The sequence below is a fragment of the Desulfofarcimen acetoxidans DSM 771 genome (genome assembly GCF_000024205.1).
Lineage (GTDB): Bacteria > Bacillota > Desulfotomaculia > Desulfotomaculales > Desulfofarciminaceae > Desulfofarcimen > Desulfofarcimen acetoxidans.
Genome location: NC_013216.1, coordinates 3,113,712 through 3,344,397, shown reverse-complemented (window position 1 = coordinate 3,344,397; position 230,686 = coordinate 3,113,712). Strand labels below are relative to the sequence as shown.

Annotated in this window: 201 protein-coding genes, 4 tRNA genes, 8 pseudogenes, 2 CRISPR repeat arrays, 1 riboswitch and 1 other annotated feature (2 of these 217 only partly in view); of the genes and pseudogenes, 164 read left to right on the top strand and 49 right to left on the bottom strand. The window is 41.9% G+C overall.

Features of this window, described 5'->3' with window-relative positions; genetic code table 11:
• The 3 genes and pseudogenes from DTOX_RS15240 to DTOX_RS15230 form a co-directional block, all read left to right on the top strand.
• Positions 1-804, top strand: partial view of an undecaprenyldiphospho-muramoylpentapeptide beta-N-acetylglucosaminyltransferase gene (locus DTOX_RS15240; protein ID WP_015758580.1) — the 3' portion only. 270 nt of this gene lie to the left of the window's left edge; the window shows 804 of its 1,074 coding nt (coding positions 271-1,074); its start codon lies beyond the left edge, outside the window; the stop codon is at positions 802-804.
• Positions 805-1,024: 220 nt separating this feature from the next.
• Positions 1,025-1,662, top strand: a pseudogene (locus DTOX_RS24480) (RNA-guided endonuclease InsQ/TnpB family protein); the annotation flags it as partial.
• A 381-nt stretch (positions 1,663-2,043) separates the two neighbouring features.
• The gene (locus DTOX_RS15230) at positions 2,044-3,273 is read left to right on the top strand and encodes an MFS transporter (RefSeq protein ID WP_015758579.1); all 1,230 of its coding nucleotides are present in this window, start codon (positions 2,044-2,046) and stop codon (positions 3,271-3,273) included.
• A gap of 217 nt (positions 3,274-3,490) precedes the next feature.
• Here DTOX_RS15230 and DTOX_RS15225 read toward each other — a convergent pair whose 3' ends face one another.
• On the bottom strand, positions 3,491-4,120 hold the full coding sequence (locus DTOX_RS15225) for a lactate utilization protein (RefSeq protein ID WP_015758578.1): 630 nt from the start codon (positions 4,118-4,120) through the stop codon (positions 3,491-3,493).
• A gap of 383 nt (positions 4,121-4,503) precedes the next feature.
• On the opposite strand from DTOX_RS15225, the pseudogene DTOX_RS22390 reads away from it, so the two are divergent.
• The 8 genes and pseudogenes from DTOX_RS22390 to DTOX_RS15190 all read left to right on the top strand — a co-directional run.
• Positions 4,504-4,668, top strand: a pseudogene (locus DTOX_RS22390) (LbetaH domain-containing protein); the annotation flags it as partial.
• A gap of 50 nt (positions 4,669-4,718) precedes the next feature.
• Positions 4,719-5,216: an HD domain-containing protein gene (locus DTOX_RS15220; protein ID WP_015758577.1), complete on the top strand. Its 498-nt coding sequence runs from the start codon at positions 4,719-4,721 to the stop codon at positions 5,214-5,216.
• 121 nt (positions 5,217-5,337) lie between these two features.
• The gene (locus DTOX_RS15215) at positions 5,338-5,886 is read left to right on the top strand and encodes a sugar O-acetyltransferase (protein ID WP_015758576.1); all 549 of its coding nucleotides are present in this window, start codon (positions 5,338-5,340) and stop codon (positions 5,884-5,886) included.
• 19 nt (positions 5,887-5,905) lie between these two features.
• Entirely contained in the window at positions 5,906-6,130 is a 225-nt protein-coding gene (locus DTOX_RS15210) for a hypothetical protein (protein ID WP_083773461.1), read from the top strand.
• Between the two features lie 86 nt (positions 6,131-6,216).
• A complete protein-coding gene (locus tag DTOX_RS15205) occupies positions 6,217-6,627 on the top strand; it encodes a molybdenum cofactor biosynthesis protein MoaE (RefSeq protein WP_015758575.1) in 411 nt (136 codons plus the stop codon).
• A gap of 294 nt (positions 6,628-6,921) precedes the next feature.
• Positions 6,922-7,371: a DUF2975 domain-containing protein gene (locus tag DTOX_RS15200; RefSeq protein WP_015758574.1), complete on the top strand. Its 450-nt coding sequence runs from the start codon at positions 6,922-6,924 to the stop codon at positions 7,369-7,371.
• A 10-nt stretch (positions 7,372-7,381) separates the two neighbouring features.
• Complete coding sequence (locus tag DTOX_RS15195; protein ID WP_015758573.1) at positions 7,382-7,585, top strand: helix-turn-helix domain-containing protein; 204 nt, start codon at positions 7,382-7,384, stop codon at positions 7,583-7,585.
• A gap of 196 nt (positions 7,586-7,781) precedes the next feature.
• Entirely contained in the window at positions 7,782-9,128 is a 1,347-nt protein-coding gene (locus DTOX_RS15190) for a B12-binding domain-containing radical SAM protein (protein WP_015758572.1), read from the top strand.
• Positions 9,129-9,343: 215 nt separating this feature from the next.
• Here the strand turns inward: DTOX_RS15190 and rnk are convergent, their stop codons facing one another.
• The 9 genes from rnk to DTOX_RS15135 all read right to left on the bottom strand — a co-directional run bounded on the left by rnk (position 9,344) and on the right by DTOX_RS15135 (position 27,793).
• The gene (gene rnk / locus DTOX_RS15185; protein WP_015758571.1) at positions 9,344-9,751 is read right to left on the bottom strand and encodes a nucleoside diphosphate kinase regulator; all 408 of its coding nucleotides are present in this window, start codon (positions 9,749-9,751) and stop codon (positions 9,344-9,346) included.
• A 420-nt stretch (positions 9,752-10,171) separates the two neighbouring features.
• Positions 10,172-11,269, bottom strand: coding sequence for a tetratricopeptide repeat-containing glycosyltransferase (locus tag DTOX_RS15180; RefSeq protein ID WP_015758570.1), 1,098 nt, complete (start codon positions 11,267-11,269; stop codon positions 10,172-10,174).
• Positions 11,270-11,310: 41 nt separating this feature from the next.
• The gene (locus DTOX_RS15175; protein WP_174260365.1) at positions 11,311-11,652 is read right to left on the bottom strand and encodes a hypothetical protein; all 342 of its coding nucleotides are present in this window, start codon (positions 11,650-11,652) and stop codon (positions 11,311-11,313) included.
• Positions 11,653-11,879: 227 nt separating this feature from the next.
• Entirely contained in the window at positions 11,880-12,332 is a 453-nt protein-coding gene (locus tag DTOX_RS22385) for an exosporium glycoprotein BclB-related protein (protein WP_083773460.1), read from the bottom strand.
• Between the two features lie 95 nt (positions 12,333-12,427).
• The gene (locus DTOX_RS25410; RefSeq protein WP_042315941.1) at positions 12,428-17,161 is read right to left on the bottom strand and encodes a DNRLRE domain-containing protein; all 4,734 of its coding nucleotides are present in this window, start codon (positions 17,159-17,161) and stop codon (positions 12,428-12,430) included.
• A 370-nt stretch (positions 17,162-17,531) separates the two neighbouring features.
• The gene (locus tag DTOX_RS15160) at positions 17,532-18,620 is read right to left on the bottom strand and encodes a tetratricopeptide repeat-containing glycosyltransferase (RefSeq protein WP_015758566.1); all 1,089 of its coding nucleotides are present in this window, start codon (positions 18,618-18,620) and stop codon (positions 17,532-17,534) included.
• A complete protein-coding gene (locus DTOX_RS15155) occupies positions 18,617-20,167 on the bottom strand; it encodes a glycosyltransferase (protein ID WP_015758565.1) in 1,551 nt (516 codons plus the stop codon). Before DTOX_RS15155 ends, DTOX_RS15160 begins: the two co-directional genes overlap by 4 nt.
• Before the next feature lie 141 nt (positions 20,168-20,308).
• Entirely contained in the window at positions 20,309-25,954 is a 5,646-nt protein-coding gene (locus tag DTOX_RS24905; protein ID WP_083773540.1) for a DNRLRE domain-containing protein, read from the bottom strand.
• Between the two features lie 555 nt (positions 25,955-26,509).
• Entirely contained in the window at positions 26,510-27,793 is a 1,284-nt protein-coding gene (locus tag DTOX_RS15135) for an ArsB/NhaD family transporter (protein ID WP_015758563.1), read from the bottom strand.
• 348 nt (positions 27,794-28,141) lie between these two features.
• On the opposite strand from DTOX_RS15135, the gene DTOX_RS15130 reads away from it, so the two are divergent.
• From DTOX_RS15130 to DTOX_RS14960, 36 genes and pseudogenes are all read left to right on the top strand, one after another.
• Positions 28,142-29,437, top strand: coding sequence for an ArsB/NhaD family transporter (locus tag DTOX_RS15130; protein WP_015758562.1), 1,296 nt, complete (start codon positions 28,142-28,144; stop codon positions 29,435-29,437).
• A 145-nt stretch (positions 29,438-29,582) separates the two neighbouring features.
• Positions 29,583-29,723, top strand: coding sequence for a hypothetical protein (locus tag DTOX_RS23125; protein WP_015758561.1), 141 nt, complete (start codon positions 29,583-29,585; stop codon positions 29,721-29,723).
• Between the two features lie 25 nt (positions 29,724-29,748).
• Positions 29,749-30,330: pseudogene (locus DTOX_RS15125) on the top strand (ClpP family protease); the annotation flags it as partial.
• Positions 30,327-30,539: a YlzJ-like family protein gene (locus tag DTOX_RS15120; protein ID WP_015758560.1), complete on the top strand. Its 213-nt coding sequence runs from the start codon at positions 30,327-30,329 to the stop codon at positions 30,537-30,539. The pseudogene DTOX_RS15125 and the gene DTOX_RS15120, both read left to right, overlap by 4 nt.
• A 46-nt stretch (positions 30,540-30,585) precedes the next feature.
• Positions 30,586-31,371 carry an undecaprenyl-diphosphatase UppP gene (gene uppP / locus DTOX_RS15115; protein ID WP_042317317.1) on the top strand — a complete coding sequence of 262 codons (786 nt, stop codon included), beginning with the start codon at positions 30,586-30,588 and terminating at the stop codon, positions 31,369-31,371.
• Between the two features lie 128 nt (positions 31,372-31,499).
• On the top strand, positions 31,500-33,785 hold the full coding sequence (locus tag DTOX_RS15110) for an FtsK/SpoIIIE family DNA translocase (protein WP_015758558.1): 2,286 nt from the start codon (positions 31,500-31,502) through the stop codon (positions 33,783-33,785).
• Between the two features lie 84 nt (positions 33,786-33,869).
• Positions 33,870-34,934 (top strand): tRNA 2-selenouridine(34) synthase MnmH, encoded by a 1,065-nt coding sequence (gene mnmH, locus DTOX_RS15105; protein ID WP_015758557.1) that lies wholly within the window; start codon positions 33,870-33,872, stop codon positions 34,932-34,934.
• Positions 34,935-35,780, top strand: coding sequence for a helix-turn-helix domain-containing protein (locus tag DTOX_RS15100; protein ID WP_015758556.1), 846 nt, complete (start codon positions 34,935-34,937; stop codon positions 35,778-35,780).
• A 203-nt stretch (positions 35,781-35,983) separates the two neighbouring features.
• On the top strand, positions 35,984-36,481 hold the full coding sequence (locus DTOX_RS15095) for a YajQ family cyclic di-GMP-binding protein (protein WP_015758555.1): 498 nt from the start codon (positions 35,984-35,986) through the stop codon (positions 36,479-36,481).
• Positions 36,482-36,506: 25 nt separating this feature from the next.
• Entirely contained in the window at positions 36,507-37,847 is a 1,341-nt protein-coding gene (gene rimO / locus DTOX_RS15090; RefSeq protein WP_015758554.1) for a 30S ribosomal protein S12 methylthiotransferase RimO, read from the top strand.
• Positions 37,844-38,389 (top strand): CDP-diacylglycerol--glycerol-3-phosphate 3-phosphatidyltransferase, encoded by a 546-nt coding sequence (gene pgsA, locus DTOX_RS15085; protein WP_015758553.1) that lies wholly within the window; start codon positions 37,844-37,846, stop codon positions 38,387-38,389. Before rimO ends, pgsA begins: the two co-directional genes overlap by 4 nt.
• A gap of 153 nt (positions 38,390-38,542) precedes the next feature.
• Positions 38,543-39,103: a hypothetical protein gene (locus DTOX_RS15080; protein WP_015758551.1), complete on the top strand. Its 561-nt coding sequence runs from the start codon at positions 38,543-38,545 to the stop codon at positions 39,101-39,103.
• A complete protein-coding gene (locus DTOX_RS15075) occupies positions 39,087-40,568 on the top strand; it encodes an AAA family ATPase (protein WP_015758550.1) in 1,482 nt (493 codons plus the stop codon). The genes DTOX_RS15080 and DTOX_RS15075 overlap by 17 nt, the downstream gene beginning before the upstream one ends.
• 132 nt (positions 40,569-40,700) lie before the next feature.
• Positions 40,701-41,963: a competence/damage-inducible protein A gene (locus DTOX_RS15070; RefSeq protein ID WP_015758549.1), complete on the top strand. Its 1,263-nt coding sequence runs from the start codon at positions 40,701-40,703 to the stop codon at positions 41,961-41,963.
• A 4-nt stretch (positions 41,964-41,967) separates the two neighbouring features.
• Complete coding sequence (locus DTOX_RS15065; protein WP_015758548.1) at positions 41,968-43,587, top strand: DEAD/DEAH box helicase; 1,620 nt, start codon at positions 41,968-41,970, stop codon at positions 43,585-43,587.
• Between the two features lie 131 nt (positions 43,588-43,718).
• Positions 43,719-44,750: a recombinase RecA gene (recA, locus tag DTOX_RS15060; RefSeq protein ID WP_015758547.1), complete on the top strand. Its 1,032-nt coding sequence runs from the start codon at positions 43,719-43,721 to the stop codon at positions 44,748-44,750.
• Positions 44,751-44,778: 28 nt separating this feature from the next.
• Complete coding sequence (locus tag DTOX_RS15055) at positions 44,779-45,237, top strand: regulatory protein RecX (RefSeq protein ID WP_015758546.1); 459 nt, start codon at positions 44,779-44,781, stop codon at positions 45,235-45,237.
• Positions 45,238-45,848: 611 nt separating this feature from the next.
• Positions 45,849-47,384, top strand: a complete 1,536-nt coding sequence (gene rny, locus DTOX_RS15050; protein ID WP_015758545.1) for a ribonuclease Y — start codon at positions 45,849-45,851, stop codon at positions 47,382-47,384.
• Between the two features lie 246 nt (positions 47,385-47,630).
• Positions 47,631-48,161 carry a hypothetical protein gene (locus DTOX_RS15045; protein WP_015758544.1) on the top strand — a complete coding sequence of 177 codons (531 nt, stop codon included), beginning with the start codon at positions 47,631-47,633 and terminating at the stop codon, positions 48,159-48,161.
• A 12-nt stretch (positions 48,162-48,173) separates the two neighbouring features.
• Positions 48,174-48,947, top strand: a complete 774-nt coding sequence (locus DTOX_RS15040; RefSeq protein ID WP_015758543.1) for a TIGR00282 family metallophosphoesterase — start codon at positions 48,174-48,176, stop codon at positions 48,945-48,947.
• A gap of 153 nt (positions 48,948-49,100) precedes the next feature.
• Positions 49,101-49,361 (top strand): stage V sporulation protein SpoVS, encoded by a 261-nt coding sequence (gene spoVS / locus DTOX_RS15035; protein WP_015758542.1) that lies wholly within the window; start codon positions 49,101-49,103, stop codon positions 49,359-49,361.
• Positions 49,362-49,450: 89 nt separating this feature from the next.
• Complete coding sequence (locus tag DTOX_RS15030; RefSeq protein WP_015758541.1) at positions 49,451-50,452, top strand: dipeptidase; 1,002 nt, start codon at positions 49,451-49,453, stop codon at positions 50,450-50,452.
• 34 nt (positions 50,453-50,486) lie between these two features.
• Positions 50,487-51,314, top strand: coding sequence for a PHP domain-containing protein (locus tag DTOX_RS15025; RefSeq protein ID WP_015758540.1), 828 nt, complete (start codon positions 50,487-50,489; stop codon positions 51,312-51,314).
• 72 nt (positions 51,315-51,386) lie between these two features.
• Complete coding sequence (locus tag DTOX_RS15020) at positions 51,387-51,659, top strand: hypothetical protein (protein ID WP_015758539.1); 273 nt, start codon at positions 51,387-51,389, stop codon at positions 51,657-51,659.
• 193 nt (positions 51,660-51,852) lie between these two features.
• Positions 51,853-52,419, top strand: coding sequence for a bifunctional adenosylcobinamide kinase/adenosylcobinamide-phosphate guanylyltransferase (gene cobU, locus DTOX_RS15015; protein WP_015758538.1), 567 nt, complete (start codon positions 51,853-51,855; stop codon positions 52,417-52,419).
• Positions 52,420-52,438: 19 nt separating this feature from the next.
• Positions 52,439-53,986: a cobyric acid synthase gene (locus DTOX_RS15010; protein ID WP_015758537.1), complete on the top strand. Its 1,548-nt coding sequence runs from the start codon at positions 52,439-52,441 to the stop codon at positions 53,984-53,986.
• Positions 53,987-53,996: 10 nt separating this feature from the next.
• Positions 53,997-55,007, top strand: coding sequence for an adenosylcobinamide-phosphate synthase CbiB (gene cbiB, locus DTOX_RS15005; RefSeq protein ID WP_015758536.1), 1,011 nt, complete (start codon positions 53,997-53,999; stop codon positions 55,005-55,007).
• Between the two features lie 498 nt (positions 55,008-55,505).
• A complete protein-coding gene (locus tag DTOX_RS15000; RefSeq protein ID WP_015758535.1) occupies positions 55,506-56,900 on the top strand; it encodes a cobyrinic acid a,c-diamide synthase CobB in 1,395 nt (464 codons plus the stop codon).
• Between the two features lie 2 nt (positions 56,901-56,902).
• The gene (cobS, locus tag DTOX_RS14995; protein WP_015758534.1) at positions 56,903-57,664 is read left to right on the top strand and encodes an adenosylcobinamide-GDP ribazoletransferase; all 762 of its coding nucleotides are present in this window, start codon (positions 56,903-56,905) and stop codon (positions 57,662-57,664) included.
• A gap of 16 nt (positions 57,665-57,680) precedes the next feature.
• A complete protein-coding gene (gene cobD, locus DTOX_RS14990) occupies positions 57,681-58,781 on the top strand; it encodes a threonine-phosphate decarboxylase CobD (RefSeq protein ID WP_015758533.1) in 1,101 nt (366 codons plus the stop codon).
• Positions 58,778-59,419, top strand: a complete 642-nt coding sequence (gene cobC, locus DTOX_RS14985) for an alpha-ribazole phosphatase (RefSeq protein WP_015758532.1) — start codon at positions 58,778-58,780, stop codon at positions 59,417-59,419. Before cobD ends, cobC begins: the two co-directional genes overlap by 4 nt.
• A 292-nt stretch (positions 59,420-59,711) precedes the next feature.
• A complete protein-coding gene (gene guaB / locus DTOX_RS14980; protein ID WP_015758531.1) occupies positions 59,712-61,169 on the top strand; it encodes an IMP dehydrogenase in 1,458 nt (485 codons plus the stop codon).
• A gap of 154 nt (positions 61,170-61,323) precedes the next feature.
• Positions 61,324-62,733: a phage-shock protein gene (locus DTOX_RS14975; RefSeq protein WP_015758530.1), complete on the top strand. Its 1,410-nt coding sequence runs from the start codon at positions 61,324-61,326 to the stop codon at positions 62,731-62,733.
• A 208-nt stretch (positions 62,734-62,941) separates the two neighbouring features.
• On the top strand, positions 62,942-63,640 hold the full coding sequence (locus tag DTOX_RS14970) for a response regulator transcription factor (protein ID WP_015758529.1): 699 nt from the start codon (positions 62,942-62,944) through the stop codon (positions 63,638-63,640).
• Positions 63,637-65,127 carry a sensor histidine kinase gene (locus tag DTOX_RS14965; RefSeq protein WP_015758528.1) on the top strand — a complete coding sequence of 497 codons (1,491 nt, stop codon included), beginning with the start codon at positions 63,637-63,639 and terminating at the stop codon, positions 65,125-65,127. Before DTOX_RS14970 ends, DTOX_RS14965 begins: the two co-directional genes overlap by 4 nt.
• Before the next feature lie 139 nt (positions 65,128-65,266).
• Positions 65,267-66,856 (top strand): ASKHA domain-containing protein, encoded by a 1,590-nt coding sequence (locus DTOX_RS14960; protein WP_015758527.1) that lies wholly within the window; start codon positions 65,267-65,269, stop codon positions 66,854-66,856.
• Between the two features lie 77 nt (positions 66,857-66,933).
• On the opposite strand, the gene DTOX_RS14955 is transcribed toward DTOX_RS14960, so the two are convergent.
• The 8 genes from DTOX_RS14955 to DTOX_RS14925 form a co-directional block, all read right to left on the bottom strand.
• Positions 66,934-68,586, bottom strand: a complete 1,653-nt coding sequence (locus DTOX_RS14955) for a bifunctional diguanylate cyclase/phosphohydrolase (protein ID WP_015758526.1) — start codon at positions 68,584-68,586, stop codon at positions 66,934-66,936.
• Positions 68,587-68,792: 206 nt separating this feature from the next.
• Positions 68,793-70,442, bottom strand: a complete 1,650-nt coding sequence (locus DTOX_RS14950) for an ATP-binding protein (protein ID WP_422698383.1) — start codon at positions 70,440-70,442, stop codon at positions 68,793-68,795.
• A 125-nt stretch (positions 70,443-70,567) separates the two neighbouring features.
• Entirely contained in the window at positions 70,568-70,702 is a 135-nt protein-coding gene (locus DTOX_RS22380; protein WP_015758524.1) for a cyclic lactone autoinducer peptide, read from the bottom strand.
• A 4-nt stretch (positions 70,703-70,706) separates the two neighbouring features.
• A complete protein-coding gene (locus tag DTOX_RS14945; RefSeq protein ID WP_015758523.1) occupies positions 70,707-71,309 on the bottom strand; it encodes an accessory gene regulator ArgB-like protein in 603 nt (200 codons plus the stop codon).
• A complete protein-coding gene (locus DTOX_RS14940) occupies positions 71,272-71,766 on the bottom strand; it encodes a hypothetical protein (protein WP_015758522.1) in 495 nt (164 codons plus the stop codon). Before DTOX_RS14940 ends, DTOX_RS14945 begins: the two co-directional genes overlap by 38 nt.
• Before the next feature lie 195 nt (positions 71,767-71,961).
• Complete coding sequence (gene yedF, locus DTOX_RS14935; RefSeq protein WP_015758521.1) at positions 71,962-72,561, bottom strand: sulfurtransferase-like selenium metabolism protein YedF; 600 nt, start codon at positions 72,559-72,561, stop codon at positions 71,962-71,964.
• Positions 72,562-72,631: 70 nt separating this feature from the next.
• Positions 72,632-73,645 carry a selenide, water dikinase SelD gene (gene selD / locus DTOX_RS14930; protein ID WP_422698412.1) on the bottom strand — a complete coding sequence of 338 codons (1,014 nt, stop codon included), beginning with the start codon at positions 73,643-73,645 and terminating at the stop codon, positions 72,632-72,634.
• A 61-nt stretch (positions 73,646-73,706) separates the two neighbouring features.
• On the bottom strand, positions 73,707-74,852 hold the full coding sequence (locus DTOX_RS14925; protein ID WP_015758519.1) for an aminotransferase class V-fold PLP-dependent enzyme: 1,146 nt from the start codon (positions 74,850-74,852) through the stop codon (positions 73,707-73,709).
• A gap of 221 nt (positions 74,853-75,073) precedes the next feature.
• On the opposite strand from DTOX_RS14925, the gene DTOX_RS14920 reads away from it, so the two are divergent.
• From DTOX_RS14920 to DTOX_RS14875, 10 genes are all read left to right on the top strand, one after another.
• Complete coding sequence (locus tag DTOX_RS14920) at positions 75,074-75,364, top strand: hypothetical protein (RefSeq protein WP_015758518.1); 291 nt, start codon at positions 75,074-75,076, stop codon at positions 75,362-75,364.
• Complete coding sequence (locus DTOX_RS14915) at positions 75,327-75,737, top strand: chemotaxis protein CheW (protein WP_015758517.1); 411 nt, start codon at positions 75,327-75,329, stop codon at positions 75,735-75,737. The genes DTOX_RS14920 and DTOX_RS14915 overlap by 38 nt, the downstream gene beginning before the upstream one ends.
• A 116-nt stretch (positions 75,738-75,853) precedes the next feature.
• The gene (gene yqfC / locus DTOX_RS14910; RefSeq protein ID WP_015758516.1) at positions 75,854-76,141 is read left to right on the top strand and encodes a sporulation protein YqfC; all 288 of its coding nucleotides are present in this window, start codon (positions 75,854-75,856) and stop codon (positions 76,139-76,141) included.
• Between the two features lie 62 nt (positions 76,142-76,203).
• Positions 76,204-77,466 carry a sporulation protein YqfD gene (gene yqfD / locus DTOX_RS14905; protein ID WP_015758515.1) on the top strand — a complete coding sequence of 421 codons (1,263 nt, stop codon included), beginning with the start codon at positions 76,204-76,206 and terminating at the stop codon, positions 77,464-77,466.
• Between the two features lie 18 nt (positions 77,467-77,484).
• The gene (locus tag DTOX_RS14900) at positions 77,485-78,459 is read left to right on the top strand and encodes a PhoH family protein (RefSeq protein WP_015758514.1); all 975 of its coding nucleotides are present in this window, start codon (positions 77,485-77,487) and stop codon (positions 78,457-78,459) included.
• A gap of 5 nt (positions 78,460-78,464) precedes the next feature.
• A complete protein-coding gene (locus tag DTOX_RS14895; RefSeq protein WP_015758513.1) occupies positions 78,465-80,642 on the top strand; it encodes an HD family phosphohydrolase in 2,178 nt (725 codons plus the stop codon).
• Positions 80,605-81,069, top strand: a complete 465-nt coding sequence (ybeY, locus tag DTOX_RS14890) for an rRNA maturation RNase YbeY (RefSeq protein ID WP_015758512.1) — start codon at positions 80,605-80,607, stop codon at positions 81,067-81,069. Before DTOX_RS14895 ends, ybeY begins: the two co-directional genes overlap by 38 nt.
• 276 nt (positions 81,070-81,345) lie before the next feature.
• On the top strand, positions 81,346-81,738 hold the full coding sequence (cdd, locus tag DTOX_RS14885; protein WP_015758511.1) for a cytidine deaminase: 393 nt from the start codon (positions 81,346-81,348) through the stop codon (positions 81,736-81,738).
• Between the two features lie 61 nt (positions 81,739-81,799).
• The gene (gene era / locus DTOX_RS14880; RefSeq protein ID WP_015758510.1) at positions 81,800-82,702 is read left to right on the top strand and encodes a GTPase Era; all 903 of its coding nucleotides are present in this window, start codon (positions 81,800-81,802) and stop codon (positions 82,700-82,702) included.
• A gap of 36 nt (positions 82,703-82,738) precedes the next feature.
• On the top strand, positions 82,739-83,176 hold the full coding sequence (locus tag DTOX_RS14875) for a PPC domain-containing DNA-binding protein (protein WP_015758509.1): 438 nt from the start codon (positions 82,739-82,741) through the stop codon (positions 83,174-83,176).
• Between the two features lie 69 nt (positions 83,177-83,245).
• Here the strand turns inward: DTOX_RS14875 and DTOX_RS14870 are convergent, their stop codons facing one another.
• Together DTOX_RS14870 and DTOX_RS14865 are read right to left on the bottom strand one after the other, a co-directional pair.
• A complete protein-coding gene (locus tag DTOX_RS14870) occupies positions 83,246-83,554 on the bottom strand; it encodes a zinc-ribbon domain containing protein (RefSeq protein WP_015758508.1) in 309 nt (102 codons plus the stop codon).
• Positions 83,555-83,739: 185 nt separating this feature from the next.
• On the bottom strand, positions 83,740-84,306 hold the full coding sequence (locus tag DTOX_RS14865) for a UbiX family flavin prenyltransferase (protein WP_015758507.1): 567 nt from the start codon (positions 84,304-84,306) through the stop codon (positions 83,740-83,742).
• Positions 84,307-84,571: 265 nt separating this feature from the next.
• Here DTOX_RS14865 and recO point away from each other — a divergent pair, with 265 nt between their 5' ends.
• Positions 84,572-85,306 (top strand): DNA repair protein RecO, encoded by a 735-nt coding sequence (gene recO / locus DTOX_RS14860; RefSeq protein ID WP_015758506.1) that lies wholly within the window; start codon positions 84,572-84,574, stop codon positions 85,304-85,306.
• A gap of 67 nt (positions 85,307-85,373) precedes the next feature.
• Here recO and DTOX_RS14855 read toward each other — a convergent pair whose 3' ends face one another.
• Positions 85,374-85,925 carry a Uma2 family endonuclease gene (locus DTOX_RS14855; protein ID WP_015758505.1) on the bottom strand — a complete coding sequence of 184 codons (552 nt, stop codon included), beginning with the start codon at positions 85,923-85,925 and terminating at the stop codon, positions 85,374-85,376.
• A gap of 88 nt (positions 85,926-86,013) precedes the next feature.
• Positions 86,014-86,895: a LysR family transcriptional regulator gene (locus DTOX_RS14850; protein ID WP_015758504.1), complete on the bottom strand. Its 882-nt coding sequence runs from the start codon at positions 86,893-86,895 to the stop codon at positions 86,014-86,016.
• A gap of 160 nt (positions 86,896-87,055) precedes the next feature.
• On the opposite strand from DTOX_RS14850, the gene DTOX_RS14845 reads away from it, so the two are divergent.
• The 8 genes and pseudogenes from DTOX_RS14845 to DTOX_RS14815 all read left to right on the top strand — a co-directional run bounded on the left by DTOX_RS14845 (position 87,056) and on the right by DTOX_RS14815 (position 93,942).
• Positions 87,056-87,406 (top strand): DUF3795 domain-containing protein, encoded by a 351-nt coding sequence (locus DTOX_RS14845; protein WP_015758503.1) that lies wholly within the window; start codon positions 87,056-87,058, stop codon positions 87,404-87,406.
• Between the two features lie 164 nt (positions 87,407-87,570).
• Positions 87,571-87,774, top strand: a pseudogene (locus DTOX_RS25150) (TetR/AcrR family transcriptional regulator); the annotation flags it as partial.
• Positions 87,775-87,861: 87 nt separating this feature from the next.
• A complete protein-coding gene (locus tag DTOX_RS24455) occupies positions 87,862-88,185 on the top strand; it encodes a hypothetical protein (RefSeq protein ID WP_242652444.1) in 324 nt (107 codons plus the stop codon).
• A 44-nt stretch (positions 88,186-88,229) separates the two neighbouring features.
• The gene (locus DTOX_RS14835) at positions 88,230-90,665 is read left to right on the top strand and encodes a PEP/pyruvate-binding domain-containing protein (protein WP_015758501.1); all 2,436 of its coding nucleotides are present in this window, start codon (positions 88,230-88,232) and stop codon (positions 90,663-90,665) included.
• A gap of 138 nt (positions 90,666-90,803) precedes the next feature.
• Positions 90,804-91,265, top strand: coding sequence for a DUF4342 domain-containing protein (locus DTOX_RS14830; RefSeq protein ID WP_015758500.1), 462 nt, complete (start codon positions 90,804-90,806; stop codon positions 91,263-91,265).
• 242 nt (positions 91,266-91,507) lie between these two features.
• Positions 91,508-92,191: a response regulator transcription factor gene (locus tag DTOX_RS14825; RefSeq protein ID WP_015758499.1), complete on the top strand. Its 684-nt coding sequence runs from the start codon at positions 91,508-91,510 to the stop codon at positions 92,189-92,191.
• On the top strand, positions 92,184-93,377 hold the full coding sequence (locus DTOX_RS14820; RefSeq protein WP_015758498.1) for a sensor histidine kinase: 1,194 nt from the start codon (positions 92,184-92,186) through the stop codon (positions 93,375-93,377). The genes DTOX_RS14825 and DTOX_RS14820 overlap by 8 nt, the downstream gene beginning before the upstream one ends.
• A gap of 301 nt (positions 93,378-93,678) precedes the next feature.
• Positions 93,679-93,942, top strand: a complete 264-nt coding sequence (locus DTOX_RS14815; protein WP_015758497.1) for a hypothetical protein — start codon at positions 93,679-93,681, stop codon at positions 93,940-93,942.
• Between the two features lie 164 nt (positions 93,943-94,106).
• Here DTOX_RS14815 and DTOX_RS14810 read toward each other — a convergent pair whose 3' ends face one another.
• Together DTOX_RS14810 and DTOX_RS14805 are read right to left on the bottom strand one after the other, a co-directional pair.
• The gene (locus tag DTOX_RS14810; protein WP_015758496.1) at positions 94,107-94,907 is read right to left on the bottom strand and encodes a DUF3786 domain-containing protein; all 801 of its coding nucleotides are present in this window, start codon (positions 94,905-94,907) and stop codon (positions 94,107-94,109) included.
• A 29-nt stretch (positions 94,908-94,936) separates the two neighbouring features.
• Entirely contained in the window at positions 94,937-95,350 is a 414-nt protein-coding gene (locus DTOX_RS14805; RefSeq protein ID WP_015758495.1) for a MarR family winged helix-turn-helix transcriptional regulator, read from the bottom strand.
• Between the two features lie 349 nt (positions 95,351-95,699).
• Between DTOX_RS14805 and DTOX_RS14800 the strand changes: the two genes are divergently transcribed.
• From DTOX_RS14800 to ppdK, 7 genes are all read left to right on the top strand, one after another.
• On the top strand, positions 95,700-96,548 hold the full coding sequence (locus DTOX_RS14800) for a polysaccharide deacetylase family protein (RefSeq protein WP_015758494.1): 849 nt from the start codon (positions 95,700-95,702) through the stop codon (positions 96,546-96,548).
• A 64-nt stretch (positions 96,549-96,612) separates the two neighbouring features.
• A complete protein-coding gene (locus DTOX_RS14795; protein WP_015758493.1) occupies positions 96,613-97,038 on the top strand; it encodes a DUF4342 domain-containing protein in 426 nt (141 codons plus the stop codon).
• Between the two features lie 89 nt (positions 97,039-97,127).
• Positions 97,128-97,344, top strand: a binding site (T-box leader).
• Positions 97,345-97,410: 66 nt separating this feature from the next.
• Positions 97,411-98,301 carry a glycine--tRNA ligase subunit alpha gene (gene glyQ, locus DTOX_RS14785; RefSeq protein WP_015758492.1) on the top strand — a complete coding sequence of 297 codons (891 nt, stop codon included), beginning with the start codon at positions 97,411-97,413 and terminating at the stop codon, positions 98,299-98,301.
• Positions 98,294-100,390: a glycine--tRNA ligase subunit beta gene (gene glyS, locus DTOX_RS14780; protein ID WP_015758491.1), complete on the top strand. Its 2,097-nt coding sequence runs from the start codon at positions 98,294-98,296 to the stop codon at positions 100,388-100,390. Before glyQ ends, glyS begins: the two co-directional genes overlap by 8 nt.
• A 455-nt stretch (positions 100,391-100,845) precedes the next feature.
• Complete coding sequence (ccpN, locus tag DTOX_RS14775) at positions 100,846-101,484, top strand: transcriptional regulator CcpN (RefSeq protein ID WP_015758490.1); 639 nt, start codon at positions 100,846-100,848, stop codon at positions 101,482-101,484.
• 15 nt (positions 101,485-101,499) lie between these two features.
• The gene (locus DTOX_RS14770; protein ID WP_015758489.1) at positions 101,500-102,333 is read left to right on the top strand and encodes a pyruvate, water dikinase regulatory protein; all 834 of its coding nucleotides are present in this window, start codon (positions 101,500-101,502) and stop codon (positions 102,331-102,333) included.
• A gap of 210 nt (positions 102,334-102,543) precedes the next feature.
• Positions 102,544-105,207, top strand: a complete 2,664-nt coding sequence (gene ppdK / locus DTOX_RS14765; protein WP_015758488.1) for a pyruvate, phosphate dikinase — start codon at positions 102,544-102,546, stop codon at positions 105,205-105,207.
• Between the two features lie 73 nt (positions 105,208-105,280).
• On the opposite strand, the gene DTOX_RS23120 is transcribed toward ppdK, so the two are convergent.
• Together DTOX_RS23120 and DTOX_RS14760 are read right to left on the bottom strand one after the other, a co-directional pair.
• Positions 105,281-105,439, bottom strand: coding sequence for an ATP synthase subunit B family protein (locus DTOX_RS23120; RefSeq protein WP_015758487.1), 159 nt, complete (start codon positions 105,437-105,439; stop codon positions 105,281-105,283).
• A 200-nt stretch (positions 105,440-105,639) separates the two neighbouring features.
• The gene (locus DTOX_RS14760) at positions 105,640-106,344 is read right to left on the bottom strand and encodes a DedA family protein (RefSeq protein WP_083773458.1); all 705 of its coding nucleotides are present in this window, start codon (positions 106,342-106,344) and stop codon (positions 105,640-105,642) included.
• Between the two features lie 365 nt (positions 106,345-106,709).
• Here DTOX_RS14760 and DTOX_RS14755 point away from each other — a divergent pair, with 365 nt between their 5' ends.
• The 13 genes from DTOX_RS14755 to DTOX_RS14695 all read left to right on the top strand — a co-directional run bounded on the left by DTOX_RS14755 (position 106,710) and on the right by DTOX_RS14695 (position 116,127).
• Positions 106,710-106,988, top strand: a complete 279-nt coding sequence (locus DTOX_RS14755; protein WP_015758485.1) for a hypothetical protein — start codon at positions 106,710-106,712, stop codon at positions 106,986-106,988.
• Between the two features lie 4 nt (positions 106,989-106,992).
• Positions 106,993-107,562, top strand: a complete 570-nt coding sequence (thpR, locus tag DTOX_RS14750; protein WP_015758484.1) for an RNA 2',3'-cyclic phosphodiesterase — start codon at positions 106,993-106,995, stop codon at positions 107,560-107,562.
• 318 nt (positions 107,563-107,880) lie between these two features.
• On the top strand, positions 107,881-108,489 hold the full coding sequence (locus DTOX_RS14745; RefSeq protein WP_015758483.1) for a flavodoxin family protein: 609 nt from the start codon (positions 107,881-107,883) through the stop codon (positions 108,487-108,489).
• Between the two features lie 89 nt (positions 108,490-108,578).
• Positions 108,579-109,586 carry a deoxyguanosinetriphosphate triphosphohydrolase gene (locus tag DTOX_RS14740; protein ID WP_015758482.1) on the top strand — a complete coding sequence of 336 codons (1,008 nt, stop codon included), beginning with the start codon at positions 108,579-108,581 and terminating at the stop codon, positions 109,584-109,586.
• Between the two features lie 371 nt (positions 109,587-109,957).
• On the top strand, positions 109,958-111,757 hold the full coding sequence (dnaG, locus tag DTOX_RS14735; protein WP_015758481.1) for a DNA primase: 1,800 nt from the start codon (positions 109,958-109,960) through the stop codon (positions 111,755-111,757).
• A gap of 30 nt (positions 111,758-111,787) precedes the next feature.
• Complete coding sequence (rpoD, locus tag DTOX_RS14730) at positions 111,788-112,867, top strand: RNA polymerase sigma factor RpoD (protein WP_015758480.1); 1,080 nt, start codon at positions 111,788-111,790, stop codon at positions 112,865-112,867.
• A gap of 67 nt (positions 112,868-112,934) precedes the next feature.
• Positions 112,935-113,009 (top strand) — tRNA-Asn (locus DTOX_RS14725).
• Between the two features lie 4 nt (positions 113,010-113,013).
• A tRNA-Ile gene (locus DTOX_RS14720) sits at positions 113,014-113,088 on the top strand.
• Positions 113,089-113,097: 9 nt separating this feature from the next.
• Positions 113,098-113,173, top strand: a tRNA-Glu gene (locus DTOX_RS14715).
• Positions 113,174-113,184: 11 nt separating this feature from the next.
• Positions 113,185-113,260 (top strand) — tRNA-Val (locus DTOX_RS14710).
• A gap of 241 nt (positions 113,261-113,501) precedes the next feature.
• Entirely contained in the window at positions 113,502-114,233 is a 732-nt protein-coding gene (locus DTOX_RS14705) for a tRNA (adenine(22)-N(1))-methyltransferase (RefSeq protein ID WP_015758479.1), read from the top strand.
• On the top strand, positions 114,224-115,345 hold the full coding sequence (locus DTOX_RS14700; protein WP_015758478.1) for a Nif3-like dinuclear metal center hexameric protein: 1,122 nt from the start codon (positions 114,224-114,226) through the stop codon (positions 115,343-115,345). Before DTOX_RS14705 ends, DTOX_RS14700 begins: the two co-directional genes overlap by 10 nt.
• A 59-nt stretch (positions 115,346-115,404) precedes the next feature.
• Positions 115,405-116,127 (top strand): zinc ribbon domain-containing protein, encoded by a 723-nt coding sequence (locus tag DTOX_RS14695; protein WP_015758477.1) that lies wholly within the window; start codon positions 115,405-115,407, stop codon positions 116,125-116,127.
• Here DTOX_RS14695 and DTOX_RS14690 read toward each other — a convergent pair.
• Positions 116,124-116,837, bottom strand: a complete 714-nt coding sequence (locus DTOX_RS14690; protein ID WP_015758476.1) for a YkgJ family cysteine cluster protein — start codon at positions 116,835-116,837, stop codon at positions 116,124-116,126. The two genes, DTOX_RS14695 and DTOX_RS14690, sit on opposite strands and share 4 nt — an antisense overlap.
• A gap of 207 nt (positions 116,838-117,044) precedes the next feature.
• On the opposite strand from DTOX_RS14690, the gene gvpN reads away from it, so the two are divergent.
• Genes gvpN through DTOX_RS14625 form a run of 13 tightly spaced genes read left to right on the top strand, consistent with a single transcriptional unit; the run spans position 117,045 to position 126,052 of the window.
• On the top strand, positions 117,045-117,968 hold the full coding sequence (gene gvpN / locus DTOX_RS14685) for a gas vesicle protein GvpN (protein ID WP_015758475.1): 924 nt from the start codon (positions 117,045-117,047) through the stop codon (positions 117,966-117,968).
• Between the two features lie 14 nt (positions 117,969-117,982).
• Positions 117,983-118,246 (top strand): hypothetical protein, encoded by a 264-nt coding sequence (locus tag DTOX_RS14680; RefSeq protein ID WP_015758474.1) that lies wholly within the window; start codon positions 117,983-117,985, stop codon positions 118,244-118,246.
• A 27-nt stretch (positions 118,247-118,273) separates the two neighbouring features.
• The gene (locus DTOX_RS14675; protein ID WP_015758473.1) at positions 118,274-119,347 is read left to right on the top strand and encodes a GvpL/GvpF family gas vesicle protein; all 1,074 of its coding nucleotides are present in this window, start codon (positions 118,274-118,276) and stop codon (positions 119,345-119,347) included.
• Positions 119,348-119,403: 56 nt separating this feature from the next.
• Positions 119,404-120,156 carry a GvpL/GvpF family gas vesicle protein gene (locus DTOX_RS14670; RefSeq protein WP_015758472.1) on the top strand — a complete coding sequence of 251 codons (753 nt, stop codon included), beginning with the start codon at positions 119,404-119,406 and terminating at the stop codon, positions 120,154-120,156.
• 17 nt (positions 120,157-120,173) lie between these two features.
• Positions 120,174-120,425 (top strand): gas vesicle protein GvpG, encoded by a 252-nt coding sequence (locus DTOX_RS14665; protein ID WP_015758471.1) that lies wholly within the window; start codon positions 120,174-120,176, stop codon positions 120,423-120,425.
• Between the two features lie 6 nt (positions 120,426-120,431).
• Positions 120,432-120,740: a hypothetical protein gene (locus tag DTOX_RS14660; RefSeq protein ID WP_015758470.1), complete on the top strand. Its 309-nt coding sequence runs from the start codon at positions 120,432-120,434 to the stop codon at positions 120,738-120,740.
• A 2-nt stretch (positions 120,741-120,742) separates the two neighbouring features.
• Positions 120,743-121,114, top strand: coding sequence for a gas vesicle protein (locus tag DTOX_RS25550; RefSeq protein WP_015758469.1), 372 nt, complete (start codon positions 120,743-120,745; stop codon positions 121,112-121,114).
• Positions 121,115-121,126: 12 nt separating this feature from the next.
• Positions 121,127-121,441, top strand: coding sequence for a gas vesicle protein GvpK (gene gvpK / locus DTOX_RS14650; RefSeq protein ID WP_015758468.1), 315 nt, complete (start codon positions 121,127-121,129; stop codon positions 121,439-121,441).
• Positions 121,428-122,207, top strand: coding sequence for a GvpL/GvpF family gas vesicle protein (locus tag DTOX_RS14645; protein ID WP_015758467.1), 780 nt, complete (start codon positions 121,428-121,430; stop codon positions 122,205-122,207). The genes gvpK and DTOX_RS14645 overlap by 14 nt, the downstream gene beginning before the upstream one ends.
• Positions 122,208-122,227: 20 nt before the next feature.
• Entirely contained in the window at positions 122,228-122,464 is a 237-nt protein-coding gene (locus DTOX_RS14640) for a gas vesicle protein (protein WP_015758466.1), read from the top strand.
• Positions 122,465-122,487: 23 nt separating this feature from the next.
• A complete protein-coding gene (locus tag DTOX_RS14635; protein WP_015758465.1) occupies positions 122,488-123,018 on the top strand; it encodes an Hsp20/alpha crystallin family protein in 531 nt (176 codons plus the stop codon).
• A gap of 38 nt (positions 123,019-123,056) precedes the next feature.
• Entirely contained in the window at positions 123,057-125,186 is a 2,130-nt protein-coding gene (locus tag DTOX_RS14630; RefSeq protein WP_015758464.1) for a CDC48 family AAA ATPase, read from the top strand.
• Positions 125,187-125,209: 23 nt separating this feature from the next.
• Complete coding sequence (locus DTOX_RS14625; protein ID WP_042315920.1) at positions 125,210-126,052, top strand: helix-turn-helix domain-containing protein; 843 nt, start codon at positions 125,210-125,212, stop codon at positions 126,050-126,052.
• A 10-nt stretch (positions 126,053-126,062) separates the two neighbouring features.
• Here DTOX_RS14625 and hfq read toward each other — a convergent pair whose 3' ends face one another.
• From hfq to DTOX_RS14605, 4 genes are all read right to left on the bottom strand, one after another.
• Positions 126,063-126,284 (bottom strand): RNA chaperone Hfq, encoded by a 222-nt coding sequence (gene hfq / locus DTOX_RS14620; protein WP_042315918.1) that lies wholly within the window; start codon positions 126,282-126,284, stop codon positions 126,063-126,065.
• 139 nt (positions 126,285-126,423) lie between these two features.
• A complete protein-coding gene (locus tag DTOX_RS14615) occupies positions 126,424-127,158 on the bottom strand; it encodes a hypothetical protein (RefSeq protein ID WP_015758461.1) in 735 nt (244 codons plus the stop codon).
• Positions 127,159-127,232: 74 nt separating this feature from the next.
• A complete protein-coding gene (gvpA, locus tag DTOX_RS14610) occupies positions 127,233-127,448 on the bottom strand; it encodes a gas vesicle structural protein GvpA (protein WP_015758460.1) in 216 nt (71 codons plus the stop codon).
• Between the two features lie 218 nt (positions 127,449-127,666).
• The gene (locus DTOX_RS14605) at positions 127,667-127,999 is read right to left on the bottom strand and encodes a hypothetical protein (protein ID WP_015758459.1); all 333 of its coding nucleotides are present in this window, start codon (positions 127,997-127,999) and stop codon (positions 127,667-127,669) included.
• A gap of 218 nt (positions 128,000-128,217) precedes the next feature.
• Between DTOX_RS14605 and DTOX_RS14600 the strand changes: the two genes are divergently transcribed.
• Positions 128,218-128,709: a phosphatidylglycerophosphatase A family protein gene (locus DTOX_RS14600; RefSeq protein WP_015758458.1), complete on the top strand. Its 492-nt coding sequence runs from the start codon at positions 128,218-128,220 to the stop codon at positions 128,707-128,709.
• A 69-nt stretch (positions 128,710-128,778) separates the two neighbouring features.
• Here DTOX_RS14600 and DTOX_RS14595 read toward each other — a convergent pair whose 3' ends face one another.
• Complete coding sequence (locus DTOX_RS14595) at positions 128,779-129,234, bottom strand: type II toxin-antitoxin system death-on-curing family toxin (protein WP_015758457.1); 456 nt, start codon at positions 129,232-129,234, stop codon at positions 128,779-128,781.
• A 169-nt stretch (positions 129,235-129,403) separates the two neighbouring features.
• Here DTOX_RS14595 and DTOX_RS14590 point away from each other — a divergent pair, with 169 nt between their 5' ends.
• The 57 genes and pseudogenes from DTOX_RS14590 (at position 129,404) to DTOX_RS14320 (ending at position 205,216) form a co-directional block, all read left to right on the top strand.
• A complete protein-coding gene (locus DTOX_RS14590; RefSeq protein ID WP_015758456.1) occupies positions 129,404-129,805 on the top strand; it encodes a spore coat associated protein CotJA in 402 nt (133 codons plus the stop codon).
• A gap of 20 nt (positions 129,806-129,825) precedes the next feature.
• A complete protein-coding gene (locus tag DTOX_RS14585) occupies positions 129,826-130,098 on the top strand; it encodes a spore coat protein CotJB (protein WP_242652443.1) in 273 nt (90 codons plus the stop codon).
• A gap of 24 nt (positions 130,099-130,122) precedes the next feature.
• Positions 130,123-130,221, top strand: a pseudogene (locus DTOX_RS23115) (manganese catalase family protein); the annotation flags it as partial.
• Positions 130,222-130,444: 223 nt separating this feature from the next.
• Positions 130,445-133,207, top strand: coding sequence for a response regulator (locus DTOX_RS14580; RefSeq protein WP_015758454.1), 2,763 nt, complete (start codon positions 130,445-130,447; stop codon positions 133,205-133,207).
• Between the two features lie 11 nt (positions 133,208-133,218).
• Positions 133,219-134,073, top strand: a complete 855-nt coding sequence (locus tag DTOX_RS14575; protein WP_015758453.1) for a CheR family methyltransferase — start codon at positions 133,219-133,221, stop codon at positions 134,071-134,073.
• Positions 134,074-134,124: 51 nt separating this feature from the next.
• Positions 134,125-135,648 (top strand): ATP-binding response regulator, encoded by a 1,524-nt coding sequence (locus tag DTOX_RS14570; protein ID WP_015758452.1) that lies wholly within the window; start codon positions 134,125-134,127, stop codon positions 135,646-135,648.
• A gap of 547 nt (positions 135,649-136,195) precedes the next feature.
• Entirely contained in the window at positions 136,196-136,894 is a 699-nt protein-coding gene (locus tag DTOX_RS14565) for a CRISPR-associated endoribonuclease Cas6 (protein WP_015758451.1), read from the top strand.
• Positions 136,895-136,898: 4 nt separating this feature from the next.
• Positions 136,899-138,698 (top strand): hypothetical protein, encoded by a 1,800-nt coding sequence (locus DTOX_RS14560; protein ID WP_015758450.1) that lies wholly within the window; start codon positions 136,899-136,901, stop codon positions 138,696-138,698.
• Positions 138,685-139,617 (top strand): type I CRISPR-associated protein Cas7, encoded by a 933-nt coding sequence (locus tag DTOX_RS14555; protein WP_015758449.1) that lies wholly within the window; start codon positions 138,685-138,687, stop codon positions 139,615-139,617. The genes DTOX_RS14560 and DTOX_RS14555 overlap by 14 nt, the downstream gene beginning before the upstream one ends.
• 12 nt (positions 139,618-139,629) lie before the next feature.
• Positions 139,630-140,370, top strand: coding sequence for a type I-B CRISPR-associated protein Cas5b (gene cas5b, locus DTOX_RS14550; protein ID WP_015758448.1), 741 nt, complete (start codon positions 139,630-139,632; stop codon positions 140,368-140,370).
• A 22-nt stretch (positions 140,371-140,392) separates the two neighbouring features.
• Positions 140,393-142,777 (top strand): CRISPR-associated helicase/endonuclease Cas3, encoded by a 2,385-nt coding sequence (locus tag DTOX_RS14545; RefSeq protein ID WP_015758447.1) that lies wholly within the window; start codon positions 140,393-140,395, stop codon positions 142,775-142,777.
• Positions 142,777-143,262, top strand: coding sequence for a CRISPR-associated protein Cas4 (locus tag DTOX_RS14540; RefSeq protein ID WP_083773539.1), 486 nt, complete (start codon positions 142,777-142,779; stop codon positions 143,260-143,262). The genes DTOX_RS14545 and DTOX_RS14540 overlap by 1 nt, the downstream gene beginning before the upstream one ends.
• 14 nt (positions 143,263-143,276) lie before the next feature.
• Entirely contained in the window at positions 143,277-144,284 is a 1,008-nt protein-coding gene (gene cas1b, locus DTOX_RS14535; RefSeq protein WP_015758445.1) for a type I-B CRISPR-associated endonuclease Cas1b, read from the top strand.
• Complete coding sequence (gene cas2 / locus DTOX_RS14530) at positions 144,281-144,565, top strand: CRISPR-associated endonuclease Cas2 (RefSeq protein WP_015758444.1); 285 nt, start codon at positions 144,281-144,283, stop codon at positions 144,563-144,565. Before cas1b ends, cas2 (DTOX_RS14530) begins: the two co-directional genes overlap by 4 nt.
• 174 nt (positions 144,566-144,739) lie before the next feature.
• A CRISPR array of direct repeats spans positions 144,740-154,466; the repeat unit is 30 nt; unit sequence GGGAAACCGTCACATTTGATGTATTGAAAT.
• A gap of 402 nt (positions 154,467-154,868) precedes the next feature.
• A pseudogene (locus tag DTOX_RS25400) lies at positions 154,869-154,960 on the top strand (IS200/IS605 family transposase); the annotation flags it as partial.
• 139 nt (positions 154,961-155,099) lie between these two features.
• On the top strand, positions 155,100-155,654 hold the full coding sequence (locus tag DTOX_RS14520; RefSeq protein WP_015758443.1) for a flavodoxin family protein: 555 nt from the start codon (positions 155,100-155,102) through the stop codon (positions 155,652-155,654).
• A 459-nt stretch (positions 155,655-156,113) separates the two neighbouring features.
• On the top strand, positions 156,114-156,779 hold the full coding sequence (locus tag DTOX_RS14515; RefSeq protein ID WP_015758442.1) for a TerD family protein: 666 nt from the start codon (positions 156,114-156,116) through the stop codon (positions 156,777-156,779).
• 9 nt (positions 156,780-156,788) lie between these two features.
• Complete coding sequence (locus DTOX_RS14510; protein WP_015758441.1) at positions 156,789-158,087, top strand: M48 family metallopeptidase; 1,299 nt, start codon at positions 156,789-156,791, stop codon at positions 158,085-158,087.
• The gene (locus DTOX_RS14505) at positions 158,080-159,180 is read left to right on the top strand and encodes a radical SAM/SPASM domain-containing protein (RefSeq protein ID WP_015758440.1); all 1,101 of its coding nucleotides are present in this window, start codon (positions 158,080-158,082) and stop codon (positions 159,178-159,180) included. The genes DTOX_RS14510 and DTOX_RS14505 overlap by 8 nt, the downstream gene beginning before the upstream one ends.
• Positions 159,138-159,272 (top strand): hypothetical protein, encoded by a 135-nt coding sequence (locus DTOX_RS24895; RefSeq protein WP_278184557.1) that lies wholly within the window; start codon positions 159,138-159,140, stop codon positions 159,270-159,272. Before DTOX_RS14505 ends, DTOX_RS24895 begins: the two co-directional genes overlap by 43 nt.
• 135 nt (positions 159,273-159,407) lie before the next feature.
• Complete coding sequence (locus DTOX_RS14500; RefSeq protein ID WP_015758439.1) at positions 159,408-159,983, top strand: TerD family protein; 576 nt, start codon at positions 159,408-159,410, stop codon at positions 159,981-159,983.
• Positions 159,984-160,251: 268 nt separating this feature from the next.
• The gene (locus DTOX_RS14495; protein WP_015758438.1) at positions 160,252-161,550 is read left to right on the top strand and encodes a TerD family protein; all 1,299 of its coding nucleotides are present in this window, start codon (positions 160,252-160,254) and stop codon (positions 161,548-161,550) included.
• Positions 161,551-161,696: 146 nt separating this feature from the next.
• Positions 161,697-162,356: a vWA domain-containing protein gene (locus DTOX_RS14490; protein ID WP_015758437.1), complete on the top strand. Its 660-nt coding sequence runs from the start codon at positions 161,697-161,699 to the stop codon at positions 162,354-162,356.
• 62 nt (positions 162,357-162,418) lie between these two features.
• Positions 162,419-163,756, top strand: a complete 1,338-nt coding sequence (locus DTOX_RS14485) for a PP2C family serine/threonine-protein phosphatase (protein WP_015758436.1) — start codon at positions 162,419-162,421, stop codon at positions 163,754-163,756.
• A gap of 6 nt (positions 163,757-163,762) precedes the next feature.
• Complete coding sequence (locus DTOX_RS14480) at positions 163,763-165,181, top strand: serine/threonine protein kinase (RefSeq protein WP_015758435.1); 1,419 nt, start codon at positions 163,763-163,765, stop codon at positions 165,179-165,181.
• Positions 165,182-165,238: 57 nt separating this feature from the next.
• The gene (locus DTOX_RS14475) at positions 165,239-166,540 is read left to right on the top strand and encodes a TerD family protein (protein ID WP_015758434.1); all 1,302 of its coding nucleotides are present in this window, start codon (positions 165,239-165,241) and stop codon (positions 166,538-166,540) included.
• 214 nt (positions 166,541-166,754) lie between these two features.
• Positions 166,755-167,303, top strand: a complete 549-nt coding sequence (locus tag DTOX_RS14470; RefSeq protein WP_015758433.1) for a Uma2 family endonuclease — start codon at positions 166,755-166,757, stop codon at positions 167,301-167,303.
• Between the two features lie 396 nt (positions 167,304-167,699).
• Positions 167,700-169,001, top strand: a complete 1,302-nt coding sequence (locus tag DTOX_RS14465) for a WYL domain-containing protein (RefSeq protein ID WP_015758432.1) — start codon at positions 167,700-167,702, stop codon at positions 168,999-169,001.
• Positions 168,994-170,022 (top strand): helix-turn-helix transcriptional regulator, encoded by a 1,029-nt coding sequence (locus DTOX_RS14460; protein WP_015758431.1) that lies wholly within the window; start codon positions 168,994-168,996, stop codon positions 170,020-170,022. The genes DTOX_RS14465 and DTOX_RS14460 overlap by 8 nt, the downstream gene beginning before the upstream one ends.
• Positions 170,023-170,290: 268 nt before the next feature.
• A complete protein-coding gene (locus tag DTOX_RS14455) occupies positions 170,291-170,797 on the top strand; it encodes a YcjF family protein (protein WP_015758430.1) in 507 nt (168 codons plus the stop codon).
• A 19-nt stretch (positions 170,798-170,816) separates the two neighbouring features.
• Positions 170,817-171,680, top strand: a complete 864-nt coding sequence (locus DTOX_RS21600) for a hypothetical protein (RefSeq protein WP_015758429.1) — start codon at positions 170,817-170,819, stop codon at positions 171,678-171,680.
• A gap of 395 nt (positions 171,681-172,075) precedes the next feature.
• Positions 172,076-172,273 carry a hypothetical protein gene (locus DTOX_RS23775; protein WP_015758428.1) on the top strand — a complete coding sequence of 66 codons (198 nt, stop codon included), beginning with the start codon at positions 172,076-172,078 and terminating at the stop codon, positions 172,271-172,273.
• Between the two features lie 1,415 nt (positions 172,274-173,688).
• Complete coding sequence (gene csx2, locus DTOX_RS14440; protein ID WP_015758427.1) at positions 173,689-175,344, top strand: TIGR02221 family CRISPR-associated protein; 1,656 nt, start codon at positions 173,689-173,691, stop codon at positions 175,342-175,344.
• A 155-nt stretch (positions 175,345-175,499) separates the two neighbouring features.
• On the top strand, positions 175,500-176,639 hold the full coding sequence (cmr1, locus tag DTOX_RS14435; RefSeq protein WP_015758426.1) for a type III-B CRISPR module RAMP protein Cmr1: 1,140 nt from the start codon (positions 175,500-175,502) through the stop codon (positions 176,637-176,639).
• A complete protein-coding gene (gene cas10 / locus DTOX_RS14430; RefSeq protein WP_015758425.1) occupies positions 176,636-178,507 on the top strand; it encodes a type III-B CRISPR-associated protein Cas10/Cmr2 in 1,872 nt (623 codons plus the stop codon). The genes cmr1 and cas10 overlap by 4 nt, the downstream gene beginning before the upstream one ends.
• The gene (locus DTOX_RS14425; protein WP_015758424.1) at positions 178,504-179,634 is read left to right on the top strand and encodes a type III-B CRISPR module-associated Cmr3 family protein; all 1,131 of its coding nucleotides are present in this window, start codon (positions 178,504-178,506) and stop codon (positions 179,632-179,634) included. Before cas10 ends, DTOX_RS14425 begins: the two co-directional genes overlap by 4 nt.
• Positions 179,631-180,452 (top strand): type III-B CRISPR module RAMP protein Cmr4, encoded by an 822-nt coding sequence (gene cmr4, locus DTOX_RS14420; RefSeq protein ID WP_015758423.1) that lies wholly within the window; start codon positions 179,631-179,633, stop codon positions 180,450-180,452. The genes DTOX_RS14425 and cmr4 overlap by 4 nt, the downstream gene beginning before the upstream one ends.
• A complete protein-coding gene (gene cmr5 / locus DTOX_RS14415; RefSeq protein ID WP_015758422.1) occupies positions 180,449-180,850 on the top strand; it encodes a type III-B CRISPR module-associated protein Cmr5 in 402 nt (133 codons plus the stop codon). Before cmr4 ends, cmr5 begins: the two co-directional genes overlap by 4 nt.
• Positions 180,850-182,025: a type III-B CRISPR module RAMP protein Cmr6 gene (gene cmr6 / locus DTOX_RS14410; protein ID WP_015758421.1), complete on the top strand. Its 1,176-nt coding sequence runs from the start codon at positions 180,850-180,852 to the stop codon at positions 182,023-182,025. The genes cmr5 and cmr6 overlap by 1 nt, the downstream gene beginning before the upstream one ends.
• Before the next feature lie 298 nt (positions 182,026-182,323).
• A CRISPR array of direct repeats spans positions 182,324-182,810; the repeat unit is 38 nt; unit sequence GTCTGAAAACAAAATAATTCCCATAGGGAATTGAAACT.
• A gap of 166 nt (positions 182,811-182,976) precedes the next feature.
• Entirely contained in the window at positions 182,977-184,614 is a 1,638-nt protein-coding gene (locus DTOX_RS14405; RefSeq protein ID WP_015758420.1) for a CRISPR-associated endonuclease Cas4/Cas1, read from the top strand.
• 6 nt (positions 184,615-184,620) lie between these two features.
• A complete protein-coding gene (cas2, locus tag DTOX_RS14400) occupies positions 184,621-184,899 on the top strand; it encodes a CRISPR-associated endonuclease Cas2 (protein ID WP_015758419.1) in 279 nt (92 codons plus the stop codon).
• A 608-nt stretch (positions 184,900-185,507) separates the two neighbouring features.
• On the top strand, positions 185,508-186,329 hold the full coding sequence (gene cas6, locus DTOX_RS14395; RefSeq protein ID WP_015758418.1) for a CRISPR-associated endoribonuclease Cas6: 822 nt from the start codon (positions 185,508-185,510) through the stop codon (positions 186,327-186,329).
• Positions 186,330-187,040: 711 nt separating this feature from the next.
• Positions 187,041-188,312, top strand: a complete 1,272-nt coding sequence (locus DTOX_RS14390) for a TIGR02710 family CRISPR-associated CARF protein (protein ID WP_015758417.1) — start codon at positions 187,041-187,043, stop codon at positions 188,310-188,312.
• Positions 188,313-188,361: 49 nt separating this feature from the next.
• A complete protein-coding gene (locus DTOX_RS14385) occupies positions 188,362-190,536 on the top strand; it encodes a hypothetical protein (RefSeq protein WP_015758416.1) in 2,175 nt (724 codons plus the stop codon).
• Positions 190,537-191,080: 544 nt separating this feature from the next.
• On the top strand, positions 191,081-192,262 hold the full coding sequence (locus DTOX_RS14380; RefSeq protein ID WP_015758414.1) for an AAA family ATPase: 1,182 nt from the start codon (positions 191,081-191,083) through the stop codon (positions 192,260-192,262).
• Positions 192,259-192,837 (top strand): DUF4276 family protein, encoded by a 579-nt coding sequence (locus tag DTOX_RS14375; protein WP_015758413.1) that lies wholly within the window; start codon positions 192,259-192,261, stop codon positions 192,835-192,837. Before DTOX_RS14380 ends, DTOX_RS14375 begins: the two co-directional genes overlap by 4 nt.
• A 320-nt stretch (positions 192,838-193,157) precedes the next feature.
• Positions 193,158-194,732, top strand: a complete 1,575-nt coding sequence (locus DTOX_RS14370) for a recombinase family protein (protein WP_015758412.1) — start codon at positions 193,158-193,160, stop codon at positions 194,730-194,732.
• A gap of 19 nt (positions 194,733-194,751) precedes the next feature.
• A pseudogene (locus tag DTOX_RS14365) lies at positions 194,752-195,237 on the top strand (manganese catalase family protein); the annotation flags it as partial.
• 385 nt (positions 195,238-195,622) lie between these two features.
• Positions 195,623-195,755, top strand: a riboswitch (cyclic di-AMP (ydaO/yuaA leader).
• Complete coding sequence (locus DTOX_RS14360; protein ID WP_015758411.1) at positions 195,756-196,382, top strand: C40 family peptidase; 627 nt, start codon at positions 195,756-195,758, stop codon at positions 196,380-196,382.
• Positions 196,383-196,679: 297 nt separating this feature from the next.
• Positions 196,680-196,877, top strand: a complete 198-nt coding sequence (locus tag DTOX_RS14355; RefSeq protein ID WP_015758410.1) for a cold shock domain-containing protein — start codon at positions 196,680-196,682, stop codon at positions 196,875-196,877.
• A 312-nt stretch (positions 196,878-197,189) separates the two neighbouring features.
• Positions 197,190-198,353 carry an iron-containing alcohol dehydrogenase gene (locus tag DTOX_RS14350; protein ID WP_015758409.1) on the top strand — a complete coding sequence of 388 codons (1,164 nt, stop codon included), beginning with the start codon at positions 197,190-197,192 and terminating at the stop codon, positions 198,351-198,353.
• A gap of 188 nt (positions 198,354-198,541) precedes the next feature.
• Positions 198,542-199,708: an iron-containing alcohol dehydrogenase gene (locus DTOX_RS14345; protein ID WP_015758408.1), complete on the top strand. Its 1,167-nt coding sequence runs from the start codon at positions 198,542-198,544 to the stop codon at positions 199,706-199,708.
• Positions 199,709-199,721: 13 nt separating this feature from the next.
• Entirely contained in the window at positions 199,722-201,395 is a 1,674-nt protein-coding gene (locus tag DTOX_RS14340; RefSeq protein WP_015758407.1) for an ATP-binding protein, read from the top strand.
• A 12-nt stretch (positions 201,396-201,407) separates the two neighbouring features.
• Positions 201,408-202,949 carry a sigma-54-dependent transcriptional regulator gene (locus tag DTOX_RS14335; RefSeq protein WP_015758406.1) on the top strand — a complete coding sequence of 514 codons (1,542 nt, stop codon included), beginning with the start codon at positions 201,408-201,410 and terminating at the stop codon, positions 202,947-202,949.
• Between the two features lie 24 nt (positions 202,950-202,973).
• Positions 202,974-203,951, top strand: a complete 978-nt coding sequence (gene moaA, locus DTOX_RS14330) for a GTP 3',8-cyclase MoaA (protein ID WP_015758405.1) — start codon at positions 202,974-202,976, stop codon at positions 203,949-203,951.
• A gap of 95 nt (positions 203,952-204,046) precedes the next feature.
• A complete protein-coding gene (gene moaC, locus DTOX_RS14325; protein ID WP_015758404.1) occupies positions 204,047-204,547 on the top strand; it encodes a cyclic pyranopterin monophosphate synthase MoaC in 501 nt (166 codons plus the stop codon).
• A 177-nt stretch (positions 204,548-204,724) separates the two neighbouring features.
• Positions 204,725-205,216 carry a MogA/MoaB family molybdenum cofactor biosynthesis protein gene (locus tag DTOX_RS14320; RefSeq protein ID WP_015758403.1) on the top strand — a complete coding sequence of 164 codons (492 nt, stop codon included), beginning with the start codon at positions 204,725-204,727 and terminating at the stop codon, positions 205,214-205,216.
• A gap of 275 nt (positions 205,217-205,491) precedes the next feature.
• Here the strand turns inward: DTOX_RS14320 and DTOX_RS23105 are convergent, their stop codons facing one another.
• Genes DTOX_RS23105 through DTOX_RS14305 form a run of 4 tightly spaced genes read right to left on the bottom strand, consistent with a single transcriptional unit; the run spans position 205,492 to position 209,913 of the window.
• Positions 205,492-205,662, bottom strand: a complete 171-nt coding sequence (locus DTOX_RS23105; RefSeq protein ID WP_157862973.1) for a hypothetical protein — start codon at positions 205,660-205,662, stop codon at positions 205,492-205,494.
• A gap of 25 nt (positions 205,663-205,687) precedes the next feature.
• Entirely contained in the window at positions 205,688-206,977 is a 1,290-nt protein-coding gene (locus DTOX_RS14315; protein ID WP_015758402.1) for a Ger(x)C family spore germination protein, read from the bottom strand.
• Positions 206,967-208,061 carry a GerAB/ArcD/ProY family transporter gene (locus DTOX_RS14310; protein ID WP_015758401.1) on the bottom strand — a complete coding sequence of 365 codons (1,095 nt, stop codon included), beginning with the start codon at positions 208,059-208,061 and terminating at the stop codon, positions 206,967-206,969. Before DTOX_RS14310 ends, DTOX_RS14315 begins: the two co-directional genes overlap by 11 nt.
• Positions 208,045-209,913 carry a spore germination protein gene (locus tag DTOX_RS14305; protein WP_015758400.1) on the bottom strand — a complete coding sequence of 623 codons (1,869 nt, stop codon included), beginning with the start codon at positions 209,911-209,913 and terminating at the stop codon, positions 208,045-208,047. The genes DTOX_RS14310 and DTOX_RS14305 overlap by 17 nt, the downstream gene beginning before the upstream one ends.
• A 130-nt stretch (positions 209,914-210,043) precedes the next feature.
• Between DTOX_RS14305 and DTOX_RS14300 the strand changes: the two genes are divergently transcribed.
• Positions 210,044-210,499, top strand: a complete 456-nt coding sequence (locus DTOX_RS14300; RefSeq protein ID WP_015758399.1) for a hypothetical protein — start codon at positions 210,044-210,046, stop codon at positions 210,497-210,499.
• Between the two features lie 133 nt (positions 210,500-210,632).
• On the opposite strand, the gene DTOX_RS14295 is transcribed toward DTOX_RS14300, so the two are convergent.
• Together DTOX_RS14295 and DTOX_RS14290 are read right to left on the bottom strand one after the other, a co-directional pair.
• Positions 210,633-210,902 carry a hypothetical protein gene (locus DTOX_RS14295; RefSeq protein WP_015758398.1) on the bottom strand — a complete coding sequence of 90 codons (270 nt, stop codon included), beginning with the start codon at positions 210,900-210,902 and terminating at the stop codon, positions 210,633-210,635.
• 18 nt (positions 210,903-210,920) lie between these two features.
• Positions 210,921-211,136: a hypothetical protein gene (locus tag DTOX_RS14290; RefSeq protein WP_015758397.1), complete on the bottom strand. Its 216-nt coding sequence runs from the start codon at positions 211,134-211,136 to the stop codon at positions 210,921-210,923.
• A gap of 90 nt (positions 211,137-211,226) precedes the next feature.
• On the opposite strand from DTOX_RS14290, the gene DTOX_RS14285 reads away from it, so the two are divergent.
• Positions 211,227-212,297, top strand: a complete 1,071-nt coding sequence (locus DTOX_RS14285) for an NAD(P)/FAD-dependent oxidoreductase (RefSeq protein ID WP_015758396.1) — start codon at positions 211,227-211,229, stop codon at positions 212,295-212,297.
• 723 nt (positions 212,298-213,020) lie between these two features.
• On the opposite strand, the gene pssA is transcribed toward DTOX_RS14285, so the two are convergent.
• Together pssA and DTOX_RS14270 are read right to left on the bottom strand one after the other, a co-directional pair.
• Complete coding sequence (gene pssA, locus DTOX_RS14275; RefSeq protein WP_015758394.1) at positions 213,021-213,554, bottom strand: CDP-diacylglycerol--serine O-phosphatidyltransferase; 534 nt, start codon at positions 213,552-213,554, stop codon at positions 213,021-213,023.
• Positions 213,547-214,173, bottom strand: a complete 627-nt coding sequence (locus tag DTOX_RS14270; protein ID WP_015758393.1) for a phosphatidylserine decarboxylase family protein — start codon at positions 214,171-214,173, stop codon at positions 213,547-213,549. Before DTOX_RS14270 ends, pssA begins: the two co-directional genes overlap by 8 nt.
• A gap of 84 nt (positions 214,174-214,257) precedes the next feature.
• Between DTOX_RS14270 and DTOX_RS14265 the strand changes: the two genes are divergently transcribed.
• A complete protein-coding gene (locus tag DTOX_RS14265) occupies positions 214,258-214,857 on the top strand; it encodes a VTT domain-containing protein (protein WP_015758392.1) in 600 nt (199 codons plus the stop codon).
• A gap of 45 nt (positions 214,858-214,902) precedes the next feature.
• Entirely contained in the window at positions 214,903-215,904 is a 1,002-nt protein-coding gene (locus DTOX_RS14260) for a hypothetical protein (protein ID WP_015758391.1), read from the top strand.
• Between the two features lie 57 nt (positions 215,905-215,961).
• Here the strand turns inward: DTOX_RS14260 and DTOX_RS14255 are convergent, their stop codons facing one another.
• On the bottom strand, positions 215,962-217,725 hold the full coding sequence (locus tag DTOX_RS14255) for an IS1634 family transposase (protein WP_015758390.1): 1,764 nt from the start codon (positions 217,723-217,725) through the stop codon (positions 215,962-215,964).
• 197 nt (positions 217,726-217,922) lie between these two features.
• Between DTOX_RS14255 and DTOX_RS25395 the strand changes: the two are divergent.
• Both DTOX_RS25395 and DTOX_RS14250 read left to right on the top strand, forming a co-directional pair.
• Positions 217,923-218,225 (top strand): annotated as a pseudogene (locus DTOX_RS25395) (IS1096 element passenger TnpR family protein); the annotation flags it as partial.
• Between the two features lie 82 nt (positions 218,226-218,307).
• Positions 218,308-220,713 carry a homocysteine S-methyltransferase family protein gene (locus DTOX_RS14250; protein ID WP_015758389.1) on the top strand — a complete coding sequence of 802 codons (2,406 nt, stop codon included), beginning with the start codon at positions 218,308-218,310 and terminating at the stop codon, positions 220,711-220,713.
• 104 nt (positions 220,714-220,817) lie between these two features.
• Here the strand turns inward: DTOX_RS14250 and DTOX_RS14245 are convergent, their stop codons facing one another.
• The 3 genes from DTOX_RS14245 to DTOX_RS14235 all read right to left on the bottom strand — a co-directional run bounded on the left by DTOX_RS14245 (position 220,818) and on the right by DTOX_RS14235 (position 224,660).
• Positions 220,818-221,885 (bottom strand): uroporphyrinogen decarboxylase/cobalamine-independent methonine synthase family protein, encoded by a 1,068-nt coding sequence (locus DTOX_RS14245; RefSeq protein ID WP_015758388.1) that lies wholly within the window; start codon positions 221,883-221,885, stop codon positions 220,818-220,820.
• 138 nt (positions 221,886-222,023) lie between these two features.
• Positions 222,024-223,952 carry a glycoside hydrolase family 15 protein gene (locus tag DTOX_RS14240; protein ID WP_015758387.1) on the bottom strand — a complete coding sequence of 643 codons (1,929 nt, stop codon included), beginning with the start codon at positions 223,950-223,952 and terminating at the stop codon, positions 222,024-222,026.
• A 363-nt stretch (positions 223,953-224,315) separates the two neighbouring features.
• Positions 224,316-224,660, bottom strand: a complete 345-nt coding sequence (locus tag DTOX_RS14235) for a hypothetical protein (RefSeq protein ID WP_015758386.1) — start codon at positions 224,658-224,660, stop codon at positions 224,316-224,318.
• 255 nt (positions 224,661-224,915) lie between these two features.
• Between DTOX_RS14235 and DTOX_RS14230 the strand changes: the two genes are divergently transcribed.
• Complete coding sequence (locus tag DTOX_RS14230; RefSeq protein WP_015758385.1) at positions 224,916-226,373, top strand: ATP-binding protein; 1,458 nt, start codon at positions 224,916-224,918, stop codon at positions 226,371-226,373.
• Positions 226,374-226,418: 45 nt separating this feature from the next.
• Here DTOX_RS14230 and DTOX_RS14225 read toward each other — a convergent pair whose 3' ends face one another.
• The 5 genes from DTOX_RS14225 to DTOX_RS14205 form a co-directional block, all read right to left on the bottom strand.
• Positions 226,419-226,673 (bottom strand): AbrB/MazE/SpoVT family DNA-binding domain-containing protein, encoded by a 255-nt coding sequence (locus tag DTOX_RS14225; protein WP_015758384.1) that lies wholly within the window; start codon positions 226,671-226,673, stop codon positions 226,419-226,421.
• Positions 226,674-226,831: 158 nt separating this feature from the next.
• On the bottom strand, positions 226,832-228,100 hold the full coding sequence (locus DTOX_RS14220) for an NAD(P)/FAD-dependent oxidoreductase (protein ID WP_042315900.1): 1,269 nt from the start codon (positions 228,098-228,100) through the stop codon (positions 226,832-226,834).
• Positions 228,101-228,108: 8 nt separating this feature from the next.
• Positions 228,109-228,564 (bottom strand): 4Fe-4S dicluster domain-containing protein, encoded by a 456-nt coding sequence (locus DTOX_RS14215; protein WP_042315897.1) that lies wholly within the window; start codon positions 228,562-228,564, stop codon positions 228,109-228,111.
• 5 nt (positions 228,565-228,569) lie between these two features.
• A complete protein-coding gene (gene cooS / locus DTOX_RS14210) occupies positions 228,570-230,441 on the bottom strand; it encodes an anaerobic carbon-monoxide dehydrogenase catalytic subunit (protein ID WP_015758381.1) in 1,872 nt (623 codons plus the stop codon).
• A gap of 97 nt (positions 230,442-230,538) precedes the next feature.
• A protein-coding gene (locus DTOX_RS14205) for an RrF2 family transcriptional regulator (protein ID WP_015758380.1) crosses the window boundary here: on the bottom strand, positions 230,539-230,686 show its final stretch. Its footprint extends 284 nt past the window's final position; the window shows 148 of its 432 coding nt (coding positions 285-432); its start codon lies off the right edge, out of view — the gene reads right to left on this strand; the stop codon is at positions 230,539-230,541.

Here is a 230,686-nt window from a genome sequence, read left to right as displayed (position 1 = left end):
AAGAGTAAACCTAACGTTATATTTTCTAAGGGTGGGTTTGTGTCATTTCCGGTAGTTTTGGGTGGGTGGTTAAATAGAGTTCCTGTTGTATTACATGAATCGGATGTAACTCCTGGACTAGCAAATAAATTAGCTTTACCCTTTGTTACTATTATATGTACTACATTTCCGGAAACAGAAAAGTATATTCATTCTGGAAAAAGTCAATATATTGGCTCGATAATTCGTCAGAATTTAAAAAATGGAAATGCAATACAGGGGCTTAAATACTGTGGCTTTGTTTCAGGGAAGCCCGTTTTACTTGTAATGGGAGGCAGTCTAGGTTCCCAAAGTATTAACCTATCTATTAGAAATAACTTAGGTAAGCTTTTAAAGAAATTTCAGATTGTACATATTTGTGGAAAAGGTCAAAAGGATACATCTATAAGAGTTAAGGGATATAAACAATTTGAATATATAGAAAAGGAACTACCTGATGTAATGGCAATAAGTAATATAGTTGTTTCAAGGGCTGGTGCAAATTCTATATTTGAATTTTTATTTCTGCAAAAGCCTATGATTTTGGTACCCCTTCCCCAAAAATCAAGTCGAGGTGATCAAATACTTAATGCAGAGTCGTTTAAAAAAAGAGGTTTTTGTTATGTAATTCAAGATAAGGATTTATGTAAAAGTGATTTTATTAATACGATTTATGATGTATATGAAAATAGGGCCAAGTATACTGAAAATATGAAAAAAGCTTGTGTTACTGATGCACTAAATGAACTTATCAAATTAATTAAGGCTAAGTCAAAATCAAAATAGAAATATTCACTAAAATATATTACCACTTACGTAGTATTTAATAAGCTAATGAATCACAGGTGGATGAACTTGTTTAATGAAACTGTTGTTTTCGCAATTTTGTCTCATCCTGGTGATGCCCAAAATCAAGTTGCATTGGGATCTTCCTGGTAGCATAAAAAAGGGTAAATTATTATTATTAATTGTTTGTACTGGTGAAGAACGAGGATATCCTTTGATGATAGAGATGGGCAAGGTATGTTCTGAAGGTATTGGGGTAGACCTTGGAGTTAGGGTTTTTGCAGCAGTTAGCAGCGGAATAAAATTTAAAAATATAAATAAGACTTCAAAGGTTAAAAAGTTGGAAAGACGATTAAAAAGGGAGCAAAGGAAATTAAGTGGAAAATATCACATGCGAAAGCAGAGAGGAGTACTGCTACAGCACTGAGATGTGCGAATATAGACAAACAACGGTTAAAAGTACAAAAGCTTCATCAGCGACTAACCAATATTCGGACTGACTATGTTAATAAAACAGTGAATGAACTGGTGAAAACCAAGCCGGAATATATTACTGTTGAAAACTTGAATGTTAGTGGAATGATGAAGAATAGGCATTTATCCAAAGCGATTGCACAGCAAAAGTTTTATGAATTTAATATTAAGTTAAAGTCAAAAACACAATGGCATAATATTGAACTTAGAGTTGTGGATAGATTTTATCCTTCTTCTAAAATATGTTCTTGTTGTGGCCATATTAAGTGGGACTTAAAACTTAGTGATAGAATTTATATTTGTGACAATTGTGGATTTGTTGAAGATAGAGATGTTAATGCTTCAATAAATTTAAGAGATGCTAAACAATACAAGATTTCTTAATTAACAAAGTTCTTGTATATGTACCGATGGCTAGTCGGGAATTTAAGATTGTGGAGTGTTACATCAAATGCGAGTAGCTTTGTGGCAAAAGCAGACATTATGAAGCAGTAAAACTCTCTTGATATAGATTTTTGTCTATATTTAAAGTAGCAGAGGGACTTATTTTCAAAACAAAAAAATTGGGAGTATACCAAGCATATTCTGGACCAATTACTCTAAGTGAAAGGTGGTAATCCACAATGAATGACAAATTGATGATATATTTAGACGGGGTATTTGCACCCTATGAGGACTTGCGGTTTTGAAAGGCTACAATGCTGATTTAACTAATGTAACAGTGATTTGGGTACTCAAAATAATTTACTAAAGGAAAAGGAACTAATGTTATTGCCGAAAACTTCTAAAGATAGTGGTCTATTTAGAAACCGCTTTATTCAAGTCATTATCCTTTCAAACGTTTTGTTGCAAATAGGAATCTGGGTTCGGAACTTCGGAATACTATTGTATGTTATGGACAAAACCGGAAACAACCCTTACTATGTATCGTTAATTTCAGTAGCTGAGTTTGGACCTTTATTCTTGTTTTCTTTTATCGGAGGAACTTTTGCCGATCGTTGGCGACCAAAGCTCACGATGGTTTTAAGCGACTTTTTAAGCGCCGTCTCGGTTTTTATTGTTTTACTGACAATTATATTTGGCTCATGGCATGCAGTTTTTTTTGTAACCCTTGTATCATCTATACTTTCACAATTTTCTCAGCCGTCGGCCATGAAGCTTTTTAAGGTTCACCTAACGCCTGAACAATTGCAATCGGGTATGGCCATTTTCCAGACTGTTATGTCCATTTTCGTAATAATTGGGCCGCTTCTAGGTACATTTATTTATCAAAGGTTTGGCATTAACCTTTCTATTGGAATAATGGGACTTGCATTTCTTATGTCGGCAGGTGTATTAACTTTTCTCCCGTCACAAAATGGTGAAACACATGAAAAATCGACAGCTAAATTCTGGCATGATTTGGCTGAGGGGTTCCGCTATGTATGGAGGAGAAAGGTTCTGTTAGTACTCGGAGGGATATTTGTTTGTGCTGGTCTAGGAGTAGGTATTATCCAACCGCTAGGTATATTTATAATCACTGAAAGGCTTGGGCTGCCGAAAGATAATTTACAATGGTTGATGGTGGCATCTGGTTCTGCCATGTTAATTGGAGGGGGAATCATCTTAGGTATCTCCAAGAAAATTGCCCCGCAAAAATTACTTGCTTTTGGATTATTAGTGAATGCAATATCGATTGTTGTTGTTGGGTTATCTACTAATTTAATAATCACTCTTTGCTTTCAATTTCTTAGTGGATTAGTGATGCCTTGTATTCAAATTGGGGTCAGCACATTAATGCTTAATATGTCGGAAGAAGCATATGTAGGACGAGTAAATGGTGTTCTTAACCCGCTTTTCATTGGGGCCATGGTTTTAACTATAAGTATTGCGGGTTTGTTAAAGGCGAAATTCTCTTTAGTAACAAGTTATCAGATTTCTGGATTTCTCTTTTTCCTTGGCATGCTGTTAACAATTCCGTTATTTAAAAAGATTGGCTCTATAAAAGAAACCTAAACCAGGTAAAAGGATTTTTGGGAGAAATTATATATGTGTTGGTCAGATGAGAAAACTATTGATACGAAAAAATTCAACTTGCTCTCCAAGAAACTATCTCATTTATACGCCTGAATGGGAATTAAAAATGTTATCTAATGCGGATCGTTATCTTGCCACTGGTTTATTAAGAGACTTAGTTTTGGGATGCGGAGATTGAACTTGGTATTTGAGCAGCTTAAAAACCTAAGCTTTCTCCAACAAGTATAACTGTAATCCGTTTAGTTGCGGATTTACTGGTAATTACAAGATGACTGCTTCCACCTTCAGAGGCTTTGGAAACTTCATCAAAAGAAGGGTAGTCATGCTTAAATATCATCATGGTAAGGGGTGCAGCAACGGTTTTTGCACGAAGGATAGCTGCCTCTAAATTAGGTTCTACTTTGTTAAGCCCTGCTATAACTAAGACATTTTTGGGCCCAAAGATAAGAGCAGCAACCCTGTTGCCATATCCATCTATATTTACTAACTCGCCTGTGGCAGATATAGCATTAGAACTCATCAAAAAGTAGTCAGCCTTTAATGCCTCATGTGCAACTTTGTCCATTGCTTTAGCGCCTTGAGCGTCTTTCGGATCTAAGAAATTATACCCTTCCTTTTTTAATGCTACCCGCAAACCAATTTCATCCAGAGTTGCAGAACCTCCGCAAGAAACCATACTGTTTTTGGGGATCATCTCAAGTACTTTTTTTAGGGCATCTTCTTTTGTCTCACAATAAAATCCTTCCATATTTCGTTTTTTTAATTTCTCGATTATCTTCTGCGCTAATAAGGCATTATAGCATTCTTTTGCTTTTATAATATTCATGTTATTCCTCCCATAAGCGTGGTTATTATATTTTAACAGTAGGGTATAGAAATTATAAGTCTATAATTCCCATTTCATATTTGGTATAATTAAATTAGGGAGAGAGGTGAGCCTCTGCGGAACTATGCGTTAGTACGAGGTACCAATGGGTAGCCTTGAAAGACGGGGCCCTTGCATGTGGTAAAATTGTATGTTCGACGGCAATAATATATACATGTTTCCCGGAGTCGCCCCGTCGGTATATTAACATAACCGGTGTGGGGTGAATGTCAAAGCCACCGGGTTATTATTGGAGAAGTACAAGCTTAGTTTTAATGTTTTTGGGATTTTTGTGAAAGTAAGCAAATAAAGGAGAATGACTCCAAAATTGAGGACTAAAACCGGTTTGGATAGGACAGAATGTTATGATTAAGCCAGCCGTTAAGATTGGTGATGGTGCTATTATCGCCTCAAATGTGACCGTAACAAAAAATGTTGAGTCTTATGTCATTGTTGGTTGTAATCCTGCGAAGCTTATTAGAAAGCGGTTTAATAATGAAATAAAAGAGTTGCTTGAGTGAGGGCTAAAAGTGAAAGTAATTGAAAGATGAGGTAAGTCATGCGCAAAGAAAACATAATACAACAAATGAAAGAAATATTTAAAGATATTCCTTTTGGAATAGACCATACACTTAAAGTCCTTAAAAACGCTGAAGAGATAATGTATGGCGAAAATATAAGTGGCAAAGAAAGAGAATTAATATCAATAGTTGCGATACTTCACGATATTGGTGCAGTAGAGGCACAGCGAAAATATGATTCAATAGAAGGAGTTTATCAAGAGAAGGAAGGCCCGTCAGTAGCAAGAGAAATATTAGTCAGTGAAAATCTAGACCCGAATGACATAGAAAGAATATGTTATATAATTGGTAATCACCATACGCCTTCTAAAATTGACGGTATTGACTTTCAAATACAATGGGAAGCGGATTTGTTGGAAAATTTAACGGTCATGGATAAACAAAAGGAACAAGAAAAAATAAAAAATTGCATAGACAGTAACTTCAAAACAATAACTGGAAAAAAGATTGCTTACAGTCGTTTTATAGAAGATTAGAATGCATCTAGCTACCGTAAAATCCTTCCTTGACAAATATCACTTCTTGAGTGATGAAAACTCATCGAAAATCATACACTTCTTAAATGCATTTAAAACGAGAAGGAGGCAAAATATGTAAATGAAAACCGAAAAAGAAAAAATGTTAAACGGAGAACTGTATTATGCCTCAGACTCACAATTAATCAAAGAACGTGAGAAATCCAGAAGACTGACTCGATTATTTAATCATACATTAGAGACAGAATATGAGAGACGTGTAGAACTTCTAAAAGAGCTTTTGGGTTCAACGGGTGCTAACCTCTATATAGAACCTAATTTTCGTTGTGATTATGGTTACAATATTCATGTCGGCAACAATTTTTATGCCAATTTTGACTGTATTATTTTAGACGTATGTGAAGTTCGTATCGGTGATAATTGTTTTATAGCGCCAGGTGTACATATCTATACAGCTACTCACCCATTAAATCCTGTTGAGAGAGCATCTGGGGCAGAGTATGGAAAACCTGTGACAATTGGTAATAATGTTTGGATTGGAGGAAAGGCAATAATAAACCCTGGTGTTACAATCGGTGATAACGTGGTAATAGCCTCCGGAGCAGTGGTGACTAAAAATGTTCCTAGTAATGTAGTAGTTGGAGGAAATCCTGCTCAAGTTATAGTTTAGGAAGCGATGAAGATGGTTATTGACAGGGATACTTGGAGAAAACTCTATCATTTCTGAAACAATGATGATTCCAAAGCCCATATGTGAGTATTGTGGGAAGGGATTTAAATCAAAGGGAAATAATGAAAGAAAGTACTGTGAGCATAACTGTTATACCAGGGATCAATTTTGGTGGAAAGAAGATGTTGCAGAGGTTTCCAAGAAGATAATAGAATTTAAAAAGGTGAATCGTTTAGCCAAATAGCTTAAGGATTTACTCCTGCAGACACTGAGGAATGAACTTCTTTGCTTAAACACAATTATTTTAATAATTCAGGAGTGTATTTATTTATGATTAATGAAAAAATGAAAAAAATAGCACCATCTATTGATGAATGGCTCAAAGAAGCAAAATCGGATCCAATGGCTTTGCAGGAAGGGATGTTTTTAGTCCATAATGGCGTCGTGCGTCAGACGCCCAAAGCCAAGGTTCGCCAAGGGCTGGACGATGGTTCTTTTGTGAAAGGGATGGAATTTGCTTATGATGCAGTGAAAGTGGATGCGGCGATTGCGGAGACTTATAAAATGGAGGGCATATTTTATGTTAAAGTTTGGCTTAATGAAGGCCTGCTTGAGGTCGGTGATGACATAATGTATGTGCTTATAGGCGGCGATATTAGACCGCATGTTGTAGGTGCCCTGCAATTCCTGGTTGAAAAAATCAAAACCGAATGTGTTACGGAAATAGAGCAAAAATTATAATTGACATTAGCTTCTCCAGAACCCTTTACTGGTTTTATTGCACCAACCATTTGCCGTGTACATCAAACTGGGGCAAGGTTAATTGTTATCCTTTCTAGAGTGTATAGAGACTGAATGTGAAATTGAATAGATTACTGATATGCCGGTTGGGGTGGAGAATCACCTTGACCGGTATTTTTGTTTTGCACAAGAGTATAATATAGATAAAAATATAATTATAATCAATAATATTTTATTGTAAAACGATAAAATATGTGTTAATATCAAATTAACGATAAAAGTGAGGTGCTTTTTATGAAACCAGAAACACTCTTTTTAAAGGTGGTTGTTTATCTTATTGGAATTGCGATTCTTGGTTTGTGTGTATTTGGGTTGCCTTCACTTGCAAATTATTTGCATTATCCTGTTTTAATCGGCATGTATGCAGCGGCGATCCCATTTTTCTTTGCTCTGTATCAGACTTTAAAACTTTTAAGCTATATTGACAAGAACAAAGCCTTTTCGGAATTATCTGTAAAGGCTTTAAAGAATATAAAATACTGTGCAATCATAATCAGTATTTTATATGCAGGACTCATACCACTCTTATTTCCCATAGCACAGGCAGACGACGCCCCAGGTATCACAGCACTAGGATTGACCATTACTTTTGCTGCAATTGTGATTGCAGTCTTTGCTGCTGTTCTTCAAAAGCTATTAAAAAATGCCATAGATATAAAATCAGAAAATGATTTAACGGTCTGAGGTGAATTAGATGGCAATTATAATCAATATTGATGTGATGTTGGCTAAAAGAAAAATGAGCGTAACAGAACTTTCAGAGAGGGTTGGAATAACAATGGCTAACCTTTCTATATTGAAAAATGGAAAGGCAAAAGCGATTCGATTATCAACTCTAGAGGCGATTTGTAAGGCTTTAGAATGCCAGCCCGGAGATATTTTGGAATATAAAGGATAATCCAAATAACACCATGTTCTTATTAATACCTATATTTTTGCTGTAATTGAATTAAATCCTCACGATTTATATGCAAAACAATTAGTTAGGAATATATCGGTTGAAATTTTCAAAAAGGACTGAGAAGAATTAACCTGATAAAATTAGCGGTTATTTTTCTTAACCCCAGCATTCATTAATGTGATAAGAGGTATATATGAAAATAAAATTGATCTCCCCCAAAATGACATTAAGGCCGATGGACTCTGAGTTTAAAAGGGTTATGTCACCTTCCATTGCCTTATTAATCTTAGCTGCGTTAACTCCTAATGAACATGAATTGTATATAGAAGATGAAAACGTCGGAAAGTTGAATTTAGAGGACAAGCCTGATTTGGTTGGAATTAGCGTAAACGTGGACACATCACAACGAGCCTACGAAATCTCAAAACATTACCGCAAGCAGGGAATTAAGGTTATTTTAGGCGGGATTCACGCTAGTGCCAATTCGGATGAGGCCCTAGCTTACGCTGACTCAGTTTGCATTGGAGAAGCGGAGGAGTTATGGGAACAAGTTATAGCAGATGTCCAAACAGGCAATTTAAAAAAGAAATATTATAATGATAAGCCCACTAATCTAGCCAATACTCCTATTCCCAAATGGAGTTTAATCGACAAATCTAAGTATTTGTACACTAACGTTGTGGTAACTAGCAGGGGATGTCCCTTTCGATGTGAGTTTTGTTATAACAGTTGTGAATACGTGCATAACAAGTTTAGAAATCGCCCCATTGAACACGTTATTGAAGAAGTCAAAGCTTTAGGTACTAAGCAGGTCATGTTTATTGACGACAATTTTATTGGAAATATTATCTGGACAAAGGAATTCCTAAGGCAAATTAAGCCACTTTATCTGAAATGGCATGCAGCAGTTTCAGCTAACTTAGTTCAGCACCTCGATCTTTTAGATGAAATGAAGGAGTCAGGATGTGAAAGTCTATTTATTGGCTTTGAGACGATTAATAAAGCTTCCATTGAAAGTGTAAGTAAATACCAAAACAATATTGAGAGTTATGAAAAGCTAATCCAGGAGATACATTCTAGAGGCATAATGGTCAATGCCAGCTTGGTATTTGGTTTTGATGATGATGAAGATACCGTATTTGAGGAGACGTTGAATTGGCTTGTTAAAAATAAAATAGAGACAATGACAGCCCATATTTTAACTCCGTACCCGGGAACAAAGATCTATCAAAGATTGAAATCCCAAAGCCGCATTATTGATCATGAACCAACCCATTATAACACTTCTTATGTAGTTTTCTCACCCAATAAAATGACCCAGCAACAACTTTATGAAGGTTATCTGAAAATATATGAGGACTTCTATTCAATTAAAAATATCATAAAAAGACTTCCCAATGATCGGAACCAAAGGATTCCTTATTTATTATTTAATTTTGTCTATCGTAAATTCGGAAAGATAACATCAAAAATTGCGAGCTTTGGCTTGATGAATAATTTAGGCAAATCAGCGCGAAAATTGTCCTATGGTATTGATTAATTTGATTTTAGAAATCAGCCCCAGCACCACATTTAACAGTGATAAGAAAGCATTAAAATTCCCGGACCTTGAAACAATTGTCAATGGCTTTCTGCATTGTGAGAAACGCAAAATAGATACTTAAGCACATGCGTATCCACTATATACGTGGAATAATGACGACGCAAATCCGGATTGCAGGAGATACATCCTGCAATCCCATTATTAACCACAGATCAAAGATGATAATCACCTGCCGCTTCCGGCTGATACAAAATCTTTTTTATGTGTATTTTTGAAGTTCCGGACGGGACTTCCCATTCAATGGTGTTTCCTTCCTTATATCCGAGAATAGCAGTGCCTATAGGAGAGAAAATTGATAACTTCATCGCACCCAAGTCTGCATCTTCTGGATATACCAATGAAACCTCTATGTCTTCATCATTAAGTTGCAGCAGCGCCTTTGAGTTCATGGTAATAACGTCTCGGGGAACCTGCTGTGAATCAACTATTATTGCTCTATAAAGCTCGTTCTCGAGTTTTTTAACAGATTTATCAGATGCTTGATTACCCTCAGGCATTTTATCCAGTATTTTTTTTATTCTTTCTCTATCAATATTTGTAATATAAATATCGGTAGACATGGCATGTACTCCTTTCAACAGATTCAAATAATGCTCTATACTTCTTCATCTTTTAACCATTTGATAAGGGTTATTGTATTTTCTCTTGATATTTCGGAATATAAAAAATAAAAGGCTCTTTCATTTTTTACTACGTCCTGTCGTAAGAAATAAAAGCCCTTCATAGAGTAAAACATTATGACGGTTCTTTTAATTATATTATATTACTATTTTTAAGTGTATCTTATTGGCCAATATAAGTCAAGCTATAAAAAACATTCCGTAAACCCACGTGCTCATTCCGTGGATGAAAGGAGCGGCCGCCCGGTAGGGCGACAAGTATATATACAAACACTTCCCCTACTGTATAATTGAATCATGGAAAGAAAAACAAACCATTTACTGTTCAGTAATTAATTCTTTTAATTTAATTTTTTCGTATCACTCCCGCTTTTTCTGGTTTTTTAAATTCTTTATTATTTCATAATTACTTTTAAGTCTTTCATCATTCGGACTCATTTCCAGCGCAATTTGTGCATATTCCAACGATGCACCAGTCAAACCCAAATAATAGCAAGCCAGGGCTCCCAGGTCATATATAGTATAGTCCCAGCACCAAGCATCATTTATATAGGTTGATCGCTCCTTAATTTTCAAGGCCTCCATTACCATATGGTAAATTCCGGCCCAATCCTTATCTTCATACATAAGCTTAGCCATTTCAACATAAGGCTCTCTTAAATAAGGAGTTTCAGCTATTGCTTTATAAAGCCAGCTTTTTGCTTCTATGTAATTGACTTGTGCTTTGAATGCGCGTGCAATAAATCTCATAGAAGCACTTCTTTCCTCTTTCCAACATGAATTCGGAAGTGAAAGGTGTTTTTTTAGGTTTTCAATACATTCATTCCACATGCCGGCAAACATATACTCCCTACCCAGATAATGATAATTTCTGGGATCTTCCGGCCTCTCTGCCACAGCCAACTCAAGCAAGGTAAGATAGGAGCTTCTGTCCTTGCTGCTATCGGGATAATGGAGAAGCCGTACATAAGGGCACCAGACAAATTTTTCAACCCCATCGCCAATAAAGCTAAGGCATTCGTGGACTGGATTAACCCATTTATATCCTTGCCTGGAATGTATCCTGTCGTAATGAAATGTTACACCGGGTGTACCATCAGGGCAGAAGCTCCATGCATAGTAATAATTCGCCCTTGTGGCTCCTTCAATCCATGATTTTTCAAGGTTTTCGCGCCAGCCAGCCTCAAAGACTTCATCAAGATCCGTACTGACACATATATCCACATCTCCGGGGATTTGCTCAAGGCATGAATTTCTTGCTTTATCAAATCTCCATGGTTTAATAACATTAATGTAAACAGTAACGCCTCTTTGCCTGAGCTTTTCCACAGTGTTATCTGTAGAGCCGGTATCGGTTACAATGATTATGTCGGCTTCACACATTGAATCTACCCATCTATCTACAAACTTCTCCTCATTTTTACATATTGCATACACACATACTTTTAACTTATTCACTGGTCATCCCACTTCCAAATTGAATAATTAATAAACAATCCTTATTTCGTTATTCTTTCTTTAATAATTTTAAGATTATGCTCAAGCCTTTCGTCATGGGGATTCATACCTGAAGCAATTCTTGCAAGTTCATAGGCTTTTTCAAACATCCCGATCCAATAGCATGCAATTGAGCCCAGATCGTATATAGTATTATCCCAACTCGATTCTTCAACAAGGTAGGAAAAGGGTTCATCCTTTATTTTTAGTGTCTCTTCAAGCATAAGATATACAAGCAGCCAATCCTTCAATTCATAGCCCAAACGTGCCATATCAACATAGGGTTCCCTAACTGTCGGACACTCTGCAATGGCTTTGTAAAGCCATTTTTTTGTTTCAGCCAAATCTCTTTTTGTGTTATATGACCTTGTTATATATCTCATTGAAGCGCAGCGTTCCCGATAGAATTATCCCTCTATACCTTATTCATATTATGCTTATCTTCTTGTTTATGATTAGCTGTAAAATTTAGGATCCGGATCCGGCAGCAATGCCGGATCCGGATTTTTGGTGTTTTGTTTTCACATAAAGTTCTTTACTTAGATCAGGTAATTGCTGCACCTGCACTTGCCTATTCTGTCACAGTATTAATAAGATCCAGACCGGTAGCTGTTGCTGAAAATACCAATAATAAACGGGTTTCCTGTGTTATCGGTATTGACAATTCGGTTGTAATACTATGGCTGGTGCTACCTAGTGAAATTGTACCCGTAAGGGCCGGAGCCAATGTTACAACAGCACCCGGAACTGGGCTGAAAGTATTATTAGGTGTTGTAGAACTATACAATTGTGCCGTGATGGTTATAGTTGTTCCAGTAAGACTCAGCAATATAGTATTACTAAAGTATGCTGTAATTGATGTTATGGTTCCAGACCGAGGAGCCGAAAAGGCAAAATTAATTAACGGACCTGTAACTCCACCCGTAAGATCTATTGTTTCACCAGAAATAGTGATGCCGGTAGCAGAACTTACAAATCCCACGATACTTGCAGTACCAACCAGCCCAAGTGCAATGGTAGTCATTACAATGGGACCTCCGGATGCAAATGGAATTATAGCACCAGTACCTGCTGTACCTGTGGGGGTGTTTATAATAGGAAATTGCAAAATAGGCTCATTTAATTACTTAATTGAACAATAGTTAAAGAGCGATTCATATAACCCAAAGCAGGAAAATCTGTAATAATACTTACTCCTACTTCATCTCCTGCTGTTAAGGATGATTGAACGGCAAACGTTGAACTACTTCTATTAGATATCTTGAAAAAAGTGGTAGTATCGCCAAAAATAGGTGCACCATTGACAGTGATAATAGCATTTAAATATGGTTGATCTGGATCTGGATTAACAGTGGCTTCAGCATTAATAGATATCGTTATTTGATAAATTCCGTTTTCTCCTACTACTAATTCATTACCCGATAGACTAACCGTGATGGTATCTGATAAAGGTCCAACAATATTAAATGGTACGGGTGTGAATGTTGCACCAGGTGTCTCTACACTGTTTCCTCTTAAAGATCCAAAAGCCAAAACGACTTCCCCAGTTGCGCCAGTCGGACCTGTGGGACCGGTTGCACCGTCTGCACCTGCAGTACCAGTCGGACCTGTGGGGCCAGTTGCGCCGTCTGCACCCGCAGTGCCAGTCGGACCTGTGGGACCGGTTGCACCATCTGCACCTGCAGTGCCAGTCGGACCTGTGGGGCCGGTTGCACCGTCTACACCTGTTGTACCAGTTGGGCCAGTGGGACCGGTTGTACCATCTGCACCAGCAGTGCCAGTTGGACCTGTGGGGCCGGTTGCGCCGTCTGCTCCTGCAGTACCGGTCGGGCCTGTGGGGCCGGTTGCGCCATCTGCACCAGCAGTGCCGGTCGGGCCAGTGGGGCCGGTTGCGCCGTCTGCACCAGCAGTGCCGGTCGGACCCGTGGGGCCGGTTGCGCCGTCTACACCAGCAGTACCAGTCGGACCTGTGGGGCCGGTTGCACCGTCTGCACCAGCAGTGCCAGTCGGGCCAGTGGGGCCGGTTGCGCCATCTGCACCAGCAGTGCCGGTCGGACCTGTGGGGCCGGTTGTACCGTCTGCACCTGCAGTACCTGTCGGGCCTGTGGGGCCGGTTGCACCGTCTACACCTGCTGTACCAGTTGGGCCAGTGGGACCGGTTGCGCCGTCTGCACCTGCAGTGCCAGTCGGACCTGTGGGGCCGGTTGCGCCGTCTGCACCAGCAGTACCAGTAGGACCTGTGGGGCCGGTTGCGCCGTCTGCACCAGCAGTGCCGGTCGGACCAGTGGGGCCGGTTGCGCCGTCTACACCTGCAGTGCCGGTCGGACCTGTGGGGCCGGTTGCGCCATCTGCACCAGCAGTGCCAGTAGGACCTGTGGGGCCGGTTGCGCCATCTGCACCAGCAGTGCCAGTAGGACCTGTGGGGCCGGTTGCACCGTCTGCACCAGCAGTACCAGTAGGACCTGTGGGGCCGGTTGCACCATCTGCACCTGCAGTACCAGTTGGGCCAGTGGGACCGGTTGCACCGGTTGCACCGTCTGCACCAGCAGTACCAGTAGGACCTGTGGGACCGGTTGCACCGTCTGCACCAGCAGTACCAGTAGGACCTGTGGGGCCGGTTGCGCCGTCTGCACCAGCAGTGCCAGTCGGGCCTGTGGGGCCGGTTGCACCGTCTGCACCAGCAGTACCAGTAGGACCTGTGGGACCGGTTGCACCGTCTGCACCAGCAGTGCCAGTTGGACCTGTGGGACCGGTTGCACCGTCTGCTCCTGCAGTACCAGTCGGACCTGTGGGGCCGGTTGCACCGTCTGTTCCTGCTGTACCAGTTGGACCTGTGGGGCCGGTTGCGCCGTCTGCACCAGCAGTACCAGTAGGACCTGTGGGGCCGGTTGCACCGTTTGTTCCAGCAGTACCAGTAGGACCTGTGGGGCCGGTTGCGCCGTCTGCACCAGAAGTGCCAGTCGGACCCGTGGGGCCGGTTGCACCGTCTACTCCTGCAGTACCTGTAGGACCTGTGGGACCAGTTGCGCCATTTGTACCAGCAGTGCCGGTGGGACCTGTGGGACCGGTTGTGCCGTCTGCACCAGCAGTACCAGTAGGACCTGTGGGACCAGTTGCGCCATTTGTACCAGCAGTGCCGGTGGGACCTGTGGGACCGGTTGCGCCATCTGTACCAGCAGTGCCAGTGGGACCTGTGGGACCGGTTGCACCATCTGCACCAGCAGTGCCAGTCGGACCCGTGGGGCCTGTTGCACCGTCTACTCCTGCAGTACCGGTAGGACCTGTGGGACCGGTTGCGCCATCTGTACCAGCAGTGCCAGTCGGACCTGTGGGACCGGTTGCGCCGTCTGCACCAGCAGTGCCAGTCGGGCCTGTGGGGCCGGTTGCACCGTCTGTTCCTGCGGTACCTGTAGGACCTGTGGGGCCGGTTGCACCGTCTACTCCCGCAGTGCCCGTGGGACCTGTAGGGCCGGTTGCGCCATCTGCACCCGCAGTACCAGTAGGACCTGTGGGGCCGGTTGCACCGTCTGCTCCTGCAGTGCCGGTCGGACCAGTTGGGCCGGTTGCACCATCTGCACCCGCAGTACCGGTCGGACCAGTTGGGCCGGTTGCGCCGTCTGCACCCGCAGTACCTGTCGGGCCTGTGGGGCCTGTTGCACCGTCTACTCCTGCAGTACCGGTGGGACCTGTGGGACCGGTTGCGCCATCTGCACCCGCAGTACCAGTAGGACCTGTGGGGCCGGTTGCACCGTCTGCTCCTGCAGTGCCGGTCGGACCAGTTGGGCCGGTTGCGCCGTCTGCACCCGCAGTACCTGTCGGGCCTGTGGGACCAGTTGCGCCGTCTGCAGCAGCAGTGCCAGTCGGGCCTGTGGGGCCGGTTGCACCGTCTGTTCCTGTGGTACCAGTAGGACCTGTGGGACCGGTTGCACCGTCTACTCCCGCAGTGCCCGTGGGACCTGTAGGGCCGGTTGCACCATCTGAACCAGAAGTGCCGGTAGGACCCGTGGGGCCTGTTGCACCGTCTACTCCTGCAGTACCGGTAGGACCTGTGGGACCGGTTGCACCATCTGCACCCGCAGTACCGGTCGGACCAGTTGGGCCGGTTGCGCCGTCTGCACCCGCAGTACCTGTCGGGCCTGTGGGGCCGGTTGCGCCATCTGCACCTGCAGTGCCAGTGGGACCTGTGGGGCCGGTTGCGCCATCTGCACCTGCAGTACCAGTCGGGCCTGTGGGGCCGGTTGCACCGTCTGCTCCTGCAGTGCCAGTCGGACCCGTGGGACCGGTTGCGCCGTCTGCTCCTGCAGTACCGGTCGGGCCCGTGGGACCGGTTGCGCCGTCTGCTCCTGCAGTACCGGTCGGGCCAGTGGGACCGGTTGCACCGTCTGCTCCTGCAGTACCGGTAGGACCAGTGGGGCCGGTTGCTCCGTCTGCACCCGCAGTACCTGTCGGGCCTGTGGGGCCGGTTGCACCATCTGAACCAGAAGTGCCGGTAGGACCCGTGGGGCCGGTTGCACCGTCTACTCCTGCAGTACCGGTAGGACCTGTGGGACCAGTTGTGCCATCTGCACCAGAAGTGCCGGTGGGACCTGTGGGACCGGTTGCACCATCTGCACCAGAAGTGCCAGTAGGACCTGTGGGGCCTGTTGCACCGTCTACTCCTGCAGTACCGGTGGGACCTGTGGGACCGGTTGCGCCATCTGTACCAGTGGGACCGGTTGCGCCATTTGCACCCGCAGTACCTGTCGGGCCTGTGGGGCCGGTTGCACCGTCTGTTCCTGCAGTACCGGTGGGACCTGTGGGGCCGGTTGCACCGTCTGTTCCTGCGGTACCTGTAGGACCTGTGGGACCGGTTGCACCAGTGCCCGTGGGACCTGTAGGGCCGATTGCGCCATCTGCACCCGCAGTACCCGTAGGACCTGTGGGGCCGGTTGCGCCATTTGCACCCGCAGTACCTGTCGGGCCTGTGGGGCCGGTTGCGCCATTTGCACCCGCAATGCCAGTCGGGCCTGTGGGGCCGGTTGTACCGTCTGCACCCGCAGTACCGGTCGGACCAGTGGGGCCGGTTGCGCCGCTTGTACCTGCTATACCAGTTGGACCTGTGGGACCGGTTGCACCTGTTGTGCCTGCAGTGCCTGTAGGACCCGTGGGGCCAGTTGCTCCTGTTGCACTGCCAGTTGGACCTGTGGGGCCGGTTGCGCCAGTGCCTGTAGGACCAGTTGCGCCTGTGGGACCGGTTGCTCCTGTTTTACCTGTTTTGCCAGTCGGGCCTGTGGGACCGGTTTTACCGGTTTTACCTGTTTTACCATGCGGACCAGTCGGACCTGTGGGGCCAACAATATTAAATCGGTATATTATAATTAGTTGTGGTCTACTCATTGCCTCGTCATTAGAACTTGAAAAGGCTACAAGACCTTTATTACCCTCTTTTCCTGTTAGTGCAATACCATAATTGGGAAATTGCAGATCTATCCAGCCTCGTACCAATTCACTTATGTTTACTTCGACTAATCGGCCTATTTGATGGCAGTCAACATTAAATACAATTGATGTTGGTATATATGAGGGAGAAGTGTCCCATGTAACTGTATCCGTATCAAAACTAGATAATATCCTGTTTACCTTTATTTCAACATTATCTGCTAGATCAGTATCATCAACATTAAGCCTTAAATAAGCACGAATAAACTCACTCCCTGCAGGAATCTGGGGAATGTCAAATTTTATCAAACTAGTATATATTTTTTTGCAGCCCCCGAAACCTGCAATAAGACATTTTTTTTTGGAAAAGTTACTATTTGGAGATGATTTTTTAATATAAGTGTCTCCAGTTGGCATTATCAATATAGAGGACATAGAAATCAAACCTTTCCTCGGTAATAGTCTATAATATTAAGATGTCTTATATTTTGTTACCAAAAAACACCATTTAAGGGAAGTATTCTTGTCCAGAAGCAGAAAGGAACAGCAATACGAGATAAAACAAAAAATGCTCTTTGTAACTATCACAGTTACAAAGAGCAGGTGTTTAACTCAAGTTTGACATCCTAGTGCGACAAGGCTTAAGTATACAACCAATCGGTTACAATGATTATGTCGGCTTCACGCATTAAATCTATCCATCTATCTATAAACTTCTACTCATTTTTACATGTTGCATACACGCATACCTTTAACTTATTCACTGGTCATCCCACTTCCAAATTGAATAATTAATAAACAATTTTTATTTCGTTATTCTTTCTTTAATAATTTTAAGATTATGCTCAAGCCTTTCGTCATGGGGATTCATACCTGAAGCAATTCTTGCAAGCTCATAGGCTTTTTCAAACATCCCGATCCAATAGCATGCAATTGAGCCCAGATCGTATATAGTATTATCCCAACTAGATTCTTCAATAAGGTATGAAAAGGGTTTATCTTTTATTTTTAGTGTCTCTTCAAGCATAAGATATACAAGCGGCCAATCCTTCAATTCATAGCCCAAACGTGCCATATCAACATAGGGTTCCCTAACTGTCGGACACTCTGCAATGGCTTTGTAAAGCCATTTTTTTGCTTCAGCCAAATCTCCTTTTGTGTTATATGACCTTGCTATATATCTCATTGAAGCGCAGCGTTCCTGATCCCATACGGCACTGGATAATGAAAGGTGTTCCTTCAATGTTTTTATACACTTGTCATATTGCCCATAGAACATATATTCTCTGCCAAGCCAGAATACTGTGCTGCTATCATTGGGATTTTCGTTTCTGGAAAGTTCAAGCAAAGACAGATACTGGCTCCTGGATTTAGCCGGATCAGGGAAATGATTTAGATGAATTGCGGGAGCATATGCATATATTTCCGGCTTTTCATCATAATATTGCAATATCTCATGAATTGGGTGCACCCACCGATATCCTCGTCTGCCATGTATTTTTTCATACCAGTAAGTAGCGCCGCGCGAGCCGTCTTCGTTAAACTTCCAAGTGTACATGTATCTAAGCCTTGTAGTTTCCGGTGTCCACACATTTTCCAGCCTTTCTCTCCATCCGGCTTCCAAAACTTCATCCAGATCCGTACAGACACAGATATCCATATCGAAAGGTACAAAGGCCAGTGATATATTTCTTGCGACATCAAATCTCCATGGATCAAGATTTATACTATTAACTACTGCACCCCGGGATTTCAGCTTTTTTACCGTACCGTCGGATGAACCGGTGTCGCAAACAGCGATCATATCTGCTTCATTCATGGAGTCAATCCACCTGTCAACAAACTGTTCTTCGTTTTTACAAATTGAATAGACGCATACCTTATATTTATTCATATAGCCAATCCGTCCTTTTGGGCGAGCTCAAATATCCTGGATAAGAATCCATCAAAATTTTTGCCCCAGCAATTCGGAATATAATGGTAATCTGTTATTTCATTAGATTGTTTTTGTGCCTCTTTCAAAGTGAAATAAGACTCTACGTTTCTTCCTAACTGATGTAGGTAATTCGCTTTTTCAAAATAGGGTTCCCGTCTGCCCGGCATGCATAAAATATAATTGTTTAGGTTTAATATAGCCAGTTCCTGTTTGTTTTGATTTTTATACAGGTTATATTTCATTTTATATAAATAGCCTTTGTCGGAATTCTTTAACTTAAATGCTTTATCAATAGCCTCCATGGCATCCTCAAATCTGCCTGCCATCATATACTCATTCGCCAAAAAACTCCATGTCTTCCAAACATCAGGTCTTTCCCTGACCGATTGTTCAAGCAATGGGAAATAAAATGCTCTTGATTTTTTATTTTCGGGTTGATGATATACCCAGAAATCATCCATCCAGCAAATTTTTTCTTCAGACTTATACTCTAGTATTTCATGCACCGGCAGCTTCCAACAATAACCACATCTTACATGTATTCTATCATGCCAATGCGCAGAGAAACTATTATTAGCCCAAATTGTTTTAAATTTATGATAACATCGAGTATATTTAAAATCCCATCTTAAATCTAAAACCTCTCTCCAGTTTTCCATTAAGTATTCGTCAATATCAAGGGATATACAAATATCCATATTTTTACTTACCAGAGACAACGCAGTATTGCGTGCATCATCAAATCTCCATGGTGAAACAAATATTTTAAAGGTTTTAAGATTAATATCAGGATTTTTTTCTTTGAGAGAATTAATTATAGTATTAGTATTATCGTCTGAACCTGTGTCACAAAGGACAATTTCATCAGCATCTTTTACTGAATTTAAAAACCTTTCTATAAAGTTTTCTTCATTTTTGTAAATTCCATAAACTGCATATGCGGTTTTATTTGCATTCAGTATATCCCATTTTGTGTGTAGTTTTGGATTATAGCCTATATATACTCCAATCTCATTTTCAATATAAAAAAGTGCTATACAGTCAAAGGAGGAAAGGACTTCATCGTGGCTCCAGTCATCTTTTACATGTTTTTCGTAAGGATTTCCCATGTATTCATCCTGAGGATAATAATTAATCGGTATGCTTATAAGTACATACTCACTAAACTCCAATAACTTATAGTAAACTTTTATTGCTTCTTCTTTAGTCATATGTTCGAGAATATCACCCATAAGGGTTATTCCATATGTCTTTTGAGGAATAAAATCTCTAATATCCTCTTTAATAATATTATGATATTTGCTGGAAAGAGAGTATTTTTCAATGTAAGGTTCCCATATCTCAAGTCCGATGAATTCAGTAGTTGGTAATTGGGGCCGTAACATGGTACAGTAAATACCTGCGCCCGCACCAACATCTAATATGGAGTTATTGCTGCATCTCGCAATCAGACGCTTAATTATTCTTTCTGACCACACTTTTCCTGAAGAAGAGCTATACGGCATAGAATTATCCCTCTATATCTTATTCATATTATATTTACCTTCTTGTTTATGGTTAGCTATGAAATTTCGGATCCGAACCCGGCAGCAATGCCGGATTCGGATCCTTGGTGTTTTATTTTCACATAAAGTTTTTTACTTAGATCAGGTAATTGCTGCACCTGCACTTGCATATCCTGTCACAGTATTAATAAGATCCAGACCGGTAGCTGTTGCTGAAAATACCAATAATAAACGGGTTTCCTGTGTTACCGGTATTGACAATCCGGTTGTAACACCATGGCTGATGTCACCGAGTGAAATTGTACCTGTAAGGGACGGAGCCAGTGTTACAACGGCACCCGGAACTGGGCTGAAAGTATTATCAGGTGTTGTAGAACTATACAATTGTGCCGTGATGGTTATAGTTGTTCCAAGAAGACTCAGCGATATAGTAGTACTAAAGTATGCTGCAATTGATGTTATGGTTCCAGACCGAGGAGCCGAAAACGCGAAATTAATTAGCGGACCTGCAACTCCACCTGTAAGATCTATTGTTCCACCAGAAATAGTGATACCGGTAGCAGAACTTCCAAATCCTACGATACTTGTAGTGCCAACCAGACCAAGTGCAATGGTAGTCATTTCAATGGGACCTCCAGATGCAAATGGAATTATAGCACCAGTACCTGCAATACCAGTCGGACCCGTGGGGCCGGTTGCACCGTCTGCACCCGCAGTGCCTGTAGGACCTGTGGGGCCGGTTGCGCCATCTGCTCCTGCAGTACCAGTTGGGCCTGTGGGGCCGGTTGCGCCATCTGCTCCTGCAGTACCAGTTGGGCCTGTGGGGCCGGTTGCGCCATCTGCTCCTGCAGTACCTGTCGGGCCTGTGGGACCGGTTGCACCATCTGCACCAGCAGTGCCGGTCGGGCCTGTGGGGCCGGTTGCGCCGTCTGCACCAGCAGTGCCGGTCGGGCCTGTGGGACCGGTTGCGCCATCTGCACCAGCAGCGCCAGTGGGACCTGTGGGGCCGGTTGCACCGTCTGCTCCTGCAGTACCAGTGGGACCTGTGGGACCGGTTGCACCGTCTGCACCAGCAGTGCCAGTCGGACCTGTGGGGCCGGTTGCGCCGTCTGTTCCTGCAGTACCAGTCGGACCCGTGGGACCGGTTGCGCCGTCTGCACCGGCAGTACCGGTAGGACCCGTGGGGCCAGTTGCACCGTCTACTCCCGCAGTGCCAGTAGGACCTGTGGGGCCGGTTGCGCCGTCTGCACCAGCAGCGCCGGTCGGGCCTGTGGGACCGGTTGCACCGTCTGCACCAGCAGTGCCGGTTGGGCCTGTGGGGCCGGTTGCGCCGTCTGTACCAGCAGTGCCAGTGGGACCCGTGGGGCCGGTTGCACCGTCTGTTCCTGCTGTACCAGTGGGACCTGTGGGACCGGTTGCACCGTCTGCACCCGCAGTGCCAGTGGGACCCGTGGGACCGGTTGCGCCATCTGCACCAGCAGCGCCAGTGGGACCTGTGGGGCCGGTTGCGCCATCTGCACCAGCAGCGCCAGTGGGACCTGTGGGGCCGGTTGCACCATCTGCACCAGCAGTGCCAGTGGGACCCGTGGGGCCGGTTGCACCGTCTGTACCTGCAGTACCAGTCGGACCTGTGGGACCGGTTGCACCGTCTGTACCTGCAGTACCGGTAGGACCCGTGGGGCCAGTTGCACCGTCTACTCCCGCAGTGCCGGTTGGGCCTGTGGGGCCGGTTGCGCCGTCTGTACCAGCAGTGCCAGTGGGACCCGTGGGGCCGGTTGCACCGTCTGTTCCTGCTGTACCAGTCGGACCTGTGGGACCGGTTGCGCCATCTGCACCAGCAGCGCCAGTGGGACCTGTGGGGCCGGTTGCGCCATCTGCACCAGCAGCGCCAGTGGGACCTGTGGGGCCGGTTGCACCATCTGCACCAGCAGTGCCAGTGGGACCCGTGGGGCCGGTTGCACCGTCTGTACCTGCAGTACCAGTCGGACCTGTGGGACCGGTTGCACCGTCTGTACCTGCAGTACCGGTAGGACCCGTGGGGCCAGTTGCACCGTCTACTCCCGCAGTGCCGGTTGGGCCTGTGGGGCCGGTTGCGCCGTCTGTACCAGCAGTGCCAGTGGGACCCGTGGGGCCGGTTGCACCGTCTGTTCCTGCTGTACCAGTCGGACCTGTGGGACCGGTTGCACCGTCTGCACCAGCAGTGCCAGTGGGACCCGTGGGACCGGTTGCGCCATCTGCTCCAGCAGTACCGGTAGGACCTGTGGGGCCGGTTGCACCATCTGCACCAGCAGTGCCAGTGGGACCCGTGGGGCCGGTTGCACCGTCTGTACCTGCAGTACCAGTCGGACCTGTGGGACCGGTTGCACCGTCTGTACCTGCAGTACCAGTCGGACCTGTGGGACCGGTTGCGCCGTCTGCACCAGCAGTGCCAGTGGGACCTGTGGGGCCGGTTGCACCATCTGCACCAGCAGTGCCAGTGGGACCCGTGGGGCCGGTTGCACCGTCTGTACCTGCAGTACCAGTCGGACCTGTGGGACCGGTTGCACCGTCTGCACCAGCAGTGCCAGTGGGACCCGTGGGACCGGTTGCACCGTCTACTCCCGCAGTGCCAGTAGGACCTGTGGGGCCGGTTGCACCGTCTACTCCCGCAGTGCCAGTAGGACCTGTGGGGCCGGTTGCGCCATCTGCACCAGCAGTGCCAGTCGGGCCTGTGGGACCGGTTGCACCGTCTGCACCCGCAGTGCCGGTAGGACCTGTGGGGCCGGTTGCACCGTCTGTTCCTGCAGTACCAGTCGGACCTGTGGGGCCGGTTGCACCGTCTGCACCAGCAGTGCCAGTGGGACCCGTGGGACCGGTTGCACCGTCTACTCCCGCAGTGCCAGTAGGACCTGTGGGGCCGGTTGCACCGTCTACTCCCGCAGTGCCAGTAGGACCTGTGGGGCCGGTTGCGCCATCTGTACCAGCAGTGCCAGTCGGGCCTGTGGGACCGGTTGCACCGTCTGCACCCGCAGTGCCGGTAGGACCTGTGGGGCCGGTTGCACCGTCTGTTCCTGTAGTACCAGTTGGACCTGTGGGGCCGGTTGCACCGTCTGCACCAGCAGTGCCAGTGGGACCCGTGGGACCGGTTGCGCCATCTGCACCTGCAGTACCGGTCGGGCCTGTGGGACCGGTTGCGCCATCTGCACCAGCAGCGCCAGTGGGACCTGTGGGGCCGGTTGCACCGTCTGCTCCTGCAGTACCAGTGGGACCTGTGGGACCGGTTGCACCGTCTGCACCAGCAGTACCAGTGGGACCTGTGGGGCCGGTTGCACCATCTGCACCAGCAATGCCGGTCGGGCCTGTGGGGCCGGTTGCGCCGTCTACTCCTGCAGTACCGGTAGGACCTGTGGGACCGGTTGCGCCATCTGTGCCAGCAGTGCCCGTGGGACCTGTTGGGCCGGTTGCACCATCTGCACCAGAAGTGCCGGTAGGACCCGTGGGGCCGGTTGCACCGTCTACTCCTGCAGTACCGGTAGGACCTGTGGGACCGGTTGCGCCGTCTGCACCAGCAGTGCCAGTCGGGCCTGTGGGACCAGTTGCACCGTCTGCACCAGCAGTACCAGTGGGACCTGTGGGGCCGGTTGCACCGTCTGTTCCTGCAGTACCAGTCGGACCTGTGGGGCCGGTTGAACCGTCTGCACCAGCAGTACCAGTAGGACCTGTGGGACCAGTTGCTCCTGTTGCACTGCCAGTAGGACCTGTGGGACCGGTTGCGCCGTCTGCACCAGCAGTGCCAGTGGGACCTGTGGGGCCGGTTGCGCCGTCTGTACCAGCAGTGCCCGTGGGACCTGTGGGGCCGGTTGCACCATCTGCACCTGCAGTGCCAGTGGGACCCGTGGGGCCTGTTGCACCGTCTACTCCTGCAGTACCGGTAGGACCTGTGGGACCGGTTGCGCCATCTGTACCAGCAGTGCCGGTGGGACCTGTGGGACCGGTTGCACCATCTGCACCAGCAGTGCCAGTAGGACCTGTGGGGCCTGTTGTACCGTCTGCACCAGCAGTGCCAGTCGGGCCTGTGGGACCGGTTGCACCGTCTGCTCCTGCAGTACCGGTAGGACCTGTGGGACCAGTTGCGCCATCTGTACCAGCAGTGCCAGTGGGACCTGTGGGACCAGTTGCGCCATCTGTACCAGCAGTGCCAGTGGGACCTGTGGGGCCGGTTGCGCCGTTTGCACCAGCAGTGCCAGTCGGGCCTGTGGGACCAGTTGCACCGTCTACTCCAGCAGTGCCCGTGGGGCCTGTGGGGCCGGTTGCACCGTCTGCTCCTGCAGTACCGGTAGGACCTGTGGGACCGGTTGCGCCATCTGCACCAGCAGTGCCAGTGGGACCTGTGGGGCCGGTTGCACCGTCTACTCCAGCAGTGCCCGTGGGGCCTGTGGGGCCGGTTGCGCCGTCTGCACCAGCAGTGCCGGTGGGACCTGTGGGACCTGTGGGACCGGTTGCACCATCTGCACCAGAAGTGCCAGTAGGACCTGTGGGGCCTGTTGTACCGTCTGCACCAGCAGTGCCAGTCGGGCCTGTGGGACCGGTTGCACCGTCTGCACCAGCAGTACCAGTGGGACCTGTGGGGCCGGTTGTACCGTCTGCACCAGCAATGCCAGTCGGACCTGTGGGACCAGTTGCTCCTGTTGCACTGCCAGTAGGACCTGTGGGACCGGTTGCGCCGTCTGTACCAGCAGTGCCAGTGGGACCTGTGGGGCCGGTTGCGCCGTCTGCTCCAGCAGTGCCAGTCGGGCCTGTGGGGCCGGTTGCACCGTCTACTCCAGCAGTACCAGTCGGACCTGTGGGGCCGGTTGCGCCGTCTGCACCAGCAGTGCCAGTCGGGCCTGTGGGACCAGTTGCACCGTCTACTCCAGCAGTACCAGTCGGACCTGTGGGGCCGGTTGCGCCGTCTGCACCAGCAGTGCCAGTCGGGCCTGTGGGACCAGTTGCACCGTCTGCACCAGCAGTACCAGTGGGACCTGTGGGGCCGGTTGCGCCGTCTGCACCAGCAGTGCCAGTCGGGCCTGTGGGGCCTGTTGCGCCGTCTGCACCAGCAGTGCCAGTCGGGCCTGTGGGACCGGTTGTGCCATCTGCACCAGCAGTGCCAGTGGGACCTGTGGGGCCGGTTGCACCGTCTGTTCCTGCTGTACCAGTGGGACCTGTGGGGCCGGTTGCGCCATCTGCACCAGCAGTGCCGGTCGGACCCGTGGGGCCGGTTGCGCCTGTTGTACCCGCAGTGCCAGTAGGACCTGTGGGACCGGTTGCTCCTGTTTTACCTGTTTTACCAGTCGGGCCTGTGGGACCGGTTGCTCCTGTTTTACCTGTTTTGCCAGTCGGGCCTGTGGGGCCAGTTGCTCCTTTTTTACCATGCGGACCAGTCGGACCTGTGGGGCCAACAATATGAAATCGGTATATTATAATTAGTTGTGGTCTACTCACTGCTTCGTCATTAGAACTTGAAAAGGCTACAAGACCTTTATTATCTTCTTTTCCTGTTAGTGCAATACCATAATTAGGAAATTGCAGATCTATCCAGCCTCGTACCAATTCACTTATGTCTACTTCGACTAATCGGCCTACTTGATGGCAGTCAACATTAAATACAATTGATGTTGGTATATATGAGGGAGAAGTGTCCCATGTAACTGTATCCGTATCAAAACTAGATAGTATCCTGTTTACCCTTATTTCAACATCATCTGCTAGATCAGTATCATCAACATTAAGCCTTAAATAAGCACGAATAAACTCACTCCCTGCAGGCATCCGAGGGATATCAAATTTTAGCAAACTAGTATATATTTTTTTACAGCCCCCAAAACCTGCAATAAGACATTTTTTTTGGAAAAGTTACTATTTGGAGATGATTTTTTGATATAAGTGTCTCCAGTTGGCATTATCAATATAGAGGACATAGAAATCAAACCTTTCCTCGGTAATAGTCTATAATATTAAGATATCTTGTATTTTGTTACCAAAAAACACCATTTAAAGGAAATATTCTTGTCCAGAAGCAGAAAGGAACAGCAATACTAGATAAAACAAAAAATGCTCTTTGCAACTATCACAGTTACAAAGAGCAGGTATTTAACTCAAGTTTGACACCCTAGTAGAAAGATTCCTTAATATCAATAAGGTTTGTCCATTCCTATATGACCTGTAAATAAAGAGTTTTTATCTTGATTTATTGTAATGATATTTATGAATCACTGTGCTAGCGCGATAAGGCTTAAGTATACAACCAATCATTTAGGCTTTAAGCAACTTTCCCTCGTATGTCCAACGAAAGGGTTTTTCTAAAATATCACTTGGGCTCTACACCTAAAAATATCGTAAATAAATATATATGTTTGCAATAATAATGGAAATTACCATTAACGGAAATCCGATTAATAAAAATCGCATAAAAGAGATTTTGCATCCCTGTTGTGCAGCCAGCCCTGCTACAATTAGATTAGCACTTGAACCAATTAAACTACCATTACCGCCTAGGCAAGCTCCTAATGATAAACTCCACCAAAGTGTTTCCATATTGCTAACGCCTCTGCTCCCTATATCCTGAATTAAAGGAATCATTGTTGCAACAAAGGGGATATTATCTATAAAAGCAGAAGCAACTGCGCTTAGCCATATAATGAGTGTAGATGTAATTAAGGTATCTCCTCCTGTAAATTTAATCGCTAACCGTGCTAAGTATCCAATAATACCGGTATCAATAAGGCCACCCACAAGAACGAATAGACCGATAAAGAAAAACAATGTGGACCATTCCACTTTATAAAAAGCATGTTCTAAATCATAATCAGTCTTGCTCGTAAATAATAAAAGTATAAAGGCTCCACTTAGAGCTATAGTTGCAGACTCTAAATCAAAAATTTGATGACTAAAGAAGCCTAAAATCGTCAATCCTAATACAATAAAACAAGTTTTTAGTAATTTCCTATCCTTGATCTCTTCAATTTCATCTAATATCATTAGTGAGGCTTTTAATTCATCGGTTGTTCTAATTTTCTTGCGATAAAATACAATAAGTATTGCTATTGTGACAAGTAAAATAAGAGTTGATATTAGGGCTAAGTTGTTGATGAAATCCATAAATGATAGCTCTTGTACCACACTTCCAATCATAATATTAGGAGGATCTCCGATAAGTGTGGATGTTCCACCTATGTTTGAGGCTAAAATTTGCGTTATTAAATATGGCTCCGGATTAATTTTTAATTTGCGAGTTATTGTGAATGTTATGGGGACCATCAATAACACAGTTGTTACATTATCTAAAAAAGCAGAAAAAACCGCAGTAATTAAGCCTAAATAAATTAAAATCTTGATTGGATCTCCTTTTGCTTTTTTTGCCGCGGCAATAGCTATATAGGAAAATATGCCTGTTTTACCGGTTATTGCAACAATAATCATCATACCTGCTAACAAACCTAATGTATTAAAGTCAATATGATGCAATGCAGATTCCTGGGTAACGATTCCTAAAGCAATCATCATAAGGCCACCAATCATGGCAATAATCGTACGATTTATTTTTTCTGCTATGATTAACGCGTATGCAATCAAGAATATCCCACCTGCTAAAGCTGCTTGCTGTTCCATTTTTATTCCCCCTCAATGTCTGGTCTTGTAATATAAATTTATCCCCAAAAACAAAAAGAAGCCTTGTTGTGCCAGGCTCCACCTCAAATAAACAATTTATAAAAACTAATTGAATCTTAACATAATTATTAATAACAAGCAATAATGAGTGATTTATTTTCAAAATGCCTAGTCCAAAACCCTCGTCTTTAGGTGAACAGCTTTAACTGGCAGCCATTTAGTATAATCACTAAAATCACAGTTCGAAAACTTGACTATTGGAGAAAAAGTATTATATACTGTGTTTTGGTAAATTACATAGATAATATTGCAGGGGGGAGTCTGTAAAAAGGATTCCTCTTGCCTGTTATGGGGGAGGTTATTGTTCTGAATGATTTAGCATTTTGGGGCTCTATTGTAGTTTTTATTATTACCTACGCTATAATAATTTCTGAAAAGATTCATCGTATGGTCATTGCTATGGCTGGTGGATTAGTCATGGTTTTATTAGGATTTATAAGTCAAGAAACAGCTGTTAAAGAAGACATTGATTTTAATACTCTTGGCCTTTTAATAGGCATGATGATATTAGTTGCAATAACTCGGCGAACAGGTGTTTTTGAAGCCATTGCAGTGTGGGCCGCATTGCTCACAAAAGGTAAACCGCTGCGACTTCTCGCATTACTCTCAATAATAACCGCATTTGCTTCTGCTTTTCTAGATAACGTTACAACCGTTTTGTTAATTGTTCCTGTGACAATTACATTAACCGATAAATTGCAAATTAATCCTACCCCTTATTTGATTTCAGAAATTATTGCATCGAATATAGGTGGTACAGCAACCTTAATTGGTGACCCGCCGAATATTATGATTGGTAGCATTGCGGGACTTAGTTTTAACGACTTTATAATTCATTTAGCCCCTGTTGCATTTCTTATTTTATTGATTACTATAGGTTTATTGCTTTTCATCTATCGAAAGGATCTACAAGTCGATGAGAAAAGCCGTAAAGCTCTTTTAAAATTAAATTATAAAGACGAAATAAAAGACTGGCAATTGCTGAAAAAATCACTTTGGGTTCTCGGTCTAACGATTATAGGATTTTCATTGCATGGGGTTTTTCACCTTGAATCAGCCGTAATTGCCCTATCTGGAGCCATCTTATTGATAATTCTCAGTAGTGAAGAACCGGAAGATATTTTGCTGCATGTTGAATGGCCAACCATTTTCTTCTTCACTGGATTATTTGTTCTTGTAGGCGGCTTAAAGGCAACAGGAGTAATTGGAGAGCTGGCAAGTTGGAGTCTAGCCATAACAGATGGAAATATTATGAAAACATCTCTGCTTATATTATGGGTGTCAGCAATCGCATCTGCTTTTATTGACAATATTCCATTCGTTGCCACTATGATACCTATGCTGCAGGAAATGGGGCGACTGTCTGGCTTAAATCTAGAACCAGTGTGGTGGTCTCTTGCTCTTGGCGCTTGTCTTGGAGGAAATGGAACTCTAATCGGAGCTTCAGCGAATGTTATTGTCGCGGGAATTGCTGAAAAAAACGGAATTAGTCTATCCTTCAGACAATTCATGAAGATATCATTTCCGCTAATGATAATTTCTATAATTATATCCAATATTTACATTTATTTTCGCTACTTCTAAATCTTATGTGGAGTATTTTAAAAAAAGGATTTATAGATTAATAAAACTATTAGTTAATAGGGAGGTGATGAGACTCCCTTTTTTGTTATTAAAATTAGGTATCTAAGGACAATATAGTTAATGACAAAAGGGGGTGACAAGCATATTGGAAGAGAATAAACTGCAATATTATGTTATTTCTAAGGAGTTTTCCGACTATACCGATCCGGCTGCTATTAATTTATATAAACGGCTCATGGTTAAATGTTTAGCAGCTGAATTGAAAAATAGAGGAAAACTACGATAATGCTTTTTTTCTGTTAATAACCAGTGAAGGCCATCTAGTGTTGCCCCCTCAGAATAAAACTACCAAGTATGAGCATATCATTCCACAATTAGTGGCGCTGGAACAGAGCACGGATATTGAGGGAGTGCTGGTGATTTTAAATACTGTTGGGGGAGATGTTGAGGCAGGTTTGGCCATAGCTGAAATGGTTTCCGGTTTATCCAAGCCTACTGTATCTGTGGTCCTGGGTGGGGGACATTCAATAGGAGTGCCTATCGCTACCAGCAGTTCCTATTCATTTATCGCCGAAACCGCCAGTATGACCATCCACCCGATCAGATTAAACGGTCTGGTTATCGGCGTTCCTCAAACCTATGAATACCTGGATAAGATGCAGGATCGGGTAGTTAGGTTTGTTACACAGCATTCTCACTGCACTGAAGAAAAATTTAGAGAATTAATGTTTCGCACTGGTGAGTTGGCCCGTGATATAGGCACTGTTTTGATCGGTAAAGAAGCTGTGGATGTTGGTCTAATCAATGAAGTAGGCGGTGTAGGCAAAGCGGTGTATAAACTCAATCGTTTGATAGAAGAACGCAGGCAGCGGGAAGAGGTGCCCTTGCAATGATTTTATATACTCCAATGCAGTTGGAACTGGTTTTTGAAGGTTTGGAACCACGGCAGGAATCTGATTATAAAGAAGTGGTTTACAAGGGGATTCCTTTACAGGTCAATGCCGGTGGAGAGGTGGTGCGTATTTTAAGCACCAATCCTTACGATTTCCTGCGCTTGGATATTTCCCCCGGGGCAAGGATAAATCTTAATAAACAGTTCTAAATACTATTTCCCTGTGCTATAATACTTGGGGGTGTTGTTGTTGACAATAACTGTTTGGCAGGCACTTATCATGGGTATAGTGCAGGGACTGGGTGAGTTTTTACCCATATCCAGTTCAGCACACTTGTATTTATTACCATGGCTTTTTAACTGGAAGGATCCGGGACTTACATTTGATATTGCTTTGCACATGGGAACGCTGATTGCTGTGGTGGCTTTTTTCTGGCAGGATTGGCTTGTGCTGGCCTGGAACGGTTTAACTTTGCAGAAAAATTATGAGGGTAGGTTGTTTTGGTATCTGTTACTGGCTACCATACCCGGAGCAGCTTTTGGCTTCTTTTTTGAAGAACAGGCGGAGACAGTGTTTCGCGACCCTTTGCTGGTAGGAATCATGCTAATTGTCATGGGGATAATTCTCTATGTTGTTGACGCCTATAGTGCAAGATGGAAGGAAATCGACCAGCTTAATTTACCTGACGCTTTACTGATTGGTATCTCCCAGGCTTTTGCTATAATCCCCGGGGTTTCCCGTTCGGGAATAACTATGACGGCAGCGCGTTTTCGGGGTATGACCGGAGAGGCGGCAGCTCGTTTTTCCTTTTTGCTTTCCACTCCGATTATTTTGGGTGCGGGTTTAGTTAAATTAAAGGATATGTCTTCGAGTGATGTTAACCTGGCTTTTGTGGTGGGAATTATATCCTCGGCCGTAATAGGTATCCTATCCATTAAGTTTTTGCTGCAATACCTGGCCAGTCGCAGCTTTGCCGTTTTTGCCTGGTACCGGTTTATTGTAGGGGCCTGTGTAATTGCACTTGTTTTAATCAGAGGTTAAAGAAAACAATAATTTGAGAAGGACTCTGACTTTTTTGTCAGGGTTCTTTTTTTTGAAGGAGAATGGTAATATTTGTAGTATATGTTAATGGAGAGGAGGTGAAGGCCGGTCGCCGGGCCGGTTAACAGTTGATAAAATTAAGAACTCGTATTAGATGCGAAATAGCGGGATTAGCCTCAATTTGTCTTGGTATTATTGCTGCATTATGTTTGCTGAATCCCACAGCGGGGGTAATAGCTTATTTGGTGGAAGCATTTCTTAAGGGCAGCCTGGGGGAAGCTCGATTTATGGTTCCTCTACTCTTTATTCTGTCGGGTTTAAAACTTTTGATTAAACCATTAAAGGGAAAAACACCCGCAAAAATATACGGGGCTGTTTTACTGCTGGTTGTTGTTTTAGCTTTCTGGCATTTGCCTCTGGCCGGCAAGAGTTATTTCCGGGCCGCTTTAAGCGGTGACGGGGGTGGTTTAATCGGAGCTGTTATGATTTTTTTAATAACCGAATCATTTGGTATGACAGGTTCTTATATAATTTTGGTTACCCTGTTTATTGTTGCGGTGTTGTTATTGACAAATGTTTCATTAGTCAGCATGCTGAAAGCGCTGCTTGAGAAAATTAAGTATTTTTTTAATAAAATTAAACTGGCTCTGAGAGATTTTTTGTATGAAGAGGTTGAGGAGGAAGCGTTAATAAAGATAGAACAGGTTAAAAGAGCGGTGCAAATAAATAACGGGCGGGATGCAATTATAGGTGATACCGGAAAAGAAACTAATCAAGGACAGGCAACTTACAGTATTTCGGCTAAAGAAGCCGGAGAAAGGGATTCGCTGAATGACAGTCATATGGAAGTAAGCCCGGCCCTGCATTTGGATTTTATTAATGTTGTAAGTGTGGAGGAGCAATCAAACGAAAAAAATTGTCAAACAGCAGAAGATTTGGCAGCAGGCGATGAGCCGGCCGTTGACCTTCATAGCGAACCGAGCGGTTATCAAATCCCACCGCTGCAGCTTTTACAACAGCCGCTTAAAGTAAAAAACAGTAAAACCAACAAAGATATCTCGCACAATATACAGGTCTTAGAAAAAACCCTGGCGAGTTTCGGAGTGAAGGCCCGTGTAACCATGGTTTCACGGGGACCGGCTTTGACCCGCTACGAGATTCAGCCCCCGGTTGGTATAAAGGTAAGCCGCATTATGAATTTAGCTGATGATATAGCTTTAAGCATGGCAGTGCCGGATGTGCGGATAGAAGCGCCGGTTCCCGGCAAGGCGGCTGTGGGCATAGAGGTACCCAACAAAGAGGTCTCGCGGGTATATTTGAGGGATCTGCTGGAAACCAGGGATTTTCAGCTTTCCAGCTCCTGTTTAACTGTCGTTTTAGGCAAAGATATTGCCGGCAGTCCTATTATTGCCGACCTGAGCAAGATGCCTCACCTGTTGATAGCGGGAGCTACCGGATCCGGTAAGAGTGTTTGCATGAATACGTTGATTGCCAGCATTCTTTTTAAGGCCTCCCCGGAGGAAGTTAAATTCTTGATTATTGATCCTAAAATGGTTGAATTGACTACCTATAACGGTATACCCCATCTTGTTTCTCCCGTGGTTACAGCTCCTAAAAAGGCGGCTACTGCCTTACGCTGGGCGGTTAGGGAGATGGAGCACCGTTACCGGCTTTTCGCAGCTGCCGGGGTAAAGGATATAGTTCGCTATAATAAGCTGCAAAACAATAAAAAGAGTCAAGGTGAGAACAAAACTTTGCACCTTGTGGTGATCTTAATTGATGAGCTGGCTGATTTGATGATGGTTGCCCCGGCTGATGTGGAGGATGCAGTTTGCCGGTTAGCCCAGATGGCCCGCGCGGCAGGCATGCATCTGGTAGTAGCAACTCAGAGGCCTTCCGTGGATGTGATAACCGGTTTGATTAAAGCTAATATTCCCTCCCGCATCTCTTTTGCTGTATCCTCACAGGTTGATTCCAGGACTATTCTGGATACGGGGGGAGCGGAGAAACTGCTGGGCAGGGGAGATATGCTTTTTTCACCTATTGGGGCGGCCAAGCCTTTGCGTGTGCAAGGTGCATATCTGTCCGATAAAGAGGTGGAAAACCTGGTTAATTATTTGAAACAGCAGGTTTTCCCTGTACAGGAGCAGGATGTGACTGGAGAACTTGAACCGGTTGAGACTGAGCAGGCACTGGATGATGAACTGCTGCCCAGAGCTGTGGAGATATTTATTGAGAGCGGCCAAGCGTCTATTTCTATGCTGCAGAGACGGCTTCGCATCGGTTATGCCAGAGCGGCCAGATTAATAGATATGATGGAGCAAAAGGGTATCGTTGGACAATTTGAAGGAAGTAAGCCCAGAGCAGTGCTGATTAATGAAGAAGAGTATCGGCAGATGTTTAATTGCCAATAAACCATTTTGACAGGTATTGTAGAATTATGATAAAATAATAAATTGAAATTAATAGTGTATAAATGAAATGGAAGTGTGTTGCCGGTGTATAAAAATATTACTATGGAGAAGGCACTGGAGGATACTGATAGTTTGCTGGTAGACGTGCGGTCTGAAGATGAATATAATGAAGATACTGTTCCCTTTGCGGTTAATATACCTCTTTTGAATAATGAAGAGCGGAATATGGTTGGTATTGTATATAAAAAGGAGGGACAGGATGAGGCCAGGCGCCTTGGTTTGCAGTTGGTAGCTCCTAAACTGCCGCAAATGGTCGACAGTTATGCCAGGCAGGCGGCAAATAAAAAGATAACTGTTTTTTGCTGGCGAGGGGGAGCCAGGAGTGAAGCCATAGCCTCACTGCTGGACGGACTGGGATTTAAAGTAAATAGAGTTTTGGGAGGCTATAAAGCTTACCGCCGCATGGTATTTAACTTTTTCGACCGGCCTTTGTTGCCCTTTAAAGCCGTTATTTTACACGGTCTGACCGGGGTAGGCAAAACAGATGTTATAACCGGTCTTAAAGCTCAGGGCATACCTGCTCTTGATCTGGAGGGATTGGCCGAGCACCGGGGATCTGTTTATGGGAAAATCGGTTTGCCGTCTTCCCCCAGCCAGAAAAAGTTTGAAAGCAGGATTTATGAGTTTTTTCGATGCAGCAGATCAGGTGTTTTTGTAGTTGAATGTGAGAGCCGTCGATTGGGTAAATTACTTTTACCGGAGTCGCTTATGTCAACCATGCAGCAGGGTTATAATCTTTTGCTTTATGCCAGCCTCCGGGAACGGGTGGAACGTATTGAAAAGGTTTATGCAAAGGACATGGAGCTAAACCTGGAAAATTTATATGAAGCGACAAATCATTTGACCAAACATCTGGGGAAGGGAAAAATCACGGAGTTGAATGAATTGCTGCAAGATAAGAAAATTAAAGAGTTTATCGGGTATTTATTAACAGAGTACTATGATCCCTTGTATAAATACCCTCAGGGCCCTTCAGACAAATATTTACTCTCGATTAATTCTGATAATATTAATGATGCTGTTATTGCAGTTAGGAGCTTTATGGCTAATTTGCCTGAAAATCAAAGCCTTGATCAAGAGGTGGGATAAATGGAAATTGGTGCTGTATTGAAGCGAGTCCGCGAAGAGAAGGGCTTAACACTGGAACAAGCTGAAGAAAGAACCAAGATTCGCCGGAAATATATTGAGGCTCTGGAAAATGAAAAATTTGAGGTGCTTCCGGGGCCTGTTTACGTAAAGGCGTTTATTAAAACCTATGCCAGGTATCTGGATTTAAACGGTGATTTGCTAGTAGAAGGACTGAATAAGGAGATGCCTGATCTGGCAAGTGATCCGGAGGTTGAACAGAACAAACCTGCCGTCCGGCAATTAAATCAGCGGGAAAAGCCTGTTCAGAGGAAAACTGACAGAAGGAAATTTAAATTTAACGCTAATAACATATTTGGCGGACCGGGTAATTATTTTAAACTGGCAGTGGGTGGACTGATAATTATCGGGTTGCTATGGGGAGTAACTTCCATAGTAAGCAGTCTCTCTCTGGTGGAAAAGCCTGAAACCGGCAAGCAGGTTCAGCAGGTGGAAGATAAGGACAAGGAGACAGACCAGAACGCAGATAAGAATGCGGATAATAACTCGGACCAGCAGAGTAAGCTGGAAGAATTGGCTTTAAAACTTAATGTTACCTCCGATAAAAGTTGGATCAGGGTAAAAGTCGACGGAGTTGTTGCTTTTGAAGGCACTCTTGAGGAAGGCCAGTCAAAGGACTTTACCGCACAGGATAATATGACGGTAAGGCTGGGCAACTCCGGTGCTGTGCAGATTTATGTTAATGGAAAGAATATGGGTTACGTGGGTGAAAAAGGAGAGCCAAAAGATTTTACTGTTGATAAGCAGTATTCAGGCATAGGAAAAACTGCACAGAATAATCCCACCTGAGATACCAGGTGGTTTTTTTTTGCAGGCTAGTACAAGTGCCTGTGGCTGTCTCGAAAGTCATTTAAGGCAACTTTCTTGTACTCTGGGAGATGCTTAAGATTCAAAATGATAAACTTACTGAAACTTTACTCTTATCGCCTTTGATATGATATCATATTATGATATAATAAAGACTTGATAATGTGAGAGGTTGGTGAAGCATTTTGGCTAAGGACAATTCCTTTGATGTTGTATCAGTGGTTAACCTGCAGGAAGTGGATAATGCGATTAACCAAGCTGTCAAAGAAATAAATAACCGCTTTGATTTTAAAGGCAGCAAGACGAAAATTAGCTTTGAAAACGATCAGATTACCATTGTTTCCGATGATGATTTTAAGTTGAAAAATGCCAAGGATGTTCTGGAAACCAAACTGGTTAAGCGGGGTATAGATTTAAAGGCATTAAAGTATGGCAAACTTGAGGAGGCAGCCGGCAATACTGTGCGGCAGAGGGCCGATCTAATACAGGGGATTGACAAGGATAAGGCCAAAATTATTACAAAGGCTTTAAAGAACAGTAAAATCAAGGTACAGTCTGCCTTTCAGGATGATCAGGTTAGAATCAGCGGTAAAAACCGTGATGATTTGCAGGCAGCCATGCAGTTGATTAAAGAGCAAGATTTAGGCATGCCCATTCAATTTGTTAATTTCAGAACTTTTTAGGACAGGGAAGGAAGACATTTTTTATATGACTTTAAAAGTTGGCATAGTCAGTCTTGGCTGTGCAAAAAACCTGGTAGACACTGAAATTATGCTGGGTTTCTTGAAGCGGGCCGGTTATTCTATTACCAATCGTGAAAAGGATGCGGAGGTTCTGGTTGTTAATACCTGTGGTTTTATTACAGAGGCTAAAGAGGAAGCAATTAATACTATTTTAGAAATGGCCCAGTTTAAGTTGGGCGGCAAATGCCGGGCTCTTTTGGTGGCAGGTTGCCTGGCCCAGAGATATGCTCCCGAACTGCTGAAAGAAATGCCAGAAATAGACGGAATTCTGGGTATTGGCAGCATCGGGCAAATTGTTTCGGTAATCGAGCGTGTTTTGGCCGGGGAAAGAGTGCGGGAAGTTGGGGCGCCGGAATATGTTTTTGCAGAAACAGCGAGAATATTGGCTACACCACCCTATACTGCTTATTTGAAAATTGCCGAGGGCTGTGACAACAAGTGCTCCTATTGTGCCATACCCGGTATTCGCGGAAGTTTTCTCAGTCGAAAGATTGATTCAATTAAAAAAGAAGCTGCCGCTTTGGCCGCTCAGGGTGTCAGGGAAGCTGTTCTCATAGCTCAGGATACGACAAAATACGGTTTTGATTTGTATGGGAAGTTTTCTTTATCTAATTTAATCAAGGAATTAACTCTGATTAACGATATAGAATGGATTAGGCTGCTCTATTGTTATCCCAGTAAATTTACACCGGAATTGATAGATGTTCTGGCTTCTGAGAAGAAGGTTTGCCGTTATCTGGATATCCCTCTGCAGCATGCCAGTGATTCTATACTGTTGAGTATGAACAGGAGCGGGACAGCGGAGCAAAACAGGCGGCTTATTGAGAAGTTGCGCCAGGCTGTTTCCGGTATAGCGCTGCGTACTTCTTTTATTGTCGGTTTTCCGGGAGAGACTGAAGCTGATTTTCAAACACTGCTTGATTATATGCAGGAAATAAGATTTGACAGGGTAGGTATTTTTGTTTATTCTCCTGAGGAGGATACTCCTGCTGCTGCACTGGATAACCAGATTGCTGAGGATATCAAACAGGATCGCTATGAACGGGCTATGCTGCTGCAGCAAAAAATCTCTCTGGAGAATAACAGGCGAAAAGTAGGAAGTGTTGTCTCTGTTTTAATAGAGGGTATTGCTCGAAATAAGGAAGAGGGAAATTTTACATATACCGGCCGGAGCGAGTTTGACGCGCCCGGTATTGACGGAAAGGTGCTTGTAGAGACTCAAGAGAAGCTTTCAGCAGGTGAAATTGTTCCGGTACTTATTAAAAAAGCTTACGAGTATGACCTGATAGGGGAGTTAACCAGATGAATTTACCTAACCGGCTGACCGTAACCAGAATATTTCTTGTACCGGTTTTTTTAGCTATTTTGTCATTGAAGGTACCGTATGGAGATTATATTGCCGCCGGTGTTTTTATTTTAGCTGCCAGTACTGACGGGTTGGATGGGTATATTGCCAGGAAGAGAAAAATGGTTACCCGTTTGGGTAAATTTATGGATCCTCTGGCTGATAAACTAATGATCTCAGCCGCGCTGATAGCCCTGGTTGAACTGGGTACTATACCGGCCTGGATAGCGGTTTTGATTATTGGCAGGGAACTGGTGGTAACCGGTTTGCGGGCTGTGGCAGCAGCGGATGGCACTGTGATTTCAGCCAGCAAGCTGGGAAAAATCAAAACTGTTACTCAGATTATTGCTATAGTAGCTATGTTTTTACACGATTTTCCTTTCAATATGATTGAAGTTCCGATAGGAAATATAGCTATGGGATTAGCGGTGCTTTTTACAATTTGGTCGGGTGTCGATTATATTGTGCGCTCCTGGCATCTTCTCAAGAAGGAAGGGATATGACTGCCGCCATTAAGCTTTTATCTGAGCAATTGATTAATAATAAAATATATGGATTTCGGTTTTGTGGTAACCGTTTCATAAGGAGTTTTATGCAAATACGTGGTATAATCAAGTGATACTAATAATTTCAGACGGAAAGGGAGATATGGTAGTATGAAATTGCATGGTCTCCGAATTCCAGTAGTAGTTTTGAGTCTTTTGCTGGGACTTTCCCTGTTTTTCGGTTGCCAGTGGTTATACCAAAAATATAATTATAAACAGCCTTTAGTTGCCTCTTTGAGTGAAAACAAAGCTGTACTATCCTACGAAGTTGACGATAAGCATGATCAACTGCTGATAGAAGTACGAATGTCCACACCTAACCTGATGGAGGATTATAAAAAGCTCTATACTAAATTGGATGCTATCATGGGTAAAAAGCCTTTTATCCTGAAGTTGACTGACGATAGGGACAGTGAACTGATCAAAGCCTATTACAACAGCCAGTATGCCATTTATCAGGCTATCAGCAGGGGAACCTATCAGGAAATGGCTGCCGTAATAAATAAAGAAAGTATTGCTCTAGGCGTTGAATCGAAAGTTTTTATTGATCGAGACAATATTTATCTTCAGATGAAACACAACAACCACGAATTAAATGAAATTGTACCAAGAAATCCTTCTTCATCAGCAGCAATGGCCGGAGGTGAGCTTTTTAATGCTGAAGGAAATTAGTTTGGGTTTTCTTTTAGCTTTTCTGGTTTTTTTAGCTATAGCCGGTTATGATATTATTCCTTTAATGGTTATTTTAGCCGCTTTGGCGGCCATGTTTTATTTTGTGCGCAGTAAAGGACTGCTGAGCGGCAATTTTGAGACAACAGTTGCCTCTTTATCCCGCCCGGAAGTGGCTTTTTCCGATATAGGCGGTCAGAATGCAGCTATCAATGAACTGAGGGAAGCTTTGGACTTTATTAAGAGTTTTGATAAAATCAAGGAAATGGGCATCAGGCCGCTTAAAGGTATTTTGTTAACCGGTCCGCCCGGGACAGGAAAAACCTTGCTGGCCAAAGCTGCGGCCAATTACACTGATTCCGCCTTTTTAGCTGCCAGTGGCTCGGAGTTTATTGAGATGTATGCCGGTGTGGGTGCCCAAAGAGTAAGGAAACTCTTTCAGTCTGCCAGAGAAGCGGCATTAAAAATGAAAAAAAATAACGCGGTTATCTTTATTGATGAGATTGAAGTGCTGGGAGGCAAGCGAGGTTCAACCAGCAGTCATATGGAGTATGACCAAACAATTAACCAGTTGTTGTGTGAGATGGACGGTATGAAAGTGGATGACCGTGTGCGCTTGCTTGTATTAGCGGCAACCAATCGTGCTGATATGCTGGATACGGCTCTCACCAGACCGGGCCGGTTTGACAGGCAGGTTAAGGTGCATTTGCCTGATAAAGACGGTCGTTTAGAGATATTGAAGCTGCATACCGGTAATAAACCTCTGGCGGAAGATGTATGTCTGGATAGCGTGGCCAAGGAATGTTTCGGTTTTTCCGGCGCTCACTTGGAAAGCATGGCCAATGAAGCGGCGATTTTGGCCATGCGTGAAGGTTCCAAGGCAATTTCTTATTGTCATTTTCTGGAGGCTGTTGATAAAGTAATGATGGGTGCTAAACTGGATCGGAAACCTTCAGCCAGTGAATTAAAACGTGTAGCTTTTCACGAGACAGGCCATGCTGTTATTGGTGAAATGGTTCGTCCTGGCTCGGTTTCTACTGTTACAATTACACCAAGGGGTGACGCTCTGGGATATATACGTCAGACTGACGAGAATGACAGTTATATGTATACCAAGGATTACCTGGAAGATAGGATAGCTGTCACTCTGGCCGGTGCCGTAGCGGAGGAATTGATGCTGGGCCACCGCAGTACCGGTGCAGCCAATGATTTTGAGCATGCGGTACAGGCAGCTAATACGATTATTCGTTCAGGCATGTCGGAATTAGGTGTGGTATCTCTGGAGGATATACCGAAGGATTTAAAGCATAAGGTGCTTACTTCTATTATCAGAGAGCAGGAGAACAGGGTCAGGGAATACCTGGAGCAATCGAAGGATTTACTGCTGCAGATCGTTGATGTTTTGCTGGATAAGGAAAAAATTACCGGTGATTATTTGAGGCGGGTAGTCCGGGCAAAAGCTGCTTGAATAAAGTAAAAGATGACCTGAATAAAAATGATCGTATGTGTGATAATATTGTAAGGCCGTCGAAAATTTGTTTTTTGACGGCCAATTTTCAATTTGTTATATGTTGGGTTACTTTTTGTGTGGGGGCAGTATATGAGAGCTGAAATTATTTTTACAGGTACGGAACTGCTTAACGGCCAGGTATTGAATACTCACGGACGTTATTTAGGAGAAAAATTGTCCAAAATGGGAGTAGAGACCCTTTTACATATTGCGGTGGGCGACAGTCGTGAACGGATGACGGAAGTTTTTTGTTCTGCTTTGCTCCGTTCTGATTTGATTATTATAACAGGTGGCCTGGGACCTACTACCGATGATTTGACCAAAGAGGTGGTAGCGGAAGTGCTGGGTTTGTCCATGGTTTTGGACGAGGCTGTTCTGGAAAAGGTGCGGTCATATTTCATTACCCGAGGTAGGAGTATTCCGGAATGTATTCGTAAAGAAGCGTTTTTTCCGGAAGGTGCCAGGCTTTTTGACAATCCGGTCGGTTCTGCGCCGGGAATTTTGATTGAGAGGAACACGAAAAAAATTATATGCCTGCCCGGGCCGCCTAAAGAATTAATCCCTACTTTTGAAGGATTCGTTCCTGCTTATCTGGTAAAATCCTTGGGGCAAGGTGAGGTGACCCTAACTGCTTTGTTTAGGCTGACAGGTCTTACCGAACCGGATGTACAGGATATTTTGAGCGATTTATGCCTGGCTGAAAATCCCGGTATTGCTTTTTTAGCTATGCCGGGTGAAGTGCAGGTGCGCATCAGTGCCAGAGCCGCTGAACCGGAGGCTAAGAGACTGGTAGCTGAATTGGCCGAAAAGGTTGAAGCCAGATTAGGCGGTTATATTTTCGCCAGGGATGAGGATGTTCCGGAAGAGCTTGTAGGCAGCCTGCTGCTGGGAAGAGGTTTAACTATTGGCCTGGCAGAATCTTGTACGGGTGGCTTAATAGCCGGTAGGCTAACCGCTGTTCCCGGCAGTTCACACTACCTGCTGGGTGGTGTAGTTGCCTACAGTAATATGGTTAAGGAAAAAGTTTTAGGTGTACCGGCTCAAATTTTGGAGCGCTACGGGGCGGTCAGTAAACAAACTGCCCTGCTTATGGCCAAAGGCGCGCGTGATCTTATTGGCTCTGATTTGGGCCTTTCTGTTACCGGTATTGCCGGTCCGGACGGGGGGAGTGATGAAAAGCCCGTAGGATTGGTCTATATTGCACTGGCAGACAGGACAGACGCCTGGTGCGGAAAGTTTAATTTTGCCGGCAGGAGAGAGTCAATCCGGCGCGGGGTGTCTAATATGGCCTTAAATATGGTTAAACTTTATTTATCAGATAAAGAAAATATGAGTACATTAAAGAGGAGTTAAGTATATGGCATTACGAAATACACCAAATAAGGCAGCGGCAAAATTCGGCGAGCTGACCTTAAACAGCCGCATTGTTCAGGCTTTAGTAAACATGGGATTTGAAGAACCCACTCCCATTCAGCAAAAGACAATTCCTATTTCACTGGAAGGAAAGGATATAATCGGCCAGGCTCAGACCGGAACGGGTAAAACCGCTGCTTTTGCTATTCCTGTCTTAGAAAAGATTGATAGCCGGCGAAACGGGGTACAGGCCCTGATTATAACTCCAACCAGGGAGTTGGCTATTCAGGTAGCCGAGGAAATCTCCAATATCGGCAAATACTGCCGCATACGTGCCTTGCCTATTTACGGCGGACAGTCTATAGACAGGCAGATTAAGGCTCTAAAGCAGCAAAGGGTGCAGATTGTTATAGGCACCCCGGGACGGCTTTTGGATCACCTGCGCCGTGGTACTCTTAGATTGGAACAAGTTGCCACGGTTGTTTTGGATGAAGCGGATGAAATGCTGGACATGGGCTTCATTGAAGATATCGAAGCTATATTAAACCAGACTCCGACGACCAGGCAAACATTTTTGTTTTCTGCGACTATCCCGGAAGAAATATTGAGACTGTCCAGAAAATACTTGAATAGTCCCGAGTTTATTACTGTGAGCAGAAATAATTTGACAGTGCCTTTGATTGAGCAGGTATATTATGAAACCAGAGAGAGTACTAAGCTGGACGCTCTGGCCCGCCTGTTGGATGCACTGGATATTTCTCTGGCCATTATATTTTGCCGGACTAAGCGGGGCGTGGATGAGCTGGTGGCTTCGCTGCAGGTGCGGGGCTACCAGGCAGCCGGATTGCACGGTGATTTGAGCCAGTACCAGCGCAATCACGTTATGCGCCAGTTTAAGGCGGGTCAGGTGGAGTTTTTGGTGGCTACCGATGTAGCGGCCCGCGGTTTGGATATAGAGAATGTATCCCATGTAATTAACTTTGATGTGCCCCAGGATCCTGAATTCTATGTGCATAGAATCGGGCGCACCGGCCGGGCAGGGAAAACCGGCATGGCTATTTCTCTGGTCAGTCCCAGGGATTTTCGCCAGCTGCGTTTAATAGAAAAAATCACCAAGTCACGCGTCAAGCGGGAGCATTTGCCTGGCCTGGCTGATTTAACGGAACGCCGCAAGGAAATGATCAAGAGCCAATTAATCAGAGTTATTGAAGATTCTAACCTGGCTTATTACCGTTCAGTGGTTGATCCGCTGGTAGATGAATATGATCCCATTGATATAGCGGCGGCAGCCCTGAAGCTGGGTTATGACCTGGAAACAGGTGATGATATTGAGAAAACTGAGTCATCCCCTGCCTATTATGATACCGGGGCGGGTCCGGGCATGGTCAGATTATTCATGACTCTTGGCCGCAAAGATAATATTTCGCCCGGTGAGCTTGTCAGGGTTTTGAGTGAAGAGACAGGTATTCCTGAACACATGGTAGGGGATGTCAGAATATATGAGAAGTTTACCTTTACCGAGGTTCCTGAGGAATGGGCTAATTGTGTTATTGGCAGCCTGAACAAGCAGAGCATCAAAGGTCGCCGTATCTGTGTTGAGCCGGCACGAGGGAGAAATAATTGAGCTACTCCGGCATATGTGCTGCATGATTAGCCCATTGCAGCAGTTAATTATTGCTTGACAGATATCATTGGTAAAAAATATAATTAACGCGAACAAATGTTTTGCATTAAGAAAGGGGGTTTTCATTTTTGATGCAGCAAGACAAGCAAAAAGCTTTGGAACGCGCTCTGGCCGATATTGAGAAGCAGTTCGGCAAAGGGGCTGTTATGAAACTTGGCGAGTCTCCGGCAAAGAATGTGGAGGTTATTTCCACAGGTGTTTTATCTCTTGATATTGCTCTTGGTATTGGTGGTGTTCCCAGGGGCAGAGTTGTTGAGATATACGGGCCTGAGTCTTCCGGTAAAACAACTGTGGCGCTGCATGTAGTTGCCGAAGCCCAGAAAGATGGGGGGATGGCAGCGTTTGTGGATGCGGAGCATGCCCTGGATCCGACTTATGCCCAAAAACTGGGCGTAGATATTGAAAATTTGCTGGTTTCCCAGCCTGATACGGGTGAGCAGGCGCTGGAAATTGCCGAAGCTCTGGTGCGCAGCGGGGCGGTTGATGTTATTGTGGTGGATTCAGTAGCCGCTCTGGTGCCCAGGGCGGAGATTGAAGGTGATATGGGTGATTCACATGTAGGTTTGCAGGCCCGTTTGATGTCGCAGGCCCTGCGCAAACTTACCGGTGTGGTCAGCAAATCCAACTGCACAATCATATTCATTAATCAACTGAGAGAAAAAGTAGGAGTAATGTTTGGCAATCCTGAGACAACTCCGGGGGGAAGGGCGCTAAAGTTCTACTCGTCAATCAGGCTGGATGTGCGTAAAGGTGAGCCTATAAAACAGGGTGCTGATTTTACCGGTAATCGCACAAAAGTTAAAGTCGTGAAAAATAAGATGGCTCCGCCTTTTAAACAGGCAGAGTTTGACATTATGTTTGGAACCGGTATTTCCCGTGAAGGCACACTGCTGGATGTGGCTGTTGATCTCAATATTATTAATAAGAGCGGTGCCTGGTATTCTTATAATAATGAGCGCCTGGGCCAGGGCAGGGAAAATGTTAAGGATTTATTGAAAGAAAAGCAGGAGATGGCGCGGGAAATTGAACAAAAGGTGCGGGCTCTGGTAAATGTGGCTCCGCAACAACCGGCCGGTCCGGAGCAAAGTGATTTGTCTGTGTAGGATTACAGTTTAGCGGGGATGAAGAGAAATGCCGGGGCAACTTGAAAAGGCCAAACACTATGCTTTAAACCTGCTGAGTTATCGCAGGAGATCAGAAGAAGAAGTGAGAAACAGGCTGCGCAAAGCGGAATTCGAAGCAGTTGTAATTGAAGAGACAATGGGTTTTCTAAAGGAGTATAATTATATTAATGATCGCGACTTTGCCGGGAGTTGGGTAAATGACCGCCTTGCTTTGAAACCTGTTGGACGCAGACGTTTAAGATGGGAACTGCAGCAGAAGGGTGTTGCCAGGGATATTATTGAACAGGCCGTCAATATAATTGACGAAAATGATGAATATAATATGGCTTTGCAACTGGTAAGAAAAAAGTTTTCTACTGATATAAATTGCACTTCGACTAAAATCGCCTCTTTTTTGCAGCGTCGCGGTTTTTCTGCCGGTGTAATTATAACTATATGCAATAATATACACGGTAAAGGCCTCTAAGCCTTGACATGGACTAAAAAAATCTGTACAATATCACTGGGAGAAAATAGAATTGATACTGCTGTAATGGGCTTAATATAGATGAGAAAATATAATATTGTATTATTTTGGAGAGATTATGGCTTAAATAGGGGAATTATTAATACCATGAAACGGTATTTTAGTGTGTATTATTATGTCAAATTATAGCATGTCGAATTTTGCAGACAAGCTAATTAAATGAGAATAATAAGAAACCACCCATAAAACCATAATTAGTGTCCCGGTTACTGGAGACACACCGGAGAAGTACGAGAATTAGTTTTCAATTCTTAAACAGAAAGGATCCCGTCTTACCGGGGTATTTTCGTGCCCGCTTTAAATTCAGGAGTATCGCTAATTTTCTACCGAGTTTACTCGGTGTTTTTTTTGTACTCTAGGAAATTATGCTTATGATGGATTTGCGGACAGGTCATTTTTAAATGAAGTACAAGTTTATGTTTTATAAGCAAGGTTAGTGTTGCATAATTCCCGGCGAGTATGAGTGCCTGCAGCCGCTCGAAAGTCGTTTAAAGCGACTTTCTTATTAAAAAATGATAATAACAGATAATAAACGTGGGAGGTGAAAATTATTGTTTGAGAATCTTTTAATCGCATTACCGGCAGCTGTTGTTGCCTTTATTATTGGTTATTTTATCAGAAGGTATGTGGTTGAAGCAAAAATAGCCACTGCGGAAGAAGAAGTAAAAAGAATTATTGATAACGCGGAAAAAACTGCAGAGTCCTTAAAAAGGGAAGCTATTTTGGAAGCCAAGGAAGAAGTTTTAAAGCAGCGCAATGAGGTAGAGCGGGAAAATAAGGAACGCCGGTCCGAATTGCAGCGGCTGGAGCGCAGGCTGGTTCAAAAAGAAGAAACCCTGGATCGAAAAACCGAAGCCATTGAGAAAAAGGAAGATTCCTTAATCAAGAAAGAAAACGAAATTGATATTGTCAAGACAGAAATAGGTGAAATTTATAATCGTCAACTAAGTGAATTAGAAAGAATTTCTGGTATGACTTCTGAGGAAGCCCGTCAGATCTTGCTGTCCGATATTGAAAAGGAAATGAAACATGAAGCCGCCATATTGATTAAAGATATTGAAACTAAGGCTAAAGAAGAAGGTGAGAAAAGGGCGCGGGCTATTATCTCACTGGCTATTCAAAGATGTGCGGCAGATCATGTGGCCGAAACTACTGTAGCGGTAATTCCTTTACCCAATGATGAAATGAAAGGCCGTATTATCGGTCGTGAAGGTCGCAATATCCGGGCCTTTGAGACACTTACAGGCATAGACTTGATCATAGACGATACACCTGAAGCGGTAATATTATCAGGTTTTGACCCGATTAGAAGAGAAACTGCCAGGATTGCTTTGGAGAAACTAATAGTTGATGGCAGGATACACCCGGCCAGGATTGAGGAGATGGTTGAAAAGGCTCGCAAGGAAGTGGACTTCCAAATACGTGACGCCGGTGAGCAATCTACCTTTGATACCGGAGTGCATGGTATTCATCCTGAACTTATTAACCTGCTGGGCAGGCTTAAATTTAGAACCAGTTATGGACAAAATGTTTTAAAACACTCTATTGAAGTTGCCCACCTGGCAGGCATGATGGCTTCTGAACTGGGTGTGGACGTAAAATTGGCTAAGAGAGCCGGTTTGCTGCATGATATAGGAAAAGCTATGGATCATGAAGTGGAGGGTCCCCATGTAACCATTGGTGTTGATTTGGCCAAGAAATACCGTGAAAGCCAGGAAGTTATACATGCTATTGCTTCCCACCACGGTGATGAGGAACCTAAAACCATTATTGCCGTACTGGTACAGGCGGCAGATGCTATTTCCGCAGCCAGACCGGGAGCCAGGCGTGAAACTCTGGAGTCCTATATTAAGCGCTTGCACAAGTTAGAGGAAATAGCCAATTCATTTGAAGGCGTTGAAAAATCTTTTGCTATTCAAGCCGGCCGTGAAATTCGTATTATGGTTCATCCGGACAAGGTTGATGATCTGGGTGCTGTGCGCCTGGTGCGTGATATTACAAAACAAATCGAAAATGATCTGGATTACCCGGGACAGATTAAAGTGGTTATAATCAGGGAGACTCGTGTAATTGATTATGCCAAGTAATTTTAGACCGATAATTTATATTTTTTTAGAAAATGACTCTTCGGAGTCATTTCTTTGTAGTCCGGGAAATTATGCTTTTAATGATTTTGGCTGCAAGAAAGCCGCTTAAAGCGACTTTCTTGCTTCTCCTTATTTGGAAGATATTAAATTATGCAATGTGTCATAATAAAGCAGGAAATAAATAAATAAAACAGAATTTATAAAAGGATCGGTATGTAGTATGCTTCTAGCGCTGTGGGAAAGCGGGTGAAAGGTTTGAGCAAAGAATATAAGATCAAGGATAACATGTCCGACAGTGTCGGCCTGATAACTTCCATACTCGTTCGCTATCCGGAAGTGGCAACAATTATTTTTGATCCGGAGCAGCAGGTGTTAAAAATGACCTTTATTCTAAAGAAAAATTTGGATAATATAACGAAAGAAATAATGACAAGCAAGGTTACCGACAGTCTGGAGGTATATAATTTTTTAGAAGACAGGGAACCGGAATTAATCTCAATTGGACAACAGGAATTTGATCAGTTCACACTGATAGAAATTCAAAGGGATATAGAGACTTTGATGCGGGAAGAAATAGGCTTAACTGTTCAGTTGTTTTACGATCTTTTTTGCGATTATCTTGTTACAGATTATAATAATAATTATTATTTTGAGGAAGATTTAATAATGCAGGAAGAAATTATAGAGCAGATGCTGCAAAATCTAAAGATTAAATCGGATAATAAACACTGGTATGCCTTTCGGGAAGAAGGCAGGGTACTGGTATTCAATAAATAGGGGGACTTGAATTTGCGTTTTTTGTTAATTGGGGATATCGTGGGCCGTTCCGGTCGCAATGTTATAAAGGAGGATTTGTCCCATATAAAAAGGGAATTGGGTATAAATTTTACTATTGCCAACGGTGAGAATGCTGCGGGGGGCAACGGTATTACCAGGGATATAGCCAGGGAGCTTTTTGCTGCGGGAATTGATGTTATCACCATGGGAAACCATGTTTGGAATAAAAAAGAAGTGTACAATTTTATTGAACAGGAAACCAGGCTTATTCGTCCTGCCAATTACCCGCCCGGTGCTCCCGGAGCCGGCATGAATGTTTTTGTCAGGGAGGGCGCGGCTGTTTGCGTAATAAATATGTCAGGAAGGGTATATATGTCCCCTCTGGATTGCCCTTTTCGCAAGGCTGATGAATTATTGAGGCAATTATCTCCTGATGTCAAGATTGTAATTGTTGATTTTCATGCCGAAGCTTCTTCTGAAAAAATAGCTATGGGCTGGTATCTTGACGGAAGAGTTAGCGCCGTATGCGGTACTCATACTCATGTACAGACAGCAGATGAAAGGATTTTACCTGAAGGTACTGCTTATATTACGGATATCGGTATGACCGGGCCGAGGGATTCTGTAATTGGGGTAGATAAGGATGTAGTTCTGGAAAAGTTTTTAACCCAGCAGCCCAGGCGCATGGAAGTCGCCAGTGGGCCTGCTCAGCTTAATGCCGTTTACATAGATGTGGATACTGACACAGGGAGGGCTAAGAAAATAGAGAGGATCTTTAACCTATAATAAACTGATAATATTTTGAATTTTTAAAAAAAAATTTATAAAAACATTTATATTAAAAAGGAATTTTATTTTACTTAGCGAATATAATTTCTTACAGAAGTTCTGGAACTGTACAGATTCAGGTTCTTCACCTAAGAAGAGGAGGTTCGATGCATGGACGTGTTAAAAGTTTCAGCAAAATCCAACCCGAATTCGGTTGCCGGGGCCCTGGCAGGAGTACTCAGGGAAAGGGGCAATGCCGAGATTCAGGCAATCGGTGCGGGGGCATTAAACCAAGCAGTTAAAGCAGTAGCTATTGCCAGAGGATTTGTAGCACCCAGTGGAGTTGACCTAATTTGTATACCTGCTTTTACTGATATTATGATTGACGGTGAGGAAAGGACAGCAATTAAGTTGATTGTAGAACCCAGATAGTTATGAATATACCAGTTACTTAGTTAGCCTGTTTATTCTAATTTTTCAGAATAAACAGGCTATTAATTTTAATCTGAGAAATTACGCTTATGATGGCTAAGGGGGGAGTTTATTTGCAAATTCGGGATTCAGCTCAAGCGCTGCACCGGGAAAGTATTGTTGTGGATGCGCATTGTGATACCATAACCGCACTTATGAAAGAGAGTCGTTCTCTGGGTGAATTGAGCAGCTGCGGGCATATTGACCTGCCGAGACTCAAATTAGGCGGAATAAAAGTACAGTTTTTTGCTGCTTTCATAGCTCCTGAATACAAATATACTGCGCTTACCAGGACTCTGGAAATAATAGATCTCTTTTATCGTGAAGCTAAGCTAAATGAAGCCATTATGCTGCCTGTTAAGGATAATGCTTCTCTGGACCGGTCTCTGGCTGAAGGAAAGATTGCGGCTTTCTTAACTGTTGAGGGCGGTGAGGCTTTGATGGGAGAATTATATGTGTTGAGAATGCTCTACCGTTTAGGAGTAAGAAGTTTGACTTTAACCTGGAACGGGCGTAATGATCTGGCCTGCGGTGTGGGTGAGGGCAGCGCGGCGGGCGGTTTATCAATTTTCGGCAGGGCAGTGGTGCGTGAAATGAACAGTCTGGGTATGCTGATAGATGTTTCTCATCTGGCGGAAAAAGGTTTCTGGGAAGTTATGGAGTTATCTGCCGCTCCGGTGATTGCTTCCCACTCCAATTGTCAAAAACTTTGCCGGCACAAAAGAAACCTAACTGATGAGCAGATATTGTCTTTAAAGAAGGCTGGAGGTGTTATAGGTCTCAGTTTTGTGCCGCAGTTTATCAGTGCTGCCGGGGCTGATCTGGACAGCTTTCTTGATCATGTTGATCATATTGCCGCACTGGCCGGAGTTGATTGCATTGGCCTGGGTTCTGATTTTGACGGTATAGACGCGGCAGTTCCCGGTTTGGAGGACTGCAGCAGACTGCCCTGTATTACAGAGGGCTTGCTGCAAAGGGGTTATAGTGAGGAAGACATAAAAAAATTTTTGGGAGGCAATTTTTTACGGGTGATCAGAAAGATTTTAAGGTAAAATAGAGTAGATAAAATTATGAAGGTGATAATATATGGCGGTTGATCTGCACGTGCATACTACTGCTTCGGACGGTACGGATTCACCGGAGGAAGTGGTTAAGCGTGCCTGGCGATTAGGTCTGGAGGCAATTGCTATTACAGACCATGATGTTTTGGAAGGCATTCTGCCGGCCCAAAAAGAGGCACGGGACAAAAATATTGATATCGTGCCCGGTGTCGAACTGAGCACAGTGCATGAGCTGGGTGAGGTACATATTCTGGGCTATTACATGGACATAGAGGATACAAAGCTGCTGGAGTATTTAAACATGTTTCGCAGGGCCAGAGTAGAACGTATAGTAAAAATGGTAAATAAACTTATTGATATGGGTATAGGTATTTCCCGTGAAAGGGTTTTTGCTATCGCGGGAAGCGGAGCTGTGGGCCGCCCTCATTTAGCTGAGGCTTTACTGGAGGCAGGGTTTGTCTCCTCCATGGGTGAGGCTTTTGAAAAATTTATCGGGTCGGGTAGGCCCGCTTATGTTCCGCGCTTTAAATTCAGCCCGGTAGAAGCGGTAAAGTTAATTGTATCCGCTAAAGGTGTGCCCGTATTGGCTCACCCCGGTATGGACTGCGCAGCTGTGGTGATGGGTGATTTGGTTGCAGCCGGATTGCAGGGTATTGAAGTTTATCATCCCAGTCATGATCTGGCTCAAACCGGTATTTTTTTAGAGATGGCCAGAGTGCATAGTCTCATTATCACCGGTGGGTCTGATTACCACGGGGTGCAAAATTTTGACAGAAGCCCTTTGGGTTCGGTTACGGTTTCTTATTCGGCGGTAGAGCAGTTAAAAGAACGGGCCAGGTTGAACTGCTCTTGATATTTGCAGCAATTCTAAGAACAGCACCATTGTCATATATTTATTGTGATAAAGCTTCAAGGTGGTGTTTGAATGACTGGTGATATCAATTATTTGCAAAGAAGGGTACATGAATTAGAAGAGAAAGTTGAGCAATTAAGGCTCAGTCGCAGAGTATTAATGAATCTGGTGGAAAAATTAGAGAGGGAGAAATCAGGTTCTGTTACCAGACTGGAGAAAGAGAACCGCAAGCTGCAGCTTAGCAACTATAGATACGCCAAATTCTTATTGAAAAAAAATAGACAGATAATGGATTTGAGGGTGCGGTTAGAAGAATTTGTCTCAGGAAATATGGATTTTAAGTAATACATCAATGATCTAATGCAATTATGTCGATATAATGTATGATATAATATTAAATGTTGAAAATTATTGAAGCAATCTTGCAGCGTAGAATAAAGGTGTTTATTTTAATTACTTTTTCCTGCGCTAATAGCAGGAATTTTAATTTTTTATATATTTGGACGAGCATTGCACAAGGACAGGTGAATAAAGCAAAATGCAGGGAAAACTGATACTGGTAACGGGTGGTTCCAGAAGCGGCAAGAGCAGTGTTGCCGAACATCTGGCTAAAAAAATAGGGGGAAGTGTAGTTTACATTGCCTCGGCAGCTGCTCTGGATGAAGAAATGCTGCGCCGGGTGGCAAAGCACCGCTCAGCGCGTCCGGCTCACTGGCAGACAATTGAGGAAACTCATGATATACCCCGTGTGCTCAGGCATGCCGGGCAGTCAGCCGAAGTTATTTTATTGGATTGTCTAACTCTCTGGATATCTAATCTATTGCTGGATGATTCACTGATGGGCGGAAAATCAGATGAGGAAAAAGAAGCCTGTATTATTAACAGGGTTGATGAACTGGTGCAGGCAGCCCTTTCAGTTCCTGCCCATGTGCTGGTAGTTTCGAGTGAGGTGGGACAGGGCATAGTGCCGGAATATCCGATTAGCAGGCTTTACCGTGATATTGTAGGACTGGCCAATCAAAAGCTGGCCTTCCATGCTGATGAGGTTTATTTAACCGTTGCCGGTATACCGGTGGAATTGAAGTCTTTAGCAGCAGAGTATTGATTTTTAGGAGGCGTTTTTCATGTCAGCAAAAACTATTATGGTGCAGGGAACGGCGTCCCACGTGGGCAAGAGCATACTGGTTGCCGCCCTGTGCCGTATTTTTTACCGGGACGGTTATAAGGTTGCCCCGTTTAAGTCGCAGAATATGGCTCTAAATTCTTTTGTCACGGCAGACGGTGGGGAAATGGGCAGGGCTCAGGTGGTGCAGGCCGAGGCCAGTGGTTTGCCGCCGGATGTTGATATGAACCCCATTTTACTCAAACCTACAGGCCAGGCCTCTTCACAGGTAATTGTGCTGGGCAGGCCTTTGGGCAACATGTCCGCTGCCAAGTATCACTCGGGTTACACTTTAAGCGCCTTGGATATTATAGAGGGAGCATTGGACAGGCTGCGCAGCAAATATGACATTATTGTTATTGAAGGTGCGGGAAGCCCGGCTGAGGTTAACCTGCAGGATACTGAGATAGTCAATATGAGGATTGCCTCTATGGCCGGAGCACCGGTTTTGCTGGCGGCCGATATTGATAAAGGCGGAGCCCTGGCTTCCGTGGTGGGTACTCTTGAACTGATCAAACCGGAGGATCGCGACAGGGTGGCAGGTATCATTATAAACAAATTCCGGGGGGATGTAGCTCTTTTTCAACCGGCAGTGGACTTTTTGGAGCAGAAGATAGACAAGCCGGTTCTGGGCGTGGTTCCTTATTTTCATGATTTGCGTATTCAGGAAGAAGACTCGGTTTCCATGGAACGAAGCGCCGGTCGCTGGGAAAAGGAGGCCGAAATAGATATAGCAGTAGTACATTTGCCTCATATATCTAATTTTACTGATTTTGACCCGCTGGAAAACGAGCCGGATGTCAACCTGCGCTATGTCAGGCAGCCGGAAAAGTTGGGCCACCCGGATATGATCATTATACCGGGCAGTAAAAATACTATTGAAGACTTGTTATGGCTGCAAAACAGCGGTTTGGCGGGCAGGATCATTTCCAGAGCCGGGGCAGGCACTCCGGTGGTGGGTATCTGCGGCGGTTTTCAAATGCTGGGCAAAGAGCTCCATGATCCTCTGCATACAGAATCAAACATTTCCTCTATGCCCGGTTTGGGTTTACTGAATACGGCAACCACTTTTGAACCTGAGAAAACTACCACCCAGGTAGAGGCAGCAGCCTGCGGCACCGGTATTTTTTTAGCCGAAGCCGGCAGTTGGAGAGTTGAAGGTTATGAGATTCATATGGGACAGACAGAACTGCTGGAAGGAGCCATGCCGGCTTTTAATATTCGCATGAGGTCGGGGGAAAAGGTTGATTTTGCAGACGGGGCTGTAAACAGCAGCGGGCTGGTGCTGGGTACTTATATTCACGGTGTTTTTGATCAGGAGGACTTCCGGCGTCATTGTGTTAATAAACTGCGGTTAAGAAAAGGACTCCCGCCCTATGCAGGTCCCAAAGGCTTGAGTGTGTGGGAACAGAGGCAGCAGGATTATGACAGGCTGGCGGAAGTAGTCAGGACAAGCCTGGATATGAAAAAAATCTATGCTATGCTCGGTTTGGACGGCCCGCTTAAATAAGGAGGGTGTGATGACCGGAATAACTGGCACAGATTTCAATACAACAGTATTAAATATAACCATAATCAATGTAGTTGCGGCATATTTCCTGGATTTGCTGATAGGAGACCCGCGCTGGCTGACTCATCCGGTGGTCATAATCGGCAAATTGATCAGCTGGTTGGAAGCAGTTTTTTTTAGGTTATGCAAAAGTCCCGCAGCATTGCGCCTGGCGGGATTATTGCTGGCTGTCACAGTGGTTGCTGCTGCTTACTCGGTTACCCGTCTGATTGTGGAAGCTTGCACCGGCATAAATCCTCTTTTGGGCCAGGCAGTGGAAATCTGGCTGCTTTCAACGACCCTGGCGGCTAAAAGTTTGGCCGGAGCCGGAAGAGAGATTTACCGTCTTTTACTGGACGGAAATCTGCAGGAGGCCCGTGTCAAAGTAGGCTGGATTGTTGGACGCGATACGGCAAAACTGGATCAGTCCGGTGTGACCAGAGCCACAGTAGAAACTGTGGCGGAAAATATTGTTGACGGAGTGCTTTCTCCTCTATTCTATGCTTTCCTGGGAGGAGCCCCGCTGGCTATGGCCTATAAAGCAGTCAATACCCTGGATTCCATGGTAGGCTACAAGAATGAAAAATACCTGCACCTGGGCTGGGCCTCGGCCCGTCTGGATGATTTGGCCAATTTTCTGCCCGCCCGCTGGGCCGGTGCCCTGCTGTTGTCTGCCAGCGCCCTGTTGGGCTACAACAGCGGGCAGGCTTATCACACGATAAAAACTTACGCCGCCGGTCATCCCAGTCCCAACAGCGGCATTCCCGAGTCAGCAGTAGCAGGTGCCCTGGGTGTCCGCTTGGGCGGACTGAATTCCTACCACGGGCAGGTCTCTTTACGAGCCTATATGGGGGAGGAATTAGTGCCCCTGGAGGCCAAACATATAGCGGAGACAATTAAGCTTATGTATGCTGCCTCTGCTCTGGGAGTATTGTCCGGCGCTGTTTTGCTTACAGTATTTACTAAAATTTATTCTCTTTAAAGCGATTCTACAATATTCTTAAGTAATATTCCAAATAACTGTTGATAACAAACAATGTAAGGGTGTACTATGGTTATCCCGCCGGAGTGACTGGCGTAGTGCAGGCTAACGGCTCTTAGACACATTTTGGGTAACCGAACTTAGAGCCCCGGCAGTGCATACCAACCCTGCGAAATGCCGCTAATTGTTGTATCAGTATAACAAAACTAAGTGAATGAACCTGCACATCAAGGGGCTCTTAGTTCGGTCCAAAATGTGTCTTAGAGACGTCCTGCGCGCAGCCCTGAACGTAGAGGGATAGCCATAGTTCACCCGTCTTGAAAGCAGTAACGTAATAGTCCCAAAGCCCAAAAGAGTTGCGAGACTTTTTTCTGCCAAAGCACTGATGAAATATTTATAAAACTATATCAGCGATTATAAATCAAGCAATCTATTTTGCCGAGTCTTAAAACCACTGGAAGTAATTTACATATTGAAAGTCGAAAGAAGGTTTATTCTATGAGCTTACTCCCCAGGCTAATGTTCGCCGGCACCAACAGCGGTGTAGGCAAAACCACCATAACCACAGCCGTAATGACCGCCTTAACCAGACAGGGATACAGAGTCCAACCTTACAAAGTCGGGCCTGATTACATAGATCCCGGTTATCACCTGGCTGCCACGGGCCGTTTTTCCCGTAACCTGGACAGCTGGTTTTTTGATGCGGACGGTATAAAAGAGATGTTTACCCGTTCGGCAGTTGATGCAGATCTATCTATAATTGAGGGAGTTATGGGCTTGTATGACGGGTATGGCTCAGGTGAGGAGGGCAGTTCTGCTCAGGTGGCCAAGCTTTTGCAATGTCCCACTGTACTGATTCTGGATGCCAGGTCTATGGCCAGAAGTGCTGCCGCAGTCGTATACGGTTACCGCAATTATGATCCTAAAGTCCCCTTGGCCGGAGTTATTTTAAACCGAGTCGGCAGCGACAGGCATTACCGCATACTGAAAGAGTCCGTAGAGAGCTGTGGAGTACCGGTGCTGGGTGCGGTTAAACGTAATGAGCTGTTGAGCATGCCTGAGCGTCATTTAGGCTTGGTACCTACGGCAGAAAAAAATGATATGGAGGAGAGATTGGACATACTGGCGGCAACTGTCAGTGCCTCTATAGATCTGGAAGGTTTGGTTCGCCTGGCCAGACAGGCCGGTCGTTTAAGCGAACCGGTGAAGAAGCTTTTTCCTACCCCCAAACAGGTTCATCTACGGATAGGAGTAGCCAGGGACGAGGCCTTTAATTTTTATTACCAGGACAGTCTGGATTTACTCTCTGCTCTGGGAGCCGAGTTAGTTCTTTTCAGTCCGCTGCATGACAACCACCTGCCTCCTGCATTAGACGGCTTGTATTTAGGCGGCGGTTTTCCGGAAATGTTCCTACAAGATTTGGCAGACCGAAAAACTTTTCTTTCTGACATACGAACCGCAGCGGCCTCAGGAATGCCGGTTTACGCCGAATGCGGCGGTTTTATGTATTTAACTGAGGCTATTGAAGACTTTTCAGGCAAAAGACTGGCAATGGCAGGGGTCGTTCCCGGTTGTTGCCGTATGGAGCGGCGCCGTGTTGCACTGGGGTATGTTAGGGCCTCTGTATTAAAGGATAATGTATTGTCTGCCCGTGGTACTGAAATCAAAGGGCATGAGTTTCATTATTCTACATATTTTGCTTCTGAGGAGGTACTGCCTTCCCCTGCTTACCTGATGGTTAAGAGTGACGGTTCTCAGGAAAGCTATGCCGGGTATTCAGTCGGCAATATTCTGGCTTCTTATCTACACCTGCACCTGGCAGCTTACCCGGATTTAGCGGAGAATTTTCTGAAAAGCTGCGCGATTTTCAGAAAATCCCGCCAAGGAGAGTAAATATGAAAAGTTTTATGCTGGCACTTCAGTTCATATCTCGAATTCATATATTTAATGTTGCTTTTGAAGAAGCCGCTTTTGGCAAAGCTACCAGATTTTTCCCGTTAATAGGGCTTATCTTAGGTGCCATTACTGCTCTTTTATACCGTGTTTGCATTACGGTATTTCCGTTGGAGGTTACCTCGGCTTTAGCAATCCTGAGTATGGTTTTGCTAACAGGAGGCATACATTTAGACGGTTTTATGGACAGTATGGACGGACTTTTCAGCGGGCGGGACAGAGAGCGTAAGCTGGAGATAATGAAGGACAGCAGAATAGGAGCCTTCGGGGCGGTCGGCCTGGTATCATTGTTTTTGGTAAAATATACTGTTATACTGAATTTACCATTTGATTTTATCTACCCGCTGCTAATGCTTGCCCCGGTTATCAGTCGCTGGTCTATGGTCATAGGTATAAAATTTTATCCCTATCTAAGAGAGCAGGGCTTGGGCAAGCTGTATTCCCAGTATACAGGCTGGATTGAATTTATTTTTGCCACAGTTTTGGTGGTGCTTATAACCATATTTTTAGCCGGTTTGCCAGGTTTGGTTATGCTGTTGCTTGCCGGTTTACTGGCGTTTCTAATGTATGGAAGGGTTTACCGGCAGTTGGGGGGATTGACGGGAGATATTTACGGTGCTGTAAATGAAATTACTGAGGTGATTGTATTACTGCTCAGTTATCCGGTTTTGCAATATATACCGCATATTTTGATAGGATTTTGAAAGGAGTTAGAATAAGATGAGTTCTTTACAGCACATTCACGGAGGTAATCTAAAGGTTGCCAGTGAAAAGTTTGGCTACGAACAGAGACAATTTATAGATTTTAGCGCCAATATAAACCCGTTGGGGCCATCTCCCAGGGCTATGCTGGCTATGTCAGAAGGCTTGGCAAGTATTACTGCTTACCCTGATCCGGATTGCCGTGAACTTACTGCCGCTTTAGCTGGATACCTGCATATAGGCAGTGATAATATTCTGTTTGGCAACGGCGCGACTGAATTGATCTACCTTCTGGTAGATGTGTTTAAATATAAAAAAGCACTGGTTTGCGCCCCTACTTTCAGTGAATACGGGCTGGCAGTTCTCAGCCGGGGTGGTGAGGTTGCGGAGATATTGCTTGCCGAGGAGGATAACTTCGCTTTACCGGTGGAGGAGATTATAGCGCGCCTGCCGTCAGTGGAAATATTGTTCCTGTGCAATCCGAACAACCCTACAGGCAGGCTTTGTTCAAAACAGGATATTTTGCGTATTGCAGCTGCTGCCCGTGAATGTTCCTGTATGGTGGCAGTAGATGAAGCATTTATGGATTTTGTTGAAGAAAAGGATAATTATTCTGTTCTGGAGGAAGCTTTAAACAGGGATAATTTAATTGTTTTGTACTCGTTAACTAAATATTTCGGTATACCTGGCCTCAGGCTGGGGACGGCGGTGGCCTCGCGGGAGATTATTGCGCGTCTCAAGGCGGCCAAGGATCCCTGGAGCGTCAATACTCTGGCGCAAATTGCAGGTGTGCATTCTTTGGCTGATGCTGAATATATTAAAAATACAAAAATTCTGGTGACCCAAGAGAGAGAATTTTTAGAAGAGGCTTTACAAAGGATTGTTGGTTTAAAAGTTTATCACGGAGTAGCCAATTACTTGCTGATCAATATCAAGGATACCCAATACACTTCACAGGTTTTTGTGGAGCAGTTAGGTAGAAGAGGTGTCTTAGTTCGTGATTGCGCCAGTTTTAAAGGTCTGGGAAACAATTATCTAAGGGTGGCTGTAAAAAAACGTGAAGACAATCTGAGACTTATAGAAGCTTTAGAGGATTTTTTGAGAGGAGTTGTTAAATGAGCTGCCGGGTTTATTTGGTCAGACACGGGGAAACCGTATGGAATGCCAACATGCGCTTTCAGGGACACGCCGATATTGCTCTGACCCAGACAGGCAGGGAGCAGGCTGAGGCATTGGCTGAGAGACTCTCAGACAAAACTTTTCATGCTGTTTATTCCAGCGATCTGCTCAGAGCTTACGAAACTGCCGCTATTTTAGCGGAGACGCACAGTTTGCGTGTGCACAAGCGACCAAACTTACGTGAGATTAATTTTGGCAAGTGGGAAGGTCTTACTTATAAAGAGATTATTGAGCAATTTGGTGATTCTGCCAGGAAGTGGTGGAATAATCCCAGTATTACACGTATACCTGGTGGTGAAAAATTAACCGAAGTTGCTGAAAGGTGTTACAACGAACTGAGATTGATAGTTGAGCAGCATAAAGACCAGGAAGTGCTGGTGGTTGCGCACGGGGGAACTATCAGGTGTATTGTCAGCAGCGTACTGGGTATCAATTTAAATCAATACTGGCGCTTGAGGCTGGATAATACTGCTTTAAATATTATAGAATTCCCTGAGTGGGATAAAGGCATCCTGGTGCTGTATAACGACACCAATCATCTGGGGGGCAAATCAGGAGATACATTTTCTGATAAGTAAAATAAGCATTAATTGCAAATAGAGGAGGGCATAGCCCTCCTGAATATTTTTTAGAATACCCGGTGTCAACACCCCACCTGCCTTGGCAGCATTAATTTTTTCATAACTATATAGTAATATAGGCCGTCATATTGTATCATGGAACTGGAGTTGCCTGCTGTCCGAACAGTTTTCCAAGGCTAATGACTGGAAAGAATTGCAGATGTTTGGGAAATTTAAAAATGTACTTGGAACATTGTATACAGCATGCTATAATTATAAAATATTATTTTATAGGGAGGGGGGAATTACCATGATTTTTTCTAAAATAGAAAAAGAAGGTTTGACATTTGATGATGTATTAATTATACCTGCAGCTTCGGAAGTATTGCCCCGGGATGTGGATACGACCACTTACCTGACAAAAAATATAATGCTGAGTATTCCCTTAATGAGCGCCGGAATGGATACGGTAACTGAGTCCCGTTTAGCCATAGCCATTGCCAGGGAAGGCGGTATCGGGGTTATTCATAAGAATATGTCTATTAAAAGACAGGCTGTGGAGGTAGACAGGGTAAAGCGTTCGGAGCACGGGGTAATTTCTGACCCTATTTTCCTTTCTCCGACAGATTCAATACAAAATGCCCTGGTATTAATGGAACGCTATCGGATTTCGGGAGTTCCTGTTACCGATGATAATAAGTTGGTTGGTATTTTAACTAACCGTGACCTGCGTTTTGAGAAGAACTTTGAACAAAAAGTCGGTGCTGTGATGACTATGGAGAATTTAATCACTGCTCCGGAAGGAACCACTTTAGAAGAGGCAAAAGATATACTGCAGCATTATAAGGTGGAAAAGCTGCCTATCGTTGATGAAGAATTTAACTTGCGCGGTTTGATTACTATTAAAGATATTGAAAAAGCCAAACAGTATCCCTCATCAGCCAAAGACGGTCGAGGAAGGTTAAGAGTTGCTGCTGCTGTTGGCACGGCCGCGGATACCATGGAGCGAGTTGAGGCTTTAATAAGGGTAAGTGTTGACGCCATAGTTGTAGATACTGCTCACGGTCATTCCAGAGGCGTATTAAATACCGTGCAAAATATTAAAGATAAATATTCTGATGTGGCAGTTATTGCCGGCAATGTGGCTACTGTCGAAGGAACCAGAGATCTTATATTGGCTGGAGCAGACGCTGTCAAGGTTGGTATAGGGCCAGGTTCTATCTGCACTACCAGAGTGGTGGCAGGAATCGGTGTTCCCCAAATTACTGCTGTTATGGATTGCGTGTCTGAGGCCAAAAAACATAATATACCTATCATTGCTGACGGGGGCGTAAAGTACTCCGGTGATATAGTTAAAGCCATTGCTGCCGGTGCCGATGTTGTGATGATTGGCAGTTTGTTTGCCGGTACGGAAGAAAGCCCCGGGGATATAGAGATATACCAGGGTCGCAGCTATAAGGTATATCGCGGCATGGGTTCATTGGGTGCAATGAAAGAAGGCAGTTCCGATCGCTACTTCCAGGAAAATGACAAGAAATTCGTGCCGGAAGGTGTTGAGGGAAGAGTTCCTTATAAAGGTGCGCTGGCCGATACAGTTTACCAGATGATTGGCGGTTTGCGAGCCGGTATGGGATACTGCGGGTCAAAAAATATCTTTGAATTAAAAACTAAAGCTAAGTTTATGAAAATAACGGCTTCCGGTTTGAGGGAAAGTCACCCTCACGATGTAGTTATTACCAAAGAATCGCCTAATTATAGTATAAAATAAAGATAGTAATTTAGTGCTAAAAAATAATCTCCGAGTGAGGTTATTTTTTTTTGTTAAATGCAAAAAAATTTTTCCCACAGACAGGAAAATAATAACAATATAGGGAATATATATATTGGTTGTCAATATCATAGTTTATTTGAGGAAGGTGAAAATGAAATTGGAAAATAAATTACAGTCATTAACAGATGTTTTGAAAAAAAATCTATTTTTTTTCGAGGCTTTGACGGTTGCGGAGCTAACCCAATATGTTCGTCAGATTATGCTGCAGGATTATGAGGTTAAACAAGTGGAAGAAAAAGTAAGTCATTGTTTAAGACAAAACCCATGCTTTTATGCCGGTTCAGACGGTTTATGGCGTTTAAATCTGCAGGGTTTGCCGCAAAATGACCAGTTCTACTCGTTTCTGTTAAAAAGACAGAAGCCGATGGGTTTAAGGGATTTTGTCAAGCATAATTTGGGCAAACAAAAGAAAACTAAGAAGCAATTAATCGGGGAGGAGACAGTATTAATTCATGACGGTCGTTTTATTCAGTGGAATAACGGCAGTTGGAGTCTTACCGAACTGGAAGTTGAGTCGGCCAGTTATTCTTTGAAGCAACTGGTAATAAAAGCTATGAAACTAAATTCCTGTGGCTTATCTGAACAGCAGCTTTTTGATGTGGTGCAGTGTTGGCGGGAAGTGACTTTGCCGGCGGTGAGAGGTGTTTTAAATAAGTACCCTTATTTTGAGCAGTTGGCTGAGGGCCTCTGGTGCTATAATGCACAGTGTCATATGCTGTATGAAGAATTTACAAAGAAATCATTACTGTTGCTGGGTAAGCAGAGGATCAAATGGCGCAGGGACAGGGATCGCTGGTTTAAAAAAGTGGAGTTATTGGAGAACCAGTTGGAGGAAGTCTTTGCGGCCAATAAACAGGTTGCCGCTGCTTTAGCTGAACAAAAAGAAATAGTTGAGCAGCATGAAAACCTGGTTACTCAAATGGCTGAAAAGGATTTGCTTTTGTCTCTGAGAAAAAAAGAATTGTTTAGTTACCGGGAACATATAAGCAAGACAGACACTAAAGCTAACAGTATTTTGCACCAGTGCCGCCTTTGGGTTAAAAGAAGCCGTGAGTCGGAGCAGGAGATTCAAAGGTTAAGGGATTCACTGGAGAAAAACCAGAGCAGTCAGGCTTCTCTTTTTGTGAAATTGCAGCAATATAAAGAGAAAGACAGGGAGAATAAGCAAAAATTAGCTGAAATACAAGACAAGCACAGCAGCCGGGTAGCCGAGCTGCAAACCGAAATTGTGGAGTTGAAACAGAAACTGGAGAAACAAAAGGAGTTGTCTCTGCAGGATGAAAAGCATTTGATGGAGCAGATCAACCGCCTAACGGGTGATTTAAGAGATGCTTTTTTAGCCGGGGAGGATATGCAAAAGTCGATGCTGTTGTTAAAACAGGAACTTAAAAAATATGAGGCCAGATGTGCCCAGTTGGAAAGAGGACTGGCCCACCCGCTGGTTAAGTTTATAGCCTGGGTTTGCGGGGTAAGCAGGAGAATTCCCAGAGAGATTATGTGAAAAGCTTTACGGCTGGAGGATGACTCAAAGGGCCTTTAAAAAGGCTCCGTGGTCACCCTCTTTTTGTCATTTGCCAGTTGCTTAGGGCGGTAGTATAGGCTTTTTTGATACTTTAATGTTGCTTTTGCCGCAAAAATTAGTTAGTATTAAGCCAGTTGTTTCTGTGTTAATATTGAGCAATGCTTGCTCGGTTTAGTGGGGTGGCGGAGTGAGTAAAATAAAAATTATGGTGGCCGATGACGAAGAAAGAATCCGTCGTCTGGTAAAGATGTATCTGGAAAAGGAAGGCTATGAAGTTGGCCAGGCAATAAACGGTGAGGATGTCCTGAAGCAGTTGGGACAGGATGCCTCTTGGGATTTATTGCTGTTGGATTTAATGATGCCTGAAACTGACGGCTGGCAGGTTTGCCGGGAGCTTCGCAAAAAATCCGATATCCCGATAATTATGTTGACGGCGCGAGGTGATGAAATTGACCGTGTATTGGGTCTGGAACTAGGCGCCGATGATTATGTGCTTAAGCCCTTTAGTCCAAGAGAACTGGTAGCCAGGATTAAGGCTTTATTGAGAAGGGTTCGACGTAAGCAGGTTTATGGGGATGAAGTGCAGTTGCAGTTTTCTGGATTAACCATTGATCCCGCTTCCAGAAAGGTTATCTTAATGGGACAGGTATTATCACTAACTCCCAAGGAATTTGACCTGCTGTTATTTATGTCTCAATCGGCGGGACAAGTATTTTCCAGGGAGCAGCTGCTGCGGAATATATGGAACTATGATTATTTCGGCGATCCCCGTACGGTTGATACTCATATTAACCGTCTTAGAGATAAATTAACTAAAATTAAGGATGCACCTCAGTATATTCATACAGTATGGGGTGTGGGATATAAATTTGAGGTTGCATTATGATTTTCAGAAGTATTGTTGGCAAACTCTGGCTGGCTATTCTGGTCTTTGTAGTGGTTATTTTAGCAGTTATGAGTATCGTACAAAACTTCGTATTAAAGGATATTTATCTTAACCAGCAGTCTGAGCAGCTTATTGAGGAAGGCAGAAAACTGGCTGCATATATAGAGGGCCAACCATCTCAAGAGCAGTTAGCCGACAGGATTAAAACTGTTTCGGAGGTGTTGAACGCCTCGGTCATGGTGGTTGACCGCAGCGGTATAGTAATTCAAGGGCGGGGCGGCATGCATTGGGGTATGATGAGGCGGCATTTCCAGATGTTTAATGAGCGGGGCCAAATGCAGCAGCAGTTTAGCCTGCCCATTGACCGGGAAGACCTGAAGCTATTGTTGGACGGTCAAACGGTTGTGCACAGGGGCTACAACCAGGCTTTTGAGATGGAGTTGCTCTGGGCTGCTATCCCTGTTCGGGACAAGGACGCAACCCAATCGGTAGTTTTTATTCATACTTTATTGCAACCGATCGCTGAACGAATTAATGTTTTGTATACTGCCAGTTTTTACATATTGGGTGGTGTGCTGCTTTTAGCTGTGATACTCAGTCTTTTTTTGTCACGCAGCCTGTCGAGGCCATTATTGCAGATGAACCAGACTGCTCAGGCCATAACCAGAGGCGATTACAGTCGCAGTGTACCGGTCAGGTCGAAGGATGAGATTGGCCTTTTAGCTGCTTCTCTGAACAGCTTGTCGCAGGAAATACAGGAAAAAATTACTGCAATTGAGAGATTGGATCAAACCAGGCGGGATTTCGTGGCCAATGTATCTCATGAGTTGAGGACACCTTTAACAATTATACAGGGGTATACAGAAGCCCTTTTAGATGGTTTTGCCGAGACTGAAGAGGAACGCCAGCAGTATCTGAACAATGTTTTGGAGGAATCTCAGAGATTGCAGCGTTTGGTTAATGATGTGTTGGATTTGCGCAGCTTGGAATCAGGAAAAATGGTTTTATACAAGCAGAAGGTTGATTTAACAAAGCTTTTGGCAAAAGTGGCAGGAATATTTAAGCCTTTTTACGCCCAGAAACAGGTGTTTTTAAGTCTTTCCGCTGAGGAGGTTTGGGAAGCCGTATATGCTGATCCGGACCGGTTGGAACAGGTATTTGTCAATCTAATTGATAACGCTTTGAGACATACTCCGGCAGGCGGCGAAGTAAAGATTAGTTCAGCACTTGAGACAGATAAGGTTTTTGTTACTGTGAAGGATTCGGGACCGGGAATTTCTTCGAAAGATTTGCCCTTAATCTGGGAGAGATTTTATAAAGTTGATAAAGCCCGTTCTAGAGGCGGGGAAGGCAGCGGCTTAGGCCTGGCCATAACCAAAGCCATTATTGACGCTCATGGAGGATGGGTAGAAGTGACCAGTGAACCGGGCAGAGGGACTGTTATGACTGTTTGCTTGCCTGTTTTCAGAGAAAATGCGGTTCACTAACTGAGTGTAGGATTACCGCAAGCTTCTTATCAGTGTTAGCTTTTCTTTAGCTGAATAGCTGCAAAACTTTTGTGCCTTAGGGGTATATGTTGTGCTATAATTTAAATATTATAAAAATTCAGGAAACAGGGGGTTGGTTATGACTACTGCAAACAATAAAAAGGGTGTTATTTTAGAAGGCAGGGTGTTGGCTCAGGATTTTCCCCTGGACCCTCTTACCAAAAAAATATTGCTGGAAATTACTCCCCCCAGTATGGGCAACAATCAGGCAGATGTTGACAGGGTGCGCAAGGAGTTAATCAAGCAGTTTGGCCCGGTGCGAGTACCTCTGTCTTTAATGCAGTATATTCCATATATTTGCCGGGAGACTGATTGGCAGGTTACAGCTACGGTGGGGTACAACGGCAGTGATTGGGAGTTAATTGCCCTGGAGCCCGGTAATACAACCGACAGGCATTACGGACTGGCTATTGATATAGGTACAACTACGGTAGTAGTTTATTTAGTTGATATGTTGACCGGCCAAATTATCAGTACTGCTTCTGATTATAATGGACAGGTTGTGTTGGGAGATGATATATTAACCAGAATTTTTTTAGCCGTTTACGAGAATAAACTGCCTGATTTTCAGAAAGCAGTTGTAACTACTATTAATAATCTTATACTTGAGCTGGCCGGTAAAAATGCGGTCAACCCTGAGGAGGTATCAGCTGTCACGGTAGGAGCCAACAGCACCATGATTCATATGCTGCTGGGCTTAGATCCTTCCCGCATATGTAAAGAGCCATATATACCTGTAGTGAACAGTCCCGGTTTTGTAAGAGCTTCTGAAATAGGACTGCGGGTGAACAAGCTGGCTATGCTCTATTCTTTTCCCAGTGTAGGCAGTTATGTGGGTGGAGATGTCATAGCCGGTGTTATGGTCAGCGGTATGCACCTGGACAGTGAGGTATCCTTATTCGTTGATATAGGTACAAACGGTGAAATCGTGTTGGGCAATAAGGATTGGCTGGTAGCCTGTGCCGGAGCAGCCGGGCCGGCTCTGGAAGGCGGTGTGGCTAAAGCGGGTATGAGGGCGGCAGAAGGAGCAATAGAAAGGCTTAGTATAGAGCCTGGTACTCTGGCTGTCAGTTTTAAAACTATAGGTGATGTGAAGCCGATTGGTATTTGCGGCTCGGGATTAATTGATTGCTTGTCGGAACTATTGCTAAACGGTTTGATTAACCGTCAGGCTAAGTTTCAGGACGGCTGCAAGGAATTTGTTCTGGTACCTGCGACGGAATCAGGTACGGGCGAAGAGATTAAGATTACACAAAAGGATATAGATGACTTGATGCGGACAAAAGGAGCTGTTAACGCTGCCGTGGAAACTTTGCTGGAGGGAATCGGCTGCGATCTGGCTTCTGTCAGCAAATTTTTCACTGCCGGTGCTTTCGGACAGTATTTGCCTATAGAATCAAGTATAAATATTGGTTTATATCCTGATTTACCCAGGGATAAAATAAGATTGCTGGGCAACAGCTCCGGTGAGGGAGCAAGGCAGGCATTGCTGTCTAACCAAAAAAGATTGGAAGCCGAAGAGATTGCCGGGCGGATAACTTATTTCGAATTGAACGCCAATGATTCATTTTTCAGCAGGTTTGTAGGAAGCAGGTTTTTGCCCCATACAAATCTGGATTATTATCCTACAGTTAAGCAAAAGCTGAAGGATAGAGGTTTGCTTTCATAAAAGTCGTGAGGTATTTATAAAAGTGGCGTAAGCCAGCGTCTGATTGAATGCTGACTTACGCCACTTTTATAGCGTTGCTATTTGCCTTTTAAAATATATTCCTCTCTCATTGCTTTAACAAAAATCTTACTCAGTACGGGATCATAATGTGCACCGGCCAGAGACAGAATTTCTTCACATGCTTCTTCCTGAGTCTTTCCTTTTTTATAAGGCCGGTCGGTGGTTATAGCGTCAAAACTGTCGGCTATACGGATTATTCTGGCTCCCAGTGGTATGGATGTATCCTTTAAGCCGCTGGGATAGCCTGTTCCGTTATAATTCTCATGGTGATACAAGATATACGGGCCTACTTTTTCCAGTGATTTAATAGGCTTGATAATTTCGCTGCCCCAATAGGGATGCTGTTTTAATATTTCCCACTCTCTCTCAGTAGGTTTGCCCGAAGAGTTAAGTACTTCAATATCAACTTCAATTTTTCCTATATCGTGAAGGTAAGCGCCGTATTCGATTAACCTGATTTCTTCTTCTGGCAGTCCATATTTTTGTGCCAATAATGTAGAATATTCAAGTACTCGTTCTGAGTGCCCGTAGGTATAGCGATCCTTGGCATTTATTATACTTAAAAGTGTTTTGATCGAACTTAACAGCTCAAGTTCTGTTGGATTGCTGGTATTAAGAGAATCTAAGACGTTAAAATACAGTTCGACTTTATTTTTGCTGGTTTTTTTGGCTTTGTAGAGAGCCTGATCGGCAAGATCTATTAATTTTTCACAATGTTTTGTATGGCTCGGATAATTTGCTATTCCCGCAGTAATTGATATCTTTCCATTGGGTAATTTTTCGGTATTTTTAATAACCAGTTGTTCTACCTTTTCAGACATTTCACTTGCTAATTTATAGGCAGAAGATAAATCATAATCAATTAATAAAATACAAAATTCATCTCCACCATATCTGGCTACAATAGAAGGATAACTAATATGATTTTTTACTATATTACTTACATTTAATAAAATTTCATCACCGGCGGTATGACCAAAAGTATCGTTAAAGTATTTAAAGTGATCTATATCAAAAAGTATAAGACTTATATTTCTAACGGTGTTGTTTGTCTCTTCTGAAAGAGTCTTAAAGTATTCTTGTAAGAACCTGTGGTTATACAAGCCGGTAAGACCATCCCGGTTAGCCATATCAATCAAATGCTCTCTGATTTCTCGCTCTATGCTTGTTATTCCTCCGGTAAGCCACGCACTAATTAACATAACACCGGTAAAAATAATATCCGACTCCAAAGTTCTGTTTGGGTAATCATATTTATAAAAATATATATCAATAAGTACTAATGACAAACCACATGCTATTGCTACAAAACAACCAACAATTTTATTCCTGGTAAAAGCAAATAAAATTACAGGTATTATTAATAATGTTTTTAGATGGGTATCCTGGAATCCAAAGATAAATATAAAAATAAATATAGAAAGAATAAAAATACCCGCTGATACGTTACTATATTTTATTATTAGTGTAAAACCAAACAGCACACTTAGTAAAAAGACAGTTATAGGTATTACTTCTTTGATTATTGACATTACATGGATATTTGGGAAATCATTTATATTCCAAAATTTATATATAACAGCTGTAATAAAAACAGCTGCACAAAAAGCATAAATTTCATTGATTAGGCCTATATACCTATGATCACTATTATTTTGCCACTTATTCATAAGAATCACCAAAGTAGAAATAATTGTATGTTTTAATTTTAGCTCGGCAAGTAATAGGGATCAGCCCTAAGCCCTATATATTGCTGATTTTTAATGATAATTTATTTTTAAAAACATTTAGCGTACATTAAGGCTTTAGATAATTTATTTACCGGTTTTAAGCATAATATTTATTTTGATTTTTTGATAAAGTATTAGCATAGGTTTTATAGGTAATTTTTATTTTTATTTTTATTTTGGTTTGGTAAGAATCTTACTGAAAAGGTAGTTCCGCTTGAACCTGTTTTAACATTTATTTTGGCATCATGTCGAGCAGCTATGCTATAACATACTGCCAGTCCCAGTCCCGTTCCATCATCCTTTGTAGTGAAGAAAGGTGTTCCTATTTTTTCCATTATGTCCAAGGGAATCCCCTTACCTTCATCCTGTATTTCAAGAACCACATTGTCTACATCTGAAAATGTTTTGATAGTCAGATTTCCACTTAAAGGCATTGCCTCTAAAGCATTGCGTACTAAATTGAGTATTAATTGGCGGATTTCATTTTCATCAAGTAGTAAATCAGGGACGTCTTTCATCTCAAGATTAACACTGCTATTTTTTTTCAATGCATCAGCCTGAATTAAGGGAAATAAAGTTGTTATTATTGAGTTTAAATTGGTCATGTTAAATTTTAGGGGTTTATCCTTAGCCAGAGATAAATATTCTGTAATTATTGAATTGGCCCTATCCAGTTCCTCTATCATAAGACTATAATAGCTTTTATACTTTGCACATTCTTCTTTTGTGGCAAGGAATTGCAAAAAACCCCTAACGGTGGTCAAAGGGTTCCTAATTTCATGACCGATTCCGGCAGCCATTTCTCCTACTAAATTAAGCTTATCTAAACGAGCTATTTCCCTTTCCATTTGTTTATGTTCAGTTATATCTTCGGATACTTTGAGAAAATGTGTAATAATATTTTCATTGTTTCTGAGTGGTAAAACAGAGACACGCTCCCAAAAAAGCTCCCCGTTCTTTTTTTTACTGCAAAGTTCCCCGGACCACTCTTCACCGGAGCTTACGGCGTCCCACACATGTTGCTCTTGATCTAGATTAATGATTAATTTATCTATGCTTTTATTTAATACTTCATCAGATGAAAAACCGGTAACCTTTTTAAATTTTTGATTTGTATATTCAATATTTCCTTTAAAATCAGTTATTATAATAATACTTGGACTGAGTTCAACTGCACGGGTTAACTGGTACATTTTTTCATTAGCTTTTTTTCTGGCTTTAATTTCTTTTTTCAGTGATGAGAGGCTTTTTCTCAGCAATTGTCTATGTTGTCTCTCAATACCCGCTAAATTTCCGGTAAGCCATGCACTAATTAACATAACACCGGTAAAAATAATATCTGACTCTAGAATTATGTTTGGATAACTATATTTATAAAAAAAGATATCAGTAAGAAATAATGAAAAACTGCAACCTATTGCTATTAGACAACCAGCAGTTTTATTCTTGGTAAAAGCAACTAAAATTACAGGTATTACTAATAGTGTCTTAAAATGAACATCTTGAAATCCAAAAACAAATATAAAAATAAACATGGACAAAATAAAAATACCTGCCGATACATTGCTGTATTTCATAACTAGAATAAACCCGAACAGTACACTTATCATGAAAATAATAATAGGTATATCTTTTTTAATAAGTGATGTTATGGGTATGTTGGGAAAGTTATCTAGAGATGACCAAAACTTATATATTACTGCCACAACAAAGATAACAGTACAAAAGGCATAAATTTCATTTATTAATTTTTTGTAGCCATAGTTCTTATGATCAAACCATTTCAAAAGAACCACCTAACCTGTTCAGGAAAAATACAAAAAATGTTCGAGTACTTGCTTTTGGGGATAACAAAAACATTAAAGCAAACACTCGAACTTTAGACCTACTTGATTTTAATAGAATTTAATTAAATAAAAATTTACTTGCGCAGGCATTCCGGTACTTCGGGCTGATAAGTAGCCAGCCAACATGCAGATTGTGCACCGGCGCTGGCAACAAACATCATTATCGTAAGCAATGATGAGGTTAAGAGTGTCATGAAAATCTTTTTCATTATATCACCTCCTTAATACTATATATAGTGCCTTATCCATTGATGTAATGAATTTATACCCCAAAGGCGAAATTGAAAACGCTTGCCACAAAAAACCTAATGCTATACATATTGCAACATTGTTGTTAAACTTATAAATGAAAAATGCCAGTAAGGATACCAATAATCCAATTGTTATGGATAAACGATATAATTTTTTTATATAATCTTTATTCACTAGAGGTTTACCGGCAGACTCTGCCGGAGCATATCTGATGATAAGTAACAGAGATATAGATAAAATAAATAACAAAATCCATAAATTAAAATAAGTGACTGTAAAAGTGGATATAGTTGCGATAAGAGGAAAAATCATGGCACTGAATATAGCACAACGTATTGCTGAGCCACAATGTGCTCCACCGCTGACTAACCTAACTGAAGCGGAAGCAAGCAACACTAAAAGAGTTTCTCTTACATTATTAAGTATTAGACTTATGAAAATAATAAAAGAAATACTTATTATTGTTGATTCAATTAGTTGGCCGGCAAAAACAATAATCTGCTCCTGATTTTTATTAATCGAAGTGTTATTTTTTAGAAAATTTATAACCATTTCCCCAATCATTAAATTTCTCCATGAACTTATATTTTATGATGGCTAGTAAAAGAACTGCTAATTCTACGGGTGCTGCTAAAAATGCCCTTAAAATAGGGTCATTAAACATAACACTATATTGCTTACCTGTTAACTTAACCATTAATGGCAAACTGATTGCCTCAATTAAAAGATATGTTAATAGGCACACCAAAACGCAAAGTATAATTTTTGAGATATTTATTTTGGTTTTCCAATATAACAGAAAAATTAATGTAAAGGTTAGAATAACACTGTGAAATCCAAAACTTATAGGTAAGAAGATTACAAAATTAAATATTCCTTGAATAACGGCTAATAAAAAAATGTCTTTTATGTTGGCTTTAATACCTAACAGAGAATAACAAAATAAAATTACTACAAAGCTTTCAGGAAGATTTTGCAGAAAAAAGTGGATTAGTATTTTTGAGATTGTTTTATCCTCCATAAATAAATATTATGCTTAACATGTTTGCTCATCAAAGCTTTATAAGTAAATATATACTACAAATTATTTTATTTTCCTTCATTATTTAAAATTAAATTTTTGTTTTTATACAACTTAAATTAAATAGTTTTGTGCTTGTGAAATGTATATGGTAAAATAAGTAACGCCGCAGAAATTTCTGCGGCGTTACTTATTTTATGAAACGTTAATTACTTTGCTTGCACCGGACATATATTCTACTATATCGTACATATTTGATATTTTGCCGACAACCAGCTTTTCTTTCAGACCGTAGTAGTCCAGGCAGGTTCCGCAGGATATTATAACAGTACCGTTGTTTTGCAGCGTATGCAGGTGTTCCAGTACCGGTGAATGCTCAGTGGTTAGCCTTACCCCGGCATTGACGAATATTAGTCCAGCGGGTACCGGTTTTATTTCGGTTAAGGTGAAGATGAAGCTTCTCATCAATAAAGTGCCCAGTTCGTCCGAACCTTTGCCTATACTGTCGGAGGATATGAAATACATTTGGTTGTTTTGTTCACTAAGTGTCGAAGCAGGCGCGGGTGATGTTTTGATCTGCTCGTCTCCCTTGGTTACAGTAATATAGTATTCATTGCCCTGCTGATCAACTGAAACCTGGTAACCGGAGTTCCTGGCAAACATAGCCACGTTATCTCGCGCGATTGCGTTATCAACTATGGTTGTCACTGTGCCTGATTCTATATTGTCCAGGGCTTTTTTAGTATTGATAACCGGAGATGGACAGGCAAGTCCCCGGCAATTGACTTCTGACATAATCTTTATCAACTCCTTATTAAGTACGAATTTGTTTGATGAAAAATTAGCTGAGGCAGACTAACTATAACTATGCAACTGAGATTAAACAATCTTTCCTGTCGACTACTTTGCCTATTGCGGCAAATTCCTGAACACCGTTGCGGCTCAAGTTTTCCATAAGCAAGTCTTTCTTTTCCTCTTCAACAGCTATCAGCAGACCTCCGGAGGTTTGTGGGTCATACAGTGCAAAGCCGGTTATATCATCAACGGAGGGTTTAATATAAACATCTTCTGCCAGGTAATTCTTATTATGATAGGCTCCTGCGGGAATCATACCCATGGAGGCTAAGTTTTTTACCTCCGGCAGGAACAATACTGAAGATGAATCTATCTGGATGCTTAACCCGCTGCCCCTGGCCATTTCCGCCGCGTGTCCCAGCAGGCCAAACCCGGTTATATCAGTACATGCGTGCACTCCTGTGGCTTGCATGGCCTGTGCAGCGGCTTTGTTTAACTCAGTCATAGTTTCAACAGCCTTTTTTTCAGCCTCCGGTGCGGCTAACTCGCCTTTTATAGCAGTGTTTATTATTCCTGTGCCCAGAGGCTTGGTTAGTATCAAAACATCTCCGATCCGGGCTTTTGCGTTGGTTAGAACCTTGTCCGGGTGGATTAGACCTGCCACCGCCAGCCCGTATTTCGGTTCATCATCCTGCACGGTATGACCTCCGGCGATAACTGCTCCTGCTTCTATGACTTTCGATGCTCCGCCCTGAAGAATCAGTCCCAGGATATCAGTAGAAAGACAGTTGGGAAAGCATACGATATTTAAAGCCAGCAGCGGTTGACCGCCCATGGCGTAAATATCACTCAAAGCATTGGTTGCTGCAATCTGTCCGAAGATGAAAGGGTCGTCCACTACCGGTGTAAAGAAATCGGTAGTAAGTATTAAGGCAGTTGTTTCGTTTAACCTGTAGACTGCCGCGTCATCAGCAGTCTCGGTTCCTACCAGGAGATTTGGGTCTGTCATAAACGGAATATGTCGCAGAACCTGCGACAGGGCTTCCGGCCCCAGTTTAGCCGCTCACCCGGAAGTCTTAGTCATTTGAGTTAATCTTGGAGATATGTTACTCAAATTGAACACCTCCGATCTAATATTAAAACCTTTACCCTCCGGCAATTTCTCTGAGTGCCCGGACTGTGTAATCTATATCAGCTGCAGTAGTAAAATACCCCGGGCTGAGTCGAACTGTGCCGGCCGGAAAGGTATTTATTGTTTTGTGTGCCCAGGGTGCGCAGTGCAGCCCTACTCTGGTTAATATACCGTATTTTTCATCCAGGAGCAGACCTATTTCGGCAGGGTCCCTTCCTTCGATATTGATGGATATAACCGGCATTTGCATGGAAGCATCATTTGGACCGTAAACCAGCAAATTCTTAATGCCCGCCAGTTCCTGTAAAAGCTGTTCGGTAAGAGCCCTTTCATGGCGGTAAATATTGTCAACTCCTGTTTCCCGTACAAACTTGACAGAAGCTCCCAGACCGGCTAATCCTATGGTATTAGGAGTCCCACTTTCATAGCGATCCGGTAAAAATTCCGGCTGCAAGTCCAATTCCGAGCGACTTCCGGTGCCTCCGAACTTGAGCGGGGCTAAATTCACACCGGCGGCTATGTAAAGTCCCCCGGTACCTTGTGGTCCCAGTAAGCTTTTGTGCCCGGTAAAGGCCAGCAAATCTATTTTCATATCCTTGACATTAAGCTGGCAGGCTCCGGCGGTTTGTGCAGCGTCTACAGCAAATAAAATACCGGCCTCTCCGGTAATTCTGCCTATCTCTTTAATTGGAGTCAAAGTTCCCGCAACGTTTGACGCATGTGTAAGGATAACCAGCCGGGTGTTTTTCTTAAAGCTTTTCTTAACCTTATCCGGGGTTAACTGTCCTTTGGGAGAGCACTTGATTACAGTAACCTCGACCCCGCGATTCTCCAGTTCACGCAGTGGCCTGGCAACCGAGTTATGTTCCATGCTGCCGGTGATAACATGATCACCCGGCTTTAAGAGCCCGTGTAAGATAAGGTTAAGTGCTTCAGTGACATTCAGAGTGAAAATAATTCTCAGGGGGTTTTTTATGCCAAACAATGATGCTATTTCTTCTCTGGTATCGTTAATAACTCTGGCCGCAGCCAGACTCATGCGGTGACCGGAGCGTCCCGGATTAGCGCCGTATTCCTCTGTAAATTGCTGCATGGCCTGGAGCATGGCTTTAGGCTTGGGCCAGGAGGTGGCCGCGTTATCCATATAAATTACCGGCAAGCTGATCACTCCCGTGACTGGTTATTTTTCTAATATTCATTAATGCTTATAGAAAATCCTTTATATTTAAAATGAAAAAAAATTATATTTCGGGATCTGGTATTATTTTTATGCATATATTGTTATTATACTTAACTTTGATGTAAAATAATATAAATGTACTGTTGCGTTAACATAGAAAAAACCAGAACTATTAATCAGAATTTAAGGAGTAATTGATTTTGGGTTTTGATTGCTGCGATACCAGGGGACCAAAAACAAGAACAATAATGGTAAATGGCAAGCAAATAGGCATACAGGATTTGGACAGAATCTTATTTGAAGTTGAAAACAGCGGTGTTCATTCGGATGAACAAATAAAAATTGAGCTTTTGAAAAAGGTGAAGGAAAAAAATTATGTTTCACCGGCTATGCAGCAGAATTATGCTCTGGCTCTTTTCGAAGAATATGAAAGACTGAGGAGGAATATTGGCTATGGCGGAAGAGCAGCTTGTGATCTTTCAATTAAATAAGCAGAACTATGCCCTTTCGGTTAATGAGACTAAGGAAATTATTCGCATGGCTGAGATAACCAAGGTGCCTAATACAGATCACTTTATTGAAGGAATAATTAATTTGCGCGGTGATGTAACCCCGGTAATTAATCTGAACCGGCGGTTAGGCTTGTATGAAACTGAATATGATCAGGATACCAGAATAATTGTAGTAGAGCACAATAAAGAAAGAGTAGGTATGATTGTGGACGCAGTTAATGAAGTTGGCCGCTGCAGTGAGGAAGAAATAGAATCACCGGATATAACCGGGGAAGAAATTGATTTCCTAAGAGGTGTTATTAAGAAAGGCGACGAATTATGGCTGTTGCTTGATTTGAAAAAGATTTTATAGAAAAAGATAAACTTCTTGAGTTGGAACTAATATGTTTAATTAGTTGGTCGACTGTCAAGGTTGAGTTATTTATCCCTTCTTTGCCGCATAAGAATTATGGCAAGGAGGGATTTTTTATGTCCTGGAACAAGATTAAGAAAAAGTTTAAACAGCAGGTTTCCGATTTATTGGAAATTCCCAATGATATTGTTTTGGACTTGCCTAAAATTATAATGGTGGGTAATTTGCAAGTCTTTATTGAAAACCACAAAGGTATTGTAGAGTATTCTCCTCAATTGATGCGGGTGAATGTGGGCTACGGGGAAGTAGTGATAACAGGAGAGAGTCTTATACTCCGGAATATTTTGTTGGATGAGATATGTATTGAAGGCAAGATAAGCAGTTTGAATTTTATGCAATTATAATCAATATGCTTTTGAATTTCTACAGTTTTTCTAAATTTTTACCTGTGTTGGGAGGTGCCGGTATGTTTCTATTTAAGCTTTTATCTTTTTTGATAGGCCATGTTTCGCTGGTGGTGCGGGGTGAGAGTTTGGAGAAATTTATAAATATGGCTGTCAGCCGGGGGATTTATTTGTGGGATATAACCAGGTTGGAAGGTGACAGGGTTCGGGTGAAGGTCAGGTTGAGCGCGATCAATCCTTTGCGTCATATTGCCAGGCAGACAGGCAGCAGGTTTTATTTTCAAGAGCGTGCGGGGATGCCTTTTCTGGCCGCACGCCTTAAACGGCGAAAAATGTTGCTGGCCGGGGCCATTATATTTGTTGTTTCTCTTTACAGTTTAACTTCCTTTATCTGGTTCATTGAAGTGACCGGAACAAGTAAGATCAGTAATGAAGCAGTATTGCGAGCGGCAAAAAATGCGGGTCTAAAAAGAGGCGTCTTAAAATGGAATCTTGATACAGCCGAATTTGAAAGAGATATTCGTGAACAACTGCCGGAAATTAGCTGGACGGGCATTGAAATCAAAGGAACAAAAGCTATAATTGAAATTGTAGAGAAAAAGTTGCCTGAAACCTCTGAAAATCAACCTGCTCATATTGTAGCCTCAAAAGAAGGTTTGGTTAAAGAAGTATTGGTTTTGGTCGGTAATCCTCTGGTTAAAGAAGGTGATACGGTATTTGCCGGGCAGATACTCATTTCCGGGGTGATTCCTCCTACTTTAAAAGAAAAAGAAATACCGGAGCAGCCTCTGTCCAGCGAACAAAAGGAGCTATTGGAAAAAGAGTCCGGTGAGCCGAAGATTGTACACGCTAAGGGTACGGTGCGGGCCAGAGTATGGTATGAAAGCAGTGCTGAGGCTGCCATTATTGAGCAGGGTCAAAAAGCTACGGGAAAAACTGTCAGCCGTTTCGGTATTAAAATCGGTGCTAAGGAAATAATTTTAATGGGAAAACAAAAAATCCCCTTCAAACAATATAAGGTAAGTTCCCGGGTTAAAAAATTACCTTCATGGAGGAATATTAATTTGCCCGTCGAAATAGTGACATTAAAGTATTTTGAAATAGTGGACTTCAAGGAGGAAAGGGGTCGCGCGGGGGCGAAAATTTTGGCTGAGCGAAGGGCTATGGAAAAAATTGTTAAGCAGCTTCCGGCCAATGCGGTAATGCAAAAACGCAAGGTTGAGGAGGCAAGCGCCGGCAGTAGGGATAAGAATCTGGTGCGTGTAAATGTTTCTGTGGAAACTTTGGAGGATATAAGCGAGAAAAGAACTTTTAAGCCTGAATAGAGGAGGTTTCAAGCACTTTTGACTGAGCAAATTGAAGCTAGAGTTATACTTGACGATATTGGCGCTTTAAGTGAAATCTTTGGCAGAAATGATGAAAATCTGGTGACTATAGAAAAAGCTTTGATGGTGAAGGTGGTTGTGCGGGGTGAGGAGTTGGTGATCAGCGGTGCGGCTACACAGGTTAGTTACGCGCAGGAGGTTTTCAGTCAACTTAAAAACTTTTACCGGGCCGGCAACCGGGTAACCTTAAGAGATATTAATTATGTCTTGAAAGCCGTACAAAGCGGGCAAAAAAATGCTCTTATAGCACTGGCCAAAGATGTGATTATGGTGACCTACAGGGGTAAACAAATTAAGCCTAAGACAATAGGCCAAAAGAAGTATATTGAAGCAATAGAAAAAAATGATATAGTTTTTGGAGTGGGTCCGGCAGGTACGGGAAAGACTTATTTGGCGGTGGTTATGGCTGTCAAGGCCCTGCGCAATAAAGAGATAACCCGCTTGGTACTGACCCGCCCGGCTGTAGAGGCAGGAGAGAAGCTGGGTTTTTTACCGGGGGATTTACAGGAGAAAATAGATCCCTACCTGCGGCCTCTCTATGACAGCCTCTATGATGTGCTTGGTTTGGATGTCACGCAGAAATATATGGAGCGACAGGTTATTGAAATTGCCCCTTTAGCCTATATGAGGGGGAGGACTTTGGAGGATTGTTTTATTATACTGGATGAGGCGCAGAATACTACCCCGGAGCAGATGAAAATGTTTTTAACACGCATGGGGTTTGGGTCTAAGGCGATAATTACCGGGGATATTACCCAGGTGGATTTGCCCAAAGGCCAGGTTTCAGGTTTAAAAGAGGCCAGGCGGCTGTTGAGCGAGATTAATGGCTTGAGTTTTCAGTATTTAAGCGGTGCGGATATTATCAGGCACCCGCTGGTAGAAAAAATCATTCAGGCTTACGATGGAGAACAGTTGCAAGCCAAAGAGGAGTGAAATAGATGCTTCCTCTAAGAAAATTTAGATCTAAATTGGCTGGTTGGTTGTCTTTCTTGATGAAGCAGCGTAAGGTGCGCAGGAGCTTAGCTGCTATATTGTTTCTGGTTGCGTTAACTTTTATTATATCGGTGGATGTATTCCCACACCGTCTGAATATGCAGGTAGGCCAGGTATCACCGCTGACTATTAAGGCGTCTCGCAGCATAACTTTTGAAGACAGGATAAAAACTGAAGAAGCCAGGCGAAGAGCTGTTGAGTCAGTACCCAATCAATATATGCGTGATCCTCAGATAATTACAGCTGTGCAGAGGGATATAAGCAGTTTGCTGGCAGCTCTGAAAATTATTTTGGCTAACGGTTCATTAAATGAAGAGGAAAAAATTAAACGTATAAAAAACACTTTGCCTTTTGTTTTATCGGATGAGAACCTGGCCGTGTTGGCTCAATCGGAGCCGGAAAGTTTAACCAGACTGGAGAGCGGTTTAAACAGTCTGGTCAGCGATGTCATGGAGGAGCCTGAGCAGGTGACTCAGGATAATCTGGAAACGGTAAAGACTAAGCTCTCCAGTGACGTAGATAATCTTAAGCTGTCTAAGCCTTATCAAGTTTTAGCCAGAGAAATCATAAACAAGTATATGAGACCAAATGCCTTTGTTAATACTGAAGAAACTCAGCGCTTAAAAAGAGCTGCCATAGAGTCTGTATCTCCGATTATCATAGGAGTAAAAGAAGGAGAAAAGATTATCGGGGAAGGTGAGATTGTTACCGACCAGCACATGGCTAAGCTGGAGGCACTTGGTTATTCCAGACAGTCTGTACCCTATACTGTAGTTTTGGGGACTGCATTTTTGGTTGGTTTGATGTTTACTGTGGTGATGTTTTATCTTTACCAGCAAAACAGAGAAATTTATAAAAATCCCGGTCATCTTTATTTAATTGGTATTATAGTAGTAGTAGTGCTGGCTGTCAGTAAAGGTATAATATCGATAAATATAACTCAGTGGCCGGAATTAGGAGCGCTTTTAGGTTATATGGCGCCTCTGGCCTCTGCCGGTATGTTGATCGCTATTTTGCTGGATTCCCGCCTGGCGGTGTTAGTGGTGGCAGTGATGAGCCTGTTTTTGGCTATTATGACCGGTGGGCAGATTCGTTTTGGCCTGGTAGGCATGCTGGGAGGTATAACCGGCGTTTACAGTGTTTCCAAGCTTAGCCAGCGGGGTGATTTGGTGCGGTCCGGTATGTATACCAGCCTGGCTAATATACTGGCAATTTTTACTGTTGGCTTGATGTCTGAGACGCCTTTTGGTCTGGTGGTAAGCTCGAGTCTTATTTTAGGCTTAATTAACGGTATTCTGTGTTCAGTGCTGACTAACGGGGCATTGCCTTATCTGGAGAGTACTTTTGGCATAACCTCTGCTGTAAGGCTGCTGGAGCTCTCCAATCCTAACAATGTTCTGTTGAAAAAACTGTTGACAGAGGCTCCCGGAACTTATCATCACAGTATTTTAGTGGGCAACCTGGCTGAATCGGCAGCTGACGCGGTGGGCGGTGATTCTCTGATGGTCAGGGTAGGTGCCTATTATCATGATATAGGAAAGATTAAGCGGCCATGTTTTTTCATAGAAAACCAGTTGGGTGGCGAAAATCCTCATGAAAAGATCGCCCCCAGTTTGAGTACGCTTATACTTACTTCTCATGTCAAAGATGGTGTGGAATTGGCCAGGGAGAATAAATTGCCTAAAGGTATTGTCGATATCATTGAACAGCATCACGGGACCACGCTGATTACTTATTTTTATAATAAGGCGCTGGAAAATGATAAGACTGAATCTGTTAATGAAGAAGATTATCGTTATGAGAGTAAAAAACCTCAGACTAAAGAGGCTGCTATAGTTATGCTTTCGGATTCGGTTGAGGCGGCGGTAAGGGCTTTGCAAAACAGAACACCGGGCAAGATTGAAGGCTTGGTTAGAAAAATTATTAAGGATAAACTTATGGACGGTCAGCTGGATGAGTGTGATTTAACTCTAAAGGATTTGGATATTATAGCAAATGCCTTTAGCCGGGTATTGTCAGGTATTTTCCATACCCGTATTGAGTATCCTGACATGAGTAAGGAAATGGAGAGGAGAAAGGCAAAACGTGACAGTGTTCCTAAACAACTTACAGGAAAAGTTTAAAATCACTGACGGCCTGCTGGATCTGCTGGAAAAGGCGGCGGAAACTGCTATGCAGGTTGCCGGATATACCGGACAGGGAGAGGTAAGTCTGGTTTTAACGGATGACCGGTACATTCACGAGTTAAACCGTGATTACCGTGGTGTTGACAGGCCGACCGACGTGCTCTCCTTTGCCCAAAACGAAGGTGAACAGCTGCAAGCAGCAGAGGAGGCGGAAGAACTTCTGGGAGATGTAATTATCTCACTGGAAACAGCAGAGCGGCAGGCTGAGGAATACGGGCATAGTTTTGAGCGTGAAGCAGCCTTTCTCACAGTGCACGGTGTTTTGCATCTTCTTGCTTATGATCATATCGAAGAGGAGGACAGGGTTATTATGAGATCTAAGGAAGAAGAAGCTATGTCAAGGATGGATTTGCCAAGACGGTAGTATTGATAAAGGAACTGCCAGGTGGGTTTGGGAACCGTGGGTGGTCAGGTTTAAGCTTATGTTGGACAGGTTGCCGGGGGCTTTATTGCCAAAGAATTTCATGTCGAGATTAAAATTGCAAAAGACGTAGCAGTGGGGTTGTTTTGCTTGCTGCATTAAACGCGCTGGTTATTGGATATTAATCCTCTGGCCATATTTTTATGCTATTATTAAAGACGTTTTAGAAGTATTGAATTTACAATATGTGTAATAACTATGCCCGGGGTGTTATAATATATGGAAACTTCTAAAATACAGGAGTTAATTGCTGCTGCCCGTAAAGTTAGAGAAAATGCTTATGCTCCTTACTCCGGATTTGGAGTAGGGGCCGCCTTGCTGGCCGGGGACGGGCAAATTTATACCGGTTGCAATGTGGAGAATATTTCCTACGGTTTAACTATATGTGCTGAGCGGGCTGCCATAGCTAATGCAGTTGCTGCCGGGCAGCGTGTTTTTAAAGCCATTGCTATTATAGCCGGTACTGAGGACTGCTGCAGTCCCTGTGGTGCCTGCCGCCAGGTGCTGGTTGAATTCGGGCCTGATATGGAGGTATATTTGGTTAACTTGCGTGGTGAATACATAATGTATACAGCGGCCGAATTGTTGCCAAATTCTTTTTGTAAATTATAGTGTTGTGATCATTTACCCGTACTGTCTTACGCATGGCCTAATCATTATATGAGGTGAAGCAATGGAGAGCAAAGAGCAATTCAGATCCGGATTTGTAGCCATAATAGGGCGTCCTAATGTAGGGAAATCCACTTTAATGAATCGCATGATAGGCCGGAAAATAGCCATCATGTCCGATAAGCCTCAGACTACAAGGCATAAGATTTACTGTGTTTTGACCAGAGACAATTACCAGGTAATTTTTTTAGATACACCTGGTATTCATAAACCTAAACATAAGCTGGGCCAGCATCTGGTGGATACTTCCCTGAGCACTTTTGGGGAAGTGGATTTAATTTTATTTTTGGTTGAAGCAAATTCCTTTTGCGGTGCCGGCGACCGGTATATTTTGGAGCATTTAGCCAAGATTAAGACTCCGGTATTTTTAGTCATAAATAAGGTTGATCTGGTCCCCAAGGAGCAGCTTTTACCTCTGATTGATGAGTTGCATAGCAAGTATAAATTTCAAGAAGTGATTCCCGTGTCCGCGCTGAACGGGGACAACGTAGACAGGTTGGAAAGGTTAATCGCAGGTTGTCTGCCGCCCGGTCCTAAATACTATCCTGACGACATGCTTACTGATAAGCCGGAACAATTCATTATGGCGGAGCTAATCAGGGAGAAAATACTGCACTTGACCAGTCAGGAAATTCCTCACTCCGTGGCTGTCATAGTTGAACAGTTAGAGGAACGGCCTAACAATACACTATATGTGGGTGCGCTTATTTATGTCGAAAGAGATTCACAGAAAGGCATTATAATCGGTAAAAAAGGTCAGATGCTTAAAAATATCGGCCAGTTGGCCCGTCAGGAAATAGAAAAGCTTTTGGGTTCTAAAATTTTTCTGGATATCAGAGTTAAGGTGCGTGAGGACTGGCGCAATAAAGAGTCATACTTAAAAGCTTTCGGGTATAAAGATATGTAATAGTGCTGTCTTATATATGAAGGGGGTTGTCCTGATATGAAATATCAAAAGGGAAATATAGGCCGGGTTTTTGCGGTTAAAATGGAGCATGGCGATGACCTCTTGGAAGAACTTAAAAAATTGGCTGTGCGGGAGAATATTGAGTCAGCCGGCATGTATATGATTGGGGCCTTGAAGAGCGCGGCACTGGTGACCGGTCCTAGAGCACTTACCGTTCCTCCGGAAGTAGAATGGGTGAGCTTTGCCGACGGCAGGGAAATTGTTGGGCTGGGGACTATTTTTCATGACGGGAATGAACCGGTGGTGCACCTGCACAGCGTATTTGGTAAGGGAGAATCTGCACTTGCCGGCTGTGTCAGGAAGGATACTGAGGTATATTTAGTTGTCGAAATTATTATTATGGAGTTTACCGGGATTAATGCTATGAGAGGCATAGATCCGGCTTTGGGCATGAAGGTTATGATGTTAGGATAAGGTCGATAATTATTTGAATATTAAATATAATAAGAAGTCCTCCGCTGCAAAGCGGAGGACTTTAATAGCTTAGTAACGGCTGTTTTTTCTAAAGCAGTCGCGGCAGTATACGGGACGATTACCGCTGGGGCGAAACGGAACTTCTGTTTCAGCGCCACATTCTGCACAAACTGCGGAAAACATTTCACGCGGCTGACGATCACTGGAACCGCGATTAAAGCCACCACCGTTATTTCTTTGCTTGCGGGCTAATCTGCACTGGGGGCAACGGCCGGGTTCATTGGTAAATCCTTTGTCATTATAAAACTCTTGCTCAGAAGCTGAAAAGATAAAATCTGCGCCGCAATCACGGCAAGTTAAAGTTTTGTCTTGATACATGGTAATCCTCCTCAAAATTGTTTGCCCAAACTGGTTCCAGAGAATTCACTTATCTCTCTTACCATTGGCAGTTGAGAAGGATAAATGAACCGGACCTCACTAGACCTTTTACTTGAGCTATTGATTTATTTTACTCTTTTTTCGGCAAAATGTAAAACAATAAAATTGAAAAAATACATAAAGTTTTATTTATGAGATAAGCCTGTCCATCTATGGCTGATATCATGATCAATAGCCAGGTGATCCAGTATGCGTCCTATAGTGTGAAGTACAAGTTCCTCAATGGTTTTGGGTTTATGATAAAAGGCCGGCATGGGAGGCATGACTGTTACTCCCAGGGAGGCCAGTTTGAGCATGTTTTCCAGATGAATGGAACTTAGAGGTGATTCTCTGGGTACAAGAATTAACTTCCTGTTTTCCTTAATGGTTACATCGGCCGCTCTGCTGATCAGGTTGTCCGTGTAACCGTGTGCAACGGCTGATAAAGTTTTCATACTGCAAGGAACTATGACCATGCCCTGGTGAAGAAAGGAACCGCTGGAAACCGGTGCAGCCTGGTCATCTGCTTCATAACAGCAATCGGCCAGTTGGCTTAAGCTGTCCGGAGTATGTTCTGTTTCCAGTTCTATGGTACGCCTGGCCCACTTGCTGAGAATTAAGTGAGTTTCTATTTTCATATTTTTCAATTGCTGAAGTAGTTTTATACCGTAAATAGCGCCGGAGGCTCCGGTAATCCCCACAACTATACGCATTTGATTCATCCTTTATTTTTTATGCTCCATGAAATTGTGCTTATGACAGATCTGTGGATAAGTCATGGTTCCATGAAGTACAAATTTATGTTGCATAAGCAAGGTCATACTGCTTAATTTTCGTTGAGTACGAGTGCCTGCGGCTGCGCGAAAGCCGTTTAAGGTGACTTTCTTGCTGTGCTGCTGTTATTATTGTATCATATTACAGAGAATTATTATGGAATAATCTTAATAGAATTATTTTAAACCGGGGGCAAAGAAAAAGATGAAGCTGTACAAAGCTGAAGCAGTGGTCTTACGAACCCGTGAACTGCGGGAGGCCGATAAATTATTAGTCCTCTACTCCAGGCAGCATGGTAAAATAACCGTGGCGGCTCATGGGGTCAGTAAGCCGTCCAGTCGCAAGAGGGGCTCAGTGCAGCCATTTTGTCATACAAATTTCTTACTGCACAAAGGCAGGCAGCTGGATTCTGTTAGCCAGTGCGACGGGGTGGAGATATTTGCTCACCTGCGCAGTAATTTTGAGCTGCTGAGCTGCGCCAGTTATCTGGTGGAACTGGTGGAGGCATTTTCTGTCGAGGGTGATCCTAATGAGTATGTTTTTTTGCTTCTGGTTTCTATATTCCATTTGTTGAATCCCCTTGATGCCGAACTGCTAACCAGGGCTTTTGAAATCAAGCTGCTAACTGTATTTGGCTTTCGGCCTCATTGGGAATCCTGTGTTCATTGCCGGGAACCCTTGAGCAGCGGTGAGATAAGGTTTAGCCCGGCAATGGGCGGTGTACTCTGTCAGAGCTGTCTTGAACAAGATGCACGGGCTTTATGTCTGAATAGGGGGACGCTGGAAACTATGAAGAAACTTCTGGCCTGGGAGCCTTCACAGTTAGTGCGTTTAAAGGCTGACCAAGGTGTCCGGCGGCAGCTTAAGAAAATTTTACGTAGTTATGTAGATTATCACCTGGAGTACCGGGTAAAATCGGCCAGGTTTTTGGATATGTGAGGCATTATAAATTTAGTAGCAGCCATTTCTGTTGTGAAAAATAAGAGACACCCAGCAATTAGGTGTATTACTCAAAAATGTCCTTTAGTTGTATTTCTAAACCGTTTAACAGGGGAGATGTTAATGTATCCTCTTCATCATAGGATTGAAATAAAATCCAGTTTTTTTCGCCGGACACAAAAATTTCAATAACTTTATAAACAGGGTCAACTATCCAATATTCCTTTACTCCATGTCTGTAATACATTTTACTTTTTTCAACTTTATCATATTTGCCTGTGGACGGTGATAATATTTCAACTACTAAATCCGGTGCGCCTTGGATGTTATTTTCAGTAATAATGTCTAACCTATCTTTTGAAATAAATAAAATATCCGGCTGCGGTTTTTCTTTTTCTGATAAAAAAACATCTAGAGGAGCCGTAATAACCCTGCCCAATTTATTTTTTCGTACGTAGTCTCGTAGGGTTGCCACTAATTCAGTATTAATTATTTGATGTATTGATTTTGGAGAAGGAACCATAATCAACCTACCCCCGATTAGCTCGTAACGGTTATCGTCGTCAATTTTTAAATAATCTTCATAAGTATACAACTTTTCAGTTGGTTCAATTTGCATAAACAACCCTCCTCGTATACCTAAAGACTACCTTTTTGAGCGAACAATGTCAAGGCTCAGGCAAAGTCATCAGGTATCCCCCCAATAGTTATCCAACAATAATTTCATGGGCTAATTCCAGGAAGGACCGAAGAACAGGCGAGACCCACTTATCCTTGTGGTAAGCAACCTGAGTAATGATGTTGAAATCCGAGCTGTTCCAGCCAAGGTCCACCAGTGTTCCCTGATTTAGTTCCGCTTCTACTGTTACGCGGGGCAGTATGGTGATGCCCAGGCCGTTAATAACACATCTTTTTCTGACCTCAATGTTAGCAAATTTCAAAATAGAACCCACCTGTATGCCTTTGTTTTCAAAAATTTTTCTCAAAGTGGCCCGGTAACAACAGCTGCATAGGACTATCGTTTCTCCCTGAAGGTCAAGGGTTATGACGGGAGCCTTTTTACTCAGAGGGTGTCCGGCAGCTGATACCAGAACTATGGGTTCATCCAGCAGGGTTTCAGATACCAGGTCAGGATTGGTAATTTCCTGTCCCGTAAAAAATGCCACATCAATTTTATTCTCCTTGAGACTGTGAATCAGTTCTTCCGGATAGCCGTTCACCAGGGTGAGATCGACATTCGGGAAAAGCTTGCGGTACTCCTGGAGCAACTTTGGCAAGCGATAGATGCAAGAGGTTTCCATTGCCCCCACGGATAATGATCCCCTTGGAACTGGCGAACTCGAGACCAATTCTATTGCCTCAGAGTTCAGTTTAAGAATTTTTTCGGCATAGGGCAGCAGCTTTTCCCCATTTTGGGTTAATGTGACTTGTCGCCCAAGCCTTTCAAAAAGCTTTGTATTTAATTTATTTTCCAGGGCGCTGACCTGTGCTGTTATGCTGGATTGAGCATAGTCAAGCAATTCCGCTGCCCGGGTAAAACTATGCTGTTTTGCTACCGTGACAAAAGCTTTTAATTGCCGTATTTCCATTTTCTTGACCCTCTTGTATTAATCCTATTTAAAAAAGTGATTAGTGTTATCAGTAGTTTCGTCTCTAACAAATTCAACTCCATGATACAATAAATCAACCAATAAATGCTATTCAATTTTATGCTAAATTTAATAAACACATTGGAAAGGAGAATATTTCATGTCTGGAATGATTGCCTATTGCGGGCTTATCTGCTCTGACTGTCCAGCCTATCTGGCTACGCAAAACGATGATGATGTTGCCAGAGAAAAGACTGCGGGCATGTATGCTGAGAAGTATGGATTTAACCTGAAACCCGGGGAAATCAATTGCGACGGATGTTTGCCAGTGGGAGGGAGACTGCTTGGCTTTTGCCGGGCTTGTGAAATCAGACATTGTTGTAGTAAGAAGGGCCTGAAAAACTGTGTTCTTTGCGATGAAAAGCAGTGTGAAAAACTGATCAAATTCCATGAGTTTTCATCGTATGCAAAAGATTGCTTTGATGCTCTGAAAAAAGAGATGTTGTATTAAAAAAATAATACTGCACAGGGATTACATGAAAAGTTGAATAGATGTTACGCAAAAATCTGGGTTCGTACTCAGATTTTTTATTTTCCCTGTTGACATTTTGCGATAGTATTGCATAATTAAATATAGAATATCTATATCTAATTTAGAGGCAGGTGCAAAACCTTATGACAGAAGAAAAATTAAACCGTCGTTCCTACACTAGCCCCCTGCGGCGTCAACAGCAAGAGAATACCAGGGAGCGTATAGTGGAGTCGATGGCAGCAATTATTAGTGAAGGACGCATTCTTAGCTTCAGCGTGAAGGATGTGGCAGACCGTGCCGGTATATCCTATGGTTCGGTTTATCGGCATTTCCCGACACGGGAGTCACTTCTGGAGTCTCTTTATGAATCAGCCGCGAAGATCCTTGGGCAGAGTATTTCTTTAACCTCGCTCTCACTGAACGAGATTCCGGCAGTGGCTGAGAGGACAGTAGCGGTATTTGAGGAAAATGCGACTATCCTGCATGCTTTTACGATGGCATTGGCGGCGAGTAATGTTCAGCCACCAAGCAGGCACCATCGAGACCGGAAATACCAGCAGATGGTTGAGGAAAGTGCTCCCCATTTGTCTCCGGAAGTTGCCGGCCAGGCCGCCGCGATAATCTGTCATCTTCACAGTTCTCTAACCTGGGCTACCCTCAGACAGCGGTTTGGGCTAAGCGCTGAAGCGACGGCCGGCGCGCTGACCTGGGCGCTGCAGGCGTTAATTCGTGATTTGACACTGCGCAATGAAGAGTAAAGCGGACTACAGATTATACGATATGATTGTAAAGGGGGTTTGTTATGGAACGGCTAGTTTATTTTTTCGGTGAATTAAAGACCGATCAAGGTTATTTTGCCGGAGGTAAAGCTGGAACCCTTGCTCACCTTTATCAGAGTGGCTATCCTGTGCCCTGCGGCTTTATCATTTTGCCCGTGGCCTTTGAAAACGACGAGTTAGTGCCGGCAGCATGGGCGCAGGTCCAGTCTTGCCTTGAACAGATGCGCAAGGACGACGATGGGATTTCCTTTGCTGTCCGTTCATCTGCGCTATGCGAGGATTCATCCATAGCTTCCTTTGCCGGCCAGTTTCAAACGGTGCTGGATGTTTGCGATGATAATGAAGTTCGGAAGGCGATTCAAACCGTGCGCCGGTCACGGCATAGCGAGGGGGTGCGGGCTTACAACGAGGCGAAAGGCATCAACATGACCCACGACATGGCTGTTGTCGTCCAGCGATTGGCCCGGGCGGATATTTCAGGAGTTCTGTTTACAGAGGATCCGATTACCGGCAACCGCAATGAAATGACAGGCAACTTTATCCTTGGGCTGGGTGAAGAATTGGTGTCCGGTCAAGCCAAGCCTTTCACGTTCACATTGGGGCGATCAAATCGCATTTGGCGTAGAATCGGTTACAACGGGACGCCGGAACTGAAACGATTTGCCGGTAAGCTTTATAAACTGGGCAGACGTCTGGAGAAGGAATTGGGCTGCCCGCAGGACATTGAGTGGGCGATTGTCGACGGTAAGCTATGGGTGCTGCAGTCCCGTCCAATCACTACGCTGATCGGATACAATCCGGCAACCGGCGAGTGGAACGAGACTGCAACCGGTGATTTCTTGTGGTCAAACGTTAATTTCGGTGAAGCAGTGCCCAATGTGATGACACCTCTCTCATGGACTGTTCAACAGCGCATATTTGGATCGTGGAATCTCCTGCCCGGATATCAAGCTTCCGGCAATATTGGCGGCCGGATATATCTTAACATAAGCCTTTTTGCTTCGGTTTTGCGTGTTTTGGGAAGGAGTAAAAAAGAAACTCTATTGTTTCTGGAGGATACATTGTACACACGAATTCCGGAGGGAATGGAGATTCCGGTGATACCACTGCCCAAGTGGTCCGTTGTACCTATTCTTATCAACTTCGTAAAAATGCAAATGAAACAGAATAAAGCGATTAAAGAATTGCCCCGGTATCTTGCTATGAATCCGGCATGGTGTGGGAGGGTGAGAGAACAGATCAGGGAGTTGAAGAAGAAGGATGAACTGAATTCCTTATGGCACAATGAGATTGAACCTCACCTGATGGGAGGTGTTTGGAGAGTAATGGGCAGCGCTTCCCGTTTCATAGACCATATAATAAAGTTGCGGCGTGATCTGACCGGTATGGTTGGACCAGGTGACGCGAATACACTCATATTGAGCCTGAGCAGCAGCTTAGACTTGAAAGTTGGCTCAGGTTTGTTAGCAAGTCTTGGACCTGTCCTGGGAATAGCCAGGGTTGCTTGCGGGGAGATGGATCGCGCCGAGTATATGGCTCAGTATGGCCACCGGGGACCGGATGAGTTTGAACTGTCTGTCCCTCGCCCTGCAGAGGATTCATGTTGGCTGGATGAGCAGTTGGTGCAGTTCAGGAAATCTCCGGCGGATGTAGAAGCTTTGCTGTTAAAAAAAGGCAACGATTTTATTGAAGCCTGGAATCATTTTCAGACGAGCCAACCACTGAAGGCACGATCAATGCGGCGTCGTATTGATCAGGTAGCTTTACGAGCTCGCTTGCGTGAAGCTGTTCGTTCTGAATACGTACGCGATCGTTGGGTTGCGCGCACTTTCGCTCTCCGCGCCGGGCAATTGACAGGTTTGGGGGACGACATCTTCTTCTTAACCATCAAAGAGGTGCTGGATCTCCTGTCAGGTGACGAAACCGCAGTGAAGTATATCCCTGCGAGGAAGGAAACTTACAGAAAGTACCTGGCTTTGCCTGCATACCCTCCGATTATTCGTGGTTGTTTCGATCCGTTCCGATGGGGAGCAGATCCCAACCGGCGCAATGACATCTATGATGCATACCTCCCTAACTCCGGTGCCATATATGATGCTAACGATGCGAAATGTGGCACCATAACCGGTTCGGCAGGTTCGGCGGGTCGAGTCGAGGGAGTGGTTCGATGCTTGAAACGCCCGGGGGAAGGAGATCAACTTCAAAAAGGTGAGATCTTGGTTACCCCTCAGACAGACATTGCCTGGACACCGCTTTTTCCTCGCGTTGCAGCAATTGTTACCGATGTGGGAGCGCCGCTCTCGCATGCTGCCATCGTTGCCCGTGAGTTAGGCATTCCTGCAGTTGTGGGCTGCGGCAATGCAACTATGCGTTTGAACACCGGTGACCGCGTGCTTGTCGACGGTGGGAAAGGTGTTGTGATGGTCTTGGATAGAGCTGGAGGTTACGATGATTATTGAATGTCGGTCATTACTTAATCAATTTGTTCCTATGTACTGCCACCAACTAATTTCTAATCAAATTCTAATTTTTGATTAATGTCCCTCTAACTCTTGTGATATATGATATAAATATAAACTAAGAACGGGGGCATTAGCATGGAAATTAACTTGGAACAAATTGATCTATTGAGAAAAAGAGCAAATGTAGGCTACAAAGAAGCAAAAGAGGCCCTGGAAAAATGCGGGGGAAATATTGTCGAGGCTCTGGCATTCCTGGAGGAGGAGAATAAATTAAAGCCGGAAATAGAATGTTGCGGACACTCATCTTTTTTTCAGAAGACTAAGAGAATCGTAGGAAAGTTAAATAGAATCAGTTTCACTATTTCCCACGATGAAAAAACAAAACTTGATATTCCCTTGACAATTGCACTGATATTAGCCGTCGTTGCAATGCCGATTTCCGTGGCAACGCTGATCTTTGCTCTGTTTATGGGCTGCAAAATCAGGTTCCATAAAAGCAGCGGGGAAGAATGCGGTATCAACAAAAATATCGAGAATATCTCCCATACGGTAAGTAATTTTGCCAGCAAAGTAGCTCAAGAAATAAAAAAAGCATAAACAAGAAAGTTGCCTTAAGCGTCTTTCGAGGCAGTCATAGGCATTTGTGCTATCCTGAAAATAAAAGTTTTATTAATCCCGTCGGGAATTATGCGGTACTAACCTAGCTTATGCAACATAAATTTATACTTCAATAAAACCTGCCGGTATTTTTCCTGCAGGTTTTATTTTATCTGTATATAATTCCTGTTTTCATGAATTATAATTTATAGAAAATGTATTAAACTTTCAGGGGGTACATTATGTGTGATAAAAAAATCCTAATCATAGAAGATGAGGTGAAAATATCTAGATTTATCCAATTGGAGCTGGAGCATGAAGGATACATTGTAGAGAAGGAAAAGGACGGAAGAGCCGGTCTGGAAAAGGCTTTGCATGGCAATCATGATTTAATCATTCTTGATGTGATGCTTCCTTCACTGAATGGGATGGAAATATTGAGACGTTTGAGGCAAGTTTCCGAGATTCCGGTTATTATGCTCACTGCCAAAGATGATGTTATGGACAAAGTCATGGGGTTGGATTTTGGTGCTGATGATTATTTGACCAAACCTTTTGCCATTGAGGAGCTTCTGGCCAGGATTCGGGTAGCGTTTAAACATAAAAGGGTACAGCATGAAAAGTCCGATGTTATTCAGATCGGAAACCTTAAACTTGATTTGTATAAATATACTGTCAGTTTTAATAATGAACCAATAGATTTAACAAAAAAGGAATTTGATTTGTTGAAACTTTTGATGGTTAATAATGAAATTGTACTTACCAGGGATACGATTCTGGAAAAAGTATGGGGATATAATTATGCCGGTGATACTAACATTGTGGATGTCTATGTCCGTTATCTCAGAATTAAAATTGACGACCGTTATCATCAAAAATTTATTCACACCGTCCGAGGGGTGGGATATCAGCTGAAAAATGGGTAATAAAATTATTCTTATCTTGAAAATTATATTCAAGGTAATAAAAGCACTCAGAATTGTATTATCAGTTGCTTTTAAAGTTATTTCCCGTTTACTGTACCGTGTTTACCAAATAATAATGGACAAACTGCGTTTCTCCATTACCTTTAAAATTACTATAACTTATGCATTGTTGTTTTTATTGATTTTTTGCCTGATGAGCGCTGGAATAATGGTTAGCTTCAGGTACTATATACAAAATAATAATACGCCTGAAAACTATTTACTTCTTCTGGGAGCTATCTTGGGTATTTTTAATATCGTTGGTTTAATTTCCATAATTTTTTTCGGATCTAAGGCTAGCAGAAAACTCCTGGCACCCATAAAAGTCATGACAAGCACAGTGAAAGAAATATCCATTAATGTGCTGGATAAAAGGCTTGACGTCAGCGGCTCAAAGGACGAGTTGAAAGACCTGGCTAAAACATTTAATGATATGCTTAATAGAATTCAAAAATCTGTAGAACAGCAAAACCAGTTTGTTTCTGATGCTTCCCATGAACTGAGGACACCGATTGCAGTTATTCAAGGTTACGCCGATCTTCTTGATCGTTGGGGAAAAGATGATTCACAGGTACTTGAAGAGTCTATCTCGGCAATTAAGGGTGAAGCCGAAAGTATGAAATCCCTGGTTGAAAAGCTTTTATTTCTTGCTAGAGGAGATAAAAATACTCAGAGAGTTGAGATGTCAGATTTTGCACTGAATGAGGTTGTTAATGAGATTTTAAAAGAAACAAAATTAATTGATAAAAGCCACAACATTATAAATGATCAAAATGAACAATTTATCATTCACGCGGACCCAAAACTAATTAAAGAAGCTATGAGAATTTTTATAGACAACAGTATCAAATTCACCCCTGCCGGTGGTACTATTAAGCTGAATTCATACATTAAAAACAAAAGAGCATTTATTAGTATTGAAGATACAGGAATTGGGATTTCTCAGGAAGATCTCCCTTATATTTTTAACCGGTTTTATCGGGCTGATAAATCAAGAAATAAGTCCAGCGGAGGCACAGGCCTGGGACTTGCCATTGCCAAATGGATTATAGACAATCATTATGGCAAAATTGATGTTTGGAGCGAATTAAATGCAGGGACGCTTGTTCGGATTGAATTGCCGCTTTGTTTAAACCAGGGACGATAATTGGCCAGTGAAAGCGGCAGAGTAGTTAACCGGATAAATATTATTTAAGCAGTAATGTGGCTGCAAAATGAGTATTGCTGATTCTAAGCTTATACCAAGATACCTCCACACTCTAGCCCCGTCAACTTAGCTGTTGAACCGTAAGGCGGCTGCCTGAACTATAATAAAATATTAAAGAAACCTTTATTGATTTGCTTGTGCAGCTAACTTTGGCGGCCTTTCATCTCTTTAGACGAAACATGAGTCTTGACAATTCTTAATTAAAAAGTTAATCTATATTGCATCGGAGGGGGTATTAATAATGAGTGAATTAAAACAAATACAAGATATGGTGACCGAGTTGATACGGATAGTTGGCAATACAAATGCTGCCATAGAAGAATTAAGGTCAGATGTTAAGGAATTGAAGGTTAAAGTTAGCACAATTGAGGTTAGAGTTGACGCAAACCATCAAGAGGTCATGTACGAGTTAAAGTTGTTACGTAGTGATTTAGATTTTCTACAGACTAAAACCACTCATAACGAACGGGATATTTACCGTATCAAAAATTTAATAACTGGTTAATTTATCTTTTAAACTATAGTGCCTAACATTTTGTTCTTTATTTTTTCTAAAATTCGGAAGATTTATTTTTATATCCCCAAGGCGCTTCGATAATTAATCCAAGATAGTAAATGCGTAACACTATGTAACTTGCTGTGTTACGCATTTTTGTCAATCAGCTTAACCTAGCTGCGCCTGGAAACGATTTTTTCAAACATATTCACCAATCCTGCCCCAAGGTAATAGAGTGATTCAATGTTTATATTGTCGTCGGCTGATGAGTCAAAAAAAACATTGAGTTTGGACTCCATATCTTCTTCCGGTTGACAGTAACAGATGAGCATGGGGACTTTTGGCAAGGGATATAAAATGAGCGAAATATCAGAGTCGAAGCTGACTTCGGCCGGTTTACCCCCGAAAACAGACAGCATGTCGTCGAAAAGCTCCATGTGATTGTCCGCGAGCTGTTTTAAAGGTTTTTCACATCTCTGCTCGAATAGCGGGATCCACTGCGCCCCGTCTTTTAATTCTCTGAGCGGAACCCATTTCTGAGTTATGTCCATGCCCTTGCAGATAATAACATAGTTGAGTAATGGAACTGCTATCCAGGAATTTACATGGCATTCGGATGTAATGTTGCCTTTGGTATCAACGCTGAAGTTCTTATTCAGGCACTTAATAGTTAACTTATCTGCGGAAAAAGAAGCTCCTAATCTATCTGCTGATGAAGGAAAATCAATCCTGACGACTTCTTTTTTTAATGTCTCCATGAATTCCCGCTGCTGTTCCTCAAGTGTCTTGTGCTTTTCTATTTTTCCTTCAAACCTCTCAATTAAATCTTTATCCAAGTGAGGACAGTCGCTTAGTTTTTTTTGACCTTTGATCACGGCACCGGCAAAAGCCAGGCATGTTGGTATCTGGCATTGTTTGCAATTTGATTTGGGCAGCAGCTTGTAGATTTCTAAGGGACTGTTAATTTTATTCATGCGATTACTCCTTTTCTAATAGCAGAGAATTATAGTGATTCCAAGCCTTTTTTAAGTTTTTCCAGCAACTTTACAAATACTTCCTTTTCTTTTCTATCCAGTGAGGAGATTACTTTATGTACGTAATTGTTGTGTATGGGAAGGAAAGTGTTCATTAGTGTTAAAGCCCTGTTTGTCAAGCAGACTCGAAAGGCCCTTTTATCCGAGGGATCGTTCGTGCGAATGACCATGTTTTCTTTTTCCAGACGCTCTATCAGGCCGGTGATGTTGGCCCTGGAAACCATCATTTTTTTGCTCAATTCCGATTGAGTCAACCCCCGGTCACCTGTCATGTACAGATGAACCAAAGTATTGAACTTGGGCCAGGAAAGGCTGAAGCGGGCATAGTGCATGGAGAGAACATCTTCCAGAGCATCCCAGGCTGAGGTCAGTTCAAGGAGCACGCGCGTTGAAAGGTAGCGATCCAGAGCGTCTTCTTTTTCTTGAATTTTTCTAACCCCCTATCCTGAATGTAAACACATTAACAATATTGTAAACATATTAACGAGTTTGGTCAAGCTTAATTTTTGTCAGGTTGTACCGGGATAGTTTGGCTAAGCAGAAGCTATAAATTTTAACTGCAGCAGCTTAAATACGATGGTATAATAATAGCAAACAGCTCATAAAACTAAATGGGAAAGATTTAAACTCTTGCCGGGTGATCTGTCAGATTGTTATCATATTAAGATAATAACCAGATAATTAATCAAGGTAATAACGTTTGCAATAATATTAGCAGAAGGGAGAACTGTTTTGAAAAAGAGATTTTTGGCGATGGCTCTGTTGGCCGTGCTGGTTCTGTCCGGCGGGGCGATTTGGCACTATTGCCATTCAGATATAATTCCTATCGAAACCGGTATTAAAGTTATGAAGGGAGTACCCGTATTAATGTACCACAAAGTAAATCCTGACTCAGGTGCAGGGGGGTTTGGTTTGCGGGTCACTCCGGAAAACTTTGATTGGCAAATGCATTATTTAAAGAAAAACGGTTACCGGTCAATCAGTTTGGGAGATATGCTGGATAGTTTCCAGCATAAAAAAGCCCTGCCGAAAAAGCCTGTAATTATTACTTTTGATGATGGTTACCAGGATAATTACAGGTATGCTTATCCTATTTTAAAAAAATATAATTATACGGCAACGATATTTGTTGTTGCCGGTCTTATAGGTAAAACCAATGAGTTTGATGTAAAAAAACATTTGCAGCCGGAAAATAAAATGATGGACTGGTCTGAAATCATATCCCTAGATAATGCCGGAATAACCATAGGTTCACATACCTTAACCCACCCTCACCTGACCGGTCTTTCCGACGCTGAAGCCAGGCAGGAGATTATGGTTTCCAAAAAAGTGCTGGAGGCTAAACTGGGCAGAGAAGTTCAGTTTTTTTGCTATCCCTATGGCGAGTATAATGAGTCAATGGTTAGACTGGTCAAGGAGGCCGGTTACCGTGCAGCCACCACCACTAAGCAGGGCTTAAACTATCAAAATACTGATGCCTATCTTTTAAAGCGGATAAGGATAATGGGAAAGTATAATCATGAAAAATTTATTGAGGAATTGCATAAATGGGACTATACGGGCGAGTCTAAAGAATTATAGATAAAGGCCAATCTGGTAATAATATGGCTTAAGACTTAGTCTATCTATCAGGAGGGGCGATGTTATGACCAGTGAGCTGGAGAAAATAGATCTTTTGAGAGCGAGAACCGGTATCAGCTATAAAGAAGCTCAAGAAGCCCTGGGTAATGTAAATGGAGATGTGGTGGAAGCGCTCATAAATATAGAAGAAAAAAACCGCAGGTTAGCTGAGAAGATGCAGATCGGCGGGCAGAATGCAATGTCAAAGCTGAAGAGTTTGATTAATAAAGGGCAAGACACCAAAATCAGATTAATCAAAGATGAGCAAACCGTGATGGAAATACCTGCCACGCTGGGAGTGCTGGGCTTAATTGGGGTAATATTTAGCAGTGAACTGGCTCTCTTAGGTGCTGTCGGTACAATGTCTGCCGTAGCCAATAAATATACCATGGAGATTGATTATCCACGGGCAGACGATACCGAGGATGAGTTAATGGAAAACATTCATTGATAGGTAAGTTTTGTTAATAACATGTATAGTATAAACAATAATTGACTTAGAACGAGATATCTGATAAATTAAAAACAAAAAGTGTCAATAAAAAGGCAATGAGGGAAAGAGTACCCAGAATTCGTGTTTTCAGCGAGCCGGGTTGGTGTGAGCCGGCAATGCTTTTTTGGGGAAAGGGCTTCCTGAGCCGCAGGAGGAAAGCTTTATTTTTTCTAAAGCAAGTAAAACCTGCAACCATGAAAAGAGGGCTGAATTCAAAACCTCAGCCAAGCAGGGTGGAACCGCGGGATAATTCCCGTCCCTGGTGTATGCCAGTGGCGGGTTTTTTTATGCTCTGGTAAATATATGAATTTAAACACAAGAGGTGAAAATATGAATTTCCAAGAGTTAGTTTTGGCCTTGAATAATTTTTGGGCCAAGGAAAACTGTATAATTCTTCAGCCCTACGATGTGGAAAAAGGGGCCGGTACTATGAACCCGGCTACTTTTCTCCGGGCTTTAGGCCCGGAGCCCTGGAGGGTGGCTTATGTGGAGCCTTCCCGCCGGCCGACTGACGGCCGTTACGGGGAAAATCCCAATCGCCTGCAGCATTACTATCAGTACCAGGTTATTTTAAAGCCATCGCCTGAAAATGTTTTGGAAGTCTATTTAGAAAGCTTGAAGGCCATAGGCATCGATCCGGAGCGTCACGATATCAGGTTTGTGGAGGATAACTGGGAATCACCGACATTGGGTGCCTGGGGACTGGGCTGGGAGGTTTGGTTGGACGGTATGGAAGTGACTCAGTTTACTTATTTTCAGCAGTGCGGAGGGTTGGATTGCCGCCCTGTTTCAGCCGAGATCACTTACGGGTTGGAGCGCCTGTCCATGTTTATCCAGAATAAGGACAGTGTTTTTGATATCGTTTGGGTTGACGGGGTTACCTATGGTGATATACACCACCAGGGAGAGGTGGAATATTCCCACTATAATTTTGAAACCGCCGATACTGCTATGCTGCTTAATTTATTTAATGTTTATGAGCAGGAAGCGCTGCGTGTAGCCGATAAAGGCCTTGTGCTGCCGGCCTATGACTATGTTTTAAAGTGTTCCCATACTTTTAATCTCCTGGATGCCAGGGGAGCTATCAGTGTTACGGAACGCACCAATTATATCGGCAGGGTGCGCAATCTGGCTCGCACTTGTGCCAGTGCTTATGTAGCTGAGCGGGAACGTCTTGGTTTCCCGCTTTTGAAAAGAAAGGAGTCTGAACAGGTTGGCTAAAGACTTTTTATTTGAAATTGGTACGGAAGAAATCCCTTCCCGCTTTATAGCACCGGCCCTGGCGGAACTAAAGGAAATAACAGTCAAGGCTCTGGAAGAAAACCGTCTTTCCTACGGTAAAGTCAATACCTATGGGACCCCGCGCCGTCTGGTACTTTATATTGAGGCGCTGGCTGAAGAGCAGGATTCCCTTCTCAGAGAAGTCAAAGGCCCGGCGGTTAAAGTAGCCTTTACTCCTGAGGGAGAACCAACCAGGGCGGCTGTCGGTTTTGCCAAAAGCCAGCAGGTAGACATCAAAGATCTGGTCAGGCGCCAGGTAGCTACAGTAGAGTATTTGTATGCTATTAAACAGGAACTGGGCCGTCCTGCTTACGAAGTTCTCACAGAGTTGTGTCCTTTATTAATCAGCTCGCTGCATTTTCCTAAACCTATGCGCTGGGGAGATTTAGAGGTGCGTTTTGCCCGCCCGATTCGCTGGCTGCTTGCTCTTTGGGGCGGAGAAACGGTTAATTTCTCTTTTGCCGGTTTATCTTCAGGAAAAGTAACTTTTGGCCACAGGTTTTTAAGCGGTCCTTTGGAAGTCGACAGTCCCAAGGATTACCTGGCCAGACTGCGCAGCAATTATGTGATAGTTGATATTGATGAGCGGAGACAAATGATCTGGCAGCAGATACAAAATTTAGCCGAGCAGTCAGGAGGGGTGGTTGAGCCTGATGAGGATTTACTGGAAGAGGTCTGCAACCTTGTAGAGTACCCTACTGCTTTATGCGGCAGTTTTGAGGAAAAGTATTTGCATTTGCCAAAAGAAGTTTTAATCACCCCGATGCGCGAGCACCAGAGGTATTTCCCTGTCTTAGACAGTGAAGGCAGATTGATGCCTAAATTTATTGCTGTCAGAAACGGTATTCATAAATATCTGGACACGGTGAGGGCAGGTAATGAGAAAGTGCTGAGGGCCCGCCTGGCCGATGCAGAGTTTTTCTTTGAGGAAGATTTGAAAACACCTCTGGCGGATAAGGTTGAGGGTCTGAAAAAGGTTGTTTATCAGGAGAGCCTGGGCACAGTCCACGACAAAGTCAAGCGGGTAATCAAACTGGCCGATTACTTGAGCGATCTTTTAATCGTTGGCGCCGCGGTAAAGGAGCAGATCATGCGTGCTGCTGTACTATGCAAAGCTGATCTGGTGACTAATATGGTTTATGAATTTACTGAACTGCAGGGTATTATGGGCCGGGAATACGCTTTGAAGTCGGGTGAGGAGCCGGTTGTTGCTCAGGCCATCTTCGAGCATTACTTGCCTCGTTTTGCCGGTGATAGCCTGCCGGAAACTTTGCCGGGAAAAATTTTAGCTATTGCCGATAAATTTGACACAGTAGCCGGCTGCTTTGCAATAGGCATTCAGCCAACCGGCTCACAAGATCCCCATGCCTTGAGACGGCAGGCTTTGGGTATATGTCATATTATTTTAAGCAGCGGCTTAAAAATTTCCTTAAGCGCTCTGGTTACGGCAGCTTATGCAAGTTACTTGGAGCAGGAGCAGGTGCAGCTTAAGCTTGGTTTGGATGAACTGCTGGTGGAAATGTGGGTATTTTTCCAGATCCGCTTAAAAAATATTTTTTCTGATTGCGGGCTGGGTTATGATACTATAGATGCTGTGCTGGCTGCCGGTTTTGATGATTTCAGCGATACCTGGGAGCGGGCCAGGGCACTGTCTCAATTCAGAAATGAGCCGGCCTTCAGTGATCTGCTGACTGTTTTTAACAGAGCCAATAATTTATCCAAAAACGTGGACGTTGCAGAAATTAAACCGGAATTTCTGGTGGATGACTCTGAAAGAAATTTATATGATCATTTTCTGGCCTTAAAAAAACAGGTTGCAGTTGAAATGGATAAGAAAAACTACCTGGGTGTACTTAAAGCAGTTGCAGAAATTCGGGAACCGTTGGGCAAATTTTTTGATTCGGTTATGGTTATGGCGGAAGACACGAATATTCGTGATAACCGGCTGGCATTATTAAAGAGCCTGGCCGGCTTAATGCAGTCAGTAGCTGATTTTAGTAAAATTGTTGAAGACAAGAAAGTCGCTTAAGCGACTTTCGAGACAGCCGCAGGCACTCGTGCTACCCTGAAAATAAACTAAAGAAGTACCGTTTTCATTCTCCGTGGTGTTGTACCGCCGCGTGGGAATCTCAATGGAAATTATGCAGTACCGGCCTTGCCTATGCAGCATAAATTTGCACTAACATTAAACAATAACTTATCCACAGATCTATCATAAGCATAATTTCTTAGAGTATAAAAAAAATTTAATTTCTACTTCTGCCAGTCTATGTTAAAATATACTTTACAGGCGAGTGATAGAAAAATTAAAATGAACCTGACATTTGATTAAGGAAAAAATTTAGCTGACTATCCATATAAATAAATGTTTTGTGGATTTTTCAGGAGGTAATTCAAGATTAATAGAGTATATAATATATATTATTTGAATGTATATGATAATTAGTATAACACATATTTGTCCTCGTAAGGGGAGATGAAGAATTGGAGCTAACCAGAAGGCAGGAAACTATTCTTGAAATAGTAAAAAAAGACGGGCCTATAACCGGAGAACATATTGCTGAACGTTTAAGCCTGACCAGAGCTACGTTGAGACCTGATTTGGCTATATTGACTATGGCGGGATTGTTGGAAGCCAGGCCGAGGGTCGGTTATTTTTATAGCGGAAAATCTTTTAACCGGGTTCTGGCTGAGAAAATTCACAGTGCTATGGTCAGCAAAATCAAATCGGTACCTATTGTCGTGTCAGAAAAATGTTCGGTATATGATGCAGTGGTTACCATGTTTATAGAGGATGTCGGCACTTTATTTGTCGTGCGGGAGGGTGGACTGCTGGAAGGTGTTATATCACGCAAAGACCTTCTTAAGATTACTCTTGGCGGACAGGATATTCATAAGCTTCCTGTTGGTGTAATTATGACTCGTATGCCTAAAGTTATAACAGTTGAGTTGGAGGATTCGGTCTGGCTGGCGGCATACAAAATGATTGTGCATGAAGTGGATGCTCTGCCTGTAATTCGAAAAATTACCACAGAAAAGGAACAGGAAGGTTATGAGGTAGTTGGCAGAATCAGCAAAACCAATATTGTTCGCTTTTTTGTCGAGTTAGGTGAAGGGAGTTAAAAGGGGGCGATAATTATTTCAGCTGAAAAAAAGGGCAGAACCGTTATTTATATCATTTCTGATTCGGTGGGTGAGACTGCTGAGCTGGTAGCCAGAGCCGCGGCCAGTCAATTTGACGGCGGCAGGGTGGAAATACATGGCGTGCCTTACGTGCAGAATCCCGAGGAAATACCGGAAATAGTAAAGATGGCAGCAGAGGATGAGAGCATTATCGCTTTTACTCTGGTGATGCCACATCTGCGTGAGGTTTTAATAAGGGAAGCCCAACTGCATAAAGTTGTTATTGTAGATATTATGGGCCCGATGCTGGATGCGCTGACTAAAGCGGAGGGAATTTCCCCCAGGTTAGAGCCGGGTTTGGTGCGTAAGATAGATGATGAGTATTTTAGAAAAGTCGAAGCCATTGAGTTTGCTGTTAAGTACGATGATGGCAAAGATCCGCGGGGAATAATGCGAGCAGATATAGTAGTTATCGGTATTTCCAGAACATCCAAAACACCTCTTTGTATGTATTTGGCTCATAAGCGTATTAAGGCGGCCAATGTTCCTCTGGTACCTGAGGCCGCTCCGCCGGAAGAATTGTTTAAACTGCCCTCTCATAAAATTGTTGGCTTAACCATAAAACCGAGTCAATTGAACGAAATCAGAACAGAGCGTTTAAAAACCCTTGGTTTAACCTCTGACGCTGATTACGCCAGTATCAACAGAATTATCAAGGAACTTGAGTATGCTCAGGATATTATGCGAAGAGTGGGTTGTCATGTGATAGATGTCACAAATAAAGCTGTAGAGGAAACAGCCAGCAAGGTGATGGAGTTATACTATCGCGGAGAGAGAAGCAAACAGTAAATTAATATATAGATAACCGGTTTTTGGGAACCGGTTTTTCTTTATCAATTTTTTTTGTAATTTTTTAAAATTTAAAGAGGATATTTTTTGCTTATATAGTATATATCTTATAAGATGATTAAATAATTAGTATGCTACATTGAGTTTTTTTGTATAATCAGTATGTACCTGTGATTTGTGAAAAGTAATAATTTAGGGGGCGGAAGAAGAATGTCCAAGAAGTATGTTTATCTCTTTAAAGAAGGAAATGCTGATATGCGGTCACTCCTGGGTGGTAAGGGTGCCGGGTTGGCGGAGATGTCTAATATCGGATTGCCGGTACCTCCGGGTTTTACCATTACCACTGAGGCCTGCAACGAGTATTATGAGTCAGGTTTGGATTTTCCTGAGGGTATGCTGGGGCAGGTATGGGCCAGCCTTAAGGTTATTGAAGATCAGACAGGCAAAGAGTTTGGCAGCCCTACCAATCCTTTATTGGTTTCGGTTCGTTCAGGAGCCGTTTTTTCCATGCCCGGTATGATGGATACAGTACTGAACCTGGGATTAAATGATACCACAGTACAGGCTTTAGTCGCTAATTCTCAGGATGAGCGTTTTGCTATGGACTGTTACCGCCGGTTTATTCAAATGTTTTCTGATATAGTTATGGGTATTGAGCATTATGAATTTGAGAATGTTTTAGTCAATACCAAAGAAACTCTGGGTGTAAAATATGATAATGAAATAGATGCCGCTACTATGCGTGGTGTGGTGGAAGAATTTAAAAAGGTGGTCAAGCGTGAATCAGGTCGTGAGTTTCCGCAGGATCCCAAAGAGCAGCTGGTAATGGCGATAAAAGCTGTATTCAGTTCGTGGAACAACGACAGGGCTATTTATTACCGTAAAATTAACAATATTCCTGGTCACCTGGGTACTGCCGTAAACGTGCAGTCAATGGCCTTTGGCAACATGGGCGGCGATTGTGGTACCGGGGTAGCCTTTACCCGCAACCCTTCTACAGGGGAAAAGGCTTTATATGGTGAGTACCTGATTAATGCCCAGGGCGAAGACGTGGTTGCCGGTATTCGCACGCCGCAGCCGATTAGTAAATTAAAAGAGGAAATGCCGGCTGTCTTTCAGCAGTTTGTGGACACCTGCTTGTTGTTGGAGAAGCATTATAAAGATATGCAGGACATTGAGTTTACCATTGAGCGGGGCAAACTTTATATGCTGCAGACCAGAACCGGTAAAAGAACCGCTCCGGCTGCCTTAAGAATTGCCGTAGAAATGGTCAATGAAGGTTTGATTGATAAAAACACTGCCGTTCAGCGTATTGATCCCGCTCAATTGGATCAGCTTTTGCACAGGCGCATTGACCCCAATGCCAGCGTTGAAGTTTTAGCCAAAGGTTTGCCCGCCTCACCGGGAGCAGCCAGCGGTAAAGTCGTTTTCAGCGCCGATGAGGCTGAACAGATGGCGGATGATGGCGAAAAAGTCATTCTTGTGCGCATGGAGACTACTCCTGACGATATCCATGGAATGGTTAAAGCTCAGGCTATTCTTACTTCACGTGGCGGCATGACTTCGCATGCTGCTGTAGTTGCCCGCGGTATGGGCAAACCTTGTATCTGCGGTTGTGAAGCTATAAAGATAGATTATGCCAAAGAAGAGTTTGCAGTTGGCTCACGCGTGTTTAAGAAAGGTGAACTGATTTCGGTTGACGGCGGCACCGGCCGGGTTATTGCCGGTGAAATACCGATGATTGATCCCGAATTAAATGATGATTTTGTAACTATGCTCTACTGGGCTGATGAAATCAGGACTCTGGGTGTACGGGCTAATGCCGATACTCCGGAGGATGCTGAAAAAGCCAGGGCTTTCGGTGCCGAAGGTATTGGTTTGACACGTACCGAGCATATGTTTATGGCACAGGATCGCTTGCCGGTAGTGCAGCAGATGATCATGTCCGATACTCTGGAAGAGCGTGAAGCAGCTCTGGCTAAGCTGCTGCCTATGCAGCAGGGTGATTTTTACGGTATTTTGAAGGCTATGCAGGGACTGCCGGTTACTATTCGTCTGCTGGATCCTCCTTTGCATGAATTCCTGCCCAATATTGAGGATTTGATGGTTGAAATTACCACTTTGAAACTGACTAACGGTGACCCGGAAGTAATTAAAAAGAAAGAAACTATTCTCAAGAAAGCCAGAGCACTGCACGAATTCAATCCCATGCTGGGACACCGCGGCTGCCGGCTGGGCATCTCCAACCCGGAAATTTATGCTATGCAGGTAAAAGCTATTTTCTATGCTACTGCTCAACTGATTAAAGAAGGTGTTGATGCTAAGCCGGAGGTTATGATTCCGCTGGTTATCCATGCTAAAGAATTGCAGGTATTGCGTGACCAGGCAGCAGCTATTGCTGAAGAGATTAAGGTTGAGACAGGTGTGGATTTACCGGTAAGTATTGGCACTATGATAGAAATACCCAGAGCTGCCCTGACTGCCGATGAGGTGGCTGAGTACGCTGAGTTTTTCTCTTTCGGTACCAATGACTTGACGCAGACTACCTTGGGCTTTAGCCGTGATGATGCCGAGGGTAAATTTATGCATTATTATATCGAGAAGAAGATTCTTGAGGAAAACCCGTTTGTTTCTATTGACCAGACAGGTGTCGGTAAACTGGTGAATATAGCCTGTGAATTGGGACGCAAGGCCCGTCCGAATATTAAGCTGGGTATTTGCGGCGAGCACGGCGGCGAGCCAAGATCTATCGAATTCTGTCACAATACCGGCTTAACCTATGTATCCTGCTCACCTTTCCGTGTACCTATCGCCCGTTTGGCTGCGGCTCAGGCTGCCGCTAAAGAGCGCAGTGCTGCCGGTGTTGATAAGTAAATACTCATTTAGATATAAAAACCCCTCCGATTGCGGAGGGGTTTTAAGCTGCAAAGGTAATATATGTTTTAAACTATTTTTTTGATAAATCATCCAGTTTTTTCTCAATTGAGTTTACTTTTTTACTCAAGCTTTTAATGAATTGAACAGAAAAATAAATCGCGGAAATAAAACCCATTAAAATAATAAAATTAAAAATTTGTGCAAAAAAAGTTGTATTCATACTATCCATATAATAAATACCTCCTTAATGTAAGTTTTTGTTCTTTGGTTTTTAAATGCGCATCTAAGAAACTTTATATGTTCTCCGTTTTAAATCCGCATTTTTTATCAATTTCTTTAATTCCCATATGTGTGAAGAATAATTGTGGAGTGATGGTGCGGTTAAGTAGTTGAAATTTGCCGGAAGCTGGCTTGCAGTTTAGTGAATATTTATGCTCTCTTATTGTTGTAGTTTTTCCCAAAAGCCCGTCTTACTAAAAAAGACACTAAGGCCATTGCTGCCGCAATCCCACCAATCTCTAACCTATAATTATTGAGTATATTTATTATTGTAGACCAGTTATTGCCTAAAAATCTTCCTATTAATGTAAACGTCAAAACCCAGAGCGTTGCCCCGCTGAAGGCGCAGAGCATGACTTTGCGGACCGGCATTTGGGCTATACCGGACAGGTAGGGTACAATATGCCTTAAGCCGGGTATAAAGTAAGCTATTAGAATTGCTGCTGTGCCGTAGGCGTCAAACCATTTCTCCGCTTTTCTCAGCAGTTTAGGCGTGAGATATATGCACTTGCCATATTTGTCTAAAAACGGTTTACCTACTTTTGTGCCCACCTGGTAGCCGGTAAAAAAGCCGGTCAGGCTGCCTGCCAGTGCGGCAATAAATAATGGCAGGTGTTTAATAAAGCCCTGACTGACTAAAAAGCCTGAAATTATCAGTATAGTCTTAGAAGGTAGAAAAACACCCAGAGTGTCAATTATAAACAATAAATATAGACCGATATAACCGTAATGTTGCAGCAGGTGAAAAATTAATTCCCTGGGTTCCAGCCGGATCACTCCCTGTGTATTTCTTTGATAGGATTTCCAAACGGTATCACTTTGCTTTATCTTACAAGAAATTGCCCGTACTTTCAATAGAGCATATTTTTATGATGTTATATTATTCTTATGACAGATCTGTAGATAACCGTAAGCTTATTTCCGTGATAATTTGATCCAATTAATAGGAAATTTGTGTTTGCGTAATTTACGTCGAGCACGAGTGTATGTGGCTGTCCAGAAAGTCGCTTAGGGCGACTTTCCTGCAGGAGATAATTATAATAATTCTATGTGTAAAAAACAAATCCTTTTTACAATGTAGCAGGGTTTTTGTTTAGAATAAAGAAGGAATATGCAGGCAACTATAGAAAATGTATTGGTAAAAGAGCTCGGGAGGTAACTTTATGCCTGTACAGGTTATTGTTTTTGGCTGGGAAGGCTGAAGAGCGCCGGGCAGCTCGTTGGGCTGCAGCGCTAATTTAATTTCTGTTAAAGCAAGATATGAAATTTTAGCTAAGAAATTGCGTGGTTTTTTTGGTGATCAGATCGAAATAAAATTTGTCAATATTTTTAATGATTGGGCTAAAGAAAATTACCCGGAGATTTGGACACGAATTGCTGTGGGTACTCTGATTGCTCCGGTAATCGTTGTGGATAATGAACCGGTAGTAAACGCAAACATAGCTGTTCAACCGGTAGTAGATAAACTTATAGAACTCTCTTTAAAAAAATTGAGGTGATATAATGCAGCCCATACGTTTGTTTTGGGCAGTTAATCTCTCTTCGGAACTAAAGGCAAAGATTGCTGTGCTGCAGTCACAGCTAAAGAAGTGCGGGGCGGATGTTAAGTGGGTTGACGAGGAGAATTTTCATTTAACGGTAAAGTTTTTGGGCGACACTGAACCGGAAATTGTACCGGTTATGGTTAAAAAAATGAAGCAAGAAGTAGGAGGCCTGGGGGTTTTTACTTTAAGAATCGAAAAATTGGGGGTTTTCCCCGGCAAGGGATTGCCAAAAGTAATCTGGGCCGGAGTGAACGGGAAAAAGGATAAATTTAGGAATTTATATGACCGGACGCAGCGGTCTCTCCGGACTCTGGGCTTTGCGCCCGATAAAAAGCCTTTGTCGCCGCACCTTACCCTGGGCAGGGTACGCTCAGCCCGTGGGACCAAAGAGTTAACGGCAGCTATGGCTTCTTTTAACAGCAGTAATTGTTTTTTAGGAGATGAGATTATTGACTCTGTTGACCTTATGCGGAGCGAGCTTACCAGGAATGGAGCAATTTATACTATAATGGAAAGTATTGTATTGTAGCGCTTGTTTTTATACTCTGGAAAACTACGCTTATGATGGATCCGGGGATAAGTCATTGTTTAATGAAGTACAAATTCATGTTGCCTAAGCAAGGGCAGTAGTCATAATTTCAGGTTAACATAAGTGCCTATGCCCGCCTCGAAAGGCGCTTAAGGTGACTTTCTTGCGAAATAAAAGATGAGGTCTAAGACAAATATAAAATACATATATTTAATCATTCTAAAAAAAGAGGAAATTCTTTTGTTGAAGTCGAATTGGTAAATTAATAGTATTTTAAAGATAATTTTCGCTCAAACTGCTATTTAGGGAGGGATTATTGTGCTAATTGTAGCAATTAACGGCAGTCCCAATCCGGAAGGGAATACCGCCGGGCTATTAAAAATTGCACTCAGTGCTGCTCAAGTTGCCGGGGTGGAAACTGCTTTTATGCAAGTTTCTGAAGCAGTTAAAGAGCTGAAAAATCCTTTCTGCGTTAATTGCAGCACTGTTTGCGAAGGCAAATGTTTTAAGGATACCAAATTGGCTGAAATGTATAAACTTTTGCGGCGTGCGGACGGAATTTTACTGGGCAGTCCTGTATATTTCGGTACAGTATCAGCTCAGCTAAAAGCTTTTTGGGATAAAGGCAGATCACTTAGAAAGGATAAAGCCTTGCTCAATGTTGTCGGGGGTGCTTTATCTACTGGGGCGTCCCGCTTCGGTGGTCAGGAAACTACAATAAAAGTTTTGATGGACATGATGCTGGTGCAGGGTATGACACTGGTTGGTGACGGTCATATCGACAGTGATGCCGGTCATTACGGTGCCGCGGCTCAAAAACCTTCCGCACAGGACAGTGACGGTTTGAAGAGGGCCCGTATTTTAGGCCAAAGAGTGCTGGAGGTGGCTCAAGCCACCGCTGCTCTAAGAGCCCACCGTCAAAATTAGTAGTTTAAGCAACCTGGCAACCCTGGCGGATAATCTCATTGAATGACCCGTCAGGGTTGTTGTATCCCGGAGCAAATGGGGGACTTTTTATGGAAATTCGCCGGCAATCCGAACAATTAGAACGATTATACCTGTCTCCATACGCTTGTTTTAGCGACAGCAGCCGGGGCAGGCTTTTCCCTGACAAAGAATGTGCGGTGCGAACCGTTTTTCAGCGTGACAGGGACAGAATTATTCATTCCAAGAGTTTTAGGAGGCTGAAATATAAAACACAGGTATTCATTATACCGGAAGGCGATCATTTTCGTACCAGATTGACTCATACTTTGGAGGTTGCTCAGATTGCCCGGACAATAGCCCGGGCTCTACGACTAAATGAAGATCTTACTGAGGCTATAGCGCTCGGACATGATCTTGGACATACTCCTTTTGGCCATGCCGGTGAAGCCGCTTTAAACTCTATTATAGGGGAGACAGGTTTTAAGCATAATTTACAAAGCCTGCGTGTTGTTGATATTTTAGAGGGCGGACGGGGCCTGAATCTAACGCACGAAGTGAGAGACGGTATTTTAAACCATACCGGGCAGGTTCAGCCTCTGACTCTGGAGGGACGGATAGTTAAGATTGCCGATCGTATTGCTTATATAAATCATGACATTGATGACGCAATAAGAGGCGGTGTTTTAACAATGGAACAATTGCCGGCTGCTTGCCTGGATGTTCTGGGTTGGCAGCACAGGGAGCGGATTAATACAATGGTCACAGATCTGATTAAAACAGGACTTTCGTGTCCCGGCAAAATCAGCATGAGCGAGCCGATTCAGCAGGCTACGGATGAATTAAGGAGCTTTATGTTTCGTCATGTCTATATTGGTTCGGAAGCCAAGCTGGAAGAAAACAAAGCAGTTAATCTTATCAGGGCGCTTTATAATTATTTCCTTAACAATCAGGCAGATTTGCCGGTTGAACATAGATTGAGGGTTGGAGAAACAGGCGTAAAACTGGTTATAGCCGATTATATTGCAGGTATGACCGATCGATATGCTATAGCCATGTTTAAAAAGTTATTTGTCCCGCAGGGCTTTCCGGTAGTCTAATAATGCTCTGTTGTGGGAAGTATAGGTATTATAGAATAATTGAAGTAAGCGAGGTATCATATATCATGTAACTATATATAGTTAGGCAAACTGTTCGAAAAAAATGTCGAACATCTGCAGGAATATATATAAATATCGGCGAATAGTTAGCAACAGGAAGCAGGTAGGTAGAGTAGAATTGATTGTACAGAAATATAGCGGCATAAATATCTGCCTCATTAAACAATGATCTATCTGCAGATTCGTCGTAAGCATAATTTCCTGGAGTATAAAAAAGTATAGAAGGAAAAGCTGATTTAGTGTAGAAATTCTTATTTATAAGACTTTATTGTTGATATTGTTTTAAGATAATGCCGTTAGGGTGGTTAATTGTGCGGGGTGTGATTCCGCAAGAAATAATAGAAGAGGTTCGTGTTCGTTCAGATATAGTTCAGGTTATATCGGAATATGTGCCTTTGAAAAGAAAAGGTAAAAATTATATTGGTTATTGCCCCTTTCACCAGGAGAAAACAGCTTCCTTTTCGGTAAACAGGGAAAAACAAATTTTCCACTGTTTTGGTTGTCATACAGGTGGCGATATTTTTAGATTTTTGATGCTGCAGGAGGCTATAAGCTTCCCTGAAGCAGTGAGAAAGTTAGCCCAAACTTTAAATATAGATTTGCCGGTCGAGCTGGACCCCAAAAGTTTGGACGAAAAGCGAAAGCGGCAGGCGGCATGGGAAATTAATGATTTAGCTAAAAACTTCTATAACTATGTTTTGTTAAACCATAAGATTGCCCAGCCTGCTCGCGATTACCTGGTAAAACGGGGAATATCTCATGATATAGCACAGTCATTTGAGCTAGGTTATGCTCCCCCCAGGTGGGACAGCTTAGCTTTATATTTACAAAAAAAACATGGCATAGACTATGAAAAAATGCTTGAGCTTGGTTTGTGTGCCGTCAATAAATCCGGCAGGAGATATGACAGGTTCAGGCACAGATTGATTTTTCCCATTATCAATGAGACAGGTAAAACAATTGGTTTTGGTGGGCGGGCTCTGGATGAGACAGATAACCCTAAATATTTAAACTCACCTGAAACGAAATATTTTAACAAAGGTCAAACTCTTTATGGTTTGCATTTGGCCCGTCAGGGCATTCGCGAAAAGGGCTTTGCCATAGTTATGGAAGGTTATATGGATGTAGTTACAGCTCACTTCGCTGGCATAAAAAATGCTGTAGCTTCACTTGGTACCAGTTTAACTCTGGAGCAAGGCAAGCTTCTAATGCGCTACACAACGGATGTGATTCTAGCTTATGATTCAGATCAGGCTGGCATTAAGGCGACGCTGCGTGCTCTTGATATATTGCAAAAATTAGGTTTTAATGTACGGGTGGTAACAGTTCCTGACGGTAAAGATCCCGATGGGTTTATCCGAATGGCGGGAACCGGAGCCTTTGAAAATTTAATTGAAAAAGCCCTTGATCTGGTTGAATATAAACTGTGGCAATTTGAAAATTCTGTAGGTCATAATTTATCTTTTGCCGATAAAATGAATGCTGTACAGACCATACTTCCTAATCTTAATTATATGTACAGTGCCGTGGAAAGAGAGGAAGCTGCCAAAAAAGCTGCTTCTTTGCTTAAAATAAGTTGGGAAGCGATTTACTCTGATTTTCTTAGATATAAAAAAAATACGGAAAAAAATCAGCAAACAAGAACAAATTACGATAAAAATGTTAATAATAAGCATAATTTAATAAATCATGGTCAGAATAAAATGGATGCCGTGGAAAAAGCAGAACAGGGACTGCTAATTTTAGCTTTAGAAAACCCATCCTGGGTAGAAACTATTAAAAAGGGATTAGGAGAAGTATTTTTCAGTAATAAAGAATATCAAAAAATATTTGATCTGCTGCTTCGTGAATCAACAAAAAACGATTACCAAGCTTCTTGCCTGTTTAGTTTTTTAGATGACCGTGAGCAGAATATTTTAAGTTATTTACTGAGTAAGAAAATTCCCGGAGATAACCTAGTTCAAATAATATCAGACTTTATTATAACTGTCAAACGGTCTATCTATAAAGAACAGCATGAGTTGTTGCTGAAAAAATTGGCAGAAGCTGAGAAAAATAATGATAGGGAAAGCCTTTCACAGATACTCCAGGAATTACAGAAAAGTTACTAATGTTAAACCCTTAGAAAGGGGGAGTGTGCTTTGAGGGATGAAAAGAAAGTAGAAAATATAAGAAGCTTGGTAGAGAAAGGCAAAAAGCAAGGCTACCTGACTTACCACGAGATAATGGATGTTTTGCAAACTACTGAACTTACGCCGGATCAGATTGATGATGTTTATGAACAGTTGTCCGGGATGGGGATAGATCTCTTAGCCACAGAGCCTGAAATGGATGAGGCGGCAGTAAAACCTGATGAAGACGTTGAAGTTGATTTGAGTGTGCCGGAAGGTATTGGCATTGACGATCCGGTTAGGATGTATCTGAAGGAAATCGGCCGGGTACCTTTATTGTCCTCCGAAGAAGAGGTGGAATTGGCCAAGCGCATGGAGATGGGCGAGGAGGAGGCTAAGCGGCGTTTGGCTGAGGCGAATTTACGGCTGGTGGTCAGCATAGCCAAACGCTATGTAGGACGGGGCATGCTGTTTCTGGATTTGATTCAGGAAGGCAATATGGGTTTGATTAAAGCAGTGGAGAAGTTTGATTACCGCAAAGGCTATAAGTTCAGCACTTATGCTACCTGGTGGATCAGGCAGGCGATTACCAGGGCGATAGCCGATCAGGCCAGAACCATCAGAATTCCCGTTCACATGGTGGAAACTATCAACAAGCTGATTAGAGTATCCCGCCAGCTGCTTCAGGAATTGGGTCGTGAACCAATGCCCGAAGAAATTGCTAAGGAAATGAACATAACTGAAGATAAAGTCAGGGAGATTATGAAAATTGCTCAGGAACCGGTTTCCTTAGAAACTCCTATTGGTGAAGAAGAAGATTCCCATTTGGGCGATTTTATTGAAGATCATGATGCCCGTGCTCCTGCTGAAGAAGCATCCTTTACCTTATTAAGGGAGCAGCTGGATGATGTGTTAAAAACTCTTACTGACAGGGAGCAAAAGGTTTTAAGACTTCGTTTTGGTTTGGATGATGGCCGTGCCCGAACTTTGGAAGAGGTGGGCCAAAAGTTCGGTGTAACCCGTGAGCGGATCAGACAAATTGAAGCTAAAACACTGCGCAAGCTGCGTCATCCCAGTCGCAGTAAGAAATTAAAAGATTATCTGGACTAACTTTGATTTAATTTAATATAAATATTGACTCACGGATATGGATTTGTTATAATAGAGTCCGTAGCCTTCCTCGATAGCTCAATGGTGGAGCAACCGGCTGTTAACCGGTAGGTTGTAGGTTCGAGTCCTACTCGGGGAGCCATATAGGGCCCATAGCTCAACGGTAGAGCATCCGGCTCATAACCGGCTGGTTCCAGGTTCGAATCCTGGTGGGCCCACCAAATTATAACGGCCCCATGGTCAAGCGGTCTAAGACACCGCCCTTTCACGGCGGTAACCCGGGTTCGAATCCCGGTGGGGTCACCATAAAAAATCAAGGGCGATTAGCTCAGCTGGGAGAGCGCCTGCCTTACAAGCAGGATGTCGGCAGTTCGATCCTGTCATCGCCCACCAGAAACACACCTGTTATACGGGTGTTTTTTATTTTCCTCTGAATATAAAATCCTTAATGATTTAGTTATATTATCCGTTTTCATAAACTTAAAATTTCAATCCACATATGAAAATAGCTGCTCAAATCATTTATGGACCTGAAACTTTTTCTTTTACCGGGACGGTAATAATAACTTTGATGTTGAAATAGAGGAAAAACGGGAAATAATAAAGAATATATAGATTGAACGGGTGATTGTCTTTGGAATTGAGTAATAGGCTTAGAGAAATTGCCGCTCTGGTTCCGCGAGGAAAAATTGTGGCTGATATCGGTACTGATCATGCCTTGCTGCCGGTTTATTTAATAGAAAGAGGAATAACTAATAAGGTTATTGCCACGGATATTAATAGGGGGCCTTTTGAGTCCGCCCGACAGGCAGTAAAGGCTAAAGGTCTGCAGGATATGATTGATGTGCGCAGGGGTAACGGGCTGGATGTCCTGTTTCCGGGAGAGGTACAGGCAGTTATTATTGCCGGTATGGGGGGCAATACCATTCGCCAGGTGCTGGCCGATTGCCCGGCCGAAGTTGGTCTGTTTGAAAGATTAATACTGCAGCCTATGAATGATGCCTGCGATTTGCGCCGCTGGCTATTAGAGAATGGTTGGTGTTTAATAGATGAGAAACTGGTTTTAGAGGCTGATAGGTTATATGTTATCATAGTGGCCGAACCTTGCGCCAGAATAACGCCCTGTGAAAGTAAGCCTGCGTTTCCATACGAGATACTATCCGAGGATTTGCTGCTGGAAATCGGGCCTTGTTTGATTTTAAAAAATGACCCCAACTTGTCGTTATTGCTAAGGAAACTACTGCATGATTACATGGTAATACTTGAGGGTCTGGCAAAAAGCCAAAAGACGGAGAACAAAGCTAAAGCTCAAAGTGTTGAAAATAAGGCAGCTGCAATTAGAGAGGTGCTGGGAAAATGGCTGTAGCTAACAAAGAAATAGTTAAGCTGGTTGAAAATTTGGCTCCTTTGAGGTTGGCCGAGGAATGGGACAATTCGGGCTGGCAGCTGGGCGACCCGGGTGCCCCGACTGCTAAAGTGATGCTGACCCTGGATATAACACCTCCTGTTGTGGAGGAAGCTGCCGCTGCCGGTGCCGGATTGATTATCAGTCACCACCCAATGTTTTTAAAAGGGCTGAAAAACCTCTGCCTGGACCGGCCTGAGGGAAAACTAATTGAGGCTTTAATAAAAAAAGATATAGCTGTATATTCTGCTCATACCAATCTGGACAGCGCGGCAGGCGGAGTGAACAGTGTTCTGGCTGAACAGTTGGGCTTAATTGAAGTCGATAATATGCTTCCCGGTAAAGCGGAGCAGCTTTACAAATTAGTAGTTTTTGTACCGCTTGAGCAGGTTGAGCAAGTCAGAACCGCCATTACAGAGGCGGGTGCAGGTTGGATTGGCAATTACCGGGATTGTGCTTTTCAGTCAACAGGTATTGGTACCTTTCGACCGCTGGAAGGCAGCAAGCCTTTTATAGGACAAACGGGCCTGCTGGAAAAAGTTGAAGAATTCCGTTTGGAAACTATCGTGCCGGAAAAAGATAAAAAAAGCGTTATAGCAGCTATGCTTAACGCTCATCCTTACGAGGAAGTTGCTTACGATTTATATCCTCTGGCCAATAATACAGCCGGACATGGTTTAGGTAGAATAGGTTGTTTGCCGCAGGAAGTATCTCTAGGTGATTTTGCTAAACTGGTAAAAATGACCTTGCAGGTTGATGCTGTTCGTCTGGGGGGAAATGAACACGGAAAACCTGTACGTAAAGTTGCTGTTTGTGGAGGGGCCGGGGCATCTTTATGGAAGCAGGCTTTGAGTAAGGGTGCTGATGTTTATGTTACCGGAGATATTAAGTATCATGAGGCTTTGGATATGTCAACGGCGGGCCTAAGTTTCATAGATGCGGGCCATTTCCCCACTGAGAGAATTATTCTGCCTGTTTTATATAAATATCTGATCAAAGTATGCTCTAAGCATAATTTTGCTGTGGATATATTGCTTTCTCAAAAGCAAAATGATGTTTTTGTGTATGTTTAAGGATAGGAAGATTATTTCCTGTCCTTTTTTGTTTAGACAAAAATGAGGAGGAAAACAGAATGACCTTGCAGGCTTTATGGAAGATTCAAGAATTGGATATGGAATTGGTTTTATTGGAAAATCAATTGAATAAAGACCCTGTGACGGACCGGTTGCGGGAACTAAAAGAGTTAATAATAAATATACAGCAGGAATTAACAATTATGAAAGATGATTTTGATGCCAGAAAAAAGGAAGGTAATTATTTGGAGAGGAAACTGTTTCAACTGAGCAGTGATTTAAAAGTGTCTGACGAAAAGCTTTACGCTGAAGGAAACAGTGATTACAAGGAATTGTCTGTACAAATGGAAAAATTAGAGGAATTAAAAAGAAGCTTTATACAAACAGAAGATATTTATTTACAGCAGTTGGAGGAAAAGGACAGGGTAAAGCTTGAGTATAAGAATTTAAAGCAAGAATTGTTTTCTTTGCAGGAAGAATTTAAGTCCCTGCATAAGGAATGGCAGGGAAAAAGATATAAGTTAAAAGCCAGAATAAAGGAACTTGTTGCACAAAAGTTGGTGCTGGTAAAAAATGTAGAAGAACCTTTGTGGTTGAAATTTATGGGATTGAAGAAAAAGTACCCCAATCCCCTGTCCATAGTAAATAACGGTATTTGTTCCGGCTGCCATATAGGTTTATCCTCAGGCGATGCTCAAAAAATAAAGAGTGAAGTGATATTATGCAGTTTTTGTGGTCGTATCCTCTGCCCGGAAGATAGTTTTGATACTCGGATTGTTTAACCCGGATGGATAACTTTTAAAAAATTATTAAGCCTGAATTTATAAGGCAGTCCTTTTAGCGCAATTATATCGACCGGGTATTTAAAAAAAGCCAGTAATCTGGCTTCATATTTGGTTGTGCCGGGATATATTTGTTCCAGAACCGAAATTAATCCCGTATAATCCCAGACCGCAAAGGTACCGGGATATTTTTTTGCCTTTTTAAGATTGGGGCATAGAAAACCGCTTTTTTTTATGTCTGTGTCACCAAGAATATCTTCATTGAGTTCAGGAATAAAACTAAAGTCTGGAACAGCTGTTTCAAAAACACGACAAATTACAGATCTGACTTGATAAGCCAGGCAGCCAAATCTGTTGTTATAAAAAGGACAGACGAAATGATTATTGCAAAGAGCATTTGAGAGCTGGTCGCTTGCCATGTTTAAACGACTGCGCAATGATTCTTCAGAAATAGGAGGAAACAGGCCTGACGGAACATAACCCTCCAGAGCGACCTGAATTACCCGCGCTTCCACCGGAGAAACTTCGAAAACTCCATTGCAGCAAACTCCGCACCTGAGACAGTCGGGAACATCATGAACCTGTTTGAGCTGTAAATTGGCCTGATCAATAATTTGGTATAGCTGATAAATATTATTGATTGCAATTTCCTTATCAGGGTTAAGAGTGATTTCTGATAATTGTGCTTCTGTCAGCAATTCAGTTGACAAAGGTTGACCCCCCGCAATAGTTAATCTAAAAATACTTCGACATATAGTGTCGTTTACCTTTTATATTTAAATTCATTTATTAAAATAAAAAACTGTAACCCCAAAAAAATATTAGCATAAATTAGTATTGTAAATAGTAAATTATAATTGACAGGTGTTTAAAATAGTTAGTCAGCATAAAACAAATTAAAAGACGGGGTGTTATTAATGCAGTTAAATGGATTGGATAAAAACAGTATTATAAATCCGGTTGTCCTATCAGATTTTGTTGTTACGGATTATATTTCGAATGTTGTAGATAGAGCGCTTGCTTATATTAAGGCGGGTTTTGCCATACATTTGCGTGGCAGGTCCGGAACAGGCAAAACTTCCATTGCTATGTATATATCCAGTAAATTAAACCGACCGACCTTGGTCATTCATGGTGATGAAGAATTTCGCACTTCTGATTTAATAGGCGGCCGTTATGGTTACCGGATCCGCAAAACAATAGATAATTTTGTTCAATCAGTTGTAAAAGTAGAAGAGGACCTGGTTGAACGGTGGGTGGACAGTCGCTTAACTACCGCCTGTAAAAACGGGTATACCTTAGTCTATGATGAATTTACCCGTTCCCGCCCGGAAGCCAATAATATTTTGCTGTCTGTTCTTCAGGAAAGACTTTTGGATATATCAGTAGCCCGTGGAGCGGAGGAAGGATATGTAAAAGTGCATCCGGATTTTACAGCTATTTTTACCAGTAATCCGGAAGATTATGCCGGTGTTTATGGGAGTCAGGATGCGCTCAGAGACAGAATGGTGACCTTGGATTTGGACAACTATGATAAAGAAACGGAGATTAGCATAATTAAAAGTAAATCCAAGCTGTCACGGGAAGATTCCGAACGAGTGGTTAATATTCTTCGTGATCTGAGAGAGCTCGGTGATTGTGAATATGGACCCACCATTCGGGGCGGTATAATGATTGCGAAAACACTTCAGGTATTAGGTGCCCCGGTAGATAAAAATAACGAGATGTTCCGGCAAATTTGTGAAGAAGTGCTGGCTTCCGAAACAAGCAGGGCAGGCAATTTGCAAGCACTTAGAAAGGTGCGCAAAGTTATTAATGAACTGTTTAATAAGTACGCTTAGGGGGTGTTATAGCTGTGAGAGGTTTAAGAGATATAAGCAATCTCAATTCCATTCGTACGGTTAGTACTGAAAAGGTGAGCAGTTTTCCTCGAAAGGCTTCTTTAAAGAAAAAATATTTGGAGTTGTATATGTCTGAAACTGAAAAGAACAGATTAACGCAGGAACTTGAGATGGTAGATGTTAAAAGAGCAAAGTTATTAAAAAATATAAGGATAATTAGGAAAAAATTGCATGAAATTGAGTATGAGTTGAAAATGCGCAGGGAAACAGAAATATAGATTTTATTTACAAGGAGTCTAAATAACATGGTAAAAAATCATAATACTGATCACCTTAAGGAATTGTATATATATGGCCTGATCGGTGGCACGCCCTTTAAGGATGAATTAGAAAAAATTTCAGTTATTCAGGAAAATACACCCATTTATGGTGTTTGGCATAAAAATATAGGTTTTGCTGTTAGTGCCGCACCGGATTATCCTTTAAAAGATTTATCTAAAGAATCAATAATACAGTTGTTTGTTGATCACCAGCAGGTCTTAGAATGTCTACGGCAAAAATTTTCTCTCATACCGGTAAAGCTGGGTACTGTTTTAGAGAGTGTGACAGAGGCTGCCGCGGTATTAGCTAATAATGAAGAAAAATTTAATGATTTATTAAACTACCTGAAGGATAAGGTGGAACTTAATTTGTCAGTTTCCTGGAATGACTTAAACGAAGTGGTTGCAAAAATAGGTGAAGAAGATGAAGTAAAGAAACTGAAGCAATCTTTGTTAGCTCAGGAGCAAGTCAGCCAGGAAGACCTGATAAAGATCGGGAAAATAATAAGTTTTCAGATGCAGCAGAAAAAGCAGGCTGCAAGAGAGTACATCATATCTGAATTAAGAAATTTGTGGGAGGATTATTTTATTAATGAGGTAGTTGATGAAAACTCTATATTAAATCTAACCTTACTTGCAATAACCGGTAAAGTAGATGATGTTAATAAAAAAATAGAGTATCTAAATCAAATATACAGGGACAGTTTAGATTTCAGTTTAACTAAAAGTCTATTGCCGCAAGGCTTTTCAACTGTGAGCATAAAGAAAATTACCATGGATCAGTTGCTGCTGGCAAAGGATATTTTAAAATTGCCTGACACAGCAAGTCTTCAGGATATCAATGCGGCAAGGAGAGCCCTGCTGCATTGCTATCATCCGGATAAAAATGATCACGCGGCAGTAAATAAAGTTCAGGAGATTAACGCTGCTTATAAATTATTGGAAGAATATTGTCAAGAAAATTCTTCTGATTTTAATGTTGACCTGATAACTGACTATTACATTATGAAAGTGATAAAAGCAGATAAAAGTAATGTGAACTCTATGAATATGGAGTAAAAATACTTTCAGATGTGGATGAGAAGTTTCAAATTGACTAAGAATGAGGTTTTAGAATGAGCACAGGCAGATATGTTTATTGTGTAATAAATTCTATTGAACCGTTGACATTTATGTCCGGACCGGTAGGAAATGAACCTGAGGGAGTATTTACCGTTCACTATAAAGAACTTGCTGCTGTAGTAAGCCAATCATCGGAAGAAAAATATAATGTGTGCAGAGAAAACACCATTGCTCATCAGAAGGTTCTGGAGGAGGTATTGGTATCCCATCCGCTTTTGCCTGTACGGTTTGGTACGGTAGCTCAAAATGAAGAAATTGTAAAAAAGTTTCTTTTGCAGGAACGTTATGCTGAATTGCGATCAATGCTGCATAATGTAACGGGAAAAGTTCAAATGGGGTTAAAAGTCTTATGGACTGATATGAAGACGGTATATCAAGAAATCGTGGAGGAAAATCCACAAATAAAGAACCTAAAGAAAAAATTGGAGAGCAAACCAGCTGAAACTATTCATTATGAAATGATTGATTTGGGGCAAATGGTCAACCAGGCATTGTTGAGAAAAAAAGAAAAGCAAAAAGAGATGGTATTAAAGCCCCTGCAAAAAATTGCTTTAGAGACAAAAGAGAGTTTTTTATACGGAGATCAAATGTTTGTAAATGCGGATTTTTTAATTAGCCGGAGCTCGCTTGATGATTTTAATGCAAAGGTTAATGAATTGGGTGAATTTTTTAATGAGCAAGCTCTTTTTAAATATATTGGTCCGTTGCCTCCTTATAATTTTGTAACCTTATATGTGAATTTTTAAGAAAGCTGGGATGTTATTTGCTGGGAAAATTATTATTATCTCCGATACTGGGACCTGTAATGGGTGTTAAGTTTATTGCGGAAAAAATAAAGCAGCAAGCTGATCAGGAGCTTTACGATAAGTCGAAGATTAAACAAGATTTAATGGAGCTGCAAATAAAACTGGAGCTGGAGGAGATAACTGAAGAGTATTACCTACAGCGAGAGGAAGAACTGCTGGTTAGATTGGATGAGTTAGCGTCTATGGAAACAGAAGAAGAGGAGGTTTAAGTATATATGTATAATACTGTTGTGCCCGGTGACCTAAGTGACAGTAACTTTAAGCTGATTGACGCTCATAAAAAAATTATCAGCTTCTTTGAAATGGAGTTTCATTTACCAAGGGAAGCAGTTGTGGTTCTGGGGATAAATAGAAGTAAAGGTGGGTGGAAGGGATTAATACAGGTAACCCAAGTTAATACCTATTTAGAAATGAAGGGGGTGCCGACAATTCATGATAAAAATCTTTATCTGATTACTTTAGATGATGAACTGGAAGTAACCTCATTCTGGCTCAAAGATCATCTGGACAATGAGGAGGACTAGTGATGGGACCTCAAATGGGACCGATAAAAAGTACAGGGAACCTGTCCTTGTTAGATGTTATTGATCGTATTTTGGATAAGGGTTTAGTAATTAACGCTGATATTTCCGTCTCTATAGTCGGTGTAGAGCTTTTGGGTATTAAGATAAAGGCGGCTGTTGCCTCTTTTGAAACAGCTGCCAAATATGGCTTGCAATTTCCCACGGGTACGGAGATTAATGAGAAAGTATCGGAAGCGGCCAAGCAGCTAAAAGAGATATGCCCGGAGTGCGGTAAGAAATCAGGTAGGGATGAGTTATTGCATGAAGGCTGTCCCTGGTGCGGCTGGATCAGCGCCAGGGCGCTGAGATTAGAAACAGAACACAGTCAGCGGTAAGGGTGGTTGTTAATGTATATTGATATTTCAGAGGGTAGTTTAAAGCAGGGAGTTCTGGGGTTATTGCTTGCTCTGGTGGAGATAATTAAGGATGCCCTGAAAATTCAGGCACTAAAACGTATAGAAGGTGACAGCTTAACGGAAGATGAGATTGAGCGTTTGGGAAACGCCCTTCATGAGCTGGAAGAGGCACTGGTGGAAATTGAAATGGAGCACAATTTGCAAAATGTTGTCCAAAATATTCGTGAAGGCTTGGATAACGTAGTAAATGAGGTAGTTGATACCTTCAATCCCGAAAGGTGGATTGCTGAGAATGAATTTAATTGATGACTGCAAAGCTAAATATATTTATTGTATAGGGGAGAACCCTGGCAATTGGCCTTCGGAGGTCATGGGAGTAGAAGGTAGTTTGGTTTATCACGTTGTTTACCGGGATATTGCGGCTGTTGTACATGACTGTGCGGAACAACCTTATAATTCTGACGACAATAATAAAGTAATTGATTGGGTTTTAGGTCATCAGTTGGTAGTGGATAAAGCCTGCAGTTGTTATAGCAGTGTTTTGCCCTTTACCTTCAACTCAATTGTAAAGGGCAAAGAAGATTTATCTTCTCATGAAATATTAGTAAATTGGTTAGAAGACAATTATGACAATTTTAAATTAAAACTCGGAAAAATAAAGGGTAAAAAAGAATATAGCGTTCAGTTATTTTTGGATAAGCAAGTTTCATTATCGCTGCTTCAGTCAGAATCGGATATTCTGGAATTGCAGGTGGAGTTATTAGGAAGTGCGAAGGGAAAGGCCTATTTTGTTCAGGAGAAGATCAATAAAAAAATAGGGGAACTGATGGCAAATCGTGCTGACAGTTATTGCCGCCAATTTTATCATGAAATTAGCAGTGTTGTAAGCGAGTGTAAGCTGTGTAAACTAAAACAGGCGGGGCGTAATGAGATTATGATTATTAACCTTGTTTGCCTGGCCGGTGACAATGAGGTTGAAGTGTTAGGTGATGTGTTGGAGAAAATTAAAAGCAATGATATTGCTATTAAAATTAAATTTAGTGGCCCCTGGCCCGCATATAGTTTTGTGTAAGATCGAGAGAGGTGGTATTTTTGCTTCCGATACGGGAAGAAAGAGCGACATTAACTGATTTACTGGATAGGGTTTTGGATAAAGGGCTGTTATTGAATGCCGATATTTTAATTTCGGTAGCGGGTGTACCTTTGATTGGAATTACCCTTAAGGCAGCCATTGCCGGTATGGAAACAATGAAAAAATATGGCTTATTAATTGATTGGGATCAGGAAAGCCGTTTGGCCGAAAGAAGGCTGCGGTCTTCCAGGCACTAAAAACTTCTGTGGAGGTTATAGACGTGGGTAAGAAAAACGATGAATTTGATATTTTGAATGTGGGAGGTTTCTCTAATATTTTTAAGGGAGTAGCCAATCTTTTGGATTTAGTGAGTCGAATGGACAGGGAAGGGAAAAATGAGTTTTTTCAAACTGGTGAAATCGGGGGAGGCAAGAAAGACGGGCTTAAAGGTGTTTATGGTTTTAGTGTTAAGCTGGGAGGAAACGGTCCCCGGGTGGAGCAGTTTGGTAACGTGCGGGACGGTGCTGCCGGTCCGGTGCTGGACGATATTCGCGAGCCCCTCACCGATGTGTTTGTGGAAGATGATCATGTATTAGTAATATTGGAAATGCCGGGTGTGCAAGAAAAAGAGATTCAAGTCGGGTTAAAAGACAATATATTGTTTATCAAAACAGTTACCGGAATCAAAAATGGCCGTAAGTATGAAAAAGAAGTATGTCTAAATGTTCCGGTAATACCGGAGTCATTGGTAAATAACTACAATAACGGTATCCTGGAAATAAAGCTGGAACGAAAAAATGAACCGGTTTAGTTTAACCTATTCTACTGCTGGGAGGATTAATCAAAGTAATGGGAGACGGAATAACTTTAAAGATTTCCGAGGCCTTAACCAGGGACGTGGGGAGATGTATTGCCAGGATTGATCCTGAGTATTTTGAAAGAATTGCTGTGGAAATCGGGGATATTATTCAATTAAAGGGGCAGCGCGTGACTGTGGTAAGGGTGATGCCGACATTTACAGCGGAACGTTATAAAGGAATAATTCAGATTGACGGTATTACCAGGGAGAATGTGCAAAGCGGGCTGGGAGAAAAAATCGAGATTAGTAAAATAAATCTTGGCTTTGCGGATAGTATTACCATTACGCCGCTTAATAAAAATTTTAGAATGCTTGAAAAGAATATCGGCTATTTAAGCAGTTTGTTGGACGGAAAACCGGTGATAGCCGGTGATCGGGTCCGGGTTAATCTTTTTGGTGCCAGCGCTCAGGACTTCAGGGTATTGGAAACCAAGCCGGAGAGGGCAGTAGTTCTGCGTGACTCTACCAAAATTAGTATTAAGCACAATGATAATAGTGAAAAGAAAAGTGGTCACAAAATATCTTATGAAGATATCGGTGGATTGGAACAGGAAGTTCAGCGGATACGTGAAATGATTGAGTTGCCCTTAAGATTTCCTCAATTGTTTGAACATTTGGGTATTGACCCGCCCAAGGGTGTTCTTTTATACGGTCCTCCCGGTACCGGAAAAACTTTAATCGCCAGGGCAGTGGCGGAGGAGACGGATGCACATTTTATTCATGTTAATGGCCCGGAGATTATTGCTAAATTTTATGGAGAAAGTGAAGCAAAGTTACGAAATATTTTTGAACGCGCAGCTCAAAACGCGCCTAGTATTATTTTTTTAGATGAATTGGATGGAATTGCCCCGAAAAGAACTGAGGTAACCGGGGATGTGGAAAAAAGAGTAGTAGCCCAGTTTTTAGCTTTGATGGACGGATTGGAAGCGCGCCGTGAAATAATTGTTATCGGCGCAACGAACATTCCGGATGCACTGGATCCCGCCTTGAGGCGTCCGGGCCGCTTTGATCGGGAAATAAAAATCGGAGTACCGAATAAAAAAGGAAGATTAAAAATACTTCAGATCCATACCAGAGGTATGCCTCTGGCGGATGATGTAGAATTAACGAGGTTGGCCGAGATTACTCACGGTTTTGTAGGAGCTGATTTGACTGCTTTATGCAGGGAAGCAGCTATGTCAACCTTGCGTTCCGTATTGCCGCAGATTGATTTTTCTCAGGTTGAATTACCTTATCAGCTGCTTCAGTGTTTAGAGATCAAAATGGAGCATTTTCTGCAGGCTTATTCGGAAATAGAGCCTTCCGCTATTCGGGAGGTGTTTGTTGAGAATCCCAATATTCATTGGACGGATATAGGGGGGCTTGACCGGATCAAACAAACACTTATAGAGACCATTGAGTGGCCCTTAAAATACGAGCAACTATACAAAAAGACCGGTCTTACTCCACCTAAGGGAATTATTTTGTATGGTTCTCCGGGTACCGGTAAAACACTGCTTGCAAAGGCAATTGCCACAGAGTGTAATGCTAATTTCATATCCATAAAAGGACCGGCGCTTTTGTCTAAATGGGTTGGTGAATCGGAAAAGGGTGTCAGGGAAGTATTTAAAAAAGCCAGGCAAGTCAGCCCTTGTGTCATATTTTTTGATGAATTGGATTCGCTGGCTCCAAGACGGCAGTCTGGCGGCGAAGGTTCGGCAGTGATGGACAGAGTGGTAAGTCAACTGTTGACCGAAATTGATGGTGTGGAAGAACTGCGAGGGGTAATCGCAGTTGCAGCCACCAATCGAATAGATATTATTGATGAGGCACTGCTTCGTCCGGGAAGATTTGATATATTGCTGGAAATACCTTTACCCGATAAAAAAGGTCGGGAAGAAATTTTTATTACCCATACAAAGGGCTGTACTCTTAATTCGTGTGTGAATTTTGTTGAATTAGCTTCTCTTACAGAAGATATGTCCGGGGCCGATATCGAATTGGTATGTAAAAATGCCATGCTGTATTTAATTAGGGAGTGTATACGCAGCGGCATAAAAGACGATACCAAATTAGAATTAAGAAAAGAACATTTTATGAATGCTATAAGGCACCATCGTCAAAATACAGCTTCTTATTAGATAAAATTATTAAGGGGCAAATGATGCTAAACTTAACTTTTGGAGAGAGAATCAGATTCTTGCGACTGGAACTAAAGAAGCAGGATAAAAAAAAATATAGCCTGCAAAATGTAGCAAATCGTATAGGAGTTACTAAACAGAGTCTCAGCTTAATTGAACGGCAGAAAATAAAAAATCCCAGTTTTGCTGTTTTGAATAGACTTGCAGCGGATTTAGGTGTTACAGTGGACTACTTGCTAACCGGTATAAGTGGCAATAAGGAAAGTTTTATTCAAGCCCGTCAATCATTAACTTCTATTCTTAAGGAATGTAATAAAACATTGCAGAATTTTCGTGAGCATGTAGGACCCGTACATTATCAAGCCTGCGAGAAGATTGCCAATATTTTAGAATTACTTGAGGTGGTTCAAACATGTTTGGCTCAGGATGTGTATGAGGATTACGATAGATATACTCAAACTGTTATAGAACTTACATCCTTTGTGGAATTAATTATGCGTATTATTTTGAAGTTAGATGGTGATAAAGATTACGGGCCAATTATTGACAGGTTTTTTTGGGATTTGGGTAGAGTGTTCAGGCAAATTGCTGTTCAGATTGATCGTGATAACGGGCTGCGTAATCTTTATTCCGATGAATTGGGTCAAATTACCTCTACTATAGTTAACCTTACGTCTATTGCTGAAACCCAGGAGTTTAATGTAAAACAGAAGACAGTGGAGCTTTTAGTTAAGGATTTATCTATAAGAATATCTTACCGGGACATTGAAGAAATTCCGGAAGAATTTATGGATGAGTTCAAAAAACGTGTATTTTTAGAATGGGAGTTTATGCTGGCACGGGTTAAAAAGTATAAGCTCCGGTGATGAAATGGAATTATACTGTTTCGAGCAGTTTTTCGGGAATGATCGTGGAGATGGCATGCTTGTAAACAATATATTGAGTTTCTTTTTCCTCTAAAATAACGGTAAATGTATCGAAATCCTTTAGCTTACCGCCCAGACGGTAACCGTTGATTAAATATACAATTATTGATGCCTGCTGCTCTTTGAGCTGCACCAGAATTTTATTTTGTACTGATAAATCGTATGGTTTCATAATGGACTTGTACTCCTTAAAAATGATATAAAACACAGAAACCTTCCTACTGCCAAATGCAGGAAGGGTTTTGTATTTGATTTTTAATATTTAATATTTATTATTTATATTTCCCGGGCATGAAAAAGAATATGATAAGTTATTCTTCAAAGAAGTTATGTTCATAAGGATAAGAATTTTCATGATCATGTTTTTCATGATCGTATTTCTCATGATAATGTTTTTCATGATAATGTTTTTTATGATCATGTTTATGGATCTCTTTTTCTTTGTCTTTTGGTTTGTGTTTGGGAGCATTTGGGTTATAATCAAGGTCAAGAAGTTCGGATAGAAATTTCATTCTTTTTTTGTGCTCGTGCTTTGCATCCCTTAAAAGTTGTACAATATAGTCATTCATATTTTCTCTTAACTGTCTTTTCATATGTTTGTGTTCTAAATGAAAGCCATTTAACAAATTAGTAGTATCTTTCTTTATACCTGCCATATAGTGTTTAAGTGCTTTTTCTAATTCGGCCGTTTTTTTCATTCGAATATGTTCTGTTACTTGAAACCTATGCCGGAGGAATTCCAGCAAATCAATATGATTTTCATGGAAATCTTTAAGTAAGTTATTTACGGAATTATGAATATGTTTAACGCTATTTATTCTATCCTTTGTTGCCTGGTCATTTCTTTTTTGGCGCTTTTTATCCATAGTAATCCGTTCATGGTGGTATTTATTGAATAGCAGCATCTGGTTATTGTTCATTTGCATGCGTTCATTTTGAAACTGTTCCAGCATGTTGTTTATATTATTTTTACGCTCCATAATTATTTGGGTAGCCTCTTTTTGACGAAGCGCTTCATTTTCTAACATATCTTTCATACTTCCCATCTTATCTACCTCCCAAAAAATTTTTTGCAGACCCTTGCCTAAATAAAGGTAAGGGCCTGTAAAAAGAAAATAAACTATGCGGGAACTGCAGCAAACTTGGTAAGTCCGATTGCTTCGGCATACTTTAAGAAAGTATCAACTGAAGCAACGACTACACGGGCCTCTATTGCTAAAAGTTCAATTCCTACCAGTGATACTCTTGCCCATGCATCAATTACAATACCTTTTTCAAGGATACGGTCAATAACTTCTACTAAACTGGAAGATGCAACAGAGTGCTTTACTGCCATGGGAATACCCCCTTAAATTATTATATTCTTCTAGTACGGAAGAGGTATATTGCATATATTGCTCCCTCCTACTAGAAAATTAATTTTTACTTAACTAACTAACTTTATTGTATGAAGAAAATCCATGTTTAGAACATACTTAAATATGCCAATTTATACTATTAATATATTCATGGTTCAGTTATTGGTTCCAAAAATTCATAATTGCATTATTGATATTATTGTGATTTTTTTTCTTTACAATGTTCATAATGCAATTTGCTTTTTTCTTGGCCGACAGCCCAGTAAATTATTTTGTGTTTTTCTGTCCAGCTGACAAAGACATGTGGCGAGTTAAGAATAAGAGGTGCGCAAGTTTCTATCCATGTCGAACCTACTTTCAAATGCGCATAAGTATCTAATTCTTTAATATATACCAACCAGATAATTTCACTTTCATAGGCAGTGAAGAAACTTTTAGTGACCCATCCGCTGCCGGGACCAAAGCAAAAAGGGTCCTTGTTTTTATAGTGAGGCAGCATATCAGATAAATGTCTTTTGATAAATTCCATAATATACTCTCCTTTACATTTTTTATAGTATATGCAGGAAGATATTATTAGTGATTTTGTGTAGGAAATAAATTACAAGTATTTCTCTTGATAAATAGGAAGTGCAATCATTCAATAATTTTAAAGCTGAAAGTAGATGTAAAAACTGGTAAGAAAATTTTTAGTAGCAATCAAAGATTATTATTATATAGTAAAACTAGAGAGTTTTGGGGAGAGGGGTGAGGGTTATAAAGGAACATACTATAAAAAAGCTTCAACAAAGGGGAGTATTTATTGAGGATATGGCTCCCCTGGTTATGCAACTTCAGCGACCTTATATACCTGGCTTGACTTTGCAGGAGTGCCTGGAAAGTATTCTGGCGGTCTTGAATAAGAGGGATTTTCAACACACTATTCTGACAGGTATAGCTATTGACGAATTGGCTGAGAAAAACTTAATTGAAGAACCTTTGCTGTCTGTTTTGAAAAATGACGACGGTTTGTACGGTGTTGATGAAATACTTGCTCTTGGAGCAGGCACGCTTTATGGCACTATCGGTTCTACTAATTTTGGTTTTTTGGATAAAACCAAGCCAGGCATCATTGGAAAACTGGATACTTCTCACGAAAGAATAAATATTTTTTTGGATGACCTTGTATGTGCTATTATTGCCGCCGCTGCCAGCAGAGTTGCTCATAAAAATCAGAATCTCCGGTCTAAAATAGAATAATCCAATGCAAAATATAAAAGCTGCTCCGTTAATTATAAACGGAGCAGCTTTTATATTTTGCATGTCAGCTTATGAAAGTTCGTTGAAGGCCTCTTCATAATGATTATAAATAAAATTTGCTACATCTGAAAAATTCTCGTATTTAGGTTGAATTACTGTTGTCGAGTGTCTGGTAAAAGCAAGTATATCGCTGATGGGTATGTGCTTAACAGCTACTGAATCTACCAGTTCCACCAGTTTATCCGACGAGACGGTTATCTGGTGATTGTTAACATAAAGAAAAACCAGGTAGGTGAGCAGGCCCGTGCGCCTGTTAGCTGTTTTAAAAGGTTTTTCTTTAATCATGTGATCAAGCAAGACGGCGGCTTTTTCATCAACTGTAGAATAGGCATCTTCTCCAAGGACGGTAGCCTGTGGTCCGGCTAAAGCGTCTTGTAATGCGGCTTCATCTTTTATAACAGTAATGCCGGGGTCGATTAAATTATGAAGGGTCTTAACTTGCTCCAAGCTAAGATAGTTTACCATTTGAGCACCTCCTTTGTAGTAGTATAGCAATTTTTTGCTTCAGTCACCACTTAATTTATTAAATTATTTAAAAAATATACGGAAATAATTTGAAAAATTTTTTCTAACGGAACATGTATTAAGGAAATGAATACTATAAATGGAAACTATTATTAATTAGGAGGCTGCTATGAAACAAACATTTATTCCTTTCTTTATGCGCAATCCTAAGATGCCGCCACGACCCAATAAAAAAGTAAACACTCAACCAGTAAAGCCTGTCGAGGAGACGAAAAAGCTTAATTATATTAACTATCCGGGGGATATCCATGGTGGTTGCGGGCATGAACATGACAAGTTTTATTATCCTGAAGATAATATGAAGGAACATGACTATTATCACCACCCGGCAAAGGAACCTGATGATTGCTTAGAAGATAAGGATTGCATGCACAAGCCGGGAGAAGATAATATGATGCCTGACCGGTGCCCGTTGGCCAAATCATTTGTGTGCTGGCAGTCCTATGGTAAGGTTTTTAATCCGTCGGAGGCTTTAAGAATGGGAACCATCTTCCCAGAATTTATAAAATAATTTGGGTTTGGGGTGATTTTATGAGTAAACAATATATGGATAAGGAAAGACTTGCCAAGTTAAAATGTATTATGGAACTTGAATTTACGGCTATTGATTTGAATCTTTTTCTGGATACACACCCGAATGACAGAAGAGCACTGGCCCATTTTGAGAAAACTGTTATGGAACTGGGAAAAGAAAAAAGAGAATATGAAGAAAGATATGGACCACTGACCTTTTACAGCGGGGCCTCCAATAAGAACTACTGGCAATGGATAGAAGAACCCTGGCCCTGGGAAATTGTATATTAGTGATTTAGGGAGAGGAGTAAAGGTATGTGGATTTATGAAAAGAAACTGGAGTATCCTGTCCGCGTGTCTAAAAAAGATGTAAAAATGGCTAAATATCTGATAACTCAATACGGCGGGCCCGATTTATGATTTTATCCGTCTTTTTGCCTGTTTCTATGGTTTTAAACTGCATAAAAAATATAATATTAAAAATTTTTTTAATATTCAGTAGGTATTTAGCATTTTGCGTTGAATAGTTGGTAAATGAGGTGTATTGGTAAATTATAAGAGATATAAGAATATTTGATATAAACTCTTTAATTTATTGGTTTATTTTGAGGCTTATAGAGTAGGGGTGATAGATAATATGGGCTTTAAAACTAAGCTTTATATTTGTTTTGGCAGCCTTTTGCTATTGATAATGATGACTATGGGGATTGCTCTTGGTTTTATCAACCAACTAAAGAACAACATACATGAAGCAATGGTGGTCAGGTATGAAAAGGTTCGATTGGCAGGAGTTATCAGTGATGAGACTTATAACATTAGCCGTTATCTCAGGGATCTCATCTTGTTGGATAATGATAAAAACAGCATACAAAAAACCATTGAGAAAATAGAAAAGTCCCGGGAAAGTACTTTGCTCGCTCTGGATACCATGGATAGAATTGTTGATAGGCCGCAGCTTATAGAATTAGTATCTCGAATTAAGCTTATGTATGACTCGTTTATTGAGTTTCAAAAAGAAATAGAAGCTGCGGTTATGGCTGGGCGTAAAGATGAGGCAACGAATCTTTTATTAGTAGGAGGTCAAAAGTATCGAGAGCAATTGTACGGAATGATTAATGAAATAAAAGGAATCCAGGGGCAGACTATGCGGGATTTAGTTGAACAAGGTGAATATAATTACCGGCAAGCCGTACGAATATATCTCATCTTCATAATATTGGGCTTATTGATCGGTACGGGAATTACGATAATAGCAATACGCAATATAACCGGTAATATTAATAAAGTAACTACTGCGATAAACAAAATTACCTCCCTGGGTCCTAAAGAAGAGTTGCCTCGTGTAGAAATATTTACTAAAGATGCCATAGGTGAAATTGCGGCAGCATTTAATGAAATGTCCCGGACCTTGGAGGATCAGGTCAACCGGCAAAAGATGTATACCAAAACACTTGAGGAGCAAAGCTGGTTAAAATCAAAAATTGCCGAAATTTCTACAATGTATTCCGGAGTGAAGGATTTACAAACTTTTGCTAACTTGCTTATAAATAAATTAACCCCGGTAGTTGGTGGAAGTTATGGTGCTTTTTATATGTTAGAAAGGCAAGAAGGACAATATTGCATATCTAAAATAGCTGCGTATGCCTTTGACAAGCAGGATATCGCCTGCCCTAATTTCCAATTAGGGGAAGGCCTGGTAGGACAATGTGCTCTGGAAAGCAGAATGATAACTTTAACACAAATACCGGATAATTATATCAGAATTGCATCCGGGTTAGGCTCGGCACCGCCTAAAAATATTATAATTCACCCGGTGAAATTTGAAGGACAAGTTCTGGCAGTATTGGAATTAGCGGCTTTAGAGGAATTTAGCCTGATACAGCAGGAACTGCTTGAACAGGTGTTAGATGATATAGGAATTACAATTGACCGAATAACCAGCCACATGCAGGTGAGCAAACTGCTAAAGGAGTCTCAGGTATTAACGGAAGAGCTGCAAACCCAGGCTGAAGAACTTCAACTCCAGCAAGAGGAATTAAAAACCTTTAATGAAAAGCTGGATGAGCAGTATAAGACTTCCCATCAGAGAACGGTTGAGCTGGAAAAGGTTAGGGCTGCGCTGGAAGAAAAGGCAGGTCAATTAGAACAAACTTCCCGGTATAAGTCGGAATTTCTCTCTAATATTTCCCATGAACTGCGGACACCTTTAAACAGCCTTTTGATTCTCGCTCAAATGCTGGCTGAGAATGATAAAAGTAACCTTACCCCGAAACAAGTCGAGTATGCGGAGACTATTTTATCTTCCGGTCAGGATTTATTAGTTCTAATTAATGATATTTTGGACTTATCTAAAGTAGAATCGGGCAAAATGGATGTCTGTCCAAGGGCAGTGAAGTTAAAGGATATACAAAAGTTTTTAGAACGTCAATATCTGCCTGTTGCTAACCAAAAGACAATTGTTTTTACAATATTGATTGACAGTGATTTGCCGGAGACTATTTTTGCCGATGAACAAAGATTGCTGCAAATACTTAAAAATTTATTATCTAATGCTTTTAAATTTACGGAACAAGGATGTGTGCTTCTAAGTATACGAAAGGTGCAAAAGAAGCTCACTGATAAACAAGAGTTCCCGACGATGTTAAGTTTTGCCGTTTCCGATACGGGTATTGGAATTTCTCAAGAAAAGCATATTATGATTTTTGAAGAATTCCGTCAGGCAGACGGGACAACCAGCCGTAAATACGGGGGCTCAGGCCTAGGCCTGTCCATTTCCAATAAAATTGCCATGTTGCTGGGTGGTTTTATTGAACTGGAAAGTGAAGAAGGAAAGGGCAGTACCTTTACACTTTATTTGCCATATATCTTAGATGGCGCTTTGGCGGAAGCGGCGGCCACAAGTGAAGTAGCGGCAGAACCGGGTAAACCGATTAATTATGAATCTTTTGAATCCGTAGCTGATGAACAGAATACAGGTGAGGATAATGTCGGTGAAGTTATTGCAATGGAGCATGTCAAGAACTTGCTGGTGGATCGAAAAATATTGTTGGTAGACGATGATATGCGCAATGTCTTTGCTCTAACGGTAGCTCTTGAAAAGTATGGGGCGAAGGTTTTATTTGCGGAAAATGGTAAGGATGGCATTAATGTTTTAAATAAAAACCCCGGTATTGATCTTGTACTAATGGATATCATGATGCCGGAAATGGATGGCTATGAGGCCATTCAAACTATTCGGCGAATGCCGGAATACAAAACATTGCCGGTTATAGCTCTGACCGCGAAGGCCATGAAAAATGACCGTGAGAAGTGTATTAGTGTGGGAGCTTCTGATTATATATGTAAGCCGGTCAATGTGGAGCAACTGCTTTCATTAATACAGGTATGGTTGTATAAATAGGTGGTGGATATATGATAATTAATGAAGCAGCCGATCAAGCAAAATATAATGAACAGTTGGAAAAGCTTGAAATTCAGTTGCTTCTGGAAGGTATTTATAGGCATTATGGCTTTGATTTCAGAAACTATGTTTATTCCTCTCTTCGCAGAAGAATTTGGCACAGAATTCTGGCTGAGAATTTATATAGTATTTCAGGATTACAGGAAAAAGTTTTGCATAGTAAGCAGGTGATGGATAGGCTGTTGGGCGATTTCTGTATCAATGTGACGGAAATGTTTCGTGATCCCAGCTTCTTCTTGTTCTTTAGAGTAAAAGTTTTGCCTTTGCTGAAAGACAAAGAATTTATTCGAATCTGGCATGCCGGTTGTTCTACAGGTGAAGAAGTGTATTCCCTGGCAATTCTTTTACAAGAGGAGGGATTGTACGAGAAAACAAGAATCTATGCCACCGATGTAAGCGAATTCTTACTTGAAAAGGCCAAGAAGGGGATATTGCCTATTTCAAAAATGCAAGTTTATACACAAAATTATATAAAAGCCGGGGGGACCAGAAGTTTTTCCAGCTACTATAAAGTTATAGGGGGAAAAGTATTATTTGAATCGTATCTAAAGAATAATATTACTTTTGCACAGCATAATTTAGTCACCGATAATTCTTTTAATGAATTTGATGTAATATTTTGCAGAAATGTTATGATATATTTTGATAAATATTTGCAAAGCCGGGTGCACAAATTATTTTATGATAGCCTGTGTTTGCAGGGTTTTCTAGGCTTGGGCAATAAGGAGGCGATTGTATTCACTGACCTGGCTCAATGCTATGAGGAACTGAGTGTACAAGAAAAACTTTATCGTAAGATCAAATAAAATAAGCTAACTATCTAATTATATGGAAATAGGAAAGGGATCGTGTTTCAGATGGATGATCAAAGAATAAATATATTAATGGTTGACGACCGTCCGGAAAACTTGCTGGCTTTGGAGGCAGTGCTCATATCTCAGAATTATAACCTGGTTCGAGCTTATTCAGGGGAAGAAGCTTTAAAGTGTGTTTTAAAGAATGATTTCGCTTTGATCTTATTGGATGTTCAAATGCCGGGACTGGATGGATTTGAAACCGCCAGGTTAATAAGATCAAGGAAAAAATCTAAAAATGTACCGATTGTTTTTATTACCGCAATAAATCAGGCTAATGAGTTTGTCGTCCAGGGATACAAACTTGGTGCTATGGACTATATTATTAAACCTTTTCATCCTGATACATTAAAAATAAAAATTGAATTATATATTAGTATTTACCGGGATCGTGAGAACCTTGAGAAGTTGGTGCAGGCGCGTACTTCTGATTTATCGGCAGCAAACAAGCGCCTGCAGCAAGAGGTTATGGAACGAATAGAAGTCTCGGAAAGGCTGGCAAAATCAAACGAAAGAATTGCAAGCATTCTTGAAAGTACCACAGACGCCTTTTTTGCACTGGATGGCCAGTGGAGGTTTATATATGTTAACTCGGCGGCAGAACGATTATGGGGTATAACAAGAGAAAAACTAATTGGTAAAATCATGTGGGATGAGTTCCCTGAAGCCATTGGCACTTCTCTTGAAAGTGAGTATTATAAAGCAGTATTCCGGCAGAAGGCCGTTCATTTTGAAGCATTTTTACCTGTAATGCATAGATGGGTAGAGGTTCACGCTTACCCTTACCAGGATGGATTATCAGTTTATTTTCATGATATAAGTGAGCGAAAACGTGCAGAGCGGGAAATAGCACGTTTGGATCGGCTGGATTTAGTTGGAGAAATGGCTGCCGGTATTGCCCACGAGATAAGAAACCCGATGACTACAGTTAGGGGCTTCCTGCAATTGCTGGGAACTAAAAAGGAGTGTGTTAAATATCAGGAATACTATAGCCTAATGATTGATGAGCTTGATCGGGCTAATTCAATAATATCTGAATTTCTTTCTTTAGCCAGAAACAATACAAATGATTTTAAATTACAGAGTCTTAATTGTATTATAAATGTGTTAATGCCGCTAATTACGGCTGATGCCATCAAGTCCGATAAAAACATAATAGCACAATATGGAGATATTCAAGATTTATTATTGAATGAACAGGAGATACGACAAATTGTTCTTAATCTTACTCGAAATGGACTGGAAGCAATGCCTTCCGGTAAGATTTTAACTATAAAAACGTATATGGAAGGTGATGAAGTTGTTCTGTCGGTACAAGACCAGGGGAAAGAAATCGCCCCTGATATACTGAATAAAATGGGCACACCTTTTTTTACTACCAAAAACAATGGAACGGGTTTAGGTCTGGCAACATGTTACAGCATCGCCAATAGACATAACGCAGCTATATCAGTAGAAACCGGTCCTGCCGGTACCACTTTTTTTATACGGTTTAAAATACCAAATGAACTGCGTCCAGATCTTTAGCATATCTTGAAGTTGGAGAATTACACCAAAACCAGCCAGAATTCCCCTACCTCTAAAGGAGGCCACTGAAAAATTAAATTTATTTTAAAAATACAAGGAACCACTACAATATCCAGTGATTCCGTTGTTATCATCTTGTTTGCGGTATTAATTTTTTCTATAGCTCAATGATAACAATGTCACCTTCTGTCTTATTTTTTTGAGCATGAGGCGGTTTTTTCTAGTATCTTCTCTAAAATATAAAGAACAGCACTCTTCATCTTTCAAGAAGGGTGCTGTCTTTGTAATTGAAACAAACATTATGTTTCGGTTTCAGGTGTGCAATGCATTTTAAACATCAGATGTGAAGGTTGCGAACACTTAATAGTAATAAAACATATTTCAATACATTGCTTGTTTCAATAAATAGTATACTCAAAAAACATCAAAATAGTAACTGGAAATAAATATTAAAAGAGATATTGACGGATTTTGCTATGTGGGGTATTATTTATACATACATATTACTTAAATTAATAATAATATAACATTGAAGGGAGATGGGATCATGGTGCAGTGTTACCATGAAATCTTATCGACAGTTAGATTTCATGAAGATATACCTGCCCGCGAGGTGCAGTCTGCTTTAGCGGAAATTATTAATAACAGCATGATTTATGACGAGCAACTAAAAGACTTCCATCATCGAAATACATTCAAATTTTATGTTTTTTCTGCGCCCTATCCCCTGGAGGCCGACCGGATTTATCGCAAAGGAAGAATATATTGTTTCCACTTGCGTACGCTGGATCTAAAATTTGCTCTTAAGGTAAAGCAGTATTTACCAAAAGCGAAAGGCTTGGCTAAGGTTATTTCAAGTGAATTAAAAAATTACAAGCTAAAGACTATTGAAGAACTGGTTACATTGACGCCTATTGTTTGTACGATTGATAACCGTTGCTGGATGCCTGAGAACGGAATAGGGCTTTTGTCCGAGCGTCTGCATGTGAATATTCTAAAAAAATCCAAGACTTGGGATGCGTCCCTTTCCGTGCCCGAAGAATTTTTTTTCAACCATATTACAATGCTCAACCAAAAACCCATAGTCATGAGCTATAGAGGGAAAAGGGCTATACTGCTCGGCCATAAAATACGACTGAGAGTAAAGCCCAACCCTTGGGCCCAGCAACTTGCCTTTACAGCTTTGGCGGTAGGTCTTCTGGAAAAAAACGGACTGGGTTTTGGCTACTGCATTGCCAGGAGGTGAAAAAATGCTGAAGGAACTCCTTCATGAATTTACTGATCATCAATCTCAATACCCTGAGTTTGATGCCGATAGCATGGTTGTGCAAAATTACCGGCTTAAACCCGGATTGTATCTTCGTTTAAACAAAGATAGCGGGATGGAAGAATTTTATGTAACAAAAAAAATGGTTTTGCCGGAAAATGACCCTTTGTTTGAGTGGTTTAAACAGGCGGATTTTGCCAGCAGTTTGATTGAAATGAATAAACCGGTAGATCCCAAAAAGAAGATTCATAGCAATAATCTGTATACTTTATTCTGTAAACACGATACTTTTGGGGTTGGGGCGGTGAATCCTGAGTTAAAGGAACATATTGACCGTTATTTCAACGCCTTGCTCGGCACCAGGGATAAAGAAAGTGCCGAAATTCTAAAAGCCGCAGGATATGAGCCGCTGCAAGACAAAACCGTTGAGAAAAGCAAAGCGCTATTTCTTTCTTCTTTGAAAACGGTAGAGGAAAGGATTAATCATTATAATATCAAAGATAACTGTTATATTAAACTATTTTTGGACAAAAATTTAGAGGATTATATATATGAAAGCGGGCGTTACCTGCTGCCTAAAATATTCAACGATAACAAATACAACAAAAAAATCAACGGCCAGGTTCTTGGCTTATCAAATGCCAATATGGGCATGAATGCCAAAAAACCCTACCTGGAACATAAAACGACGGAATTTAAGGTGCCTTATCGAATTACGGCAGAAGAAGGCGTTTTATTGCACAAATTCTTTTTATGGCTTAATGGACAGGAAAAAGATGGGAAACCACTTTATACCGGTTATTTTCCCGTTGGTAAACATGATCTTCCGGGACTGTTTACCGTGGCAAGTGAGATGAAAGTGCGAAAGCCTGCTGTTTATGTCCATTTGGACAGGGGAATGAATGTAACGGTAAATGATTATGATTTTTTGCCAAGCTTCCGGGATCGGATGGACAATCCGGTGAATTTCGAGAATTACCTGGATGCCCCGAAATATCCGGGCGACAAACTGAACAAATTAAGCGCCGTGGAGGCACATATCAACGCTTATTTGTACGGGGGACAGTTGGTCCGTAATTATTACACGGAAAAAATTCAAGTGACCGATAGCTTACCCCAAGTGCTGGCCGATCAAATCGTGCTGACGCGAGAAGCCCTGCATGCCTGGTTGAGAAAAGAAAACGATTGTCCTATGCAAAGCTGTGTGGACAAAGTCACGATGGGGGTGCTCCTGGCCAGGCTGCAAAATCTGAAGTATATATCTGATCTGGCTCATGCACTCAATGTCCGGTTATCACTCTTAAACTATTTTCGTAGGGGGGAAAACGATATGGGATATGCCATAGAAGAGACATATATCGTATTAAAAGAAAAAGTTCTCAAAACCGACAGTAAAGAGTATATTGCCTGCCAAAGTTCCATGGAATTTTATTTGGCGGTGGGACAACTTCTTTATTATTATTTCAGTTTGAGTGAAGCACAGAAACTGCATTATGATGTTTTATGGCGCGGGATTGCGTCCGCCAAAAGTGTGGAAGATATCAAAAGGGAACATCGTAAGCATTTTCAAAAGTATGCTTACGCTATTGACACCGATAATTCTCGTTTTAACAATATGTTGAGTATCGTATCTTCCTATGAATCAAAAGAAGAGGAATCCATTAACCTGGACGCCCTGTTCTACGGTTTTGCGTCAAGTAGCATTATTTATTATAAGGACAAGGATAAAGATAAAAAAGGTAATGAAAAGAATAAGGAGGCTGACAAAAATGCAGAAAACTAATAGAGTGTATGGAATTCTTGCCGTTGGTGCTTATATGGCCAATTTCAATGCAGACCTGTCAGGATATCCCAAAACGACTACCGATAGTCATATCTTTGGCAGCGATAAAGCCCTGAAATATCCAATGAAGCGCATGTGGCTAATGCAAGGTGACCCAATACTTTATATTAAAAGCATGCAAAGCATGAAAAATAAAGAAGAAGGTGAAAAGATTCAACCCAGGGATTTGAATGAGAGATATACGGAACTTTTCGGGAACCTGGATGAAAAAACATCTTCTAAAGAGGTTTTAGGCAAACTGTTTTCCGCCATAGATGTCATGAATTTCGGTGCCACCTTTGCCGAGAAAAAACAGAACATCAGCATCACAGGGGCAGTGCAGATTAACCAGGGGCGCAACCTTTTTGAGGATACCCATGTGCTGACGCAGGAGATTCTTTCTCCATTCCGCAATTCTAATGAGAAAAGTGAGGGCAAGCTGGCTTCTACCATGGGGACCAAGATTGTCACTGATGAAGCGCATTACGTATATTCTTTCTCAGTGAATCCCGCCAATTATAATGATTTTATCGGGCTGGCTGACGGCTTTGAGGGTTATACCGTTGAAGCGTATGAAAAATTTAAATGGGCTGCCAGAGTAGCCACCACAGCTTTTAATACTAATTCCAAAAGCGGCTGCGAAAATGAACTGGCCTTGTTTATTGAAATGAAAGAGGATAGCCAATTATACCTGGCCAATTTGGATCGCTATGTAACGGTACGCAAGAAGGAAGATCGGATTTTGTTTGACCTGAGCAAACTGGCAAATTTCTTGGCCCCGCGCCAGGAGGAAATCCAATTCGTGGAACTTTACTGTAATCCGGTCACTGTCGATGTAGAGTATGGTTCGCTTAATTGCAGCGTTTATTCCATTTATTAAGGGGTGAAGACGATGAAAAGTCTGCGCTTCACTCTTTCCGGTTCGGCGGCTTGCTTTCGACAGCCTGATGTTAACACTCTTGTTTATTTTACCTATAACAATATCCACAAAGTTGCTCTGCTGGGCTTGCTGGGAGCGGTTTTAGGATTAAGCGGGTACCGCAATGCCAAACTCCACGGACAGGAGGATCCAATCTTTCCGGAGTTTTACGAGGTGCTTTCTTCCCTGCAGATATCCGTAGTTCCCAATACCAAAAACGGTTATTTTACTAAAAAAATACAATATTTTAATAACAGTGTGGGGTATGCGTCGAGGGAAAAAGGCGGTAATTTGCAGGTGCGGGAACAATGGCTGGAAAATCCCAGTTGGACTATTTTTCTGAAGCAGAATAATTTGGATGATATTGTTTGGGATAAGCTTTGCAGCAGTCTTTTGGAAGGACGATGCGTTTATCTTCCCTATTTAGGCCGCAATGATTTTCCAGCCCAGATTGAGGATATGCATATGGTGGAGCTTTTTCCTTCCAGGCAGTCCCGTATTGATTCGCTGTTTTTATATGATGGGGATCTCAATGCTTTGGGTGGAGGCGGGCCTGCGCAATATTTATTTGTGGAAACTGCTCCGACCGGTTTAGTGCCTAAGTACAATTTTTATGAATTTGGACGCTATATTTTTACTAATTGCACCGTTCCTGAAGCGGTGCTGCCTCCCCTGCTATATGCGGACGGGGAACTGCAGTATTGCTTTTATTGATTATTGAATGGAAGGTACATTAATGAGTAAGATCAATATGATTGCGCCGGAGATAATGCGGGATCTTCGTTACTTGGCTCATACCAGAAATACTGGCGGCAGCAGAGAAACGGAAACTCTGCTGGCTCATTCCGAACTGACGATGCACTATTACGAAGTGTATTGTGAAAAAAAAGGAATGGAGGAAATTATCAAAGGTTTAATTGCCGCATGTGGTTTTCAGGGAGAAGAGGAGCAAACAGTTTATCTTTTGTTCCTCTATGCTATTTATTTGCATGATGCGGGAAAAATTAATCCCCGCTTTCAATACGAGGTGCTGGATAACGGATTGTTTAAGGAAATGTGCAGGCAGGCAAGAAATTCTCATCATGCCCTGGCTTCCGCTTATTTGTACATAGATCATATGTACAAAATTCTGCTCAATAATCCAACGTTGGCTGTGCAAAAATGCCTCGCGTCCTTTGCCTATTGTATCTGTAAACACCATGGAAAATTAGACAACGGGCATGATTTTTCGCAGCTGGAAACTTGGAGTGAGAGATATTACAAAAGCGATCTAGACAGCAGTATTTTTGAAAATATCCGTTATTATATGCAGGAGTCTGAAGTATTTGTAAGCCCAATAAATTTTTATATCCTGTGTCGGTTATTATACGCCTTGATTACAGGCTGCGACTACTGTGCTGCTCAGGAGTTCATGACAGGCCACGCCATGCGGCCTGCAGTGATTGAAAACAGTGGGGAAAATTTGAAACGGTGCTATGATGACAGTACTATCTGCCGGAGCATTCGTAATTACCAGAAGGATCCGGCAACTTTTAGCGGAGATCCGATCAACGCCTTGCGAAATCAATTGTTTTTAGAGGCGGAGCGGAACTTGTTGGCTCAACCGGAGGCCAATATCTACTACCTGGAGGCACCCACCGGTGCCGGAAAAACCAATATGGCTGTCAACCTTACCTTACGTGTTTTGGAGATGGATCCCAATATAAATAGTGTATTTTATGTTTTCCCTTTTAATACCCTTGTAGAGCAGACTAAGAAAGCTCTGCTTCCCTTTTTCAACGATCAACTGGCGGTAATCAATTCCATCACGCCGGTTGTGATGGGCAGGGAAGAGCGGAAAGATAAGTATGAGGCAGCCTGGCTGGATTATATCTTCAATAATTATTCAATTGTCTTGACTTCTCATGTTAACTTCTTCAATGCTTTGTTCGGTTGTGGGCGTGAGCAGTGCTTCCCCTTGCTCAAACTCTGCAACAGTGTGGTCATACTTGATGAAATCCAAAGCTACAAAAACAGTATTTGGCGGGAAATAATTGGTTTTCTGCAAAGTTATGCTCAACAGCTTCATATTAAGATCATTATGATGTCTGCCACTCTGCCGCAGCTGAATCAACTGCTTAGGACGGTAGACGCAAAATTTGCCGCACTTGTGGAAGTTCCGCAAAGGTATTACCGGCACCCGCTTTTTCAGGGAAGGGTGCAGTTGGATTTCTCTCTGCTGGAAAAAGGCGAGATTGCTCTGGAGGAACTGAAAGAAGAAGTATTGCGTTTCCGGGACAAACGTGTGTTGGTGGAATTTATCAAGAAAAAGACGGCCAGGCAATTTTTCGAGCTTTGCAAGGAAGAGTGTAATGCTGTTTTGCTTACGGGTGACGACAGTGCGGCCAGACGGGATAAGGTAATCCGGCGGATCGACAGAGGTGAGAAGCTAATTCTCATTGCCACTCAAGTCATTGAAGCAGGTGTGAACATTGACATGGAAATTGGATTTAAAGATATCTCTCTTCTTGATTCCGAAGAGCAATTTTTGGGACGAATCAACAGGTCCTGTCTAAATGCCGGTGGTGCTGTGGCCTACTTTTTCGATTTTGACGATGCGTCGTTGATCTATAGAGGGGATGCCAGGCTGAGATATTCTATCCAGGATCCTGCTATACGGCAAAATCTTCAGGAAAAACGATTTGACGAAATTTATGCGCGGGTTTTTAGGGATTTAATAGACAAGACAAGTAAAGCTAACCGGAAAAACCTGGCTAATCTATATGAGAATTGTGCGCAGTTTAATTGCAGGAACATAGAAGAGAAAATGCGCTTAATTGAACGTAGTTGGCAGCTTTTTATTCCTTATGTCTGGGAAGAATTAGACGGGTATCAGGTGTGGGAGGAATTCAAGGCTTTGGGCAGCTATAAGGAAATGGGCTATGCCCAGCGTATGGTCGAGTATTCCAGACTAGCTCTAGAAATGTCCTACTTTACCTTTACGGTATTCAGGGATAAGATTCCTGCCGGTGCCGAGGAATACGGCGGCTATTATTTTATTGAAGGCGGGGAGCGTTTTATTGATGATGGAGTTTTGAACAGAGATGAGTTGGAAAAATATTATGGGGGGATATTTTTGTGATGCTGACCGGAACGGTGGTGAATTATTATACGCATTGTCAAAGGCAATGTTGGTTGTTTTACCACAAAATAAATTTGGAGGACAATTCAGAAGATGTACGGGTTGGGAAAATAATGCATGAATTAAAAAAGCAGGACAAAGATGAGATAGCGCTGGAGGGTATCAAGCTTGATAAATTAACGGCGGAATATGTTGTTGAAATCAAAAAATCTGATGCTGATCTGGCAGCGGCCAGAGCCCAATTGGAGTTTTATTTGGTTGTTTTACACGACAAAGGAGTTAATCGAAAAGGACGTTTGGAATGTCTGGAAAAAAATAAACAAAGTAAAAGCGTTCATACTTTGATACTGACGGAAGAAGATATTAGGGATTGCAAGACCCAATACCAGCAAATAGAGGAATTCTTAAAACAAGAACTGCCGCCTCCGCCTATTCGAAAGCCGACTTGTAAAAAATGTGCATATTTTGAATACTGTTTCATTTAGAGGAGGGATGGAGGATGGGTAAGAGCAGTGATACCCGGTATATTTTTTCAGCCGGAGATTTGTATCAAAAGGATTTTTCCATAGCATTCCGTAAAGAAGATGGTAATTTTTATATTCCCATCAAGGATACGCGGGAACTATACTGCTTTAATGATATCACCCTGAGCACAAAGTTGCTTCAACTTTTGGCCAAAGCCGGTATTGTGGTGCATTTCTTCGGTTATTATGAAAATTATATAGGGACATTTTATCCCAAAGAGCAATTATTAAGCGGGAGGCTGACGGTTGCTCAGGCTTTGGCTTATGAGCAAAACAGGTTGCAGATCGCGGGACAAATTATTAAGGGAATTGCTAAAAATACTTATTTTGTACTTTACCATTATTACCGACATGGGAAAAGTGAACTAAAAGACTTTTTGGACTGGTTGCGTAAGGATGTTTCGCGCTTGGTCGATTCTGTCGGCAATATTAAACAGCTACTGCGTATTGAAGGGGAAATATGGGCCCGGTTTTATCAGTCATTCCGGGTATTTCTGCCCGAGTCTTTTGCTATGAACAAAAGAGTAAAACGTCCGCCCGATAATCCCATTAACGCACTGATATCTTTTGGTAATACCTTGTTGTACACAAAAACCATTACGCAAATTTTCCATACCCACTTGAATCAAACTATTTCCTTCTTGCACGAACCGGCGGAACGACGATTTTCCTTAAGCTTGGATTTGTCGGAAGTATTTAAACCGGTATTGGTTTGCAAAACTATTTTTGATTGTGTAAATAATCGCAAAATTATGGTAGAAAAGCATTTTGACAAAAAGCTGAATTATGCCCTGCTAAACGAGCTTGGGCGCAAAGTGTTTATCGAGGCTTTTGAAGAACGGTTGAACCAGACATTTGAACATCAAACCTTAAGAAGAAGGTGTAGTTACAAACAAGCTATCAGGTTAGACGGATATAAGCTCATTAAGCATATTTTGGAAGGAAAAAACTTCGTTCCTTTTTGCATGGAGGATAAAAAGTGAACAAGCCAAATTTTAATTATGCCATTGTTTTTTATGATGTGGGTGAGAAACGGGTCGCTAAAATATTTAAAATCTGCAAACAGTATTTAAAACATTATCAAAAATCAGTGTTCAGGGGACACATCACTCCAGGAAACTATCTGGAACTTAAAAACAAGTTAAAGAAAGCCATTGATCCAGATCATGATTTCATAACCTTTATTCAAACTATAAGTGAGTCTTCTTTCCACGAAGAAAGTATTGGGAATACGGGAGTTAGTCCTGAGTCAATTATTATTTGATTTTTTCCAAGTAAGATTATATATTAATAGTGTAAAGCGCTTGAAAATAGGAGGGGAGAGGACTTTGGATTTATTTTTTTGAAAGTGGGTATCACTTGGAAAAATAAATGTAAAGGCCTGATATAATGCCTTATAGAGGAATATCTTAAGAAATAAAATGTCCAATTTGCGTTGGGGAAACCGTCACATTTGATGTATTGAAATTTGCTAACTGTCTCAGTATCCTTTTTTCTTCTTCCTCGGGAAACCGTCACATTTGATGTATTGAAATTTATTGTGAGCCTCCTATTAAATATGTATTAAATTCGGGAAACCGTCACATTTGATGTATTGAAATTTGCTATATTTTTTCTTTTCTCCATTCTTTTCTCCGGGAAACCGTCACATTTGATGTATTGAAATTTTTTATCTGTTCCCCAAATGTGCTTTATAATTGTGGGAAACCGTCACATTTGATGTATTGAAATAAAAAGAAGGAATTTAAATACTGAACGTCGAATATAAGGGAAACCGTCACATTTGATGTATTGAAATTCATTTCTGTTAATCTTGTTTGTACATTATGTTTTGGGAAACCGTCACATTTGATGTATTGAAATTCTAAATAAACGGTTGTATTAAGCATAATATCCTTGGGAAACCGTCACATTTGATGTATTGAAATATTCTTGACTTAGATTGGGCAACCATAAATGGCTGAGGGAAACCGTCACATTTGATGTATTGAAATACCTGTGTTGTTGCTTTAACCGGTATTGCAAACACGGGAAACCGTCACATTTGATGTATTGAAATAGGTTTGGGCGCTTGGACAATGTATCGAAATGGTGAGGGAAACCGTCACATTTGATGTATTGAAATATTGGAGATATAAAATTAGCTAAAAAAGCTGTTTTGGGGAAACCGTCACATTTGATGTATTGAAATAGATATATAGTGGCGAAATGCGCTACAAACAGTCCCGGGAAACCGTCACATTTGATGTATTGAAATGCGGCATTGTTATTAGCCAGGACTTGAATTTCACCTTGGGAAACCGTCACATTTGATGTATTGAAATAATGTTCATGTTAGCGTACCGCTGACCAATATTTCGGGAAACCGTCACATTTGATGTATTGAAATTATTTTTGATTATATTTACCCATCAGAGTGTTTTAGGGAAACCGTCACATTTGATGTATTGAAATAGCAGATCAGCTTCCGTCTGCAGTGGGAAAATAACCGGGAAACCGTCACATTTGATGTATTGAAATACGTATTAGTTGCACCAGTTAAATCCATTGTTTCGTGGGAAACCGTCACATTTGATGTATTGAAATTACAATCCCCATTGCTAAGGGAATATTTTTCTATTTGGGGAAACCGTCACATTTGATGTATTGAAATTTATTTAATATTGGAGGATCTGGATGCTTTGATGGTCGGGAAACCGTCACATTTGATGTATTGAAATGGGATTCTATTTGGCAAGAGGCTGGAGATATGTATCCGGGAAACCGTCACATTTGATGTATTGAAATACAATTGAAGCCATTTCTTCAAGTGTTGACTTTAGAGGGGAAACCGTCACATTTGATGTATTGAAATCCCATACGAAGCTTGTATACTATCTCGTGATAGCTCGGGAAACCGTCACATTTGATGTATTGAAATGGCTTTACCTCAATTAGACCAGTTATTTCACGTTTCGGGAAACCGTCACATTTGATGTATTGAAATTTAGGTTGGGCACCGTTATGCCACTTGCGGCGGTAGTGGGAAACCGTCACATTTGATGTATTGAAATACACAAAAGCATTGTATAGTGCCTCAATTAATTCAGGGGAAACCGTCACATTTGATGTATTGAAATCCGTCCGGCAGTTTTACTGTAACCGGGGGCAAGTCCGGGAAACCGTCACATTTGATGTATTGAAATCCGTTAATCATTGCTGTTCCGGCTTCTCCGTCACCCGGGAAACCGTCACATTTGATGTATTGAAATATTCTGCGTTTTTCGTAGTATTCTTTATCCGACACCGGGAAACCGTCACATTTGATGTATTGAAATCAGCTGATCGTCTGGGAATAAGGTTGCCCCTGCCCCGGGAAACCGTCACATTTGATGTATTGAAATTGCTGCCCACCTCACCATGCAGCAGGCACCTTCTCGGGGGAAACCGTCACATTTGATGTATTGAAATTCACCGGCAGCCTGTATCTGCAAAATATTCTCGGAAGGGAAACCGTCACATTTGATGTATTGAAATAGATGGAGCAAGTTTCTAACGACCATGTCGGTATCAGGGAAACCGTCACATTTGATGTATTGAAATATCGGCTGGAAAGACACGCGCAAAGATGACGGTGAAGGGAAACCGTCACATTTGATGTATTGAAATTCAATAGCTTCAGATAACAAATCAAGTGGATATTTCGGGAAACCGTCACATTTGATGTATTGAAATGTTTGATATTCAATTCTGTATTCCATATCTTTAAGGGGAAACCGTCACATTTGATGTATTGAAATTCCCGCTGTCATGGAATTTAAAAAAGGCCCCTGCACAGGGAAACCGTCACATTTGATGTATTGAAATAAAGCTTACTGCAACATAAACATGATGTACGACTACGGGAAACCGTCACATTTGATGTATTGAAATATTCCTTCGGTAATCCATGATACGGTCTATTTTGAAGGGAAACCGTCACATTTGATGTATTGAAATGTTTTTCTATATACAGTAAGTAACCGGCCGGGGAGAGGGGAAACCGTCACATTTGATGTATTGAAATTGGAAATTGGTGAGGATAACCGCATTACCGACGATGGGGAAACCGTCACATTTGATGTATTGAAATCCAATTAGATTTGCTGTTATAATTACCTCCCTGCTGGGAAACCGTCACATTTGATGTATTGAAATTGTATTAGGCTGGAAACCCTGATTTCCTGCAACCCCGGGAAACCGTCACATTTGATGTATTGAAATAATAAAGGCATCGTATCTCCTCCTCAAAATGGTATAGGGAAACCGTCACATTTGATGTATTGAAATAAGTATACCAATCCCACAAACCTTTTCTGTATGTCGGGGAAACCGTCACATTTGATGTATTGAAATTGAGTATTACCAGATACTTTTCTGGACTGCTGCTGAGGGAAACCGTCACATTTGATGTATTGAAATTTCAGGACTAGCTGCCTGCACTGCTGCCTGGCAACAGGGAAACCGTCACATTTGATGTATTGAAATCCCTCTAAATATCCAGGCCCACCGCCACAATCAGGGCGGGAAACCGTCACATTTGATGTATTGAAATTGGCTTCCCAAGATACATTAAAAATCCTCTTAAGTCGGGAAACCGTCACATTTGATGTATTGAAATAGTGGTGGGTCGTTAAGGAAATGAGCAATTTAGATGGGGAAACCGTCACATTTGATGTATTGAAATTCCAAAAGGTGAATATATCAGCAGCCAAGCAGGATAGGGAAACCGTCACATTTGATGTATTGAAATTCAATTTCCCCTGCAACTACCCCGATTGAATAGCAGGGGAAACCGTCACATTTGATGTATTGAAATTCAGGTACAGCGAAGTTACCTTTAAGATACCAAAAAGGGAAACCGTCACATTTGATGTATTGAAATATCATTCTTATATTTCAAAGATATGTAAAGGTGAAAGGGAAACCGTCACATTTGATGTATTGAAATACTACCCCCTGTGATAGTGGTGTGCCAGTCAGAATAGGGAAACCGTCACATTTGATGTATTGAAATAGTTCCGCTTTCAATCCATCTTTAGCCTTAAGTTTGGGAAACCGTCACATTTGATGTATTGAAATGCCATAAGCGCATGGAGCAGGCATTATATAACGCCGGGAAACCGTCACATTTGATGTATTGAAATTTTTAACCCCTCCCTCAAAACTCGTTTCCGTGTTCTGGGAAACCGTCACATTTGATGTATTGAAATAAATGTAGTTCCGGAGGAAATGAACATTTATATGGCAGGGAAACCGTCACATTTGATGTATTGAAATTAAGCTTTATTGTTACAAAGTTACGATAAGGGGTACTGGGAAACCGTCACATTTGATGTATTGAAATTTGAAAGTAATGCTTAAATTACCAATTTTAAAATTAAGGGAAACCGTCACATTTGATGTATTGAAATTACCTAATGATTATAAATGGTTTTACGATTGGTTTGAGGGAAACCGTCACATTTGATGTATTGAAATCTGTATGGAAATGTGTATATTTTACCGTTCCGCATTGGGAAACCGTCACATTTGATGTATTGAAATCTTACTGACTGCTCTTTAATAGCCTCCGAATCGTAAGGGAAACCGTCACATTTGATGTATTGAAATTGGCATTTTTGTCTTATGTACTGAATGCGCTAACAAGGGAAACCGTCACATTTGATGTATTGAAATGTGTCAATGTAAGCTTCTGTTTTGCTATATGGTAGGGGGAAACCGTCACATTTGATGTATTGAAATGCCATAGCATTTAAACGGTTCATCACCGCCTGAGTAGGGAAACCGTCACATTTGATGTATTGAAATGTTATTCTAGCTAGCACGGGTTCGTTAACGAAATATGGGAAACCGTCACATTTGATGTATTGAAATCGGTTAATGTGTTGCTCAAAATCATTTCTGACATCCCGGGAAACCGTCACATTTGATGTATTGAAATAAAACACCTCCTTTTTTAACTACACCGGCTTATGGGGGAAACCGTCACATTTGATGTATTGAAATATGCCTCAAATACCTTAAAAAATGCGTTTCTTCCGGGGGAAACCGTCACATTTGATGTATTGAAATTAAAGTAGCGGCTAATACTTATATCAGCACTATCAAGGGAAACCGTCACATTTGATGTATTGAAATCACAACCCAAACACACTTATTATATAAGCTTCCCTGGGGAAACCGTCACATTTGATGTATTGAAATGCGTTGGTTCCAACCCCAGGCATCCGCGCCATGCCGGGAAACCGTCACATTTGATGTATTGAAATCCTTGATACATTACGTTAATTAATTCTCCAGATTCTGGGAAACCGTCACATTTGATGTATTGAAATAACAATCAATAAGAAGGAATCTAATGAAAATATTAGGGAAACCGTCACATTTGATGTATTGAAATGTGTGAACAATTATAATTATATTCTATTCATTATCGGGAAACCGTCACATTTGATGTATTGAAATCCTCTTCTAATACCAGTATTAGCAATCAAATATATAAGGGAAACCGTCACATTTGATGTATTGAAATGTCATAATCTTGCGGCAAAATTCTTGAACATTTCTAGGGGAAACCGTCACATTTGATGTATTGAAATTTGCATAATGTCTTTTTAAGCATTGTTTCAATATCAGGGGAAACCGTCACATTTGATGTATTGAAATCTTTTATGGGTACGGTTATTAAGCATAAATACAATAAGGGAAACCGTCACATTTGATGTATTGAAATGTAGCACCTTCCGGTAATCTTGACCCGCGATACTGGGGAAACCGTCACATTTGATGTATTGAAATTTATTAATGTTACTCATGTTACCAATTTCAACTTCGGGAAACCGTCACATTTGATGTATTGAAATTTAGGTATAATTCCATAACCGGGAGCTTTCTTTTTTGGGAAACCGTCACATTTGATGTATTGAAATTTGTATGACCTCCTTATATTTGGGTATTAATTAAAGGGAAACCGTCACATTTGATGTATTGAAATATTTACCCATATTTAGTCTAAAATCTTTCATTCTGTGGGAAACCGTCACATTTGATGTATTGAAATATTGGAGGCTGCAAAGTTTTTGCTTGAAAAGAAAAAGGGAAACCGTCACATTTGATGTATTGAAATTCAGTTGAATACGATCAAGATGAAGAATGCTGGATAAGGGAAACCGTCACATTTGATGTATTGAAATTCAGTTGAATACGATCAAGATGAAGAATGCTGGATAGGGAAACCGTCACATTTGATGTATTGAAATGTTGGTTAGAGATTGTAAAAAAGGTAAAAGTTAAAAGGGGAAACCGTCACATTTGATGTATTGAAATGGTATAATGATACCTGTATTTGCTTGCTAACCCTCTGGGAAACCGTCACATTTGATGTATTGAAATCACTTTGTGTGTAGTAATATGGTGTTTAAGAAGTACGGGAAACCGTCACATTTGATGTATTGAAATTTTACAGATATTATCCAGTTGGTTAATAGGTTATCAAGGGAAACCGTCACATTTGATGTATTGAAATAAATCATTAAATATTACAGTGTCTGAGGCTGTTAAGGGAAACCGTCACATTTGATGTATTGAAATATGCTCTGCCGACAGATGAACAGGAGAAAATTCTTATGGGAAACCGTCACATTTGATGTATTGAAATTACACAATAGCACTCATATTTATTTATATTACGAATGGGAAACCGTCACATTTGATGTATTGAAATGAATGAAAAGTTTACATAGTTAATTTTAAAATGGTAGGGAAACCGTCACATTTGATGTATTGAAATTTTAATGATTGTCCAATATATGATAATTTTGGCGTTGGGAAACCGTCACATTTGATGTATTGAAATCCTCTTAAGGATGGTACTTACCATCCTTTGTTTTTTGGGAAACCGTCACATTTGATGTATTGAAATCACGGTTCCAGTCGGTTAGTAACATGAAGTCCCTGAGGGAAACCGTCACATTTGATGTATTGAAATTTTTCATTAGCATCTGTAGTTATATTTAAAGATCCACGGGAAACCGTCACATTTGATGTATTGAAATAGCAGTTCTGATTTTTTTGCGTTGGTCAATTGGTTGGGAAACCGTCACATTTGATGTATTGAAATCCCTAAGCTCTGCCTCCACATATGCTTTAATTTCGGGAAACCGTCACATTTGATGTATTGAAATTGAAATCACCTTCCCGGGTATTATTTTGCGCCAGCAGGGAAACCGTCACATTTGATGTATTGAAATTTGTTTGGTGGGTTACAGAAGGTTGTAGGTCAGTGAGGGAAACCGTCACATTTGATGTATTGAAATAAGAAATACTGACCATCATAACAGTTGGATGAAAAACGGGAAACCGTCACATTTGATGTATTGAAATAGTTTCACGTTATGAACGCTGGCATGAGGAAGGGTAGGGAAACCGTCACATTTGATGTATTGAAATAAGGAACAATCGCCTGAGCTTCATTAACAGGCGCAAGGGAAACCGTCACATTTGATGTATTGAAATATATCAGCATGATGCCAAGGCTGCTGCCCAGGTTGGGGAAACCGTCACATTTGATGTATTGAAATGAATACCAATCTAAAGGTATTTGTTCACCTTCTATGGGAAACCGTCACATTTGATGTATTGAAATTTTGTATTATATTGCCTGTAATCCGAATTTGAAGGGGGGAAACCGTCACATTTGATGTATTGAAATACAATAACATCCTGTGCAGTTTGGCCAACAAGCTGGGGAAACCGTCACATTTGATGTATTGAAATTTTGACTTGAAAATCCTTTAAATATAAGGCTTAGGAGGGAAACCGTCACATTTGATGTATTGAAATTTGCTGATAAGACACCTAATAAACGAACTCCGGAAAGGGAAACCGTCACATTTGATGTATTGAAATGTAATTAAAGCTAACACTTATAACCCCCCCTATCAAGGGAAACCGTCACATTTGATGTATTGAAATACTTACCTCCCAAACAGTAACCTCTGCCCTCTGTTGGGAAACCGTCACATTTGATGTATTGAAATCTTTTTTTTCCGCTTTTGCCACCATCCATATACGTGGGAAACCGTCAAATTTGATGTATTGAAATCAGGTTTTATAATTTAGGTTTAGTTGTTCCTAAATTGGGAAACCGTCACATTTGATGTATTGAAATAGCCAACAGGAATTAAAATAGCTATGAGTGCTAAAAGGGAAACCGTCACATTTGATGTATTGAAATTGGTATACTTTTAGTATGCCAGTATACCGAAGTAAAGGGAAACCGTCACATTTGATGTATTGAAATAACTAGCTACCTTCGAAGCTACGCCTTTCTTTATTGGGAAACCGTCACATTTGATGTATTGAAATTAAAGGAACCGGTTAGGACAATACCCAGGGACTGACGGGAAACCGTCACATTTGATGTATTGAAATTTCTTTGGTTTTGATTATCCTAGTGCCAGGTTTATAGGGGAAACCGTCACATTTGATGTATTGAAATAGAGAATTTGTCTGATATGTTGCGAAAACAGGAACGGGGAAACCGTCACATTTGATGTATTGAAATTATGCCATGGCTATTCAGCGAAAAAACCCACAAAAGGGAAACCGTCACATTTGATGTATTGAAATTGATATAATTTTCTAGAAATCTATTGCACATGAGGGGGGAAACCGTCACATTTGATGTATTGAAATACGTCCTGAGGATATTTTGATGTGTGGGAAATGCGAGGGAAACCGTCACATTTGATGTATTGAAATCCGATATTAAGCGTGAGCAAGACAAGCTTAATAAAAGGGAAACCGTCACATTTGATGTATTGAAATTACGAACATAATACAATCACCAACGAAATATTTTTCGGGAAACCGTCACATTTGATGTATTGAAATCTTGTTGGTGGGTTACAGAAGGTTGTAGGTCAGTGAGGGAAACCGTCACATTTGATGTATTGAAATATGGCACTTATTGTGTTTGTTACAATGGTGCTTGGTGGGAAACCGTCACATTTGATGTATTGAAATGTTTCTTTCCGGTTCGGCTCCGGAGGTCCTGGCCATGGGAAACCGTCACATTTGATGTATTGAAATAAGATAGAAAGCATATTATCACCTCATAATCAAAAGGGAAACCGTCACATTTGATGTATTGAAATACAACAAAATAAATTTGTTCCTTAACACCGGACTGGGGAAACCGTCACATTTGATGTATTGAAATAATTAACTTCATTAATGTTATAATTGATGTAAAAAAAGGGAAACCGTCACATTTGATGTATTGAAATTTGGTTGGTGGGTTACAGAAGGTTGTAGGTCAGTGAGGGAAACCGTCACATTTGATGTATTGAAATAGTTAACTGGCATCACCGCATACTTTGCGATTATCTGGGAAACCGTCACATTTGATGTATTGAAATACCTTTTTTCACCTCCCTTCGCACATTCTGTCCGTGGGAAACCGTCACATTTGATGTATTGAAATTCGAAAAACTACACAGGCACCACAAGGCTTTAAAGGGGGAAACCGTCACATTTGATGTATTGAAATGATTTACGCCGTAATTTTGCCGACAAGTTTCCGGCGGGAAACCGTCACATTTGATGTATTGAAATATTGATAGTTTAGACTACCAGCGCTGGCTTGTAAGGGAAACCGTCACATTTGATGTATTGAAATGAAGAAAACTAAATCGCCTTCAAAATTAACAGTAATGGGAAACCGTCACATTTGATGTATTGAAATACCATTGTAATTATGGAACTCCTAGCAGCACCAAAAGGGAAACCGTCACATTTGATGTATTGAAATAGCTGTTTATATCTCCGGCATGGCCGGTTGTCCAAGGGAAACCGTCACATTTGATGTATTGAAATATCTCAAACTTTGGTGCAGGCCATTCAAGTACACTGGGGAAACCATCACATTTGATGTATTGAAATTTTTTTCGAGAACTTTTTCATTTCCGCTTTTCGTTTCGGGAAACCATCACATTTGATGTATTGAAATTTTTTTCGAGAACTTTTTCATTTCCGCTTTTCGTTTCGGGAAACCGTCACATTTGATGTATTGAAATATAACTATCGTAGTCACAACCCACCGCCCAAGGACAGGGAAACCGTCACATTTGATGTATTGAAATATATAAAAACTAGGGTAGGGTATATATTATCGGAATCGGGTGAAGAATATATTGTTCCTATGACACACCGCCTAGATTTGGTTGGACTAGAAAACCTTAAAATTTATAATGCAAAAGAACTTATGCAGGTTTTAGAAGATAGGTTTTTGCCTATAACCATTGATGCATCAGGACTGATAAATTAGTGGTATGGAAGACGGTGCAGAAGGAGAATGACCGGTACACCAACCGGTTATTTTTTTACCTTTTTCCTCACAAAGGGATCCCTACTTAGCGACATTAATAAGTAAGGTGGCGGGATAAATGCTGGCCTTGTTTTGTATGCTAATAAAATAATGGTTGCCAAAGCTTCTATGATATGGCAAAATATAATCAGTAGCAATAAGGAAGGTTTGATTATTATTGAGCGAACTTGATACAAATAGTCACTCAGTCTCCTTACTTACATATCATCTGGTTTGGTAGTAAAATACCGTAGAAAAGTTGTAAACGATCCAATGGAAGATGATTTTGTATATCTCTGCTCAAATAATAGGGGACATCCGTCAGTACCTCCAAATTTCATGGAGAAAGCTATGCTAATTTAACTTGATAAAGGCAAGAATCAACTTTGAATGAGAGGGGATATATCAAATGAAGAAAATGGTAGCTTTTGTAGGGAGTCCAAGAAAGAATGCCAATATATCAACTATTGTAGGAGAAATAGTCAGAGGGGCAAAAGAAGCGGGAGCGGAGACAAAGGTTTACACTTTGAGTGATATGAATATAAAGCAATGTCAAGGCTGTTTCCACTGCAGAGAAGTGGAAATGTGCGCGATCAAGGATGATATGCAGTTGGTATATGAGGATATAAAGGAAGCTGATGCAATAGTTATTGGTTCGCCTGTTTACATGCACCAGGTTACAGCCCTGACTAAGCTTTTAATTGAAAGGCTGTTTCCACTAACTGATTCCAATTTTAAACCTAGATTTGGTATTAAGAAAACCATTATGGTATATTCTCAAGGTAACCCTGATGCTAATTCTTTTAAGACATCTTTTGATATTAACGCTAATGTTCTTAAAGTTATGGGTTTAGATGTTATGGATACAATCATATCTGCCGGTGCGAATGTTCCTACAACATCCGGTAATAATGCAACTCTTATGGAAACAGCATTTCAAGCTGGGAAAAGATTAGTGGAATAATTGTTTTGCATTGGTTATCGTGTGGATTTATCCTATGCCGGTGCTACTCCATGAAGTTTATGTTTCATAGCTTTATCACACTCACAATAAACATACCGTTTACAAGCGCTGGTTTTATGGATATTTCCGTAAACCAGCGCTTGTGAGCATTTTTCGATACTCTTTTTCTGTATAAATACTGGCAATACTAAAAAAATTAATGAATACAACTATAGTTGGGCTGTTGACATTATAAATCGAAATTCGGGTTATGTTTTTTCTTGAAAATATATTGGTTTGTTAAAAGGAAAATAATTAAAAAATGTCGAAGAATTCGAGTATAATCTGGAAAAATGAAATAAGGTTTTTATAATATAAACAACTTATTAATTTTAAAAAGTACCACAAAATTGAAGTATGTATTTTCACCCCATTACAGTTCTACTTAACTGCATAGTTTTTTATAAAGGTGAGGGATAAATGGCTATAAGTTTAATCAAAGGACAAAAAATTGATCTTTATAAGCTTGATCAAGGATTAAAAAGCATCGCAATGTGCTTATCCTTAAATACTCCCGCAAATGATTTTTTGGGGGCAGTCTTACTTACAGACATCTCCGGGAGAGTCAGAAATACCAGGGACTTTTTATATTATGACAATTTGAGTAATAGCGATCAATCAGTTTTTTTTACATCGGAGAACAACCGGCGAGTTAATGTACATCTCGATAAGGTATCGCCTTTGGTTCAAAAAATCATTTTGGGCTTGGCTGCAAAAAAAACCTCAAATAAAATCCCCTCCTTGACCTTTAAGCTGTGCAATCTGGAAAACGGAAAAGATATCGCATATTTCAGTATAAGTGAAGAAAGTGGAGATACGGCTCTTGTAATTGCCGAATTGTACCGGCACAATGAAAGTTGGAAGCTATCTGCAATAGGGAGTGGGTTTGCCGGTGGTTTTGAGGCTTTATGCGCTAGCTATGGAGTAGAAATAAAGAATAGTATTTTTTCATCTAAAAAAGAAGAGTTGGCTATATTAAAACACTTGGCTCGAATTGATACTTTCATTAACAACCGGCAAAAAAATGAATATGAAAAAAGCCAGATGTCCATGGGCATCGTGGATACTTCCATTTTTGGGCGTTGAGGTGGAACAATGGATGAACTGTCATTTGCTCGAATTGTAACCATGTCTTTCTACTACGCAGCTTCTTCTGAGGATAGGACCTACTTAATTAACAGGTTAAAACCTGTTCTTACCCAAAAAGGAACCAGCGTGGATTTAAGCTTTAACACATTAAAGCATGAGGCTCAGCTGTTAACTTCCAACCAGAAGCTTTTATTAATGACATATTTTCATATGTATGTTCTCTTGCGGGATCGCAACCTTTTGGAGGATGCCGATATAAAAAGCATCCGGGATGTTTTTTTAGTATCGGATGATTTTGTTGCCTATTATATGCGTTCAATGCGGAGGGCTCATTATAAAAAATGGATTGACGAGTCATCGCTTTTAGAGTGCATATTAAACCCCTGCGAAGAATTTCAGAAATGGGCGGAAGATACGACTTATGGAGCAGTACAGGAAGGGTGCTATATAAAAAAACGAATTCTTCACGGCTTATCAAAGACCGAGTATGAACACCCCCAGGATACAGCGGCCATGGAAGCTCTCTCAAAGATCCCGGGTATTGATAAATTGGTTCGAAAAGTAAATGAGCATGGTCTTGATAAACTATACCGGGTAGTTTATTCCGGCAGTAACATCAAGGTAACAACCAGGAACTTTCCTCAATTATACAGGGCGCTGTTGACTGTCTGTGAAGTCTTGAATGTAGGGAAAATACCGGAATTTTATGTGGAGCAGGGTTTTATTAATGCCCTTACAGTGGGAGTTGAAAATCCTATTGTAGTGATTAAGTCGGCGGCTATTAGCTTGTTGTCTTATGATGAGCTGCTGTTTTTGTTAGGACATGAAGTTGCTCATATCAAGAGCGAGCATATGCTCTATCATCAAATAGCCCAGATATTCCCATTTATTAGCGGCCTAATGGGCGCTATAGGTTCTCTGGTTGGTTCCGGACTCCAGGTGGCTCTTCTTAACTGGTACCGCAAGTCTGAGTATACGGCAGACAGGGGTGGTCTTTTGGCATGTCAGAACATTAATGCTGCTGTATCCGCGATGATGAAGATAGCAGGTGCCCCTATGAGGTATTACAAGGCTTTAAATCCTGCCGATTTTCTGGAACAGGCCAGGGAGTTCGAAGGAATGGATGATGATAAGATGAACACCATGGCTAAATATCTAAGCATTATGTTTGCCGATCACCCCTGGACGGTTATGAGAGCAAGCGAAATGGATAAATGGGTTAATAACGGTATATACCGGAAGGTTGTTGAGAAATGTTCAGGCTGCTCTTCTTTGCCGGAAAGTATGAGGGTATATGATGGATGATAAGCAAATTTGTTTCATTGTAAAAGTTACGACACGCTGCAATCTTGCTTGCAGTTACTGTTATGAAGAAAAGACCGATGAGGACATGGACCTTTCAGTAGTAGAATCTTTGACACAAAAGGCTTTAGCCGCTACTTCCCGTGTGCAGTTTTGCTGGCATGGCGGGGAAACTTTGCTAAGGGGAATCAGTTTTTATGAAGAGGTGGTTTCCTGCCAGAAGAGATTCAGGGGTGAGCACAATAAAATCTTAAATACTCTGCAGACTAATGGCTTATTGTTGGACGAGGACTGGTATGCCTGGTTTTCCGGGAGCGGGTTCAGAGTGGGGATTTCCTGTGACGGTCCTACCTGCCATGATATAAATCGCAAAACCATTGCCGGTAACGGGTCCTTCAAAAATATATTGACTACCTTATCAAAGATGCGAGAGACTAAAAATGACCGGCTTTGTGGGGGATTACTGGCAGTTGTAACTCCTGAAATGCTGGAACACAGTGAAAATTTGTTGGAAGAATTTATTTTGCTTGGGGTTAAAAAGCTTGACTTTTTAAGGTACAAAGCACCGGACGGTGGGCTTTCAACTGAAGAATATTACGGTTTTATAAGAAGCATTTTTAACCAGTGGCTTAAACTGGATGATGCTTCACTCAAAATTCGCACCATCGACAGTACCTTGAATTATTTTATCCGTGGCAAATCACGTCTTTGTCGTTACCTTGGTGACTGTAAGAGATTTTTGACCGTAAGGCCAAATGGCGATGTATACCCTTGCGAGTGCCTGCATGGTAGTTCTATGTATCTTAAGTTAGGAAATATCCTGCTGGACGATTTAAATGATATCTACAGAAAGGCTGGGCAGGTAATCAAGCAGCATAAATTACCGCCTTCCTGCAGCGACTGCTTCTTTACCGCCCTCTGTCGTAATGCATGTGCCGGGGCGGAAAGGCTGGAAGGAGTGTGTTTAGAGAAAAAAATGTTCTTCCGGGATATCTCTAATTTGGTTCAAACAGTACGAGAAAAAAATGTAAATGCAGAAAGGAGGTCGTGGTTGTGGGTAGCAGCAACATTGAGAATGATATTGCAAGGAGATTAGTTGCTTCTGAATTATCTGCATCTGATGGTTGGAATAACTATACTGACGTAGATGGTTGGGAGGAGTGGGATCACTATGAAGAGGATTTATAAATACGAAGATGATTAAGCCGGATGATAATAAGCAATATGAGCTCGTAAGTCGTTTTAAACGACTTTTGAGCAGCTACAGGCACTCGTATTCAACGGAAATTACTGTTATAACTTTGTTTATAAGGGGGTAAAAAAATGGCTGTTAATTTACAAAAAGGGCAAAAGGTTGATTTAACAAAGGGTAGAGAAGGTCTTTCCAAGGTAGTTGTAGGGCTTGGTTGGGATACTAACAAATTTGACGGTCCTGATTTTGACCTGGATGCTTCCGCTTTTCTGTTAGGTGATAACGGTAAGTGCGCAAGCCCTGATGATTTTGTGTTTTATAATAACCTTACCCACAAGAGCGGTTCAGTTCAACACATGGGGGACAACCTTACCGGTGACGGAGAAGGTGACGATGAGCAAATTACCATTGATCTTTCTAAAATTCCCGCCAATATACAAAAAATAGCCATTACTGTTACTATTCATATGGCTCAAGAACGTGGTCAAAACTTCGGTCTTGTATCCAACGCATTTGTTCGAGTAGTTGATGATGCCTACAATCAAGAATTACTCCGTTATGACTTATCGGAAGATTACAGTATTGAAACTGCATTGGTTTTCTGTGAGCTATATCGTAAGGGAACAGAGTGGAAGTTTGCAGCTGTAGGTCAAGGTTTTAATGATGGCTTGCAGGGATTGGTTAGACTCTATGGCTTGGACGCTTAAAGGGAAATTAGTTGATTTTTTATACTCTATAAAATTATGCTTTTGATGGATCTGTGGATAAACCATTGCTTAATGTGCGTGCAAATTTATGTTGCATAAGCAAGGCTGTTGCTGCATAATTTCCGTCGAACGCGAGTGCCTGTGGCTGCTCTAGAGTCGCATAAAGCAATTTTCTTGAATAATCTTCGACATGATTATAGTGGGACGGCAGAATTTGCTGATTATCAAAAGAAGCTGATTTAGGGGGATGTTTTAATACGGGAGTTAAATGTCATGGTCTTTACCGGTACTTTACATTGAGGTGATAAACTTGAGTCAATTGATTATGAGGGGACAGAAAACGGATTTAACCAAAAATCACCCTGGAGTCAGGAGTTTTTTAGTTGGCCTTGGTTGGGACATGGGTAACACCAACATTGAAGTTGATGCAGCCGCTTTCTTACTCCAGTCAAACGGTAAATGCCGGGGTGATGAAGATTTCGTATTTTATGGAAATCCTAGCGGAAGAGGTCGTGCTATTACCGTCAATACAGATATTGTAAGATCAAGCGACAAGGCTCAGTTTTTAATAGATATTAATTTAATACCGGAAGATGTTGAAAAAATAGCCTTTACTTTAACGATTTATGAGGGGCCGGCAAGAGGCCATAAATTTAATCAAGTGTCAAGTTCCTATCTGCGGGTGGCAACCCAAAGCAACGAGGAAATGGTAAGGTTTGAGATGGGAAGGGATTTTAATGAAGAAGTTGCTATAGTGGTAGCGGAACTTTACCGGCATAAAGGGGAGTGGAAGTTTAATCCTATCGCCATGGGCTACCAGGGTGGACTTGCTGCCCTGTGCGGTGGTTTTGGCATCCAGGTCAATGACCGACCATCTAATCAATCTCAGAAGGAAACTGCAGCGACACAAGAAAAACCGGTGCAAAAATCTGCAAGAATCAATCTGCAAAAAATAGAACTGACTAAAGTCGGACAGAAAATCAATCTTGAAAAGAAGGCGGAAGGTAAATTAGGGGAAATTCTGATTAACCTTAACTGGAACCAGGGAAAAAAATCTCAGCCCAAAGGATTTTTAGGTTCTTTATTTGGCAGCGGTAAAAATGGTGGTATTGATCTTGACCTTGGTTGCCTGATTGAAATGAAAAATGGAAATAAGGGGGCTATTCAGGCTCTTGGCAAATCTTTTGGCAGTTATCAAAACTATCCCTATATCGCTCTTGACGGTGATGATCGGACGGGTGCTGTAAGTACGGGGGAAAACATCAGGATTAACGGAAACTTTATTCATGAGTTTAAAAGAATACTGGTATATAGCTTTATTTATCAAGGCGTTGCCTGCTGGGCTGAAGCTGACGGAGTTGTTACTGTTAAACAGCCCGGAGGGCCGGATATTATAGTAAAGCTGGATGAGCACGATAACAGAAAGATCATGTGCGCAATAGCTATGATTGAAAATGTTAACAATGAAACCTTCAGTGTAGAGCGATTGGTCAGCTATTTTGCCGGTCATAAAGAAATGGACAGAGCCTTTAATTGGAATATGAGCTGGACATCCGGCCGCAAGTAAATCTGCGGCGGGTTTAAGGGACGCATCTATTAAGAATCAGGAGAAGCCGGGGACAGGAAGATTAGCAGATCGCTATGTAAAGAACCTTATTGCATGTTGCCCAAAGACCGTGTTTATAAAACAAAAAACAACAGGGGGAATATTTGATGTTTAATGAAGTTGAAGGTCTCAGCAGAAGGCTGCCGGTTTACTTATTACTTGACAGGTCAGGTTCAATGTTTGGGGAACCGATAGAGGCAGTGAAGCAGGGTGTAAAATATATGATTTCGGAACTCAAAAAGGAGCCCCAGGCTATTGAAACCGCTTATATTTCTGTAATTACCTTTGGCAGCGATGCAAGGCAGGATGTTCAGTTAACGGAATTGGCCGCTTTTAAAGAACCACAAATTGAAGCTAACGGCACTACATCTCTGGGTGCCGCGCTCCATATCTTAAATAACTGCTTTGACAATGAAGTTCGCAAATCCACACCAACACAAAAAGGTGACTATAAGCCGCTTGTATTTATAATGACAGATGGTGAGCCAACAGATGATTGGGAAAATGCCGCCCGGGAAATTAAACAGAAGTCCGGTAAGGTGGCTAACATTGTGGCAGTTGGCTGTGGACCGGATGTTAATACAGATACCCTGAAAAAAATAACCGATATTGTTTTGCTGATGTCTTCCTATCAACCTGAAGATTTTAAACAGTTTTTCCGGTGGGTTTCACAATCAGTAAAGCAGGCGAGTATTAAATTTACCAAAGACAGTGACCAGCCGACTAACCTGCCCGCACCTCCGCCAACAATTCAAATTATTCCCTAGTCTGTCAGCTTCTTATCCAGGCCTTTTGCATAGCAGGAGGTCTCTCTTAAAAGGGGGCTAATATGAATTTAGTTGTAAATATAGGAAGATATTATACCGGCAAAGCTGATATGGATGAGGCGAAAACAAAACTTATAGATATGGGCTTTACAATAGAAGAAACCAGGGAACTGGTAATGGTTAAGGCAGCGGATGCCGGCCGTACTACACTTCTTGAAAAGCTTAATTCGGGCAGTATGTCAATATATGAGTTTTTTTCAGAAGCAGAAAAACTATATGAAAAACCTAATCATAAGATTATTAAAACAAAAAATGACAGGATTATAAAAAGTAGTGATTACGACATAGTAGGGGACGTATTGCTTCCAACGAGAGATATAAAATTAAACTTAAATTATACTAAAGATAAGAAAGTAATTCAGACAGATAAAATAATTTTATCCTTCCGTCAGTCTGAAAATAAGCAGTCTGTTATAAAGCAAACGGAACCTCCGGTAAAAGACAGCCGGGAAAAACCTGCTCCAAAGGAAGAAGAGGTGGTCTACCCCCGGTGGAGGGACCTGCCTCCGGCTGACCAAGAGGACTGGGTTGAAATTAACGACTCCGCTTTTAAGGAATGGAATGGCTGGGGGATTTGTGCCGCCAGCCGCCGGGGTAAAACTCATGCCCATGAAGGCAGTCACCGGGATGATTCCTTTGGTTTTGATTTTGAAAACGGTTGGAGCATTTTAGCCGCGGCAGATGGAGCCGGTTCCTGCCGTTTATCAAGAGTAGGTTCAAAAATAGGCTGCGAGATGGCTGTTAAAACCTTAAAACAATTTCTTAAAGATTATAAAGTGAAGCAAATAGAAGGTGTAAATATTCCGGAGGAAACTGACTTGATAAAAATTCGGACCTTTCTTGTAGATACAATGCATGAGGTCCTTATATCCTTAAAGGAAGAAGCAGCCGCCAGGAAGATTGAATTTGATCTTTTGTCAACAACTATGCTAATTGCTGTTCACCGTGAGTGGATGGGTAAAAGTTTGATTGCCAGCATTCAGGTGGGGGACGGGGCAATAGCCTTATGGCATGGCGGCAGCAGTGTTTCAATTCTGGGTGTTGCTGACAGCGGTGAGTATGCCAGTGAAACAAAATTTATTACCACTAAGGACATTGAAAAAGAATTTGAACATAAGGTGTTTTTTGCTATCAAGCCGGAGGTAGATGCTGTAGCTGTTATGACCGACGGCATTTCCGACGACTTTTTCCCTGTAGATACAATGATGCCGAAAATGTTTGAGTATGTATATCAAATAGTTCTGGGAGAAAATCCGGCAGACAAACTTGTTGATTGGCTGGGGTATGAAAAGAGGGGCTCTTTTGACGACCGGACCATTGTATTTTTGCACAGGAGGTAACTATACTTGGCTAAGAGAAAAACAGCAAAAAATCCGGTAGCAACCTTGATTGACGGAACTGAACTTGAATACCTGCCTGAGATTATTGGCGAGGGAAGTGAAGGTATTGTTCACTTTACCGCTGACCGGTTGTCAATAATAAAGTTTTATAAAGATGAAGCTGACTTGAAAGACCCGGAGCGTAAAGACCGTATTGATCATATCGTTAATAAATATAATCCGACAAGGGATAAAATATCAGGAGATTATTGGAGCAATTTATATTGCTGGCCTGCCGGTCTGGTGGTATCTCCTAAGCTCGGAGTGAAGGTTCCTGTTTATCCGGCCAAATTCTTTACCTCTGACGGCATAGAGAAGAAGTTAAGCTGGTTTGTAAATCCTAAGACCAGAAATTTCGTGCCGGCCGCTGAAAGGGGCACCTGGCTTGGACATTTAAAAATGGCCATTACTATGGCCAGGTCAACCAGGAGGCTGCATTCCGCAGGCTTAGCGCACTCGGATCTTTCCTATAATAATTTCCTGGGTGATCCTGTCAGCGGTTCCACAGTTATGATTGATGTTGACGGTCTGGTTGTGCCGGGACTGCACCCGCCGAAAATTGCCGGCACTCCGGGCCTGATAGCGCCGGAAGTTCTGATGGGTACGGCAGAGCCGTCGATCAGGACTGATTTACACGCTTTGGCAGTTTTAATATACCAAACCCTTTTATTCAGGCACCCTTTAAAAGGCCCCAGGATTAATTCCACGTCTTCTGCGGAAGAAGATGAACAACTTTCACTGGGGGAAAAGGCACTCTTCATAGAGAACCCGACGGATCATTCCAACCGGCCTGCTAAGCTGGTAACCGGTTATGAATGTATGGGACCATATTTGTCCGAGGTTATTCCCCAATCCTTTGTTCATGCCCTGCACTCTCCTGATAATCGTCCTACTGCCCTTGATTGGGAGAGTGCTTTAGTGCGTACAGCAGATTTGATTCATCCCTGCAGTAACGAAAAATGTGAAATGAAGTGGTTTGTACTTTCTAAAGCTATGGATTATTGTTGTCCGTTTTGTAAGCAAAAGATTGCTCTTCCCTTCGTACCCATTCTTCACTGCTACAGAGAACAGCCCGGTAAACCGGGCAATTTCTTAAATGAAAAGCACCGGCTGGTGGTTTGGCATGGCATGTATATCTACAAATGGCATGTATTTGATAATATTTGGGCCGGAGAAAATGTCGATAAAACTCCGCAAGGGTATTTCGTTTACCATGAAAACAACTGGTACCTCTATAACATGGAGATGGACTTAAAAGTAATTGAGAACGGATATCCAAAACCGGTACCCAAAGGTCAGCATGTGAGATTATCAGAAGGGCTGCAACTGCGTTTGTCCTCTGAATCCCACGGACGCTTAATACTTACTCAGTTCTTGCGTATATAAGAGAAGCTTATAAGAAAATTAGGTTTCTAAAGTATTAAGGCGGTGATTTAAATTATCTTGCAGGAACAAATTAACGGTATGACGACCGGAGGTTGTTTAAAGCTGAAAGCGGGTGAATACAAGGGGCCTGTCAATATAAATAAACCCGTGACCATAGAAGGAAGCAATACGACAATTTGGGCCGGAAGCAGCCCGGTTATTGATGTCACAAAAGAAGGGGTCGTATTAAAAAACCTGCAAGTGGAGGCAACCAGGGGTTCCAATGATATTGCCATCCGTTCAGAGGACAGTTATGGGGTATTGGTTGAAAACGTGGAGGTAAGGGGTAGGGTAACCGGTTTTGGAGCCGAATCGGGAGTGTGGGATTTTCCTGACTCCCTGAATTTCGGGCAATTACCTCACAGCCGGGCAATTATACTTAAGATGAGATTGTCTCTGCCGGTCAGCTGTAAAATAATATCTCATATTGCGGGTATAATTATTGAACCTGAGTTGGTTGGTCCCGGAACGGTGGAAGTACTGATAAAAATTAATCCTTTGTTTCAAAATTCAATCCTGTGCGGAAGTTTTTTGTTAGTGTCAAAATTCATCAGGCGCATTCCGGTCAACGCCATAGTAACCGGCAGTGCTTTCGTATCTAACGGTCAGCTGATCTGGAGTCCGTCAGGTGCCTGTCTGCCAGAGGGCGCACCTGAACCTGTGGCTGAATATTATCAAAATACCGGTGTAAATACCAATGACCCTGCTGTTGATAAAAAGTTAACGCCATCAGATAAAAATTACGGTTTAGTTCAAGAAACCGGCTCAATACCCGTGCTTAAAAAAGGACAGCGGATAGAATTATCGCAATTTAATCCCGGAGATAAGAAAATTTTTGTCGGCATAGGCTGGGATAATAGATTGGCAGCCCCCATTGAAATTGATGCTGTGGCGTTTATTTTAGGGGGCAACAAAAAAATTATCAGGGATGAAGACCTTATTTTCTATGGTAACCGGTCAAGCAGTGATGGCAGTATATCACTTCTGGGACAGGGAAAAGGCCTGCAGGAGAAAATTTCTATAGATTTATCAAGGCTTCCCCAACAGTATGAGAGAATTGTTATAGCTCTGGCTATCTATGAGGGGAAGAAAAAACAGCAATATTTTAATCAGCTGGAAAGGGTATATATAAAAGTATCGGATGAATCAGGGAAACCGATGTTTTATTTCGAAGTCAAGGATTTTGCTCTTATGGAGAATTCATTAATAATAGCAGAGATCTACCGGTACAAAGGTAAATGGAAGTTAGCTGCCGTTGGAGCGGGATATAGGGATGATTTGAAAGCTTTGTGTGAGATGTATGGGGTGGAAATTATGTAAGGTGAGTATTACGACACGCTGCAATCTTGCTTGCAACGATTGCTCTTTTGCCAGCCTCAGAACGTCTTGAGACAGTTTGATTCCTGTTCATCGCAGTCGCAGGAAGCTTGCAAGGAACTGTCCGGGGCTATAGGTATTAGCTTCTGAATATGGTATAATATGTACATAATAATGTTTATTCGAAAAGGTAGTCTTTGGGTAAGGAGAGGTGCCTATGCAAATTGAAGTAGCTGATAGATTGTTTACCTATGAGGATTATTTAAAAATTGAAGATGACAATCAATACGAGCTCATTGGAGGGAAATTGATTTTGGTTCCGGCACCGAGAACGATACATCAGAAGATAACCAGAAAGCTGCTTCAGACTATCGGAATATTTGTTGATAAAAATAATCTTGGCGAATTATACGGTGCGCCTATTGACGTACTGCTAAGTGAAAAAGAAAAACCTCAGCCTGATATTGTGTTTATCTCAAAAGAACGGTTGGACATTATTACCGAAATGAATATCCAAGGCACACCTGATCTCGTGGTTGAAATATTGTCTCCGTCAACAGGCAAATATGATAAAGTTGAAAAAAGTAAAATGTATTACAAGCATGGAGTAAAGGAATATTGGATAGTTGATCCTGTTCATAAAGTTATTGAGATTTTTGTAGCCGGTGAAAAAAATTGGATTTTGTTTCAGTCCTATGGTGAAGATAATACATTGACATCTCCCTTGTTAGACGGTTTAGAGATACAATTGAAAGGTGTAATATAATGAAATGACCTGAATAATGGGTTCTTTCTTGTTGATAGACAGGATAGCGGTCTCATTAACCCCCACCTGATGCTATAGGCTGGGGTTTTTTGCTTGTATATCTACATCCGATGGTTGTATGATTTGTATATATAGATATAAGGGTAATTTTAGCGAATTAAACAGTAAAATTTATCAGTAATAAAAGGAAAAGTTATATAAATGTAGAAATTAAAAATAATCATCAAGACTTCTAACCATTAATTACTAGCTACTCGTTGCAGCAATGGGACTATATTTCAAGTTAGCTAATTAGATTTTAACTTTAGCACCTAAATCTTATAACCATTAGCTTAATAAAAAGAAATTCGGCATAAATATATAAAATTCTAAAAAGATTGCAGAGGAAGTTTTAGTATGGCAAAACAAAAAGAGGTAGAAAAGCGAAGAACGGAGATCTTAGAATACCTTTCAATCCAGGAAGATAGACAGGCTTCATTTAATGATTTAGCAATATATTTTAAATTATCGGCAAGGGCTATAAAGCTTGATTGTATTGAATTGGAAAAGCAGAGTTTAGTAGTAAGATATCGAGGTGGTGTTAAAATTACTGGTGTAGGGTTGGAATGCTTAGGTAATATTTCTAAACTGACAGCCCGGCCGCTAAAGAGAAAGCACCTGCGTCAGTTAGTTATTTTACGGATCCTTTCTAATCTAATAGGAACGGCAAAACATAGAGCAGGTCTTACATTTACGGAAATATATAACGCCACCGGTTTGGGTGATTGGGGCTGTGGGGATAAGGTAGAACTGGGATTTACAAAGGATGCAGTAAAAAATGATTTAGAGGAGCTTTCTGTAGAGGGATTGGTTGGTTGTACAGGAGACAGATACCATCCGGGCAGTTTCCTTATGGCACCTTTTGTTCTTACCAATAGGCAGTCGCAACAGCTTCAGCACTATCTTAATTCCCTTCCGGCTGTTCTTCCCATGGAACCGAATGAAATAAATTCCATTAGGGAAAAACTTAATGCGTCGCTAGTGGTGGGTGGAGATGATGCACGCTATGAGGAGCAGGTGAAGTTATTCTTAAGGGAAGTGATGCACGGGTATCTACCGGAGGAAAGTCAAAATGTTGAGGTGGCTCAAACCCTAAGGGAGTGTGTAGTCAGGAGAAAGGTGGTTGAGGTTATCTACCGGGGTAGAAGAGCGAGGCTTAAGCCTTTGGGTGTAATTTATCACTGGCGACGTGGTCTGTGGTATGTTATTGCTTTTGGAGGACGTGCGCAGGGTAAGGTTCCCCTGGTTTTTCGCCTGGACCGGATGGAGAAGGCCGAGCAGTTGGATAGGGATTTTGCAATGCCGGGGGAGGAGGAAGTTTCTCAATTGCTGTCCCGCTACTGGGGCGTTAGCGGAGATAAAACTTTTCAAGTGGAGGTTAGATTCAGAAACACTTCCTGGGATACAAATGCAGTTGAACGGATGATTTGTGAAATGAATTATAGAAAAAGTTATTATGATGGTTGCCAGGTTAAGCTTTACCCGGATGGCTCAGCTATTTTAAGGGATGAAATAACCGGTCTTTCAGAATTTAAGTCCTGGCTTAGAGGCTACGGTGATGTGGTTGAAGTTATTTCACCACTCTGGCTTCAGGAGTCAGTTAAGGAGACAGCAGGACGCATGCTGGCTGTATATAGGGGGGAGGACCCATATGCATGATGAGGTTATATTCAGACTAATGCGGATTATGCAACTGCTGGAGGGTTACCCTGAGGGTCTTTCAGCTGAGCAATTGTCAAAAATAACCGGATACTCAGAGATAATAATACTGGAGGATCTGAATTGGGTTGCAATGCAGTCGGAATATGCCCAGCACTACTCTCTTTTCCCGGATCCGAATCTGGAGGAAGCATATGAAGGTGATTGTGAAGTGCATGATCCAAAAATAAAATGGTTCTTGATGTCCAGGAAAAATTCAACGCCGGGAATATCTTTGACTGCCGCAGAGTCGGCAGGATTACTCTGGGCATTGGAGGAAAATCCCCCGAGCGAGGAGTTAAGGTGGCTGCGGGAATGCCTGCGGTCCAGGGTTTTGCCCCATGCAGGTCAGAATTCAGTACGGGAATTTTCCAGTACTATAAAAGTAAAATCCGGGGTGAAGTTGGCAGGCGCACAATATCTTTCCCAACTCAGGCTGGCTGTTATTCAGGAGAGATTAGTGCAAATGCTCTACTACGCTAAGAATTACAGTGAGGACCGAGAGGTAAGGCTAATGCCACTGGGGCTTGTTTTTTACAACGGTACTGGTTCCTGGTATCTGATAGGAAGAGAATTTTCCGGCAAAGACAATCATGTTAACAGGGAGCTTGTTTTTCACCTGGAGAGGATTAAATCCTTAGTAGTTCTCGGTGAGTGCTTTACATATCCAATAGATTTTTCCCTTAAGGATTTCCTGCGGTGTAGATGGGGTATGGATATGTCTCCGCCGGTTCAGGTAAAAGTCAAGTTTTATGACCGGGCCAGTGTGCATGAAAAAGTTAGATCAGAACTAAAAAGGCGAGGTTTGACACCACCCCAAAAACAGCTTGACGGATCCCTTTTATGGGAGGGCGAAATCCGGGGTAAAAATAATTTTACCAAGTGGATTTTAAGCTTTGGTTCAGCGGCGGAAATAATCGAACCAGGTGAAATGCGTCGCCGGGTAATATCAATTGCCAGAACTATATATGAAAGATTATAAAATATATCAATACGTAAAATTTTAAAAAAATTCCCATAAGGAAAAGTTCTGCAACAAATGTATTACAAAATATTGACTTTAACCGGATGCTCTAATAGACCTCCGGTTTTATATACCCTATACTTTATATTTTTTAGCCATATTGTAATAAGGCTATTTTTTTTGCGGTTCTCCGGAAACTTTTTCTCCTTTTCTTTAGTCTATAATTTTTATAAATAAAAAGGGTTTTATAAGTTATTTTAATCGACTCGAAAGAGGGTTAAATATTATGAGTAAATTTGAAGAAGTAAAAGAAAAATTAGCCCGTGAGTATGCTCAGCTGGAAAGCTCGTCGTGCAGCGAGCATGAGAGTGTAGATAAGATTATTATGGTTACTTCCGCCCTGTGCGCTGGTATTGCTGTTCAGCCCTTGCCCTTTGCCGATATTGCCATATTAACGCCGCTACAGGCTTTTATGGCCATGAAGATAGGCAAGATTAAGGGATTTGAACTGTCAACGTGGCGGTCAAAGGAGATTATTGTCGAATTGGGTGGCTTGACTGGGATGGGCTTTTTAGCACAGCAGGCCACCATAAGTCTTTACAAACTCGGCCTACCTTTTGCAGGTGGTTTTTTTACCCTACCCATAGCCTTTGCGTTTACCTATGCCATGGGAAGGGTAGTCAGCTATTATTTTGATGTGCGCCGGGCCGGAGAGCCTCTGGATAGAGATATTGTCTGCAAAATATGGAATGCAGCACTACAGGAGGGTAAAAAATTAGGCAAAAAGCGGTAATTTGATATTAGTAAAGGGGATGATTGCTCTGGCAAAACTCAAGATGCCGGATATAAAAGGCCGAACAGCCGGGATTTTAAAAAAGACCGGTGACGAAATAGGCATCCTGGCAGTGATGCAGGTTCTCCGGCAGAACCAGTATGATGCCATAGATACTCCTGAGGCCCGGATGATTGTGGAGTCAATTAAAAGATCAACTAATGACCTTGCTCCTGATGCGAGTCTGGAAGAGGTGTCTGAATATGTATCCAATGTCAGTGATACCTCTATGGTTGGATTTATTAATAATATTAAGGGTATTTATCACGAGATAAAGTTTGTTGAGGCTGAAAATGCCGATGGTGATGATACCTATGCCCGGTTGCATCCTGATGTCAATTACCCCGGCAGTGATGTTATACTCACCAATGCTGACGGTGAGGAAGTGGAGGTGCAGCTTAAGGCTGTTAATAGTTCTGAGCCGGTAAAACTTGCTTTAGAAAAATACCCTGACACGGAGGTTTATGCCACATCTGAGGTGGCAGATGATTTAGCTGGGAATTCAATGGTGCATGATTCGGGCTTTTCCAACATTGATATTACAAACGAAGTGCGGCAGGAATTATTAGATCTCGATGCTGCCGCAGCACGTCCCTTGGACTTTATCCCGCACGCAGTCTTGTGGTCTACCACCTTATTAGTGGTTCCGGTTATGAGAGAATGGTGGCGGGGAAATATCACCAGGGAACAGTGTGCATACAGGGTGGCCAAAATAACCGGGCTTAAGGTGGTTAAGATTGTAGCCATTATGGCTCTCCTGTCTTTTCCCCCGACTTCGGCGCCCACCTCAGTCTATCTGGCGGTAAAGGTTTGTTACCATGTCTTTAAGGCCTATGCCCGGTAGTAGTGCATTCATAACTATAATTGTGTAGAGAAACAAATATTTGAAATGGGGCTTATAAATTTTTACAAATGGAATGATTAAAGGTGCAGCAACGATAGTAATAACAGGTTTGAATCTAGTAGAAAACGTATACGTGGATCTTCTTATCTTCAACATTTTGCCCGGAACCAGCTGAATGAATTAACAAAAACCAGTATAAATCTATGGTATGAAGAAACCCTGCCAACGGACAGTTTATTTTATTTTCTCCTAATTTCACATAGCGGTAAAGATAACTCTTTAGATAAAGTTAAGCAAATGTTTAATGAGTGTCCTTATCTTCAGATTGGCGGGAATGAAACTGTGGGACAGGGTTGGTGTGCGGTAGCTTGGCCGGAGAAACAGGGAGGTAACAAATGAGTAAAACACTGGAACAAGAACGGGCAGCGGATGCCTTGCAAAAAGTGAAAGAGGTGAGACAGGAACGTAAGGAATTGCTATGTGTTTTAAAGGGGAGGAGAGATTTAACCAATAGTAGAGAAATGCTAAAAAGATCGAGCGTCGTTGGTGTGCAAAAAAGCCGGGGGTTGCTCGATCTTAAAAAATATCTTTAATTATGCGGGCTAGAGGGGTTTACAATGATGATTTGTTTGATGTAAAATGGATAAAAATATGAAATTATTTTAGACGCTCGCAAAGTGGCTTTGCAGGCCTTGTATTTCAAGGCTTGTAGCGGGCAGTATCTGAAAACAAAATAATTCCCGTAGGGAATTGAAACTTAATAATTACCTCCTTAATCAATATTCCTTATCACATCTGAAAACAAAATAATTCCCGTAGGGAATTGAAACGATTTAAAGTACGCTGCTAATACTATGCCTTATATATATCTGAAAACAAAATAATTCCCGTAGGGAATTGAAACCTTGCTCAGACAACGGTCCCGGTTTATTGAGTATGCAATATCTGAAAACAAAATAATTCCCGTAGGGAATTGAAACTACGGTATCTCCTGCTCAAGCCATTTATTTGCAGCCGTAGTCTGAAAACAAAACAATTGCCATATATAAGTTTAAAAATAAAATAATTCCTATACATAAAACATTCATATAACAATCCTATATCCCAAAAATTCAAGGTTAGGTAAATACATTTATAAATTTCTTAATTTAATTGAGGTTTTTCGAGTCAGTTGCTTTTCAGGTAACTGGCTTTTTTGTTCTTCTGGATTGTACAAAATTAAATATATTTTAGACTACATCAATCTAAAATATATTGGTTACTTTTGCACAAATCATTAAAGAATGAACGTCATGTTGTATATACGTCTCTGACTGGAAAATATTTTACCTGGCTGGTTAGCTATAATTGTGTAGAGTAATGACAAAAAATTATTATTATTTTGCGGGATAGGGGTTGATTGAATGGGGGTTTTAGACATTTTTTCTAAGAGAATAATTAATGGTGCAGCAATGGTTGTAAAACAGGTGTTAATCTGGTAGAAAACTTATTCGAAGGACTTATTGGCAAGAATGAGTTACGAAAACTGTACGTGAAGTAGGTTATGCGGTGGCGGTAGTAGGTGCTTACTCAAAAAACATTAAATCGGGCTGTAGATATTATAGATGGGCCCGTGGATGTCGGGATGCTACGGTAATCATTATTAGGCTTAAATCGAGATATATATCGAAATTGTAGGAAAAATTGCAACTTTTTGCAGGAAAACGTGACTATGCGGTAGAAACTTATACCTAATAATGCATCTAGTGGGAAGTGACCTTACAATGGTTTTCAAGCAAGGCCTTAAATCTGTTGATTCTTGAATTTATCAAGAAAAACCCTTCCCCGGTTCGTATAAATTACAAACCATTGTTATGAGCTTTGAAAAATGTTAGCATGTGGGTTTTTTTATATATTAGGATACGCTGGCAAAAGGAAGATATTGCGACCAGGGTATGCATACTGGTGGAAACTTTTTATGCCGGAGTGGGGTAGAAAATACATTGACATAGGCAGGGGAGGGAGTTAAATGTGTAAGTTAATTACTTTTATCGGAACAGGTAAATATGAGGAAACTACTTATATATTTGATACAAATAAAATATATACCCGCTATTTTTCCGTATTTTCCACAGCAATCATAAAACCTGTTGAAGTTCTGGTAGTTAGAACCGAGGAGGCAGCTAATGAGCACTGGGGTCCTCTTTGTCAGGAATTTTTAGAAAATGGTTTTTCTGAACCTGTTCCGATAGATGTACCGGAAGGAAAAAGTACAAAGGAACTCTGGGAGATATTCAATACATTAATAGATAAGGTCGATGAACAGGACAGTGTGGTATTTGATATAACTCACGGTTTTCGATCTCTTTCCCTGGTATGCTTCCTTAGTATCGCCTACCTAAAATTTGTTAAGAATGTGCAAATTAAGGGTCTCTATTATGGAGCATATGAAGCTAGGGATAAAGAAAAAAATATTACTCCGGTTTTTGATTTAACTGATTTTTGCTCACTGCTTGATTGGATTGTTGGTGTAAATTCTTTTATCCAGCACGGCAGTGCCCGGGAAATCAGCAGTCTCCTGGTAATGGCTCAAAAAAAAGCTAAGGAAAAGCAGGGCCCGGCGCGTCGGGAGCTAAATAGTTTTGGTATGTTAATTGAAGATATTTCCCGGGCTTTGTTTACCACCAGACCTTTTGAACTGGTCAACAAGGCTCGCAATTTAAAATATTATAAAGAGGGAACTGAGCAAAGAAATATTCTGGAACGTGATGTCTGGGAGTGGGCTGCTCCTTTTGGTGTCTTAATGGATAAAATCATAGAAGAGTATTATGCCTTTGCAGGGGTGGAAGATCATTATAACCCTCTCAATCTTGAAAGGCACCTGGCAGCGGTCCGCTGGTATGTTGAGCATAATTATGCTCCTCAAGCACTATCAATGATGAGAGAACTGGTAATATCATTTACTATGTGCCAGAAAGGAGAGTACGGGAAGGCTTTTGATCGGGGTATGCGTGAACTGACAGCAGGACAGCTGTACAGGGCTAAGGAAAATAGTCTCTCAGGAAAGCTGTGGTCTAAGCTGTCTGACCCACGCAATGATGTAATCCATGCTGGCTGGAGAACCAATCCCAGGTCATCCCATAAGGTAATGCAGGAAACCAGTGAATGTCTTGCATTATTGGAGGAATTATTCAGTGAAGAAGGGCTGATAGTTTGTCACGAGATACCTGATTCAGATGGAGAAGCTTCAAACTTAAAGGTTCTTATAACACCTTTGGGAATGTCTCCGGGACTTTTATATACCGCTATAAATCACATTGAGCCGGATCGTATTTTGGTACTCACGTCTAAAGAGGGTAGGGCATTGCTGACAGAGATAACAACTCAAGCAGGTTATAGCGGAGGAATAGAAGTGGTAGAAGTGAAAGATCCTTTTGCCGGATTCAATGAATTATCCGAAGTAATAGAAAAAGTTATGGGTTATTTGGAAATGCTGCCGCCACACAAAATTTACATAAACTTGGCCGGGGGTACTACTTTGCTGCAATATATAACAACCCGTATAGCCGGGCTTAAGGTAGATAATTGTGAGGAGTTAGTTAATGTAGTCATGATAGATAAAAGACCGGTTCGTGAACAGCAGGAAAACCCCTATGTTATGGGTGATATGTTAGTTGTTGAATAAAGATATTTTATGGATCTGAATGTGAGTAAAACCGTTTGAAATATCAGGGTTTAATTGTAGTATTTATGATTTTCAGTTTTTCAGGACTGACATTATGACTATGTAAAATAATTAAGGTTATAAATTAGAGCAATATGAATTAATCTGGAGGGGTTATGAATAATATAAGAGCTGTTTATCAAGTGGTAACGCCCCTTTTTATGGGGGGAGCAAATCCAGTAAATAGTGCAGAACTGCGTCCCCCTTCTTTTAAGGGAGTAATGCGTTTTTGGTACCGGGCAGTCACTCTTCCCAAATATAAAGACTGGTCAGAGGTAAAAAAGAAAGAGCAGGAACTCTTTGGCAGTACTGATAGCCAGGCCAGGTTTTTGATAAGATTGAAGCCGGAAGGGGATGTTCAAATCTGTGATCCGGAGTATAACCTGTCCGGAGATGGTAAGTCATATTTGGGCTATGGTTTAATAAAACCGGGAAAAAATCAGAAAACTGTTAGAGCTTTTATTAAACAGAATGCGCGCTTTTCAGTAACTCTTACCTTTCGTAAACTAATAGATGAGTCAGATCGTAAAGATTTGATAATGGCATTACAGGCGTTAGGATTGTTTGGCGGTTTGGGGTCTCGTTCCCGTCGAGGCTTTGGTTCTGCTTGCCTGGAATCCCTGGAGTTGGGTAAAGAGGAAGTCTGGTCTGCCCCCCTAAATACGACGGGATTGCGGGATAGGATAGAAATTTTTCTCAATGAATTAGGTGACCTATCAGAGGATTTACCTGAATATACAGCTTTTAGCCGACGAAGTCGGGTAATAGTTTTGCCATCGGACAGAGACGAAACAGACCTGTTTGATAAAATCGGAAGAGAACTGATTAGTTATCGTAGTTATGGAATAGGCAGGGATGGCATCCATATGTTGCCGTGGAATGTTCCGGCGGAGCAGATTTTCAGTGAGGATCATGATTTAGTATACGATTTTTACAGAGGGAAAGAACTGGTTAAGCACCCCTGCCGCTCAGTTTTTGGGTTGCCGCATAATTACCGGGTTTCCGGATGTAACGTAAGTGTCAATGCGGAAAAACAGGAGCGGCGGGCCAGTCCTTTATTTATTCACCTGCACCTGGTAGGTGGAAAATTTGCAGCCGTTATTAGTGTGTTGCCGGCTGTTTATCTTCCTGAAGGTGAAAAAATAAAAATTAGTCTAAAGCAAAAGCTTCAAAAGATACCTGTTAAGGTGGACTATTCTGTACTATACAATTTTTTGGAACGCTTTCCTGACAGGTTGGAGGTGAGGCTGGGATGAGTAAGAAAATTCTTCATTTTACACTCGGCCCGGTACAGAGTTTTGTCGCCCAGGCCCGGCGGACCCGCGATCTCTGGGCCGGCTCATTTATACTCTCATATCTGGCCGGACAGGCTATGTATTTAGTACACAGAGCCGGGGGAAAGATAATTTTTCCTGCTGTATACGATAATAACGGGATTATAAATGATCCACTGCTGAATGTAATAGCCGACAAAAATGAGGGAAAGCCGATAAGTAAAAAACCTGTTGCCGGTACTTTACCCAATCGCTTTAAGGCTGAGATTCCCGGTGAATTTAAGCCTGTTGAATGCAGGCAGGCAGTAATAAGTGCCTGGAGAGAAATAGCCGGTGCAGTATGGAATAAGTATATAGAACCAGTGGCTATCTATGGGAAAGGTACTAAAGAAATATGGGAGCGCCAGGTAAATAATTTTTGGGAAGTATCCTGGGTGGTTAGTGATAATGCAGAAAGTGATGATTTACTTGACCGGAGGAAAAATTGGCGCAGTTATGTGCAGGCTGAGGAACCTGGTGATAAATGTACTATCATGGGTAATCTTCAGGAACTTTCAGGTCATACCCGTTCCTTAAATAGTAAAAAACAGGATGAATTTTGGGGGGAACTGCGTAAAAAAGTTAAAGCGTTGGAGTTACGAAAAGATGAGCGGCTCTGTGCCGTGACTATAATCAAACGACTATTCCCCTTTACTGCAAAAACAGTATTGGGGTGGGATGTCCCAACAAGTTACCCCTCAAATTCGAATATCTCGGCAGTTCACTGGGTAGAAAAGGTAATGCAAAATGATACTGAAAAGGTTGTAAATTTTTTAGAATATTCGCGCAATTGCGGCCTGGCTCCGGAAGGCGGTAAACAGTCAGCCCAAATTTACTGCTTGCGGCAGATGCAAAAAGAAAAACCGGAAATAGCGGCGTTTGCAAAATTAAACGGCAATTTGTTTTTTGAAAGCACTTTACAAAATGATAATCTCTGGGATGAAAGTATTAAGGAGCAGAGAAAACATTTAACGAAGTTACTGAAGGAATTTAAGCAGTCGCCCGAACCTTTTTATGCCGTTCTAATAATGGACGGCGACTCTTTAGGGAATTTGCTGCGAATTAATGACAGTGCGGAAGTGAGCCAGGCGTTGTCACGTTTCAATGACATGGTTCCGAAAATACTGGAACAAAATAACGGTGTCCTGGTTTATGCCGGCGGTGATGATGTTCTGGCTCTTTTACCACTGGAAGATGCTATCAAGACAGCAGTAGAAATATCCAGGGCTTATTCCAATAGTTTTAGTGGTAGATTGGCAAATGGGGAGGCTACAATTTCTGCGGGTATTGTTTATGCCCACAACCACGCACCCTTAAAGTCCATATTACAAGAAGCACACCGATTGCTGGATGAAATAGCAAAAGAAGAAACCGGGCGCTCCAGCCTGGCTGTTAGTGTCTGGAAAACTGCCGGCCGGGTATTACAGTGGTCTGCTCCCTGGGAAGTAATAACAAGTGGGGATAGTTGTTTGGTGGATGAATTGGTAGAGGATTTTCGGGGAAAGTCCAGTTATGAGGATCAATACAACAGCTCATTCTTTTATAACCTTCGCAAGCGTTTTGATTGGTTGTCCGGAGACAATAATATTTTAACTTTTGAGGAAGCAGTTGACCTGTTGGCAGCGGAATACCTTAAAAACCGCGGGCGTGAAAATATTGCTGAGGCTACAGCAAAAAGCCGGGTCGAAAAATTATTAATGTTTTGTCGAAGGTTTTTACGCGGGCCTGATGGAGTACAGTCTTTAAATAAACTGAATGTAGACGGGGCCCTTTTAGTTCGTTTTTTGGCCGAAAAGGGGGTTGTGGAATGACGGGAAGGTTTTGGGTTTTCTCAGCTTTGGATAGTTTATTCTTTGGCGACGGAACCCCTTACAATGCGGGTGAGGGTGGTCAGTCAAGGGTAGGCGGCTGTTTTCCGCCGTTTATGAGTACCTTGCAGGGAGCAGTTCGTACCGCTCTGGCCGAGGGGCAAGGATGGACGCCAAAGAACCCTGAAAAATGGCCACAAGAGCTGGGTACTCCCGAGCACCTGGGAAATTTAAAATTAATGGGCCCTTATCTGTTAGAAGACGGGCTAATACTTTTTCCGGTACCGCTGTTATTAATGCAAAAAAAAGATAAAGATATGAAATTTAGCCGTTTGGTGCCGGGGGAAAAGGTTGATTGTGATCTGGGGTATGTATGTCTGCCGCGGCTTAAAGAGAAGCTTCCCGGAGCTAAATTAATGGAAAAACATTGGCTTACAGCGGAGGGCTTAAAAGCTATTCTTGCAGGCGGACTGCCGGATAAAGACGATGTTTTTGAACAGGACAAACTATGGCAGGAGGAAAGCCGGGTAGGTATAGAGCGGCAGCAAAGCACGCGTACTGCAGCGGTTGGTAAAATTTATTCTTCCATGCATGTACGGCTAAGAGATTTTGAGCAGACGGTCAGCCTGGGAGTTTATGTGGATGGAATACCGGAGGACTGGCACGATAAGGTTGCCAGGGTCGTACGGATGGGTGGTGAGGGTAGAATGGCCAGCCTGGATATCAAAGAAACCGGGTTCGAACTACCCCCGCATCCGGAATTAAAGCCGAGGGACGGCAAGGTGCAGTTTACTGTTACTCTAATTACGCCGGGTTGGTTTGATGATTTAGATAGAGTTATAATAAGCGGTCCTGTGAAAAGCATTCCAGGAGAATTAGTTACTGCCTGTATCGGGAAACTAAAGCATGTAGGTGGTTGGGACATTAAAAATTGCTGTCCCCGACCCTTAAAACCGGTGCTTCCGGCAGGTACTACCTGGTTTTTTGAAGCAGCGGCAGCTGAGTTGGTACGGGTATACTCACTGCACGGGCAATGTATCGGTAACAATAATGAAAAACAAAAGGATAATGATAAAACTGCCTATGGCTTTGGACAAATCGTAATCGGGAGATGGGGGGATGAACAATGAAAAGTGCAATTATCGGTTTACTGGCGGAAACCAGTCTACATCCGGGTACGGAACAGAGTACCGGTGTAGTGGACATGCCGGTGGCCAGGGAATCATTTAGCGGATACCCTGTTATTGTTGGTTCAAGTATGAAAGGGGCTTTAAGAGATATGGCCCACCGGAGAAAGTTAGTGGATGAGGATGAGATTTTCGGTAAACCGGATAAAGCGGGCGCGGTTGCCGTTACCGATGCCCGGCTCCTGTTGTTACCGGTTCGGTCAATGACCGGGCATTATAAGTGGGTTACCTGCCCGTATATCTTAGAACGCCTTCAGAGGGATAGAATATTAGCAGGGATGGGTGGGTCCTTAGAAATACCGCGACCGGACAAAGAACAGGCCTTTTCATCTGGAGAAGAAAATAGCATATTTTTGGAGGAGTTATCTTTCAAAGCGGTAAAAGGTGAGTTGACTAAAATGGTTGATGTTATTAAACCTTTAATTCCTCATAAGTCTGTACAAGAACGTCTAAATGACCAGTTAGTTATAATTAATGATGACAATTTCGCTTATTTTGCAGCTTATGGTCTACAAGTTAATGCCCGGAACCAGCTGAATGAGATAACAAAAACCAGTATGAATCTATGGTATGAAGAAACCCTGCCACCGGACAGCTTATTTTATTTTCTCCTTATTTCACATAGTGATAAAGATAACTCTTTAGACAAAGTTAAGCAATTGTTTAATGAGTGTCCTTATCTTCAGATTGGTGGGAATGAAACTGTGGGGCAGGGTTGGTGTGCGGTAGCTTGGCCGGAGAAACAGGGGGGTAACAAATGAGCAAAACACTTGAACAAGAACGGGCAGCGGATGCCCTGCAAAAAGTGAAAGAGGTGAGACAGGAACGTAAGGATTTGCTGATTGAATATTCCTCTTATGCCAAGAGTCTCCCAGCTACTATTTTGGCGAATGGCCTAGGCCAGGCCGCAGCAACCTTGTTGGCTAAAGCTAAGGACAATAAAAAAGACGCACATTATATTTTGTATACGCATTTAAGAGAATGGCTTTGCAGTGATAGAGAAGTAGTGCCTTATAACAAGGGAGAAGACTTAATGGAGGCCATTACCTCAAATGACCGCAATGCCTATATACGCGCCCAGGCCGAGGCATTGGCCTGGCTGCAGTGGCTTAAAAAATTTGCAGCAGCGTATTTGCACAATCCGGAAGGTGAAAAATAATGAAGCTGCCTTTATATTATGAGCATAATGTACCTAAGGAATTAAATGCTGGGGATAGCAATGCCGGTCTGTGGTATGATAAGTTTTGCCATAAGTGGATAGTTAATGGAGGGAGCTACTGGAATCTAAAATCTTTTCCTCAAAATAAAACAACTATTAATCCTAAGGCCGAATGGATTAATACAGTTACGGGCATGAAAATTGGGAAAGCAGAACGAATAAGTGAAATGAACCGGCGATTGGTTAATATGGTTGAGATCTTGAAAGGCAAAATGTGTGTGTTGGCTACGGAGTGGCGTTTTGTTAGCGGCTTGGGGCGGGAACACCCGGTAGAAAATGGTTTTGCCTGGCATCATACTCTGGGTACTCCTTACTTACCCGGCACATCTTTTAAAGGAGTAATACGTTCATGGGTGGAAAACCAGGAAGAAAATTATCTCCCCGGAGATGAAAAGGGGGATGTTATAAACCGCATATTCGGTCCCCGGGATAAATCAGAGAAAAAGTTAGGCAGTGTGCTGTTTTTTGATGCCTTACCCGTAGATCCAGTGCGGCTTGAAGCGGAAATAATGACACCGCATTATTCAGATTATTACCGTGATAAAACCCCCCCGGCCGACTGGTTAAAACCCGAGCCTATTCAATTTCTCACTGTTGCCCCCGGGCAGGCCTTTATTTTCGCAGTAGCCCCGTGTCATCCGGAAGAAGAGCAGTCTAAAAAAGATGTTCAAAAGGTTTTTCAATGGTTGGAAGAAGCCCTAACTTGGCAAGGTGCCGGTGCTAAGACAGCAGTAGGATATGGTCGCTTTGTGCAAGATCTTCAGGCTGAGCAGATGTGGGAAGATAGGAGAAAAAAACAGCAGAGAGAAGAAAAGCAGCAAGAGCAAGAAAGAATAGAAAAAGAGTTGGCGGAAAAACGCCTGAATGAATTAGCGTCCATGAGCCAGGTCCGGCGGGAAATGGAAGAGGACGGGGTAAGCGACAGACCGAATGATTTTATGGAGCAATTAACTAAAAAATGGTTACCCCGCCTGGAGGAAGCTGAGCCTGCAGAGCGTCTTGAAATTGCAGCTATACTGGCTGAGTGGTACCGGAAAAATAAGCCGAACGATTGGAAAAAACCGAAAGGGAAAAACAAAGATAAAGTGGAGAAAATAAAATCGGTATTAATGTGAAATACGAGATTGCACAGATTATTGCTCTTGATCATTACAGCTGGATTAATGCTGGTATGTATTTTAAAGGGGAGGAGAGATTTAACCAATAGTAGAAAGATACTAAAAAGATCGAGCGTCGTTGGTGTGCAAAAAAGCCGGGGGTTGCTCGATCTTAAAAAATATCGTTAATTATGCGGGTTATAGGGGTTTACAATGATGACTTGTTTGATGTAAAATAGATGAAAATATGAAATTATTTTAGACGCTCGCAAAATGGCTTTGTAGGCCTTGTATTTCAAGGCTTATAGCGGGCAGGGTCTGAAAACAAAATAATTCCCATAGGGAATTGAAACTAAAACCGCCTTCATTTAGGCGGTTCCTCACCTCTATGTCTGAAAACAAAATAATTCCCATAGGGAATTGAAACTAAAACCGCCTTCATTTAGGCGGTTCCTCACCTCTATGTCTGAAAACAAAATAATTCCCATAGGGAATTGAAACTACATAATGCTACTTGATATTCAAGATCGGATAGTAAAGTCTGAAAACAAAATAATTCCCATAGGGAATTGAAACTCAATAGTTTTATATGTAACAATTTTAGCTTTTACAATCGTCTGAAAACAAAATAATTCCCATAGGGAATTGAAACTGGACATAAAATCCAAGAGCCTTTAATCTTCGCTGACGGTCTGAAAACAAAATAATTCCCATAGGGAATTGAAACATAACCATTTATCCGTCTAATGAAATCCATCTCTTCATGTCTGAAAACAAAATAATTCCCAAGGGAATTGAAACCTCCTCATCCTCTAATTCAAGATTATCACCTCTATACAAACATTTCCACAAGAAATTGAAACGTCCGTCTTATAGGTTCTGTGAGTAGAAAATTATATTCCCTAAGTATATTAAACATCCATAAAGGCAATTATATTGGCACTATATGTTAATTAGGAAGTGACTATTATGGATGAAATGTGTTGCGATTCACAGTATAAATATCTACCTGTTTCAGCTGTAGCGGAAATTCTTTATTGTCCGAGAAACTTTTATTATCGTATTGTGGAGGGCGCTAAAGAGTATAACGCTCACCTTTTAGAAGGGCAACTGCAAGAAGAAAAACGGAACAATCGTTTAGCAATAAGCAGAGAAGAATACCAACAGAATAAGTCTGTTATGGTCTCTTCTGAAAGACTGCGGCTAATCGGAGTATTGGATGCGGTTGAAGAAGGAGAGGATATTTATCCTGTAGAGTATAAAAAAGGTGAACTCAAGGAAAGTCTGAATGATGACGTTCAGGTTTGTGCTCAGGCCATGCTTTTGGAGGAAAAATTAGGTCGGGAAATTCTCCGTGGTTACATATATTACAGCCAATCACATGCCCGCCGTGTAGTGGTCTTTGATCGATCACTGCGTGAATTGGTGGAGAATACGATTAAAAGGGCTTATGAAATAATCTATTCGGGGCAAATACCTCAGCCGCTGGCAGATTTCCGCTGTTATGGCTGTTCTCTTGCCGGTCGCTGTTTGCCTTATGAGGTGAATTATCTAACCGGAGCAGATGATAAAACACCTGCCCGCCCACTACCGTCATTAAATCTTGGCAGGGTATTATATGTTGATGAACCGGGTGCATATGTACGTAAGAAAGGTGAACGAGTTCAGGTGACCAGAGATAAAGAAGTGCTGGTTGATATACCCTTGTGTAATCTGGAGCAATTGGTGCTGGCCGGTACAGTTAATATATCTGCGCAGGTAATCAAGCTTTTACTTGATAGAGGAACAGAAGTGCATTTCGTTTCACGCGCAGGTAAGTATTACGGTTCACTCCAGCCGGCACTGACGAAAAATTCTGCTCTGCGCATAGCACAACATAAAGCATATCAGGATATGGAATTGCGCTTAAAGTATGCCGTTCTTTTTGTGCAGGGAAAGCTGGCCAATATGCGTACAATACTGCTTCGTTATAATAGGGATCTTAAAGAAAAACAATTAGAAGAAGCTATTTGTAGACTTAAGTCTTTGAGCAAAAATTTATATAAAGCAGATTCATTAAATAGCTTAATGGGTATAGAAGGTGCTGCTACCCGTGAATATTTCAGAGTTTTTAATTACATGATCAAGCAGCATGTGCCCTTCAATTTTCAACAGCGCAGCAGGCGACCTCCGGGAGACCCTGTGAATGCTTTGCTTAGTTTTGCTTATACTCTTTTGACTAAAGACATGATTGCATCTGTGTCTATCGTGGGCTATGATCCGTATATTGGTTTTTTGCACCGCTCGGATTATGGCAGACCAGCATTGGCACTGGATTTTATAGAAGAATTTCGGCCAATTGTTGCAGATTCAGTTGTTTTGACCGTTTTAAACAAGGGTATGATAAATACCGATGATTTTGAATACAAAATGGGTGGTTGTTTTTTAAACGACAGTGGTCGCAAGAAATTTTACCGTGCCTATGAAGAACGGAGGCATGAGATGATCTCACATCCGTTGTTTGGTTACAGAATATCTTATATGCGTGTTTTTGAACTGCAAGCCCGCTTTTTTGCTAAGGTATTAAGGGGGGAATTGAATGAATACAAGCCTTTTATGGTGAGGTGAGCTGGGATGAAGCATTTTATAATAACCTATGACATCAAGGATGATAAAAGGCGCAGCGCAATATATAAAACTTTGCGTAATTATGCAATCCCTGTTCAGCTCAGTGTATTTGAAGCTTGTTTAAAAGAAGAAAATTATATAATGTTGCGCTACAAACTGGAGCGATTAATGAGAAAAAATGAAGACAGTATTATATTTTATCGCCAGTGTAGTCGATGTGAGGAAGATATTATACGTTTGGGTGCAAGTCCGGAACCGTTTAGCGATGGCATATATATAGTGTAAAATAATGATCATCGTTGTTATGCAAATAATCGGGTGGTTGCTCAATATTATAAAAAGGTGCGGAATCTGTTAAGGCTCTCGTCAAAAAACAAAATAATTCTCATAGGGAATTGAATATAGTCTTACAGATATTTTTATCTGTTTTCTTGGTGTCAAAATACACTTGCCCCAAGTGATTGGCAGTGGTTTTGAAAAAAAGAATTAAAAACCGGAGTGTCATAGGCCTCTGGTTTTTATATTTCAGTGTCTTTCATATCTCTAAGGCTTTCTTCTGCAATTTTACCGGAAACTTTTTTTCCTGCTCTCCAGTCTATAATTTTAAAAGGGTAACTTATTTACTCTAAAACCTGTGATGCCGGCGGAATTGTTGAAGAATATGCAGTTTTTTGCAGGATAATGTAACAATGCAGTAGAACTTATACTTATACCATATAATACAATTGAGGAGGGAGACAGGCCAAAGTTGCCACTGGGTTGGGCTGTCTTGGAGTTGTGTTCAGATGAAAAGTGAAGAAATAATGCTTAAGTCAAATGAACAAATTAATACGTGACGCTATTAACAACACTATATGTAAAATATTTATGAATAACAATGGAGGAAAATATTTTTGTTAGCTAGCTGTGTTGTTTTTCTAAAAGTTAACAGGGAGGTGCTGGTACCACCCTCAATGGGACAGGTGTTGCATGCTTTCTTCCTGGATAGGGTCAGGCTCCTGAACCCGGATTTAGCAGGTCAGCTGCACAGCCCCACACCTTTAAAACCTTTTAGTGTCTCACCTCTTTTGGGCAGGGTTATCTATGAAGATAACAGGTGGAGATTGTTCCCCGGGGAGGCTTATGCCTTTCGTGTAACTTCTATAGATCCCGAATTCTCCAGGTGGCTTACTGACAGCTGGGCCCCCTCGCTGTCGGGAGAGATTGGGCTGGCAGGGGCTGGTTTAGAGGTGGCTGGCTGGTCGTTAAACACAGATGCTCACTCTTGGGCAGGCAGCACAAGTTATGAAGAGCTATATAGCAATATTATATCCTGCCCCGGGGCCGGTGACAGGATTACAATAGAATTTTATTCACCAACAACCTTTAGGGCCAGGGGCAGCAATTATCCTTTGCCGGACCCCCAGAAAGTGTTTTTGAATCTGCTGCAGAAATGGAATTATTACTCCCCGATTAACCTGGGTGATAACTTTATTGACTTTATCCGGGAAAACGTTTTCCCCGGCTCGTATAAATTGCAGACCAGGATAATGCACTTTGACAAATACAAGCAGGTGGGCTTTACCGGTACCTGTACCTTTAGGATACGCCGGCAGGAGGAGGATATTATAATAAGCGTACTGCATATGCTGGCGGAATATGCCTTTTATGCCGGAGTGGGATATAAAACTACAATGGGCATGGGGCAGTCGAGGGCGGTGCATATAAGGCGTTAGCTCATACTAGTGATTTCTAGCTAGGCTTATAATGTAAAAGATCGAGCGTCGTTGGTGTGCAAAAAAGCCGGGGGTTGCTCGATCTTGAAAAATTTCTTTAAATATGCGGCTTAGAGGAGTTTACAATGATGATTTATTTGATGTAAAATGGATAAAAATATGAAGTTTTTTAGACGCTCGTAAAATGAATTTACATGCCTTGTATTTCAAGGGTTGTAGAGGGCGGAGTCGTCTGAAAACAGAATAATTCCTGCAGGGAATTAAAGATTAGCAACCACCATTTAGGTTGGTTTTTTTATTATATTAGGAAAATTTTATTTTGCCTGTGCATGATAAAATGAATGTATTTACCAAACATTTAGGTTCATGAAAAATATATCATACTAAACCAATTTATTTAAATATCTATCAGTAATGGTTTAGCGATTAAGTAAAAGAAGAAGATTTTTATAGATGGCAGGTGCAATTAGCCTGAAATGAGACAATTAGTAGGAATGATAGAAAACCCAGAAAATTTAGATATTTAGTAGAAACCCATACATATCCTTTGAAAAATCAGAGATAAACATTTTCTTGATATATGATTTAGTTTTAATGCCCGGTGAGAGCTTTAAAGTGTAAGATAATCTACATGAAGCAGGAGTTTCATTGTTAACATGCAGAAGTTTATCAAGAAATTTAAGTTAAATTATAGATAAAGGGGGCAAGAGTATGGATAAGGTTTTAATTGTTACTGTGGGTGGTTCTATTGAGCCTATATTTACCTCGATTACCCAGAACAAGCCTGATTTTACTTATTTCCTTTGCTCTGATGATACGCAGACGCCAAAAAACAAGGGCAGCTACATAATGGTTAATGAGGGGAAGGATGGGGAAAAACCAATTGCCTTGCGGACAGGCCTGGCCAGTTCAGAATATGAGATTATTAAAATTAAAGAGATTGATAACCTTAATCACTGTTATGTCACCGCTGCTGGAATAATTCAAAGGGTTCGCCTGGAGTACCCTGGCAGCCAGCTGATTATTGACTACACCGGTGGAACGAAATCAATGAGTGCCGGGTTGGCCGCAGCAGCAATGGATGATGGCAGGTGTTTACTCAGTGTTGTTAAGGGAGTCCGGTCTGACCTGGTTAAGGTTCGGGACGGGACCCAACGGGTTAGTAAATATAGTGCTGATTTATATATATACAAAAGGTTTAAGTTGATTAAAGAGCTTTTCAGCAAATATGACTACTCGGGCTGTATAAGCTTAATTCTTGAGCTTACGGACTTCGAGCTGCCTAAGGATATAGAGCCTGAAATTCAAGCCTATGAGGTGATTAGCAAAGGGTTGGATGCCTGGGATAAGTTTGACCATGACAAGGCATATAGCTTTCTTGAATCTTATGCAGCTTATATAAAGGACCATTTTGGATTTTTTATAAATGTCAGGCGAGATAAGGAATCGTATGAATCTGAGGAGGAACTGACAAGAAAGGTAGGCTACAATATAGTTTTTGACCTGCTGCTGAATGCCCAAAGGCGGGCCTTCCGGGGTCAATATGATGATGGCGTGGCCCGCATGTACCGGGCACTGGAAATGCTGGGGCAAATTACCCTGCTGAACAACAGCCCCTCGTTGAAAAGTGGCGACATCCAAGTCGAGCTTTTACCGGAAAGTATACGGGATAAATATGAGGCCATGAGAAACACGCGCAGCGGAAAGATTGAGATCGGGCTCTGGGCAAATTTTGAATTAATTAAGGATCTTAAGGGCCCTATCAGTGAAGTAATTGCTATATACCGTAATCAATTAATCAATGAGACGAAAAAAAGGAACACCTCAATTCTTGCCCATGGCATCACCCCCCTGAGTAAAAAGGACTACGAGGATATGTATGAACCGGTTCAATTACTTATTAATGAGGTCGGTGAGATTCTAAAGCTAAAAGACCGTTATAATGAAGAAATACAATTTCCAAGAGAAATCATTTTTAACTAAATAATTAAAAGATAATTTAATTATTTGTTAATGTCTGGAGGATATATAAATGACCCTTAGTTTTGGCCTTTTTTTAGACGAGAGTGGCGACTTTGCTGACCGGTATTCTGGGGAGAAACGCAATTCACTGGTAGGGGGAGTGCTTGCACCGGCAGGCTTGCTAACAGCAGGCCTGGCAAAGAGTATTTTTGATCGTGCCTTTGATGAGGTTGAGCTGCCCAGACAAAAACTGGTGCATATGACGGATATGCCTGCTGATAAAGTAAGTCCTTTTGTTCTATCAGTTTTTAACCTGCTTAGAGAAAATAATTTGCAGCCTGTGCTAATTGAAAACAATGAGCGGGTACTTATAGTTGATCCGGATGTTACATTTTTAAATATTTTGGCTGAAGGCATTACCCGGCTGTTTGAGCATCTTGGTGCAGTTAATAAAAAGGTGTGTCTCAATGTGCTGGCTGCCAGGCGGCTGGCAGACGATAAAAAGTATCCCGGCTATAAGCGCGTGCTGGCGCAGGAAGAATATAGTTCCCGTCTTAATGAACGGCTGCACTGGTCCTGGGTCCGAAAGGGGCTTATGCAAGGCTACGGCAGCTGGCAGGTTAGCTCCTTTGATATTGGATCTGCCAGAGAAGATGAGAGGCTTATGCTGGCGGACGTAGTCTGTAATGCCTGGTATAACCGGAATAACGAAAAAAGGATTGTCCCCGGTCAGCGAGATCAAATGGAAATACAGGTCGGAAGATTCTACTACACGGTTCTTGAGCACGGCAGCACCGGGGCAGTAGCCCGTCTAATGGGCGAGGGGGCTATTGGAGAGGCTATGTTTGAGACTTTTACATCTCTTCTGGCCCTTGGTTCGACTCAGGTTCATAAGGAGATACTGGGAAAAAAATTAAAAGAACTTCTTCGGGATTGCGTAGACCGGTTAGCCGGCATGTCAAGTTATGGCCGGGCGCACCAGTTGTCCACATTGAGAGAGAGGTTTTATTACCTTGTCCATGTAGAGAGAGACTTGCATCGGGGCCGGCAGTTGCTTGAGTTGGTACAGGAGTTATTAATTCCGCCGTTAAAAGAGAAGTTGCCTGACTCGGAAGGGGCTGCTATTGATGCTTTAGAGTTTGATTTGAGGGTGATTAACCTGGCTATTGCCACCCATCGTGGCAACCTTTCCATGGCGGAGAAGCAGGTACAACATATACGTGGACTGCTGCCGGTTATGGCTTCAAGATGGGAAAACTTGAATGCAATTTCTGAGTTTTTCCTCAGGGAGGCCGTGCACCTTACCAATTCCTACGACTTTTGGGGTACAATTAAGCTGATGAATGTTATGTATAAATTTATAGAGGAAACTATCGAGTTGTTTCCGGTTGCGCTGCCCCAGGTGTTTGGAGAAGGCTTTAAATCAGATTTTAAAGGAAAGGTTCTTGGGTGCCGGCTGCAGGCTTATGCTTTTCTCGGACGCGGTGACCCTGATTACTACCAAAGAGCCAGATATGACTCAGATTTGGCTATCGCAGAGTTTGAAAAATGGGATGACTTAGCCAGGCATTACCTCTATCGCTGCTATATTGAAACAGACAGTGGAAATTATGCTGATGCTTTGGACTGGCTGGCTAAATCTTTGGGCCTGGGCCCTAAGTCTGAAATAAAGATAATAGCAGAAAGTTTATCGGCTGATCCCGAGGGGCAGAAATTATTTTCTCTTATGCACTACAGCCGCCTTATGGCCCGATCCGCTTTGGACGGAGAGGAAAAATTAGCTGGCTTGCTATATAAGGGTTGGACTGAGTATCATTTAGAGAATCATCCATTTTTAGTTTCCGGCAGTGATGAGCACCCCGCTGAAATATTATTCTGGAAGTGGGGCAGCTACCTTCTGGTAAATGGCAGTATTAAAGCAGGTCAGGAAAAACACGCCCGCGCACTTAAAATATGCTTTGCCAGCCAAGAAAATGACACCCTCTATACCATAGGCGTGGGCATACTTGCAGAGCAGGCTGCTATCCTGGCACAGGGCGGAGTTAAGTATAAGAATGAGTATAAGTCAGTGTTAAAGGCTTTGAGAGATAGTCTAAATAAACTTCTTTCCAAAGAGGGGCTGCTAATCTCCCTGACAAATTACTTTGTTCACTGGCCTGCTGCGGTGGAGGAGTTAATCTCAAACCCTGAGCCGGATAAAATTGTACGGCGGATAAGAAAGCTGGCTCATTCAGTTCCGTATTAGATTAATTCAGAGGATTAAAAGTGGAAAAATGTACATTAATCTGAGTGAGTAACGGAAATCTCTATGCCGGTAAAAAAATAAATGTCGTTGGTGCAGCCACCAACATCTATCACCGTAATAATTTAATAATAGTGGATATATGTGGCGGTACCTGCGGCGCACGTTAGCAAGTTCAATAAGATCGGGAGTAAAAGCAGAAAATTCCCTAAAGGATATAATCTGTGAACATCAAGACCGGCACAAATCTCATGAATTGATGGAATCATTGTTGCACCTCCCTTAAAGACGAGATATGATATCTATATAAAAGGGAGAGAATGGTTGCGCCACAATACTACGTAAATTATGCTTGAAGCATGTGAATTGGTGTACGTGCTCACCCATAAAAGAATAAAGAATCGTATCCTTTTGAAATTTTTAGGGCTATTAACATTTTCATTGAAGTGTGTGAACTTAGATCATGCGGGTTTGAAACCGTAAGGATTATGAAAAATAATCATATTAAAAAGGGGTATATTATTTCTAAAAAATGTGGGGAATTATTATGAAAATAGAATCATTGCGTATTAAAAACTACAAAGTTTTTCGTGATGTAAGCATTCGGGATTTACCTAATATGGCTGTTTTTCTTGGGGCTAATGGTTCGGGCAAATCTACCTTGTTTGATGTTTTCGGTTTTTTGCATGACGCTTTAACAGATAACATAAGATCAGCCTTGGTTAAACGCGGGGGGTATAAAGAGGTTGTTTCTCGGGGAGCAAAGGGTCCAATTGAATTTGAGATTAAATTTCGACCCAACCCGGGAGATCCTATTGTTACATATATCTTAGTAATTGAACCGAACAAAAGAGGCATCCCGGTGGTTAAGCGGGAGGTTCTTAAATACAGAAGGGGCCAAAAGGGTCAACCATGGCACTTTTTGGACTTTTGCGAGGGTATTGGGGTGGCTATTGTTAACGAGGATGAATACGTGAAACCAAATGCAGAACCAAAGCGGGAAGAACAACACTTGGATTCGCCTGAAATCTTAGCCATTAAAGGCTTAGGTCAGTTTCAAAAGTTTCCTCAGATCGCTGCTTTTCGTAGATTAATAGAAGGGTGGTATATTTCAGATTTTCATATTCAGGCAGCGCGGGCCAGTCAGGATGCCGGTTATAGTGAGCACCTATCACCCACTGGTGAGAATTTACCGCTGGTTGCTCAATTTATTTATGAACACTACCCAGAAAGTTTTCAGCGTATTTTGCAAAAAATGTCTGAAAGGGTGCCTGGTGTTACCAATGTTCAAGCTACCGAGACAGCAGATGGACGGATCGTTTTACGTTTTCAGGATGGATCTTTTAAAGACCCCTTTGTAGCACGTTTTGTATCAGATGGTACTATTAAGATGTTTGCCTACCTGCTGCTATTAAATGATCCACAGCCACATCCATTGCTTTGTATCGAAGAACCTGAAAACCAACTGCACCCGGAGCTTTTATTCGAGTTATCTGAGGAATTTAGAAGTTATAGTGATAACGGTGGTCAGGTATTTATTTCCACGCATTCACCGGATTTCGTAAATGGAATAGATATATCTGAATTGTTTTGGTTAACAAAGAAAGACGGTTTTAGTATCGTACAGCGGGCAGCTGATAATGAACTTGTACGAAACCTTGTAAATGAAAGGGATTTGCTTGGCTCCCTATGGAAACAGGGGTTCTTTGATGGTGCGGGTCCCAGATGAAGAAAATAGTTTTTCTTTTAGAGGAACCTTCAATGAAAGTTCTTTTGGATAATCTGTTGCCCAGGTTGCTCTCTTCTCTGGAAATCGATACTTCTGAAGTTAGTTTTAAAACTATTCCTCATGAAGGGAAACAGGATTTAGAAAAGTCAATTCCCCGAAAGTTACGAGCTTGGCGGGAACCCGGAGTGAGATTTATTATTGTACGAGATCAAGACGGTGCTGACTGCATTAGATTAAAAAAAAGATTGTATCAGTTGTGTGTAGATGCCGGAAGAGATGATTCGGTTGTAAGAATTGCCTGTAACGAATTAGAGTCATGGTTTTTGGGGGATTTAGGTGCAGTGGCTGCGGCCTATAATAAACCTGAAATTGCACGTCTGAAGAATAAAGCTAAATTTCGAGAGCCGGATAATCTGAGTAATGCAGCTCAGGAATTGAAAAGGCTAATTCCCAGGTACCAAAAACTTAAAGGTGCGAGGCTTATTGCACCTTATATTGATTATCGTAGAAATCACTCTAATAGTTTCCTCATTTTAGTTGAGGGCATTGTACGAGCTATTGGTTCCTGGCGGTAGCGGCTGGCGCAAATTACATTATTACCATTAGTTGTGCTGGTTGTACCAAATATAATATATTGCAACGCCAGTGTTGTTTTGAGGCCAGAAAGAAAAAGGAAGCCATTTGTAAATAAATTCAGGAATGTGTGTTTTTTTTATTTTATAGTGTCTCATAAAATCCTGACTTCGAATATTTTGTACTAAGGAGTGAGGATTATGAAAATAGAAGTTCAGTTAAACGGGGATAAGAAAATAATTATCCCAGAGAAGGTTTATGAGAACTTGCTCAGGTTTTTTATTAAGCTGTCTGCTAAAAAAACAGGGTGAGGGAAGGGAATATGCTGCTTCCTCCTCATGTGTCCGGGCAGAAACTTGGTAAATACCAGGATCTGAAAAGCACCATCGATGAAAAAAATGTTAACATCGGGGGATATATAAGGGTTTCTACAAAAAAAGACGGTCAAAAATCAAGTATTCAAAATCAAGGAAAGCTTCTGCGGCAGTGGGCTGAATTAAACGGGTACAACTTAGTAAAAAACTACACAGATGTAAAGTCAGGAGCTTATACGTATCTCAGAAATGAAATGCAGCTTATGTTTAAAGATGTAGAAGAAGGGAAAATACAAGGTATTGTGGCAAAGGAAATAGCCAGGACTTCCCGTGATGTAATGGATATACTCTCCATTAAACGCACCTTGGCTGATCATGGTGCCTTTTTTTTATCCATTAAAGAAAGCTACGACAGCCGTACAGATGACGACGAGTTTCTCTTGATTATTCATGGCGGATTAGCTCAAAAAGAAAGAAAAACAACTTCCTCGCGTGTAAAAATTACTCAGATTATCAAGGCCAAAGAAGGCAAAACCAATGTATCTGTTCCGGCCTTTGGTTATATGTTGAGTGATGATCGACAATACCTCATAAGAAATCCTGTTACAGCGCCTGTTTTTTGCCAGGTAATTGAATTATTTCTTAGTGGATGGGGACAATTGAAAATAGCCAAATGGCTGAACAAGCAGGGTATACGCACGCGCAGGGGAGGGTTGTGGGGCACCAATTCGGTTAGGACTATCCTGTCTAATCCGGTTTATCTGGGCACAACTATTTATAACGCTACTACTCTTGTCAGAGACAGCAAGGGTCAGCAAAAAAGAGTGGTGCGGCCACGTGAGGAGTGGATTGTCAGGGAAAATACACACGAGCCGTTAATCACTGAAGAAGAGTACAATAAAGTCCAAACGATAATGCGGCAGAGGAGAGAAAAATACAATCATGAATGGTCTTGCGACAGGAAGTATTTGTTATCAAGTATATTGCGCTGCAATGTATGCAAAGGGAAAATATATGGATTTGCGGATAAGCAATGTAGAAGTATAACCTACAAATATCGTTGTCTTGGCGGAAACGGGAAGTGCAATGGAAAAATAAAAATTTGGAATATGAAAAAAATCGATAATACCATATTGGCCTTTATCGCGGAGATTTTTTCTGATCGGGCAAATATGATAAATTTTATTAGAAGAAATGTTGATTTGTTTACAAATGATCTTAGCGAATTAGTTAAAAAGCGTGAAGTCAAAAAAACATTGCTGGAGCAAATAAATAATGCTATAAAAAAACAGCAGTTAGCTTTTGAGCAGGACATTATCACGGTGGCAGAGTATAAAGAGAGAATGGCGGAACTTCGAGATAATAAACTGGCTGCTCAAAAGGAAATAGACAGCTTAAACCGTAAACTGGAACAAATAGATATGATTGAGGAGAAGATTTATAAAGTATATGAGGATATTAAGGCTTTGATCGATAATATTGATAGCCTGCCAATGGAGGAAAAGTTTCAGTTAGTCAATAACTTTACTGATATATTCATAGACGGCAATGGTAATATTGTAGATGTCAGGTTTAATATTTAGGGAATAAAATTATAAGTCGGGCGGGCCCGACGGAGAGTTATCCGCGGCCTTAAGGTATTTAACGCAGCGCTACACCATGCCCACAGCTAAAACCAAGGGTTTGTTAACAGATATAGGTACAGAAGAACTTGCCCACCTTGAGATTATTGCCACTATGGTGTATAAGCTCTTGAAGGGAGCTACACCGGAGGAATTGAGAGCAGTCGATCTAGCCGGCTATTATACCCAGCATGATCACGCGTTATTTTATAATGATGCTAATGGAGTTCCCTGGACTGCTGCGTACATTCAGGCTACCGGTGATCCTATAACTGATTTGCATGAAGATTTAGCTGCCGAGCAAAAAGCCAGAACAACTTACGAGCATTTGATTTGTCTAACAGACGACCGTGACTTAATAGACGGTTTGAGATTTTTAAGGGAAAGAGAAGTAGTTCACTTCCAGCGTTTTGGGGAAGCTTTAAATGATGTGCAGGGATTTGTATACGGCAAGAAAATATTTTAATCCTTTAAGCTGTAAGGATAACCCGGCAGAAATAGTTTTTTGTGAATCAAAGCCAAGTTGCAACTAACCCGTACCATAAAGTTGGTACGGGTTAGTTGCAACTTGGCTTTTGTCAATGAATGAGTGTTTTTGTAAGAAATGTTTTTTAGTCAGCTTATTTTTGAAAAACTTGTCATTAATAGTATGCTGGTGCGCTCTTAGAACTTGTAAAGGCTAATATGGATAAAACATGAATAAGCAGTAATTGGCTCTAAATAGAGGAACTTTTCGATTATAAAAGCCATAAACGACAATATTCGATGCTTAGTTATTTGACTGATTAGGTCAAAAAATGGTACAATGACAAAGGTGTGCACCGATGCCAAGTAATTTAGAAAAAGGAACAGAATAATTTGCACCGAGTTGCTTTTTAAGCAAGCGGGGGAACCAATTTTTGGGGTGAGTTGCTCTTTGCAAGGGGCTATAACTTTCGGTCCTAACCCGTCAGCTAACCTCGTAGGTGTGGAGAGTGAGGCGTTATGTCCAGAGCTAAAATAATGTTTACTTCCCTTGCCCTGGGAATATCTCTTTGTATTTTACCGGGTATTTCTTTTGCGGAAACTTATACAGTTAAGCCGGGAGATACTCTCTGGAAAATTTCCCGGGATTATGGTACTACCGTAAGCAATATTCAATCATTGAACAATCTTAATTCTGCGTTGCTGCACCCGGGACAGCAGCTAGTGATTGGAGGTCAAGGCCAGAGTCCCGCCCAGCCACAGCAGCAGGTATCCAGAGGTTTGGGCCGGGTAAGTACAGTACTAAGTTTTTCAAAATCTCTGCTCGGTGTGCCGTATGTTTCAGGAGGATCGTCGCCAAGTGGTTTTGATTGCTCAGGTTATGTGAAATATGTGTTCGGTCATTTTGGTATAAACTTGCCCAGAACGGCTGGAGAACAGTATAATGCGGGTCTAAAAGTTTCTTCCGCAGAAGCCAGACCCGGTGATCTGGTCGCTTTTAAAACAGGCGGGTATATTTCGCATGTTGGGATATATCTTGGCGATAGTCAATTTATCAGTGCGACATCCAGTAACGGTATTGACATTACTTCTGTACATGGTCCTTATTGGGGCAGCCGTTTTTTAGGATTCAGTCGAATAATGTAGCCCGGTAAAGATTTTTGAGGGAAAGGGAAGATATTTCCAGAGCTATTCAAGAGATTTCTAACCATCTTCAATATAATCATGTAAAAAGACCGGCTTTCCATGTGCACTGGAAAGCCGGTTTTTGTTTTTCTATGCTGATTTGTATAATATAAATATTTTCGGCCATACTTTAATGTAGAATGTTAAAAAGTTGAAAAGAACCGCAAATGGTTATACAGCCTCTTGTTTTACGCTAAGGGCAATGCATAAGGTATTTTTCGCTTTTTAATAAAAAATCATTAAGGAGGCCCTGTAAATATGGAGGGTACAGTTAAGTGGTTTAATGCTGAAAAAGGTTTTGGTTTTATTGAGCAGGAGGGTGGCGGTGATATATTTGTTCACTTTTCTGCTATCCAAGGGGATGGCTTTAAAACCCTGGATGAAGGGCAAAAAGTAAAATTTGAAGTTGTAGAAGGAAACCGCGGTCCTCAGGCAGCTAACGTTAGCCGCATCTAATAAAATAAAAACAGCTTAAAAAAGGCATTTAATGGATAATGCCTTTTTTATTGTCGTTCAAGTGTGGTGCAGTTGGTCCCTGATGATACATGGATTGTTTTAGAATGGAACATAACTATATATAGAATATTGAATAGATTCTATTTTTTTAGGGTAAACATATTATAGCTGCTATTAATATTAATATTATTCAGCTAATTTTAATTTTGGCACAATTGTTGCAATTATATTGTTTATAGCAAATAAGGGTGCCAGATCCCTCTTGCGCAAAAAAACAAGAAAACACAATATATTAAGAGGAGGAGTTTTATTATGGCATTAGGTGAACAGGTTTACGGTTATTTTATTCCTACAGTAAATTTGATGGGCGTAGGATCAGTTAAAGAAGTTAAGAGCCAGGTTAAAGTTCTTGGCGGCAAAAAAGCTCTTATCGTTACTGATGTTGTATTAAATAAAATGGGCATGGCCGAGCAAATTAAGGCTCAGGTAGTTGAAGCCGGAGCGGAAGCTGTTATTTATGACGGTTCAGAACCTAATCCGACTGACAAAAACGTACATGACGGTTTAAAAGTATACCAGGATAATAATTGCGACATGATTATTTCCTTGGGTGGCGGCAGTTCCCATGACTGTGCTAAAGGTATTGGCATTGTGGCTACCAACGGTGGCAATATTAGAGATTATGAAGGCGTGGACAAGTCCGCTAAAGCTATGCCTCCTTTCATTGCTATTAACACCACTGCCGGTACTGCCAGTGAAATGACCCGTTTCTGCATTATTACCGATACTGACCGTCATGTCAAGATGGCTATCGTTGACTGGAGATGTACTCCTAATGTAGCCATTAACGATCCCGTGATGATGGTGGGCATGCCCCCTGCTTTAACAGCCGCAACCGGTATGGATGCTCTTACCCACGCTGTAGAAGCTTATGTATCTATCATTGCTACTCCCGTTACTGACTCGGCAGCTCTCATGGCCATCAAACTTATTTCTGAAAACCTGCGCAATGCAGTAGCTAACGGTCAAAACATGGAAGCCAGAGATAAAATGGCTTATGCGGAATTCCTGGCAGGTATGGCTTTTAACAATGCCAGCCTTGGTTATGTGCATGCTATGGCTCACCAGCTCGGTGGTTTCTATAATCTCCCGCACGGTGTTTGCAATGCTATCCTGCTGCCGCACGTTGAGCGTTTTAACCTGATTGCATGCCCGGAACGTTTTGTTGATATCGCAGTTGCCATGGGTGAAAATGTTGACGGATTATCCGTGCGTGACGCTGCTGATAAGGCTCTCAGTGCTATTGCAAAACTCTCCAGTGATGTTGGAATTCCCAGCGGTTTAACAACCCTTGGTGTTATGGAAAAGGATCTGGAAACCATGGCTCAAAATGCTATGAAGGATGCTTGCAGTTTCACCAACCCGCGTATTGCCACCCTGCAGGATGTAATTGAAATCTATCGCAGCGCTCTGTAAGAAATAGCGAAAACCATCAGCTAACTTAATATATCTATCGAAAGGAGGCTACTTTACTCAGCAGCCTCCTTTCTTATTCTTTATTGGACAATTCTCAATTATATATTTATAATAATAATAGATATAATGACTATATGTTTGGAATATAATACTGTTTTTTACATATTACGCGCTCAGGAGGTGTTGCTGTGTTTGAAGATAAAGTTGTGCATATTACAAAGTTTGTGGCTCCGGAGATTATATTCGGGCTTGGTGCTTTGAGCCAGGTTGGCGACAGCGTACTTCGACTGGGTGCACGCAAGGTATTTGTGGTTACCGATGAGGGTGTCAGCAGTGCCGGTTGGGTGGATACTGCCTTAGATTCATTAAAGGAAGTAGGTATAGAATACGAGTGCTATTCCGATAGTACCAGTAATCCCAAGGATGTTGAAGTAGCCAGCGGTGTAGAGGCCTATCGGCTTGCCGGGTGTGACGCGGTTCTGGCGGTGGGAGGAGGCAGCCCCATTGATGTGGCTAAAGCGGTGGCAGCGGTAGCATCAAATGGCGGCAGGATAAATGATTATGAAGGTGTAAATCGGATTATTCACCCGCTGCCGCCTATGGTGGTAGTCCCTACCACGGCAGGTTCAGGTTCTGAGGTTTCTCAGTTCGCTATGATTGTGGACACTAATCGCAAAGTTAAGATGACAATCATATCCAAATCCTTGGTGCCGGATATAGCTTTAATTGACCCGGTAGTGCTGCAGACCAAGGATGCCGAATTGACTGCTGTAACCGGTATGGATGCTCTTAGCCACGCTATAGAAGCATATACATCCCTGGCTGCCACACCTTTGACAGATGTGCATGCCATAGAAGCGCTGCAAACTATAGCTAATAACCTGCGCAGCTCAGTTGCTTCCAGAACAAATTTGAAAGCCAAATCTGCCATGGCTATGGCCAGCCTGCAGGCCGGACTGGCCTTTTCTAATGCCATATTAGGAGCCACACATGCCATGACCCATCAGGTTGACGGGCTTTTAGACCTGCACCATGGAAAAACAAATGCAGTGCTGCTCCCTTATGTAATGGAATTCAATATGATTGCCAGCACCGATAAATTTGTCAGGATCGCTGAGGCCTTTGGAGAGTGTGTGCGCGGGATGAGTTCTTGGGCGGCGGCTGAAAGGGCAGTTCATGCTGTGAGGCGCTTAACCCGTGATATTGGCATACCAAAAAATCTAACTGCGCTGGGCTTGAATGGTTCATATATTCCTCAGTTAGTAAAGTCCGCCCTAAATGACGCTTGTTTAATTACAAATCCACGTGATGTCGAAGAAGAAGATTTAACAGAAATCTTTCGAAAGGCTTTGTAAGGGGGTTAGGATTTTGTTTGAAAATAAGCGTAAATTGATTGAAAACCTTACAGGAGTAAACTCCTCTAAATTAAATTATTATCTGGAACTAAAAGAAATCAATAAATTAATCGAATTACAAAACAGCAGGTTAGCCATAATCAATCAGCTTGCTAAAGATATAAACATTGATATGTCCTTTACCGATATATTAGACCGGGTATATGATAAACTGCCTGCTGTAATAAAATGTGATTTTCTGGCCATAGCTTTATTGGAGAATGATGAGTTGGTTTTATCTGCGGTATCACCTAAAACAGGATACGTGGGCAAAACTATTCCTGCAAGCTCTGTTTTATGGGAAGTCATAGATACCGGTGAAAACAGAGCTTATGATTTGCCTGAGGCTTATTGTGATTTAGTGCAGGATGGCTTATTATGTGAATGGGATTTAAGATCACTGACGGTTAATCCTTTATTCGTGCAGGGCAAGGTAATAGGGATTTTAATCATCGGGAATCTGGTCTGGCATCATTATTCAGAAGCTGATTTGAGCTTTTCCGCTCAGTTAGCAGATCAATTGGCGGTTTGTATAGCCAATGCCCGTTTGTATAAACAGGTTTTACGTGGCAAAAGTGAGTGGGAAGAGACTTTTTCCGCGGTTAGTGAGCCTATTTTTTTAGTGGATTTGAATTATAATATATTGCGAGGCAACGAGCATTTTACGGATTTTGTTAATAGCCCGGCTGAAATAGAGGGTAAGAAATGTTATGAATTGCTCTGGGGCAAGGCCGCCAAATGTGAAGATTGTTTTTTGGAGACAGTTGTCGGAACCAGTAAAGCGGCCTATTACCAGAAACAACTGGACAGCGGTACTATTTTAGATGTTTTTTGTTACCCTGTGGTTAATGAACATAATGAGATTTATGCGGTTATTCAACAGATTAAAGATGTAACCGAGAGAGAAAAAATGAAAGCTCAACTGGTTCAGTCAGCCAAACTGGCAGCTATAGGTGAAATGGCAGCCGGAGTGGCCCACGAGTTGAATAACCCGATGACCGTGATGATAGGAAATGCTCAGCTTTTATTAAGAGAATTGTATGAAAAAGATGAGGATGACAGCACTTCCGAAATACTGCAGGATATTGTCAGCTGTGGCCTGCGCTGTAAGAAAATAATTCAAAACCTATTGTCCTTTTCACGACAGGATAGCTATCCCTATACATCAACTAATCTTAATGATGTTGTGGAACATGCACTGAGTTTGACAAAATATCAGATCAACAATAATAATATAGATATTACCTTTGCTGCGGCAAAAAATATACCCCCTGTTTTTGCTAACACCCATCAACTGGAGCAGGTAATAATAAACTTTTTGCTTAATGCCCGTGACGCTTTGGATACTGATTTGGGACGAGAGAAATGTGTGGAAATTCTAACCTCTGTACGAGAAGATGAGCTGGGACACAGGTGGGCAATGGTAAGTGTGCGGGATAACGGTCCCGGTATTTTACCGGAGAATTTGACCAAAATCTTTAACCCGTTTTTTACCAGTAAAGAGGCGTCCAAGGGAACAGGCTTGGGTTTATCTGTAAGTCTTGGCATAGCTCAGGCTCATAACGGAACAATTGAAGTAGACAGTGAGACGGGCCGGGGCAGTAAATTCACCCTGGTATTGCCGGTAGAAGAAAACAATACGGAGTAGAGGGGTGAGACTGTGCCAAATAATATTAATATTTTGATTATTGATGACGAGGTGGATGTAGGCAATTTCTTTCGTCGCCTGCTGCGCAGGAAGGCATATGATCTGACTGTTGCATTGTCCGGCAAAGAGGCCCGTGAACAAATAAATACCGGAAATTTTCATGTAGCCATGGTGGATTTAAAACTTCCTGATGCTGACGGTCTTGAGCTTTTACAGGAAATTAAGTCTGTAAAGCCAAACTGTGAAGTAATTATTATGACCGGCTACAGTACTGCAAGGACAGCGGTAAAAGCTATTCAATCAGGTGCCTTTGATTATATAGAAAAGCCTTTTGATGATATTTTGGTAATAGAAGAGCTTATTGAAAAAGCCTTGGAATTTGGCAAGAAAATGCTGGGAGATACTGATACCCAACCTGATTGGTTGCCTATTGCCGCTAGAATAGGCTACGAAGTAGGCAACAGTCCGGCCATGTTAAGACTTGTTTCGATGGCGGACAAGATAGCCAGAAAAAATATAAATGTGCTGATACAGGGTGAAACAGGAACCGGCAAAGAAGTGCTGGCCAATTTTATCCATGAAGCAGGCAACAGGACAGAATATCCTTTTGTGGCGGTTAATTGCGGTGCATTGCCTGAAAACTTGTTGGAAAGTGAACTCTTTGGCCATGAAAAGGGTTCTTTTACAGGTGCAGCCAACCAAAGAAAGGGGATTTTTGAGCTGGCTAACAAGGGAACTCTTTTTTTGGATGAAATAGGGGAAGCCAGTTTATCTATACAGGTAAAATTGCTGCGAGTATTGGAAACAGGCGAGTTTATGCGGGTAGGCGGTGAAAAGCCTATCCATACTGATGTGAGGGTTATTGCAGCCACTAATGTGGATTTGGAAAAAGCGGTTCGGGACAAGACCTTTCGGGAAGATCTTTTTTACCGGCTGGACGTAGTCAGATTATTGATACCGTCTCTTAGAGAACATAAGAAAGATATTCCGGTACTGGTTAATTATTTTTTAAATAAGTTCAAAAATAAATACGGCAGCGAAAATATGACATTTTCTAAAGAAGCTATGGAACTGCTGCTGGAACATGCCTGGCCGGGTAATATCAGGGAGCTGGCAAATACTGTAGACCAGTCAATGGCTCTGTGTGACGGTCAAATAATATTGCCCGCACACCTGTCTAAAAAGTTCTCCGGTAAGAAGTTAGCCGTTGACTCCGGAGCTAACGGTGATGACAGTGTTAAGAATATTCCCGTAAATGAAATTAAAAGTTATTTGGGAAATTCACTTTCACTAATTAAGATTTTGTCTGCAGATACGGAAAATTTGCCGGAATTGCTTCCTGTTTTGCGGGAATTATCAGAGGAATTGAAAAAGCTGTGTGATGACCAGGAGGTATGTGCCAATTACTCCTTGAATTTGCAGGAAGTTGAATCAATAACTGTAGCCAGGGCTTTAAGCCGCTGCAAAGGCAATATCAGTGTGGCAGCCAAGCTTTTGGGGATTGGACGTAATACCTTATATCGTAAAATAAAGGATTACGGGTTAAGTGTTTGATGAACAATTTAAGAAGGTGATGAGGTGCTTGACGGATATCAGAGGGAAATAAATTATCTTAGAGTTTCTGTTACAGACCGGTGTAATTTGCGTTGTGTTTATTGCATGCCTGCGGGCGGTGTGGCAGCAGCCCGGCATGAAGATATACTGACACTGGAGGAGATTGAGCAGGTAATTCGAGCAGCGGCAGATGTAGGTGTAAGAAAAATCCGTTTTACCGGAGGAGAGCCCCTGGTGCGCAAGGGTTTGCCCGGATTGGTCAAGAATATTGCTAATATCCGTGCAATAGACGATATTGCGCTTACCACCAACGGAATACTGCTTCCCGATTTCGGCGAAGAACTTAAGGCTGCAGGATTAAAGAGAGTTAATATCAGCCTTGATACACTTAAACCGGAGCGTTTTCGGGAAATCACCCGTTTGGGTGCTTTAGAGGATGTTTGGAAGGGTATTCGTGCGGCCTTACGCCTGAATTTAACCCCGGTAAAAATCAATACAGTGGTCATGAGGGGTATAAATGATGATGAGATAATAGATATGGCCCGCCTGACCCTGGAAATGCCGCTGCATGTGCGTTTTATAGAGTTGATGCCGATAGGCACACAGAATCCCTGGGTTGCAGGGCGTTACATCTCAGACGAAGAGGTAATGGAGGTAATTACAAAGCATTTGGGTCCCATGCAGGAGAAAAAAGTAACCGGCAGCGGTCCGGCTTGCAGCTTTCAACTGCCGGGTGCTTTAGGGACTATAGGGTTTATCACTGCTTTAAGCAATCACTTTTGTCATCAATGCAACCGCCTGAGGCTTACCAGTATGGGCAGTCTGCGTTCCTGCCTGTATGCAGAGAAGGAAACAGATTTAAAAGGTCCTCTGCGTAAGGGAGCTGGAAGAGAGGAATTAAGGAAGCTTTTAATCAAAGCGATAAATTTAAAGCCTGAGAAGCATAAGCTAATGGAAGGCTGGCGGGACAGCGAGAGGGTTATGTCTCAGATTGGCGGTTAGCTTTTGTTCTTTTGAAGTATCACATGAGGAGCAGGCTAAATCAAATAAATCCAGTATATTGGTAAGTTGGTATCTTAGTTTAGGGGGAATATAAGTTGTCCCAGTTGACTCATTTTGACGACAGAGGACAGGCCCGTATGGTGGATGTAGGGGGCAAAGCCGACACCGAAAGGGAAGCAGTGGCGCGAGGCGAAATAATAATGAAACCGGAAACATTAAAATTGATCAAAGAAGGATGTATGTCCAAAGGAGATGTCTTGGGTGTGGCCAGGGTTGCCGGTATCATGGCTGTAAAAGAGACAGGGCATTTAATACCAATGGCCCACCCGATTCTGATTACGGGTTCAGGAATTGGTTTTCGTCTGTGTCACCCGAATAGGGTGGAAATAGAGGCGCGTGTACGTACAACAGGCAAAACCGGTGTTGAAATGGAGGCTCTTACAGCAGTCAGTGTGGCAGCTTTAACCATCTACGACATGTGCAAGGCTGTGGATAAGGGCATGACCTTGCAGAATATCCGCCTGGTCAGTAAAACAGGTGGTAAAAGCGGAATATATAAAAGAGAAGAAGAATCAATATGGGAGGAACAATTATAGCTGTGTGAGCAGTCCTTAATGAGACAAATCATTCTATACTCGTTGGAAATTACGCTTATGATGGAGATATTAATATAAATTCTCAGCTTTATAAGTTATAATAGATATAGTTATGCAGTGCTAAAATCAACCGGAAATGCTTTGGCACCATTATATTGGAAAAAAGAGGTGATATTATTGATCAAAGTAGGCATTGTAACAGTCAGTGACAAAGCTTCTCGAGGAGAGCGAGTGGACGAAAGCGGTCAAGTTATTCGGGAAATTATTACAGGGATGGGGGCCCAGGTAACCCACTATATAATTGTTCCGGATGAAGTTGAGCAGATTAAAGAAACCTTGATTAAGTTTTCCGATTTGAAGGGAGTGGACTTGATTCTTACTACCGGTGGTACCGGGTTTGCACCCAGAGATTGGACTCCCGAGGCCACACTGGACGTTGTGGAACGCATAGTTCCGGGCATTCCTGAGGTGATGAGGGCTGTCAGTTTGACAAAAACTAACCGGGCTATGTTGAGCCGTGCGGCTGCGGGTATCAGGGGTAAGACCTTGATTATTAACCTGCCCGGGAGTGCCAGAGCTGTTCGTGAGTGCCTGGAAGTAATTCTGCCTGCATTACCGCATGGTATGGAAATGCTAAAAGGTGAAGGCAGTGAATGTGCCCGTCCATGAGCAGTGAATTTGAATTTAACGCTGCTCCGGTTTTATAGCCATTGTTGGAACCTTTAATTCCGGGAAGACTGCTTTTTTAGTGAAGTTGATTTCTGCTAACCTGATAAAAGCAATATATCTGAAGTAGAAGCACCCTTTCAATTGCGGTGCTTTCATTTATTTTTCCTGAATAATGTATATAAATTGTTGAACAGGAAATAATAGTTTTAACCTCAGAACCTTCCTAATCTCCCTGCCCCCGTCGAATAATGGCGGGGGCCCCTTTATGTGCGCCGCTAAAAAAATCTTTTGATATATAGGGCGTATATCGCCAGAGCCAGGTTAAGCGCTGCCAGAGCAAAGATTCCGACAGCACCTCTCCGGTTCCCTTTTTGCCAGGCCCACTGTCCGAATGTATAAGTGTAGTAGGTTATGCCGAGGGGGAAAACCATAATTAACCATTTCAATGTGGAGTCACTCTTTTCTCTATTGCTAATTTGCCCCAGAACCGGTTGTTTTTATCTGTAAGCCGGTTCTTCGGATGGAAGTATGTGCCTTAATGTTGACCTCAACATCTTTAAACCTTTCCGGCCAGTTAAAATCTTCCCATTCTCTTCTGGTCAAAAAATGCTTCTTGATATGATTGCCAAAGCCTAAAATATCAGTATCATTTTCCTGGCATTTTTCTATCAGGTCATTGGCTTTTTTCTCAATGATTTGATTCAGGCTTTTTTCTAAAATACCTGTTTTATTATGATTTTCATAATTTATTCCGCTGGATATTGCTGCTATATCAGCTTCTACAAATAGATTTATATCGATTATTACTCTGCCTTCCGTGGTTATTTTAGAGTGATATTCCGGCGAACGACCCTGTTTGATTTTTAAGCCTATAAAATATTCAGGTCCGGCAATCGGGTCCGGTAAGTTAATAGTTGCCTTATTAAACTGTCCCAGTAACAATAAAAATGATCTTGTTTCAGTGCCGTTTAAGGTGCCGATCATTTTATCTCTCTTAAACATTGCTGTGCCTATAAACTGAGTTATATTTTTACCCTCTATGGGGACTTCACCAGCCAGGTACGGGCCGACTTCGTAGTTGCCCCCCTTGGTAGGGCCGGGTTTTGTAGAGGATAAACCGCCCTCATGAATGCCAATTATAGGAAGAGTGGATTCTGTACCGATAATTTTGGTTTTTTCATAAAACTTATAGAACTGTGTAGGCATGAAAAAGGAATTAAAATTTGATATTTGTGCAATTAGTTCGAACTGTTTGGAAGGACTTATCTCCAGCAGAGGCTGATTGTTTTTTAAAAAATCCTTAGCTTTACCACGAACAATATAAACACTGGCTGTTTCCCTGAATTCCGGCAGGCGGTTTAGAGGAGTCAACCATTTGGCCAGACCGTCTCTGGCCAGTTCTTCTGAAAAAATATATGCTTTGGTATGGAGCAGAGACAGTCTTCTGGTGGTAGCGCTGTTCATCAGGTCAAGAGCGCTGACCGGGGCGGTAGCTTCCACACTGCCTACCAGGGTTATGCTTCCGCTGCCGCCGGCTCCGCCCCCCGGGGCGGAACTTGTCATTGCCCTGGGATTGGCTATATTAAAAGTTACAATCAGGTTGTCCCGTTCACCTTTGTCAAAACCCATGGAGAGCACGAAAGCTACCTCATCTGTTTCCTGGCTGCCCCAGCAGCCGCTCTGCAACAATAGAATTATTATTGCTAATGCAATAAGTGCCAGCCTTGCCGGTCTAAATGGCGCTGCCTGATTATTTAACATTTTGTCTTGTCCCCTTGAATTTTATAATCAGCAGTAATAAAATCGGAATAATATAGTTTGGTATCAGGGCACCGGGGCGCAGGAAGGTGCTGTCCAGATATATCGTTGTCGGCATATCGTTTGGCAAAAAGCTTAGTATAAACAAAATCATGGCTAAAGGCCATAGTAAAGGCCTGTGATCAGGAAGTTTCAGGCTCTCAGCCAGGGTAAAAGCCGCGGCATATAGTGTTATTGCTATTTTCAAAATAGCAATAAAAGACCAGATGATAATAAATATGGACTCAACACGCTGAAAGAAGATGCTTAAATATATTATTTTAGCCAGCCTATAAAAGGGAAAGGCTACTTCTCCGGCTATGCGCCAGCTATGTGTCAGGATCATAACCAGAAGCATCATTATTAGGAGTAAGAAACTGGCAAATGAGGCGCTGTAGCCAACGCGGACAATTTGTTTATAGTCACCGAAAGACCTAACAATTACACCGGCCAGAATAATCTCACTGACGGCAGCCGTTTTGAACGTTCCAACGACAAAAATATCATATAATGAACTGCCGATTAGTGGAAAAATATTGCTGTATTCCCAGATAGGGTAAAGAGCTATCAATAAAACTATAATGCCTATGGCCACAAAGGGGTAAGTTACGCTGGCTGCCCTAGCCAGTGTCTCCAAACCAAGGTAAGCTCCCACCAGGCAAACTGCCAAATATCCAATGGTAATAATGCTAATCGGTGTGCTGGTCAAGCCGACTGTTGTCATTTCCTCACTAAATTCTCTGGTGAATAAAGCCGCTATCGACATAAAAAATATAACATATATCAGATTAACCGCGGTACCCAGGTAGCAGCCCAATGTCTCTTCAGTGATTTGCACAATATTTTTATCCGGATTGTGCTTTAACAATTTGCTCATAATCAACATACCGCCCAGGCAAACCAAAAGCCCTCCGATAGGTGTTATCCAGGCAGCATTTTTTCCCGTATCGATTAAGTTAGCAGGAAAACTTAAGAAGATTCTGGCGGACATGGTCATAGTCAGTAAAACAAAAGCTTCAGTTGAGCCGAATTTACTTTGTTTCTTCATCTTCCCCTGCCTCCCGGTTTTTGATCCAACCGCGAGAAATTTCCGGCTGTCGGATTTTATCCAATGGATTTATGTAGTCCGGTCTTTTTTCCTGGAAGAATAGCGGCAATCGCGTAACTACGTCTGTTCCCGGCGCTACACGTGGACCCATTGGCGTCAGGTAAGGTACGCCGAAAGATTTCATGTTAACCGTTAAAAAAATATGGACGCTCAGTCCAAGTGTTATTCCGAAAAAACCCATGCTGGCGCCAAGAACGATATAAAAAAATCTATAGATGCGCAATGCAAAGGACATGGAGTAATTGGGTATAGCAAAGGAGGCTAAGCCGGTAACGGCAACTAAAATAACTAAAATGGGACTGACTATATTAGCCTGGACTGCTGCCTGTCCTAAAATCAAAGCCCCCACAATACCTATGGTTGATCCCATCATACCGGGCAGTCTAAGACCCGCCTCCCTGATCATCTCAAAAGATAATTCCATCAGCAGTACCTCGACTACTGATGGGAAAGGTACTTTCTCCCTGTTGCCTGCAATGGCTAAAAGCAGGTCGGTGGGGATCATTTCATGATGAAAAAGAACGATGGAAAGGTAAACTCCAGGCAATAAAAAAGCTATGTAGAAAGCCAGGGTTCTGATATATCGCAGGAAAGTACCGTATTGCCAGCGCAAATAGTTTTCTTCTCCTGTATGAAGCAAATCAAACATGGTTGTAGGCACTATCAGAACAAAAGGACTCCCGTTAACAATAATAGCAACCCGGCCTTCTATCAGTAGTGCTGTTACCCGGTCCGGTCTTTCCGTGGCAATTACTTGAGGGTTGAGGTTGTAAGGATGATCCTCAATAAATTGTTCCAGCAGACCGCTATCTGTAAGCAGATCGGTTTTTATACTGGCCACTCGTTTTTTCACTTCTTTTACCAGCATTGGGTTGGCCAAATTGTTTATGTACATTATGGCTACATTACCGTGATTTCGCACGCCGGCAGGAATCATCTCAGTGATCAGGTTTTCGTTTTTAAGCATTTTCCTGATTAAAGCAGTATTTGCCCTGAGTGTTTCAGTGAATGCTTCCTGTGGGCCCCGTACAATTTGCTCAACCATGGTTCTGCTTACGGCACGGTGCTCCCAGCCTTTAGTTTCTACTGTAATTGCATGAGATAAATTTTCTAAAAAAATGGCTGTTTCACCGTAATTTATCGCATCCAAAACCTTTCGATAATTATTATAGGTATTAACCTGATTGCCGGGAATTAGATTCTTTATCATAAATTCGGCATTATTTGCATCAGGGCCGAGATGCTTTTCCTTTGTCTGCAGCATTAAAGTTTTTAACAACATATCTTGCAGGGCTTTATCTGTTAACCCGTCAATAAAAACCAGAAAACCTTGTATCTCAGGTGTTGTACCTAAAGTGAATTCGCGTATAACAACATCCTTATTCTTAGGCAGGCCGTAGAGAAGCTTGAGTATTTTTTTGTTAGTTTCCAGGCAAGTGTCAATCTTTATCTGACAAGTGTCGCCAGGTTCTTCATGTTGATCTTGTTTTGTATTTTTTTGCACTTTCAACTCAGAAAGGCTGATTGGTTTTCTAATCTTACGCTTGACAGCTGATATATTATCCTTATTATTGATGTTGTTTATTTTATTTTGATTGGCTAAATGTCCGCTTTTATTATCTTCTTTAATACGTTCATCAGACGGTAAGCTTTTTTCTGATTCTGTAGATACATTTTCGGTGTGAGACGAACCTAGTTTATTTTTTTTATTGTTTTCAGACAGAATAAACTCTTCCTGTGCTGAACTTTCATGGAAACTGATATACTTAAGGAGTTTATTAATCATATTCATAGCATGCCATCCTATTCTTTATTTGTAATTATATGTTATCCTTAGTCCGTAGAATTATTCCTGCTTTAAAAGGAATAATAAATATACAATTCAACCGAGCCGGGATAGCAAAAGGAGTGGGAGAACAATCATGCCCTGGTTGATCGTATTCATATTTAGCTGGATATTATTTTTCATGTTTTTCGATAGGAAAAGGATGGCTGTTGGTCTGTGGGGAGGATTTATGTTTGCCGCCCTGGCATCGATAGTGGATTGGGGCATTCAGCAGATGGGTTTGTATGAGTTTAGGTACCTTATTATCCCTTTTTTTGGTAGTTCCCTCTTCTATATTTGGGGACCGGTATTTACTATGGGTGCCCTGTTTTTTCAATTCTTGCAGCCAAACAGGCTGCTGCAAGTTGCCAATATACTCGTTTTTTCAGTGGCCTATTTGTCTATGGAATCTTTGATTGTCAAATCCGGAGCAGCAAGTTATCATAATTGGCATTTGCTGGCCAGCTTTGGAATAGACTTATTGACCTTTTTTTCCTTTAGTTATATCGGGGGATTAGTTATAAATGCAATAGAACAAAAAAAAGCTTATTAAAATATATTTTAAGGAGATAGTAAATTGATGAGTCTGACCGCCTTTTCTCTCTTGATGCTGGGCATAAGCATTATATTTGGATTGTGGCTGCAGTTTTTACGCGGCATAAAGTAAGGAAAGCTTTAACAACCCTCTAAGAGTCTTCTGAACTGTTATTAATATCTATATTGGAAATGTATTTTTCTTTTTTAAACCCCAAAAATTTGTTGATAGGAAAAGGCTTAGCTTCAATGGCCAGTATTTCTTGTTGGAGAACTATGCTGTGCTGCTCCTCTTCATCTCTTAATTTTTTAAACAATTCCCTGGCGGAAGGATTAATAACGACAAGCATAGCCTCATTATAAAATCTCTGATTGGCCAGTTTATCCTGAAGAACATCATACAATAGATCAACAGTGTTCATATTGCCCTCCGGTTTTTTCTATTTAATATTTAAATTATCCATTTCTATTTTTAACAAAATCAGATGTTTATCACAGCCGGCAGCAAAATCTGCGAAAAGGTTTTTCAGCCGCCTGTCCGTTATGTTTTCCGATAGCGCCAGAAATTTTGCGCGCCTGTGCTTTTCCCTTACAGAAGCTTTTTTAAAAAAGGCCGTGAGAAAGTCCTTATCACTTAAGCTGGAGTAATTAGTCACATGATCACCTCTCAAATAAGATATTTTAGTAGAGATATTATATATGAATCCGAAAAATAAAATACATTACTTTATGATAAGAGGGTGAGAATGATGAGGGTGGCTGTTATCGGAGCGGGGATCTCCGGTCTGGCCTGTGTACATGAATTGGAGAGACATGGTATTGAACCGGCAGTGTTTGAACAGAAGCATCGATCCGGGGAATTATTTGATCACTGTGCGGCCACTTTAGAGTTATTTACCAGACCTTATGATGCTTTGGATTATTTACAGTCTAAATATAATTTGCATCTCAGACCAATAAGCAAGATAAAAAGAATTATTATGAATGTTCCCACAAAAACAGTTCCTGTTAAAGGCGATAATTTAGGCTACTTTTTCCTCAGGGGGCATGATCCGGTTTCCATAGAAACTCAGTTGTTTGAGAGCATTAGAAGCAAAGTGAATTTTAATTTTAGAGCAGATTACGCTGAACTGGCCAGGCAGTTTGACTACGTGGTTGTGGCCAATGGCCAGTATGATATTTCCAGGACTCTTGGAATATGGTCAAATACCTACGAAACATACCTGATCGGAGCTATTGTGATTGGTGATTTTGATTTAAATACACTGGTTATGTGGCTTAATACCAGGTATGCTAAATCTGCGTACGCCTATTTAGCGCCTTTAGAAAAGAACAGGGCTTTCTTGGCTCTGGTTGTTCCTTATAGCACACCTGAGCAAGCGCGTGAATATTGGAAGCTGTTTTGGGAAATTGAAAAACACCCATGGGAAATTGTTTATGAGGTCATGGTGCAGCATATAGCGGGTTTTGTTTATCCTCATCAAGTCGGGAATATATTATTGGTAGGAGTGGCAGGGGGGTTTTTAGATCCTTTTTTGGGTTTTGGAGTGCTTGCTTCACTTCAGAGTGGTGCTCTGGCTGGCAGGGCTGTTGCTACAGGTAAAAAATATGAGGATCTGCTGCGGCAGCTAAAGGAGGATATGAAACACTCACTGGCATTCAGGCAGTTGTTGAAAGGTGTAGATAATAGCGATTTGAATAGGCTGGTTTCCTTGATAGGTAAGCCCGGAATAAAGCAGTTTATTTATAATACTAATATCGATTTTGCCAGGTGGGGGACTGAACTAATCGGCAGGGTGGAAAAATTTTTTAATTAATATGATTTTTGTATATAATTGCGGTTGTTATTTTTTAGTAAATTCAATAGATAAATCAAGACCAGGAGCCCGCTAAATGTTAGGAAAAAACTGTAATATAATTGCCAATTGGGGTAGATAATTGCTTCCGCGCGATACATTAATGATTCCAAAAATAGGAAAATAAATGAGCAATATAAAGTATAGAGTATCTTCTTTGGGTTTTCTTGAGGAAGCCAGTTTAAGAACAATAGGGTGGTGGCGTAAACAGCTATAATATGTAGGACAGGTAAGTTGCCTATATATAATAAGCCATGTTTATAATAATATAAGTGCAGTTCGGTTCCTAAGGTATCAACGATAACCATAATTAATACTCCGAGCAAACTCTTAGCCCAAAGAATATAAAACCTGCGTCCGACTAAGATTGAGGCCAGTAAACATATGGCAGAAGTATAAATTAACCAGGGCATAAGATCACTCCATATTATATGCTAAAGCATATAATGTGCTTATTACTGCCATAATATGTGCATATATATAAATTATTATTATTCATCCACAGAAGGCCTTTGTAAAGCACAAAAAACCGGATGGTCATAAGTAACCATTCGGTTTTCTTTATGCTTCGGGAAATTATGCTTATTATGGATTTGCGGGTAAGTTTAAGGTTAATACCGCATGATTTCCCGGAGCACGAGTGCATGTAGCGTTGGAAAGCCGCCTTAGGTGATTTTCCATTATTTAAACTTTTTTTATCTGGTGCTTGCAGACCATAGAGTAACTCAAAAGTACCATTCCAATAGCGGATAAATAGGGGTGTATGTCAAATTTAGCTTGATATACAGCAAACAAGGCCAATAATAAGCCGGCTACAGTTATTGGCAGTCCTACAAAAACATTATCATAATTAAGAATATTAAACCTGGCCAGCCTGTAGGCTCCGCAAATAACAAAAGTTACGGCTAGAATCAAACCCAGAACTCTTAGCTCGCTAAAACTCAGCATGAAGGTTGTTATGGCTGGAGCCATACCGAAAGTAATAACGTCCGCCAGTGAATCAAGCTGTTTGCCAAGCTCACTGGTTACCTCAAATTTACGGGCAAGCTTGCCATCGAAGCGATCAAAAACAGCTCCTATAATAATCAATGTGCCGGCCAGCGTGTATTGCTCGGAAGCAGCTACAATAATAGCCAGCAGGCCCATTGTGATATTGCAGAAGGTCAGAATATTGGGCAGCAACGCAACAGGAAATAGCGTTTTGCCAATTCTATTCATCAAGCAACACCCCCAAAACTGTTAATCCACCTTTAACCTTTTGTCCTTCTTCGGCGAAAACTTTTACGCTGGCGGGTACGATTATTTCCGTACAGGAGCCGAATTTTATTAAACCGAAGATTTGTCCCTGTTCCAACTGATCACCTTTTTTCATGTAGCAAACAATACGCCTGGCAATAAATCCTGTAATTTGATGCACCAGCACCTTTAAACAATCATTTTCTATGCCAACAGTATTTCTCTCGTTAATATCTGAGGCATGGCTTTTGAAAGCCGGCAGAAATTTACCCGGTCTGTATTCTGTAAATGTAATAGCTCCCTTAATAGGACTTCGGTTAATATGAACGTCAAATATAGATAGAAAAATACTGATTTTTATGGCTTCGCCTTTTATATAACTGTTTTCTTTCAACTCCTTTACTTCTAGAATTGTTCCGTCTGCCGGGGATAATATATGTTTGCGGTCAGAAGCAATAGTCCTTTTAGGATTACGGAAAAAGAACAGTACAAATAATAATAATATTGCGGGTAGTATAGCCAGATACTGATAAATATTATAAAATATTATTATCAGAATAAGCAGTATCAGTATCAATGGCACACTGTCTTTAACGATCATTTCTTTCCTCCAGTGTATTTTTCTATTCATATTATACTGCACATTTGTTATAAGATAAACTATTTTTTGTTTGAGGAGAAAATAATGGCATATAGTTTTACTTTAATGTATAATATTTACGTTTTAACTCATCATCTACACAAAATTGAGCTTTTTATTCGCCACTCACATTTACTTTCTCCTGTCGGTATTCTTATTCTTTCCATAATCAGACCTTTTATTTTGTTGCCTATTTCTTTCATCGGTTTATCCGTACCTCTTATGTACAGGTTTGGTATGAGCCTGTTATTAATAAATATTTCCGCTGTTATTAGCGCCTCTGTTCTGTTTTTTGCAGCCAGGTGTTTTTCCGAGAGAATTCAAATCTTTTTAAGCGATAGACTTGATGCCAAATACCTGAATATGTTAGAACAGAACAAATTTGAATTGATTTTTTTTCTTCGTCTCAGCATGCTGGTTCATTTTGACTTACTTTCTTTATTGGCCGGTCTTTCGGGTATTTCGTACAGGGGCTTTCTGCTGGCGTCTTTTGTCGGTTTTTTCCCTGAATCAATTCTTTTTAGCGCTGTTTCTATTGTTCTGGAGAATCCGGGAACCTTTTTCAGGTTTGTTCCTTATATTTTGGCTTACGGGCTAATCGTTTATATAGTGCGTAAAAAAATTAGAAAAGGGAAGGTTAGATGAATGTGTCTCTACATATGAGATAAGTTTAGAAATGAGGTTGGCAGGATGATAAAATCACCCAGATTAAATATAACTGAGAAGGAACCTGTTTCCTTAATCCGTGATTTTAGCATATTTACAGACTATCTCAAGGCTAATAGAATTTCATTGGCAGAAGTAAATTCTTATATATCCAAAACAGACCTTTATCAGTTGAATTTGCTGATGACTAAACCGGAAATCCTGTCAACTGAAAAACTAGTGAGAGTTTACCCCCTTTTGAATTTTTTTTATCATTTAGTACTATCAGGAAGGTTGTTTGTAAAAGTAACAGCTAAGGACGGGAAAAAAGTATTAGAGCCGGATCAACGTTTAAAGCTATATGAAGCATTGACTGTAACGGAAAAATATTTCTTTTTGCTGGAAACTTTTTGGACTGATATTAATTGGATTAATGCCGGTAAATGTTTGCTCAAAGATATGAACAGTATTTTTGATGTTCCTGTGATAGTCGCTTATATAAGCGGTATGAGGCCGGGACAAACAATAATTTTAAAAAAAACAGATCATCTCAGTATAGAATATTTGTTTTCGAAACTTAGCTACATTAATCTCTACTTATCATATTTGGGTTTGCTTGATGTAATACCTGATGAAAGAATGATTAATGGAGTGAATAGCCGTGTTTTTTATCCTTTTTCCATAAGTGCCAATGCTTTTGGTATTCATATGGCGGATATTTTAACTAAATACAGGCATATACCGCTCTGGAATCTGCCTTTTCGCCGGTGGAATGGTGAATACAAAGCTGTACCCGGAACTCCCTTGCCGGAAGACTTACGCTACAGAGAAATGCTTTTGATTATTAAGGAGATGGTGTTTTATAAGGACAGGTCCAAGATACTAGTGCCACCCAGGCAAACTAAGTTATCCGAACCTTTTTTCCTGCCTTTTAAAAATATGTTCGCGTCGGATGAACTGCAAAAAACCCTGCCCAGGCTGGAGAATAATTTTCATGAAGGTACGTATGTATTTAAGATATTTCTAAACCCTAGTTTGGCGACATAATTTGCCAAATGCAGATATGACAAGGGCTTGAGCCCTATAGGTTTAAGAGTGTTGTCCCTACAACCAACACTCCGCTGCTTTTAGAACTGGTTCGACACGCTTTTTATCAATAACAACCTCACATTTCAACGCATGGAGAATCTCCTTTAATTGAGATGAAGGTTGCGTAATACTCAACCAAGAACGATTTGTTTGTTGAATGGCAAGACGATTAACCAGACATTCTCTTAGGGTACCAATAACTTCTTCAGTAGAATAAGCCAGATCATTTTGCTTTAACCGGTACTCTATGTCATTGAAAATGAAGTATGCCAATACACAAATTATTACATGTGCCATAACCCTTTGTTCTCGGGTAAGGTAAATTGGTCTTAAATCTAGATGATCTTTAATTTCATGGAATGCTTCTTCAACTTTGTTTTTGCGACGATACCATTGAATAATGTCAATTGCTGTATGTGATGTAACATCCAAATTGGTAATAAAGCATGTAATACCATGAATTCTTTGCTCATTTTTTTGTGCCACGGTATTAATCGTGTACGACAGTTGAAAGGATTGAATGGTTCGTGAGTTACCCCGTTTATTGATAACTTCAAAATCATATGGTTCAATATTGACGGATACCCATTTTTTTAAATGTTTACGCTTCAGCATAGCGGCAACTTCCCGTTCAAGCAAACTTTGACAACGTTTCTTTTTAGCTTCACGGAGTGACTGATTTTTAACGGTTAGCCATTGAACAAAATAGGCAACATTATTTAATTGTGCATGATGTTCATCAAAAAAACGAGCCACGTCAAAGGTCAGGATATAACGTCTATCATCAATTATAAACTCGCGATAATATAAAAAAGCGTTTTCGTCAAAGGGGAGAAACTCTTGCATGACCATAATTTGTTCATAATTATCTGGGGTAACTGATTCCGGTAATGCTGTATTGAAAAAATCTGCTTTTTTAATCTCATCCCGATCCATTGCAGAAACATACGTCCATTTTTCGCATTCCAACGCAACAATGTTGTCTGTAGATACCATACCACGATCAAATACCATGGTACAGTTTTTTAGTGCAAAGCGAGCTTTAACATCCTCAATCAAAGGCTTAATTGTTGTGATGTCCTGAGTGTTTCCCGGCATAACACGCCAGTAAAAAGGATACCCCTCAGGAGTAATCATCAGGGCAATTACTATTTGTTCGCAATCGGGTCGGTGATCTCTGGAGTAACCAAGTTTAGCGATTACACAACGACTGCCCGTCAAGTAAGATGAGGTGATGTCATAAAAAAACGCATTCTCTGTATGTGGCCATCGGTTTTTTATCTGATGGAAAAGGAACGTTTGTAGTTCACCTTCTGATTTATGCAATCTGTCAAGAGTACGATAAACTTCAAATTTATCAAGTTTGGTAGGATCATCGATACCCAAATAGGCAGGAATAACTGTTTTCTCCATCCAATCCTTGATATTAATTTTCGCTTTTGGGTCGATACATCGGTTAATTACAAGTGCTTCTACCCACTGATCTTTTGAAAAGAATTGATGAAAATGCCACTCGTGCCATAAATGGTTTAGTACTGCTACATCAAGATATGCAGCATGCTTGGTCACAACAATTTGTTCCGGTTTTGAAACAATAATATCTGGATTGTTATGAGCATTTAGAGTAATTCGTAAACGTTCGGCCTGTTCATCTGACAATGTGCCGACGTTAAATAAAATGCGGTGTTTAACCTTTCCGTCTTCACGATAGGATTCTACTATTTTATAATGACAGTATATTTTATTGTTTCGTTTGAAAATCGATTTTTTTAGAAACATTGTAGCCCTCCATTATTATTGGGACTACAATAATTATACCCAAAAACCTTATATAATCAAGAGTTAAGTCGACTTTTCTTAAAAAAGTGTTGGGACTACACTTTTTTAAGTAGATACCCTTTAGGCCTTGGTATTACAGGGTTTGGCAATATATGTCGCCAAACTAGGGTCTAAACAAAAATAACTGTAGGCATGTTGAATTAGCTTCCAGGCATAAACTTGCGGATCTGCATTTAGCTGTACAGGAAGCTCTGGGTTCACAGAATAATTATCCATACAAATTTTATGTTGATGATATCGGTTGGTGTCGGGGTAATTCTTCTTTTGGCGGGAATGATCAGAATACTGATGCAGGAGAACTGCGCATAGGGGAATTACGGCTGTATAAAGGCCAGGAAATCCTTTATACATATGATGGTGAGGAAAAGATGAAATTTGTTCTGTTGTTGGAAAGTATTCATGACGACTGTCCTTTACCGTTAAAACCTGTAATTTTTTAGAAAAACAGATTTCTATGGGATGAAATATATTAGTAGGACATTTTTTTGTTTTGTGATAATACAACTAAGAGGGGAGAAATATATGCGTTTTATTGATAAATTAGCTGAAAAAATTCTTGTATTTGACGGTGCTATGGGTACTATGCTGCAGGCTGCCGGACTGAGAGCAGGAGAGTGCCCGGAATTAATTAACTTAAAGAATCCTGAAACAGTAAAAAATATTCATCGCCAATATGTTAAGGCAGGAGCGGACATAGTCGAAACCAATACTTTTGGTGGCAGCCGCTTGAAGTTGCTTGAATACGGATTAGCGGATAAAGTTGCGGAAATTAATGCTTCGGCAGTACGCCTGGCTAAAGAGTCTGCAGACGGACAGGCATTGGTTGCTTTATCTGTCGGCCCGACAGGAAAACTGATGTTTCCCAACGGACCTTTGACTTTTGACGAGGCGCACCACGTATTTAGTGAGCAGATATCAGCCGGTGCGGCTGCCGGTGCGGATATGATTTGTATTGAAACTATGTCCGACCTCGGTGAGATCAGAGCTGCTTTGCTGGCAGCCAAAGACGCGGCACCCGGAGTTCCGGTTATTTGTTCCATGACCTTTGAGCCAAACAAGCGCACATTAATGGGAACAGATCCTGTTGCTGCTGTGATTACCTTACAGGCTCTGGGTGCAGATATTATTGGGGCTAATTGTTCAGGAGGACCTGGGGAACTGCTGGAAGTAATAGAGGAGATGGCCAGGTATGCCAGAGTACCTCTGATTGTGCAGCCAAATGCGGGTATGCCGATGCTGGAGGGAGATCGAACTGTTTTCCCCTTATCGGCAGCTGAAATGGGAGAATATGTTCCCAAACTGGCGGCTGCAGGGGCTTCCCTGATTGGAGGCTGCTGCGGGACGAGTCCCGAGTATATAAGAGTGATAAAAGAACGCTCAACCGGATTAAAACCATTGCCGAGAAATATAACCCCGGTTACGGCAATTACTTCCGCCAGGCAGACACTGTTTATTGGCAGTGGTCATCCCGTACGCATTGTGGGTGAAAGGATTAACCCAACCGGGCGCAAGGAGTTATCGGAGCAGCTGCGTAAGGGTGATATGTCTTTGATCTTGCGTGAGGCTGTTGAGCAAGTGGAAAGAGGAGCAAACCTGCTGGATGTGAATATGGGTTTACCGGAGATAGACGAAGCAGCATTAATGGAAAAAGCCGTTAATTCATTGCAAAAAGTAATAAGTGTGCCTCTTCAACTGGACAGTACCGATCCAAAAGTTTTGGAAGCGGGATTAAAAGCTTATCATGGCAAAGCCATTATAAATTCGGTAAACGGCAAAGAAGAGAGTCTAAAAACAATTTTGCCTCTGGCTAAAAGATACGGGGCCTGTATACTGGGACTGGCCTTAGACGATAAGGGTATACCCAAAACCAGTGAGGGTCGCCTGGCAGCAGCCGAAAAAATTATGCAAAGAGCTCTGGCTTTAGGCATCCCCAAAGAGGATATTATTATTGACTCGCTGGTGCTTACCGCCAGTGCCCAGCAGGATACCGCGCTGGCTTGTGTTGAGTGTACGCGCCTGGTGAAAGAAGAACTCGGTTTAAGCGCCCTGCTGGGTGTTACCAATATATCTTATGGTTTGCCTAACCGGTCACTTATTGATAATACATTCCTGGCCATGTGTCTGGCCGGCGGTGTGGATGTGGTTATTTTTAATGTTGAAAACCAGGATATGGTAAATACTGTGCGGGCTTCGGAGGTATTGACAGCCAGGGATAAACATTCCCGTAATTATATAAACCTTTTTGCGGCCGGCGAGGCTCAGGGAGCAGTTCTGGAAGAGCAAGCTGTGGAAGAGGACCGGAAACCGGCTGATTGTTTATACCGTGATATTATCAACGGTTTTAAAGAAAATACAGTGCCCTTGTTGGAAGAGGTTTTGAAGCAGGGTATGATGCCTCTGCAAATAGTGGATGATTTGCTGGTGCCTGCGCTTGACGAAGTGGGAGGCAAATATGACCGGGGAGAATTCTTTTTGCCTCAGTTAATGCAGTCCGCTGAAGTTGTGCAAGCTGCTTTTGCCAGGCTGAAACAGGAACTGAAGGTGGCTGGAGACTCAGGAAAAGGCACGGTTTTGCTGGCTACGGTAAAAGGAGATATTCACGATATAGGCAAAAATATTGTCAAGGTGCTCTTGGAGAATTACGGTTATGAAGTGGTCGATATGGGCAAAGATGTCCCGCCTGAAGAAATAGTTCGTGCCGCGAAAGAAAAAGATATTCGCCTGATAGGTTTAAGCGCCTTAATGACTACCACAGTTGTGTTTATGAAGGAAACCATAGATCTTTTACGGCAGGAAAAGCCTGACTGCAAGGTCGTTGTGGGAGGGGCTGTGTTAAATGAAAAATATGCCGAGAACATCAGGGCGGATTTCTATGCCCGTGATGCCAGAGAAGGAGTGGCGGTAGCAAGGGAGGTTTTTGGCAGATAAAAAACAAAACATGAATCCATGGATAATTAAGGTTATTATTGCATAATTTTTAACGAGCACGAGTGGCTGTGGCTGCAGGAGAGTCGCTTTAAGCGACTCTTCTGCTATATTGTTTTCATTTTTTGTGATACTTGCTTCAGCACTTTATATACCAGTTCTGTCTGATCCAGAGAAAGTGTTCCGGTTCCGCAACTGGGTGTAACAAATGCCTGTTTTTTGAGCCGTTCTCCGGGTACGCCTTTAGCCACGAGTAAGTCAATCTGTTCCAAAAGCAATTTAACCAGGTCATCTGCTGCATATTCATTAATCTTATCAGAAGTAGGTACAATACCCCAGGCTAAAAAACCTTCCCTTTCCAGAAAACCTGTAATATCTCTGGCATAAGCGGCAAATTTATCAAAATACTCAAAAGCATCGAAGCTGACAATTGAAGCATTGGAGTTAAGCAAAATAGACCAGTCAGTGCTGGCACAGCAATGGATGCCCGGTATGCCGCCGGCTGCTGAAATAGCATTAAAAACCTGGTTTAGCTCATTTCTTATTTCATTGCTTTTTAAAGTTATATGTGTAGATTGGCCGTAAGCATAGAGTCCCGGCTCATCGGCAAAAACGATTACAGGGAGGTTCAGTCTTTGCAGAGTTTTTACCTGCCACCTGGCATTTTGCTCAACAACTTTTAACACGAGATCTTTTAATATATCATCATAATAAGCGGATTTCCTATTCTGATCAGTTATAGTTAAGGCCAGAGTTAACGGTCCCGTTACCTGACCTTTAATAAATAGTGCTTCTTTGTATAGATTAGGATTAAAATGCTCCAGAAAGTAAAACAGCCCTGCCGCGAAGTCAACCGGGTAGGCAAATTTTTGCGGTATTTCATCTGATTCAACTGCTTCCAGGTAATCAGTATAGAAAACTGTTAGTTTATCTGCCCAGCCCTCTTGGGCGGTATCAAAATAAGGGGCCCTTTGCCCGTTGTCAACAATTAAACCTATGTCACATAAAAGCGCAGTGTTTTGCCCGATTAAACCTTCTGTTGCGGAAATTTTAGGGAGCTGCGGCCAGTGAGGTATAACAGGCAAATTATTTTTTATTACTTCCATGGCTAATGGCGCTGTGCTATGAGGCACGCTTCCTATACCGGTTGCTGTGAAAGCCGGAATTTTGATCAATGTATAATCCTCCACTGTCTGTTAAATTTAAATAATCTATTTCAACGCAGAGGAGTAATTTACCTTCATAATGTGTAAAAGGTAAAACATTAAAATATTTTAAAAATATCTGACAGAACAGCAAATATGCACAATTGTTTATTCCGATTGATTGCAAATGCTGAGCTTTCCCTGTAAAGCCAGGTGGGCAAAGATAAACATGGCATGAGACCAGGTTAAAGGCAATACCCAGGCAGGATGGCCGTTATCCCGGTTCACTTGCTCCGGCAGGAGCCCGTGGGGATTGGTATGAGCGGCGCACCAGTTATACAAATCACTGGCCCGGCTCAAATTGCCTGCCTGGCAGTAATAAATAGCAAGCCAGAGAGTTGTTATTATCCAGGGATTGCCACCCGCATAATTGTCCCATTGGTAGCGGTGAATACCTCCAATCTTGCGGTTAGTCAGGTGCTCCTCAACAGCTTGTGCTGAAGCCGCTATTCTGGGATCCTGGGGATTTAAGATTTGATAGGGAAAACTCAAGCCAAGCACACTGGCATCTACCTTTTCATTGCAGCCGGCAAAGTATTTAGGATAAAGACCCAGTTTGTCCGAGGCAGACTTTGCCGGCAATCCTTGCCGCAAGGCATTTTGATATTGTTCAAATGTAGCTTCCGGGTTAACACTTCGGTAAAAGCGGTTAAGATAGGGTGACCATTGATAATTTGTAATACCCAGTTTCACCCTTTCAGAAGCTGCCCGCCACTTGGCTGCCAGAACTGTTTCGTTTTTTAGCAGCGCCAACTCTGAAGCGGACAACAATCCTGCACAGACAGAGGCTGCGGTATAGGTATTCTGACTTAATTCTTCTTCCCATAAATCAACGGTATGTTCCGGCAGTCCGTTATCTTCCGAGAGGTGATCAGCCAGGTACTCAGCTGCCAGAAGAGTTGATGTCCAGATGTATTCCAAAAAATCATTATCCCGGGTTAAACGATAGTGATGGGCGTAACCCCAGAGAATAGCCGCGCCCTGATCCATTTGTTTACCCCAGCTGGAAGCCCAAATACCATCCATATAATGTCTCTGATGCCAGGTGCCGTCAGGCTCCTGGGTCCTTACAGCAAACATATAATAGTTATGTGCTATATTGTGCAATCCTGCTTCATCCATGGCTGCAGCTATCAGTGCACCGTCACGTCCCCAGCAATAACCGTAACCCCCGCAGGCAGAGTAATGCGGATCAAATTCAGGTGCCGCAATAATACCGCCTGTTTGCTTATCGCATAAAAGTTTAACGGTTAAAAGGGATCGATTGTAAAGATAAATGTTGTCCTGAGTAATATCAATAGCTTTACTTGAAGTCAACATGGACTGCCAGAAATCACGTGTGGCATTAAACCAGTAGGAGTAGTCGCGGTTCCTTACGGCATTGAGCAGCTTTCCCGCGTCATCCCTGGTGTGGGCTGCGGCAAGGTATAAGGTTATGTCTCTTTCCTCTCCGGGTGCCAGAATACCCAGCCTCCAGGACAGTGCACCTGCTGCTTCCCTGATACCGTTAGGATAACCTGATAAAATACCGTTAACAGCATTAATCATAGGATCCGCGGGGGAATTAATTCTCCCGCACTGGTAACCGGAAAGTTTCTTATCGGCTGCTAAGGCGAAAAAGGCATTCCTGCGAAAATGTACCAGTGCCGGAATATCGTGATCGAAATATGCTGTGTCATAATGGCTTGACTCTTCTATTTCAAAAAGGGTATAAGTTAAAAAAGATAATTCCAGAGGGCGCTCATTGTTATTGCGAATAACATAATTGCGTACCAGTACATCCTGCTCCGGCAGTACCAGGTCAGTTTGAGCAACCTCTAAATTATAATCATTTACAGTCATATGAGTGACAACAATATTAGTGTCGTCCAGGTAATACTGGCCTTTTTGTGTGCTGTTTTCCCCCAGCCAGAGAGTATTAACCGGTTCGTGCATTATTTTGATGCCGGATAAGAAAATACCAATATTTTCACCGTAGTCAATGTGAGGCCAGAATAACTTGTACAATTTGCCGTCTTTTCTGAAACAGACAAGCATTTTTGAATTTCCTGAAATGATGGCCGGCATTTCAGTGCTGCGATGTGTTATTGGAATCACCACCGTTTTAGAAATATTTAATTATATGTAGTTATTGATTTCATGATAACTGTAATATTGATAGGATTCTAGTATAAGCATTTGTTTTATAGGCGAGTTTTAAACAATTTTCAAAAGTGTTTCTTTTGCTGGATATATTTCTAAAAAAACCACTGTCAGTACTGACAGTGGTTTTTGGTATTCTGGGAAATTATGCTTATTATGAATCCGTGGATAAGTTAAGGGTTAGTGCTGCATAATTTCCAACGAGCAAGAGTGCCTATGGCTGTAAGAAAGTCACTAAAGCGACTTTCTTGACAAGGTTTAAAAGCTGCTCATATATGCTTTTCTTCCTTCAACTCGCAGCTTTTGCTGGCAGTTTGGGCACTGTAATGAGCCAAAATCGTTAATAGTCAGTATTTCAGTGGAGCAATTGGGGCAGTTTGTATTTGCCACATCAAAAAGATTTTTGCTGCCAACAAGTAATGCCGCTAAAGCGATACCTGCCAGGATACCGGCTACCGGAACAGGCAGACCCAGCATTAGTATTGAGCCAGCACTAACCAGAACAATACTGACCATGATTAACAGCCGCATAAAAGATATTGTACCTCTAAAGCCTGTGTTGCCAACGGAACCGGTGTGTCTTACTTCCTCAAATATACTCACTTTTATGACCTCCTTCCCAAATAGTATGAACTCTCTGTTTTGTTTAATAATTTGTAATAGTAGAGCAATAATGCCAAAGATTTAGCTGCCTTTATCATAAATATTTCAACTTTTTTTTTAAAATACCTTCTTTTAAACTAATAAATTAACAGTGGAATTATAAAAGCAATTAATCAATTGTTAACCAGGTTAAGCTGTAGTATACTGTTTCGTAGTGATAAACAGTTCAGATCATATTGGGAGGCGTTTTTAATTATGCAAGATAAAATCCTTATCAATGAAGCTATTAGTGCTGCAAAATGCCTGTTTATATATAGCAACATATCGGAGCAGCCGGTTATCTGCGCCTTTCGGGAGCTATTGGAAAGTCTTGCCGGCAGGCCTGTTTCAGTCCCAAAAGTTTTGCAGAAATATTATAAGGTCTTTGGCTTGTTAGCCGGTTCACAGGAAAAAATGAATACCGGTGATGTAATGGGAGATGCCTGGCAGGATTACTTACTGGAGGCTGTATTGGCGGATGAAAATGTTTTTAGTAGGAAAGCTGAAGCAGCGGGCATCGGTGGTATGGGTGAGTCTCTGAAAAAGGCTGTAATGGCGGATTTAAACAATCTGCAGCTGCTTTGGAAATTAGATTCAGGGATAATCAACAGAGCTGTTTCAGATATTCTGGGGATTGCAGACGGTAAAACCAGGGAAGATATTGATCGGAATATAAATTTGGATTGCTCAGACACCGAGGTATCTGCCGTGAGGGCTTTACCTGCTTGGGATTGTTTTGAATCTTTAAGTAACAAAAAAGAAATTGCTTTTTTATCTTCTCTTGACATTAATGTACCGAAGCTCAGAAATAATATAAAGAAGAGCCTTTCCTCATCTGCCGACTGGTCAGAGCAGTTAGAGCAGTTGGCTAATTATTATGCTGCCGCAGGAAGCGGTATTCTGAGTAAGTATATGGCTTTTCGCTGGGTTAAGAAGGGGCAGGAAGGCTATTTAACCGGTGTTGAAGAACCCGATCAGATAAGTTTTCAGGAATTGGTGGGCAATCACGAGGAACTGAGGGAGGTTATTAAAAACACTGAAATGTTTTTGCTCGGTTACCCGGCTAATAATGTTTTATTATATGGAGATCGCGGTACCGGTAAATCTTCTACTGTAAAGGCACTTTTGAATAAGTATTTTACACGTGGTTTGAAGTTGATTGAGGTGCCGAGAAATGCTCTGACTGATTTTCCTGAGATAATTGCACTTTTGCGCCGGCGGGCCGGGAGATTTATTTTGTTTGTTGATGATCTTTCTTTTGAGGATCATGAAGTGGAATATAAGGATATGAAGGCTGTATTAGAGGGTGGTATCGAGGTTAAGCCGGATAATGTACTTCTTTATGCCACTTCCAATCGCCGCCATTTAGTGCGGGAGTATTTCGCTGATCGCAAGCTTGCTTCAGATGAGGTTCGTATGTCAGACAGTGTGCAAGAGAAGCTTTCTCTGGCTGATCGGTTTGGTATCACGGTGGTATTCACAACACCGGATCAGAAAAGATATCTGGAAATTGCTGAGGGATTGGCGCTGCAGAAGGGACTGGAGATAGAGAGAGAGGATTTGCGCAGGCGAGCTCTGCAGTGGGAAATGTGGCATAACGGTCGTTCAGGTAGAACCGCGCGCCAGTTTATTGATCATTTGGCGGGGGAGTTAGCAATAGAAAATAAACTGTAGAATAAAAAGCCACCATTAATGGTGGCTTTTTCTCTGTGCGCCCGATTACATCGCTTTAGTATTTTCAAATATTTCTGTTGCGCATTGCTGACAAACTATTTTTTTGTTAAAGGTCTGAGTGCCATCACTGCTGCCGCAAAAGACACAGCAGGGAACGTATTTTCTTAATACAATCAGTTCACCGTCAACTAAAATTTCTATGGGGTCTTTTTCAGCTATACCCATACTCCTTCTCAACTCGACGGGTAAAACAACACGACCCAGTTCGTCAACCTTTCTTACAATACCTGTTGATTTCACTACTATCCCATCCCCTTAATGACAAAATACAACAAAATGCTACAAAAAAAGTTGATTATATTATACCAGGTATTCCACAATAATGTAAATAGTTAATTGTAAAATAGTTTTACTGGTTAACATTAGCCTCAGCATGGAAGGGGGCGGGGAGTAAGTCTCTAATGGCAGTTGTCATTACAAGCAAAGCAAAACTCTCCGTTTTCTTTTTGAGCGAAGAAATTGGCATAAGTCATATTAAATATTTGTTCAGGGTGAGATATTTTAGTTTTATCCTGCACAAGCTTACCGATCAGTCCTGAATTTGAAATATCGCCTTGTAAAATAGCTCCTTTAATAACCCCGTCTTTAAAAATAATCTTTTTATAATTGCCGGCATCCTGGTATATTAATTCCTTAGAATCGCTGTCTGCCTGCCCGGTTAAGCCGAAAGAGATTGTGTGCAGTCCATAAAATGTCATAGAGTTTTTAAAAGCAAAGTTTATCTCCAATTGCCGGGGAATTGCAGCCATATTGGAACCTGCTGTACGCCCTTGCAGTATGGCGGAAGGCCAGATAGGTGTCAGGGAAACCTGGCCTGTAAAGGTTTCCGTTGATTCACAAACATCACCTGCAGCATAGATATTAGGTACGGAAGTTTCTTGGTATGAATTTACCTGTATGCCACGGCCAATCTTTACATTGGTATTTTTGAGAAATTCTATATTTGATCTTACCCCTGCTGCCACAATGACCAGCCCGCAGTGAACAAAGGCACCGCTTTGTAAGACCACGCCCCGCACATTATTGTCCTGGTCGAGTTTAATTTCAACGGTTGTCTCCTTAAAAAAGAAGTTAACCGCGTTTTGTCGAAAAAGTTTTTCATATTTTTGTGCTGCAGTTTTATCCAGTTGTAAGGGCAGAATATGTTCAGCTGTTTCTATTACAGTGACTTCAAGTCCTCGATCGGCGAGGGCATAGGCAGCATCCATACCGATCAGGCCGGCTCCTATAACAACCGCTGCACCGGTATTTTCAGCAGCCAGATTAACGGCAACGGCATCCTCAATGTTACGAAGACCGAATATTTGCTTAGCGGCAGCCAGGTTTTTTATAGGCGGTATAAAGGATGAGGAGCCTGTAGCTATAAGCAGGCGATCATAGCTAATCTTTAAATCACCTGTGAGGAGAACAGTTTTTTCTTCTGTGTTCAAACCAAGCACTTCCTGACCCGCCAGCCAATTGATGTTATATTTTTCGAAGAAATTTTCTTCGGCGAAATTTATTTCACGAGGCTGCCTGCCTTGGCTTATAACATGATGCAGCATGCAGCGTGAATATATTGCCTTATCTTTGGAGACAATTGTTATCTCACCATTAGGGTCTAACTCGCGTATGGTTTTGGCTGCATTAATACCGGCAGCGCTGGCACCCAGTATTACATATTTCATTATAATGCTCACCTCTGCTCCATTGTTATAGCACCTGTGGGACAGGCTTCCACGCAGCGGGGGATATGCCTGCCGGCGCAGAAATCACATTTTACGGCACGTGTACCGTTTACCCTGTCCGGTTGAATAATTCCGAAGGGGCAGGACATAACACACATCCAGCAGCCTGCGCATTTATTAATATCACAGGATACTTCTCCTGTATATGGATTTTTCGTCATAGCTCCTGACATGCAGGCGGTTACACAGGCCGGATCATCGCAGTGCCGGCATAATATTGGTACCGGTTTTCCATCGTTTCCTGGTTCTATGAAATTGCGGGCCTGGTTAGCTCTGTTCTCTAAGTCCAGCAATAATACAGACTTATTTCCAGTGTGTTCGGCCATACAGGCGAGTTGGCAGTTTTTGCATCCCTGGCATAGATCTTTATTTATTAATATGCGCCGTCCCTGTTTCACTGCCATCCCCCCTATAAGCCCAGAGCTTTTCTTTTTTGTTTGATAATAGTTTCCAGTTGATCAGCCGCCGGGATAATTTCCCCTTCTAAAATTACCTTGCCACCGGTCAGTTCTTTCAGATCCTCTGTTAAAACCTTGCTCACCAGCTTGCTGCCGGTTACGAACGGAGGTATAGCCAGGTGCAGCGGCAAACCAAGTGCAAGGCCAAAGGCGCCGTCAGCCAGTGCCTGTTCTTCCAACCACTGGGGGGCTGAGAGAACCAGGGGCAGTTGTGGTATATCAATATTCAAAGCTCTGGCCAGTTCTGTGGCTACTATTTCCAATCTGCCTATGGACAGGCAGGGACCGAAGTTTAATACAGGTGGAATGCCCAGTTGTTTACATACAGCTTTGAGGTTTTCTCCCGCCAGTTCAGCAGCTGACGGAGACATTAACCCGCAATTTTCCAAACCACCGCTGGTGCAGCCTGCTGACAGCACTATAATGTCTCTTTTAATTAATTCTTTAGTCAGTTCAACACTGAAAACATCGTGTCCTTTGGCTGTAAGATTGGAGCAGCCAACTACTGCAGCAACACCCTGTATGGTGCCGGCAGCGATTAGATCGATGAGAGGTTGAAAAGTACCGCCCAGGAATTTTTTCAGTGATTTTTCACTGATCCCGGTGATAACGTCGTTATAACCATGTTCAGGAATGTCTATCTGTACTTTACCCCGGCGCTCCTTATAGCTGGAAACAGCCGCCAGCATAATTTGATTGCTTGTTGCAGCAGCGTTTTTAATATCGAAAGGTATATACTCAGCATTAGCTTTCTTGCAAACATCGTCCAGGCAGATTTGTTTTACCAGGAAGCTGTCACAGATAGGCTCAATACCGGGCAGAGTACAGTTAAACTCACTTAGCACAAGATCAATTGCACCGGTGGAAATTAAAGCTTCGCTGGTAAAATTGTTTCCTGCATGACCGGCAAAGACTTCCTTGCAGTGTACGCCGCGCAGTTGGAGATCCTGGCCGACACAGGTGCAGCCTACAAGTTTAAATCCTTTTGCACCTGCCTCTAGGGCCATTTTTTTTGCTTCCGGACTGACCAGTTTTTCTTGCAGTACAGATATAATAGAATGCTGGTGTCCCGTAACCATAATATTGATATAGGCATCGTTAATAACTGAAAAGCCTACTCTGGCGGGAGTTATTTGCGGTTCTCCCAGCATGATATCATTTAAATGGTTAGTTAATGTTAAACCATAGAGCCCCGTAGCGATACCCAGTCTTAAGGCGTGCAGGAGCATATCCACAGGATCGCTGGAAAGGTTAGTGCTGGTTTTTACCAGTGCGTCAAATACTTCGGATTTGGCTCCGCCGGGCAAAATGTTTAATTGCTGCCAGCGTTGGTACCTGGGGCCATATGCCATTTTTTCTGTTAGAGTCATAGTCTGGTTGCGGGGGCGGTAAAGATCCTCAAGTACTTTATCGGCTATTTTTACAGCTTGCAGGTTGGGATTACTTTCCTCAATACCTATTAGTTCTGCTGTTTCTTGCAGAATATCAAGCCCCTTAAGGGTCACCAGGGTGTTGCCCAAACCGGTCTCACGCAAGTTATTGGCCGTATTTTCGACTATATGAAGATAGCAGGCCGCACCTGCGGCTACTGCACGTAAAAAGTTCCTGGCAACTATGGTATCAGCGTCGGCACCGCAAACTCCTTTCGGGGAAGTCGGGGTAATCCGGCAGGGACCGTTGGAACAAAGACGGCAGCAAACGCCTTGCATACCGAAACCGCATTTTAAAGACTGCTCCGGCACACGGTTAAAGGATGTTTCCACATCTGATTTGGCGGACATAAAAGCGCTCAAAACACTATCTGCTGAAGGACACATTTTCATTATTATAAATACCTCCTTGAATTTATACTATACTAAAATAGTATACTTTGTGTTAAAAAAATAATGAGTGGATAAGATAATGCTTTTTTCACTCACTTTAAAGTTTAGATAAGTGCTGCTTGTAGTTGTTTTTCAGTGTCTCAAAATCATACTTCTCTAATTCAGTATTCATTGTTTGCTGTATATTAAGTAAAGCCTGGTGTATTGGGCATATAGCAGTATGATTTTTATTGCATCCTTCCGGT

What these genes read in the sequence shown, in the direction of transcription:
- DTOX_RS14580 (WP_015758454.1), top strand. Translation starts at nt 130,445, where the DNA reads ATGGGCTTTAAAACTAAGCTTTATATTTGTTTTGGCAGCCTTTTGCTA.
- DTOX_RS15205 (WP_015758575.1), top strand. Translation starts at nt 6,217, where the DNA reads ATGATTAATGAAAAAATGAAAAAAATAGCACCATCTATTGATGAATGG.
- DTOX_RS15080 (WP_015758551.1), top strand. Translation starts at nt 38,543, where the DNA reads ATGAAATTGCATGGTCTCCGAATTCCAGTAGTAGTTTTGAGTCTTTTG.
- hfq (WP_042315918.1), bottom strand. Translation starts at nt 126,284, where the DNA reads ATGAAACCATACGATTTATCAGTACAAAATAAAATTCTGGTGCAGCTC.
- DTOX_RS14360 (WP_015758411.1), top strand. Translation starts at nt 195,756, where the DNA reads ATGTCCAGAGCTAAAATAATGTTTACTTCCCTTGCCCTGGGAATATCT.
- DTOX_RS15220 (WP_015758577.1), top strand. Translation starts at nt 4,719, where the DNA reads ATGCGCAAAGAAAACATAATACAACAAATGAAAGAAATATTTAAAGAT.
- DTOX_RS15020 (WP_015758539.1), top strand. Translation starts at nt 51,387, where the DNA reads ATGACTGGTGATATCAATTATTTGCAAAGAAGGGTACATGAATTAGAA.
- DTOX_RS15120 (WP_015758560.1), top strand. Translation starts at nt 30,327, where the DNA reads ATGATTTTATATACTCCAATGCAGTTGGAACTGGTTTTTGAAGGTTTG.
- yqfD (WP_015758515.1), top strand. Translation starts at nt 76,204, where the DNA reads ATGTTTCTATTTAAGCTTTTATCTTTTTTGATAGGCCATGTTTCGCTG.
- DTOX_RS25410 (WP_042315941.1), bottom strand. Translation starts at nt 17,161, where the DNA reads ATGTCCTCTATATTGATAATGCCAACTGGAGACACTTATATTAAAAAA.
- DTOX_RS14940 (WP_015758522.1), bottom strand. Translation starts at nt 71,766, where the DNA reads ATGGAGGATAAAACAATCTCAAAAATACTAATCCACTTTTTTCTGCAA.
- DTOX_RS14375 (WP_015758413.1), top strand. Translation starts at nt 192,259, where the DNA reads ATGAAGAAAATAGTTTTTCTTTTAGAGGAACCTTCAATGAAAGTTCTT.
- DTOX_RS15030 (WP_015758541.1), top strand. Translation starts at nt 49,451, where the DNA reads ATGATGGCTAAGGGGGGAGTTTATTTGCAAATTCGGGATTCAGCTCAA.
- DTOX_RS14615 (WP_015758461.1), bottom strand. Translation starts at nt 127,158, where the DNA reads ATGGGAAGTATGAAAGATATGTTAGAAAATGAAGCGCTTCGTCAAAAA.
- cobS (WP_015758534.1), top strand. Translation starts at nt 56,903, where the DNA reads ATGAAAAGTTTTATGCTGGCACTTCAGTTCATATCTCGAATTCATATA.
- DTOX_RS14630 (WP_015758464.1), top strand. Translation starts at nt 123,057, where the DNA reads ATGGGAGACGGAATAACTTTAAAGATTTCCGAGGCCTTAACCAGGGAC.
- cas2 (WP_015758419.1), top strand. Translation starts at nt 184,621, where the DNA reads ATGAAGCATTTTATAATAACCTATGACATCAAGGATGATAAAAGGCGC.
- DTOX_RS23775 (WP_015758428.1), top strand. Translation starts at nt 172,076, where the DNA reads ATGAGTAAAACACTGGAACAAGAACGGGCAGCGGATGCCTTGCAAAAA.
- DTOX_RS15065 (WP_015758548.1), top strand. Translation starts at nt 41,968, where the DNA reads ATGGCATTACGAAATACACCAAATAAGGCAGCGGCAAAATTCGGCGAG.
- era (WP_015758510.1), top strand. Translation starts at nt 81,800, where the DNA reads ATGGAGAGCAAAGAGCAATTCAGATCCGGATTTGTAGCCATAATAGGG.
- DTOX_RS14215 (WP_042315897.1), bottom strand. Translation starts at nt 228,564, where the DNA reads ATGGCAGTGAAACAGGGACGGCGCATATTAATAAATAAAGATCTATGC.
- DTOX_RS15230 (WP_015758579.1), top strand. Translation starts at nt 2,044, where the DNA reads ATGTTATTGCCGAAAACTTCTAAAGATAGTGGTCTATTTAGAAACCGC.
- DTOX_RS14540 (WP_083773539.1), top strand. Translation starts at nt 142,777, where the DNA reads ATGCTGACCGGAACGGTGGTGAATTATTATACGCATTGTCAAAGGCAA.
- DTOX_RS15025 (WP_015758540.1), top strand. Translation starts at nt 50,487, where the DNA reads ATGGCGGTTGATCTGCACGTGCATACTACTGCTTCGGACGGTACGGAT.
- DTOX_RS14845 (WP_015758503.1), top strand. Translation starts at nt 87,056, where the DNA reads ATGTCTGGAATGATTGCCTATTGCGGGCTTATCTGCTCTGACTGTCCA.
- DTOX_RS14825 (WP_015758499.1), top strand. Translation starts at nt 91,508, where the DNA reads ATGTGTGATAAAAAAATCCTAATCATAGAAGATGAGGTGAAAATATCT.
- yedF (WP_015758521.1), bottom strand. Translation starts at nt 72,561, where the DNA reads ATGTCAGAAGTCAATTGCCGGGGACTTGCCTGTCCATCTCCGGTTATC.
- DTOX_RS22380 (WP_015758524.1), bottom strand. Translation starts at nt 70,702, where the DNA reads ATGAAAAAGATTTTCATGACACTCTTAACCTCATCATTGCTTACGATA.
- DTOX_RS15000 (WP_015758535.1), top strand. Translation starts at nt 55,506, where the DNA reads ATGAGCTTACTCCCCAGGCTAATGTTCGCCGGCACCAACAGCGGTGTA.
- DTOX_RS14220 (WP_042315900.1), bottom strand. Translation starts at nt 228,100, where the DNA reads ATGAAATATGTAATACTGGGTGCCAGCGCTGCCGGTATTAATGCAGCC.
- DTOX_RS14495 (WP_015758438.1), top strand. Translation starts at nt 160,252, where the DNA reads ATGTCATGGTCTTTACCGGTACTTTACATTGAGGTGATAAACTTGAGT.
- DTOX_RS14915 (WP_015758517.1), top strand. Translation starts at nt 75,327, where the DNA reads ATGGCGGAAGAGCAGCTTGTGATCTTTCAATTAAATAAGCAGAACTAT.
- DTOX_RS14820 (WP_015758498.1), top strand. Translation starts at nt 92,184, where the DNA reads ATGGGTAATAAAATTATTCTTATCTTGAAAATTATATTCAAGGTAATA.
- DTOX_RS14260 (WP_015758391.1), top strand. Translation starts at nt 214,903, where the DNA reads ATGATAAAATCACCCAGATTAAATATAACTGAGAAGGAACCTGTTTCC.
- DTOX_RS14310 (WP_015758401.1), bottom strand. Translation starts at nt 208,061, where the DNA reads ATGAAGAAACAAAGTAAATTCGGCTCAACTGAAGCTTTTGTTTTACTG.
- DTOX_RS14490 (WP_015758437.1), top strand. Translation starts at nt 161,697, where the DNA reads ATGTTTAATGAAGTTGAAGGTCTCAGCAGAAGGCTGCCGGTTTACTTA.
- DTOX_RS15070 (WP_015758549.1), top strand. Translation starts at nt 40,701, where the DNA reads ATGAGAGCTGAAATTATTTTTACAGGTACGGAACTGCTTAACGGCCAG.
- cobU (WP_015758538.1), top strand. Translation starts at nt 51,853, where the DNA reads ATGCAGGGAAAACTGATACTGGTAACGGGTGGTTCCAGAAGCGGCAAG.
- DTOX_RS14855 (WP_015758505.1), bottom strand. Translation starts at nt 85,925, where the DNA reads ATGCAAATTGAACCAACTGAAAAGTTGTATACTTATGAAGATTATTTA.
- DTOX_RS14835 (WP_015758501.1), top strand. Translation starts at nt 88,230, where the DNA reads ATGGAACGGCTAGTTTATTTTTTCGGTGAATTAAAGACCGATCAAGGT.
- DTOX_RS14960 (WP_015758527.1), top strand. Translation starts at nt 65,267, where the DNA reads ATGACTACTGCAAACAATAAAAAGGGTGTTATTTTAGAAGGCAGGGTG.
- recO (WP_015758506.1), top strand. Translation starts at nt 84,572, where the DNA reads ATGAAGCTGTACAAAGCTGAAGCAGTGGTCTTACGAACCCGTGAACTG.
- DTOX_RS14955 (WP_015758526.1), bottom strand. Translation starts at nt 68,586, where the DNA reads ATGAATAAGTGGCAAAATAATAGTGATCATAGGTATATAGGCCTAATC.
- DTOX_RS14795 (WP_015758493.1), top strand. Translation starts at nt 96,613, where the DNA reads ATGACCAGTGAGCTGGAGAAAATAGATCTTTTGAGAGCGAGAACCGGT.
- DTOX_RS14560 (WP_015758450.1), top strand. Translation starts at nt 136,899, where the DNA reads ATGCTGAAGGAACTCCTTCATGAATTTACTGATCATCAATCTCAATAC.
- DTOX_RS15135 (WP_015758563.1), bottom strand. Translation starts at nt 27,793, where the DNA reads ATGGAACAGCAAGCAGCTTTAGCAGGTGGGATATTCTTGATTGCATAC.
- DTOX_RS14460 (WP_015758431.1), top strand. Translation starts at nt 168,994, where the DNA reads ATGCATGATGAGGTTATATTCAGACTAATGCGGATTATGCAACTGCTG.
- DTOX_RS14485 (WP_015758436.1), top strand. Translation starts at nt 162,419, where the DNA reads ATGAATTTAGTTGTAAATATAGGAAGATATTATACCGGCAAAGCTGAT.
- ppdK (WP_015758488.1), top strand. Translation starts at nt 102,544, where the DNA reads ATGTCCAAGAAGTATGTTTATCTCTTTAAAGAAGGAAATGCTGATATG.
- DTOX_RS14390 (WP_015758417.1), top strand. Translation starts at nt 187,041, where the DNA reads ATGGATAAGGTTTTAATTGTTACTGTGGGTGGTTCTATTGAGCCTATA.
- cobC (WP_015758532.1), top strand. Translation starts at nt 58,778, where the DNA reads ATGAGCTGCCGGGTTTATTTGGTCAGACACGGGGAAACCGTATGGAAT.
- DTOX_RS14675 (WP_015758473.1), top strand. Translation starts at nt 118,274, where the DNA reads ATGGTAAAAAATCATAATACTGATCACCTTAAGGAATTGTATATATAT.
- DTOX_RS14250 (WP_015758389.1), top strand. Translation starts at nt 218,308, where the DNA reads ATGCGTTTTATTGATAAATTAGCTGAAAAAATTCTTGTATTTGACGGT.
- DTOX_RS24905 (WP_083773540.1), bottom strand. Translation starts at nt 25,954, where the DNA reads ATGCCTGCAGGGAGTGAGTTTATTCGTGCTTATTTAAGGCTTAATGTT.
- thpR (WP_015758484.1), top strand. Translation starts at nt 106,993, where the DNA reads ATGCAGCCCATACGTTTGTTTTGGGCAGTTAATCTCTCTTCGGAACTA.
- DTOX_RS14270 (WP_015758393.1), bottom strand. Translation starts at nt 214,173, where the DNA reads ATGATCGTTAAAGACAGTGTGCCATTGATACTGATACTGCTTATTCTG.
- cmr1 (WP_015758426.1), top strand. Translation starts at nt 175,500, where the DNA reads ATGAATAATATAAGAGCTGTTTATCAAGTGGTAACGCCCCTTTTTATG.
- DTOX_RS14660 (WP_015758470.1), top strand. Translation starts at nt 120,432, where the DNA reads ATGTATAATACTGTTGTGCCCGGTGACCTAAGTGACAGTAACTTTAAG.
- DTOX_RS14505 (WP_015758440.1), top strand. Translation starts at nt 158,080, where the DNA reads ATGGATGATAAGCAAATTTGTTTCATTGTAAAAGTTACGACACGCTGC.
- DTOX_RS14240 (WP_015758387.1), bottom strand. Translation starts at nt 223,952, where the DNA reads ATGCTTGTCTGTTTCAGAAAAGACGGCAAATTGTACAAGTTATTCTGG.
- DTOX_RS14625 (WP_042315920.1), top strand. Translation starts at nt 125,210, where the DNA reads ATGCTAAACTTAACTTTTGGAGAGAGAATCAGATTCTTGCGACTGGAA.
- DTOX_RS14870 (WP_015758508.1), bottom strand. Translation starts at nt 83,554, where the DNA reads ATGTATCAAGACAAAACTTTAACTTGCCGTGATTGCGGCGCAGATTTT.
- gvpK (WP_015758468.1), top strand. Translation starts at nt 121,127, where the DNA reads ATGTATATTGATATTTCAGAGGGTAGTTTAAAGCAGGGAGTTCTGGGG.
- cas5b (WP_015758448.1), top strand. Translation starts at nt 139,630, where the DNA reads ATGAAAAGTCTGCGCTTCACTCTTTCCGGTTCGGCGGCTTGCTTTCGA.
- DTOX_RS15215 (WP_015758576.1), top strand. Translation starts at nt 5,338, where the DNA reads ATGAAAACCGAAAAAGAAAAAATGTTAAACGGAGAACTGTATTATGCC.
- DTOX_RS14230 (WP_015758385.1), top strand. Translation starts at nt 224,916, where the DNA reads ATGCAAGATAAAATCCTTATCAATGAAGCTATTAGTGCTGCAAAATGC.
- DTOX_RS23120 (WP_015758487.1), bottom strand. Translation starts at nt 105,439, where the DNA reads ATGGATAGTATGAATACAACTTTTTTTGCACAAATTTTTAATTTTATT.
- yqfC (WP_015758516.1), top strand. Translation starts at nt 75,854, where the DNA reads ATGTCCTGGAACAAGATTAAGAAAAAGTTTAAACAGCAGGTTTCCGAT.
- pssA (WP_015758394.1), bottom strand. Translation starts at nt 213,554, where the DNA reads ATGAATAGAATTGGCAAAACGCTATTTCCTGTTGCGTTGCTGCCCAAT.
- DTOX_RS14865 (WP_015758507.1), bottom strand. Translation starts at nt 84,306, where the DNA reads ATGCGTATAGTTGTGGGGATTACCGGAGCCTCCGGCGCTATTTACGGT.
- DTOX_RS14850 (WP_015758504.1), bottom strand. Translation starts at nt 86,895, where the DNA reads ATGGAAATACGGCAATTAAAAGCTTTTGTCACGGTAGCAAAACAGCAT.
- cmr4 (WP_015758423.1), top strand. Translation starts at nt 179,631, where the DNA reads ATGAAAAGTGCAATTATCGGTTTACTGGCGGAAACCAGTCTACATCCG.
- DTOX_RS14555 (WP_015758449.1), top strand. Translation starts at nt 138,685, where the DNA reads ATGCAGAAAACTAATAGAGTGTATGGAATTCTTGCCGTTGGTGCTTAT.
- DTOX_RS22385 (WP_083773460.1), bottom strand. Translation starts at nt 12,332, where the DNA reads ATGACTACCATTGCACTTGGGCTGGTTGGTACTGCAAGTATCGTGGGA.
- DTOX_RS15010 (WP_015758537.1), top strand. Translation starts at nt 52,439, where the DNA reads ATGTCAGCAAAAACTATTATGGTGCAGGGAACGGCGTCCCACGTGGGC.
- csx2 (WP_015758427.1), top strand. Translation starts at nt 173,689, where the DNA reads ATGTGTAAGTTAATTACTTTTATCGGAACAGGTAAATATGAGGAAACT.
- DTOX_RS15195 (WP_015758573.1), top strand. Translation starts at nt 7,382, where the DNA reads ATGGCAATTATAATCAATATTGATGTGATGTTGGCTAAAAGAAAAATG.
- DTOX_RS15190 (WP_015758572.1), top strand. Translation starts at nt 7,782, where the DNA reads ATGAAAATAAAATTGATCTCCCCCAAAATGACATTAAGGCCGATGGAC.
- DTOX_RS14315 (WP_015758402.1), bottom strand. Translation starts at nt 206,977, where the DNA reads ATGTTAAATAATCAGGCAGCGCCATTTAGACCGGCAAGGCTGGCACTT.
- rnk (WP_015758571.1), bottom strand. Translation starts at nt 9,751, where the DNA reads ATGTCTACCGATATTTATATTACAAATATTGATAGAGAAAGAATAAAA.
- DTOX_RS15160 (WP_015758566.1), bottom strand. Translation starts at nt 18,620, where the DNA reads ATGAATAAATATAAGGTATGCGTCTATTCAATTTGTAAAAACGAAGAA.
- DTOX_RS14385 (WP_015758416.1), top strand. Translation starts at nt 188,362, where the DNA reads ATGACCCTTAGTTTTGGCCTTTTTTTAGACGAGAGTGGCGACTTTGCT.
- DTOX_RS14455 (WP_015758430.1), top strand. Translation starts at nt 170,291, where the DNA reads ATGAGTAAATTTGAAGAAGTAAAAGAAAAATTAGCCCGTGAGTATGCT.
- DTOX_RS14515 (WP_015758442.1), top strand. Translation starts at nt 156,114, where the DNA reads ATGGCTATAAGTTTAATCAAAGGACAAAAAATTGATCTTTATAAGCTT.
- DTOX_RS14355 (WP_015758410.1), top strand. Translation starts at nt 196,680, where the DNA reads ATGGAGGGTACAGTTAAGTGGTTTAATGCTGAAAAAGGTTTTGGTTTT.
- DTOX_RS14945 (WP_015758523.1), bottom strand. Translation starts at nt 71,309, where the DNA reads ATGATTGGGGAAATGGTTATAAATTTTCTAAAAAATAACACTTCGATT.
- DTOX_RS14520 (WP_015758443.1), top strand. Translation starts at nt 155,100, where the DNA reads ATGAAGAAAATGGTAGCTTTTGTAGGGAGTCCAAGAAAGAATGCCAAT.
- DTOX_RS14965 (WP_015758528.1), top strand. Translation starts at nt 63,637, where the DNA reads ATGATTTTCAGAAGTATTGTTGGCAAACTCTGGCTGGCTATTCTGGTC.
- DTOX_RS14500 (WP_015758439.1), top strand. Translation starts at nt 159,408, where the DNA reads ATGGCTGTTAATTTACAAAAAGGGCAAAAGGTTGATTTAACAAAGGGT.
- DTOX_RS14565 (WP_015758451.1), top strand. Translation starts at nt 136,196, where the DNA reads ATGGTGCAGTGTTACCATGAAATCTTATCGACAGTTAGATTTCATGAA.
- DTOX_RS14570 (WP_015758452.1), top strand. Translation starts at nt 134,125, where the DNA reads ATGGATGATCAAAGAATAAATATATTAATGGTTGACGACCGTCCGGAA.
- DTOX_RS14695 (WP_015758477.1), top strand. Translation starts at nt 115,405, where the DNA reads ATGACCTTGCAGGCTTTATGGAAGATTCAAGAATTGGATATGGAATTG.
- cooS (WP_015758381.1), bottom strand. Translation starts at nt 230,441, where the DNA reads ATGAAAATGTGTCCTTCAGCAGATAGTGTTTTGAGCGCTTTTATGTCC.
- DTOX_RS14585 (WP_242652443.1), top strand. Translation starts at nt 129,826, where the DNA reads ATGAGTAAACAATATATGGATAAGGAAAGACTTGCCAAGTTAAAATGT.
- DTOX_RS14810 (WP_015758496.1), bottom strand. Translation starts at nt 94,907, where the DNA reads ATGAATAAAATTAACAGTCCCTTAGAAATCTACAAGCTGCTGCCCAAA.
- DTOX_RS15200 (WP_015758574.1), top strand. Translation starts at nt 6,922, where the DNA reads ATGAAACCAGAAACACTCTTTTTAAAGGTGGTTGTTTATCTTATTGGA.
- cmr6 (WP_015758421.1), top strand. Translation starts at nt 180,850, where the DNA reads ATGAAGCTGCCTTTATATTATGAGCATAATGTACCTAAGGAATTAAAT.
- DTOX_RS14645 (WP_015758467.1), top strand. Translation starts at nt 121,428, where the DNA reads ATGAATTTAATTGATGACTGCAAAGCTAAATATATTTATTGTATAGGG.
- DTOX_RS14380 (WP_015758414.1), top strand. Translation starts at nt 191,081, where the DNA reads ATGAAAATAGAATCATTGCGTATTAAAAACTACAAAGTTTTTCGTGAT.
- cobD (WP_015758533.1), top strand. Translation starts at nt 57,681, where the DNA reads ATGAGTTCTTTACAGCACATTCACGGAGGTAATCTAAAGGTTGCCAGT.
- DTOX_RS14605 (WP_015758459.1), bottom strand. Translation starts at nt 127,999, where the DNA reads ATGGAATTTATCAAAAGACATTTATCTGATATGCTGCCTCACTATAAA.
- DTOX_RS14470 (WP_015758433.1), top strand. Translation starts at nt 166,755, where the DNA reads ATGCAAATTGAAGTAGCTGATAGATTGTTTACCTATGAGGATTATTTA.
- cas1b (WP_015758445.1), top strand. Translation starts at nt 143,277, where the DNA reads ATGGGTAAGAGCAGTGATACCCGGTATATTTTTTCAGCCGGAGATTTG.
- cdd (WP_015758511.1), top strand. Translation starts at nt 81,346, where the DNA reads ATGGAAACTTCTAAAATACAGGAGTTAATTGCTGCTGCCCGTAAAGTT.
- DTOX_RS14295 (WP_015758398.1), bottom strand. Translation starts at nt 210,902, where the DNA reads ATGAACACTGTTGATCTATTGTATGATGTTCTTCAGGATAAACTGGCC.
- DTOX_RS21600 (WP_015758429.1), top strand. Translation starts at nt 170,817, where the DNA reads ATGATTGCTCTGGCAAAACTCAAGATGCCGGATATAAAAGGCCGAACA.
- DTOX_RS14465 (WP_015758432.1), top strand. Translation starts at nt 167,700, where the DNA reads ATGGCAAAACAAAAAGAGGTAGAAAAGCGAAGAACGGAGATCTTAGAA.
- DTOX_RS15055 (WP_015758546.1), top strand. Translation starts at nt 44,779, where the DNA reads ATGCCGGGGCAACTTGAAAAGGCCAAACACTATGCTTTAAACCTGCTG.
- DTOX_RS14875 (WP_015758509.1), top strand. Translation starts at nt 82,739, where the DNA reads ATGAAATATCAAAAGGGAAATATAGGCCGGGTTTTTGCGGTTAAAATG.
- DTOX_RS14975 (WP_015758530.1), top strand. Translation starts at nt 61,324, where the DNA reads ATGAAATTGGAAAATAAATTACAGTCATTAACAGATGTTTTGAAAAAA.
- pgsA (WP_015758553.1), top strand. Translation starts at nt 37,844, where the DNA reads ATGAATTTACCTAACCGGCTGACCGTAACCAGAATATTTCTTGTACCG.
- DTOX_RS15075 (WP_015758550.1), top strand. Translation starts at nt 39,087, where the DNA reads ATGCTGAAGGAAATTAGTTTGGGTTTTCTTTTAGCTTTTCTGGTTTTT.
- DTOX_RS15155 (WP_015758565.1), bottom strand. Translation starts at nt 20,167, where the DNA reads ATGCCGTATAGCTCTTCTTCAGGAAAAGTGTGGTCAGAAAGAATAATT.
- DTOX_RS14305 (WP_015758400.1), bottom strand. Translation starts at nt 209,913, where the DNA reads ATGAATATGATTAATAAACTCCTTAAGTATATCAGTTTCCATGAAAGT.
- guaB (WP_015758531.1), top strand. Translation starts at nt 59,712, where the DNA reads ATGATTTTTTCTAAAATAGAAAAAGAAGGTTTGACATTTGATGATGTA.
- DTOX_RS14425 (WP_015758424.1), top strand. Translation starts at nt 178,504, where the DNA reads ATGACGGGAAGGTTTTGGGTTTTCTCAGCTTTGGATAGTTTATTCTTT.
- DTOX_RS14830 (WP_015758500.1), top strand. Translation starts at nt 90,804, where the DNA reads ATGGAAATTAACTTGGAACAAATTGATCTATTGAGAAAAAGAGCAAAT.
- spoVS (WP_015758542.1), top strand. Translation starts at nt 49,101, where the DNA reads ATGGACGTGTTAAAAGTTTCAGCAAAATCCAACCCGAATTCGGTTGCC.
- gvpN (WP_015758475.1), top strand. Translation starts at nt 117,045, where the DNA reads ATGCAGTTAAATGGATTGGATAAAAACAGTATTATAAATCCGGTTGTC.
- DTOX_RS14895 (WP_015758513.1), top strand. Translation starts at nt 78,465, where the DNA reads ATGCTTCCTCTAAGAAAATTTAGATCTAAATTGGCTGGTTGGTTGTCT.
- DTOX_RS14700 (WP_015758478.1), top strand. Translation starts at nt 114,224, where the DNA reads ATGGCTGTAGCTAACAAAGAAATAGTTAAGCTGGTTGAAAATTTGGCT.
- gvpA (WP_015758460.1), bottom strand. Translation starts at nt 127,448, where the DNA reads ATGGCAGTAAAGCACTCTGTTGCATCTTCCAGTTTAGTAGAAGTTATT.
- DTOX_RS14670 (WP_015758472.1), top strand. Translation starts at nt 119,404, where the DNA reads ATGAGCACAGGCAGATATGTTTATTGTGTAATAAATTCTATTGAACCG.
- DTOX_RS14575 (WP_015758453.1), top strand. Translation starts at nt 133,219, where the DNA reads ATGATAATTAATGAAGCAGCCGATCAAGCAAAATATAATGAACAGTTG.
- DTOX_RS15130 (WP_015758562.1), top strand. Translation starts at nt 28,142, where the DNA reads ATGGGGGAGGTTATTGTTCTGAATGATTTAGCATTTTGGGGCTCTATT.
- DTOX_RS14595 (WP_015758457.1), bottom strand. Translation starts at nt 129,234, where the DNA reads ATGGTAAACTATCTTAGCTTGGAGCAAGTTAAGACCCTTCATAATTTA.
- DTOX_RS14370 (WP_015758412.1), top strand. Translation starts at nt 193,158, where the DNA reads ATGCTGCTTCCTCCTCATGTGTCCGGGCAGAAACTTGGTAAATACCAG.
- DTOX_RS14740 (WP_015758482.1), top strand. Translation starts at nt 108,579, where the DNA reads ATGGAAATTCGCCGGCAATCCGAACAATTAGAACGATTATACCTGTCT.
- DTOX_RS14265 (WP_015758392.1), top strand. Translation starts at nt 214,258, where the DNA reads ATGGCATATAGTTTTACTTTAATGTATAATATTTACGTTTTAACTCAT.
- cmr5 (WP_015758422.1), top strand. Translation starts at nt 180,449, where the DNA reads ATGAGCAAAACACTTGAACAAGAACGGGCAGCGGATGCCCTGCAAAAA.
- DTOX_RS14590 (WP_015758456.1), top strand. Translation starts at nt 129,404, where the DNA reads ATGAAACAAACATTTATTCCTTTCTTTATGCGCAATCCTAAGATGCCG.
- glyQ (WP_015758492.1), top strand. Translation starts at nt 97,411, where the DNA reads ATGAATTTCCAAGAGTTAGTTTTGGCCTTGAATAATTTTTGGGCCAAG.
- cbiB (WP_015758536.1), top strand. Translation starts at nt 53,997, where the DNA reads ATGACCGGAATAACTGGCACAGATTTCAATACAACAGTATTAAATATA.
- DTOX_RS14350 (WP_015758409.1), top strand. Translation starts at nt 197,190, where the DNA reads ATGGCATTAGGTGAACAGGTTTACGGTTATTTTATTCCTACAGTAAAT.
- DTOX_RS14285 (WP_015758396.1), top strand. Translation starts at nt 211,227, where the DNA reads ATGATGAGGGTGGCTGTTATCGGAGCGGGGATCTCCGGTCTGGCCTGT.
- DTOX_RS14510 (WP_015758441.1), top strand. Translation starts at nt 156,789, where the DNA reads ATGGATGAACTGTCATTTGCTCGAATTGTAACCATGTCTTTCTACTAC.
- DTOX_RS15100 (WP_015758556.1), top strand. Translation starts at nt 34,935, where the DNA reads ATGGAAATTGGTGCTGTATTGAAGCGAGTCCGCGAAGAGAAGGGCTTA.
- cas10 (WP_015758425.1), top strand. Translation starts at nt 176,636, where the DNA reads ATGAGTAAGAAAATTCTTCATTTTACACTCGGCCCGGTACAGAGTTTT.
- DTOX_RS14255 (WP_015758390.1), bottom strand. Translation starts at nt 217,725, where the DNA reads ATGTTTCTAAAAAAATCGATTTTCAAACGAAACAATAAAATATACTGT.
- DTOX_RS14815 (WP_015758497.1), top strand. Translation starts at nt 93,679, where the DNA reads ATGAGTGAATTAAAACAAATACAAGATATGGTGACCGAGTTGATACGG.
- recA (WP_015758547.1), top strand. Translation starts at nt 43,719, where the DNA reads ATGCAGCAAGACAAGCAAAAAGCTTTGGAACGCGCTCTGGCCGATATT.
- DTOX_RS25550 (WP_015758469.1), top strand. Translation starts at nt 120,743, where the DNA reads ATGGGACCTCAAATGGGACCGATAAAAAGTACAGGGAACCTGTCCTTG.
- DTOX_RS14405 (WP_015758420.1), top strand. Translation starts at nt 182,977, where the DNA reads ATGGATGAAATGTGTTGCGATTCACAGTATAAATATCTACCTGTTTCA.
- DTOX_RS15225 (WP_015758578.1), bottom strand. Translation starts at nt 4,120, where the DNA reads ATGAATATTATAAAAGCAAAAGAATGCTATAATGCCTTATTAGCGCAG.
- DTOX_RS14545 (WP_015758447.1), top strand. Translation starts at nt 140,393, where the DNA reads ATGAGTAAGATCAATATGATTGCGCCGGAGATAATGCGGGATCTTCGT.
- rimO (WP_015758554.1), top strand. Translation starts at nt 36,507, where the DNA reads ATGACTTTAAAAGTTGGCATAGTCAGTCTTGGCTGTGCAAAAAACCTG.
- DTOX_RS14300 (WP_015758399.1), top strand. Translation starts at nt 210,044, where the DNA reads ATGCCCTGGTTGATCGTATTCATATTTAGCTGGATATTATTTTTCATG.